The organism is Wolbachia endosymbiont (group A) of Colletes cunicularius (assembly GCF_964264715.1).
GTDB lineage: Bacteria > Pseudomonadota > Alphaproteobacteria > Rickettsiales > Anaplasmataceae > Wolbachia.
Window position 1 is genome coordinate 1,199,076 of record NZ_OZ183471.1, and the last position, 230,686, is coordinate 1,429,761.

The 230,686-nt window shown below is 35.4% G+C and carries 224 protein-coding genes, 5 tRNA genes, 3 rRNA genes, 1 other RNA gene and 28 pseudogenes (2 of these 261 only partly in view); 143 read left to right on the plus strand and 118 right to left on the minus strand.

Translation table 11 applies throughout. The features are described 5' to 3' along the window. The 3 genes and pseudogenes from ACFELZ_RS07105 to ACFELZ_RS07115 form a co-directional block, all read left to right on the plus strand. Positions 1-518: the end of an ATP-dependent helicase gene (locus tag ACFELZ_RS07105; protein WP_375316017.1), read on the plus strand. Its footprint begins 1,396 nt before the window's first position; only the last 518 of its 1,914 coding nucleotides appear in the window; the start codon falls outside the window, past its left edge; its stop codon occupies positions 516-518. Between the two features lie 205 nt (positions 519-723). Next, positions 724-969, plus strand: a pseudogene (locus ACFELZ_RS07110) (PD-(D/E)XK nuclease family transposase); the annotation flags it as partial. Positions 970-1,624: 655 nt separating this feature from the next. Further along, the gene (locus ACFELZ_RS07115; protein ID WP_375316018.1) at positions 1,625-1,933 is read left to right on the plus strand and encodes a reverse transcriptase N-terminal domain-containing protein; all 309 of its coding nucleotides are present in this window, start codon (positions 1,625-1,627) and stop codon (positions 1,931-1,933) included. Here ACFELZ_RS07115 and ACFELZ_RS07120 read toward each other — a convergent pair. Next, positions 1,905-2,703 (minus strand): annotated as a pseudogene (locus tag ACFELZ_RS07120) (IS982 family transposase). The gene ACFELZ_RS07115 and the pseudogene ACFELZ_RS07120 overlap by 29 nt on opposite strands. Positions 2,704-2,822: 119 nt before the next feature. Here ACFELZ_RS07120 and ACFELZ_RS07125 point away from each other — a divergent pair. The 3 genes from ACFELZ_RS07125 to ACFELZ_RS07135 are packed head-to-tail and all read left to right on the plus strand — an operon-like array spanning position 2,823 to position 3,466. Beyond that, entirely contained in the window at positions 2,823-2,897 is a 75-nt protein-coding gene (locus ACFELZ_RS07125; RefSeq protein ID WP_375316676.1) for a transposase, read from the plus strand. Positions 2,898-2,900: 3 nt separating this feature from the next. Next, positions 2,901-3,065, plus strand: coding sequence for a hypothetical protein (locus tag ACFELZ_RS07130; protein WP_375315781.1), 165 nt, complete (start codon positions 2,901-2,903; stop codon positions 3,063-3,065). A gap of 17 nt (positions 3,066-3,082) precedes the next feature. Next, on the plus strand, positions 3,083-3,466 hold the full coding sequence (locus tag ACFELZ_RS07135) for a transposase (RefSeq protein ID WP_375316621.1): 384 nt from the start codon (positions 3,083-3,085) through the stop codon (positions 3,464-3,466). Here ACFELZ_RS07135 and ACFELZ_RS07140 read toward each other — a convergent pair. From ACFELZ_RS07140 to ACFELZ_RS07165, 6 genes and pseudogenes are all read right to left on the minus strand, one after another. Next, positions 3,457-3,882, minus strand: a complete 426-nt coding sequence (locus ACFELZ_RS07140; protein ID WP_375316019.1) for a hypothetical protein — start codon at positions 3,880-3,882, stop codon at positions 3,457-3,459. The two genes, ACFELZ_RS07135 and ACFELZ_RS07140, sit on opposite strands and share 10 nt — an antisense overlap. A gap of 66 nt (positions 3,883-3,948) precedes the next feature. Next, positions 3,949-4,176 (minus strand): annotated as a pseudogene (locus tag ACFELZ_RS07145) (recombinase family protein); the annotation flags it as partial. Between the two features lie 34 nt (positions 4,177-4,210). Beyond that, positions 4,211-4,966, minus strand: a pseudogene (locus ACFELZ_RS07150) (integrase core domain-containing protein); the annotation flags it as partial. 15 nt (positions 4,967-4,981) lie between these two features. Next, positions 4,982-5,440, minus strand: coding sequence for a transposase (locus ACFELZ_RS07155; protein ID WP_375316623.1), 459 nt, complete (start codon positions 5,438-5,440; stop codon positions 4,982-4,984). Next, entirely contained in the window at positions 5,383-5,547 is a 165-nt protein-coding gene (locus ACFELZ_RS07160; protein WP_375315781.1) for a hypothetical protein, read from the minus strand. The genes ACFELZ_RS07155 and ACFELZ_RS07160 overlap by 58 nt, the downstream gene beginning before the upstream one ends. Positions 5,548-5,550: 3 nt before the next feature. Continuing rightward, positions 5,551-5,748, minus strand: coding sequence for a transposase (locus tag ACFELZ_RS07165; protein WP_375315805.1), 198 nt, complete (start codon positions 5,746-5,748; stop codon positions 5,551-5,553). 54 nt (positions 5,749-5,802) lie between these two features. Between ACFELZ_RS07165 and ACFELZ_RS07170 the strand changes: the two are divergent. Beyond that, positions 5,803-6,009 (plus strand): annotated as a pseudogene (locus ACFELZ_RS07170) (IS66 family transposase); the annotation flags it as partial. Between the two features lie 232 nt (positions 6,010-6,241). On the opposite strand, the gene gltX reads toward ACFELZ_RS07170, so the two are convergent. Next, a complete protein-coding gene (gene gltX, locus ACFELZ_RS07175) occupies positions 6,242-7,681 on the minus strand; it encodes a glutamate--tRNA ligase (RefSeq protein ID WP_375316020.1) in 1,440 nt (479 codons plus the stop codon). 150 nt (positions 7,682-7,831) lie between these two features. On the opposite strand from gltX, the gene ACFELZ_RS07180 reads away from it, so the two are divergent. Further along, the gene (locus tag ACFELZ_RS07180; protein ID WP_375316021.1) at positions 7,832-8,584 is read left to right on the plus strand and encodes an ankyrin repeat domain-containing protein; all 753 of its coding nucleotides are present in this window, start codon (positions 7,832-7,834) and stop codon (positions 8,582-8,584) included. Positions 8,585-8,656: 72 nt separating this feature from the next. After that, positions 8,657-10,753, plus strand: coding sequence for an acetyl-CoA carboxylase biotin carboxylase subunit (locus ACFELZ_RS07185; RefSeq protein WP_375316022.1), 2,097 nt, complete (start codon positions 8,657-8,659; stop codon positions 10,751-10,753). Here the strand turns inward: ACFELZ_RS07185 and ACFELZ_RS07190 are convergent. The 6 genes from ACFELZ_RS07190 to ACFELZ_RS07215 are packed head-to-tail and all read right to left on the minus strand — an operon-like array spanning position 10,702 to position 15,314. Continuing rightward, the gene (locus tag ACFELZ_RS07190; protein WP_375316023.1) at positions 10,702-11,763 is read right to left on the minus strand and encodes a COX15/CtaA family protein; all 1,062 of its coding nucleotides are present in this window, start codon (positions 11,761-11,763) and stop codon (positions 10,702-10,704) included. The two genes, ACFELZ_RS07185 and ACFELZ_RS07190, sit on opposite strands and share 52 nt — an antisense overlap. Beyond that, positions 11,712-13,319, minus strand: a complete 1,608-nt coding sequence (locus ACFELZ_RS07195; RefSeq protein WP_375316024.1) for a glycosyltransferase family 2 protein — start codon at positions 13,317-13,319, stop codon at positions 11,712-11,714. The genes ACFELZ_RS07190 and ACFELZ_RS07195 overlap by 52 nt, the downstream gene beginning before the upstream one ends. A gap of 14 nt (positions 13,320-13,333) precedes the next feature. Further along, positions 13,334-13,810, minus strand: a complete 477-nt coding sequence (locus ACFELZ_RS07200) for a hypothetical protein (RefSeq protein ID WP_375316025.1) — start codon at positions 13,808-13,810, stop codon at positions 13,334-13,336. Between the two features lie 8 nt (positions 13,811-13,818). Further along, positions 13,819-14,298 (minus strand): hypothetical protein, encoded by a 480-nt coding sequence (locus ACFELZ_RS07205; protein WP_375316026.1) that lies wholly within the window; start codon positions 14,296-14,298, stop codon positions 13,819-13,821. A gap of 3 nt (positions 14,299-14,301) precedes the next feature. Next, positions 14,302-14,529 carry a F0F1 ATP synthase subunit C gene (locus ACFELZ_RS07210; protein ID WP_006014985.1) on the minus strand — a complete coding sequence of 76 codons (228 nt, stop codon included), beginning with the start codon at positions 14,527-14,529 and terminating at the stop codon, positions 14,302-14,304. 59 nt (positions 14,530-14,588) lie between these two features. Then, positions 14,589-15,314, minus strand: a complete 726-nt coding sequence (locus ACFELZ_RS07215) for a F0F1 ATP synthase subunit A (RefSeq protein ID WP_375316027.1) — start codon at positions 15,312-15,314, stop codon at positions 14,589-14,591. A 230-nt stretch (positions 15,315-15,544) separates the two neighbouring features. Here ACFELZ_RS07215 and ACFELZ_RS07220 point away from each other — a divergent pair, with 230 nt between their 5' ends. Both ACFELZ_RS07220 and pheT read left to right on the plus strand, forming a co-directional pair. Continuing rightward, complete coding sequence (locus ACFELZ_RS07220) at positions 15,545-15,832, plus strand: hypothetical protein (protein ID WP_375316028.1); 288 nt, start codon at positions 15,545-15,547, stop codon at positions 15,830-15,832. 112 nt (positions 15,833-15,944) lie between these two features. Then, complete coding sequence (gene pheT, locus ACFELZ_RS07225) at positions 15,945-18,341, plus strand: phenylalanine--tRNA ligase subunit beta (protein ID WP_375316029.1); 2,397 nt, start codon at positions 15,945-15,947, stop codon at positions 18,339-18,341. On the opposite strand, the gene ACFELZ_RS07230 is transcribed toward pheT, so the two are convergent. From ACFELZ_RS07230 to hemJ, 4 genes are all read right to left on the minus strand, one after another. Beyond that, complete coding sequence (locus ACFELZ_RS07230; protein ID WP_375316030.1) at positions 18,338-21,070, minus strand: hypothetical protein; 2,733 nt, start codon at positions 21,068-21,070, stop codon at positions 18,338-18,340. The two genes, pheT and ACFELZ_RS07230, sit on opposite strands and share 4 nt — an antisense overlap. A gap of 68 nt (positions 21,071-21,138) precedes the next feature. Next, on the minus strand, positions 21,139-24,525 hold the full coding sequence (ileS, locus tag ACFELZ_RS07235; protein ID WP_375316031.1) for an isoleucine--tRNA ligase: 3,387 nt from the start codon (positions 24,523-24,525) through the stop codon (positions 21,139-21,141). A gap of 72 nt (positions 24,526-24,597) precedes the next feature. Then, a complete protein-coding gene (gene miaB, locus ACFELZ_RS07240) occupies positions 24,598-25,920 on the minus strand; it encodes a tRNA (N6-isopentenyl adenosine(37)-C2)-methylthiotransferase MiaB (RefSeq protein WP_375316032.1) in 1,323 nt (440 codons plus the stop codon). Between the two features lie 276 nt (positions 25,921-26,196). After that, positions 26,197-26,625, minus strand: coding sequence for a protoporphyrinogen oxidase HemJ (gene hemJ, locus ACFELZ_RS07245; RefSeq protein ID WP_265033563.1), 429 nt, complete (start codon positions 26,623-26,625; stop codon positions 26,197-26,199). 65 nt (positions 26,626-26,690) lie between these two features. Here hemJ and pdhA point away from each other — a divergent pair, with 65 nt between their 5' ends. Then, a complete protein-coding gene (gene pdhA, locus ACFELZ_RS07250) occupies positions 26,691-27,671 on the plus strand; it encodes a pyruvate dehydrogenase (acetyl-transferring) E1 component subunit alpha (RefSeq protein WP_375316033.1) in 981 nt (326 codons plus the stop codon). Positions 27,672-27,773: 102 nt separating this feature from the next. Here the strand turns inward: pdhA and terL (ACFELZ_RS07255) are convergent. Beyond that, positions 27,774-28,781: pseudogene (terL, locus tag ACFELZ_RS07255) on the minus strand (phage terminase large subunit); the annotation flags it as partial. 81 nt (positions 28,782-28,862) lie between these two features. On the opposite strand from terL (ACFELZ_RS07255), the pseudogene ACFELZ_RS07260 reads away from it, so the two are divergent. Beyond that, a pseudogene (locus ACFELZ_RS07260) lies at positions 28,863-29,174 on the plus strand (IS982 family transposase); the annotation flags it as partial. A gap of 16 nt (positions 29,175-29,190) precedes the next feature. Here ACFELZ_RS07260 and ACFELZ_RS07265 read toward each other — a convergent pair. Beyond that, on the minus strand, positions 29,191-30,519 hold the full coding sequence (locus ACFELZ_RS07265; protein WP_375315862.1) for an IS4 family transposase: 1,329 nt from the start codon (positions 30,517-30,519) through the stop codon (positions 29,191-29,193). A 67-nt stretch (positions 30,520-30,586) separates the two neighbouring features. After that, positions 30,587-30,895, minus strand: a complete 309-nt coding sequence (locus tag ACFELZ_RS07270) for a hypothetical protein (RefSeq protein WP_375316034.1) — start codon at positions 30,893-30,895, stop codon at positions 30,587-30,589. A gap of 186 nt (positions 30,896-31,081) precedes the next feature. On the opposite strand from ACFELZ_RS07270, the gene ACFELZ_RS07275 reads away from it, so the two are divergent. From ACFELZ_RS07275 to ACFELZ_RS07285, 3 genes are read left to right on the plus strand one after another with little or no spacing between them, the layout of a single operon-like run. Continuing rightward, positions 31,082-31,444: a helix-turn-helix domain-containing protein gene (locus ACFELZ_RS07275; protein WP_375315839.1), complete on the plus strand. Its 363-nt coding sequence runs from the start codon at positions 31,082-31,084 to the stop codon at positions 31,442-31,444. Positions 31,445-31,463: 19 nt separating this feature from the next. Further along, positions 31,464-31,979: an IS630 family transposase gene (locus tag ACFELZ_RS07280; protein WP_375316661.1), complete on the plus strand. Its 516-nt coding sequence runs from the start codon at positions 31,464-31,466 to the stop codon at positions 31,977-31,979. Then, on the plus strand, positions 31,970-32,248 hold the full coding sequence (locus tag ACFELZ_RS07285; protein WP_375316035.1) for a transposase: 279 nt from the start codon (positions 31,970-31,972) through the stop codon (positions 32,246-32,248). The genes ACFELZ_RS07280 and ACFELZ_RS07285 overlap by 10 nt, the downstream gene beginning before the upstream one ends. A 93-nt stretch (positions 32,249-32,341) precedes the next feature. Here ACFELZ_RS07285 and ACFELZ_RS07290 read toward each other — a convergent pair whose 3' ends face one another. Further along, complete coding sequence (locus ACFELZ_RS07290) at positions 32,342-32,590, minus strand: hypothetical protein (RefSeq protein WP_375316036.1); 249 nt, start codon at positions 32,588-32,590, stop codon at positions 32,342-32,344. Between the two features lie 343 nt (positions 32,591-32,933). Between ACFELZ_RS07290 and nuoE the strand changes: the two genes are divergently transcribed. The 3 genes from nuoE (at position 32,934) to ACFELZ_RS07305 (ending at position 35,083) form a co-directional block, all read left to right on the plus strand. Then, the gene (gene nuoE, locus ACFELZ_RS07295) at positions 32,934-33,434 is read left to right on the plus strand and encodes an NADH-quinone oxidoreductase subunit NuoE (RefSeq protein ID WP_375316037.1); all 501 of its coding nucleotides are present in this window, start codon (positions 32,934-32,936) and stop codon (positions 33,432-33,434) included. Then, positions 33,435-34,652, plus strand: coding sequence for a tRNA guanosine(34) transglycosylase Tgt (gene tgt / locus ACFELZ_RS07300; protein ID WP_375316038.1), 1,218 nt, complete (start codon positions 33,435-33,437; stop codon positions 34,650-34,652). A 143-nt stretch (positions 34,653-34,795) separates the two neighbouring features. Beyond that, entirely contained in the window at positions 34,796-35,083 is a 288-nt protein-coding gene (locus ACFELZ_RS07305) for a hypothetical protein (protein WP_375316039.1), read from the plus strand. Between the two features lie 69 nt (positions 35,084-35,152). Here ACFELZ_RS07305 and ACFELZ_RS07310 read toward each other — a convergent pair whose 3' ends face one another. Further along, positions 35,153-36,013, minus strand: a complete 861-nt coding sequence (locus ACFELZ_RS07310; protein WP_375315786.1) for an IS982 family transposase — start codon at positions 36,011-36,013, stop codon at positions 35,153-35,155. A 271-nt stretch (positions 36,014-36,284) separates the two neighbouring features. On the opposite strand from ACFELZ_RS07310, the gene ACFELZ_RS07315 reads away from it, so the two are divergent. Further along, a complete protein-coding gene (locus ACFELZ_RS07315) occupies positions 36,285-36,572 on the plus strand; it encodes a hypothetical protein (RefSeq protein WP_375316040.1) in 288 nt (95 codons plus the stop codon). 7 nt (positions 36,573-36,579) lie between these two features. Here the strand turns inward: ACFELZ_RS07315 and ACFELZ_RS07320 are convergent, their stop codons facing one another. From ACFELZ_RS07320 to ACFELZ_RS07335, 4 genes are all read right to left on the minus strand, one after another. Next, on the minus strand, positions 36,580-37,146 hold the full coding sequence (locus ACFELZ_RS07320; RefSeq protein ID WP_375316041.1) for a hypothetical protein: 567 nt from the start codon (positions 37,144-37,146) through the stop codon (positions 36,580-36,582). 17 nt (positions 37,147-37,163) lie between these two features. After that, positions 37,164-37,238: transfer RNA gene (locus ACFELZ_RS07325), tRNA-Gln, on the minus strand. Beyond that, positions 37,229-37,564 carry a divalent-cation tolerance protein CutA gene (cutA, locus tag ACFELZ_RS07330; protein WP_375316042.1) on the minus strand — a complete coding sequence of 112 codons (336 nt, stop codon included), beginning with the start codon at positions 37,562-37,564 and terminating at the stop codon, positions 37,229-37,231. Before cutA ends, ACFELZ_RS07325 begins: the two co-directional genes overlap by 10 nt. Before the next feature lie 404 nt (positions 37,565-37,968). Continuing rightward, positions 37,969-39,450 carry a hypothetical protein gene (locus ACFELZ_RS07335; RefSeq protein ID WP_375316043.1) on the minus strand — a complete coding sequence of 494 codons (1,482 nt, stop codon included), beginning with the start codon at positions 39,448-39,450 and terminating at the stop codon, positions 37,969-37,971. A 185-nt stretch (positions 39,451-39,635) separates the two neighbouring features. On the opposite strand from ACFELZ_RS07335, the gene ACFELZ_RS07340 reads away from it, so the two are divergent. The 4 genes from ACFELZ_RS07340 to ACFELZ_RS07355 all read left to right on the plus strand — a co-directional run bounded on the left by ACFELZ_RS07340 (position 39,636) and on the right by ACFELZ_RS07355 (position 43,301). Further along, positions 39,636-39,821, plus strand: coding sequence for a hypothetical protein (locus ACFELZ_RS07340; protein ID WP_264329162.1), 186 nt, complete (start codon positions 39,636-39,638; stop codon positions 39,819-39,821). Between the two features lie 82 nt (positions 39,822-39,903). After that, a complete protein-coding gene (hflK, locus tag ACFELZ_RS07345; RefSeq protein ID WP_375316044.1) occupies positions 39,904-40,938 on the plus strand; it encodes an FtsH protease activity modulator HflK in 1,035 nt (344 codons plus the stop codon). Positions 40,939-40,940: 2 nt separating this feature from the next. After that, positions 40,941-41,813 carry a protease modulator HflC gene (hflC, locus tag ACFELZ_RS07350; protein WP_375316045.1) on the plus strand — a complete coding sequence of 291 codons (873 nt, stop codon included), beginning with the start codon at positions 40,941-40,943 and terminating at the stop codon, positions 41,811-41,813. Between the two features lie 3 nt (positions 41,814-41,816). Continuing rightward, positions 41,817-43,301 carry a DegQ family serine endoprotease gene (locus ACFELZ_RS07355; RefSeq protein WP_375316046.1) on the plus strand — a complete coding sequence of 495 codons (1,485 nt, stop codon included), beginning with the start codon at positions 41,817-41,819 and terminating at the stop codon, positions 43,299-43,301. Positions 43,302-43,348: 47 nt separating this feature from the next. On the opposite strand, the gene ACFELZ_RS07360 is transcribed toward ACFELZ_RS07355, so the two are convergent. Together ACFELZ_RS07360 and ACFELZ_RS07365 are read right to left on the minus strand one after the other, a co-directional pair. Further along, positions 43,349-43,636 (minus strand): hypothetical protein, encoded by a 288-nt coding sequence (locus tag ACFELZ_RS07360; protein WP_375316047.1) that lies wholly within the window; start codon positions 43,634-43,636, stop codon positions 43,349-43,351. 100 nt (positions 43,637-43,736) lie between these two features. Continuing rightward, positions 43,737-44,135 (minus strand): hypothetical protein, encoded by a 399-nt coding sequence (locus ACFELZ_RS07365; protein WP_375316048.1) that lies wholly within the window; start codon positions 44,133-44,135, stop codon positions 43,737-43,739. Between the two features lie 386 nt (positions 44,136-44,521). On the opposite strand from ACFELZ_RS07365, the pseudogene terL (ACFELZ_RS07370) reads away from it, so the two are divergent. After that, a pseudogene (gene terL, locus ACFELZ_RS07370) lies at positions 44,522-45,860 on the plus strand (phage terminase large subunit); the annotation flags it as partial. A gap of 36 nt (positions 45,861-45,896) precedes the next feature. On the opposite strand, the pseudogene ACFELZ_RS07375 reads toward terL (ACFELZ_RS07370), so the two are convergent. The 9 genes and pseudogenes from ACFELZ_RS07375 to ACFELZ_RS07415 form a co-directional block, all read right to left on the minus strand. Next, positions 45,897-46,759 (minus strand): annotated as a pseudogene (locus tag ACFELZ_RS07375) (IS982 family transposase). 153 nt (positions 46,760-46,912) lie between these two features. Next, on the minus strand, positions 46,913-48,700 hold the full coding sequence (locus tag ACFELZ_RS07380; protein WP_375316049.1) for a hypothetical protein: 1,788 nt from the start codon (positions 48,698-48,700) through the stop codon (positions 46,913-46,915). Between the two features lie 92 nt (positions 48,701-48,792). Beyond that, positions 48,793-50,286 carry a hypothetical protein gene (locus ACFELZ_RS07385; RefSeq protein ID WP_375316050.1) on the minus strand — a complete coding sequence of 498 codons (1,494 nt, stop codon included), beginning with the start codon at positions 50,284-50,286 and terminating at the stop codon, positions 48,793-48,795. A gap of 42 nt (positions 50,287-50,328) precedes the next feature. After that, on the minus strand, positions 50,329-50,514 hold the full coding sequence (locus ACFELZ_RS07390; protein ID WP_375316051.1) for a hypothetical protein: 186 nt from the start codon (positions 50,512-50,514) through the stop codon (positions 50,329-50,331). A gap of 209 nt (positions 50,515-50,723) precedes the next feature. Beyond that, positions 50,724-52,190 carry an SHOCT domain-containing protein gene (locus tag ACFELZ_RS07395; RefSeq protein ID WP_375316052.1) on the minus strand — a complete coding sequence of 489 codons (1,467 nt, stop codon included), beginning with the start codon at positions 52,188-52,190 and terminating at the stop codon, positions 50,724-50,726. Between the two features lie 580 nt (positions 52,191-52,770). Then, positions 52,771-53,082 carry a hypothetical protein gene (locus tag ACFELZ_RS07400; protein ID WP_375316053.1) on the minus strand — a complete coding sequence of 104 codons (312 nt, stop codon included), beginning with the start codon at positions 53,080-53,082 and terminating at the stop codon, positions 52,771-52,773. Between the two features lie 159 nt (positions 53,083-53,241). Continuing rightward, complete coding sequence (locus tag ACFELZ_RS07405) at positions 53,242-53,859, minus strand: hypothetical protein (RefSeq protein ID WP_375316054.1); 618 nt, start codon at positions 53,857-53,859, stop codon at positions 53,242-53,244. Positions 53,860-53,919: 60 nt separating this feature from the next. Then, positions 53,920-54,228, minus strand: coding sequence for an ankyrin repeat domain-containing protein (locus ACFELZ_RS07410; protein WP_375316055.1), 309 nt, complete (start codon positions 54,226-54,228; stop codon positions 53,920-53,922). 92 nt (positions 54,229-54,320) lie between these two features. Continuing rightward, a protein-coding gene (locus tag ACFELZ_RS07415) for an IS5 family transposase (RefSeq protein WP_375316056.1) occupies positions 54,321-55,087 on the minus strand; the annotation gives its coding sequence in 2 pieces (ribosomal slippage) (positions 54,321-54,793 and positions 54,793-55,087; 768 coding nt in all). Between the two features lie 125 nt (positions 55,088-55,212). Here ACFELZ_RS07415 and ACFELZ_RS07420 point away from each other — a divergent pair. The 4 genes from ACFELZ_RS07420 (at position 55,213) to ACFELZ_RS07435 (ending at position 57,293) form a co-directional block, all read left to right on the plus strand. Next, complete coding sequence (locus ACFELZ_RS07420) at positions 55,213-55,410, plus strand: transposase (RefSeq protein ID WP_375315805.1); 198 nt, start codon at positions 55,213-55,215, stop codon at positions 55,408-55,410. A gap of 3 nt (positions 55,411-55,413) precedes the next feature. Continuing rightward, positions 55,414-55,578: a hypothetical protein gene (locus ACFELZ_RS07425; protein ID WP_375315781.1), complete on the plus strand. Its 165-nt coding sequence runs from the start codon at positions 55,414-55,416 to the stop codon at positions 55,576-55,578. 17 nt (positions 55,579-55,595) lie between these two features. Next, on the plus strand, positions 55,596-55,979 hold the full coding sequence (locus tag ACFELZ_RS07430) for a transposase (RefSeq protein ID WP_375316619.1): 384 nt from the start codon (positions 55,596-55,598) through the stop codon (positions 55,977-55,979). A gap of 111 nt (positions 55,980-56,090) precedes the next feature. Further along, positions 56,091-57,293, plus strand: coding sequence for a PD-(D/E)XK nuclease domain-containing protein (locus tag ACFELZ_RS07435; RefSeq protein WP_375316057.1), 1,203 nt, complete (start codon positions 56,091-56,093; stop codon positions 57,291-57,293). Positions 57,294-57,368: 75 nt separating this feature from the next. On the opposite strand, the pseudogene ACFELZ_RS07440 reads toward ACFELZ_RS07435, so the two are convergent. After that, positions 57,369-57,491 (minus strand): annotated as a pseudogene (locus ACFELZ_RS07440) (IS982 family transposase); the annotation flags it as partial. A gap of 87 nt (positions 57,492-57,578) precedes the next feature. On the opposite strand from ACFELZ_RS07440, the gene ACFELZ_RS07445 reads away from it, so the two are divergent. Then, positions 57,579-58,439: an IS982 family transposase gene (locus ACFELZ_RS07445; RefSeq protein ID WP_375315786.1), complete on the plus strand. Its 861-nt coding sequence runs from the start codon at positions 57,579-57,581 to the stop codon at positions 58,437-58,439. Between the two features lie 80 nt (positions 58,440-58,519). Here ACFELZ_RS07445 and ACFELZ_RS07450 read toward each other — a convergent pair whose 3' ends face one another. The 4 genes from ACFELZ_RS07450 to rpmF form a co-directional block, all read right to left on the minus strand. Then, positions 58,520-59,986, minus strand: a complete 1,467-nt coding sequence (locus ACFELZ_RS07450; protein ID WP_375316680.1) for an IS4 family transposase — start codon at positions 59,984-59,986, stop codon at positions 58,520-58,522. Positions 59,987-61,010: 1,024 nt separating this feature from the next. Then, positions 61,011-61,967 carry a beta-ketoacyl-ACP synthase III gene (locus tag ACFELZ_RS07455; protein WP_375316058.1) on the minus strand — a complete coding sequence of 319 codons (957 nt, stop codon included), beginning with the start codon at positions 61,965-61,967 and terminating at the stop codon, positions 61,011-61,013. Then, positions 61,960-62,997 (minus strand): phosphate acyltransferase PlsX, encoded by a 1,038-nt coding sequence (gene plsX, locus ACFELZ_RS07460; RefSeq protein WP_375316695.1) that lies wholly within the window; start codon positions 62,995-62,997, stop codon positions 61,960-61,962. The genes ACFELZ_RS07455 and plsX overlap by 8 nt, the downstream gene beginning before the upstream one ends. 10 nt (positions 62,998-63,007) lie before the next feature. Next, positions 63,008-63,190: a 50S ribosomal protein L32 gene (rpmF, locus tag ACFELZ_RS07465; protein ID WP_010962967.1), complete on the minus strand. Its 183-nt coding sequence runs from the start codon at positions 63,188-63,190 to the stop codon at positions 63,008-63,010. Positions 63,191-63,529: 339 nt separating this feature from the next. Between rpmF and ACFELZ_RS07470 the strand changes: the two genes are divergently transcribed. Together ACFELZ_RS07470 and ACFELZ_RS07475 are read left to right on the plus strand one after the other, a co-directional pair. Continuing rightward, a complete protein-coding gene (locus ACFELZ_RS07470) occupies positions 63,530-64,312 on the plus strand; it encodes an MlaE family ABC transporter permease (RefSeq protein WP_375316059.1) in 783 nt (260 codons plus the stop codon). Then, a complete protein-coding gene (locus tag ACFELZ_RS07475) occupies positions 64,305-65,006 on the plus strand; it encodes an ABC transporter ATP-binding protein (protein ID WP_375316060.1) in 702 nt (233 codons plus the stop codon). Before ACFELZ_RS07470 ends, ACFELZ_RS07475 begins: the two co-directional genes overlap by 8 nt. An 86-nt stretch (positions 65,007-65,092) precedes the next feature. Here the strand turns inward: ACFELZ_RS07475 and ACFELZ_RS07480 are convergent, their stop codons facing one another. Beyond that, positions 65,093-65,953, minus strand: a complete 861-nt coding sequence (locus tag ACFELZ_RS07480; protein ID WP_375315786.1) for an IS982 family transposase — start codon at positions 65,951-65,953, stop codon at positions 65,093-65,095. A 467-nt stretch (positions 65,954-66,420) separates the two neighbouring features. Here ACFELZ_RS07480 and ACFELZ_RS07485 point away from each other — a divergent pair. The 4 genes and pseudogenes from ACFELZ_RS07485 to ACFELZ_RS07500 all read left to right on the plus strand — a co-directional run. Beyond that, positions 66,421-66,906 (plus strand): annotated as a pseudogene (locus tag ACFELZ_RS07485) (transposase); the annotation flags it as partial. Between the two features lie 61 nt (positions 66,907-66,967). Next, positions 66,968-67,165: a transposase gene (locus tag ACFELZ_RS07490; protein ID WP_375315780.1), complete on the plus strand. Its 198-nt coding sequence runs from the start codon at positions 66,968-66,970 to the stop codon at positions 67,163-67,165. Positions 67,166-67,168: 3 nt separating this feature from the next. Next, the gene (locus tag ACFELZ_RS07495; RefSeq protein WP_375315781.1) at positions 67,169-67,333 is read left to right on the plus strand and encodes a hypothetical protein; all 165 of its coding nucleotides are present in this window, start codon (positions 67,169-67,171) and stop codon (positions 67,331-67,333) included. A 17-nt stretch (positions 67,334-67,350) separates the two neighbouring features. Next, entirely contained in the window at positions 67,351-67,734 is a 384-nt protein-coding gene (locus ACFELZ_RS07500; RefSeq protein WP_375316621.1) for a transposase, read from the plus strand. On the opposite strand, the gene ACFELZ_RS07505 is transcribed toward ACFELZ_RS07500, so the two are convergent. Continuing rightward, positions 67,725-68,918 (minus strand): collagenase, encoded by a 1,194-nt coding sequence (locus ACFELZ_RS07505; protein WP_375316061.1) that lies wholly within the window; start codon positions 68,916-68,918, stop codon positions 67,725-67,727. The two genes, ACFELZ_RS07500 and ACFELZ_RS07505, sit on opposite strands and share 10 nt — an antisense overlap. Before the next feature lie 245 nt (positions 68,919-69,163). On the opposite strand from ACFELZ_RS07505, the gene ACFELZ_RS07510 reads away from it, so the two are divergent. The 4 genes and pseudogenes from ACFELZ_RS07510 to tnpC all read left to right on the plus strand — a co-directional run. Beyond that, positions 69,164-69,236, plus strand: a tRNA-Val gene (locus ACFELZ_RS07510). Positions 69,237-69,247: 11 nt separating this feature from the next. Beyond that, the gene (locus ACFELZ_RS07515) at positions 69,248-70,159 is read left to right on the plus strand and encodes a cation diffusion facilitator family transporter (RefSeq protein ID WP_375316062.1); all 912 of its coding nucleotides are present in this window, start codon (positions 69,248-69,250) and stop codon (positions 70,157-70,159) included. A gap of 52 nt (positions 70,160-70,211) precedes the next feature. Continuing rightward, entirely contained in the window at positions 70,212-72,059 is a 1,848-nt protein-coding gene (locus tag ACFELZ_RS07520) for a hypothetical protein (protein WP_375316063.1), read from the plus strand. 23 nt (positions 72,060-72,082) lie between these two features. Further along, positions 72,083-73,256, plus strand: a pseudogene (gene tnpC / locus ACFELZ_RS07525) (IS66 family transposase); the annotation flags it as partial. Between the two features lie 633 nt (positions 73,257-73,889). On the opposite strand, the gene ACFELZ_RS07530 reads toward tnpC, so the two are convergent. The 3 genes from ACFELZ_RS07530 to ACFELZ_RS07540 are packed head-to-tail and all read right to left on the minus strand — an operon-like array spanning position 73,890 to position 76,486. After that, positions 73,890-75,356 carry an IS4 family transposase gene (locus ACFELZ_RS07530; protein WP_375316680.1) on the minus strand — a complete coding sequence of 489 codons (1,467 nt, stop codon included), beginning with the start codon at positions 75,354-75,356 and terminating at the stop codon, positions 73,890-73,892. A gap of 24 nt (positions 75,357-75,380) precedes the next feature. Further along, positions 75,381-75,539: a hypothetical protein gene (locus tag ACFELZ_RS07535; RefSeq protein WP_375316739.1), complete on the minus strand. Its 159-nt coding sequence runs from the start codon at positions 75,537-75,539 to the stop codon at positions 75,381-75,383. Continuing rightward, positions 75,536-76,486, minus strand: coding sequence for a group II intron maturase-specific domain-containing protein (locus ACFELZ_RS07540; protein ID WP_375316064.1), 951 nt, complete (start codon positions 76,484-76,486; stop codon positions 75,536-75,538). Before ACFELZ_RS07540 ends, ACFELZ_RS07535 begins: the two co-directional genes overlap by 4 nt. A 135-nt stretch (positions 76,487-76,621) precedes the next feature. On the opposite strand from ACFELZ_RS07540, the gene ACFELZ_RS07545 reads away from it, so the two are divergent. Then, positions 76,622-77,482 carry an IS982 family transposase gene (locus ACFELZ_RS07545; protein WP_375315868.1) on the plus strand — a complete coding sequence of 287 codons (861 nt, stop codon included), beginning with the start codon at positions 76,622-76,624 and terminating at the stop codon, positions 77,480-77,482. Between the two features lie 218 nt (positions 77,483-77,700). On the opposite strand, the gene ubiH is transcribed toward ACFELZ_RS07545, so the two are convergent. From ubiH to ACFELZ_RS07570, 5 genes are all read right to left on the minus strand, one after another. After that, positions 77,701-78,849 (minus strand): 2-octaprenyl-6-methoxyphenyl hydroxylase, encoded by a 1,149-nt coding sequence (ubiH, locus tag ACFELZ_RS07550; RefSeq protein ID WP_375316065.1) that lies wholly within the window; start codon positions 78,847-78,849, stop codon positions 77,701-77,703. Between the two features lie 49 nt (positions 78,850-78,898). Next, positions 78,899-79,918 carry a P-loop NTPase gene (locus ACFELZ_RS07555; RefSeq protein ID WP_375316066.1) on the minus strand — a complete coding sequence of 340 codons (1,020 nt, stop codon included), beginning with the start codon at positions 79,916-79,918 and terminating at the stop codon, positions 78,899-78,901. 910 nt (positions 79,919-80,828) lie between these two features. Continuing rightward, a complete protein-coding gene (gene typA, locus ACFELZ_RS07560; RefSeq protein WP_375316067.1) occupies positions 80,829-82,658 on the minus strand; it encodes a translational GTPase TypA in 1,830 nt (609 codons plus the stop codon). A 105-nt stretch (positions 82,659-82,763) separates the two neighbouring features. Further along, a complete protein-coding gene (pyrE, locus tag ACFELZ_RS07565) occupies positions 82,764-83,360 on the minus strand; it encodes an orotate phosphoribosyltransferase (RefSeq protein ID WP_375316068.1) in 597 nt (198 codons plus the stop codon). A gap of 3 nt (positions 83,361-83,363) precedes the next feature. Beyond that, complete coding sequence (locus ACFELZ_RS07570; RefSeq protein ID WP_375316069.1) at positions 83,364-84,548, minus strand: dicarboxylate/amino acid:cation symporter; 1,185 nt, start codon at positions 84,546-84,548, stop codon at positions 83,364-83,366. A gap of 130 nt (positions 84,549-84,678) precedes the next feature. Here ACFELZ_RS07570 and ACFELZ_RS07575 point away from each other — a divergent pair, with 130 nt between their 5' ends. Continuing rightward, on the plus strand, positions 84,679-85,167 hold the full coding sequence (locus tag ACFELZ_RS07575) for a hypothetical protein (protein WP_265032772.1): 489 nt from the start codon (positions 84,679-84,681) through the stop codon (positions 85,165-85,167). Between the two features lie 64 nt (positions 85,168-85,231). Here the strand turns inward: ACFELZ_RS07575 and ACFELZ_RS07580 are convergent, their stop codons facing one another. Both ACFELZ_RS07580 and ACFELZ_RS07585 read right to left on the minus strand, forming a co-directional pair. Continuing rightward, complete coding sequence (locus ACFELZ_RS07580; protein WP_375316070.1) at positions 85,232-86,557, minus strand: dihydroorotase; 1,326 nt, start codon at positions 86,555-86,557, stop codon at positions 85,232-85,234. A 122-nt stretch (positions 86,558-86,679) separates the two neighbouring features. Then, positions 86,680-87,921 carry a hypothetical protein gene (locus ACFELZ_RS07585; RefSeq protein WP_375316071.1) on the minus strand — a complete coding sequence of 414 codons (1,242 nt, stop codon included), beginning with the start codon at positions 87,919-87,921 and terminating at the stop codon, positions 86,680-86,682. 190 nt (positions 87,922-88,111) lie between these two features. Between ACFELZ_RS07585 and ACFELZ_RS07590 the strand changes: the two genes are divergently transcribed. Next, positions 88,112-90,055 carry a heme lyase CcmF/NrfE family subunit gene (locus ACFELZ_RS07590; protein WP_375316072.1) on the plus strand — a complete coding sequence of 648 codons (1,944 nt, stop codon included), beginning with the start codon at positions 88,112-88,114 and terminating at the stop codon, positions 90,053-90,055. A 206-nt stretch (positions 90,056-90,261) separates the two neighbouring features. Next, entirely contained in the window at positions 90,262-90,633 is a 372-nt protein-coding gene (locus tag ACFELZ_RS07595; protein WP_375316073.1) for a helix-turn-helix domain-containing protein, read from the plus strand. Here the strand turns inward: ACFELZ_RS07595 and ACFELZ_RS07600 are convergent. The 3 genes from ACFELZ_RS07600 to ACFELZ_RS07610 all read right to left on the minus strand — a co-directional run bounded on the left by ACFELZ_RS07600 (position 90,630) and on the right by ACFELZ_RS07610 (position 93,024). Next, entirely contained in the window at positions 90,630-91,199 is a 570-nt protein-coding gene (locus tag ACFELZ_RS07600) for an IS630 family transposase (protein WP_375316618.1), read from the minus strand. The genes ACFELZ_RS07595 and ACFELZ_RS07600 overlap by 4 nt on opposite strands. Further along, entirely contained in the window at positions 91,159-91,521 is a 363-nt protein-coding gene (locus ACFELZ_RS07605) for a helix-turn-helix domain-containing protein (RefSeq protein WP_375315796.1), read from the minus strand. Before ACFELZ_RS07605 ends, ACFELZ_RS07600 begins: the two co-directional genes overlap by 41 nt. Before the next feature lie 165 nt (positions 91,522-91,686). Beyond that, on the minus strand, positions 91,687-93,024 hold the full coding sequence (locus ACFELZ_RS07610; RefSeq protein WP_375316074.1) for an iron-containing alcohol dehydrogenase: 1,338 nt from the start codon (positions 93,022-93,024) through the stop codon (positions 91,687-91,689). Between the two features lie 42 nt (positions 93,025-93,066). Between ACFELZ_RS07610 and dapE the strand changes: the two genes are divergently transcribed. From dapE to ACFELZ_RS07645, 7 genes are all read left to right on the plus strand, one after another. Beyond that, positions 93,067-94,272: a succinyl-diaminopimelate desuccinylase gene (gene dapE, locus ACFELZ_RS07615; RefSeq protein WP_375316075.1), complete on the plus strand. Its 1,206-nt coding sequence runs from the start codon at positions 93,067-93,069 to the stop codon at positions 94,270-94,272. A gap of 521 nt (positions 94,273-94,793) precedes the next feature. After that, positions 94,794-94,991 (plus strand): transposase, encoded by a 198-nt coding sequence (locus tag ACFELZ_RS07620; protein WP_375315797.1) that lies wholly within the window; start codon positions 94,794-94,796, stop codon positions 94,989-94,991. A gap of 3 nt (positions 94,992-94,994) precedes the next feature. Then, a complete protein-coding gene (locus ACFELZ_RS07625) occupies positions 94,995-95,159 on the plus strand; it encodes a hypothetical protein (protein WP_375315781.1) in 165 nt (54 codons plus the stop codon). Between the two features lie 17 nt (positions 95,160-95,176). Next, positions 95,177-95,560, plus strand: a complete 384-nt coding sequence (locus ACFELZ_RS07630) for a transposase (RefSeq protein ID WP_375316619.1) — start codon at positions 95,177-95,179, stop codon at positions 95,558-95,560. 86 nt (positions 95,561-95,646) lie between these two features. Continuing rightward, complete coding sequence (gene rpmE / locus ACFELZ_RS07635) at positions 95,647-95,859, plus strand: 50S ribosomal protein L31 (RefSeq protein WP_375316076.1); 213 nt, start codon at positions 95,647-95,649, stop codon at positions 95,857-95,859. 27 nt (positions 95,860-95,886) lie between these two features. Beyond that, on the plus strand, positions 95,887-96,681 hold the full coding sequence (locus tag ACFELZ_RS07640; RefSeq protein WP_375316077.1) for an NAD kinase: 795 nt from the start codon (positions 95,887-95,889) through the stop codon (positions 96,679-96,681). 231 nt (positions 96,682-96,912) lie between these two features. Then, positions 96,913-97,779 (plus strand): IS982 family transposase, encoded by an 867-nt coding sequence (locus ACFELZ_RS07645; RefSeq protein ID WP_375316078.1) that lies wholly within the window; start codon positions 96,913-96,915, stop codon positions 97,777-97,779. On the opposite strand, the pseudogene ACFELZ_RS07650 reads toward ACFELZ_RS07645, so the two are convergent. The 3 genes and pseudogenes from ACFELZ_RS07650 to ACFELZ_RS07660 form a co-directional block, all read right to left on the minus strand. Further along, positions 97,720-98,958 (minus strand): annotated as a pseudogene (locus ACFELZ_RS07650) (IS256 family transposase). The gene ACFELZ_RS07645 and the pseudogene ACFELZ_RS07650 overlap by 60 nt on opposite strands. 1,076 nt (positions 98,959-100,034) lie before the next feature. Then, positions 100,035-101,591 (minus strand): penicillin-binding transpeptidase domain-containing protein, encoded by a 1,557-nt coding sequence (locus tag ACFELZ_RS07655; RefSeq protein ID WP_375316079.1) that lies wholly within the window; start codon positions 101,589-101,591, stop codon positions 100,035-100,037. Then, positions 101,546-102,385 (minus strand): polysaccharide deacetylase family protein, encoded by an 840-nt coding sequence (locus ACFELZ_RS07660; protein WP_375316080.1) that lies wholly within the window; start codon positions 102,383-102,385, stop codon positions 101,546-101,548. Before ACFELZ_RS07660 ends, ACFELZ_RS07655 begins: the two co-directional genes overlap by 46 nt. Positions 102,386-102,510: 125 nt before the next feature. Between ACFELZ_RS07660 and ACFELZ_RS07665 the strand changes: the two are divergent. Next, positions 102,511-103,502 (plus strand): annotated as a pseudogene (locus tag ACFELZ_RS07665) (YifB family Mg chelatase-like AAA ATPase); the annotation flags it as partial. A gap of 3 nt (positions 103,503-103,505) precedes the next feature. On the opposite strand, the gene ACFELZ_RS07670 reads toward ACFELZ_RS07665, so the two are convergent. Continuing rightward, the gene (locus tag ACFELZ_RS07670; RefSeq protein WP_375315786.1) at positions 103,506-104,366 is read right to left on the minus strand and encodes an IS982 family transposase; all 861 of its coding nucleotides are present in this window, start codon (positions 104,364-104,366) and stop codon (positions 103,506-103,508) included. A gap of 119 nt (positions 104,367-104,485) precedes the next feature. On the opposite strand from ACFELZ_RS07670, the gene ACFELZ_RS07675 reads away from it, so the two are divergent. The 5 genes from ACFELZ_RS07675 to ACFELZ_RS07695 all read left to right on the plus strand — a co-directional run bounded on the left by ACFELZ_RS07675 (position 104,486) and on the right by ACFELZ_RS07695 (position 105,648). After that, on the plus strand, positions 104,486-104,560 hold the full coding sequence (locus ACFELZ_RS07675) for a transposase (protein WP_375316676.1): 75 nt from the start codon (positions 104,486-104,488) through the stop codon (positions 104,558-104,560). A 3-nt stretch (positions 104,561-104,563) separates the two neighbouring features. Then, positions 104,564-104,728, plus strand: a complete 165-nt coding sequence (locus ACFELZ_RS07680) for a hypothetical protein (protein ID WP_375315781.1) — start codon at positions 104,564-104,566, stop codon at positions 104,726-104,728. After that, positions 104,671-104,823, plus strand: coding sequence for a transposase (locus tag ACFELZ_RS07685; protein ID WP_375316696.1), 153 nt, complete (start codon positions 104,671-104,673; stop codon positions 104,821-104,823). Before ACFELZ_RS07680 ends, ACFELZ_RS07685 begins: the two co-directional genes overlap by 58 nt. A gap of 41 nt (positions 104,824-104,864) precedes the next feature. Further along, positions 104,865-105,212 carry a transposase gene (locus ACFELZ_RS07690; RefSeq protein WP_375316081.1) on the plus strand — a complete coding sequence of 116 codons (348 nt, stop codon included), beginning with the start codon at positions 104,865-104,867 and terminating at the stop codon, positions 105,210-105,212. Between the two features lie 106 nt (positions 105,213-105,318). Next, a complete protein-coding gene (locus ACFELZ_RS07695) occupies positions 105,319-105,648 on the plus strand; it encodes a hypothetical protein (RefSeq protein ID WP_375316082.1) in 330 nt (109 codons plus the stop codon). A gap of 103 nt (positions 105,649-105,751) precedes the next feature. Here the strand turns inward: ACFELZ_RS07695 and ACFELZ_RS07700 are convergent, their stop codons facing one another. From ACFELZ_RS07700 to ACFELZ_RS07710, 3 genes and pseudogenes are all read right to left on the minus strand, one after another. Then, complete coding sequence (locus ACFELZ_RS07700) at positions 105,752-107,023, minus strand: M16 family metallopeptidase (RefSeq protein ID WP_375316083.1); 1,272 nt, start codon at positions 107,021-107,023, stop codon at positions 105,752-105,754. Between the two features lies 1 nt (position 107,024). Next, the gene (locus tag ACFELZ_RS07705; protein ID WP_375316084.1) at positions 107,025-107,633 is read right to left on the minus strand and encodes a superoxide dismutase; all 609 of its coding nucleotides are present in this window, start codon (positions 107,631-107,633) and stop codon (positions 107,025-107,027) included. Positions 107,634-107,851: 218 nt separating this feature from the next. Beyond that, positions 107,852-108,067: pseudogene (locus ACFELZ_RS07710) on the minus strand (IS66 family transposase); the annotation flags it as partial. Positions 108,068-108,227: 160 nt separating this feature from the next. On the opposite strand from ACFELZ_RS07710, the gene ACFELZ_RS07715 reads away from it, so the two are divergent. The 8 genes from ACFELZ_RS07715 (at position 108,228) to dnaN (ending at position 112,793) form a co-directional block, all read left to right on the plus strand. After that, a complete protein-coding gene (locus tag ACFELZ_RS07715) occupies positions 108,228-108,425 on the plus strand; it encodes a transposase (protein WP_375315805.1) in 198 nt (65 codons plus the stop codon). Positions 108,426-108,428: 3 nt separating this feature from the next. Further along, the gene (locus ACFELZ_RS07720) at positions 108,429-108,593 is read left to right on the plus strand and encodes a hypothetical protein (RefSeq protein ID WP_375315781.1); all 165 of its coding nucleotides are present in this window, start codon (positions 108,429-108,431) and stop codon (positions 108,591-108,593) included. 17 nt (positions 108,594-108,610) lie between these two features. Further along, positions 108,611-108,994: a transposase gene (locus ACFELZ_RS07725; RefSeq protein ID WP_375316697.1), complete on the plus strand. Its 384-nt coding sequence runs from the start codon at positions 108,611-108,613 to the stop codon at positions 108,992-108,994. Positions 108,995-109,030: 36 nt separating this feature from the next. Then, entirely contained in the window at positions 109,031-109,345 is a 315-nt protein-coding gene (locus tag ACFELZ_RS07730) for an IS630 transposase-related protein (protein ID WP_375316012.1), read from the plus strand. Positions 109,346-109,364: 19 nt separating this feature from the next. Then, a complete protein-coding gene (locus ACFELZ_RS07735) occupies positions 109,365-109,880 on the plus strand; it encodes an IS630 family transposase (RefSeq protein ID WP_375316634.1) in 516 nt (171 codons plus the stop codon). Positions 109,881-110,128: 248 nt separating this feature from the next. Then, positions 110,129-111,022 carry an RNA polymerase factor sigma-32 gene (locus tag ACFELZ_RS07740; protein ID WP_375316085.1) on the plus strand — a complete coding sequence of 298 codons (894 nt, stop codon included), beginning with the start codon at positions 110,129-110,131 and terminating at the stop codon, positions 111,020-111,022. Then, positions 111,015-111,512, plus strand: coding sequence for an invasion associated locus B family protein (locus ACFELZ_RS07745; RefSeq protein WP_264328732.1), 498 nt, complete (start codon positions 111,015-111,017; stop codon positions 111,510-111,512). The genes ACFELZ_RS07740 and ACFELZ_RS07745 overlap by 8 nt, the downstream gene beginning before the upstream one ends. 123 nt (positions 111,513-111,635) lie before the next feature. Next, positions 111,636-112,793: a DNA polymerase III subunit beta gene (gene dnaN / locus ACFELZ_RS07750; RefSeq protein WP_375316086.1), complete on the plus strand. Its 1,158-nt coding sequence runs from the start codon at positions 111,636-111,638 to the stop codon at positions 112,791-112,793. A 33-nt stretch (positions 112,794-112,826) separates the two neighbouring features. On the opposite strand, the pseudogene ACFELZ_RS07755 reads toward dnaN, so the two are convergent. Continuing rightward, positions 112,827-113,939: pseudogene (locus ACFELZ_RS07755) on the minus strand (IS4 family transposase); the annotation flags it as partial. A gap of 60 nt (positions 113,940-113,999) precedes the next feature. On the opposite strand from ACFELZ_RS07755, the gene ACFELZ_RS07760 reads away from it, so the two are divergent. The 15 genes from ACFELZ_RS07760 to ACFELZ_RS07830 all read left to right on the plus strand — a co-directional run bounded on the left by ACFELZ_RS07760 (position 114,000) and on the right by ACFELZ_RS07830 (position 124,458). After that, positions 114,000-114,362 (plus strand): helix-turn-helix domain-containing protein, encoded by a 363-nt coding sequence (locus ACFELZ_RS07760; protein ID WP_375315796.1) that lies wholly within the window; start codon positions 114,000-114,002, stop codon positions 114,360-114,362. A gap of 19 nt (positions 114,363-114,381) precedes the next feature. Beyond that, on the plus strand, positions 114,382-114,891 hold the full coding sequence (locus ACFELZ_RS07765; RefSeq protein ID WP_375316654.1) for an IS630 family transposase: 510 nt from the start codon (positions 114,382-114,384) through the stop codon (positions 114,889-114,891). A gap of 408 nt (positions 114,892-115,299) precedes the next feature. After that, positions 115,300-115,635, plus strand: a transfer-messenger RNA (tmRNA) gene (gene ssrA, locus ACFELZ_RS07770). Between the two features lie 22 nt (positions 115,636-115,657). After that, positions 115,658-116,095 carry a ClpXP protease specificity-enhancing factor SspB gene (locus tag ACFELZ_RS07775; protein ID WP_006279412.1) on the plus strand — a complete coding sequence of 146 codons (438 nt, stop codon included), beginning with the start codon at positions 115,658-115,660 and terminating at the stop codon, positions 116,093-116,095. A 214-nt stretch (positions 116,096-116,309) separates the two neighbouring features. Beyond that, positions 116,310-116,531 (plus strand): hypothetical protein, encoded by a 222-nt coding sequence (locus ACFELZ_RS07780; RefSeq protein WP_253309905.1) that lies wholly within the window; start codon positions 116,310-116,312, stop codon positions 116,529-116,531. After that, positions 116,512-116,823: a type II toxin-antitoxin system RelE family toxin gene (locus tag ACFELZ_RS07785; RefSeq protein WP_264687877.1), complete on the plus strand. Its 312-nt coding sequence runs from the start codon at positions 116,512-116,514 to the stop codon at positions 116,821-116,823. Before ACFELZ_RS07780 ends, ACFELZ_RS07785 begins: the two co-directional genes overlap by 20 nt. Before the next feature lie 142 nt (positions 116,824-116,965). Then, positions 116,966-117,244 carry a YggT family protein gene (locus ACFELZ_RS07790; protein WP_006279515.1) on the plus strand — a complete coding sequence of 93 codons (279 nt, stop codon included), beginning with the start codon at positions 116,966-116,968 and terminating at the stop codon, positions 117,242-117,244. After that, entirely contained in the window at positions 117,245-119,350 is a 2,106-nt protein-coding gene (locus ACFELZ_RS07795) for an FtsK/SpoIIIE family DNA translocase (protein ID WP_375316087.1), read from the plus strand. Between the two features lie 148 nt (positions 119,351-119,498). Continuing rightward, entirely contained in the window at positions 119,499-120,050 is a 552-nt protein-coding gene (locus tag ACFELZ_RS07800; protein WP_375316088.1) for a hypothetical protein, read from the plus strand. A gap of 187 nt (positions 120,051-120,237) precedes the next feature. Then, positions 120,238-120,864 carry a TRP75-related protein gene (locus tag ACFELZ_RS07805; protein ID WP_375316089.1) on the plus strand — a complete coding sequence of 209 codons (627 nt, stop codon included), beginning with the start codon at positions 120,238-120,240 and terminating at the stop codon, positions 120,862-120,864. Positions 120,865-120,889: 25 nt separating this feature from the next. Beyond that, positions 120,890-122,170, plus strand: a complete 1,281-nt coding sequence (gene ispG, locus ACFELZ_RS07810; RefSeq protein ID WP_375316698.1) for a flavodoxin-dependent (E)-4-hydroxy-3-methylbut-2-enyl-diphosphate synthase — start codon at positions 120,890-120,892, stop codon at positions 122,168-122,170. 93 nt (positions 122,171-122,263) lie between these two features. Beyond that, positions 122,264-123,124 carry an IS982 family transposase gene (locus tag ACFELZ_RS07815; RefSeq protein WP_375315786.1) on the plus strand — a complete coding sequence of 287 codons (861 nt, stop codon included), beginning with the start codon at positions 122,264-122,266 and terminating at the stop codon, positions 123,122-123,124. A gap of 131 nt (positions 123,125-123,255) precedes the next feature. After that, complete coding sequence (locus ACFELZ_RS07820) at positions 123,256-123,492, plus strand: transposase (RefSeq protein WP_375316090.1); 237 nt, start codon at positions 123,256-123,258, stop codon at positions 123,490-123,492. A gap of 190 nt (positions 123,493-123,682) precedes the next feature. After that, on the plus strand, positions 123,683-123,853 hold the full coding sequence (locus ACFELZ_RS07825; RefSeq protein ID WP_375316091.1) for an IS3 family transposase: 171 nt from the start codon (positions 123,683-123,685) through the stop codon (positions 123,851-123,853). Positions 123,854-124,191: 338 nt separating this feature from the next. After that, entirely contained in the window at positions 124,192-124,458 is a 267-nt protein-coding gene (locus tag ACFELZ_RS07830) for a hypothetical protein (RefSeq protein WP_375316092.1), read from the plus strand. 21 nt (positions 124,459-124,479) lie between these two features. Here ACFELZ_RS07830 and ACFELZ_RS07835 read toward each other — a convergent pair whose 3' ends face one another. Next, positions 124,480-125,340, minus strand: coding sequence for an IS982 family transposase (locus tag ACFELZ_RS07835; RefSeq protein WP_375315786.1), 861 nt, complete (start codon positions 125,338-125,340; stop codon positions 124,480-124,482). A 101-nt stretch (positions 125,341-125,441) separates the two neighbouring features. Here ACFELZ_RS07835 and ACFELZ_RS07840 point away from each other — a divergent pair, with 101 nt between their 5' ends. The 3 genes from ACFELZ_RS07840 to ACFELZ_RS07850 are packed head-to-tail and all read left to right on the plus strand — an operon-like array spanning position 125,442 to position 126,927. After that, positions 125,442-125,528 (plus strand): reverse transcriptase N-terminal domain-containing protein, encoded by an 87-nt coding sequence (locus ACFELZ_RS07840; RefSeq protein WP_375316699.1) that lies wholly within the window; start codon positions 125,442-125,444, stop codon positions 125,526-125,528. A 50-nt stretch (positions 125,529-125,578) separates the two neighbouring features. Further along, complete coding sequence (ltrA, locus tag ACFELZ_RS07845) at positions 125,579-126,790, plus strand: group II intron reverse transcriptase/maturase (protein ID WP_375316700.1); 1,212 nt, start codon at positions 125,579-125,581, stop codon at positions 126,788-126,790. Beyond that, positions 126,787-126,927 carry a hypothetical protein gene (locus ACFELZ_RS07850; protein WP_375316740.1) on the plus strand — a complete coding sequence of 47 codons (141 nt, stop codon included), beginning with the start codon at positions 126,787-126,789 and terminating at the stop codon, positions 126,925-126,927. Before ltrA ends, ACFELZ_RS07850 begins: the two co-directional genes overlap by 4 nt. Here ACFELZ_RS07850 and ACFELZ_RS07855 read toward each other — a convergent pair. The 5 genes from ACFELZ_RS07855 to ACFELZ_RS07875 all read right to left on the minus strand — a co-directional run bounded on the left by ACFELZ_RS07855 (position 126,913) and on the right by ACFELZ_RS07875 (position 129,925). Continuing rightward, a complete protein-coding gene (locus ACFELZ_RS07855; RefSeq protein ID WP_375316701.1) occupies positions 126,913-127,371 on the minus strand; it encodes a transposase in 459 nt (152 codons plus the stop codon). The two genes, ACFELZ_RS07850 and ACFELZ_RS07855, sit on opposite strands and share 15 nt — an antisense overlap. Continuing rightward, positions 127,314-127,478: a hypothetical protein gene (locus ACFELZ_RS07860; RefSeq protein WP_375315781.1), complete on the minus strand. Its 165-nt coding sequence runs from the start codon at positions 127,476-127,478 to the stop codon at positions 127,314-127,316. Before ACFELZ_RS07860 ends, ACFELZ_RS07855 begins: the two co-directional genes overlap by 58 nt. Positions 127,479-127,481: 3 nt before the next feature. Then, entirely contained in the window at positions 127,482-127,679 is a 198-nt protein-coding gene (locus tag ACFELZ_RS07865) for a transposase (RefSeq protein WP_375315805.1), read from the minus strand. A 166-nt stretch (positions 127,680-127,845) separates the two neighbouring features. Beyond that, complete coding sequence (gene uvrB / locus ACFELZ_RS07870) at positions 127,846-129,759, minus strand: excinuclease ABC subunit UvrB (protein ID WP_375316093.1); 1,914 nt, start codon at positions 129,757-129,759, stop codon at positions 127,846-127,848. Between the two features lie 40 nt (positions 129,760-129,799). Next, the gene (locus tag ACFELZ_RS07875; protein WP_375316094.1) at positions 129,800-129,925 is read right to left on the minus strand and encodes a hypothetical protein; all 126 of its coding nucleotides are present in this window, start codon (positions 129,923-129,925) and stop codon (positions 129,800-129,802) included. Here ACFELZ_RS07875 and ACFELZ_RS07880 point away from each other — a divergent pair. Further along, positions 129,884-130,027 (plus strand): annotated as a pseudogene (locus tag ACFELZ_RS07880) (IS982 family transposase); the annotation flags it as partial. The gene ACFELZ_RS07875 and the pseudogene ACFELZ_RS07880 sit on opposite strands and share 42 nt — an antisense overlap. Before the next feature lie 20 nt (positions 130,028-130,047). Here the strand turns inward: ACFELZ_RS07880 and ACFELZ_RS07885 are convergent. Together ACFELZ_RS07885 and ACFELZ_RS07890 are read right to left on the minus strand one after the other, a co-directional pair. Continuing rightward, positions 130,048-130,628 (minus strand): annotated as a pseudogene (locus ACFELZ_RS07885) (winged helix-turn-helix domain-containing protein); the annotation flags it as partial. Positions 130,629-130,908: 280 nt separating this feature from the next. Beyond that, entirely contained in the window at positions 130,909-132,336 is a 1,428-nt protein-coding gene (locus tag ACFELZ_RS07890; RefSeq protein ID WP_375316095.1) for a sensor histidine kinase, read from the minus strand. Positions 132,337-132,401: 65 nt separating this feature from the next. On the opposite strand from ACFELZ_RS07890, the gene ACFELZ_RS07895 reads away from it, so the two are divergent. After that, the gene (locus ACFELZ_RS07895; protein WP_375316096.1) at positions 132,402-133,577 is read left to right on the plus strand and encodes an aspartate aminotransferase family protein; all 1,176 of its coding nucleotides are present in this window, start codon (positions 132,402-132,404) and stop codon (positions 133,575-133,577) included. A 290-nt stretch (positions 133,578-133,867) separates the two neighbouring features. On the opposite strand, the gene ACFELZ_RS07900 is transcribed toward ACFELZ_RS07895, so the two are convergent. Together ACFELZ_RS07900 and ACFELZ_RS07905 are read right to left on the minus strand one after the other, a co-directional pair. Continuing rightward, the gene (locus tag ACFELZ_RS07900) at positions 133,868-134,728 is read right to left on the minus strand and encodes an IS982 family transposase (protein ID WP_375315786.1); all 861 of its coding nucleotides are present in this window, start codon (positions 134,726-134,728) and stop codon (positions 133,868-133,870) included. Positions 134,729-135,344: 616 nt separating this feature from the next. After that, positions 135,345-138,044 carry a PD-(D/E)XK nuclease family protein gene (locus ACFELZ_RS07905; protein ID WP_375316097.1) on the minus strand — a complete coding sequence of 900 codons (2,700 nt, stop codon included), beginning with the start codon at positions 138,042-138,044 and terminating at the stop codon, positions 135,345-135,347. A gap of 107 nt (positions 138,045-138,151) precedes the next feature. On the opposite strand from ACFELZ_RS07905, the gene ACFELZ_RS07910 reads away from it, so the two are divergent. After that, the gene (locus ACFELZ_RS07910) at positions 138,152-141,145 is read left to right on the plus strand and encodes a phosphoribosylformylglycinamidine synthase subunit PurL (RefSeq protein ID WP_375316098.1); all 2,994 of its coding nucleotides are present in this window, start codon (positions 138,152-138,154) and stop codon (positions 141,143-141,145) included. Positions 141,146-141,306: 161 nt separating this feature from the next. Here ACFELZ_RS07910 and ACFELZ_RS07915 read toward each other — a convergent pair whose 3' ends face one another. The 7 genes and pseudogenes from ACFELZ_RS07915 to ACFELZ_RS07945 all read right to left on the minus strand — a co-directional run bounded on the left by ACFELZ_RS07915 (position 141,307) and on the right by ACFELZ_RS07945 (position 147,162). Next, positions 141,307-141,876, minus strand: coding sequence for an IS630 family transposase (locus ACFELZ_RS07915; protein ID WP_375316618.1), 570 nt, complete (start codon positions 141,874-141,876; stop codon positions 141,307-141,309). Continuing rightward, entirely contained in the window at positions 141,836-142,198 is a 363-nt protein-coding gene (locus tag ACFELZ_RS07920) for a helix-turn-helix domain-containing protein (RefSeq protein ID WP_375315796.1), read from the minus strand. Before ACFELZ_RS07920 ends, ACFELZ_RS07915 begins: the two co-directional genes overlap by 41 nt. A 69-nt stretch (positions 142,199-142,267) precedes the next feature. After that, positions 142,268-143,467, minus strand: a pseudogene (locus tag ACFELZ_RS07925) (IS4 family transposase); the annotation flags it as partial. A 758-nt stretch (positions 143,468-144,225) separates the two neighbouring features. Then, the gene (locus tag ACFELZ_RS07930; RefSeq protein ID WP_374698838.1) at positions 144,226-144,984 is read right to left on the minus strand and encodes a cell division protein FtsQ/DivIB; all 759 of its coding nucleotides are present in this window, start codon (positions 144,982-144,984) and stop codon (positions 144,226-144,228) included. After that, the gene (locus tag ACFELZ_RS07935; RefSeq protein ID WP_375316099.1) at positions 144,965-145,975 is read right to left on the minus strand and encodes a D-alanine--D-alanine ligase; all 1,011 of its coding nucleotides are present in this window, start codon (positions 145,973-145,975) and stop codon (positions 144,965-144,967) included. Before ACFELZ_RS07935 ends, ACFELZ_RS07930 begins: the two co-directional genes overlap by 20 nt. Before the next feature lie 132 nt (positions 145,976-146,107). Next, complete coding sequence (locus ACFELZ_RS07940; RefSeq protein WP_375316100.1) at positions 146,108-146,590, minus strand: hypothetical protein; 483 nt, start codon at positions 146,588-146,590, stop codon at positions 146,108-146,110. Between the two features lie 197 nt (positions 146,591-146,787). Beyond that, entirely contained in the window at positions 146,788-147,162 is a 375-nt protein-coding gene (locus tag ACFELZ_RS07945; protein WP_010082601.1) for a ferredoxin family protein, read from the minus strand. A 61-nt stretch (positions 147,163-147,223) separates the two neighbouring features. Here ACFELZ_RS07945 and dprA point away from each other — a divergent pair, with 61 nt between their 5' ends. The 3 genes from dprA to ACFELZ_RS07965 all read left to right on the plus strand — a co-directional run bounded on the left by dprA (position 147,224) and on the right by ACFELZ_RS07965 (position 149,467). After that, on the plus strand, positions 147,224-148,312 hold the full coding sequence (gene dprA, locus ACFELZ_RS07950; protein ID WP_375316101.1) for a DNA-processing protein DprA: 1,089 nt from the start codon (positions 147,224-147,226) through the stop codon (positions 148,310-148,312). Positions 148,313-148,575: 263 nt separating this feature from the next. After that, complete coding sequence (locus ACFELZ_RS07960) at positions 148,576-148,938, plus strand: helix-turn-helix domain-containing protein (RefSeq protein ID WP_375315796.1); 363 nt, start codon at positions 148,576-148,578, stop codon at positions 148,936-148,938. Between the two features lie 19 nt (positions 148,939-148,957). Further along, a complete protein-coding gene (locus tag ACFELZ_RS07965; RefSeq protein WP_375316670.1) occupies positions 148,958-149,467 on the plus strand; it encodes an IS630 family transposase in 510 nt (169 codons plus the stop codon). A 162-nt stretch (positions 149,468-149,629) separates the two neighbouring features. On the opposite strand, the gene ACFELZ_RS07970 is transcribed toward ACFELZ_RS07965, so the two are convergent. Together ACFELZ_RS07970 and ACFELZ_RS07975 are read right to left on the minus strand one after the other, a co-directional pair. Continuing rightward, positions 149,630-150,355, minus strand: a complete 726-nt coding sequence (locus tag ACFELZ_RS07970; protein WP_265033393.1) for a triosephosphate isomerase — start codon at positions 150,353-150,355, stop codon at positions 149,630-149,632. Positions 150,356-150,379: 24 nt separating this feature from the next. Beyond that, positions 150,380-150,452, minus strand: a tRNA-Thr gene (locus tag ACFELZ_RS07975). A 78-nt stretch (positions 150,453-150,530) separates the two neighbouring features. On the opposite strand from ACFELZ_RS07975, the gene rsmA reads away from it, so the two are divergent. Both rsmA and guaB read left to right on the plus strand, forming a co-directional pair. Further along, positions 150,531-151,349 carry a 16S rRNA (adenine(1518)-N(6)/adenine(1519)-N(6))-dimethyltransferase RsmA gene (gene rsmA / locus ACFELZ_RS07980; protein ID WP_375316102.1) on the plus strand — a complete coding sequence of 273 codons (819 nt, stop codon included), beginning with the start codon at positions 150,531-150,533 and terminating at the stop codon, positions 151,347-151,349. A 31-nt stretch (positions 151,350-151,380) separates the two neighbouring features. Continuing rightward, positions 151,381-152,874 (plus strand): IMP dehydrogenase, encoded by a 1,494-nt coding sequence (gene guaB / locus ACFELZ_RS07985; protein WP_375316103.1) that lies wholly within the window; start codon positions 151,381-151,383, stop codon positions 152,872-152,874. Between the two features lie 10 nt (positions 152,875-152,884). Here guaB and fsa read toward each other — a convergent pair whose 3' ends face one another. From fsa to pstC, 4 genes are all read right to left on the minus strand, one after another. After that, positions 152,885-153,526 carry a fructose-6-phosphate aldolase gene (fsa, locus tag ACFELZ_RS07990; RefSeq protein ID WP_375316104.1) on the minus strand — a complete coding sequence of 214 codons (642 nt, stop codon included), beginning with the start codon at positions 153,524-153,526 and terminating at the stop codon, positions 152,885-152,887. A gap of 285 nt (positions 153,527-153,811) precedes the next feature. Next, entirely contained in the window at positions 153,812-154,156 is a 345-nt protein-coding gene (locus ACFELZ_RS08000) for a F0F1 ATP synthase subunit epsilon (protein WP_006279902.1), read from the minus strand. Positions 154,157-154,168: 12 nt separating this feature from the next. After that, positions 154,169-155,596 (minus strand): F0F1 ATP synthase subunit beta, encoded by a 1,428-nt coding sequence (gene atpD / locus ACFELZ_RS08005; RefSeq protein ID WP_375316702.1) that lies wholly within the window; start codon positions 155,594-155,596, stop codon positions 154,169-154,171. Positions 155,597-155,697: 101 nt separating this feature from the next. Next, positions 155,698-156,786: a phosphate ABC transporter permease subunit PstC gene (gene pstC / locus ACFELZ_RS08010; RefSeq protein ID WP_375316703.1), complete on the minus strand. Its 1,089-nt coding sequence runs from the start codon at positions 156,784-156,786 to the stop codon at positions 155,698-155,700. Between the two features lie 107 nt (positions 156,787-156,893). Between pstC and rpmH the strand changes: the two genes are divergently transcribed. From rpmH to ACFELZ_RS08025, 3 genes and pseudogenes are all read left to right on the plus strand, one after another. Next, on the plus strand, positions 156,894-157,028 hold the full coding sequence (rpmH, locus tag ACFELZ_RS08015) for a 50S ribosomal protein L34 (protein ID WP_375316106.1): 135 nt from the start codon (positions 156,894-156,896) through the stop codon (positions 157,026-157,028). A 67-nt stretch (positions 157,029-157,095) separates the two neighbouring features. Next, positions 157,096-157,371, plus strand: a pseudogene (rnpA, locus tag ACFELZ_RS08020) (ribonuclease P protein component); the annotation flags it as partial. 89 nt (positions 157,372-157,460) lie between these two features. After that, positions 157,461-157,685, plus strand: coding sequence for a hypothetical protein (locus ACFELZ_RS08025; protein WP_375316107.1), 225 nt, complete (start codon positions 157,461-157,463; stop codon positions 157,683-157,685). 16 nt (positions 157,686-157,701) lie between these two features. Here ACFELZ_RS08025 and rrf read toward each other — a convergent pair. Continuing rightward, positions 157,702-157,808: ribosomal RNA gene (gene rrf, locus ACFELZ_RS08030) — 5S ribosomal RNA — on the minus strand. Positions 157,809-157,874: 66 nt separating this feature from the next. Then, positions 157,875-160,640 (minus strand): 23S ribosomal RNA (locus ACFELZ_RS08035). 335 nt (positions 160,641-160,975) lie between these two features. Between ACFELZ_RS08035 and ACFELZ_RS08040 the strand changes: the two genes are divergently transcribed. Both ACFELZ_RS08040 and ACFELZ_RS08045 read left to right on the plus strand, forming a co-directional pair. Next, entirely contained in the window at positions 160,976-162,052 is a 1,077-nt protein-coding gene (locus ACFELZ_RS08040) for a methyltransferase domain-containing protein (protein WP_375316704.1), read from the plus strand. 58 nt (positions 162,053-162,110) lie between these two features. Continuing rightward, positions 162,111-163,895, plus strand: a complete 1,785-nt coding sequence (locus ACFELZ_RS08045; protein WP_375316108.1) for a ribonucleoside-diphosphate reductase subunit alpha — start codon at positions 162,111-162,113, stop codon at positions 163,893-163,895. A 687-nt stretch (positions 163,896-164,582) separates the two neighbouring features. Here the strand turns inward: ACFELZ_RS08045 and ACFELZ_RS08050 are convergent. After that, positions 164,583-164,741, minus strand: a pseudogene (locus tag ACFELZ_RS08050) (IS4 family transposase); the annotation flags it as partial. Positions 164,742-164,800: 59 nt separating this feature from the next. On the opposite strand from ACFELZ_RS08050, the gene ACFELZ_RS08055 reads away from it, so the two are divergent. The 3 genes from ACFELZ_RS08055 to ACFELZ_RS08065 are packed head-to-tail and all read left to right on the plus strand — an operon-like array spanning position 164,801 to position 165,567. Continuing rightward, complete coding sequence (locus tag ACFELZ_RS08055) at positions 164,801-164,998, plus strand: transposase (RefSeq protein ID WP_375315780.1); 198 nt, start codon at positions 164,801-164,803, stop codon at positions 164,996-164,998. A 3-nt stretch (positions 164,999-165,001) separates the two neighbouring features. After that, a complete protein-coding gene (locus ACFELZ_RS08060; RefSeq protein ID WP_375315781.1) occupies positions 165,002-165,166 on the plus strand; it encodes a hypothetical protein in 165 nt (54 codons plus the stop codon). Between the two features lie 17 nt (positions 165,167-165,183). Continuing rightward, complete coding sequence (locus ACFELZ_RS08065) at positions 165,184-165,567, plus strand: transposase (RefSeq protein WP_375316621.1); 384 nt, start codon at positions 165,184-165,186, stop codon at positions 165,565-165,567. Between the two features lie 35 nt (positions 165,568-165,602). On the opposite strand, the gene ACFELZ_RS08070 is transcribed toward ACFELZ_RS08065, so the two are convergent. Then, positions 165,603-166,463 (minus strand): IS982 family transposase, encoded by an 861-nt coding sequence (locus ACFELZ_RS08070; protein ID WP_375315786.1) that lies wholly within the window; start codon positions 166,461-166,463, stop codon positions 165,603-165,605. Between the two features lie 48 nt (positions 166,464-166,511). Here ACFELZ_RS08070 and ACFELZ_RS08075 point away from each other — a divergent pair, with 48 nt between their 5' ends. Together ACFELZ_RS08075 and ACFELZ_RS08080 are read left to right on the plus strand one after the other, a co-directional pair. Further along, positions 166,512-166,754 (plus strand): hypothetical protein, encoded by a 243-nt coding sequence (locus tag ACFELZ_RS08075; protein ID WP_375316109.1) that lies wholly within the window; start codon positions 166,512-166,514, stop codon positions 166,752-166,754. A 319-nt stretch (positions 166,755-167,073) separates the two neighbouring features. Next, entirely contained in the window at positions 167,074-170,862 is a 3,789-nt protein-coding gene (locus tag ACFELZ_RS08080; RefSeq protein ID WP_375316110.1) for an ankyrin repeat domain-containing protein, read from the plus strand. 136 nt (positions 170,863-170,998) lie between these two features. Here ACFELZ_RS08080 and ACFELZ_RS08085 read toward each other — a convergent pair. Continuing rightward, positions 170,999-172,237, minus strand: a pseudogene (locus ACFELZ_RS08085) (IS256 family transposase). Positions 172,238-172,519: 282 nt separating this feature from the next. On the opposite strand from ACFELZ_RS08085, the pseudogene ACFELZ_RS08090 reads away from it, so the two are divergent. The 3 genes and pseudogenes from ACFELZ_RS08090 to ACFELZ_RS08100 form a co-directional block, all read left to right on the plus strand. Continuing rightward, positions 172,520-173,065: pseudogene (locus ACFELZ_RS08090) on the plus strand (IS982 family transposase); the annotation flags it as partial. Between the two features lie 57 nt (positions 173,066-173,122). After that, positions 173,123-173,311, plus strand: coding sequence for a BRCT domain-containing protein (locus ACFELZ_RS08095; protein ID WP_375316111.1), 189 nt, complete (start codon positions 173,123-173,125; stop codon positions 173,309-173,311). A 257-nt stretch (positions 173,312-173,568) separates the two neighbouring features. After that, positions 173,569-174,468, plus strand: coding sequence for an Rpn family recombination-promoting nuclease/putative transposase (locus ACFELZ_RS08100; protein WP_375316112.1), 900 nt, complete (start codon positions 173,569-173,571; stop codon positions 174,466-174,468). Here the strand turns inward: ACFELZ_RS08100 and ACFELZ_RS08105 are convergent. Together ACFELZ_RS08105 and ACFELZ_RS08110 are read right to left on the minus strand one after the other, a co-directional pair. Beyond that, the gene (locus ACFELZ_RS08105; RefSeq protein ID WP_375316113.1) at positions 174,457-175,134 is read right to left on the minus strand and encodes a hypothetical protein; all 678 of its coding nucleotides are present in this window, start codon (positions 175,132-175,134) and stop codon (positions 174,457-174,459) included. The genes ACFELZ_RS08100 and ACFELZ_RS08105 overlap by 12 nt on opposite strands. Before the next feature lie 24 nt (positions 175,135-175,158). Beyond that, positions 175,159-175,957, minus strand: a pseudogene (locus ACFELZ_RS08110) (IS982 family transposase). Positions 175,958-176,339: 382 nt separating this feature from the next. On the opposite strand from ACFELZ_RS08110, the gene ACFELZ_RS08115 reads away from it, so the two are divergent. From ACFELZ_RS08115 to petA, 4 genes are all read left to right on the plus strand, one after another. Continuing rightward, positions 176,340-177,215 (plus strand): tetratricopeptide repeat protein, encoded by an 876-nt coding sequence (locus ACFELZ_RS08115; RefSeq protein WP_375316114.1) that lies wholly within the window; start codon positions 176,340-176,342, stop codon positions 177,213-177,215. Positions 177,216-177,296: 81 nt separating this feature from the next. After that, positions 177,297-177,369, plus strand: a tRNA-Val gene (locus tag ACFELZ_RS08120). 52 nt (positions 177,370-177,421) lie between these two features. Beyond that, positions 177,422-180,130 carry a DNA gyrase subunit A gene (gene gyrA / locus ACFELZ_RS08125; RefSeq protein WP_375316115.1) on the plus strand — a complete coding sequence of 903 codons (2,709 nt, stop codon included), beginning with the start codon at positions 177,422-177,424 and terminating at the stop codon, positions 180,128-180,130. A gap of 86 nt (positions 180,131-180,216) precedes the next feature. Beyond that, on the plus strand, positions 180,217-180,816 hold the full coding sequence (gene petA, locus ACFELZ_RS08130; RefSeq protein WP_264731315.1) for a ubiquinol-cytochrome c reductase iron-sulfur subunit: 600 nt from the start codon (positions 180,217-180,219) through the stop codon (positions 180,814-180,816). A gap of 17 nt (positions 180,817-180,833) precedes the next feature. On the opposite strand, the gene priA is transcribed toward petA, so the two are convergent. Then, a complete protein-coding gene (gene priA, locus ACFELZ_RS08135) occupies positions 180,834-182,837 on the minus strand; it encodes a primosomal protein N' (protein WP_375316116.1) in 2,004 nt (667 codons plus the stop codon). 108 nt (positions 182,838-182,945) lie between these two features. Here priA and ACFELZ_RS08140 point away from each other — a divergent pair, with 108 nt between their 5' ends. Next, positions 182,946-183,308 (plus strand): J domain-containing protein, encoded by a 363-nt coding sequence (locus ACFELZ_RS08140; RefSeq protein ID WP_375316117.1) that lies wholly within the window; start codon positions 182,946-182,948, stop codon positions 183,306-183,308. Between the two features lie 269 nt (positions 183,309-183,577). Here the strand turns inward: ACFELZ_RS08140 and ACFELZ_RS08145 are convergent, their stop codons facing one another. Continuing rightward, positions 183,578-185,044 carry an IS4 family transposase gene (locus ACFELZ_RS08145; RefSeq protein ID WP_375316680.1) on the minus strand — a complete coding sequence of 489 codons (1,467 nt, stop codon included), beginning with the start codon at positions 185,042-185,044 and terminating at the stop codon, positions 183,578-183,580. A gap of 183 nt (positions 185,045-185,227) precedes the next feature. Then, entirely contained in the window at positions 185,228-185,842 is a 615-nt protein-coding gene (locus ACFELZ_RS08150) for a hypothetical protein (protein WP_375316118.1), read from the minus strand. Between the two features lie 152 nt (positions 185,843-185,994). Here ACFELZ_RS08150 and ACFELZ_RS08155 point away from each other — a divergent pair. The 5 genes from ACFELZ_RS08155 to ACFELZ_RS08175 all read left to right on the plus strand — a co-directional run bounded on the left by ACFELZ_RS08155 (position 185,995) and on the right by ACFELZ_RS08175 (position 190,355). Continuing rightward, positions 185,995-187,498: ribosomal RNA gene (locus tag ACFELZ_RS08155) — 16S ribosomal RNA — on the plus strand. 100 nt (positions 187,499-187,598) lie between these two features. Then, positions 187,599-187,976: a succinate dehydrogenase, cytochrome b556 subunit gene (sdhC, locus tag ACFELZ_RS08160; protein ID WP_265033417.1), complete on the plus strand. Its 378-nt coding sequence runs from the start codon at positions 187,599-187,601 to the stop codon at positions 187,974-187,976. Next, positions 187,973-188,329 carry a succinate dehydrogenase, hydrophobic membrane anchor protein gene (gene sdhD / locus ACFELZ_RS08165; protein ID WP_375316119.1) on the plus strand — a complete coding sequence of 119 codons (357 nt, stop codon included), beginning with the start codon at positions 187,973-187,975 and terminating at the stop codon, positions 188,327-188,329. Before sdhC ends, sdhD begins: the two co-directional genes overlap by 4 nt. Positions 188,330-188,405: 76 nt before the next feature. Further along, positions 188,406-189,668 carry a hypothetical protein gene (locus ACFELZ_RS08170; RefSeq protein ID WP_375316120.1) on the plus strand — a complete coding sequence of 421 codons (1,263 nt, stop codon included), beginning with the start codon at positions 188,406-188,408 and terminating at the stop codon, positions 189,666-189,668. Positions 189,669-189,785: 117 nt separating this feature from the next. Further along, positions 189,786-190,355 carry a sugar phosphate nucleotidyltransferase gene (locus ACFELZ_RS08175; RefSeq protein WP_375316121.1) on the plus strand — a complete coding sequence of 190 codons (570 nt, stop codon included), beginning with the start codon at positions 189,786-189,788 and terminating at the stop codon, positions 190,353-190,355. Here the strand turns inward: ACFELZ_RS08175 and ACFELZ_RS08180 are convergent, their stop codons facing one another. Both ACFELZ_RS08180 and ACFELZ_RS08185 read right to left on the minus strand, forming a co-directional pair. Beyond that, positions 190,356-190,925, minus strand: coding sequence for an IS630 family transposase (locus ACFELZ_RS08180; RefSeq protein ID WP_375316694.1), 570 nt, complete (start codon positions 190,923-190,925; stop codon positions 190,356-190,358). It abuts the gene before it with no gap. Beyond that, a complete protein-coding gene (locus ACFELZ_RS08185) occupies positions 190,885-191,199 on the minus strand; it encodes an IS630 transposase-related protein (RefSeq protein WP_375316012.1) in 315 nt (104 codons plus the stop codon). Before ACFELZ_RS08185 ends, ACFELZ_RS08180 begins: the two co-directional genes overlap by 41 nt. A 292-nt stretch (positions 191,200-191,491) precedes the next feature. On the opposite strand from ACFELZ_RS08185, the gene ACFELZ_RS08190 reads away from it, so the two are divergent. The 14 genes and pseudogenes from ACFELZ_RS08190 to rnc all read left to right on the plus strand — a co-directional run bounded on the left by ACFELZ_RS08190 (position 191,492) and on the right by rnc (position 205,427). Next, positions 191,492-192,001 (plus strand): IS630 family transposase, encoded by a 510-nt coding sequence (locus ACFELZ_RS08190; RefSeq protein WP_375316670.1) that lies wholly within the window; start codon positions 191,492-191,494, stop codon positions 191,999-192,001. 4 nt (positions 192,002-192,005) lie between these two features. Further along, positions 192,006-192,479 (plus strand): annotated as a pseudogene (locus tag ACFELZ_RS08195) (transposase); the annotation flags it as partial. A gap of 101 nt (positions 192,480-192,580) precedes the next feature. Further along, the gene (locus ACFELZ_RS08200) at positions 192,581-193,810 is read left to right on the plus strand and encodes a lipoprotein-releasing ABC transporter permease subunit (RefSeq protein WP_375316122.1); all 1,230 of its coding nucleotides are present in this window, start codon (positions 192,581-192,583) and stop codon (positions 193,808-193,810) included. After that, positions 193,803-194,534 (plus strand): hypothetical protein, encoded by a 732-nt coding sequence (locus ACFELZ_RS08205; RefSeq protein ID WP_375316123.1) that lies wholly within the window; start codon positions 193,803-193,805, stop codon positions 194,532-194,534. The genes ACFELZ_RS08200 and ACFELZ_RS08205 overlap by 8 nt, the downstream gene beginning before the upstream one ends. Continuing rightward, complete coding sequence (locus tag ACFELZ_RS08210; RefSeq protein ID WP_375316124.1) at positions 194,531-195,751, plus strand: heme biosynthesis protein HemY; 1,221 nt, start codon at positions 194,531-194,533, stop codon at positions 195,749-195,751. The genes ACFELZ_RS08205 and ACFELZ_RS08210 overlap by 4 nt, the downstream gene beginning before the upstream one ends. 209 nt (positions 195,752-195,960) lie before the next feature. Then, complete coding sequence (gene atpG, locus ACFELZ_RS08215; RefSeq protein ID WP_375316125.1) at positions 195,961-196,833, plus strand: ATP synthase F1 subunit gamma; 873 nt, start codon at positions 195,961-195,963, stop codon at positions 196,831-196,833. 18 nt (positions 196,834-196,851) lie between these two features. Next, the gene (locus ACFELZ_RS08220) at positions 196,852-198,186 is read left to right on the plus strand and encodes a TldD/PmbA family protein (RefSeq protein ID WP_375316126.1); all 1,335 of its coding nucleotides are present in this window, start codon (positions 196,852-196,854) and stop codon (positions 198,184-198,186) included. Between the two features lie 174 nt (positions 198,187-198,360). After that, on the plus strand, positions 198,361-198,612 hold the full coding sequence (locus ACFELZ_RS08225) for a cold-shock protein (protein WP_064124857.1): 252 nt from the start codon (positions 198,361-198,363) through the stop codon (positions 198,610-198,612). 35 nt (positions 198,613-198,647) lie between these two features. Then, positions 198,648-199,874: a DEAD/DEAH box helicase gene (locus ACFELZ_RS08230; RefSeq protein WP_375316127.1), complete on the plus strand. Its 1,227-nt coding sequence runs from the start codon at positions 198,648-198,650 to the stop codon at positions 199,872-199,874. Positions 199,875-200,078: 204 nt separating this feature from the next. After that, a complete protein-coding gene (locus ACFELZ_RS08235) occupies positions 200,079-202,385 on the plus strand; it encodes an AAA family ATPase (RefSeq protein ID WP_375316128.1) in 2,307 nt (768 codons plus the stop codon). A 64-nt stretch (positions 202,386-202,449) separates the two neighbouring features. After that, entirely contained in the window at positions 202,450-203,346 is an 897-nt protein-coding gene (locus ACFELZ_RS08240) for a class I fructose-bisphosphate aldolase (protein ID WP_375316705.1), read from the plus strand. A 5-nt stretch (positions 203,347-203,351) separates the two neighbouring features. Beyond that, positions 203,352-203,423: transfer RNA gene (locus ACFELZ_RS08245), tRNA-Cys, on the plus strand. A 147-nt stretch (positions 203,424-203,570) separates the two neighbouring features. After that, positions 203,571-204,638, plus strand: coding sequence for a quinone-dependent dihydroorotate dehydrogenase (locus ACFELZ_RS08250; protein ID WP_375316129.1), 1,068 nt, complete (start codon positions 203,571-203,573; stop codon positions 204,636-204,638). A gap of 90 nt (positions 204,639-204,728) precedes the next feature. Next, positions 204,729-205,427, plus strand: coding sequence for a ribonuclease III (rnc, locus tag ACFELZ_RS08255; protein WP_375316706.1), 699 nt, complete (start codon positions 204,729-204,731; stop codon positions 205,425-205,427). A gap of 33 nt (positions 205,428-205,460) precedes the next feature. Here the strand turns inward: rnc and ACFELZ_RS08260 are convergent. From ACFELZ_RS08260 to truA, 5 genes and pseudogenes are all read right to left on the minus strand, one after another. Then, a pseudogene (locus ACFELZ_RS08260) lies at positions 205,461-205,568 on the minus strand (IS5/IS1182 family transposase); the annotation flags it as partial. A gap of 89 nt (positions 205,569-205,657) precedes the next feature. Then, positions 205,658-206,116 carry a transposase gene (locus ACFELZ_RS08265; protein WP_375316701.1) on the minus strand — a complete coding sequence of 153 codons (459 nt, stop codon included), beginning with the start codon at positions 206,114-206,116 and terminating at the stop codon, positions 205,658-205,660. Next, positions 206,059-206,223, minus strand: a complete 165-nt coding sequence (locus ACFELZ_RS08270) for a hypothetical protein (protein WP_375315781.1) — start codon at positions 206,221-206,223, stop codon at positions 206,059-206,061. Before ACFELZ_RS08270 ends, ACFELZ_RS08265 begins: the two co-directional genes overlap by 58 nt. Positions 206,224-206,226: 3 nt before the next feature. Continuing rightward, positions 206,227-206,424, minus strand: coding sequence for a transposase (locus tag ACFELZ_RS08275; protein ID WP_375315805.1), 198 nt, complete (start codon positions 206,422-206,424; stop codon positions 206,227-206,229). Positions 206,425-206,507: 83 nt separating this feature from the next. Next, complete coding sequence (gene truA / locus ACFELZ_RS08280) at positions 206,508-207,245, minus strand: tRNA pseudouridine(38-40) synthase TruA (protein ID WP_375316130.1); 738 nt, start codon at positions 207,243-207,245, stop codon at positions 206,508-206,510. Between the two features lie 141 nt (positions 207,246-207,386). Between truA and recA the strand changes: the two genes are divergently transcribed. From recA to plsY, 6 genes are all read left to right on the plus strand, one after another. After that, positions 207,387-208,454, plus strand: a complete 1,068-nt coding sequence (gene recA / locus ACFELZ_RS08285; RefSeq protein WP_264687864.1) for a recombinase RecA — start codon at positions 207,387-207,389, stop codon at positions 208,452-208,454. 172 nt (positions 208,455-208,626) lie between these two features. After that, entirely contained in the window at positions 208,627-209,319 is a 693-nt protein-coding gene (locus tag ACFELZ_RS08290; protein WP_375316707.1) for a phosphatidylserine decarboxylase, read from the plus strand. Next, positions 209,316-210,086 (plus strand): CDP-alcohol phosphatidyltransferase family protein, encoded by a 771-nt coding sequence (locus ACFELZ_RS08295; protein ID WP_182183504.1) that lies wholly within the window; start codon positions 209,316-209,318, stop codon positions 210,084-210,086. The genes ACFELZ_RS08290 and ACFELZ_RS08295 overlap by 4 nt, the downstream gene beginning before the upstream one ends. Before the next feature lie 31 nt (positions 210,087-210,117). Further along, positions 210,118-211,461 carry an alanine/glycine:cation symporter family protein gene (locus ACFELZ_RS08300; RefSeq protein ID WP_375316708.1) on the plus strand — a complete coding sequence of 448 codons (1,344 nt, stop codon included), beginning with the start codon at positions 210,118-210,120 and terminating at the stop codon, positions 211,459-211,461. A 1-nt stretch (position 211,462) separates the two neighbouring features. Continuing rightward, positions 211,463-212,929 (plus strand): alanine/glycine:cation symporter family protein, encoded by a 1,467-nt coding sequence (locus ACFELZ_RS08305; protein WP_375316131.1) that lies wholly within the window; start codon positions 211,463-211,465, stop codon positions 212,927-212,929. 369 nt (positions 212,930-213,298) lie between these two features. Continuing rightward, on the plus strand, positions 213,299-213,877 hold the full coding sequence (gene plsY / locus ACFELZ_RS08310; RefSeq protein ID WP_375316132.1) for a glycerol-3-phosphate 1-O-acyltransferase PlsY: 579 nt from the start codon (positions 213,299-213,301) through the stop codon (positions 213,875-213,877). 96 nt (positions 213,878-213,973) lie between these two features. On the opposite strand, the pseudogene ACFELZ_RS08315 reads toward plsY, so the two are convergent. Together ACFELZ_RS08315 and ACFELZ_RS08320 are read right to left on the minus strand one after the other, a co-directional pair. Beyond that, positions 213,974-214,177: pseudogene (locus tag ACFELZ_RS08315) on the minus strand (IS66 family transposase); the annotation flags it as partial. Positions 214,178-214,258: 81 nt separating this feature from the next. After that, positions 214,259-215,119 (minus strand): IS982 family transposase, encoded by an 861-nt coding sequence (locus ACFELZ_RS08320; RefSeq protein ID WP_375315786.1) that lies wholly within the window; start codon positions 215,117-215,119, stop codon positions 214,259-214,261. A gap of 386 nt (positions 215,120-215,505) precedes the next feature. Between ACFELZ_RS08320 and ACFELZ_RS08325 the strand changes: the two genes are divergently transcribed. The 4 genes from ACFELZ_RS08325 to ACFELZ_RS08340 are packed head-to-tail and all read left to right on the plus strand — an operon-like array spanning position 215,506 to position 217,793. Continuing rightward, positions 215,506-216,144 (plus strand): HAD family hydrolase, encoded by a 639-nt coding sequence (locus ACFELZ_RS08325; protein WP_375316133.1) that lies wholly within the window; start codon positions 215,506-215,508, stop codon positions 216,142-216,144. After that, the gene (locus ACFELZ_RS08330; protein ID WP_375316134.1) at positions 216,144-216,638 is read left to right on the plus strand and encodes an RDD family protein; all 495 of its coding nucleotides are present in this window, start codon (positions 216,144-216,146) and stop codon (positions 216,636-216,638) included. The genes ACFELZ_RS08325 and ACFELZ_RS08330 overlap by 1 nt, the downstream gene beginning before the upstream one ends. 59 nt (positions 216,639-216,697) lie before the next feature. Further along, positions 216,698-217,174 (plus strand): bacterioferritin, encoded by a 477-nt coding sequence (gene bfr / locus ACFELZ_RS08335; protein WP_253302250.1) that lies wholly within the window; start codon positions 216,698-216,700, stop codon positions 217,172-217,174. Between the two features lies 1 nt (position 217,175). Then, on the plus strand, positions 217,176-217,793 hold the full coding sequence (locus ACFELZ_RS08340) for an SURF1 family protein (RefSeq protein WP_375316135.1): 618 nt from the start codon (positions 217,176-217,178) through the stop codon (positions 217,791-217,793). Between the two features lie 30 nt (positions 217,794-217,823). Here ACFELZ_RS08340 and ACFELZ_RS08345 read toward each other — a convergent pair whose 3' ends face one another. Both ACFELZ_RS08345 and ACFELZ_RS08350 read right to left on the minus strand, forming a co-directional pair. Beyond that, complete coding sequence (locus ACFELZ_RS08345) at positions 217,824-219,542, minus strand: monovalent cation:proton antiporter-2 (CPA2) family protein (protein ID WP_375316136.1); 1,719 nt, start codon at positions 219,540-219,542, stop codon at positions 217,824-217,826. A 5-nt stretch (positions 219,543-219,547) separates the two neighbouring features. Further along, positions 219,548-220,120 carry a thioredoxin family protein gene (locus tag ACFELZ_RS08350; RefSeq protein WP_375316137.1) on the minus strand — a complete coding sequence of 191 codons (573 nt, stop codon included), beginning with the start codon at positions 220,118-220,120 and terminating at the stop codon, positions 219,548-219,550. A 102-nt stretch (positions 220,121-220,222) separates the two neighbouring features. Here ACFELZ_RS08350 and tmk point away from each other — a divergent pair, with 102 nt between their 5' ends. Beyond that, positions 220,223-220,825: a dTMP kinase gene (tmk, locus tag ACFELZ_RS08355; protein WP_375316138.1), complete on the plus strand. Its 603-nt coding sequence runs from the start codon at positions 220,223-220,225 to the stop codon at positions 220,823-220,825. A gap of 25 nt (positions 220,826-220,850) precedes the next feature. Here the strand turns inward: tmk and ACFELZ_RS08360 are convergent, their stop codons facing one another. The 5 genes and pseudogenes from ACFELZ_RS08360 to ACFELZ_RS08380 form a co-directional block, all read right to left on the minus strand. Beyond that, entirely contained in the window at positions 220,851-221,000 is a 150-nt protein-coding gene (locus tag ACFELZ_RS08360) for a hypothetical protein (protein ID WP_375316139.1), read from the minus strand. An 82-nt stretch (positions 221,001-221,082) separates the two neighbouring features. Next, positions 221,083-221,466: a transposase gene (locus ACFELZ_RS08365; RefSeq protein ID WP_375316665.1), complete on the minus strand. Its 384-nt coding sequence runs from the start codon at positions 221,464-221,466 to the stop codon at positions 221,083-221,085. A gap of 10 nt (positions 221,467-221,476) precedes the next feature. Then, complete coding sequence (locus ACFELZ_RS08370; RefSeq protein WP_375315862.1) at positions 221,477-222,805, minus strand: IS4 family transposase; 1,329 nt, start codon at positions 222,803-222,805, stop codon at positions 221,477-221,479. A gap of 162 nt (positions 222,806-222,967) precedes the next feature. Next, a pseudogene (locus ACFELZ_RS08375) lies at positions 222,968-223,268 on the minus strand (IS4 family transposase); the annotation flags it as partial. Positions 223,269-223,966: 698 nt separating this feature from the next. Then, positions 223,967-225,103: a cysteine desulfurase family protein gene (locus ACFELZ_RS08380; RefSeq protein WP_375316140.1), complete on the minus strand. Its 1,137-nt coding sequence runs from the start codon at positions 225,101-225,103 to the stop codon at positions 223,967-223,969. A gap of 155 nt (positions 225,104-225,258) precedes the next feature. On the opposite strand from ACFELZ_RS08380, the gene ACFELZ_RS08385 reads away from it, so the two are divergent. Continuing rightward, on the plus strand, positions 225,259-225,957 hold the full coding sequence (locus ACFELZ_RS08385; RefSeq protein WP_264687881.1) for an alpha/beta hydrolase: 699 nt from the start codon (positions 225,259-225,261) through the stop codon (positions 225,955-225,957). A 246-nt stretch (positions 225,958-226,203) separates the two neighbouring features. Here the strand turns inward: ACFELZ_RS08385 and ACFELZ_RS08390 are convergent, their stop codons facing one another. Both ACFELZ_RS08390 and ACFELZ_RS08395 read right to left on the minus strand, forming a co-directional pair. Continuing rightward, positions 226,204-226,878 carry an ABC transporter ATP-binding protein gene (locus ACFELZ_RS08390; RefSeq protein WP_375316141.1) on the minus strand — a complete coding sequence of 225 codons (675 nt, stop codon included), beginning with the start codon at positions 226,876-226,878 and terminating at the stop codon, positions 226,204-226,206. A 39-nt stretch (positions 226,879-226,917) separates the two neighbouring features. Beyond that, positions 226,918-227,379, minus strand: coding sequence for a HesB/IscA family protein (locus ACFELZ_RS08395; RefSeq protein ID WP_375316142.1), 462 nt, complete (start codon positions 227,377-227,379; stop codon positions 226,918-226,920). A gap of 47 nt (positions 227,380-227,426) precedes the next feature. Between ACFELZ_RS08395 and ACFELZ_RS08400 the strand changes: the two genes are divergently transcribed. Together ACFELZ_RS08400 and ribD are read left to right on the plus strand one after the other, a co-directional pair. Next, positions 227,427-228,626 carry a deoxyguanosinetriphosphate triphosphohydrolase gene (locus ACFELZ_RS08400; protein WP_375316143.1) on the plus strand — a complete coding sequence of 400 codons (1,200 nt, stop codon included), beginning with the start codon at positions 227,427-227,429 and terminating at the stop codon, positions 228,624-228,626. Continuing rightward, positions 228,626-229,894 (plus strand): bifunctional diaminohydroxyphosphoribosylaminopyrimidine deaminase/5-amino-6-(5-phosphoribosylamino)uracil reductase RibD, encoded by a 1,269-nt coding sequence (gene ribD / locus ACFELZ_RS08405; protein ID WP_375316144.1) that lies wholly within the window; start codon positions 228,626-228,628, stop codon positions 229,892-229,894. Before ACFELZ_RS08400 ends, ribD begins: the two co-directional genes overlap by 1 nt. A gap of 69 nt (positions 229,895-229,963) precedes the next feature. Here ribD and ACFELZ_RS08410 read toward each other — a convergent pair whose 3' ends face one another. Then, positions 229,964-230,326: a hypothetical protein gene (locus ACFELZ_RS08410; RefSeq protein WP_375316145.1), complete on the minus strand. Its 363-nt coding sequence runs from the start codon at positions 230,324-230,326 to the stop codon at positions 229,964-229,966. 146 nt (positions 230,327-230,472) lie between these two features. Between ACFELZ_RS08410 and truB the strand changes: the two genes are divergently transcribed. After that, on the plus strand, positions 230,473-230,686 hold the start of the coding sequence (gene truB, locus ACFELZ_RS08415) for a tRNA pseudouridine(55) synthase TruB (protein WP_375316709.1). 752 nt of this gene lie beyond the right edge of the window; only the first 214 of its 966 coding nucleotides appear in the window; it begins with the start codon at positions 230,473-230,475; its stop codon lies off the right edge, out of view.

Genomic DNA, 230,686 nt, shown 5'->3' on the forward strand with positions numbered 1-230,686 from the left:
AAATAGTAAGCGTAAAACCACTGCATGAATTCGTTAAAATCGTAGCAAACCAATCAGGGTATATTGAAATGCTTGAAAATGAGGAGTTAACAGGCTTAGCACGAATAGAAAATGTCAAGGAGCTCATCTCATCTTTAAAAAATTTCGATAATGCCACAACTTTCTTGGAGCATATAAGTCTAGTGATGGAAGTGGATAATATGAATAACGATGACACCGTATATGTTATGACTCTTCATGCAGCCAAAGGACTTGAATTCCCGTGCGTGTTTCTACCTGGTTGGGAAGAGGGATTATTTCCTCATCAAAGATCTTTTGAAGATAAAAGTGGTAAAGCTTTAGAAGAAGAAAGGAGACTTGCATATGTTGGCATAACCAGGGCAAAGGAAAGGTTAATCATTTCATGTGCAGATAGGAGGGAAATTAACAACCAGTGGCAACCGATGCGCACTTCTCGGTTCATTAAAGAATTGCCAAGAGAAAATGTTGAAGTAATCAAGAGTAACGCCTACTGTTGAAGCTATAACTGCAGATAAACATATCTTACAAATCTGAATTACTTCAACTATATGTGTAACCAGACTGCATTCTGTGAAAAACACGATCTTTCATTTGAGCTTTCTTCAATTTAAAATAAATACAGAAACTAGCTATCTTCAAAAATATGGTTGAATAATTGTTAATAACAGTGTATAATTATTAATATTTTCAAGCATTTTTGCCATGGCTCTTTCAAAATTTCTCGATCCTCGCAATGATTTGTGTTTCAAAAAAATCTTTGGAACGGAAAAAAATAAGAATATCCTGATCCACTTTTTGAACGATATTTTAGGGTTTACTGAGATAAATGCAATACAAGAAGTTGAGTTTCTTAGCACTATTATGGATCCTGAGATTGCTTCTGATAAACAAAGTATTGTTGATGTTCTCTGCAAGGATTCTCACGGAAATAGATATATAGCAGAAATGGTGCGACCTGAAAGTCTTCGGTCATATTGTTTAAAAGGAGAGGAATTCCTCCAGAAAGAAACTGAAAGGATTCTAAAACTTATTAAACCAGATGTTTTGCCATCTGAGTCTACTCATTAGTGCGAATCGGGCAACCGGTTGGTGCCAAGCGATGCGGACAATGAACCTCCTCTTGAAAAAGAAGATGCTCAATCGTGAGAGGAGCATAAACTACAAGCATCATGTGGTTGGAGAGCTAGGCTAGTGGTATGGTGAACGTAAGTGAAACTTCAAAGTATCGTAATTATGAAAGAGCTAAAGATGCTGATAAGCTCTAACCAAAAAGGTAATGTGGATAAGTTACATTTTTCATTTCTAGATGTACGCAAATAATAACTCCACCGGTATAGAGAAGTCACCTAACCCACTGTTGTATGACAGAAGGAACAGGGTAAGCCTGTATTTTCGCCTACATGGCAAGCAAACCGCAAGGAATGCTGATGGAAGTGCAGGTAAAGGAGAATGGAGAAAGCGAATGCCATTTTGTAACGAAATGGATAGAATTTGTAACATTAATTCGCGTGAAAACGAGCAGACTTCCATTTGGTCCCTCGTGACAAGAAACTTTGTTAACCACTTAAGGTAGGAAAGCAGATGATTACAAGTAAACCTGTAAGTGCATCTACCGAAAGCATGGAAGCAATTGCCATGGAAGAAATGCCAGAAAGTTATTGTGAGGCTACAAAGACGTATTGTTAAGGCTGTCCAAGAAGGAAGATGGGGTAAGGTAAAAGCTTTACAACATCTTCTCACACGCTCTTTTAGCGGAAAAGCTTTGGCTGTTAAGAGAGTAACTGAAAACCGAGGAAAAAACACAGCGGGTGTAGATCGTCAACTATGGTCAACTTGCAATGCTAAATTTCAAGGAATAAAGCAGTTAAAACGCGAATTCTGGATTAAGGAAGGAAGAAAGTACAGGAAATAGAAGGCTTTGTGGATTTGATGGAATAGGAAATGAGAGTAGAAAAGATATGAACCAAAAAATTAACAGGGGATCTATGGCGAGTGTGTTCAATTTCTAGTCTATTTTTTAGGTAACCAAAAACAGTCTCCTTTTTTCACGTTGGTAACAAGTTTCAAACCTCGGTCAAACAGCTTCTGAAAAAGCTCTTTTGCAATATAACCTTTGTCACCAAACAAAAGGCCGATTAATTTTTCCGTCAGATTTGGCACAGGTATCCTATCATCAACATTGCCTTTTGTTAGCGTAAGTGCATGAATTTCAACATTTTCATTGATTACCATATGTAATTTGAAACCAAAAAACCAGCCGTAAGTGCTCTTGCTTAATTTTGCAATTCCAGCAAAAACTTTGTTTTTGGATATTCTTTTTGCATGACAAACTGCAATGGGAGTTGTGTCTATATATGAAATTCCAGTGTTTTCTGACTGTCCACAAAGCCAATGCAACAACATTGCTAAATGCCACAAAACCCTAGGCTTTAGAGCAACAAACCTGGTATATGAAGGTAACTTTGGAAACTCTGATTTGTAGAGCAACGTTAGGTAATGTAGATAGAAAGTTTTACACGGAGATTGTTGATATAGCAGGATTATTGTCATGATTTCGGAGTGCTCAATTTCCGTTGTTCTTGTGGGGTTTTTACCATTTGGCAGTAGTTTATCTGCAAAATTTTTCTCTATATCTCTGCAAAAATCATCGACCAAACAAAACAGTTTTGTTATATCTTCCATGGGTAACCTCATCTATTTTTTTATCACTGCTGAGTTTACCCTGTTTTCTTGCCTCTTCTATTCTCCTTTAATCCAGAATTCACGTTATTAGAACAATTATTAACGCAATCCGCTATGTGATGAGAACAGGATGTCAATGGAGACAACTGCCTAAAGATTTTCCACCATGGAAAACAGTGTATAGTTGTAATTAGCGATTGAAAAAAAGTGGAATATGGCAAGAGATTCATGATTTTCTAGTTAAAAAAGTAAGAGAGATAATTGGTAAGAATGAAACTCCATCAGTGGGAATAATAGATAGCCAATCAGTAAAAACTACTCAAAAAGGGGATCCAGAGGATATGATGCTGGCAAGAAAGTAAAGGGTAGAAAGCGCCACATCGTTGTAGATACTGTAGGTCTTGTAATTGCTGCTGAAGTACAAAGTGCAAGCATTCAGGATCTTGATGGTGCACTAAATCTTTTTGTTCAAGCCAAATGCAAAGCTCCAACATTACATAAGTTTTTTGCTGATCAAGGATACACAGGTAAATTGCAAAACCTCTGCTTATTGGAAACTGGATGTTTATTGACGATTACCAAGAAAATAGTTGATACAGGATTTCAGGTTATTCCCAAACGTTGGATTGTTGAGAGAACCTTTGCTTGGCTCTCCAATTTTAGACGTATGAGTAAGGATTATGAGCATTCTCCTCTCACTTCAAAAAACAACATCTTCTTTAATATGATCACTATTATGCTTCACAAATTAGCTCATTCTTGAGTTTGAAGACAGGCTCTTACTACACCATCTTCAACAGCACTATGGGTACGTATTGGTTCTCCATTACTCCCTAAATATTCTGAGATTATTTTCTTATCATTAACTTCCTCAAAAATACCATGTTTTTTGGCTTCTTCTAAAAGATCCTTTACAGCTTGGTTGTTGTTGCAAAGTTTAGCATAATTTAGTAGTGTAAATACGTCTTTTCTACCTTCATGTTTGTAAACTACTCTTGTCAGCAGAATCTTTCTTGTGTTGTAATCAGATTTCTTAAATTTTTCACTAATACCTTTACTCTCTCCTATCTTTTTTAATAGCTTAAAAAGCTTTTCTTTATCTTGATTTGTTAACTTACCATCATCACTTGTCAACTCATAAGTTATGTCTGCTCTATTAGCGTTTTTTATTGTTCTCATACTATTATACTCCTACTGTTGTCTTTATAAATGAGTTATGTTAGTAAAGTATTAATTGTGCAATTTTTAAGGCGCTAATTTGTAAAATCTCTCCAACTGCTCACTCCACAACATCGGTATTTCTCTTAAATTCACTAACTTCAAGCCTCTTGGTTGTCTCCCATTTATTATGTCTTCCTTAATCTTTGGTGCTAAATAATTTAACCTTAAAATTTGTTGTATTCTTCTCATGCTTATCTTAATTTTTATGCTTATCTCTTTCACACTTGCATATTTTCCCTCCTCCAATTGACGTGTAAAAGACAAGATTTAATCTGACAGACAAGAATTAACTGACAGAAGAATTGACGTAGTCAAAACTAATATCAGGCTGTTGTTTAATGCTACTAATATTTTTCTGAAAAGCAATATGTTTACTGTCAAAAAACGTTTGCATAGGTGTTTTGCCATAGCAGTATTTGCCTGAGTGAGGCCTTGTCTCATTGTAAGAACGCAACCAATGATCAACATCGATCTGTAGATCCTCCAAAGAATAGTAGATTTTCTTTCTAAAGATAATATTGTAACACTCATCTTGCATAGTTCTATGGAATCTTTCACATATGCCATCAGTTTGTGGAGAGTTGGCTTTGGTTCTAGAATGATCGATATTTTCGATTCCTAAATATAGCTGATAAGCGTGATTTTCGGGCTTGCCACAATACTCCGTACCCCTATCAGTTAGAATGCGTAATAATGGAATTCTCTGCTCATCAAAAAATGGGATAACTCTATCGTTAAGAAGATCTGCAGCTGTAATAGCTGTTCTGTCCGTGTAAAGTTTAACCATTGCAACTCTGGAATAAGTATCAACAAAAGTTTGCTGATAAATGTGCCCTATGCCTTTGATATTGCCCACATAATAGGTATCTTGAGAACCCAAATAACCTGGATGTTGCGTCTCAATTTCACCATGAGCTTCCCTTTGTTCTTTCACTTTTTCTAAAGCTGCAAGTTGTTCTTCAGTTAAAATGATTCCGTCTTGAGCTACTTTTGCCTCCAGTGCTTTAAGTCTCTTTTTCAAAGTTTCAAGGTCATTTCTTAGAGCCTGTCTTCAAACTCAAGAATGAGCTAATTTGTGAAGCATAATAGTGATCATATTAAAGAAGATGTTGTTTTTTGAAGTGAGAGGAGAATGCTCATAATCCTTACTCATACGTCTAAAATTGGAGAGCCAAGCAAAGGTTCTCTCAACAATCCAACGTTTGGGAATAACCTGAAATCCTGTATCAACTATTTTCTTGGTAATCGTCAATAAACATCCAGTTTCCAATAAGCAGAGGTTTTGCAATTTACCTGTGTATCCTTGATCAGCAAAAAACTTATGTAATGTTGGAGCTTTGCATTTGGCTTGAACAAAAAGATTTAGTGCACCATCACGATCCTGAATGCTTGCACTTTGTACTTCAGCAGCAATTACAAGACCTACAGTATCTACAACGATGTGGCGCTTTCTACCCTTTACTTTCTTGCCAGCATCATATCCTCTGGATCCCCTTTTTGAGTAGTTTTTACTGATTGGCTATCTATTATTCCCACTGATGGAGTTTCATTCTTACCAATTATCTCTCTTACTTTTTTAACTAGAAAATCATGAATCTCTTGCCATATTCCACTTTTTTTCAATCGCTAATTACAACTATACACTGTTTTCCATGGTGGAAAATCTTTAGGCAGTTGTCTCCATTGACATCCTGTTCTCATCATATAGCGGATTGCGTTAATAATTGTTCTAATACTATGTTTTCTTGGTCTACCGGTCTTTTTAGGTTCAAAATATAGCTCTATTATCTTCCATTCTTTGTCACTTATATCGCTTGGGTACATTTAAAATATATCTTATAACACACTTCTTAACTCCTTTCTACTTAGTTTGAAGACAGGCTCTTAGATGACCCAGAAAATATTCCGCTGACAAATAACCGTGCTGAGCAACAGATACGACACTACGTTGTTTATCGCAAAAATTCATATTTTACACAATCAAAACGGGGAAACACATTCCTTGAGCGGATAATTTCATTATACTTAACATGGAAACAAAATGGGCTAAACCCTTTCCAAAATCTCCTATCTATTGTTTCTTAAACCACTCTGCTGAACGGATACCTTAAAATAAGCGCGATTTGGCTGAATGTAGAAAAAATTTAAAAGACATGCAGCCGCTATAATTTTATGTAATCCGCCAATAAATACCCTGAGTTTTTTACTGAATTTTGTCATTGAGCCTGCAGGTCAAAAACAAGTTTTGAGTCATAAATACCCTTATTGTCATAATAAGGGGGCTGGAGGAGTTTGTCAAGGAATTTTCTTATTTCATTTAAATTGCTTGTAACCTTCTTATACACTCGTCTTTACCAAGAATCACCATGATATCGATGATTCCAGGTGCATCCATTACTCCAGTTATAGGGGCACGTAATGAGTGGTATACACCGCTTATTTTCATATCATGTGATTTTGCACATTCCTTGACCTGAGAAGATAAAAAACCCTTATTCCAATTTTCATCACCGATCTTTGACAGAAATGATGCGAGTAACTTAATTATATTGAGGTTAGATTTGACAATTTGACAAGCTTCTTCACTTAAATCAAGTGGCGGATCTTGAATATAAAATTTTGCTAAATCCAATAATTCGGTCAGGTAGTTTGCTCTTTTTTTCAGCTCCGTCAGTCCCTGCAGTAAATAGCCCTTTTTTTTGTCAGTTAGAGTATTTTCTCTAAGCATTAGAGTCAGAATATCTTCATTGCTCATATTACTAATATAGTGGTTATTCAAATGCTCCAGTTTTTTGAAATCGAGTCGTGCAGGTGAACGACCAATACTTTCTAAATTAAACCACTCTATTGCTTGCTCATCGCTAATAATCTCATCGTTGCCGTGACTCCAGCCAAGTCTCAGCAAGTAATTACGCATCGCTTTTGGCAATATTCCCATCTTTTCATAATCGCAAACGCTTGTGGCACCATGCCTTTTGGATAGCTTATTCCCATCTTCTCCATGGATAAGCGGCACATGTGCAAAGCGTGGAATGTCAAAATCAAGAGCCTGATATATCAGCAATTGCTTGAAGGTGTTAGTTAGGTGATCAGAGCCACGTATTATATCAGTTATTCCAGCATCATGATCGTCAACCACTACGGCAAAAATATATGTTGGAGTGTTATCAGAGCGTAAGATCACTATATCATCAAGCTGCTCGCTACTTACTTTGATTGGGCCGTATATTTTATCATCAACGACGATCTCTTGCGAGTCTGGCACTTTGAAACGGATAACTGACCTCACACCCGATGTCATTCCAGCGCGTGACGCTGGAATCCACATATTTTTTTCTGGATCCCAGTGTCGAGCACTGGGATGACAAGAAGGAGGTTTTGTAGTACATTTATGCTTGTATATCTTGCCCTCTTCTCTTGCTTTTATTTTCTTTTCTGTAACTCCATCTTCAGGGCAATAACAGTGATACGCCCTACCCTTCTCAACCAAAAGGTTTGCTACTTCTTTATGCCGCTCTATTCTTTTTGACTGATATACTATTTCTCCATCATAGCTCACACCGAGCCATTTTAGCCCTTCTATAATTGCATCAATTGCTTCTTGTGTTGAACGTTTTCTATCGGTATCTTCAATCCTTAGCAAAAATTTTCCGCCATGACGTTTCGCATAGAGCCAATTAAATAACGCAGTACGAGCTCCTCCAATGTGCAAAAACCCTGTTGGTGATGGAGCGAACCTCGTGACTACGTCTGGCATGTTATCGTTACAGTAAAGTATAGGCTATGATACCCAAAATCCACGTTCGTAACAATGTAGAATTTATTTATCCTGAGAGATTAAATTTTATTTATTTTTAATAAATCGTGTTGTATAATTTAGTATTGGTTAAATATAGCGAGGTATGTTATGGATGAAGATATAGCAATGCTGTTCTCAAATAATAAAAATAATGTTCATTGGCGTTACACCGGCCCATTTGATAAAACAAGACGAATAGTACAGGCAGATAATCTCTTGCATCTAGCTGCAAGAATACAAAACAAAGATAAATTTGTAGACATTTGCAGGGAGAACATTGCTTCTGTAACTGCGCATAATGAATATGGAAATAATCCATTTCATGAAGCAGCAAGAAGTGGAATTTTGCTGCCTGCAGTAAAAGAGATTGTGCATTACTTAGAGACGGAAGCTGATAACAAAATTACAAAAGCAGAAGAAGCTGGAGATCGGAAAGAAGTAAGCAGATTGAAAGAGGAACTCAAATGTAATAAAAAATATATTAAAGGTGCGCTCTGCAGTAAAGACCATGCTTTTAATAAGAAAAGGGAAACTCCTCTTTATTACTTAGATGCTGCACAACAGAAAGAAATTAAGCAAATCGCAGGCATGAAAGACAGCTTTATATGTAATCAGAAGTTTCACCTGTGTTTGTATATAGTAGGAGCTATAGCGTGTATTGCTGCCTTGTGTTTATCTTTATATTTTCTGTATCTATCTTCTCAGACTTTTGCACTAAGCTCGATGGTTGCAATAGCTTCTGGTGGAGTCACATACCTGTCAGTTAAAGCATGTAGCGAGATACATGCCTTGCATAACGAAAGCACTTTAGCGGAAGTTAATGTTAAGGTTATACAATTTGAAGAAGGTTTGGCTGTTTAACGAAGCTAGAAATTACTTGCAGGCAATGATATAGAAATTTACTTTCTTAACTTAAGAAAGTATACTCATACAATGACGGAAAAGAAGTACAATAAAATTTTAATAGCAAACAGAGGAGAAATTGCCTGCAGGATTATCAGAACTGCTCGTAGGATGGATATATCTTGTGTCTGTGTATATTCGGATGCAGATGTAAATTCTGTACATGTAAGACAAGCAGATGAGTCAAGATATATCGGCCCTTCGCCTTCTTGTCTCAGTTATTTAAACATTGAAAAAATATGTGAAGTAGCAGTTGAAACAGGTGCGCAGGCAGTTCATCCTGGCTATGGCTTTTTAGCAGAAAATCCAGATTTTCCACGTGCTCTTCAAAAACATAATATAGACTTCATCGCTCCCAGTGCAGAAACAATAGAAGTTACAGCCAACAAAATAACAGCAAAAGAAGCGGCAAGAAAAGCTGGAGTGAATGTAGTGCCAGGATATATGGGTAAGATCAGCGATGCTGCCCACGCAGCTCAAGTTGCTGAAGAGGTCGGTTTTCCCGTTATGCTCAAAGCTGCATCAGGCGGTGGTGGCAAAGGAATGCGAATTGTAAATTCCAAAAAAGAAATTGAACTAGCGTTCACATCAGCAACAAATGAAGCAGAGAAAAGTTTTAAGGATAGCAGTATCTTTATAGAGAAATATATAGAACTACCAAGACATATTGAAATACAAATCATAGCAGATAAATATGGCAATATAGTGTGTCTTGGAGAAAGGGAATGCTCGATACAAAGGAATAATCAGAAAATAATAGAAGAAACGCCAAGTCCATTCATTAGTGAAGAAGTAAGACAAAAAATGTATGTCCAATGTGTTTCTCTAGCAAAGCAAGTTGGCTATTTTTCAGCAGGCACTGTTGAGTTTGTTGTAGATAAAGACCAAAACTTCTATTTTCTTGAGGTAAATACGAGATTACAAGTTGAGCATCCAGTAACAGAATTTATAACTGGAATAGACATAGTAGAAGAAATGATTAGAACTTCCTGTGGAGAGAAATTGAGATTCAATCAGGATGATATTAAACTTACTGGTTCTGCAATAGAAAGTAGAATTTGCGCTGAAGACCCATCAAAGAAATTTTTCCCTTCCAGCGGAAGAATAAAATATTACGATAAACCAGGTGGAAATGATTATGTAAGAATAGATGATGGAGTTGCTGCAGGTTCAGAAATTAGCACGTTCTATGACTCAATGATTGCAAAAGTTATAACATATGGAAAAGATAGAGTAGAAGCGATCAGCAGAATGCAAAAAGCATTGTCTGAATGCTATATAGAAGGAGTAACAAATAATATAGAACTTCTAGAATCCATCTTCCATCACCCAAATTTTATTGCAGCAAAGCTCCACACGAGATTCATTCCAGACCATTATCCCAGTGGGTTTCAAGGCGATTTTATTACAGAGGAATATATTAAAATATTTATTTTTGCTGCACTGTATGTTCATTTAGAAAATGAAGAAAGGTACTATTACGAAGCAGTGAATAAAACATCTCCGATGTCATTCCAGCGCGTGACACTGGAATCTAGTAAAAAAGAAGGGGCACCAGTGTCAGCTATTCGGATGACACCTTATGGCATTGAAACGACAGATGACCATGCAAGAGATTTATTCATAGTGAAAATAAATGATAATGAGTACTCCATAAATGCAAAATACCAAGATAATACATTAACAACAGTATATAATCACAATAAATACTCCGTGGTGGGTAAGTGGAAATCAAGTCATAAGTTACTATATATTACAATTAATGATGATGCTGATATAACATTTAAAGTAGAAAAACAAGGCAGCAAATACTTCATAAGGCATGCAGGCATGAAAGCTGAGTGTTGTATATTTAAGCCTCATGTAGCTGAATTAAGTAGGTTAATGCTAAATAATGAAACAGAAGGGATTTCAGCAGATGCTGTAAAATCCCCAATATCTGGCTTATTAGTTAAGTTGCACGTAAACATAGGAGATCAGGTGGAAATAGGACAACCTTTATTTGTGGTGGAGGCAATGAAAATGGAAAATATTATATGCGCTGAAGCAGCAATGGTGATAAAAAATATTCCCGTTCAAGAAGGAAAAAATGTGCAGATTGGTGATGTAGTCTGCTTTCTTAAATAACACAAGAAGTATAAACTTGACCCAAACAAGATAAATGAAAACACTTGATGAGCTATGGCAATGGCTATTGGTATGTGCAATAATAGAGTAATTATACCTAAAATGATCTGAATGATAACGGAGAGCAGCATAATATATGCCGGTTTTACGCTAGCATTTTTTACTGTGAGTATTACTACCAAAGCTAGTATTAGCAATGCCAGTGCTCGATGTATAAATTGCACTGTCGCTCTGTTCTCAAAGATATTCAGCCATATAGGGTGTAAGAAAAATAAATCTTCTGGAACAATTTGTCCGTACATTAGTGGAAAGGTATTGTAAATCAAACCAGCATTTAATCCCGCAACAAACGCACCGAAAATTATTTGTATTACAATTAGGGCCAAAATCATCCCTGTGTAGTATATAGCGTCACTACTAATCTTAAGTTTAGTTTGCTTTGGCCTGATTTGGTAATCAAAAAATTGATATGACAATAATGCAAAGACAATTAATGCTAATAATAAGTGAAGTGCAAGCCTATAGTGGCTAACATGAGGTTCAGTTACTAAACCACTTTTAACCATATACCAACCAGCAAAAGCTTGTAAAGCTCCAAATAATAATGCCACAAATAGCCTTATTACTACCTTTTTAGATATTTTTCTTCTTAATGTAAAATATATAAATGGCAGGACAAAAACTAAACCTGTTAGTCTTGCAACCAATCTGTGTACATATTCTATTAAGTATATAGCCTGAAATTCCTCCATACTCATACCATAGTTGAATGCTTTATACTCAGGTGTAGTTTCATATTTTAATCTTTCTTGTAGCCAATCTTGTCCACTCAGTGGTGGCAATGTTCCAGTGATGGGTTTCCACTCCGTGATTGACAATCCTGCTTTTGAAAGTCTGGTAAATCCACCAATCCCCACCATGAGAATTACCATAATACAGCAGAGAAAAAGCCAAATAGCTACAGGTTTTGATTGCTTTTGTTCCATAAACCATGATGAGTTTTGTTCCATCGCTCAGGGTAAAGAATAAATTCCCACAAGGCAAGAAAAGCTGCAACACTATGTAGCAGACTATAGACCGGAAAAAATATCGATACTATATAAAAATAAAAAGGCATCTTTTGCTGTTTGACAGCTATTACCAAAAGAATCAGGTTAGTAACGTATACCACTACAAAGTAGTACAAAAATAATTCATTTAAAACTTTAGTTAATATCAATGAAAGCAGTAAAAATGGAGTAGTAAAAAATATAAAAGCTGCAGAGCCAACAAAAAGATTCAATAGCAAAATTCCCTTAAATCCAGTGTGTTTATAAAGAGACTTTATATTTTTTAAATGAACAATATAAGTTTGCATATAGCCTTTGATCCAGCGCGCTCTTTGCTTAATCCAAGCAAATACAGCAATTGGTGACTCTTCCAATGTTTCTGAGTCAATCATCCTGGTTTTATATCCCATTTGCGCAAGTCTCAAACCAAGGTCAGCATCTTCGGTAACACTATAAGCATCCCAGAAAAACAATTTTTTTAGAATTTTTACTGAAAAATGATTACTGCTACCACCCAAAGGCATTGGCATGTTCATTTTTTGGAATCCAGGCAATAAGTATTGAAACCAGTTCATATACTCCAGAAAAAAGGATTTTGTGAGAAAATTATAATCACAATTATAGTAATTTAATTTCGCCTGTACACAGGCAAGCTTATCGTCGCCCTTATTAAATTCAATCAGTGCTTTTTTTAACTGCAATGGGTCTGGTTTATCGTCCGCATCATATATTACTGCATACTTTCCTCTAGCAAAGCTCATAGCATAATTGCATGACTTGGCTTTTGTTCTAGGCAAAGAATGAGGCACTTTTATTACTTCAAAATACTGTGGTAAAGTGTACTTTTCTATAGCTGCTAGCGTTTCCTGATCATCACTTTCTACCTGAAGCTTCACATCTAATTTCGATTTTGGATAATCCAAACTTTCAATGCTTTCGATCAATTGCTCTATCACTGCACTTTCTTTAAAAGCAGGCAATAAAATAGTATATATAGGAAAATCTTCTTCATTCAGCTTACTATAATCCACTTTTTGGTTGGAGGTTTCACATAAGTTAAAAATTGTAGCTATAAACTTGAATAAATAACTAGAACATCCGATTATAAATATCAACATCAAAGCAAAATATGTATATTTCTCTGTTAGTGTTAAAATTGAAGTTACAATAAAGAAAGAAGCAAAAAATATTGAGCTTAGTTTAATGCTTTTAGCTGAAAAATTAGCATTCTTGTAATATAAGTAGTTGCTTGCAAATTCTGAAATACCAAAGTGCGAGTTAAGAAGATTTAAAATCTGTTCGCTATCCACTTTTATTAATACATAGTCAATACCGTAATGAGCTTCGACCCAACGGTTGATATCTCGGCTTGTGTCTTCAACCATAAAAAAAGTAGTATCATTTAATTTTTGCCAAGGAACCATATTAAATTTATAGTAAAAAAGTTTCTCTGGCTCTTTGCACAAACTAGAATCAAACTTAATTTTTTCTACATTATCAGCTTGAAGTATAGGCAATTGTTGCATTAAACCTAATGCAATTTTTTATTTAAGTCACGTGAAAATGAAGATATGACCTCGCTACTACGCTTATCATCTTTACGTTCATGCATTATTTTTTTTACAGCATCAGCAGCTATATTCGCTGTGTTAGCCTGTAAATCTCCAAGAACTTTTTCAACTTGGTCAGTGACTTTCTTCAAGTTAGAATGGGCATTGTCATCTAATGTCTGATCTAGCTGCTGTCTATTGTGCTTAATGATACTATTAGCTTTATCAAGTGCTTCATTCATCATTTTATTAACTTCTGCATCTAATTCTTTGTATTTTTCAAAAGATTTTTTGTAATACTCCAACATATCTTTCCTGAATTTTTCAGTTCCTTCACTTGAAAATTTGCTTTTGTTACGCTTATTGTTAAGCGCATTTTTTATCACTTTCTTTAGCAATTTATACGAAAGGAAAAAACTTACCAAGAAGGCAAGACCGATAATCAGTGATGTAGACATAAAAACCCCTAAAATTCTTTGGACACCAAGTCAGCAACAAACTCCTCTTCAATTTCAGAATTGGTCAATTTAGTATAATAAATTAAAGCAATACTAGTAGCCATTTGTTTTAACTGATCAGTATATTCAGATTTAAATTCTGCCACTTTTTCTTCAATAAGCTTGCTCTTTTTTTTGTCTTCCTCTTCTAATATATTCTTAACATTAGCTCTCATTTCTTCTACCTGAGCAAGTGCATCATCTATGATTTTTTTTGCCTGTATTCTAGCTTGGTTTAAAGCGGCATTATACTTGGCAATCTGACCTTCCGTAAGTCTTAAAAGATGAACAGAACTATTAAAAGAATCCAATACTTCTTTACTTCTAGTGCTTATTATTTTATCTAACTTTGGTAAAAATAAACAACTTACTACGAAAAAAAGTGAAGAGAAAAAAATTAAAAACCAAAAAACTTGAGAAAAGAAGGTTGAAACATCAAGCTGTGGCATCTGTTAAGCAGCAAATATTAATAACATTGCAAGTACAAACGCAAGCAATCCCATGATTTCAACCATGGCAGCACCAATATAAACATAACTTTTCATTTTACCTTCTGATTCAGGGTTTCTCGCAATCCCATTTAACATAGCAGAGAAGATATTAGCTATACCTAAACCAGCACCGAGCATTCCAAACACAGCTAAACCAATTGCTATAAATTTTAAAGCTACTAAATCCATATATTACCTTTAATTATTTCTTTATAATATAATTGTAAAATATTCTACAAGGAAGTCAATTACTTTACTGCATCTGACAAATATACACATGTTAATATAGTAAATATATAAGCTTGTAAAATTGCAACAAATACTTCAAATCCTATCAATACAATTATGAACAAAAACGGCGCAGGAGTGAAAAATATGTTCATATTTACAATAAACCCTGCTATCACTTTGATGATTGTATGACCAGCAATCATATTTGCTGCAAGCCTTATTGATAGGCTAACCGGCCTTACTAAATAAGCAAACAACTTAATAATAATTATTATAGGTGCAAGCCACAAAGGAGTTCCTTTTGGTAGCAATATGCGTAAAAATTCTACTCCCCTTTCTTTAAATCCAACAATCGTTATATAAATAAAAACCACCATCGATAAAGCGAAGGTGACTATCACATGACTTGTGACCGTGAAACTATAAGGAAGAACACCAACCAAATTACATGATAAAATGAAAATAAACACTGTAAATATCAATGGAATGTGCTGCAAGCCTTTGCTTCCAGTGTTATTTTCTATTATTGAAATAACAAAATCATATACATACTCAACTGCAGCTTGCAAATATCCTGGTATTACTGACCCCTTCTTTATTCCAAAAAGCAAAAAGAGTATCACCAACATCACCGAAATCATCATGAAAAGAGATGAATTGGTAAAGCTTATGTCATACCCAAATAACCTAGGTAACTCTATTATTGTATATACTTTAAACTGTTCCAGTGGATTTAATGCCATTTTAATCTGAACTATAAACAGTAAATAAAGTATGAATTTTATAGGACAAAGTCAAGAATTAAGATAAAGCCCTGTATCATTATAACATTGATACATTAACAAAATATGTAATTAGAGTGTTAATTACAGTCAGCTCTGTATTTTAAAACTTACTAATCTTATTAAATTATTCAATATCTTGACTTAACATCTTATTTTAATTATAATTTAATTTTTAGTGAGGTATTATTATGAACGAAATAGATTTTATTAACACTAATCATCCTTTAAACTTAGAGCAAGAATTTGGTAGTGGATATATTAGATTCACTGACGGTTATTTTGATGAGAATACCGGTAGTTATGGAATGATAGGTCAAGTATTAGATGAAAATCATAACACGTTAGGACCACTAACCGTTGGCTGCTATGTTTGTCATTTTCACCATGATGACCATAAGGTTTATCTTCAGTATTTCATGGAAGTAAACTTAGAAGGTGATATAGAGAAGATCGATTCTCTTTACAAGAAGATATAAAGTTACAAAAGCTTCTACATCATTGTTTATGATGTAGAAGTATTCCACTACAACAAGCTTTAAAAGCACTACATTTTATATTACAATAACTCTTTTATTTCTTTAAAGGTTCATGAAATTCACATTATCTTGGTTATTAGAACACTTAGAAACCAATGCTAGTTTAGAAGAAATTACCGATAAATTAACTCACATAGGGTTAGAAGTAGAAGATGTGATCGACAATACCAAATTAGCTGGTTTTATTGTTGCAAAAGTATTAGAAGTTGCACCTCATCCAAATGCCGATAAATTAAAATTATGTAAAGTAGATGACAGAAGTAAAACTCTACAAATAGTTTGCGGAGCAAACAATGTTAGAGAAGGTATGAAAACTGTGCTTGCATCTCTTGGTAGCACATTGCCAGAAAGAGATTTTACAATCAAGCCCACAAAAATACGAGGAGTGCTAAGTGAAGGGATGCTCTGCTCTGCTTCTGAACTTGCGCTAGTTCAAGAGGAAAGTGAAGGAATAATCGAGCTTTCTGATGATTATAAAGCAGGGGATAAATTTTTCAATTGTGACCCTGTAATTGATATAAATGTTACTCCAAATCGTGGAGATTGCTTAGGCATTTATGGAATAGCTCGCGACCTTGCTGCAACTGGAATTGGGACATTAAAGACTTTAAGCATTCCACAACTTACCAGCTCCATAAATTCACCAATCGATGTTGAAGTGACTGACGGAGAAAGTTTTATTAGTGGAATATACATCGCCAATGTAAAAAATCAAGAAAGCCCAAAGTGGCTAAAAGATAAATTGGAATCGATAGGAATGCGCTCCATTTCTACAATAGTTGACATTACTAACTATATTATGATATCTTTTAATCGTCCAATGCATGCGTTTGATGCAAACAAAGTAGATGGCAAACTTACAATAAGAAAAGCAAATGATGGAGAAAGCTTCTTTGCTTTAAATGGTAAGGGATATTTACTGGACAATAATATAAACATTTATTCTGATAGTAAAAATATTCATGGAGTTGCTGGAATTATAGGTGGAAAGTGCAGTGAATGTACTCTTGAAACCACCAATATTTTTTTGGAATTAGCTTTGCTCGATCCAATCTCTATCACTAAATCTTCAAGGCAGCTCGGCATCTCCACAGACGCTAGTTACAGATTTGCACGTTCAGTCGATCCTGGATTTACCCTTGATGGACTCAATCTTGCAGCCAAAATGATTTTGGATTTATGTGGTGGAGAAGTCTCAAGCGTAGTGTCTGCCGGTAATCTAGATAAAGAATACACCTCTGTCATCCAAGTAGCTGACACTGGGATCCAGAAAAAACCATGCCGGAATGATGCTAAGATAAGCCTTGATTACCAAGATATAAACAAGTTTGGAAGTGTATCTGTATCACCTGATGAGACGTTCGATATCTTAACGAAACTAGGGTTTAGTATTGATAAAAAAACCGAAGGCAATTGGAATGTACAAGTACCAAGCTGGAGACCGAACGTGACTATACCTGCTGACCTAATTGAAGAAGTAACAAGAATATACGGCTATGACAAAATAAAAGAAGAACCACTACCAAATAATGTTGAAGAAGTAGATAGTACATACGACAATTTGCGTATTTTGATGACAAACAGAGGGTTTCATGAAGTGCTAACCTGGTCGTTTATGAGTGAATCAACAGCTGAAAAATTTGGTTACTCGAACAAGTTATTTATCATCGATAATCCGTTTAACAATAACTTTAATATGATGAGACCAAGTATCATACCAAACTTGTTGCAAGTCACTGCTGATAATATTGCCCATGTAGTATCTGATCTTGCAATCTTCGAAATTGGGCCGATTTACGATGGTGAAGCTCAGTCTAAACATGTCTTAAGTGGAATAAGAACAGGAAATAATTTACCGCGAAACCATTATAATACTGATAGGAAAGTAGATGTTTTTGACGCAAAGGCTGATTGCATAGCAGCTTTGGAGTTTTTTAACGTCAATTGCGACAATTTAACGATAGAGAGAGCAGAAAAAGAATATTATCATCCAGGAAAGTCAGGCACCTTATCTTTTAGAAGTAAAATAGTTGGTTATTTTGGAGAATTGCATCCTAATATATTAGATCTTTTTGACATCAAGCAAAAAGTTGTAGGTTTTGAGGTAATACTAGAAAATATTGAAAATTTACCTGTAAGTAGAAAGAAATTTATCGATTATAAATACCAAAGTGTAAAACGTGATTTTGCATTTATTGTAAATAAGGATGTGGAAGTAGGTAACATAATCAATGTGGTAAAAAAAAGCTCAGAGCTCATCACAGAAGTTTTAGTATTTGACGTATACCATGGAAATAATATAGAATCGAATAAGATGTCTATAGCATTGTCAGTTACTTTCTGCTCTCCAATCCAGACTTTAACTGAAAAAGAGATCCAAAAAGAATCAAGTGCTATAGTTAATTTAGTATGTGAAAATACCGGAGGAACTTTGAGAACCCATCATTAAGCCGCAATCATAGTGTTCTGCTTTTGCTGTGCCAAGCTTACCTCATCTAATCTACTTCCAACCTTAAATTCAATATCCTTAAAAAATCTATTCCATATTCCATGCAAATGCTCTTCTATTTTAGGCCATACATCATTCTTAAATGTTTCTCCATCATCAGAAAATAAATCACCTAAAAAAGCCCCAGCTTTCTCATAACTTGACCGAAAATGTTCAAGAAATGTCCTTACTTCATTATAAGTATCATGTGCCACATCTAACGCTTTTCCTTCTGTACTCTCATCCCCGTACATTGCAGTAACTAAGCCCGTCTTAATATACCCCCAACATGTCCAAAAAGATTTCACAGGTTGCAAAAGTGGACTCTTACCACTTTTTGGCACATTATTTATTATATTTTTCACCAGTCTGTCTATTAAAGGAGACAATAAATTTTGACTAAAATGTTTGATATTATCTTTTGTTTTAATTACAGGATATTTGATGCATCTTTCTGCTAAACAGTACCCAAGTTCTGCTTTCTCTAATAATTTCTTGATCTCTGCTTCATCAAAATTTTCTTTCTTGAGCACCTCCAACAGCTTATCTTCTATTACTGCAAATTTTATTTTTTCGCGAGACGTCAGTTCTTCTTTGTAATCATTTCTTGTTTCTTCATTTACCAATGATTCTTTTTTGTCTGACTCTAATTGTTCCAATGCTTCTAAAATTTCTTGGTTATTTCGCAAGCATAACTCTATTAACTCCATACTTGAAGATTTCTCTTCTTTACTATTTTTCTCAACATCCAAATCCTCATTCTGCTTTCCTATTATTTCCTTCAGTCTTGTAGGTTGCGTAAAATATTCTCCAATTTCTTTTCGATAAGAAACAATCTTGTTTACTAGACGTTTTTCATCTTCTCCATTGAATAGCATGTCCTTATTATCTTCTACATTCTTTATACTTTCCCCTTGCTTTTCAAATAACTCTTGAATTCTACATCTTGTTATTTCTAAATACATCTTCTCTACAAAGTCATTTACTTTATCCGAAGTCCTTGTTTCATTTAATTCACTAAGATCTTCTGCTAAAGATTGCTTTATTTTGTTATCTGACTTATTCAGTAGAGTTTGAATAGTCCTTATTCTCGATTCTATTAGCCTTTCCTCAACTTTTTGATCATCATATTCAAATTTAAAAAGATCTTCTAATTTCCTTTTTAAAGCACCATCTTTTAAGTTACCGTTTTTCCTATTTTTATGCATCTCTTCTAATTTTTTACGTATTTTGTCATACCTTGTTTGCCCTATCTTTTTTAAGCACTCAATTTCTTCTTTCACACTACCCAGAGCTTCCTCTGTCGCCTGTGGATGTATATCTCTATAAACACCAATTATTGTTTTTTCAGCTATTTTCCCTTCTTTTATAAGCTGTTTCCATTTTGCTTTAAACATAGGAAGCCCTCTATCGTCCAAGTCATCTGGTGCTTTTGCTCCTGTTTTTTTTAGATCTTCTAGTATCATTTCCTTTCCAGTCGGCAATTCCTTACCTTGGCTTCTCAGTTCTTGCTCCACTAATACCTCTTTCAGTCTTTCTTCTAATGAAAAATCTTCCTTTTCCTCTCTTCTTTTTTGTGCAAATTTAATTGCTTGTATAAAAGCAACTCGATAAGCATTTTGTATTAAGTAATTCACCAGTTTAGAATCTACACTATCCACCACTTTCAGTCTGAATTCGTTCAACAGTTCCTTCAGCTTATCATATGTAATATCTTTTCCTTCTAGCTTCATTAGCTCTTCCATAGTCTTTGCGAATTCCTGAATCGAAATTGCAAGCACATTCTTGATCTCATTACGTAAAGGCGTAAGGCCGTTTTTTAAATTGATATTAGCTGATAATTTCAGTATGGTATTATGTTCTGAATCACGTGCAACATTAAACCAACTACCATCTTTATCTTCATATAAATCTCTAAGTAATTGTTCAAATTGCGGTGGAAACTTAATCTCCATGTCCCACTTAATGTCTGACTCACCAACATTTACCTCGCGAAAAGATACTTCAATATTCTGGTGTTCATTCTGATATAACCCATTACTCAACTTAAGCGCATCAACCAAAGAATGAGATAATTTCCTATTTAAAAGATAAAAAATAGCTAAGGCGGGTGTTGCAGGAATAAGCAAGAGTAGAAGTATAGGTATACTAACAAGAACCGCGATTGAAGCAAGAATACCATATGCCAATCTTTTTGCTGTACTTTCACTTACTTCACTTTTTTTTGTTTTATTCTCCTCTGAACTGATTTGTGTCTTATCATTTGTTTTAAACTTATTATATATGACTAATCCTAACGCAGTGAAAACTATATAAGGAAACATTAAAACCGATAGTGCTAAATTCAATACCCGTTTTTCCGGGCAAGCTCTGTTTATTTCCTTAAATATTCCGCTTGATATATTATACCAAGAAGTAAAAAAGTCAGAGTTATAATCTTTATAATGAAATATACTCAGTGGAATGCTAAAATCAGCATCCCTACAATCAAAGAATTCTTCTTGTTCTTTCGGAATGCGAGCAGATTCTCGCAGAATATTAATATTAGTTGACCAATCTTGTTCCTCTAAAGCATCAAAAAATTCCTCTTCCTCTTCCAAAGTAACATCGGAAGTAGATTTTACTTTACCTAAATCATCACTATTGTTATTTAAGTCAACAACTTCCTCACAACCTACAACAGCATTCATACCATAACCTTATCCAATTACCTTAAGTATAGCATAAATACTGACAATCTTGCAACTTTATTAAAAATTCAACGCTCAATGCTAACATTTAAATCCTGATATTCCTTAGAATAAAAGTTAGTTCCAATTTCTGTATTAATGTCCAAAGATAAGGCAAGGGTCTGCTCTTTTATATATTCAATCCACGTATTTATTGCTTCCTTAATTTTCTCATCTTCTGTTTTGATTATTACTCTGATTCTATCGGACATATGAAAATCAGCTTGTTTCCTAGTTTCCTGAATGAGCCTCACTACATCTCTTGCAAGCCCTTCTAGAATCAATTCATCATTTAAAGTAGTGTTTAGGATAACAACCCCTTTGTTGTTATCAAATACAGAGGAGAATTCACTGTTTGCTTTTAATAATAGTTCATACTCGCCTTTTTCTATGATATAATTTTCTGACTCGTCCCCCAAAAATATGAGACCTCTTTCTGTCATTCCAGCGCGTGACGCTGGAATCTGCATCTGGATCCCAGTGTCAGTTACTCGGATGACACCGGATTCAACTTGTTTCCACTTTCCTTGTTTAACATATTGAACCAGTGTCTTAATCTTCTCCGGAATTCTTTTTCCAAGCACAGGGAAGTTGAGTTTTAACTCTAGTGATGCAATATCTTCAAGTCTGTTTACTAACTTCAGTTTTTTTACATTTACCTCATCTTTTATCATCTCTTGGTACTCATTTGAGTTTTCAGCACACTGGATCCCAGTGTCACGCACTGGGATGACAGAAAACGGCTCACCTTCAAGAAAACTACAGGAAGACTTATGATAAATCGTCATACTGCCAAGTGGCTGTCTGATACGTATATTAAAAGTGTTTCTAATAGAGAGTGCAGAGTTACATATCTCTCTCACTAGATCCATTTTGGCAATGAGCTGACTATCAAACTTCTCTAATTGTGGGAAGTCAGCCAAATGAACAGATGTTTCTTCATACTTAAGCCCTTGCCATATATTCTCTGTTATAAGTGGCAACAAAGGGGCTGCAGCTCTTAGTATGTAATAAAAAACCGTATATAGAACATTATAAGCATCAGTTTTATCCTGATCCAAATCACTTTTCCAAAAACGCTCGCGACTGCGACGAATATACCAATTATTTAGCACTTCAAAAAAGTTCATCAAAATTTTGCAAGCCTCTTGGGAGTTATAGTTGTTCATAGAAGCTTGGATACCTTCTACAGCTTCAAAACACTTGGAAATCATGTAACGATCAATAGTGCTTTGATAATCCTTACAAACTTCAGCTTTAATTCCATCTGCATTTGCATACATGGTAAAAAAGTGATAACTGTTCCAAATAGGTTTTATTACGTTTTTCAGAACATCTCGCACTAAATTCCCTTCTTTATCAAGTAGCAAATTACCACCACAAACAATAGATCCAGAAAGCATAAGAAAACGCAGTGCATCAGAACCGTATCTATCAAAAAACTCCATTGGATCTGCATAGTTATTCAAACGCTTGGACAATTTTTGCCCTTTTACATCCAAAACAACACCGTGGCATATGCAATTCTTAAACGGTTCCCTATCAAACAAAGCAGTGGACAATACAAAGAGCGTATAAAACCACCCCCTGGTTTGCGCTATGTATTCAGTGATAAAATCTGCAGTTTCAAACCCCTCTTTATTTTCAAACGGATAGTGGACTTGTGCGAATGGCATCGAGCCAGATTCAAACCAGCAGTCAAATACGTTAGGCACACGACGCATAACTGATTTTCCTGTTGGATCATCAGGATTTGGTCTCGTTAAAGTATCGATAAATGGTCTGTGCAAATCATCTACTTTAACATTAAAATCTCGCTCTAGTTCTTCTATCGAACCATATACATCCACTCTTGGATATCTCGCATCGTCTGATTTCCATACAGGGATTGGCGTACCCCAGAATCGATTGCGTGAAATTGACCAGTCGTGTGCCCCTTCAAGCCATTTTCCAAATTGACCATCTCTAATGTGGTTTGGTATCCAATTAACTCTCTTATTTAGCTCTACCATTCTGCTTTTGAATTTTGTAACGGCAACATACCAAGAAGGCATAGTGCGATAGATCAAAGGAGTGTCAGTTCTCCAGCAGTGTGGATAATTGTGAATATATCGTTCAGTTTTGAACCAGTTTCCTTGTTCTTTCAATTTTTTTATTACTGTATCATTGGTATCAAAAACATGAACCCCTGCCAAATCTGAAACTTCAGCAGTAAATTTTCCACTGTTATCAATTGGACAAATAACTGGAATATCATGGCTTTGGCAAAGGTAAAAATCTTCCTCACCAAATCCAGGAGCAGTGTGTACAACGCCAGTACCATCTTCTCCTGTAACATAATCAGCAACAAAAACACGGAATGCATTCTTTGTATCTTTAAAGTAATCAAACAGCGGCTTATAGGAAAGGCCTGCAAGATCATTCGCTTTAAGTTTTATATTGCAGTTTTCATATGGAATATTGTTTTGTTCAGAGTGGCTGATAAATTTTTCTAGGTAGCTTTCAGCGAAAATATAAATTTCACTGTTCACTGAACTCCTTTCATTAACTTCTGTCATCCCAGTGCTTCGACACTGGGATCCAGAAATAGATTCCAGCGTCACGCGCTGGAATGACACCAAAGAGTGGACTGACACTGCACAATACTTGATGTCCTTTCCTATCGCCAATGCCAGATTGCTAGGAAGAGTCCAAGGAGTTGTAGTCCAAGCAAGTAATTTACATTTTTGTTTAACACTTTTAAACTGCTGTGGGTTTTCTAAAAGCTCAAATGCAACAGTTACAGCTTTGCTAGTCTTTTCTCTATACGCGTTATCAAGCCTTGTTTCAAAATTGGATAATGGAGTTTCGCACGCCCAGCTATATGGAACAACGCGTACTGATTCATACACTAGACCCTTATCATAAAGCTGTTTAAATGCCCACATGACCGACTCCATGAATGATTTATCCATGGTTTTATAGTCATTATGAAAATCCACCCACCTTGCCTGCCTATTGACATATTTTTCCCACTCTGATGAAAATCTCATTACAGAAGTACGACAATGGTTATTGAATTTTTCAATTCCGAATTTTTCTATCTCAGTTCTACCAGATATTCCAAGTTCTTTTTCTGCACCCATCTCAGCCGGTAATCCATGGCAATCCCAACCAAATCTACGTTCAACCCTTTTTTGAAGCATAGTTTGATATCTTGCAAATGCGTCTTTGATGAAACCAGTGAGTAAATGTCCATAATGTGGAAGTCCATTTGCAAACGGAGGCCCATCATAAAACACAAAACAATTATCCTTGGAACGTTCTCCAACTGACCGCTCAAAAACTTTATTTTCCTGCCAAAATTTTATGATTTCTTTTTCTAACGACGAAAAATCAGGACTACTTACTGTATCAGGATAATGCTTTGACTTCATGTTCATTTTGACCGGATAAAGCCAAAGAATATAGGGCTTTTTAGAAAATTACAAATGCAAAAAGAAACAAACTTATTCCTGCACCCCACGCCCCAACAAACTGTTCTGCCGAGCTTCCAACACTTTCACGTTTACTATTTTGTCCCTGTATTTACCTTCAGGATCATCAATGCACACTGATTGCATATATGGGCTTTTACCAATAATTTGGTTTTGGTGTTTGCCTTTTTTATCACTGAACAAAGCAGGTATAGTTTTGCCTACCATACTCTGGTTAAACTCAAGTTGTTGCTTACTAATTAATTTCTGTAAACGAAGAAGGCGTTCTGTTTTAACCTCTTCTGGTACTTGATCTTTTCTTTCTGCTCCTGGTGTACCTGGTCTTGGGCTATATTTAAAGCTATAAGCCTGAGAATATCTAATTTTTTCTACTAATTTTACAGTTTCTTCAAAATCTTTTTCGGTTTCTCCAGGAAAACCAACAATAAAATCAGAAGAAAATTCGATTTCAGGTTTCAATTTGCGAAATCTGTCTATTATTTCCAAATACTCCTCTGCAGTGTGCTTTCTGTTCATCGCGTGCAATATTTTATTCGAACCTGACTGCACAGGCAGGTGAATAAATGGCATGAGTTTTGGCTCTTCCGCATGTGCCAAGTAGAGAGATTCATGCATATCTCTTGGATGAGAAGTTGTATAACGAATCCTCTCTAGCTTTCCAATTTTAGCAATATGACTAACTAATTTGCCTAAATCCCACACTTCCCCTTCGCATTTCCCATGGTAAGCATTGACGTTCTGACCAAGCAAATTGATTTCCTTCGCCCCATTTGCAACTAATTTCAATGCTTCACGAAATATTTCATTCACTGGCCGTGAATACTCAGCTCCACGAGTATATGGTACTACACAAAACGTACAAAATTTATCACAACCTTCTTGTATGGCAAGAAACGCAGAAGACCCCTGGCTATTGCCATAGCATTCATCTGGCAATTTATCAAACTTTGCAACTTCAGGAAAATCAGTGTTTATTACATGACCTTTACTTCTGCTTGCTTTGACTATCAGCTCCGGTAAGGTAGCGATACTCTGCGGACCAACAACAATATCAACAAAAGGAGCCCTTCTGAATACTTCTTCTCCCTCTGCTTGCGCTACACATCCAGCCACCACTATAGTAATTTCTTTTCGTGACGAATGAATCTTCCCGAGCTCAGAATAAAGCTTTTCTGCTGCCTTCTCTCTAATGTGACAAGTGTTCAGTATCACCAAATCAGCTTTTTCTGCATCACTAACAACGTTGAACCCCAAAGGTTTAATTATATTTTCCATTAAAACGGAGTCATAAACGTTCATCTGACAGCCGTAAGTTTTAATATATAGGCCTTTCATATTTGGTATGTCTTTTTCAAAACCCTACATACAATCACATTAAATGTCCAACAGACCAGCGCGTGACGCTGGAATCTAGTGAACTTGCTAGCACAATAGATTTTTATAAAATTGGATCCCAATGTCAAGCACACAGCTATTGCAACTCGACTTCACCAGTACCCCTGTAAAAATCATTGGTAAACCTCAGTAACTTTAGCTTATGTTATTTTCAAAAAAGTCAAAAATGAAAATAGAAGAGTAGCTGAGCTTTCTGCTTTTTCTGGGTAAGGTCAGTCAAAAAGGTTTTACAACAACCATAATAACTATAACTATTATCAATACTGTAACTGCTTCATTTAAAACACGAAAATAAACGTGTTTTTTTTCATTTGAACCCATTGCAAAATCTTTTCTGTATTTTGCAAGCAGTCCATGAATAGCAAACATAAAAAATAATGCTAGTGCTTTCACATGAAACCACCCTTCGCGATATGCTTCCCTAATAACCATTAATGTGATTCCAAGACCAAGTGAGAAAAGCATTGCAGGGTTTATGATATATCTAAGTAGCCTCTTTTCCATTGTTTGAAGCAAGCTATCATTTTCCGATCCCGGTTTTACAGTTGCGTGGTAGACATAAAGCCTGGGTAAATAAAGCATACCTGCCATCCACATAATGGCGGAGATAACGTGAAAAGCTTCAAGCCAGTGGTAGTAATCCATTGAGATTTATTACAAAATGTTAAAAATTTCTGATATTATTTTAGTTTAATGAAAAAGAAATCGATATGAAAGCAGAAAATTTCACTAAAGAACAGATAATTGGATTCTACAGGAAAATGCTACTCATACGCAGATTTGAAGAAAAAGCAGGACAATTATATGGAATGGGATTAATAGGCGGATTCTGTCACCTATCAATAGGGCAAGAAGCAGTTGCAGTTGGAACTCAAGCTGCATCAAAATTAGGTGACGCTTTTATCACAAGTTATAGAGACCATGGCTTAATGCTCGCATGTGATTCTGATCCGAATGTTGTGATGGCAGAGCTTACCGGCAAAGAAACAGGATGCTCGAAAGGTAAAGGTGGTTCGATGCACGTATTTGACGTTGAAAAAAAATTCTTCGGCGGACATGGAATAGTGGGAGCACAAGTTCCAATTGGCACAGGAATAGCATTTGCTAATAAATATAAGAAAAGAGATAACGTGGTATTCACGTATTTTGGTGACGGTGCTGCAAATCAAGGACAAGTATATGAATCATTTAATATGGCAGCTTTGTGGAAGTTGCCTGTGGTTTACATCATAGAAAATAACGAATACGCAATGGGAACTTCTGTGCAAAGATCAACTTTAGTAACAGAGTTATATAAAAAAGGAGAAAGTTTTGGTATTTCTGGAAAACAAGTTGATGGAATGGATTTTTTCTCTGTTTATGCGGCTACAAGCGAAGCAGCGGAACACACACGCAGCGGAAAAGGGCCTATCCTGCTTGAAATGAAGACATATCGATATCGCGGCCATTCGATGTCAGATCCTGCTACTTATCGCTTAAAAGAAGAAGTTGAAGATATGAAGCAAAATCATGACCCTATAGGCACTTTAAAGAAATACATGATAGATAATGAAATTGCTTCAGAAGAAGAATGTAAAGTAATTGATAAGGAAGTACGTGATTTAGTAAAAAAGTCGGAAGATTTTGCCAAAAATAGTAAAGAACCAAGCGTTGATGAGTTGTATACTGATGTTTATAAATTTGTTAGCTAATTTTTTTATCCAGAACTGTACAAACATTGTATAGTAAACGATGTCATTCAATTCTCCCGTCATCCAATGGAATCTAGGCTACTTGCATCTGGTAGGCTCAAATCACAATGCCCGTACAGCTGCGACCCTAGAGCTACTATCTCTCACCCACTGCAGATATTGCACGGTACTATCCACTTGGTCGTCGTGGCGAGTTTCTGGGAACATTAAAATCTCATACTCAAAGTCATTGAGCCATACTGCTTGGTGCGGCAGAAAAACCTTGCCAGACTCTATAATCGGAACAATTTGATAAAATCGAGTGAGTTTGTCATCATGTGGTACTATTTCGATAATGGGTAAATCACTGTTCGCTTTTAGCTCTTGCACCAATTGCTGACCACTCGTTTTTGCTTCGATTAAAATTGCATGTGGCTTCCACCTTGCAGCTAGTGACAGAACTTGTTCTTTAAGTTTTGGATACTCAAGCTTTGCACGATATACATCAAGTAAATAGAATTTATTATCCGCTTTTGCCCAGGTGGTACAAACGCTAAAGCCGCTAGAATCGCTTATTGAAACCGCAGTGTCCCAACTTTGTGTTACATGCGAGAGATTATCAAGAACATTTTTATAGCGCTTCAGCCACTCTCGTTTAATTATACCACTTGAAAGTGGTAGAGGGTTTTGTTGATATTGAGCAGCAAAAGCATAGCTCCCAAGTTCAGCCTTTATCATCTCAATTTCTTCTTTTCCTCCATCTAGGGGATATAGCAACTGTCCTTCTTCTCTTGAGTATAATATTACGGGTGGCGTCATTCTAGCACTTGATGCTGTAATCCAGCTTTTGTACTCATTTGTAGTTACTCGGGTGACAGGAACAAGAAAAGGAGGCGCTGGCTTTTTGATTGAATAGATAATCTCCTTATTTTCAGATATCATCGGTAAACAAGTATGGTTCCATATGTTTTTCGGTTTGGAGAGAAGGTGTCCGGTCAAATCTTCCTGATGTAGCCTATGCATCACAAGAACAATTACTCCTTTTTTTCTGTCGTTGAGCCTGGTTACTAAAGTCTGGTCAAACCAGTTTGTGGCACGTTTTCTAAACGTTTCGCTCAAAGCTTGAGACGTGAATTCTGGATTAAAGGAGAATAGAAGAGGCAAGAAAACAGGGTAAACTCAGCAGTGATAAAAAAATAGATGAGGTTACCCATGGAAGATATAACAAAACTGTTTTGTTTGGTCGATGATTTTTGCAGAGATATAGAGAAAAATTTTGCAGATAAACTACTGCCAAATGGTAAAAACCCCACAAGAACAACGGAAATTGAGCACTCCGAAATCATGACAATAATCCTGCTATATCAACAATCTCCGTGTAAAACTTTCTATCTACATTACCTAACGTTGCTCTACAAATCAGAGTTTCCAAAGTTACCTTCATATACCAGGTTTGTTGCTCTAAAGCCTAGGGTTTTGTGGCATTTAGCAATGTTGTTGCATTGGCTTTTTGGACAGTCAGAAAACCATACGCGTCAAGTTAAGGAAAAATGAGCAAATTTAGTGCACTCAAAGTTGATATTCTTGTTTTTCTATATTTGTCTTTTAAGGAGAATTTTGACCAGGTTGAGATGAGTTTTTTGAGGAAAATTTGTACTTTACTGACTACACAATTTAATGTTAAGAATAGCTCTCTAACTCGCCTTTTAAGCTCAATAAATGCCTTTGTTAAACTAAGTTCTGTGCCCTTTTTTAGTTCTGTACAACCAACTATTCCATGAAATATAAGAATTGCACACAATTTAGCATATAATTCACATAATACCCTATATGGTTTTCCTTTTAGTTTATCAAGTCCTATATGGCTCTTATATAATTTAAATAATAATTCAATTTGCCATCTTACTCGGTAAATTGTTAATACTTGTTCAGCACTAATTTTACTTTTTGGAACATTAGTTATAAATATTGACCAATTCAATAACTTTTGATTCCTTTTGGAAGATGTATATCCATGTGATTTTGCTAATCTATTAGCCTTCCTTCTCCTGGCTATAGACTGTTCTTCAGTTAGCTTTTGACATATAATTCTTACTCTAATCTTTGCTTCTTTTCCCAATAATACCTCAGTTTCTAAAAATAGCTTACCCTCTAAACATTCCAGTAACTCCATTTTTTGATTTGTTTCTATATCATATATATTGGTATCAGATTTATAACGACTAATAAAATAAGCTCCTATTTCCTTAATCTGTTTAAAAGAACTTGGCACAAAATAACCAAGATCAGATATTAGCAAATCGTTACTTGATATATTACTCAAATGTTTCCTATACCCTTGATCTGACCTTATTCCCTCCGTTATATTTAATTGATCAAATGTCTGATTTAAGTAGTCGAAAACTAATTGCAACTTTATCCCGGACTTGGTATTACTTTCATAGCCGCTGTAGCTGGTACCATATCCTTTATACATATTCTCCATACTGTTAGGCAGGCTAATATAGCTACTATCCAATAACTTAACGCTTTTAAATTGCTGCAAGATTCTACAATCAATTTGCAGGGTATTTTTAAATAAAGCCATAGATTCATTATACATCCTTTTCATAAATTCCACTGCCTCTTCAGTAAACCTCAAATCTAGACTCTGTTTTGTTATTATTACAGATGCTTCGTTTAATAATTGGCACATTGTATCTATGCTGCAGTTTGCAACTCCTATATTACCCAAAATTATAGCTTTTATGAATGATGAACCACTCAATTTTCTCTTCCTTTTTATAAATCCTGTTTCAATTGATACTTCATTTGCTCTTTCATTGAAAAATTTGTTTAGGTAATTTGATAAGCAAGTTATTTTATTCATCATTAGTTCTCTCACTAAAATATATCCGAGAGAACTTATATCTTCTTATCCTATCTTCTTCATACCTTTATTTTCTTAACTTGACGCGTATGGTTGGCTCCACTGTTACTGTGCTTGTTTGAGTTGTTGACTCTGTTGAAGGTTTATTCATCGTAGAAGTCGATGCAACGGCTTCTGTTGTTGGCTCCACTGTTACTGTGCTTGTTTGAGTCGTTGACTCTGTTGAAGGTTTACTCATTGTAGAAGTCGACGCAACAGTTGCTGCTGTAGGTTTTACAGTACTTGTTTCAGTTTCCGAAGGCACACTGGTTGACGTTGTAGCAACCGTGGTCGCTTGTGAAGTAGTAGTTGTTTTTGCTACTGTTGTTGGCTTCACTGTTACTGTACTTGTTTGAGTCGTTGAAGGTTTACTCATTGTAGAAGTAGGTGCAACGGTAGTTGATGCTTCTGTTGTTAATTTGGTAGTCTTTACAGTGTCGGTTTCTGTTGTGCTATAGCTAACCGAAATAAGGTTTCCTCAAAGGAGTGTAAAAAGGTATAATACTGCTTTAATTAAGGTAGAATGATGGCAAAGCCATATAGTGAGGACCTGAGGGAACGAGTTTTAAAAGTGGTTGACGAGAAAAAAATGACTATGGAAGAAGTAAGCAAGATGTTCAAAATTGATAGAAAAACTATATACTGGTGGAGGAAAAGAAGAGAAGAAACAGGAAGTATAAAACCGTCTTCAGGCTACCAAAAGGGACATAGTCATAAAATTAAATACTTAGATGGCTTTGTCAAATTTCTGGATGAAAACCGAGATATTACGGTTGAAAAAATAATTGAAAAATTTGGCAACATGTGCAAAGACACAGTCTACAATTATCTTAAAAAAGTAAACTATACATATAAAAAAAACTTTTCTTTATCAGGAAAGGAATGAAGAGAAACGCAAGGAGTTCATAAAAAAAATAGAAGGAATAGAAAAAGAAAACTTGATATTCATAGATGACTCTGGAGTAGAAGACAACAGATTTTATGAATATGGGTGGTCTCAAAAAGGCAAGAGGTTATTTGCCGATAAACCAGGGTTTAAAAGAAAGAGGGTAAGCATAATAGGAGCACTAAATGAGGGAAAAGTTAAAGCTTCCTGGGTAATTGAGGGCTACTGCAACAGCGAGATTTTTGATGCTTATGTAGAAAATATACTTGTTCCTATATTAAAACCTGGACAGACTATTGTTCTCGATAATGCAAGCTTTCATAAATCTGCAAGAACGAAAAATTTGATAGAAAATGTTGGGTGTAAAATTTTGTTCTTGCCGCCATACTCACCGGATTTAAATCCGATTGAGAAGTTCTGGTTTGCCATTAAGCATGCCATAAGAAAAGTGCTGCCAAGCTTTTGGCCCAATATTAATTCGGCTATTGATTTTGTCTTTCAGCTCTCGGGGAAATCTTACTTCGGTTGGCTATAGATACATTAGGCCTAATCAATGTAGCTGACGTTCATAGTGCAAGCATTCAAGATCGTGACGGCGCTCTGAATCTTTTTTCTCAAGCTAAACAGAAAACTCCAACATTACAGAAGTTTTTTGCTGATCAAGGATATACAGGTGAGCTTCAAAATCGCTGTTTTCTGAAGACAGGATGTCTACTCACAATTGCCAAAAAAGCTAGTGATTCTGTAGGGTTTCAGGTCATTCCTAAACGATGGATTGTTGAACGCTTGGCTTTCGAATTTTAGGCGCATGAGTAAGGACTATGAACACTCGCCACTTACTTCAAAAACTAATATCTTCTTTGATATGATTACTATTATGCTTGCTAAATTACCCGTTTAAATCTTTTCAAGACATGCTCTTAGATCAAAATATCGAGACAGTAGAATCAGAGCGCAAGATGCTATTACTACTGCACCGGAACCAATTTTGTTGTACATGAAATACTTTTCATTGTAACTTTGTTCGTAATTTCTGTAAATAGTTGTGGCATGCTTTTGAAGATTTTCCTTATTTAGTGATGTGAGAAAATTTTTAAATTTCTCTTCACCAGTTTCTTTTATCCATAAATTTAATTGTTTACTCATAGTTTAACCTCATATTAATAAATATAGTTTATTATACACAACATTTATAATAAATGTCAAGAATGGTATATTTATAAATAATATACTATAATTTCTTAAGCATTTTTTTAAAGTAGTTAGCTGTAGCTAAAATAATTGAGATTTACTAAAACAAACTTATGAAACAATTGAAGTTAGCGCATGATCAGATTTTTTAACTGGATCCTATGGCCAAGCCAAAAGAATTTACAAGTTGGGCAGTATGGGTAGTATGATACTGCAAAATGCTATTTCTCAAAAAACCAACAATTGCAATCATTGGTTCTACAGGTATAATCTGTTAAAGTTTACACGAGTCTCATGAATGATAGAAAAAGAAGAACAGTTTAGTTTTACATCAGAAAACCTTAAGAAAGCGGGAAAGTTTATAGAGATGTATCCTAAAGGCAGAGAAGGTAGTGCTGTCATGCCTTTACTATACCTGGTTCAAGAGCAATGCGGATGGGTTCCTGAATCTGCTATGCGTTATGTTGCTGATATGCTGCATATTCCACATATTCGTATATATGAAGTGGCAAATTTTTACACCATGTATAATTTAAAACCAGTAGGCAAATATCTAATACAAATTTGTAGAACAACTCCTTGCTGGTTGTGCAATAGTGAAGAAGTTTTAAATACCTTTAAAAAAAAACTTGGAATCAATATCGGTGAGACTACTAAAGATAATTTGTTCACTTTAAAAGAAGTTGAATGCCTAGGTGCATGCGTTAATGCTCCCGTTGTGCAGATCAATAATGACTTCTATGAAAATCTTACTCCTGAGAAAGTAGAAAATATCATAACAGAACTTTCAGGCAAATAGATGAAAGAAGAATTTGCATTCAAGATAATCAAGCAATCAGGTTCTGCAAGAGTTGGCATTATTAAAACTCCAAATGGAAACATAGAAACACCAGCATTTATATTTTGTGCAACCAAAGCTGCTATTAAAGCTGCAGATATCGAGAGAATCAGAGAAGAAGGTACTCAGATAATACTTTCCAACACCTATCACCTAATGCTTCAACCAGGAGAGAATACTGTTGCAAAACTTGGTGGTTTGCACAAGATGATGGGATGGAATGGGCCAATGCTAACTGACTCAGGTGGATATCAGGTATTTAGCTTAGGGCACGGATCAGTTTCGGAAGAGATAAAAGGAATAAGAAAAAAACAAAAAACTCTGATCAAAATTAATGAGGATGGGGCAATTTTTCGTTCTTACATTAATGGTAAAACTTATTGCTTGACTCCTGAAAAGTCTATACAAATTCAACAAAAACTAGGTGCAGATTTAATCTTAGTCTTAGATGAATGTACTCCATTTCACATAAGCAAAGAATACACAGCAAAATCAATGCTCATGAGCCACAAATGGGCTGAACGTTCTTTAAATGAATTTGAAAAAAACAATAATGGCAAGCAGGCACTGTATGGAATTAGTCAAGGCGGAGTATATCAAGATTTACGTAGAGAAAGTTGTAATTTTATTAACGATTTGCCATTTTTTGGTCAAGCAATAGGTGGATCACTTGGTCAAAGTAAAGAGCAGATGTACGATGTAGTTTCTTTCACTATGGACCATCTGAAAAAAGATAGGCCTACTCATTTGCTTGGTATTGGTGGAATTGTGGACATCTTTCGCGGAGTTAGTCTTGGAATTGATACGTTTGATTGCGTGCATCCAACCCGTTTAGCAAGGCATGGTGGTGCGCTTATTAAAGTAAAAAATAGAGATTCTATTTCTTCAAAGTGCAAAGAGCATATTAATTTGCGAAATCAACAATTCGAGCTGGACAATAACCCAATTGAAAGTGACTGCTTATGTTTTACCTGCAGAAAGCATTCAAGAGCTTATATACACCATTTACTGAAAGCTAAAGAGCTCCTGGCTTACACACTCGTTACCATTCATAACGTTTTCTTCATGAATAAGTTAATGGCATCTATAAGGCAGGCAATATTGGATGATAGGCTAGATCAAGAGAAAAATAATTGGATTAGTGAAATACCATTGCACTTTGATTTGGCCTCTCTTTAAGTCTTTTCTTTATGCCGTTGATTTTTACTTCTTGTTATATTTACTTTATTTATCATACTATTAATTAGAAAGGTTATAATAAATAATTAATCTATTAATGTTAGTATCTACCCATATGATTTGTAAGGATTAGAGGTGAAGATATGGCTAAAGGAAATAATACCCTATTAATATTTGATTTTGATAACACTATCACTAATGGACACATGCATAATACTTTTTCTAGGTTAGGAAAAAGTGATTTTAATTCTGCTGCGGAAGGTGCAGTGACTGATCACAATATAAAAGATTTTCTAGAAAACACAGACGGAATAAAAAATGAAGAGGGGCTAAAGTCTGCACTGCAATCTGCGCTTTCAAGCGGAATGGAAGTTAATATTGCATCCTACACAGGATATTCAGACCATACGCGTCAAGTTAAGGAAAAATGAGCAAATTTAGTGCACTCAAAGTTGATATTCTTGTTTTTCTATATTTGTCTTTTAAACGCGAATTCTGGATTAAGGAAGGAAGAAAGTATAGGAAATAGAAGGCTTTGTGGATTTGATGGAATAGGAAATGAGAGTAGAAAAGATATGAACCAAAAAATTAACAGGGGATCTATGGCGAGTGTGTTCAATTTCTAGTCTATTTTTTAGGTAACCAAAAACAGTCTCAATGATAGACCTTTTTCTCAGTAAAATCTTCTCATTTAGCGAAATCAATGTATTTTTCATACCTTTTTTCACCTTGGTAACAAGTTTCAAACCTCGGTCAAACAGCTTCTGAAAAAGCTCTTTTGCAATATAACCTTTGTCACCAAACAAAAGACCGATTAATTTTTCCGTCAGATTTGGCACAGGTATCCTATCATCAACATTGCCTTTTGTTAGCGTAAGTGCATGAATTTCAACATTTTCATTGATTACCATATGTAATTTGAAACCAAAAAACCAGCCGTAAGTGCTCTTGCTTAATTTTGCAATTCCAGCAAAAACTTTGTTTTTGGATATTCTTTTTGCATGACAAACTGCAATGGGAGTTGTGTCTATATATGAAATTCCAGTGTTTTCTGACTGTCCACAAAGCCAATGCAACAACATTGCTAAATGCCACAAAACCCTAGGCTTTAGAGCAACAAACCTGGTATATGAAGGTAACTTTGGAAACTCTGATTTGTAGAGCAACGTTAGGTAATGTAGATAGAAAGTTTTACACGGAGATTGTTGATATAGCAGGATTATTGTCATGATTTCGGAGTGCTCAATTTCCGTTGTTCTTGTGGGGTTTTTACCATTTGGCAGTAGTTTATCTGCAAAATTTTTCTCTATATCTCTGCAAAAATCATCGACCAAACAAAACAGTTTTGTTATATCTTCCATGGGTAACCTCATCTATTTTTTTATCACTGCTGAGTTTACCCTGTTTTCTTGCCTTTTCTATTCTCCTTTAATCCATAATTCACGTTTTATAGTTCTTTTCATCATATATTCCATTTTTAGACCATAGATCTATTTATAATAGAAAGTTGAATTAGTAAGATAGCAGCTTTTTCTCCTTTTAGATTTATGGGTAATAGTAAGTTGTTAGCGGGATCTGCTGTGGCGACATAAACTCAAATCATTTCAAATTTCAATCCAAAGAGGTATCATTATGTCAAACAATTTCAATTTTAAAGAATTTTTTAACCACTATGAAATAAATAGTACGTCAGATGATATACAAAGGTATTATTTGCTGTGGAAATCAGTAATAGCGCAGGCAATGGTTGATGCAGCAAGTCACTGCAAAAAAACAGAAAGCTTGGTAGAAAAACGTAAGGCGATTTCTTGGTTGTCAGACTTCAGTCAAGATTTTGTGCACACATGTATATTGGCTGACTGTGATCCGGTATACGTAAAAAACAAAATACAGCCAATTTTAAAAAGCCTTACTAGATAAAGCCTTTTTAATGAGGTTTACTCCTTTTACCGAAAAAAATATCATTCAATCTCCTATCTATAGTTGCCTCTATATCTTTGATTAATAGCTGCTTTATCATGTCTACTTTCCGCTTTGCATCTTGAGCGTGATGCTCACTGTTATTGCTGTAATTATTCTTATCACTATAACTACTGCCACTTGGTTTACTACTATTACTGAACTCACTACCCTTTTTTCTTCTTGTGCTGAGTATCTGCACTATCTTTTCCTTTAAAAAAGACTTCCAGCCTGTGCCAAGGAACAACTTATAGAGAAAATGCGGAGTAAGGAATGCTACTAATATTCGAATAGAAATTCCGTAACCGAGTTCTTCCCTATTTTCATAATACCACTTGCAATATTGAAATAAATGGTAAAACGCATTTTTGAAAGAGCCAAATTCTACAGCATACCAAAAACCATTGCTGAGAAACATGAGCACAATGCTGGATGTGTAAAGATACATTGTGAAGAGAAACAGTTTCACAATTATATCTTTTAGACTACCTAATATATAATTCAATAATCTTAATTTATAGAAAAGTGATATCATTCACACCCACTTCAATATGGCTGGGGTGGAAGGATTCGAACCTTCGCGTGGCGGTATCAAAAACCGCTGCCTTACCACTTGGCTACACCCCAATACTACTTACATCAATAACACTATTAGCCCAATTAGTAAAAGATTTATTTGCTTTTTCTATGGGCATCACAGCAATAGCTGGCTGATCATAAGAATGAATTGCTTCGATTTTTTCTACAATTTTATCAACTTGATCATTTTTGCTCTTCATAACTGCTACTACTTCACAACTATTACTAATTTTACCTTCCCATAAATACAGAGAATTCACTTCGGGAAATATATTTACACATACAATTAATTTCTCGTTTAACAATTCTTCAGAAACAGTTTTAGCCTCCTTCAAACTTGAAAAAGTTGTATAAATCAAAACTAAATTATTCATTAGAATCTACATAAATGCATTGCTACTATACTCTACCGAGATTTATTCATCAAGAGAAAATAGATTAGATTTTTCTGTCATTCCAGCACTCTCTTCTGTCATTCCAGTGCCTCCTTCCCCTGTCATCCCAGTGCGTGACACTGGGATCTAGGAATTTTGATTGAGCACTAAGTTGGTAAACATGAAAGTGGCTAACATTTTTTAAAACACAGCGTTTTCGATGGGATTGCGTGAAATGGCTAGATCCCAGTGTCACGCACTGGGATGACAAGAGAGGGTATTGAGATGACAGAGGATAATGTAAAAACTCTAATTGTAAATTTAAGTCGACTATAGTCAAAAACAAAAAAGGATGTTACTCATTGAGTAACATCCTTTGGAGAAAGTGAGTGGTTTTGTTTATGCTACTTACCAGATGTAACTCTTAGCTGCTTTAGTTCAATGCAAACTTCAGACTTATACGTAGAAGGCTGTTCCACCAGTTTGTCCAGATAACCTGTTTTTTTCAGTTCTGCACGAGCTTTACTTAAGTCTTCTAGAGAAGGACTTTTTGGCGTAGAAGAACCAGAACCCATTCCACTATCAGTAGAAGAGCTTCTTGATACCTTTGGTGGAGTAACTGGAATAGGCTGCTTACCAGAAAGTCTTCCTCCTACTGTTGCAGTTTTACCAGTATTTTCAATGGGAATAGGAGTATCAACGCAAAAAGTGCTCTTTCCTACTTGTCTAGACAACGTGTCTGATTCAGAAAGAACTTGATATTTAACATTAGTAGTTTCTTCTGGTGCTTTTTTACCCCCCAACCATAATGGCACTTTAAATGGAGCAGTTGTTTTCACTTCTTTATGCTTCGCAGGATTTAACAATTCCGCTTCGCTGCTAATAGTACTGTCAGTCCTTACAGAATCTAGTGAACTGCTTTTTGACAAGCTGTTTTCAATAGATTGCGTTGCACCTTTTCTGATACCATACTTTCTTGCTACTTTATTAGGTTTCTCCAGACCATTGGAAATCCCGTGCTCTGTTTTACATTCTCCAATAATCCTCTTAATTTCATCATGATGTTCAGAGAAAATTTCATAGAGACTGTTATCATCTTTAGATAACAAATTTTGCAACTTCTTAGCGTCTAATTTATTGACAAAATCTACTTGCTGTTTCAACTGATTGATCAACTGGTCCTTTTTGGCACCTTGTGGACTACCAACAGAATAAGCTTTCTCTAATATTTTTTCTCCCAACTTAGAAAATATTTCCTTAGTTAAAGCAGAGTTATTCACGGCTTTGTCTTCAAGAACTTCCTTAATAAACATCTCCTTTACACTATTGAAATTCCTTATTTTTTCTTCTGTTTTCAAAACAACAGTTTGACCTTCGTTACCTATTGAATATGGGATGGCGTCAAAACTAGACATACTTTCACTTAAATTACTTAAACTGCGCCCCATTTTTCCTAACGTAGCACCAGTTCCCTCTCTTGTTGCTCGTCCCACAGAACTTATAGCTCCTTTTACTGAATAATAACCTTCTCTTGCTTTTTCTGCAGTATATACTGACGCATCCTTAACTTTCCCGGCAGTATACTTCGCCCCATCAACTGTCTTTTCTGCTGACCATTTGAGCCCTTTGAATGTGTATTCAACTGCTTTCACAGCAAAAAATAGAGTAAGGGCAACTATTGCACCTGTTGCAGCAACCGGTAAAGCAACTGCCACAAATGGAAGTAATGCACCAACCATCACACCTACTGCACCTACTGCAACTATTTGCTCTTTTGCAGACCAGTTAGAGAAATTTTTTATATCTTTTAGTTTATCCTGCACAGTTTCCATGAAAGGAGAATTTTTTTTAACAGGACTTGAATTTGTTTGTTCACTGGCTGACATTTTAAACCTCACTATTAATTAAATATATTATATTGTACACCCTCGATTCTTAAGTTAGTGTTAATTTGGCTGTTAATGTTCATTTGTCTTTGAATAATTCTGCTTGACGTGTTTTTTGATAGTGTGGAAAATTAGGTCAGGAAGCCGGAGTATTTATGAGGTGCATAAAAAGGGCACTCATCTTTTTGGCTGTTATAACTTTAATAATAATAGCTTTACTATTTAGGTATAATTCCCATTTTCACGAAGACGTAGTGCACTTAAAGAGTGACAACAAAGAATTCAAAAAAAAGCCAGAAAATTCTATAGAGTCGACCATACTACATAGAGAAAAGGAAGTGTACGATCATGTTTTCCATCCTGATGATTAATTTGTAAATAAAATAGCAATTTATGTTTGCATTTTCTTATTAAAGAAGTAATATTAGCGTATTAATTATAGAATCAATCATTATGTTTGATGAGAATAATCCTTGGAATTTGGGAAAGAAACCGGTAGGGAACAAAACTCCTAATAATGAAGATATTTTAAGTAAAGCTGTATCTGATGTAAGGTTCTTTCTGAATGGATTAACCAGAAACAGGGGCAAAAAACCTTATTTCATCATTTTTATTGTTTTGCTGTTCTATGCTTGCACTGGCTTTTATATTGTCCATCCTAGTGAGGAAAGTATAGAACTTACCTTTGGTAAATATTCTAATACAGAAACACCTGGTTTGCGTTATCACTTCCCCTACCCTATTGGCAAGGTTTTTAAAGTGAATGTTAAGGAAGTAAATCGTGAAGAAATTGGGGTAAGTAATTCTTATGGGCGAGACACAGATCGCGGTGAAGGTGTGATGCTAACTGGAGATGAAAATATAGTCAACGTTAACTTCGAGGTTCAGTGGCGCGTTAGAGATGCTAAGGACTATTTATTCAAAGTGCGGGATTGCAAACCCGGTTTCAGTGTTAAAAATGCTGCTGAAAGTGCCATGAGAGAAATAATAGGTAAAAACACGATCTCTTTTGCACTTGGTCAAGGCAGACCAGAAATTTCTAGAGATACTAGAATTCTATTGCAGCAGATTCTTGATGGATACCAAATGGGCATAGAGATTTTATCTGTTCAAATGAAAAAAATTGATCCACCAGAAAAAGTAATCAGTTCGTTTAGAGATGTACAAAGTGCTCGTGCAGACAAAGAGCGTACTATAAACGAAGCATATGCTTATAATAATGGTATTATACCTCGAGCAAAGGGTGAAGCGATAAAGATAAAATTAGATGCAGAGGCATATGAGAATGAAGTAATAAATGAAGCAAAAGGTAATGCAAATCGCTTTTTATCTCTTTACGAGGAATATAGACAGAATCCTTCTCTCGTTAAGAATCGTATTTATCTTGAAACTATGGAAAATATTTTCAGTAAGGTAGACAAAGTTGTTGTAACTGATGATCTGAAAGGTATGTTTTCTTATTTACCTCTTACAAATTTAGGGAAATAACCATGGGTAGTAATATTAAAATTGTTTTTGTTTCTGTATTTGTTGTTTTATTGATTGTTTTATTTAATTCAATATTTGTTGTGCAAGAAACAAAGCAAGCGATAGTTATACAACTCGGTAAAGTTGTAAGAGATGTTAGGGAAAGTGGCTTATATTTTAAGTTGCCATTCATAAATAGTGTAGAGTTTCTTGATAAAAGAGTTTTAGATTTAAGTCCTGATAAGATCCCAAGGGAAGTGATAACAGCGGATCAAAAACGTATTATAGTAGATGCGTATGCAAAATATAAAATAACAAATCCTGTTACTTTTTACCAGGCTGTGAGGAATGAATCAGGGCTGGTTAGAAGATTGTATCCGGTTATAGAAGCACACATAAGAGAAAATATAGGCAGATTTTCGTTGATTAGTTTGTTGAACGAAAAAAGATCAGAGGTTATGCAATTGATTCAGCGTGGAGTTTATTCTGAAGCTGAAAAATTTGGCATAGAAATAATAGACGTAAGAATTAAGAGAGCAGATTTACCAGAAGAAAATAGTTCTGCAATATTTCGCCGTATGCAAACTGAAAGGGAAAAAGAAGCAAAAGAAATCAGAGCAGAAGGAGAGCAAGCTGGGCAGGAAATTAGATCAAAAGCTGATAAATTAAAAAGGGAAATTATCTCTAGTGCAGTAAAAGAATCATATGAAATAAGGGGCCGTGGTTATGCTGAAGCAACTAGAATTTATAATGAGGCATTTAAGGTTGATGAAGAGTTTTTTAACTTTTATCGCTCTATGAGCGCTTACAGTAAATCATTTGCCGAAAATAATACTAAATTTGTACTTTCACCAAACAATAACTTTTTAGATATTTTAAACAAAGGATGGAAATAATTTATGAAAAGTAAGGCATTTATTTTATCTATATTTGCATATTTTCTAATTGCGTTTTCTTCATACGCTAATATGTTTGATTGGGATGCAAAAAAGGTCGTTGATGCTAGCACTACTGCATGTAACTGTAATCAAGGACTTGCCGATTTAGTGGAAGAACTCATTCCTGCGGTTGTAAATATTTCAAGCGAACAAATAATCAAACAAGAAAGTAACAATAGAACTAAAATCCCTTTTATGCCAAGAAACAATTTCTTTGATGATTTTAGAGAATTTTTTGAGCATTTTGATCAGTTTTTTATGGATAGGGGCCCTAGTGTTAACAGAGAGGTGGTGTTGCTTGGTTCTGGGTTTATTATAGATAAAGGTGGAACTATAGTAACCAATTATCACGTTATTAAAAACGCCCAAGATATCACAGTTACTATGAACGATAATACTTATTTCAAAGCAGAAGTTTTAGGCTATGATGCAAGAACTGATCTTGCTGTGCTTAAGGTTCATTCTAATAAAGATCTTCCTTTTGTTGCATTTGGTAATTCTGATACAGCAAGGGTTGGCGATACAGTTATTGCAATAGGTAACCCATTTGGTTTGGGTAGCTCTGTAAGCACAGGAATTATATCTGCAAGGTCCAGAGACATTAGTATCGGCACTATGAATGAATTTATTCAAACTGATGCTGCAATTAATAGAGGCAACTCTGGAGGGCCATTATTTGATTTAAATGGAAAAGTTATAGGCATTAACACCGCTATCTATTCCCCATCTGAGTCTGGCGGTAACGTGGGTATAGGCTTTGCTATACCATCTAATTTAGCTATGTCAATCATTGACACATTAAAAAGTGGCAAAAAAATAAAACATGGTTGGCTTGGTGTGCAAGTTCAGCCTATAACGAAAGAATTTGCTGAGTCTTTGGGTTTAAAAGATACAAAAGGTGCACTGGTTGCAAGTATAGTAAAGGATAGCCCTGCAGAAAAAGGTGGAATTAAGGTGGGTGACATATTATTAAAATTTGATGATAAAAAAATTGATAGAATGACACAACTGCCTCAAATGGTTTCAAGAACTGAACCTGGAAAAAAAGTACAAATTAAGTTACTTAGAAAGGGCAAAGAGGTCAATATTAAGGTTGTGATTGAAGAATCTGCAAATGATGGTCAAGGTAATAATCAAGAAGAAAATAAATCAACATCCGATTACATAACTGGTTTAACTGTTTCAAACCTGCCAAAAGAATCAAAAGAAAGTAATCCTACAAAAGGTGTGATAGTTACTAATGTAGATAGTAACAGTAATGCCACGCTGCGTGGTATTAAAAAAGGAGACATTATTATCCAATTAGATGGAACCGATATAGAAAATACTAATGATTTTCAAAAACAAGTTGATTCAGCAGTAAAGAAAAACGGTAAAGATTCAATAATGTTGCTCATTTACCGCAATGGAAATCAGTTTTTTACTTCAATAAAGTTAAAGAAATAGCTGGCTTGCAGATTATTCTGTAAGGCAACATTTTGCGTTACTTCCTGTCACCCCAGTGCTTGACACTGGGATCTATCTTCTTTTTTTCTAGATTCCAGCGTCACGCGCTGGAATAACCCCGAAGGGTGAGCGTGGTTATGCAAGAAGTCCTCTGAATTTGTACAGCCAGAAAAATCTTCATAAAATTTACTTCTTCTAAACTCTTCAACTTTCTTCTCATCATTTAGTGAACCATGTTTAGCAAAATATTCATCTGTCCTTTGAATATATAAACGAATCAACTCAGGAAAAGTGTAACCAACTTCATTGGAAGATTTTAAACATGTAATTGGCAATTTGTGTACATCTTTATCAGCTTTTTTAGGATCAATACATTCATCATTCCTTCTTAATATTGTATGTTGCTTGAAAAATTCTTCATATTCCTCAAAATCTTTAAAGATTTCTTTTTTTTTGGTAATCTTTCCCTCTACCGTTTTGCTCTATTCTTTCTATTTTTGTCGCAAGCTGCGCTGGTTGTTTAATCGTCTTGTCTCCCTCTCGATTGAAGTACATCATGTAAGGAGTAATTGCATTGATAATTTTGTGTGTTTTCCAATGGCAACCAAAAATCTTTAGTACTAATTTGATTATCGGAGCAAGAAAAATTTTTAATTTCGCTATGAACCAAAAATAATAAAGAGACGCTTGTTTGAGTGAACTAGCAGCATTGCTAACGATACATCTCAAATGTATATCCTTATCTTTAAAATTTTTATGAACCTCTGCAGCTACATGTCCACCCAGGCAGTCTCCAAACAATATGATATCATCTGGTTTTATACCTTTTTCCAATAAGTTAGTTACAGCTGCTATACCAGATTTAACTCTATTGCTACGTATCAATGAGTTGTTTTTACTTAAGCCAAGTCCAGGATAATTAAAAAGATGTACAGTAATTCCTTGATCTGTAGCCCAATCCCAGTTTTGGGTATAATCTTTGCTAGATTTTAACGCCCTATTTCCACCAATAAAGTATACTAAATGTTTTGCATTCTGATTCTGATTATTATTTTCATCTATATTTTTACCAGGGAGCGTTATTGTCTGGATTTTTATCCCGTTTCAAGTTTCTACAAACTCTTCCTTAGTTTGTATTTTAATTTCTTTTGTTTCTTTCATATCTTAATTCTCACTACATCAATTTCATAATACATAAAACTTTCCAAAAAGTCAAATTTATGAACAAAATCAACTTTCAAAAATTCATTGAGTTATGCTTTCAAACGGTGGTGCCGGGATGTAAGTATAATGATTATCAGTACATAAAAGTCATAGAAGACAGGCTGAAAGCAGCGAATGCTGGCGAAGTAAGGCGCATAATATTCAATATGCCTCCGCGTTCAATGAAGTCCATGTGCATAAGCGTTGCGTGGCCCGCATGGATACTGGGAAATCAGCCAACTGCAAGAATAATAGTTGCAAGTTACTCTAAGTTGCTTAGCGAAAAGCACTCGCTTGACACCAGGTGCATAATGCAATCTGATTGGTATAAAGAGCTGTTTCCAGAGGTAAAATTATCCAAAGACCAGAACACTAAATATAAATTCCAAACAGTTCAGAGAGGATACAGAATCGCAACATCAGTTGGAGGGACGTTAACCGGTGAAGGTGGAGATTTCATCATCGTGGATGATCCGCTTAACCCTGCTCAAGCTTTGAGTGAAACGTTTAGAAAGCGTGCCACAAATTGGTTCGATCAGACTTTGGTAACGAGGCTCAACGATAGAAAAAAAGGAGTAATTGTGCTTGTTATGCACAGGCTGCACCTGGAAGACCTAACCGGGCACCTCTTATCCAAGCCAAAAAACATATGGCATCACATTTGTTTGCCAATGATTTCTGAAAAAGTGGAGATAATCGACTCAATTACGACACAAGAAAAAGGTTTATATTCAAGAGAAGAAAATGAGTTATTATATCCCCTGGAGGGAGGAAGAGAAGAAGTTGAGATGATAAAAGTTGAACTTGGGAGTTACGCTTTTGCTGCTCAATATCAACAAAATCCCCTGCCGCTTTCAAGCGGTATAATTAAACGAGAGTGGCTAAAGCGCTATAAAAATTTCCCTGATAATCTCTCACATGTAACTCAAAGCTGGGATACTGCAGTTTCAACAAAAGATTCCAGCGACTTTAGTGTCTGCACCACCTGGGCAAAAATAGATAATAAATTCTATTTACTTGATGTATATCGAGCAAAGCTTGAGTACCCAAAGCTTAAAGAGCAAGTTCTGTCACTAGCTGCAAGATGGACGCCACACGCAATTTTGATTGAAGCAAAAACAAGTGGTCAGCAATTAACACAAGAGCTAAAGGCAAATAGCGATCTACCGATTATTGAAATAGTGCCACACAATGACAAACTCACTCGATTTTATCAAATTGTTCCAATTATAGAGTCTGGCAGGGTTTTTCTGCCACAGCAAGCGGTATGGCTCAATGATTTTGAGTATGAGATTTTAATGTTCCCAGAAGCTCGCCACAGTGGATAGTACGGTGCAATATCTGCAATGGACAAGAAAAATTAACACCAGTGCTTTCAACGCGAATTCTGGATTAAGGAAGGAAGAAAGTATAGGAAATAGAAGGCTTTGTGGATTTGATGGAATAGAAAAAATGAGAGTAGAAAAGATATGAACCAAAAAATTAACAGGGGATCTATGGCGAGTGTGTTCAATTTCTAGTCTATTTTTTAGGTAACCAAAAACAGTCTCAATGATAGACCTTTTTCTCAGTAAAATCTTCTCATTTAACGAAATCAATGTATTTTTCATACCTTTTTTCACCTTGGTAACAAGTTTCAAACCTCGGTCAAACAGCTTCTGAAAAAGCTCTTTTGCAATATAACCTTTGTCACCAAACAAAAGACCGATTAATTTTTCCGTCAGATTTGGCACAGGTATCCTATCATCAACATTGCCTTTTGTTAGCGTAAGTGCATGAATTTCAACATTTTCATTGATTACCATATGTAATTTGAAACCAAAAAACCAGCCGTAAGTGCTCTTGCTTAATTTTGCAATTCCAGCAAAAACTTTGTTTTTGGATATTCTTTTTGCATGACAAACTGCAATGGGAGTTGTGTCTATATATGAAATTCCAGTGTTTTCTGACTGTCCACAAAGCCAATGCAACAACATTGCTAAATGCCACAAAACCCTAGGCTTTAGAGCAACAAACCTGGTATATGAAGGTAACTTTGGAAACTCTGATTTGTAGAGCAACGTTAGGTAATGTAGATAGAAAGTTTTACACGGAGATTGTTGATATAGCAGGATTATTGTCATGATTTCGGAGTGCTCAATTTCCGTTGTTCTTGTGGGGTTTTTACCATTTGGCAGTAGTTTATCTGCAAAATTTTTCTCTATATCTCTGCAAAAATCATCGACCAAACAAAACAGTTTTGTTATACCTTCCATGGGTAACCTCATCTATTTTTTTATCACTGCTGAGTTTACCCTGTTTTCTTGCCTCTTCTATTCTCCTTTAATCCAGAATTCACGTTTTCAGGGTCAGAGACTTTGGCCTCAACCCTAATAAAACACTTAGGTGGCTGAGAGCAGTGGATTAGATCAATTGCTTCTAAGTTTTTTCGTGAGAGAGAGCTGCTGCTCGGTCTTAGTAGCATTCAGTTTTGTGGATATTCTCAAATTTTCCACACTTAATTCTAGAGCACGTTTTGACGATGAATTACTGCTTCCGCTTCTCGAAGATTCCCTTGAATTACCTTCATCTTCAGACCAAGGATTTTGCTGCTGCACATGTGACGATGCTTGATAATCCATAGACTCATCATTGGAGCTTACCTTTTCAGCATCAGTTACGCACCCGGAAGAGTAACCGCTGTCTTTATTATCTTCGGGCTTCGTCTTTCCAACTTTTGATGTACCTTTAGCAAGCCGTGATTTCTCTTTCCACAATGATCGTACTTCACAAGTGTCACGAATACGGTCAAGCACGTATTTACCTCCTTCAAATGCAATTGGAATTTGTTTCATTACCCCTTCATCAGGAAAACAACTAATACATACTTCTTGAAGAGAACAGCCCTCAGATACCTGGCGCTCTACCCATTCGTCCTTTTCATGTTTCTCTACCTCTTTGACGACACTAATGTCGATAGCATCTACGTCTTTCTTAAACTTCTGACTAAAAAGGATTTTTAAATTAGATACAGCACCACCACTTATATTAGCAACAACTGTTTTTCCTTGTCTGTCTTCATAATAAGAATCAGAAAGTTTAAATGGAAACTCATTTAGATCACAGACTTTTCCTGCTTCTTTCTTATCTCCAAAATACTTTTCTATTATATAATCTTCTACCGCCTGAAAATATTTCTCTCTATCAACATTATCATGGAGTAAACTAACAATTTTCCCATCTTTTGCAAAAAAGTTAGTATAAACACCACCGAAAGTATAATTCGTTAAGTTCAATGTATAAAGCAATTTTTCAAACAACTCTTTTTCTTTATCATTAAGTTTATTCGAGGGCGGAAGCTCATTACTAATTTTCCATCCAGATGACAAAGATTCATTGACCATAAACACCTGTGAAGGTTCTTGCCGAAATGAACAACTAGGTACTGATTCAATAAGTTGTGGTGACTGTGGCGATTGCGTGCCTAGCCAAGGAAACAAAGCATTCATCTCTGCTAACATACCTTCATTAGCACCTTTCGATGATGAAGGTTCACTAACAAAAGAACTCACCTGTGGCTGTGGCCTTGATCTTGGAACATCACCACTTGGAGCCGGTGATGAACAACGTTTCTGAGCCCGAGGACTAGTGCTTGCTTGCACACTTCCATGCATAGCAGAACCCCTAAGTTTTGGCGATAGCCCCAAACCACTATCTCTAGAAGGAGTCTTACGGTACTCAGGCTTAACACTAAGTTCACTTTTACCAGCATCTACAAATTGCTGTGCAGTACCACTATTTGTAGGAAAATTCGTCCCTGGGATACTACCATCACCATCTGGAGAACTTACAGGAGAACTCTCTTTGGACTTTTTACCTGAGAGCCTACTCCATGCCTCCCTCCAAAAATTAGGTTTCTTCGGAGATCCACCACAAGCCCCTTGTACGCCTTTATCAGTAACTTGCTGTTTTTCAGGTTCCACACTAAAAATGCTCTTCACATCTTCAACACCTGGAGAACGTGCAGAAAACTCAGGACTTGAGGATTTTGGATCATTCTCTGTCGTAAGTAGAATTGGCCTCCTCGGTATTCCGTAATAAATTGAAGGAGTTATAACATTACTGCTTTGTGATGACCCAGGGCTCATTGGCTGAGCCCAAAGGTTAGCCTCTACTGGATTAGCATTTTTCCATGATGAAGGTCTACTCTGTGGCAACGACCATAATCCTGCACTTGGAGGCGGTAATGACCAACGGTTCGGTTGCTGAGCCCGAGCACTAGTCCCTGCCGGCACATTTTGAGCAGCACCTACAGATTGCAATCAGATTGCAATGATGAAGATGGCCCTGAAACATCATAACTAACTGTAGTATAACTCAGATGTGACCGTGGCGGGAGTTCTCCACTCGTTCCAGCTAAATTTACAGGATTATGCAGCAGCGGCTTTTCTGATCCTTGCCTGGGAGACCCCTCTAATGCTCCATCCTGACTCCGCGTGGGAGACTCCCATTCCATATCTGACAGTTCAGTCAATGGCCCTGGAACACCACGTGAAGAACCAGAATCCTTAGGTTTTGGAGGCGAATTACTGTCATAACCGCTATCTCTGTCTTCTTGCCTTTGTCTAGGCGGTGTTCTTAGTCCACTCGGTCCTGCATGTGTAGGAGAATTGAATGGCGACTGTGCAGGCGACAATGCTCGAAAATGAAGCTCAGGGTCAATGGACAGTTCATGGTCTTTGTTGATTACAGAGCTTTCTATGATTTTAGTTATCATACAGTGAGAAATTTCTTTATCAGAAAAGTCTATGCCATATATCCCATTCCTTCCATCTATTGATAATTCTCCCTGAATTCTACCATAAAGATCATTAAATACAGCATAATTAAATGCATAATTTAGTTTAAGAGCTTCTTCGTTTGTCAATACCCGCCTTCTTCCGCTATCTAATACAAGAGATATAAGAACTGAGGCCTCTTCTCTATCTAAAGGGGAAGCACATACAAAGCCATATATTGTCACTCCTGTCAATTGACCAATAGATTCTACTATCATATCTTTAAATAACTTCACTTTATGATTAGCACTACTGTCAACTCCAAGATACATACCTACAAGCCATGCCTTATACCGTGTTACACTATCAATAAAACGAGCGTCATCAAAAACGTCCTTGATATATACACTATTGCCTTCAACCTTCAGGGGCTTCTTAAAAACACTCCTATACCCATACCTATTCTCCATCCTTGATAAAAACTCACGCTCAAATTGGTTACGTGATTCTTTATCAGGAAATTTAGAATGACACAAATATTTTCTCTTGTTAAATGGTACAGTTGTGCTGCTAACCCGCATATCTTCTAGAACATCCTTTTCAAGTGAAGAACCCAAGTGAGACTTCAAATTAAAAATTACGCCCTGATCTACAGGTGTTACAAACTCAATCCTACCTTGTTCATCTACGAGCCAATCTCCTTTATAGTTCTTAAATGAAAAAGATTCAACATCTTCATAGTTTTCAAACGGAAAAGAATTAACATCAAAAATTAGCTTAGCTGTATCCAATATTTCTGCATCATTACTTTCCTCAATGCCGTAGAATTCACGTATTATCTTCCCTTTTATACTGCCCAGATATTTTTCACACTGATACCTTTCCATACCTTTATCAAATGAAACTACGATACATTCCTCCCCGCCCCTGCTTTGCAGCTTAAAATTAGTTTTAACTGTATTACGAGCATAATTATGTACATTAAAAGCACTAACCAAAGCTCTTACTATTTCTGTATTAGGCATACCACCCTCCCTACTTTTAAATTACGACAATTACCCTTTAACTTAACGGTTCATAGAACTACCAGACTGCTTAGACTGACGTTTCCTTTCTTCTACTCTTCTGGCTGCGTTACTATGGTCATCATACCTCATTCCTTTTGCTCCCTGCACTATACCACCACCTGGTGCTGTATTCTCACGTTTCCACTCTTCAGCATCAAAACCTTTTTTATCATTACCACTATGCATATTGACTCCCAAGTAAAAACATTATGTAATTAATATACTAAAAATAAAATTAAGTGCAAGCACTTTTTCATATTTTTTTTAAAATTTTATTCACTCTTTTTCATAAAATTCAGTTTTCTAGATTCTAGCGTCACGCGCTACCCTTTCTTGTCATCCCAGTACTGGAACCCTAGATCACATGACAAAAAAGAAATCACTGTAATCTAACGTTATAGTACCTTCCCTGCTGACTGACCTTCTACACATTTCTCAACTTTTACATCATTAGTCAATCCTTTTGGTGGTTGAGCATTACTTACAGAACCTTCATGCTCAGCACCATTCCAAGTACCTATGTTAAAATCAAATCCACAATCAGCAACAGAACTTTTAATGGATTGCTTTGTTGCAGATTTCTGAACAGATTCTCCTGGAGCTCTTCCGTTAGGTTGCCCTGAAGTTCCTTTGTTAGAAATAGGCTTTGGGATAGGTTGGCTGTTAAGAACAGCGCCTTGGGTGTCTGAAGCATCTTTGTTATTCTTAGCAAATTGGCTTGAAGCTTGACAGGTATTATTGTTATCTTGCTTTATCATTTTTTCCCAATCACTATCGCATCCATAAACCTTTTTTCTCCCCTGCTCCGTCGTATTCGTTGCAGGCTTTGGAGCAGGTGGACACACAGCTACCTTCGGCTTCGCTTTTTTCCCTTCATTCACTTTTTCTGGTTTTTGTGAATTTTCATGATATTTTCTTTCAAGCTCAGTAAAACGCAATAGATGTTTCAAAGGATCTGACACAATTTCAAGTTCTGGTTTGCTCAGAACAACCGGCCTTACAAATCCAGGTGAAACGTCAAAAAGGAAAACTGGCACTTTAGGTTTTTCTCTTTCATCTACCTTTATTTCTACTTCTTCATGAACTTCTTTAATTGCTTCTAATGATGTTTTTTCTGCTTTTTTATCTTCTGCTTTAGCTGTTTCTCCTTTAGATGCCTCTACTATAGCTGCCAGCTCAACTCCAAACATCTCTGCAAACATTGTAATAATCCATCCGGTAACGGCCATCTGTAACTTGAGTTTCAGATCCTGCAAAAATTGTAGACGTTCGAGCACCCTTGCAAACTCTTCTTCTGATAACTCACCACTGTCTAATTTCTCCTTCAATTCTTTTATCTCTTTGTCCAACCTCTTGTCCCAACTCAAATCTAAATTATTTGTGAAGATCTTCTTGATTAACTCCTTAAGCTTGTCACGCAAAAACTTAATTATCGCAGCAAGCCAGTTTTTCTCTTTCTTCTCCTTGAGCATTTGGTAGTCTTGCGGACTTACATTTACTTCAAAAAGGTTGAAGAGAGGTTCAAAGAAACTCCAGAAATCTCCGAGTACTCTTTCTCTTTCACCATTGAAGTAATCCTCATCATCTCCTCCTCCGATATGTAGCTCTGCTTGAGATGACATTTCATTGACACAACTAGAGGCCTGACGCTCACACTCGGTTCTTCTGAGCAAATCTTGTCTGTCAAGCTCCTCTATGGCTGCTTTTAGCTCGTTTAGCTTTTGCTCTGCAGAGAAATCTTGCTCCCTGATTTTTCCTTGGAAGATTGAGCTACCGTTTTTGTTATTATCTGAAAAATTTTCCATTATTTTTGTCACCTCAATAAAATTAGTGTCTTTATTACTATCTGAAAAGCTTTCCACTATTTTTACTCCCTTTATAAAACTTAATAATTTAATTCTACAGTACTAAACATTTAAGAACTATTAATGTAAAGATGTCAATAAAATTATTTATATCTTTACACTATACATACTATATCATACGCCATTTAACCTTTCAATAATATTTTTTATTCTTGCTGCTTTTTCAAGCTCTAGCATGCGCTTTCCTTCTTATTAATGTTCACTTTTGCCTCTACCACCACTTTTTCTTGTAAAGTATTTGATATAGGTTTTATTATACTCTCTGGCATAATATTTGCAACATATTGTATTCAGAGTGTATTGAACGAGCCTGAAAGGCTGATAAACGAGTATCAACAAAGACTGTCAGAGAGCAAAGATAAAGCTACGTTAGATATATCTTAGCCACTTAAGTAGGGTTGGGCCTGACCCTGAAAGCACACCCATTGTAAATACTGTACTATCCACTGTGGCGAGCTTCCGGAAAGATTAAAATCTCATACTCAAAGCCATACCGCTTGGTGCGGCAAAACAACCCTGCCTAAATCGGAACAATTTTGAGTGAGCTTATTATTGTGTGGCACAACTTCAATAATCACTATCTGCCTTTAACACTTGTGTTAATTTGCTGCGAACAAGCTTGCGTAAAATCAGTAAATGGAACATCCTTAATAGTCTCGATTGACTCTGTAGGTACATTGCCATTTTTCTTAAAACCTTTATCTTCTATAGCTTCCAGAACACTTTTTCCTCCCAAAAGACAGTTTTCTCCTAAACTTTTCTTCTCAGCTTTTAACTTGTTAAGTCTTGCTTTGCTCTCATCATCAATTTCTACTTCTATTTTATTACCACCTTCCTTACTAGGACTTAGATAAATACTAATCTCTCCTACCTCAGTGGTAAAAGACATTTGAATTCTACCTTTCAATATATCCACATAATTTCTTTTTCCATCTTTTGTATCTTCAACTCTTACTATACTCTCCCCAATTTGAAGTATGCCGACTTTTAAATTTAACTCTTTAGCTTTTTCATGGTTTAAGATTTTCGCAGGTTCAATAATACTATCTTATGAATATTTCATATAAAAAAATTGATTATCTATCTTCACTGCCTCTAGCTTCCCCTTTTGAGCTTGTCCATCTCTGCCTACAATATCTTCATATGCTATACTTATTAGCTTGTTTTCAATTTCTCCACATTTCTCACCGGGATTACGTATATAATCAGATCTATAATTTTGTGCTAGCTCAGTATCGCTACCGCTGGAGAAAAATTCTTCTTTTGCTTTCCCACCTTCTAACAATAAATTACTAGTGATGCTTTCTATGATGTCTAAAGCTTCATCTTTATCTTCATCGTCTTGGTCGGTAATATCATTAACCCTCCCTATATACTCTTTGGTTCCATCGCGTGGTTTCACACGATCACTAAGAACACCTTTTATTTCTTCAAGTATTAAATTTGTTACAGTTTCTTTATCATCTTTTTCATTGTCATTTTTATCATCATTACAAAGATTATCACTTGAACTACAGTTTGAATCTTCTTCTGTGTTACAATCACTCAATTTAACAGACTCTATCTGACTATCATCACCAGAGCTATTTGAACAATCATCTACCGAACCATCAGGTGTTGCCGGATTCCCTTCATTTTCATGAGAATCATCTAAATCATAACCCAAATCCTTAATAGCTTGAAGGCAGTTACGTTCAGTAACATATTCAAATGGAGTCTTTCCACTTTAATCTTGCATACTTGGATTAGCTCCTGCTTTTAAAAGAAATCCTATACCGTCAGTATCGTTACGTTCAGCAACGTAATGTAACAGAGTTTTTCCAGCTTGGTTTTGTACATTTGGATTAGCTCCTGTTCCTAGAAGAAACCTTATATATTGAATACTATTGGAATCATCTAATAGATTGCTATTGCTTGCTAACTCATTTAAAATGTTAAATAATTTTTCATCTAAGTAATATGACAGAGTTTTTCCAGCTTGGTTTGGTAAATTTGGATCAGCTCCTCCTTCTAGAAGCCAATATATATTTGTCATACAATTACATTAGTGATTACCATAATACATAGGTAAGTCAATAAAAAAATGCACCTTTCCTTCTTCAGTTCTAAGAACCTGTTCATAATCTTTTAAGGAGTAAAAGCTAGAACAACCATTTGTAAGCTAGTGTTGAGCTTTCGCTCGCAGTTTTTCCACAACCGCCTACACTTTTCCAACCAAGCAAAAGAGCGTTCAACGACCCATCTCTTTGGCAATACAACAAAGGTATGTAGTTCACTTCGTTTTATTACTTCAACGGTTGCACCAATAATCGTTTTTATTTGAGTTGCAAAATTCTCTCCCGTATAGCCTGCATCGACCAGTACATTTTTTACTCCCGAGAGGTTTTCTTTGGCATTTTCGACCATTCTCACAGCACTGCTACGGTCAGTTATCTCTGCTGTTGTTATATAAATTGCATGTGGCAAACCTTGCGTATCTACTGCAATATGACGTTTTATACCTAAAATCTTTTTGCCTGCATCATAGCCTTTTTCTTCAGCAGTATCTGCATTTTTTACACTCTGTGCATCAATTATGCAGAAGCTGTTTCCGACCATTATTTTGTCTGACTACGCCAACTATTTTTTTTTAACACACGCTCCAAAATACTTTCTTTACTTCCGTTTGGTTTTTCACTCGATTTTTTAAAATAGTCGTAACAATTGCGCCATTTTGGAAACTCTTTTGGTAGCATTCTCCACTGACAACCGCTTTTCAGAACGTATAATACTCCACAAAATACATCATACAAATCCAGTTTTCTTGGTTTTGTTTTTTTTCTACAGGACTCTAGATCCGGTAAAATAATCTCAAATCTTTCCCGACTTATGTCACTTGGGTATACTCTCCTCATATATCCTCATTTATATATACTATCTCTTAGTTTATTCCTTTCTTGAGATCATGTACAGGCTCTAAGAGCCTGTCTTCAAACTAAGTAGAAAGGAGTTAAGAAGTGTGTTATAAGATATATTTTAAATGTACCCAAGCGATATAAGTGACAAAGAATGGAAGATAATAGAGCTATATTTTGAACCTAAAAAGACCGGTAGACCAAGAAAACATAGTATTAGAACAATTATTAACGCAATCCGCTATATGATGAGAACAGGATGTCAATGGAGACAACTGCCTAAAGATTTTCCACCATGGAAAACAGTGTATAGTTGTAATTAGCGATTGAAAAAAAGTGGAATATGGCAAGAGATTCATGATTTTCTAGTTAAAAAAGTAAGAGAGATAATTGGTAAGAATGAAACTCCATCAGTGGGAATAATAGATAGCCAATCAGTAAAAACTACTCAAAAAGGGGATCCAGAGGATATGATGCTGGCAAGAAAGTAAAGGGTAGAAAGCGCCACATCGTTGTAGATACTGTAGGTCTTGTAATTGCTGCTGAAGTACAAAGTGCAAGCATTCAGGATCGTGATGGTGCACTAAATCTTTTTGTTCAAGCCAAATGCAAAGCTCCAACATTACATAAGTTTTTTGCTGATCAAGGATACACAGGTAAATTGCAAAACCTCTGCTTATTGGAAACTGGATGTTTATTGACGATTACCAAGAAAATAGTTGATACAGGATTTCAGGTTATTCCCAAACGTTGGATTGTTGAGAGAACCTTTGCTTGGCTCTCCAATTTTAGACGTATGAGTAAGGATTATGAGCATTCTCCTCTCACTTCAAAAAACAACATCTTCTTTAATATGATCACTATTATGCTTCACAAATTAGCTCATTCTTGAGTTTGAAGACAGGCTCTTAGAGTTTTTGCAAATGATAAAATTAAAGGCTATAAAAATCCAGAGGATGAATATCGTTATAGTGATGGTGAACTTGAGGAAATAACGGGGAAATTGGGTATTTCTGATATAGATGTAGATGAACATGTGTTTCGTATTCGTACTGAAGGAGAACCAGGCAATGAATCATTCAGGTTATATAAATGGCAGACAGATGGAGTAAAAGAAAAATTTAAAACAGCAGTGCCTTCTCCAGGCCGGACTGGCGAATTTCAAGAGGTTAGTGCAGATAATGCTGTAGATCTTGGAGGTTTATTTAGAAAACTTTCTCATAAAAAAGTAGAACAAGTAAAACGTAGTACAACAAAAATTTTTAAAGAGCTTAATGATGTATATAAGAACAGCGAAAAGGAGTTTTCACTAAGCAACTCAGAAGCGGCATATCATGGGTTCTTCTATGGTGCTTTAGCATTAAATTTTAAATATCGCTATGGTCTTAACTGTTACGTTGAACGTACTGCAGGTAATGGACGTGCGGATTTAATACTTATGTCACACACAAAAGATGCAAACGGCAGAATAAATCCCAAACCTATTCCGGTAGTTGTTGAATTTAAAGCAAAAGATCACACTGCCTCTGAAGCTATAAAACAAATAAAAGATAAGGGTTACTTATATAATTTAAGTGTGAGGACCAGAGCAAAAGATGCTGTAATAGTGGGGGTAAATCCTGCTCAAAGTGATGCTTTACAAGTAGAGCAAGATGAGATTTTTCAATCACAAAACTTCTTGCGACAGTTATTGGAAGAGATGGGAAAGCTCAAAATGAAGAATACTTTAAAAGGTGAACTAAAAAATTTGTATCATTTAATTCCAAGCCATGACCAGCATTATTTAAGTAAAGTAATATTTGGGCAGGTAGCTGCAAAAGCAGATGGGTTCAATAAACGTATTTTTATTTATGAGGGTAAAGATAAGAGCATAGGAGAAGAAGCTACTACATTTGTATTATTCAACCAAAATAAAGCAGTAATATTAAATATAATTGAACATACACAAAAAAAACCTGAGGTTGATCCTCATGGCAGAACTAGAAGCAGTCAAAAGCAAGGCAATATTTTTGATAATAATAGAATTCCTTCAATTGATAAACTGGGAATTGATTCTGCAGTTAAGATCGATGTGAAAATAAGAACAGGAGAAGCACTAAGTAGTTTTGAAGTAGAAGGGGACAAAAACAAGTCTTACTATCAGGATATAAATATAGAAGAAGTCTCTAATATTAATTCTAAGAGTAAATATCAGGGTGAGTTTTGAGAGATAGGAAATATTAACGTTGGCAGCCTAGTTACAGGATTGGAAAAAAATCCAACTAATAACGCGAATTCTGGATTAAGGAAGGAAGAAAGTATAGGAAATAGAAGGCTTTTTGGATTTGATGGAATAGAAAATGAGAGTAGAAAAGATATGAACCAAAAAATTAACAGGGGATCTATGGCGAGTGTGTTCAATTTCTAACGTGAATTATGGATTAAAGGAGAATAGAAAAGGCAAGAAAACAGGGTAAACTCAGCAGTGATAAAAAAATAGATGAGGTTACCCATGGAAGATATAACAAAACTGTTTTGTTTGGTCGATGATTTTTGCAGAGATATAGAGAAAAATTTTGCAGATAAACTACTGCCAAATGGTAAAAACCCCACAAGAACAACGGAAATTGAGCACTCCGAAATCATGACAATAATCCTGCTATATCAACAATCTCCGTGTAAAACTTTCTATCTACATTACCTAACGTTGCTCTACAAATCAGAGTTTCCAAAGTTACCTTCATATACCAGGTTTGTTGCTCTAAAGCCTAGGGTTTTGTGGCATTTAGCAATGTTGTTGCATTGGCTTTGTGGACAGTCAGAAAACACTGGAATTTCATATATAGACACAACTCCCATTGCAGTTTGTCATGCAAAAAGAATATCCAAAAACAAAGTTTTTGCTGGAATTGCAAAATTAAGCAAGAGCACTTACGGCTGGTTTTTTGGTTTCAAATTACATATGGTAATCAATGAAAATGTTGAAATTCATGCACTTACGCTAACAAAAGGCAATGTTGATGATAGGATACCTGTGCCAAATCTGACGGAAAAATTAATCGGTCTTTTGTTTGGTGACAAAGGTTATATTGCAAAAGAGCTTTTTCAGAAGCTGTTTGACCGAGGTTTGAAACTTGTTACCAAGGTGAAAAAAGGTATGAAAAATACATTGATTTCGTTAAATGAGAAGATTTTACTGAGAAAAAGGTCTATCATTGAGACTGTTTTTGGTTACCTAAAAAATAGACTAGAAATTGAACACACTCGCCATAGATCCCCTGTTAATTTTTTGGTTCATATCTTTTCTACTCTCATTTCCTATTCCATCAAATCCACAAAGCCTTCTATTTCCTATACTTTCTTCCTTCCTTAATCCAGAATTCGCGTTACTGGGATGACAGTGGAAGGTACTAGCCTGACAACCTTCATCCCGCTACGTGTTAGCGCTTACTATTACCCACAAGTATAGAATGAATGAGCAAGTCTCCATCCTTCTGCTAAATCAAAGAGACGTTTCCATCCCTTCCACAAAGCTATAGGGCCTGGTTCTAAGTCATTTTTGCGAGCTAAAAACCCTCCTAACTTGGCCACCCACCTCACAATTTCTCTTATAGGTGGTGGAGTCTCAGGATAGTTTTTTGTCTTAAGCATTTTGGTATATAAAACCTTCCATTCGTCATCAGTCAGTATGACAGTGCAAGAAAGATTCGGATTTGTTCTAGCTACCAATGTGATAAAAAATATTCTCCATGCAATTATACTCATAATTGTAAGAAAGCGGATCAATCTATCTGCTGTTTGGAGCCTACATTCTTCAACTTTAAGACCGGATTTCAAAATTTTATGAAAAACCTCTATTCTCCATCTTAAGCAATACCATTGTATTTTTTCTACTGCTTCTTCAAAATTATTAATATTTATATTTGTTAACAAAATCCAGTTCATGGGCTCTTCGCCAAATGGGGGATATTTTTCTATAACATAGACAGCATTTAAATTTAAATTAGGAAGTTTTTGCGTTTTACGTCTAGCGTTGTTTTTTGATGCATTCATCACAAAGTTACTAAACTTTACTTCTAAAACTGTTGTTCTTTGAGGTTTGTTATCGCAAGCAGGAATACTCACTTGTATTTCTCCTTGGCAAGACATGCGATTCATCAAATCCCACAATCTTTCACCACCTTTTTCAGAATAAGTCGACTTCTTGTTTACTGTTCTGTTTTGATTTCCTCTTACTACAAAAAGAGATTGATTAGTGGAAGCAACTTCAAATAAATCATAAATATCTGCTTCTCTATCACAAACGGTAACTACCTTAACATCCTTTAATCCAGGATGTTTAGTAGAGTCTTTAAGTGATGCTATCCACCGTATGCTTTCTTTCTCTTCTATGGGAAGAGCAGTATTATGGCTTCTTCTTTTCAACTCCTTTAGGTCTTCAGCTAAGGGAGGTCTAGTACTAATTTTTTGATCCAATAATCCTATAGGTAGTCCTTCTGTTGTAACTGCAAACGTTGTATGCATCACTAATCCATGGGTTTTAAAATTAGTTGTTTTAGATGTTAATCTTGCTGCTATAATCCCTAATCCTTCGGTCTTTTTATGATTTTTATATGAAATATAACTCGTGTCCTGGATAGCTAAGATAGTTGAGTATTCTTTAGCTCTTTCAATATTTTTAATTATATGACTGTCTAATATCTTTCTTTCAGAAATGGCATCTTTTTGGAAAAATCTATAAGCTGCTTTACTTTGATGCCAATCTTCACAAGCTTGATTTATTGAACACTCAGGCGATTCAGCAAAACTATTAACTATTTTTAGAAGCCTTTTACTTAATCTTATATCACCAAAATTAACAATTCCAAATTCACTTTCTGCCCATTCGCCAGTTGAGGTATTTATAGTTCTTTTCATCATATATTCCATTTTTAGACCATAGATCTATTTATAATAGAAAGTTGAATTAGTAAGATAGCAGCTTTTTCTCCTTTTAGATTTATGGGTAATAGTAAGCTTATCATGACAGTGAAGCTATTGTATTTGCTTTTGCCAATCTGCAGATTAAAAGGTAAGGATTACTTAATGTATCGGCGTCTTATGTTCAATTTTTTGCAGTATATAGATACTGTATGTCTTTACAAAACTTCATCTACATCTAGGTTTTTATCTAAATAAGCTGAACGCGCTTACAAAGCGTTACAAGACATCAAAAAATGCCAATACTCGACAAAGATAGTAAAAGACTAGCTAACTCGGGGATTCTTTGTCTTTTTTTCTGCTTGGTAAACTTCTTAAACATTTGCAGCGTAGGTTAGTTGCAATTAAAAGCAGCTTAATCTCGCTTGTCAAGCGTTTAAAACATAAAAAACGCCAATATTTTAAAGCGGATAATAACCACGGGGCTTCTTTGCCTTTTTTTCATTTGGTAAATTTCTTAATGTTTATAGCTAAAAGAGTCCAAGAGAGGTCAGTGCTCCTTTTTTTGTCATCCCAGCGTCACGCGCTGGTTTCAACCACAACTGTACGAACATTGTGATTTGGGCCCATCAGGAGGGCAATGCCTCTTATCCAAGTACCCTCTTCTTGTCATTCCAGTGCTTGACACTGGAATCCAGTTTTCCATATAATCTCATCAAAAATGTTTATTTTCTAGCTACTTTTATACTTATCAACTCAGTATGCTTACTTACAATTAAAATTCCTGGATCCCAGTGTCAAGCACTGGGATGACACCCTCCTGATGGGCCCAAATCACAATGTTCGTACAGTTGTGGGCGGTATGACAGCGTTAGCTATACTTTTATACTCACCAACTCAGCATCCAATCAAGTAGTCAAGCTACTTAGATCTGGTGGACTCAAATCACAATGTTCATACAGTTATGCTGTGCCCTATGGTGTGATGTTCTACGAGTTGGGTGACAGGAGGTAATGCAAGAAGTCTAATAGCGCAGCAACACGGAACCCCATGTGAGACCTGCACCTATTGCAATCAGCAGTACCAGATTTCCTGATTTTATTTTTGATTCTTGTATTGCATAGTCTAAAGCCAGTGGAATTGACGCTGCTGAGGTGTTTGCATGCTTACCAACGGTATTAATCACTTTCTCTATAGGAAAATCTAATTTCTTTACTACTGCTTCAATAATACGAATGTTTGCTTGATGGGGAATTAACCAGTCAATATCAGTGATTTTCAAATTATTGCATCTTAGTGTTTCCTTTACTGAGGCTGTTAACTTATCCACTGCATGTTTAAACACTTCTCTTCCATTCATGCATATTTTTCCGGAATCATCAGTAGAGGATACCCCTCCGTTCGTACATAATATGTCCACATTGCCATCAGAGTGTAAGTTTGTTGATATGATGCCGCTGCTACCCATTTCCGATTTTATTATCACTGTACCAGCACCATCACCAAAGAGTACACAAATTGACCTATCTTCCCAGTCAACAATCCTAGACATTATTTCAGCACCAATAACGAGCGCATATTTAATTCTATTGTTAGATTTTATGAGCGAATCAGCAACTGTAACTGCATATATAAAACCAGAGCATGCTGCTTGTACATCAAAAGAAAATGCGTTTTTACATTTTAACTTACTTTGTACAATAGTTGCACAGCTAGGCAAAGTTTTATCAGGCGTTGTTGTTGCAACTATAATCAAGTCAATTTCATCTACTGAAATTTTAGCTTTTTCTATAGCACTTTTTGCTGCATTTACAGCTAGATCTGACGTTAATTCTCCTTCATCTGCTATATGCCTTTGAACTATTCCTGTTCTCTGCCTTATCCATTCATCGCTTGTCTCAACTATCGATGCAATTTCGTTGTTACTCAACGTTTTTCTTGGTAGATAAGATCCAGTGCTTAATATGAAACTTTTATTCAATATGACTTATCCCGTTAATTATCTTTTGATTTAAATTTTCACTAATTGCATTTACTGCAAATTTTATAGCATGGGCAAAAGAAATAGCATCAGAATTTCCATGACTTTTAATGATGATACCATTCAGCCCTAAAAACATAGCTCCACTTCTAATTTTGGGATTAAAACGCGTTAATGCTTTATTTAGTTTAGATTTTAACAATATACCAATAAGCATTTTCGCTATCCACGAGTTGAATACTTCCTGCTTTATTAGATTGATAAAAGTACTAGCGGTTGCCTCAGCTGTTTTGAGCATTACATTGCCAACAAAACCATCAGCAACAATCACATCTATATTACCCTCTAAAAATTCACTTGCCTCTATATACCCTTTGAAATTAATGCCTGGAGCGTTTTTAAGCAACTCAAAAGCGCCGCGCACTGAGTCATTACCTTTAACTTCTTCTGTACCGATATTTAGCAAAGCAACCTCAGGATTGTCAATTTTTAGCGCTACTTTTGCAAATATACTTCCCATTAATGCAAATTGGAATAACGAATCGGCATTACAATCGACATTTGCACCAAGGTCAAGCAAAGCGAAGCTTTTTGTCTTAGTTGGACAGATAGAGACAATAGCAGGACGATAAATATTTGGTAATGTTCCTAAAATAAATCTGGAAATTGCCATCAACGCCCCGGTGTTGCCTGAAGATACCACTCCGAAAGCTTTACCTTCTTTCACTGCAACAATTGCAGCTTTCATACTTGAGTCTTTACGATGTCTCAGCGCAAAAGATGGCTTATCATTTGCAAGGACATTGTCAGAACAATGAGTAAACTCAGAATTGTTACTTACTTTTTTATATTTCAAAAGCAAAGGAGATACTTTTTCCTTATCTCCATAAATATGAAAAAGAACTTTAATGCCTGGGTCAACAAGATTATCCAAAAAAAAACCAGCACCCTGAATTACGGAAAGAGGCGCAAAATCGCCCCCCATAGCGTCAAGTGCAATAACTATGTGATTATTGACCGTAGGTAACATACCATAATAGTCATTCTGCCTGTTGCTTAATGAAAACTCGTTTTCCTTTGTAACTGCCATCGACTGCTACATTGTGAGGCAACATGAATTCTCCAGTTGTTGAACATACCACAACATTCTTAGGCTCAATAGCATGATGAGAACGATGCATATTACGCCTTGACTTCGACTTTTTTCTTTTTGGAACTGCCAAAACTTCCTCCATTCTACTACAAAACTCAATTCATTAGTAACATGTTTTTTACAAGAAGTAAACAGGGATAATAAAATAAGTAAGGTTTGCTTATGTAATTGAGTCCTATAGCTAAAGTGGCTTAGGTTTACCTACAATTTGAAAAACCTTCATTCCGCTACTCGTTAGCGCCGCGGCGGTATGACGTAGGGAAACCTTTCTTGGGTTAGCTATATGAGCTTTAAATTAAAACATCAAGTATGTTGAACTTAAAACATATTTCAGCTATACTTTGCGATAAAGTTAATAAAAATTTTAATAAAATCAGTAAGACTAACCTCTAGCTAAAATGAATACAAAGTGAGCTTTTTTGATATAGATAGTGTTAGAATAATTGGTAGGTACTTTATCAATTTTTTGTTAAGGCTTGGTAGTGCATTCATATTTTTTATTCAATCTCTATACCACTGCTTTGTGCCACCATATTATTTTAGCAACGTAGCAAAACAAATTATAGAGATAGGCTTTTTCTCTCTGCCAATTGTTGGGCTCACTGGAGTTTTTATAGGAGCGGCGATAGTTTTACAAAGCAGCTTGAGTGACTCATTAATTAACCAAGAGCAGATAATACCCAAACTTGTTACAATCACTATCATTAAAGAGTTAGGACCAGTTTTGATCAGCTTAATAATGGTAGGAAAGGTTGGATCATCAATTGCGGCAGAAATTGGTACAATGCGCATCACCGAGCAAATAGATGCCCTTACAACTTTGAACATCAACCCTTTCAAATATTTAATTGCACCGAGAGTTTTGGCATCAGTTATAGTATTCCCTATACTTACAATATGTGCAGATCTAATAGGAATATTTGGAGGGTATGTCACTGCAGTCTTCGAATTTAACCACAATCTAAATATATACATTAAATACACAGCTCAATTCTTTAATATGTACGATTTTATTGTTGGGCTAATAAAAGCAATTGCTTTTGGCGCCATAATTTCTGTCTCAAGTTGCTATTACGGTTACCATTGCAAAGAAGGTGCACGAGGAGTAGGTGTTGCTACAACATCAACTGTTGTTTTATCGTCCATACTGATCATTTTAGCAAACTACATGATTACTTTGATACATGCGTAACCCCATAATATCAATATTGAACTTAAGCTTATCTTTTGATGATAGGACAGTACTAAAAGATCTAAGTTTCGATATATTAAAAGGGGAATCATTAGTCATACTTGGCGGCTCAGGAAGCGGCAAATCTGTACTAACAAAAACAATTATCGGCTTGCTTGCTCCAGACTCAGGGTCTGTTAAAATAAATAGTAAAAGCAAAAATAAATTTGGGGTTTTATTTCAAAATTCCGCTTTATTTGACTACGTTACAGTGTGGGAAAATATATCTTTTAATTATAAAAAGCGCTTTAATATCAGCAAAAAGGAGGCAAAACAGCTAGCAATCGAGAAGTTAAATGATGTTGGACTGGAGGAAAGCATAGCAGATATGTTTCCAATAGAGCTATCAGGTGGAATGAAAAAAAGAGTAGCACTTGCAAGGGCGATTGCACACAATCCAGAAATCATCATATTAGATGAGCCAACTTCAGGATTGGACCCGATTATGTCAGATATAGTAAACGAGATAATAGTAAAATTATCTAGAGATCTTAACCCTACAATTATCACGATTACACATGATATTCATAGCGCATTTAAAATAGCTGATAAAATAGCAGTGTTATATGAAGGGGAGATCATTTCCCATGGAACTGTTCAGGAAATACAAAATACTAATAACGAATATATAAAGAAATTCATTCGTTATATATAGCTATAGGTTCACAAACGAGATTGTGAGTACTAAACAGTTTAACATAAAAATTGACAAAGCTCGATTCTTAAAACGCGAATTCTGGATTAAGGAAGGAAGAAAGTATAGGAAATAGAAGGCTTTGTGGATTTGATGGAGTAGGAAATGAGAGTAGAAAAGATATGAACCAAAAAATTAACAGGGGATCTATGGCGAGTGTGTTCAATTTCTAGTCTATTTTTTAGGTAACCAAAAACAGTCTCAATGATAGACCTTTTTCTCAGTAAAATCTTCTCATTTAGCGAAATCAATGTATTTTTCATACCTTTTTTCACCTTGGTAACAAGTTTCAAACCTCGGTCAAACAGCTTCTGAAAAAGCTCTTTTGCAATATAACCTTTGTCACCAAACAAAAGACCGATTAATTTTTCCGTCAGATTTGGCACAGGTATCCTATCATCAACATTGCCTTTTGTTAGCGTAAGTGCATGAATTTCAACATTTTCATTGATTACCATATGTAATTTGAAACCAAAAAACCAGCCGTAAGTGCTCTTGCTTAATTTTGCAATTCCAGCAAAAACTTTGTTTTTGGATATTCTTTTTGCATGACAAACTGCAATGGGAGTTGTGTCTATATATGAAATTCCAGTGTTTTCTGACTGTCCACAAAGCCAATGCAACAACATTGCTAAATGCCACAAAACCCTAGGCTTTAGAGCAACAAACCTGGTATATGAAGGTAACTTTGGAAACTCTGATTTGTAGAGCAACGTTAGGTAATGTAGATAGAAAGTTTTACACGGAGATTGTTGATATAGCAGGATTATTGTCATGATTTCGGAGTGCTCAATTTCCGTTGTTCTTGTGGGGTTTTTACCATTTGGCAGTAGTTTATCTGCAAAATTTTTCTCTATATCTCTGCAAAAATCATCGACCAAACAAAACAGTTTTGTTATATCTTCCATGGGTAACCTCATCTATTTTTTTATCACTGCTGAGTTTACCCTGTTTTCTTGCCTCTTCTATTCTCCTTTAATCCAGAATTCACGTTATTAGTATGTAAATCAACACCTATATAACGCATAAAATTTTCCTCTTATTGAATACTCTAACATATCAGAGTACCGGTTGGTCCATTCTCCTATACGCGGTCACTAAATTTTATAGGCCGCACGATGGTTTTCGGTGGCAGGGGCGATTAATCTCCTTTACGAGGTCTTTTTCCTATACTGCAAAAAGCAGAAAGGGCCTCACAAAAATTTTCAATCTGCCACCTATCCACTCTGAGAAGGTATTATCTTCTCATGCTTCCAACCAAGCAATAACTATTCATACCCCCTCCTTTTGACGTGAATTATGGATTAAAGGAGAATAGAAGAGGCAAGAAAACAGGGTAAACTCAGCAGTGATAAAAAAATAGATGAGGTTACCCATGGAAGATATAACAAAACTGTTTTGTTTGGTCGATGATTTTTGCAGAGATATAGAGAAAAATTTTGCAGATAAACTACTGCCAAATGGTAAAAACCCCACAAGAACAACGGAAATTGAGCACTCCGAAATCATGACAATAATCCTGCTATATCAACAATCTCCGTGTAAAACTTTCTATCTACATTACCTAACGTTGCTCTACAAATCAGAGTTTCCAAAGTTACCTTCATATACCAGGTTTGTTGCTCTAAAGCCTAGGGTTTTGTGGCATTTAGCAATGTTGTTGCATTGGCTTTGTGGACAGTCAGAAAACACTGGAATTTCATATATAGACACAACTCCCATTGCAGTTTGTCATGCAAAAAGAATATCCAAAAACAAAGTTTTTGCTGGAATTGCAAAATTAAGCAAGAGCACTTACGGCTGGTTTTTTGGTTTCAAATTACATATGGTAATCAATGAAAATGTTGAAATTCATGCACTTAGAGCCTGTCTTCAAACTAAGTAGAAAGGAGTTAAGAAGTGTGTTATAAGATATATTTTAAATGTACCCAAGCGATATAAGTAACAAAGAATGGAAGATAATAGAGCTATATTTTGAACCTAAAAAGACCGGTAGACCAAGAAAACATAGTATTAGAACAATTATTAACGCAATCCGCTATATGATGAGAACAGGATGTCAATGGAGACAACTGCCTAAAGATTTTCCACCATGGAAAACAGTGTATAGTTGTAATTAGCGATTGAAAAAAAGTGGAATATGGCAAGAGATTCATGATTTTCTAGTTAAAAAAGTAAGAGAGATAATTGGTAAGAATGAAACTCCATCAGTGGGAATAATAGATAGCCAATCAGTAAAAACTACTCAAAAAGGGGATCCAGAGGATATGATGCTGGCAAGAAAGTAAAGGGTAGAAAGCGCCACATCGTTGTAGATACTGTAGGTCTTGTAATTGCTGCTGAAGTACAAAGTGCAAGCATTCAGGATCTTGATGGTGCACTAAATCTTTTTGTTCAAGCCAAATGCAAAGCTCCAACATTACATAAGTTTTTTGCTGATCAAGGATACACAGGTAAATTGCAAAACCTCTGCTTATTGGAAACTGGATGTTTATTGACGATTACCAAGAAAATAGTTGATACAGGATTTCAGGTTATTCCCAAACGTTGGATTGTTGAGAGAACCTTTGCTTGGCTCTCCAATTTTAGACGTATGAGTAAGGATTATGAGCATTCTCCTCTCACTTCAAAAAACAACATCTTCTTTAATATGATCACTATTATGCTTCACAAATTAGCTCATTCTTGAGTTTGAAGACAGGCTCTTAGATCTTCACCATATTTTGATAGCATCCTTAAAGCTTGCATTTTATACTCTTGACTGTTTTGATATTCATTACCTTGTTGATCAGAGTAAGTTAGTTTATCCTGTCCATCAGAAGTTTTGATTACCTTTAAGAAATGATATTCCTTTGATATATCGAGGTTATCATTTGTTGCCCTATTAACAGCACGAGCAACATTATGAAATGCAACGTGTTCTACAGGAGAAAAATTTCCAACGTTTTCTCCATCTATTTTTTCTATATTTGCTTTATAGTAGGATATGTTTTTAATTTCTCCACCCACTATTTCTTGACCAGTTGCTATAAAATCTCCTTTTGTAACTTGCAAAGCATTGAGATGTTCCATTGCAGTTTCTGTATCATTCTCAGCAAGCCAACTTTTGAAGTCAGCATCATGTCCTTTTATGTCTTTCAAGAAATTTTTTAACTCATCTGAGTTACCTTGACGTAAAGCATCTAGGTAGTCTCTTAATAAACTAGGATCTTTTTCCTGTAAGTACATTATCAACGCATGACCTGTTTTATAAACCAGGCTATTTGCTTCGCTGTCCTTTGAATATTCTAAACTTAAAATTTTATCTAAATCCAAATTTGCAGCTTCAGTTTTGTCGATACTTGACCCTTGAGAATTGAATTTATGATCTGAATGATGCTCAAAGTAATCTGCAATTCCTTCCATTAATACTGTAGGTAGGTGCTTACCTCCTGTAGCCAAGTAAGTTAAACCATGTGCAAATTCATGCTGAAGGTTATGAACGCCACCTTGCTGATAGACATACATTTCAGCAAAAACATCAGCTTCCCCTTTGTAGTAACATTTACCACCCTCATCTCCAAGGTAAGAACCGAAACGCTCGCTTCCGCCAAGGTGAGTGTAATCATCCTTGTCATCAAACATATAAATTTTAAATGTTTGTTCTGAGTTGCTGTGTTCTAACTTGAATGTATCTTTAAAACTAGTAGCTGTTTCTTTTATCTCACTTTCAATTGTTGCAATTTTACTTGCTCTTAAATTATGAGAATAAACTTCTACTTTAATATTTAAATCTTTAACTTCTACAACATGTGGCGAATTAAACCCTTTGCCGTTATTGTTAAAGTATTCTTCTTTAGTTATATTTTTATTTATTTGTTGATTGATTGTCATAATTCTAACCTCTAATTTATTAACTCTTCAAATATAAGGTGACCTCTACTAAAAAAGTGTGAATTTTCATATTGGTATAATCTATATCTTAGTGAAGAAATATAAGTAATTAATTTAATATGAACAATATAAGATATAGCTTGACCACAAAAAAAATCTAAATTCTAACGTTACATTAGGATAGGGTAAGAATTTAAAAGCAAATTGACTTTTATTCCACCAAAGCACTATACTAAAACCACGATGGGTAATTAGCTCAATTGGTAGAGCACTTGCTTGACGTGCAAGCGGTCGCTGGTTCGAACCCAGTGTTACCCACGTTTTTGTTCATGAAAAGATTTTATATGACAGCAGTGCATAACGGCAAACACTCAGCAGCACAGTCCAAGCGCTTAATCTATTCCATAATAATAGTTGCGATAACAATGTTTATGGAAATAGTAGGTGGAATAATTTCACATTCGCTTGCTCTACTATCAGATGCAGGGCATATGCTCACTGACCTCTTTGCCTTAGTTTTAAGCTGGTTAGCACAAAAATTTTCAGCTAAGAAATCTGATTTGCAAAGATCATACGGGTATCATCGGTTGCAGATAATTGCAGCATTTGTTAATGGTTTAACTTTATTCTTCATTGCAGTAATCATTATAATTGAGTCAATAAAAAGATTTATTTTTCCGGTAAATGTTGAGTGGAAAGTAATGTTAGTAATTGCTACACTTGGCCTGATCTCTAATATTATAGTCTTTTTTATATTACATAGTAAATGCGAGAGCAGTATAAACATAAAAAGTGCTGTACTACACGTTATAGGAGATATTTTAGGTTCTGTAGCTGCTATACTTGCATCAATAATTATCATGTTTACTGGATGGCAAATGGTGGATCCGATTTTATCGGTATTTGTCAGTGTAATAATTTTAAATAGTGGCTACAAAATTCTAAAGAATTCTTGCCACATACTTCTTGAAGGCACACCTGAAGGGATATCTACTGAGGAAATAAAAAGTAAGATCACATCAGAATTACCTGAAGTGATAGATGTGCACCACATACATGCATGGTCACTGTCTGATAATTATTTTATAATTACCATGCATGCCAAAGTAAAGCAAGATGCACAACACACTGATATTTTGTATGAGATAAAAAAAATACTACTAAATAGGTTCGAGATAGCACACTCTACAGTCGAGATTGAATACGATGAGTGTGCGGATAATAAGATACTTAAACATTGACGTTTTAAATTATTATGCTATTACTAGAGTGTAATGATGTTAAAGGTAGGCTATGATAGGCATTTCTCAAGTACAATTTCCTTCAAAGGATTCGAGTAAGCTAAAATTTGTTAGCTACTTTGGAGCTTTTGTCTCGTTAAGCATTATAACTAACCCTGTTAATGTTCTTTTTTCTCTTGGTACTATATTCTTCAGGTCTGAAATTAAAACTCTTTATATCTACAAAGAAATAAAAATGGCAAAACAGCAAAAAATAAGTAAAAAGGAGTATTGGGAAATATTTTTTAAGAACAATGCAATCAAGGTAGCAGCCTTCCTCTTGTTTTCTGCTTTCATAACATATCTGACTTTCACCTCCACTTTCTTACTAATTTCGTTACTGGGAACTATACCACTTACAATGCTATTGGTTTTATTGCAGAGTGAACTGAGACCAAAAGATTTTAACCCATTTACACTGCTTAAAGCTTCCATGAATTTCTTTCGGGAAGGCATGAAAGAGAACTTACGTGGTATGGTTAATGATCTTGATGTTAATCTTGAACATTTACTGCCCCATCAATTAAATGATGATATCATTAAAAATATCGATAAATTAAAAGATAAGTATAGTGAACAAGTACCTGAAGACGTAATCAAAAATGATGAATATATTCAATTCATTGGATATATAGATAGTTCATATGAGTTTAGTGATGAAAATAAAGGAAGAGTAATTACATTTTTAAATGACTTTTGCAAAGATGGTCAAAAGCATAGCTCTGGCTTTACAGGTGGACAGATTTTACTTTTAGTTCTGAAAGCCTGCAATGATGGAGACAGAGAAGCTGTAAAAGATAAAAAAGACGCGTTAATTAAAAATTTGCTTGATAGTCAAACTTTCTCTAGAAAAGAGCGAATCCCTAACACCTGTTTTACCGGTATTGTCTACAGGATGTTAAGCACACTAGAGGGTATTCATCCTGATCCAGAAATTAGATTTACTCCCCCAAGGGAAATGGTGCTCTCAGAAGCACAAGATAAAGCACGTGAGTTTATGTTAGACAGGTTAAAAGACAAGAAAAACAGTAAAGAAATTCTTAAGGCTTGGCATACAGTTCAAAATAACCATAAAGATAATGAAAGTCAGAAGATAGTTGATGATTTTATTTCAGAAGTAAGTATTCCTTTAATGAGAAAATTATTGAGTTTTTCTTCTCAATATAGTGAACAAATTGTGCTGACGTTAATGAAAAATATTAGCTCTATAAGGTTAAATAAATTACAATGTTTTGAGCTGGTTCAGCACATGAGAAATAAACTGCAGGAGCATGGTTTAGGTGACCAAGAAAGTTTACTCGAAAACATCGGAGAAAAAGTCTTTCTAGAGCTTTTAAACCAAAATTTACTCAAGACAGATTTTTCTCTCAAGGATTCATCTTTGGATGAAGCTAAGAGAATAGCTAATAAGATAATAGAAGGAGAAGTAAAGGAATTTAAATTAAGAGCTGAGAAAACTATTGAAGGTCAAGTGGTTAGAATGTTAGATAAGTTAAAGATGCTGCCACAAAGTAAAAGATGCTATAGAGTATATGTAGAACTCAGTAAAAATAACGAAAATGATAAGGAAAAAATAAAGAAAATTTTGCAAGAAAGGTTAGAAGTAACAAAAGCAGCAATGGATGAAATGTTAAAAAAAGAAGCTTCACATAAGCTAGAGTTAGAAATTGAAAGTGTATATGAAGGAAATAAAGATCACGTTACTCAACTTTATGAAAAAATAAGAGAAACAAAAAAGGAATTCATTGAAGATGGTCTTTTAACACCTCAAGAAGTAGAGAATGTAACAAAAGCAAAAATCATAGACTTAAACAGTATCCGTTCAGCGGAGTGGCAGAATAAGGTAGACAAGGTGATCTAAAAAGATAATCATAGAGCAAAAATGTGGTAAACCTTTTAGAACTTTGCAAAAATTTACAGCAAAGAACAGAAAAGTTAGAAGCAAAAATGGAAAGGCTGGAAAGAGAGAATGAAAGTTTAAAAGCAGAGAACAAGGCTTTAAAGATAGAGAACGCTGAATTAAAGGAAAGGCTTGGTTTAAACTCGAAAAATTCATCTCTACCAAGCTCTAGAGAGTTGTACAAAATAAAAAAGGACAAGCCAAAGAGCGACAGAAACGTTGGTGGTCAGGTTGGTCATAAAGGAAGTTTTCGCGCCAAAATGGATGCAGATGAGGTGATAAAAGTAAAGTTGTCATCTACTTGTGAATGCGGAGGAGGGATTGCAATATGCAAGGGACCGTACATTCATCAAAAAGTTGATCTTCCGGAAATCAAGCCTTATGTAGTGGAATATCAGATGGAGCATGGTCGTTGTCGGAGATGCGGAAAAAGAAGAAGCAGTAAGTTACCAGAAGGTGTTACGTCAGATACATTTGGACCAAGGGTTAAGTCAATAATTGCAGCATTCAGCGGGTTTTACAAAAATTCAAAACGCGAAATAGCGAGTGTCGTAAATGATATCTTCAATTTGAACATAAGCGTCGGTAGCATATCAAATAGTGAACATAGAGTTGCTTCAAAATGCAAAAAAATGTATGAGCAGATCGAACAAGAGATAAGTAGGAGTAAAGTTCTACATATTGATGAAACGAGCCATTATAACAAAGGTAAACTCGCTTGGTGTTGGATGTTTGCAAGCAATACGGCAAGTTTTGTGAAGTTGACAGAGTCAAGGGGAATGAAAGTTTTAAAAAATAGTGTATGCTGCAATCGTAATAGCTTGGTAGTAACTGACAGATATGCAGCATACAATTATTTTTCTGATAAAAACAGGCAAATCTGCTGGGCACATTTATCAAGAGATTTTGAAAGATTAGCCCATAGTTGGAACATTGAGGTCAAAATTCTCGGCTGTTATTTGAGAGATGTTGCCGTTGAGTTGTTTGCACTAAAAAAAGCTTTACTAAAAAATGAGATAGATGTTTTTAGATTTGCCAGACGTGCCAGAAAATTGCGAAAACGTACACGGTATTACTTGAAGCCACTTACCTGAAGCAATTGGAGCTTCTCGAGTTGCGAAAAACATTTTGAAATCTGAAAGAACGATGTGGAATTGGTGTGCCGTAGAAGCATAAAGGATGCTCAGACAAAGAGCAAACTAAGTGCAAAAGCTACATAATAGATGAGGGTGAGCCCCTCAAAGCCGGTTTACAAGAGCAGGCTTTAAACAACCGTAAGCTGCTTTGATAAAGAGTCAAGGTAGTGAGAGTTACGGAAAAGGCACAATTATGTGTCATGTGTTAAATAGAGAGACGAACGCAAGTGAACCACTGATGAAGTGTCGAAACATCAAAGGTGACGTCAAAACCAGGGGGTAATTTCTAACTTGGGATAAACCTATCGGAAACTTGTTTACTGGGTAGGTGGCGTCCGGCATAAAGGTGGCGTGAATCTATTTTGGGCTATTGTGTGGAACTACGGGAACCTGTCGTTTCGATGACAAGGGAGAAATCCAAGAAGCTAAACTTCAAGGATGAGAGTACCGATGCGAAAAACAGGGGCGCGTAGTAGTGAAGAAATTTCTGTAATGGAAATGGAGCGAAGGGGCTGAGTTATTCAGTTTTATTAGTTGGGCAACCAGAAATGGGAGGAACTGACAAATAAAACGAGGCCATCAAATATATGACTGATGGCTGAATAATGGGAGCTGTGTGAGTCGAGAGGTTCATGCACAGTTCTACGACTTACTATTACCCACAAGTATAGAATGAATGAGCAAGTCTCCATCCTTCTGCTAAATCAAAGAGACGTTTCCATCCCTTCCACAAAGCTATAGGGCCTGGTTCTAAGTCATTTTTGCGAGCTAAAAACCCTCCTAACTTGGCCACCCACCTCACAATTTCTCTTATAGGTGGTGGAGTCTCAGGATAGTTTTTTGTCTTAAGCATTTTGGTATATAAAACCTTCCATTCGTCATCAGTCAGTATGACAGTGCAAGAAAGATTCGGATTTGTTCTAGCTACCAATGTGATAAAAAATATTCTCCATGCAATTATACTCATAATTGTAAGAAAGCGGATCAATCTATCTGCTGTTTGGAGCCTACATTCTTCAACTTTAAGACCGGATTTCAAAATTTTATGAAAAACCTCTATTCTCCATCTTAAGCAATACCATTGTATTTTTTCTACTGCTTCTTCAAAATTATTAATATTTATATTTGTTAACAAAATCCAGTTCATGGGCTCTTCGCCAAATGGGGGATATTTTTCTATAACATAGACAGCATTTAAATTTAAATTAGGAAGTTTTTGCGTTTTACGTCTAGCGTTGTTTTTTGATGCATTCATCACAAAGTTACTAAACTTTACTTCTAAAACTGTTGTTCTTTGAGGTTTGTTATCGCAAGCAGGAATACTCACTTGTATTTCTCCTTGGCAAGACATGCGATTCATCAAATCCCACAATCTTTCACCACCTTTTTCAGAATAAGTCGACTTCTTGTTTACTGTTCTGTTTTGATTTCCTCTTACTACAAAAAGAGATTGATTAGTGGAAGCAACTTCAAATAAATCATAAATATCTGCTTCTCTATCACAAACGGTAACTACCTTAACATCCTTTAATCCAGGATGTTTAGTAGAGTCTTTAAGTGATGCTATCCACCGTATGCTTTCTTTCTCTTCTATGGGAAGAGCAGTATTATGGCTTCTTCTTTTCAACTCCTTTAGGTCTTCAGCTAAGGGAGGTCTAGTACTAATTTTTTGATCCAATAATCCTATAGGTAGTCCTTCTGTTGTAACTGCAAACGTTGTATGCATCACTAATCCATGGGTTTTAAAATTAGTTGTTTTAGATGTTAATCTTGCTGCTATAATCCCTAATCCTTCGGTCTTTTTATGATTTTTATATGAAATATAACTCGTGTCCTGGATAGCTAAGATAGTTGAGTATTCTTTAGCTCTTTCAATATTTTTAATTATATGACTGTCTAATATCTTTCTTTCAGAAATGGCATCTTTTTGGAAAAATCTATAAGCTGCTTTACTTTGATGCCAATCTTCACAAGCTTGATTTATTGAACACTCAGGCGATTCAGCAAAACTATTAACTATTTTTAGAAGCCTTTTACTTAATCTTATATCACCAAAATTAACAATTCCAAATTCACTTTCTGCCCATTCGCCAGTTGAGGTATTTATAGTTCTTTTCATCATATATTCCATTTTTAGACCATAGATCTATTTATAATAGAAAGTTGAATTAGTAAGATAGCAGCTTTTTCTCCTTTTAGATTTATGGGTAATAGTAAGCTTAGAAACGCAGCATGCAGGTTTCCCCACACTACGCTTGAGCCCCTTATCTAAGTTCTTCTTTTCTAGAACCGGCTTGTCTTTCATAAATCCTCAGAATACATCAACTTTAGTGGTGACACTAACAGTAGAGAACCTTCTCTTGAAAAGGAGCTTGCTAACATTCTTGTTCGTTTCACTCTCTCATCAAAATACTTTTTCCATTTTAAGTCAAGGGGATTTGCATCCGCTCTGATTTTAACATGTCGTCTGATAGATATATCAATCAGCTTAAGCAGTCTTAAATACCGTATCTCTTTTGGTTTGTTCTTGCATATGGGTGCAGCAAAAACCCATTGGCGTTGACCCATTACTTTGAAGTAACGATTCTTTATCCAACGTAATCCTTTACGAGGATGTCTTTTCTTTGCCCATTTCCATAAACTATGCCAAATTTCATTGTCGATCTTTCTAAACGCTTTTTTAGCACACACATGGTGATAGTAATTTCCCCATCCTCTCAGTAGAGAGTTGAGTGACTTAATTACTATAGCCTGAGTGTTCGCTATATTTGCTTTTATCAATGTACGTGCTTTATTAAGAAGTCTTTTAATACTTTCTTTCGAAGGTTTAATAATTAACTTCTTATTATATCTACGTACATTACAACCAAGAAAGTCAAACCCTGTTGTGATAGATGTAATCTTTGTCTTCTCTTCTGACAGAATTAAACCTCGCTCGTGAAGAAAAGATGATACTAAAGGCTTAACTTCCTTTTCCAGTACTTCATGTGTGAAACCTGAAATAATAAAGTCGTCTGCGTATCTGATTACGTTCACTCCACTTCTGATTTTGTTTCTTCTTCTACTGCCGAGTTTACCAAATCTACTTTCCAATGACTTTTCAAGTCCGTTTAAGGCTAAATTGGCTAGTATTGGAGAAATGATACCACCTTGCGGGGTATCTGCAGTTGTGGGGTACAGAGTTTTCGATTCTAGGAAGCCAGCTTTTAACCAACTATGCAGAATTTTCTTCTCCATAGGAATATGCTTCATAAGCCATTCATGATTAATGTTGTCAAAGCATCCTTTGATATCACCTTCAAACGTGAATTATGGATTAAAGGAGAATAGAAAAGGCAAGAAAACAGGGTAAACTCAGCAGTGATAAAAAAATAGATGAGGTTACCCATGGAAGATATAACAAAACTGTTTTGTTTGGTCGATGATTTTTGCAGAGATATAGAGAAAAATTTTGCAGATAAACTACTGCCAAATGGTAAAAACCCCACAAGAACAACGGAAATTGAGCACTCCGAAATCATGACAATAATCCTGCTATATCAACAATCTCCGTGTAAAACTTTCTATCTACATTACCTAACGTTGCTCTACAAATCAGAGTTTCCAAAGTTACCTTCATATACCAGGTTTGTTGCTCTAAAGCCTAGGGTTTTGTGGCATTTAGCAATGTTGTTGCATTGGCTTTGTGGACAGTCAGAAAACACTGGAATTTCATATATAGACACAACTCCCATTGCAGTTTGTCATGCAAAAAGAATATCCAAAAACAAAGTTTTTGCTGGAATTGCAAAATTAAGCAAGAGCACTTACGGCTGGTTTTTTGGTTTCAAATTACATATGGTAATCAATGAAAATGTTGAAATTCATGCACTTACGCTAACAAAAGGCAATGTTGATGATAGGATACCTGTGCCAAATCTGACGGAAAAATTAATCGGTCTTTTGTTTGGTGACAAAGGTTATATTGCAAAAGAGCTTTTTCAGAAGCTGTTTGACCGAGGTTTGAAACTTGTTACCAAGGTGAAAAAAGGTATGAAAAATACATTGATTTCGTTAAATGAGAAGATTTTACTGAGAAAAAGGTCTATCATTGAGACTGTTTTTGGTTACCTAAAAAATAGACTAGAAATTGAACACACTCGCCATAGATCCCCTGTTAATTTTTTGGTTCATATCTTTTCTACTCTCATTTCCTATTCCATCAAATCCACAAAGCCTTCTATTCCCTATACTTTCTTCCTTCCTTAATCCAGAATTCGCGTTACGAGGGTTTTTAGCTCGCAAAAATGACTTAGAACCAGGTCCTATAGCTTTGTGGAAGGGATGGAAACGTCTCTTTGATTTAGCAGAAGGATGGAGACTTGCTCATTCATTCTATACTTGTGGGTAATAGTAAGTTGTTAGCGGGATCTAGAGATACCGCGGCGGTATGACGTACTGACTTGCATTAGCTATAAAATAGTAGTTTATATAAATCCCATAGCATGCCGAATGAAGCTTTTTTTGAGAAAATTTGAATTTTCAACTGCAATCAAGCCAAGATTTCTTAGTGCTTTAGCGCAGAATATTTTGTTGGAGAACATCTTATTTAATCCATCAGTTGCAAGCGCCATTGTAAAATTATCAAAGTATCTGTTGCGTGAAATTTTCTTTAATAAATAACTACTGCCAACATCAATACCAGATGCTTTTGCAGCAACTATGTGCTTTATAACACTTTCTACATCTCTAATTCCAAGATTAAGCCCTTGACCTGCAACTGGATGAATTGAATGTGCTGCATCGCCGATAAGCAAAACTCTACCCTTATATAACTTTTTTGCGAAAACAAAACTTAAAGGATAAAGTTTTCTTTCACCCTCTAATTTTATCTCTCCTAAATAAGAACCAAATCTTTTTTTGAGCTCTATAATAAATTCTTCTTCAGACAGATCCATTAGCATTTTTGAAATTCCAGATTTTTCTGTCCAAACTATCGAAGAAGTATAGCCACCCTTCATCGGTAGAATTGCGAATGGACCGCCAGGAAAAAAACGCTCTACAGCTAAGTTTTGGTGATGCAGTTCATGCTTTACATTAAATACTATGCTACTTTGTTTATAATTAAATTTCACTGTCGGTATAGAAAATAACTCTGGTAGTTTAGAGTTTTTGCCTTCAGCGCAGATAAGTAGCGATGATATTAATTCCTGGTTATTATCAAGAATAACTTCCACATATCCTGAATCAAAAGCAATTGTTTTATAGGAATGTGGAGAGTATATATTTAGTTTATTCAGAAAATTATTGTTGATTGCATTCCATATAGCAGCATTGTTAATAACATAACCCATTGGTTCTTCACCAACCATTTTATGATTGTAATGCACAGTAACCGCATCTAATATGCATATATCAAGTATTGGCTCAGCTTCGCTTTCTATAAACTGCCAAATCCCTAATTTTTCCAATATTTTTTTCGAGCCTTGAGAAATAGCAAATGCTCGGTTGTCATCTACTACACGTGGTAGACTATTTTTTTCAATCACAGCTACAGACACAGAGTCACAACTGAGGTCAATTGCAGTAATAAGACCAAGTAACCCACCACCTGAAATGATTACATCATAATTCATTTTATTCACGCTAATTGTAAAATTATATTTTATCTATTTTGAAAATAGTTTAAACAAACTTTATAGACAAAGACCTAACATCTTTAGCGATGTCTTCATAAATCTCTGCCAAATCTTCACTTAGCATTAAAGGATTTCCACAATCAGAAGCATGACATATTTGTGGATCCAGAGGAATCCTGCCTAATAGTTTGATGCTCAGCTCCTCAGACATTTTTTTTGCGCCGTCTTTTCCAAATATGTATATTTCTGAGTCATTTTGAATGAAATAACTCATATTTTCCACAATTCCAATAACCGGTACGCTGAGCTTTTTAAGCATATCATAAATTTTGCGAGCATCGATTAAAGAGAGCTCCTGTGGAGTTGAAACTATTATCGCCCCGGTTAAGTTAAAATTTTCCATAAGACTTAAATGCACATCGCCAGTTCCAGGTGGTGTATCAACTATCAAATACTCTATATCGGACCATTTTGTTCCCATGAGCAGATTATAAAGTGCTTTTGTGATCATAGGTCCGCGCCATATTGCTGCACGATCCTTGTCAACAAAATAGCCGATTGAAATAGTATGCAGTCCATACCTTTCTATAGGTATTGCTTTTCCACCCTGTATTTCTGGCTTTAATTTTTCAGTGCTAAGCATTTTAGGAATTGAAGGACCATATATATCTGCATCAACCAGCGCAACTTTATGTTTCAACTTTGCTAATGAGAGAGCAAGATTTAGCGCAACTGTGGACTTGCCCACACCGCCTTTACCAGAGGCCACAACGATTATATTTTTCACTCCTTCGATATGTAATTTAGCTTTTTGTTGCCCAGTTTGTTTTTGACAAGTAGCAACCACGATCACTTTTGTCACCCCCGGTATAGCTTTAACAGCTTGCTCACAATTTCTTCTTAATTCTTCGTTTGCTTGCGTGTTACCGGCAACTTCAAGCGCAAAACCAATGTCCCCGCCTTTAATAATGATTGAGGATATTATGCCAAGAGCGATCACATCTTTACCGCTTTTTTGCTCTATGACTTTTTTTAAGTTCTCCCTTACAATTTCTTCGTTGATCATTAGACCTCTTACATAGCAGATCCCAGTGCGGAACATTTGTTTCGGAAACAGTATGTTAAATGTTATAGCAGGTTTTGTCTAGAACACAAGCCAAGTAGCTTGACACTGGTTCACTTTATGACAGTATCATGAAAGTAGCCTCTTTCTTGTCATCCAATTAGCCCCTTCTCCTGTCATCCGAGTAGCTTGACTACTTGGATCCAGAAAACTTAACTTTAAATAAGTGGCTGCATAATAAAGACTAGATTTCAGCGTCACGCGCTGGAATGAAACCATTTTCGGTCTCTTAAATTGCTTTAGCTACAAACATTAAGAAATTTACCAAGCGGAAAAAAAGGCAAAAGAAGCCCCGTGGTTGGCTAATTACTTACATTATACTTTCAAGTATGGCGTTTTTTTATTCTAAACGCTTAATAACCGCGATTTAGCTGCTTTTTAATGCAACTAACCTTTAGTCATAAATGTTTAAGAAATTTACTAAACAGAAAAAAAGGCAAAAGAAACCCTAGGGTAGCTAATTATTCACTATCCATTTTTTAAGTTGGCGTTTTTTAATGTTTAAAATGCTTTATAAGCGTATTTCAGCTTGTATAGGTAAAAACCTAGAAATTTGATAAAGACATAAGGTGCACATAGTGCAAAAAATTAAACATGAGACGCCAAATACGTTGAGTTTTTTTGTCATTTAATCTGTACAGAGAAGATAAATAAATAGCTTCATCTTTATGATAAGGGGGCTGGCGGAGTTTGTCAAGGAAGTTTTTCGTTTCTGCGGGCTACTTGAATAACGGCTACAATGTTTGTACAATTGTGCGTCATGCGCTGACCCATTTGTTGTGCTTAACAAAAGCAAATGTTCGTACAGTACGAACTGGAATCTGTTACGAAAATTACCTGCAAAAAGAAACCTCTACTCCTTGTTCTTTGCCCTTCCTGCACGCTTACGTTCATTTGGATCAAGGAATTTCTTGCGTAAACGTATAGATTTTGGAGTTACTTCCACCAATTCATCATCATCTATATACGCTATCATATCCTCCAGTGTCATTATCTTTGGAGGGGTGAGTTTTATGGCTTCATCACTACCTGAAGCTCTTACGTTTGTTAATTGCTTACCTTTTAGCACGTTTATCTCCAAATCATTGTCACGGCTATGCTGGCCGACAACCATGCCACAATATACCTTATCCTGTGGCTTGATAAACATAATTCCCCTGTCTTGCAAATTGAAAATTGCATACGCCACAGCCTCACCCTTATCTGTAGAAATTAAAACTCCATTGCGCCTTCCAGAAATTGGACCTTTATGTGGAGCATAACTATGAAATAAACGGTTAATTATGCCTGTGCCCCGAGAATCAGTTAAAAACTCTCCTTGATAACCAATTAATCCTCTTGATGGCACTAAAAACGTTAATCTTGTCCTACCATTGCCAGAAGGTCTCATGTCAGTCACTTCACCTTTTCGGAAGCTGAGTTTTTCCATGATGATTCCACTATATTCATCATCTACATCAATTACTACTTCCTCTATAGGTTCAAGTTTTTTGCCATCTTCTTCCTTAAATAGCACGCGAGGGCGTGAAACAGAAAGCTCAAAACCTTCTCTTCTCATATTTTCAATCAGCACTCCAAGCTGCAACTCACCACGTCCACCCACTTCAAATGCTTCGCCACTTGGTGCCAAAGTTACAGTAATTGCAACGTTTGTTTCTGCTTCTGCATATAAACGATCTTTTATAACAGTTGAGGTAAGTTTTGTTCCCTCTTGCCCAGCAAAAGGTGAGTCATTAACGCTTATAGTAATTGCCATTGTTGGCGGATCAACTGGAGTTGAGCTGACTGCAGTTGTAACTTCTGGTGCTGCTATAGTGTCTGAAACTGAAGCTTTCTCAAGTCCTGCAATGGCAATTATGTCACCTGCTACAGCTTGCTCTACCGAAATACGTTTCAAGCCAGAAAATGAGAGCAACTTAGTTAATCTCCCTCGTTCAATTACTTTACCGTCCAGATCAAGTACCTTAAGATCTGAATTGACTTTTGCAACGCCCTGATAAACCTTTCCTGTCAATATTCTGCCAAGAAACTTATCAGACTCAAGTAGAGTGACCAACATAGCAAAAGGGGCATTTTGATCATAAACAGAAGGTTTTATATAATCTATAACCGTTGAAAATAATGGGCTTAAATCTTTTCTTTCATCAGAAAGCTCCTTAGCACACCAACCATTTCTACCTGAAGCATACAACACTGGAAAATCTAGCTGCTCGTTGGTTGCATCAAGGTTAAAAAATAACTCATATACTTCATTTAATACTTCATCAATTCTGCTGTCTGGTCGGTCGACCTTATTGATTATCACAATTGGCTTCAAATTTGCTTTTAGTGCTTTTGACAACACAAATTTAGTTTGTGGCATGGGACCTTCTGCAGCGTCAACCAGCAGCAACACGCCATCTGCCATGCACAATACCCTTTCTACTTCTCCACCAAAGTCCGCGTGCCCTGGCGTATCAATAATATTGATCTTTTCATCGCCCCACATTATTGACGTGCATTTTGCAAGTATTGTAATCCCACGTTCACGTTCTTGGTCGCCACTATCCATCACTCGTTCTTGAACTTCTTGATTCTCACGAAACGTGCCACTTTGTTTTAACATGTTATCAAGTAAAGTAGTTTTACCGTGGTCAACGTGTGCGATTATTGCTATATTACGGATCGATTTAAATTCGTTCATTTTCTATCATTTCAAAATTAATTTAGTAATAAGTATACATAAAATACACTTGGAGTAAATAACTAAAGCTGTGTATAAATGCTGTGTTTCCAAGATATTATGGGATTACTTTGTTAAATATTCTCTACTCCCAGGTTTTGCTATGGGTAGTTGTTTTAATTCACTTGGAAGTTCTTCCTCGCTGTAGTTTTTGATGTTCAGTTCAATCAAAGATATGACAGGAAAAGGCAGTTTCGTTTCACTATTCCTCTTTATTAGAGAAGCTTCAGCAATGACTTTACCTCCCTCCCCTTCTGCACATTTCACTGCTTCAAGTGAAGATTTGCCTGTGGTTATCACATCCTCGATAAGTAATATTTTCTCACCCTTTTTGATCTTAAATCCACGGCGTAATTCAAACTTGCCATTAACGCGCTCGCAAAACATTGTCTTTATTCCAAGCTGCCTGCCAATCTCATAACCTACAACTATTCCGCCAATTGCAGGAGATAATATTAAATCTATGGAGCTATTTAATTCTTTTTTTATTTTATCTGCTAATAATGCGCAAACTTTCATGGCTCTGCTTGGATTTTCAAAAATCTTCGCACACTGTATGTATGTGTCACTATGCAGTCCGGATGATAAAACAAAATGCCCATGCAAAATTGCTTCTGCTTCTTTAAATTCTTTTATTATTAGGTTGTTTTCGTCTAATATCATTTTTTAAATTTCACTATCACATTCTTTATTAATTATCTGAGTGATACAAATATCAGACCACACGTTTATTGCAGTTTCAAACATATCGATGATTGTATAAATAGGCAAAATCAGTCCCATAATATGCAGAGGAACATTCATCGACATGAGATAACTGGTTGCCATAAAATAGCACCCCATCGGCACTCCAGCGTTACCAATTGCTGCACTAGTTGCTAAAAAAATCCATATAAACATTTCGCTTAAGGAAAATGCGCATCCATTCATCTCTGCAACAAACATTACAGTGATTAGTATAAATGCAGCACATGCATTCATATTAATTGTTGTGCATATTGGTAAAATAAAGGACGACAATTTCTTTGGCACCTTTAGCTGATTTTGCACACAGTCTATAGTTGTTGGCAATGTTGCACTGGATGATTTAGAAAAAAACGCAAGTGTGAGTGCCGGCATAACCCCTTTCAGCGTTTGAATTGGTGATATGCCTTTATACCACATAAGTAGCGGTAAAATCAGAAATGCCTGCACAAAATTTGCAGACATTATGCAAACAAAATACCATAAAAGACTGTAGAACTCGCTACCACCTTTTAATTCGTGCAAAAAACATGTAATAAAAGACCACACAGCAAGTGGAACAAGCTTTAGTAACCCCTGAGCAATTTTAAGTAACGTATCGAAAAGTGCAGAGAATATTTGATGTAATATGTCCTGCTTTTCTTTTGAAAGTGAAACAATAGCTCCACCCATCAAAAAAGCGATCAATATGCTACCAATAACGTTATTTTCAAGAAAAACTTGCACAAAATTCGAAGGAATGAGTGATTTTAAGTATGAAAAGTAACTGTAATTGTTATTATCCAAACTTCCTATCGTGTTACATATAAAATTTTTTTTCACTGGGTCTATTAGCAGGTAAAACAATAATGCAACAAACGCAGCTATAATAGTTGTAAGCAGCGTATAAAATAGTGTTTTCTTAACTAAGGTTTTAATTTCGATTGAGTCTTTAAGTCCTGAAATTGTGGAAACTATTGATAGAAAAACTAAAGGTAAACTTATTAATTTCAACAAACTAACAAATATGTCACTAAACAGCTTTGCTATTTCAAATATAATCTCGCTGTTTAAGTAGTAAGCAACTATTGCAAACAGTATAGAAAAGAGTATTGCAAACTTGTGCATTGAAAATAAAACTTCAAAGTAACATTATACAACAATTTTGCTGTTTTGGAATCAGATTGATAGACAAAATAACTTAACAAATAATGAGAAAATAGGCTATACTTTATTATGAAACATTCCAAGGAGAATCATGAGTATAGAAACACTTGAGATAATAACATTGGTTGCGGGAGCAACATTGGTAGCAGGTGGTACAATAGGGTATATTACAGGTCTTATTGGTTCTGCGCTAGGTTTTACAGCTTTTTTGCCCATTGTTTTAGGCAGTGCCATTATCGCTTCTGCAGCATTATCCTCTACATTAATTTTTTGGTCACTTTATACGTTATATCAGGCAGGCCACGAAGAGCTACTTGAGTTATGGAACTTATCATATATTTCTGGCATAGCAATTGGAGTTGGTCTTGCTGCATCTGTGAATACTGTTTCCCTTGGTGGGTTGTCAGCAACTGGAATAGGTATAATAGTAGGAATTAGTACACCACTTTTAGCAGGTATTGCAGGGGAATGTATAAAGTTTACAGCTAAGAAAGTAAATAACTATATTATACAGCCTATAGTTGAAAAAGTAAGAGGATGCATTCATTCGGAAACAGTGGAATTGGCTAATATTTCTTAATTTAAATTTAGGTGCACTTAGCCCATTCTGGTGATAACAAATTGGAATAGATAAAGTATGATAACTAACTTTTCTGTGAGTATATAGTTTTGCCAGACACAACAGTACGTACCACGTGCCCTTTTACTTTGCGCCCATCGAAAGGGGAATTCTTTGATTTACTAGCAAAGTTGTCAGTTTTAATTTCCCATTCATGATTGAGGTCAACTAAAATTAAATCTGCAGCAAGGTTTTTTTGTATACGACCACGTGATACGTGTATTATATCTGCAGGCTTATATGTCAATTTTGCAAGCACATCAAGTAGACCCATTTGCCCACTGTGGTAAAGTTCAAGTGAAAGGGGCAGCATTGTTTCAAGGCCAACAATACCAAATGCAGCATTTTCAAGTGGAAGATCTTTAGAATTACGATCATGCGGAGCGTGATCAGTTGCAATGCAATCAATCACACCTGTCTTTAAACCTTCAATCATAGCTAAACGATCTTCTTCAGTGCGAAGCGGCGGGTTCATTTTTGCAATTGCTCCATGTTGTTTTACTATATTTTCAGTCAAAGTGAAGTGATGAGGGGTTACTTCGCACGTAACATTTAATCCCAAATCTTTTGCACGTTTAATAGCATCAAGTGAATCTTTTGAAGAGACATGTAAAATATGGTAGTGCACATTTTCCATATCTTTCATGAGCAGTATATCGCGACTTACTATAACCGATTCTGACGCACTCAAGATTCCCTTGACTCCCAATTCTTCAGAAATTTTACCTTCGTTGATTGCACCACCTGCTGATAAATTTAAATCTTCTGCATGTTGAGCAATAGGAACACCCAGCATACTTGAATAAAGCAGCGCCTGTCTCATAATCATTGGGTTCATAACTGGCATGCCATCATCAGTGAACCCAACCGCACCTGCTTCCTTTAAAAGTGCCATTTCAGTCAACTTTTCTTCCGAAGTGGTGATTTTAGCGTAAAATTCAACGTTTACATGCGAAGTTTCAAGTGCTCTATATTTCAAATATTTAGCCAAAACAACGCTATCAATTGCTGGAACAGTGTTCGGCTGACAAACTACAGTTGTAACGCCTCCCGCAGCTGCAGATTTGCTGCCTGTATATATAGTTTCTTTATGTTCTTGGCCTGGTTCACGAAAATGTACGTGAATGTCAATAAGGCCTGGCATTAGAACAAGCCCTTTACAGTCTATTGTTTCATCGACCCCACTTGTTGAAAATAATGATTCACCAAAGTCAATAATTTTATCCCCTTCAGTCAATAATGAACCTTTTATATCAAGTTTAGTTTCCGGGTCGATAATACGAGCATTAGTATACGCAATTTTATAGCCTTCCTTTTGCCCTGTTTGCAACAAATTCCAAGTTTGAGTCATTATATTTGAGTATCGATTATGCAATAAATCTAAAGTTTTTTTAACAAAACACAACCAAATAAAAACGCAGACTAAAGTTGCGAGAGCTGTCTTGAATTAAAATTGTCCCAAAAATTTGGCTCTTATAACCGAGTTACTTCAGTTTTAACGTTAATATGAAAAACTCTTAGCTCTGTTGAAGGATTTTCCAGTTGAATATCTAGCTCATTCTGTATGTTCGATAAACAAATCAAAGCTGAGTCAAAATTTTCATCACACTGCTTCGCTTCATGCATACTATCGATTATTTCCTCTAATTCTTCCACATCATCCATTTCTTGCGGCGCACTTTTTAATATCGCTTTTATTTGGCTTAAGTTTTGACAAATTTTCTCCTGATATCCAGCAATTCTCTCTTGATATATATCAATCATTTTTTGACATGCGTTACCTCTAAATGGATGTTCTTTTTTCTCTTTTATGTAAGAACTTTGAAAGTCTTTACAGTTAAGGATTGCTTCTCTATGGTTTTTTATGTCATTAATTGTGCTGACTATCGACTTATCTATTTTCTTCAAATTTTCTTCCCGTTCTTCTCTTTTAATTATACTTTTGGATTCATTTTTCATTTGGTTCATTTTGTCATACAGGTTTCTGCATTCTTTGTAAGATACCATTGGTTGTAATATTCCTTCTTCTACACCTTTATTGTAAAAATTCTTCAACTCATCACTTGATAGTATTGTTATAGCATCTTCCCTTTTGCCTTGTGATTTAGGATACTTTTTATTCAATGAACTAACATGATTTAACAAGAAATCTTTAACTAGCTCTTCCTTTTTAACTTCAGCTAATTTTTCTAGTGTTTCTATATATTTTAGAACTTCCGCAAAGAGCTGTCCACCAGATGGAGCAAATCCTTGAAGTGGTTTACTCTGAGCTTTATAAAAATCGGTTTGTAAAAAATCTTCAGCTTGTTTTTTTATTACTGAAAGTTCATTAAAGGCTTTTTCTGGATTGATTTTTCTCAAAATACTAATAGTTTTTCTAATCGCTTTTTCTCTCTTTTTATTATCTTGCTTTTCATTTAATATCAGATGTTCAGTTTTGGTAAAAGCATTACCTTGATTACTCTTTGCAATGTTACAAACGATGTTTTTTACAACTTTTTCAGTTGCTGCATAATCTATTTCTTTTGCAAAGCAGTCAACAAATGATTGCCAAACTTTTTTATTAACAAGCTTACTTGTCTTATTTTCAAAATCTTCTCTACTTTTGAATCCTAAAATAGTATAGAGATTTTTTTCAACTATTGGTTCGGCATGTTGTTTTGCCACTTTACCTTTTATATTGAATGGAAATTTACTAATCTTAGTTGTACCCACAATGTTACCTCAATATTAACGCTATCTATAAAAGTATAAAGATTTAATATTTAATTTTTAATTAATGCCAGCATTACTAGCACAGCTAACTACGGGGGCATTATGCTAGCATCAATAGCAAGCGTCAATTAACACTTTAACTTCTAACTTGTCATCAGTAATATTGTTTATATAAAAACTATAATTTTTTATGCCTGAACTTGGGAATATATTGCTATTGGCAGCCTGCTTATTGTCTTTGATATATTTGTTTTTACCGCTTAGTTCTTGTCGGTTTATTACCACTGCCATATTTTTTTGTGTATCAACATCAATGGCTATTTTGATCTACTGCCACATTACAAATGATTTCTCACTCGAAAACGTATATTACCACTCACACACAACAAAACCTTTGATCTATAAGATTTGTGGAGTTTGGGGAAATAAAGAAGGGTCTATGTTGCTTTGGACATTAGTGCTTACCTTTTACCTATTTCTGATGGGTATTTTTACTGATAACGACAGTAAATTGAAGAAAGTATCCTTGATCACCCAAGGCTTGATTTGCTTTTGTTTTTTACTGTTCACTTTACTTGAATCCAGCCCCTTCACTAAAATGCCAAGCGTTGAAAAAGATGGATTGGGTTTTAATCCGATATTGCAAGATATAGGCCTTGCTATTCATCCACCGATATTATATTTGGGGTACCTTGGATTTAGCGTTCCTTTTTCGCTCTCTATAGCTGGATTAATTGCAAATACTGAAGGAAATGTTTGGGCTAAAATTGTCAGGCCTTGGGTATTTATTTCTTGGTCGCTGCTCACTTTGGGCATCAGCTTGGGTAGCTGGTGGGCATATCGCGAACTTGGGTGGGGTGGATTTTGGTTTTGGGATCCAGTGGAAAACGTTTCTTTGATGCCGTGGCTAATTGCAGTGGCGCTGACACATTTGTTGCTCGTTGTACGAAATTTCAATACTTTAAGGAATTTCGCTATTTTACTTATGCTTACAACTTTTATATTGAGTGTAACTGGAACATTTCTAGTCCGCTCAGGAATACTCACCTCAGTGCACACGTTTGCAGATGACTCAAGGTATGGACTATATATATTAGCTCTACTTGGTGTAATTACAGTCAGTAGCTTAGTAATATTTGTAGTGTTTACGAGAAAAAATCGCACATCTTTCCAGTGCTCGAAATTGGAATCCAGAAAGAAATCTGCTACTCAAGTGACAGAGGGTAGAAGATTCTTTTCACGCCTTACGATGATGCTGATGAACAATTTATTATTCATCACTGCCTTTTTCATCGTGTTCGTTGGCACTTTATACCCTACAGTGCTTGAGTATTTAACCGGTGAATTAATTTCAGTTGGAGCACCATATTACAATTCTTTATTTAATCCTATTGCACTGGCTATTCTAGTGCTCACCATGATCGGGCAATACTGCCGTTGGCAGGGAAATAGTCTATTGCCAATATTCCGTGAATATAGATTTTCATTCTGCAGTGCTGCAGCTATTTTGCCGTTTATCTTTCACATGGAGCTAATAATTGTGCTATCAATTACTATCTCCATAGCATTATTAATCTTTGTTTTAGAAGCATACAGTAAAAGAATTCGTTTATTTAAGAGCGAATCAATTTTATTAGCAAGAAGAGTTTCCAAATCCTACTATGCAATGATGCTTGCTCATGCTGGAGTGGCAATTCTAGTGCTTGGTATAGCTTATTCAGTTGGTTGGCAGGAGAAAAAAGAAAATTACTTAAAAATAGGGGATAGCATAACAGTCAATAAATTTAAAGTTACTTTGCAAAATATTGAGCTAATAAAAGAAAAAAATTTCCATGCAGTGAGAGGTACAATGGATATCAGGAATTTGCTGAATAACAAGGTATTGGGTGAAGTAACTCCTGAATATAGATTTTACCTTGCGGAAGGTCAGAAAAATGTTGAAAGCAGTATCTACCACAATTTGCTTTCTGATATTTATGTTGTAATTGGAGAGATTGATAAGAGTAAGAGCAAAATTGCAGCTAAAGTGCACTATAAACCTGGAATGTCTATAATCTGGCTTGGATCCTTTCTCATCGCTTTTGGTTCGCTCCTTGCCGCTTTTCCTTCTAGTGGACGAGCAAGGGTTGTTTAGCTGTGGGTTATACGGTATTTAGAAAGGATTATATTAAATCTCATTAAGAAAGAGAGGCATCTTATAAAAGCTCGCAACAAAAATTTCATATAGTTATTACTATAGATAGCTATCTTATGAATATATGAAAAAAAAGTTATAAAAAATAATATACTATCATAAAACCTTATGGTAAAGCATATGTTTGTTTATATAAAGAAAGTAATATGAGCGACTCCAACGATAGCGATGACAAAAAGCACACTGACTCTATAAATTACAAAATAGGGCAAAAGATAAAATACTGGAGGTTAAAGCTAAAATATACTCAGGAGAATTTGGCAAATAAAATTGGAGTACCAAAACAGCAAATACTGAGACAAGAACAAGGGGTAGATGACATTTATCCACACGAACTCTATGCCATAGCAAAAGCGTTATCAGTTAATATCGGAGCTCTACTCCCTAAAAGTGAACATAGTTGTTGGGATAAAGATAGGATGAAAGTGTTGAAAAATCTTGTCGGAATACATGAAGAAATTGAAAATCATGGATTAGACGAGGCATTTTATTTACTAGCCAGGTCTATCTATAGCTAACCGAAGTAAGATTTCCCCGAGAGCTGAAAGACAAAATCAATAGCCGAATTAATATTGGGCCAAAAGCTTGGCAGCACTTTTCTTATGGCATGCTTAATGGCAAACCAGAACTTCTCAATCGGATTTAAATCCGGTGAGTATGGCGGCAAGAACAAAATTTTACACCCAACATTTTCTATCAAATTTTTCGTTCTTGCAGATTTATGAAAGCTTGCATTATCGAGAACAATAGTCTGTCCAGGTTTTAATATAGGAACAAGTATATTTTCTACATAAGCATCAAAAATCTCGCTGTTGCAGTAGCCCTCAATTACCCAGGAAGCTTTAACTTTTCCCTCATTTAGTGCTCCTATTATGCTTACCCTCTTTCTTTTAAACCCTGGTTTATCGGCAAATAACCTCTTGCCTTTTTGAGACCACCCATATTCATAAAATCTGTTGTCTTCTACTCCAGAGTCATCTATGAATATCAAGTTTTCTTTTTCTATTCCTTCTATTTTTTTTATGAACTCCTTGCGTTTCTCTTCATTCCTTTCCTGATAAAGAAAAGTTTTTTTTATATGTATAGTTTACTTTTTTAAGATAATTGTAGACTGTGCCTTTGCACATGTTGCCAAATTTTTCAATTATTTTTTCAACCGTAATATCTCGGTTTTCATCCAGAAATTTGACAAAGCCATCTAAGTACTTAATTTTATGACTATGTCCCTTTTGGTAGCCTGAAGACGGTTTTATACTTCCTGTTTCTTCTCTTCTTTTCCTCCACCAGTATATAGTTTTTCTATCAATTTTGAACATCTTGCTTACTTCTTCCATAGTCATTTTTTTCTCGTCAACCACTTTTAAAACTCGTTCCCTCAGGTCCTCACTATATGGCTTTGCCATCATTCTACCTTAATTAAAGCAGTATTATACCTTTTTACACTCCTTTGAGGAAACCTTATTTCGGTTAGCTATAGGTGTACAGTTTAGAGGACAATGGATAAGAGATTGTGAAAAGGGTTTAGCTTTTGGCCTATGATCTCTTTAAATGACAGAATTTCACTACAAAACTTAACTTTCTTCTATGCAATTAGCTAAGTCAAGAAAGGTGAATCTATCTCTTGTTACAAACGCAAGATCGACCACTTTACAATATTGTTCTTTATTCCAACTGAGGTGCTCTGGTAAGTGCGGAATTGATAGATCTTCAAATATTTTTTGCAGGTATTTTGCAGGTAGTAAATTTTGCTTAATTAAATTGGAAATATTAGTCCATTCTTTACAAATAATCTCTTGGATTTTTTGCTGCATAATTTGCTTCTGTTCAAAAGTTCTTACAAATTCGATATTATCAAAGCACTGAGTTATATGTTTTACATCTAAAGTGGTCGGGTTGATAATCGGGTTTTGTATTGATAATATCTTTTCCTGCAAATTAGCCATGGTAATCGTCGTAACAGCAATTTTTTCGCCATGTAGTGAGGAATGATCTCTTGTTACCATTTCCATTGCGTGAGCTATCATATGCTCTCCTTGGCTTGCAGAATAGCTGCCTTTTGATATTACCATTCCAAGTCCTGAAATTAGTAGAACTTCCATAAGTAATAGGACCACTTTTCTACTTCTTTTAGTAAGCGCCGTATACTCTCTTAGCAAAATTTGCTCCAAATCGCGAACAAGTGTAAAAGGTAATTCATTGTATTCTGTGCCAAGCAACAAATGAGATAGTAGCCAGTCAGCCTGAACTGTCGAACGGCAAATGAAATCTGCAAATCCGCTTAATGTGAGGCGCAGTGGTGCATTGGTAAGTATGTCTATATCTATATATATCGCTCTTGGAAGATGTGCTTTGAACGATTTTTTGTATCCATTTACTAATATTGAAGCATTTGCGGATGTATATCCATTCATGGAAGCGGCTGTTGGGAACGATATATAATCTTTTTTCTCGAGGTAGCTTGCATATTTGCAGATGTCGTTAACGGTGCCGCTACCAAATGCAACTATTAAGTCACTGTCTTTTGCTTTGTTTCTAACTAGATTTATGGTTTCAAGAGAGGCAAGTGAAAGATTAGTACCCATGGTTGGTGTCATTCCAGCGCGTGACGCTGATTTTTTTTCCTGGATCCCAGTCTCGGAGGACTGGGATGATAAAATGTAGGGAGCATCCGAAATGATATGAGGTTTTGCAAGAGGCCTAATGGTATTGCTCGGGATAATTAAGTGAGAAATTTTATTAAATACGTTTTTGTTTAAAAGTTTTGCTGTATTTTCATCTGCAACTAGAAAGATGTCATTTCCTTGTCGTGTGCATATTTTATAGATATCATCAGCAAGGTGGTAATCTGTTATTACTTCCCTTAGAAAAGTTTGTTCGGCTTGATGTAATATTTGTTTTAAATAGTGCATAGAGTGTTTACAATATAGCAATATAAGTATTTTAAGATTGACATGAAAATTGACCCTTTAGAGCTAACTAAGAAATTGATCTCTTTTGAGAGTATAACACCAAGGGACGGCGGGGCAATAGAGCATATAGCAACAATCTTCAAGAAGAGTGGCTTTGACTGTGAGATTTTAGAATTTGGTGATGATGGAACTAAAGTTAAAAATCTTTATGCGAAATATATAAATGGAGTACCAAATTTGTGCTTTGCTGGGCATGTTGATGTTGTACCACCGGGTCAGTTAAAAGATTGGGCATTTGGTCCATTTAATCCAGAAGTTAGAGATGGAATGCTATATGGAAGAGGAGCAGCTGATATGAAAAGCGGAATAGCTGCATTTATTGCTGCTATGGCAAATTTAATTGCAGAAAAGTTTCAATTTAATGGTTCGATAAGTGCATTGATTACCAGTGCTGAAGAAAGCACGGAAGAATATGGAACAAAGGCAGTTTTGGAATGGATGAAAAGTAAGCAAAAAAAGATAGATTTTTGTGTAGTTGCCGAACCAACCAGTAGTGAGAAATTAGGTGATACCATAAAAATAGGCAGAAGAGGTTCTGTAACATTTGAATTAATTTGCCATGGAAAACAAGGACACGTTGCCTACCCAGACCTAGCAGATAATCCAATATATAAGGTAATATCGATATTGAGTAAGGTAAAAAATACTACTTTTGATCATGGTAATAAATATTTTCAGCCTTCACATTGCGAAGTTACTACTATCGATGTTGGAAATAATACTAACAATCTAATACCTAGTTCAGCAACTACACGTTTTAACATTCGATATAACGATACACAAACACTTGACGGCTTATATAAGCTGATTGATGAAATATGCTCCAGTGTAACTAACGATTATAAACTTTCTATGCATAGCAGCAGGGACGTTTTCCTCTCTACTCCTGATAGAAATACTGATATTATGCTTGATGCGATAAATAAAGTTACCAGTATTGATGCTGTGCTGAGCACAAGTGGTGGCACATCTGACGCTGCGTTTATCAAAGATGTTTGCCCAGTGATTGAATTTGGTATAATCAACAAAACCGCACATCAGATAAACGAATGCGTATTAGTAAACGATATACACAAATTAACAGCTATATATAAGGAATTTATAGAAAATTATTTCAATCCCACTAATAAAATATTGAATCAGGTCAACGTAGTTAGTAATATATCTAGTGGTCCATTGTTAGCTTAGATGTAATCAGATCTCTTGCATAACTGTTGTTTGAGTAACAACTGGTATCATCCCAGCGTGTGACGTTAGAATCCAAAAACCATGAGAGCTACAAAAACCACTTGACAAACTCCGCCAGCCCCCTTATCATGACAGTGAAGCTATTGTATTTGCTTTCGCCAATCTGCAGATTAAAAGGTAAGGATTACTTAATGTATCGGCGTCTTATGTTCAATTTTTTGCAGTATATAGATACTGTATGTCTTTACAAAACTTCATCTACATCTAGATTTTTATCTAAATAAGCTGAACGCGCTTACAAAGCGTTACAAGACATCAAAAAATGCCAATACTCGACAAAGATAGTAAAGGACTAGCTAACTCGGGGATTCTTTGTCTTTTTTTCTGCTTGGTAGGAGAGTAGACCAGCGGACCTTCCCCGCCAGCCTCTCGCAGAACCTTACTATTACCCATAAATCTAAGAGCCTGTCTTCAAACTAAGTAGAAAGGAGTTAAGAAGTGTGTTATAAGATATATTTTAAATGTACCCAAGCGATATAAGTGACAAAGAATGGAAGATAATAGAGCTATATTTTGAACCTAAAAAGACCGGCAGACCAAGAAAACATAGTATTAGAACAATTATTAACGCAATTCGCTATGTGATGAGGACAGGATGTCAATGGAGACAACTGCCTAAAGATTTTCCACCATGGAAAACAGTGTATAGTTGTAATTAGCGATTGAAAAAAAGTGGAATATGGCAAGAGATTCATGATTTTCTAGTTAAAAAAGTAAGAGAGATAATTGGTAAGAATGAAACTCCATCAGTGGGAATAATAGATAGCCAATCAGTAAAAACTACTCAAAAAGGGGATCCAGAGGATATGATGCTGGCAAGAAAGTAAAGGGTAGAAAGCGCCACATCGTTGTAGATACTGTAGGTCTTGTAATTGCTGCTGAAGTACAAAGTGCAAGCATTCAGGATCGTGATGGTGCACTAAATCTTTTTGTTCAAGCCAAATGCAAAGCTCCAACATTACATAAGTTTTTTGCTGATCAAGGATACACAGGTAAATTGCAAAACCTCTGCTTATTGGAAACTGGATGTTTATTGACGATTACCAAGAAAATAGTTGATACAGGATTTCAGGTTATTCCCAAACGTTGGATTGTTGAGAGAACCTTTGCTTGGCTCTCCAATTTTAGACGTATGAGTAAGGATTATGAGCATTCTCCTCTCACTTCAAAAAACAACATCTTCTTTAATATGATCACTATTATGCTTCACAAATTAGCTCATTCTTGAGTTTGAAGACAGGCTCTTAGAATAATGATTGACTTAGTGAATTAAGTTCACTAGAATATTAACTGACTAAAAGTTTATAAGCAACAATGGCAGAAATTGATTATCATAAGGTTACTATAGTCATGACAGATGGTCAAGAGTTTGAAACTCGTTCCACTTATGGAAAGGAAGGTGATAAGATAAAACTTGATAGGGATCCTCTCACTCACCCTGCATGGACTGGAAGTTTGACAAGCGGGTCAGCAAATAAAACTAGCAAATTAGCTAAGTTTAACGATAAATATGGGGATATTTTCTAGTTTTTCGCTTCTTTTTCAGAGTGAAGCATGCATAAATACAAAAATATAGGCTATATCGCTTCTGAGTCACTAAAATCGCAGGAAGTATCTAAACTATTAAAGAAACTTAATTTTATCAATATAACAGAAGAAAATAAGTCCGAAATCGATCTATTGATAGTTGTTGGCGGTGATGGCTTTATGCTACGCACCTTGCATAATTACGTTATAGAAAACAAAAACACACACGTATACGGAGTAAACACTGGCAATGTTGGGTTTTTGATGAATAAATGCTTTAGCCGCAGTGAAGATTTAATTGATCATATAGAGCACGCAACTTCAACTCAGTTAACTTTACTAAAAATGGAAGCAACAGACACAAGTGGCAAGAAATACCACTATATAGCGGTAAACGAAGTATATGTTTTTAGGAAAGCAAACCAAATAGTAGAGATGAATATTACTATTAATGATAAACTAAAAGTAGAAAAATTCAGAGGAGATGGAATAATATTGTCCACCCCTACAGGCAGCACTGCATATAACTTCTCTGCCGGCGGTCCAATTTTACCACTCAATTCAAACTTACTTGCACTGACCTCCATCAATAGCTATTACCCAAGGCATTGGAATGGAGCACTAATCTCAAATGATACGATCGTACAAATTGACATTAACGACACAAAAAACCGTCCAGCGCTTGTAGTATCAGATTACAAAGAGTTTCATAATATATCACAGATAAAAATACAAAAAGACCATGAGAACACAATCACTCTGCTTTTTGACAAAGATGACTCACTAAATGAAAGGATCTTTGATAGACAATTCCTATATTAAGCTTTTCTAGAGTTATCCATAAACTGGTATTTACTATATCTTAATAACTATAGCGTAATTAACGCAACATAGTAATTAATTTTGGGGAGAATATGCCAGGAACACAAGATCAAGATACAGTAGAACCACTTTCTTATACACCAATAACGTGAATTCTGGATTAAAGGAGAATAGAAAAGGCAAGAAAACAGGGTAAACTCAGCAGTGATAAAAAAATAGATGAGGTTACCCATGGAAGATATAACAAAACTGTTTTGTTTGGTCGATGATTTTTGCAGAGATATAGAGAAAAATTTTGCAGATAAACTACTGCCAAATGGTAAAAACCCCACAAGAACAACGGAAATTGAGCACTCCGAAATCATGACAATAATCCTGCTATATCAACAATCTCCGTGTAAAACTTTCTATCTACATTACCTAACGTTGCTCTACAAATCAGAGTTTCCAAAGTTACCTTCATATACCAGGTTTGTTGCTCTAAAGCCTAGGGTTTTGTGGCATTTAGCAATGTTGTTGCATTGGCTTTGTGGACAGTCAGAAAACACTGGAATTTCATATATAGACACAACTCCCATTGCAGTTTGTCATGCAAAAAGAATATCCAAAAACAAAGTTTTTGCTGGAATTGCAAAATTAAGCAAGAGCACTTACGGCTGGTTTTTTGGTTTCAAATTACATATGGTAATCAATGAAAATGTTGAAATTCATGCACTTACGCTAACAAAAGGCAATGTTGATGATAGGATACCTGTGCCAAATCTGACGGAAAAATTAATCGGTCTTTTGTTTGGTGACAAAGGTTATATTGCAAAAGAGCTTTTTCAGAAGCTGTTTGACCGAGGTTTGAAACTTGTTACCAACGTGAAAAAAGGTATGAAAAATACATTGATTTCGTTAAATGAGAAGATTTTACTGAGAAAAAGGTCTATCATTGAGACTGTTTTTGGTTACCTAAAAAATAGACTAGAAATTGAACACACTCGCCATAGATCCCCTGTTAAGGGAATGTTCAAAAAAGTGTGTCAAACCGCATTTTTAGTTCAACTCAATTTTCAATCTATCTGGAAAGAAAATATCAAGTTGAGACATAGTTAAAGCCCAATTAGGCAGAGCCATAGTCCATTTTTGCTCTACCTTCTTTATAGCACAATATACCTGTTTATACAAGGCATTTGTGCTGGTAAATGAGCCCTTGGTTTTAGTGAATTTTCTGATCTGTCTGTGCAGCCCCTCAATTGGATTTGTGGTGTAAATTAGCCTTCTAACTGGGCTAGAATACTTGAAATAACCAGATAAATTTTCCCAATTGTTCTGCCACGATTTTATAACTAAAGGATACTTTTCTCCCCATTTTTCTTCCAGCTCAAGTAAGTAATTTTCAGCAATTTCTTTACTTGTAGCACGATATATTTTTTTCAAATCATTCATGAAAACTTTCACATCTTTGCTGGATACATATTTTAGTGAATTTCTTATCTGATGCACTATACATAGCTGTACTTCTGCTTTAGGAAACGCACTATTTATAGCTGCAGGAAAGCTTTTTAGCCCATCTACACATGCAATCAGAATATCTTCTACTCCTCTTTCTTTGAGGTCATTTAGCACTCCCAACCAAAAGTTAGCTCCTTCACTTTCAGCCAAATAAAAGCCCAGGACTTCTTTTCTGCCATTTTGGTCTATGCCCAATATATTGTACATACATTTACTTACGCAATGTCCATTCTCTTTGACCTTAAAGAACATCCCATCCATAAATACTATCGGGTATACTGATTGCAGTGGACGACTACGCCATTCATTGATTATAGGCAGTAATTTGTCGGTAATACTTTATATCTCTGCCGCCGATATTTTGTGATCATAAATTTCCTCAACGTGTGACGCTATATCTCTATAGCTCATACCACTGGCAAATGTGCTCAAAATCTTCGTTTCAAGCTCTGGATGTAAGCTTGTTTGCCTTTTTTTGACTATTTGCGGCTCAAAACTTCCTTCTCTATCCCTTGGCGTCAAAAGTTCAAATGAACCGGCACTTGTCCGTAAAGTCTTTCCATTTCTCCCATTTCTTCGATTATTCTCTTCACTTTCAGCTAATAAGTGGTTTTCTATTTCACCTTCCAAACTTGCCTCCAGCAGCTTTTTTATAAATGGTGTTAATGCTCCCTCCCTTCCTGTCAACGGTCTTCCTTCTCGTATAGACGACAGGATATTTGTTTCCAACTCTTTATAATCTACCAATCCGTTAGTTCTGTTTACTACTTTCTGACTCATTGTCAAACCTCCATTTTTTTATATCAATTTATTACTTTTTTTTCGGTTTGACACACTTTTTTGAACATTCCCCCAATTTTAGACGTATGAGTAAGGATTATGAGCATTCTCCTCTCACTTCAAAAAATAACATCTTTTTTAATATGATCACTATTATGCTTCACAAATTAGCTCATTCTTGAGTTTGAAGACAGGCTCTTATGTAGAAAGTTTTTTCTCGCGACTGAAACAAACATTCGGGTTTAATTTTCGGAACAAATCTGAAATTAATCGTGAGAAGGAACTGTTACTCAAGTGTTATTTGCTGAATAAATTTATCGAAATAGGCGTGCCTAAGTTTAAAATGGCTACATAAGTTTTTCCTGATCTATCCAATACAAGGTGCTATGCAACAAAGCCCACTGGAATCCAGATTGGATACTGAGTTGGTGAGTATAAAAGTATAGCTAACGCTGACTCTACTTCATACCTCCGCGGTATCTCTTAGCATAGATCCCGCTAACAAGTAGCGGGATGACGGTTGTCGGTAGGCCTAAATTACTTTAGCCATAAATATTTAAGAAATTTACCAAGTGAAAAAAGAGGCAAAAGGAACCCCATTGGTGGTTGGCTATTCACTATGTACTAAAATATCGGCGTTTTTTTTATTCTAAAACGCTTGATTAAGAGCGATTTAGCTGCTTTTAACTTGCAACTAACCTACACCGCAAGTGTTTAAGAAATTTACCAAGCAGGAAAAAAGGCAAAGAAACCCCGTAGTAGCTAGCATTCAAATTCTCCCTTGTCAATTTGACGTTTTTTGCTGTCTTAAACGCTTTGTAAGCGCGTTTCGGCTTATGTAGGTAAAAACCTAAAAATTTTTAAAGACATGCGATGCACGTAGTGCGAAAAATTAAACATGAGACGCCAAGTACCCTAAGTTTTTTGTCATTAACCTGCACAGATTGCGAAGATAAATAAATAGCTTCAGTTTCATGGTAAGGGGGCTGGCGGAGTTTGTCAAGCAAGTTTTTTCGTTTCTATTCCCAAGAAAAGTTCGTTATATGGTTATGCAAGAAGTCTAATACTCATAGGGATCATCTTTCAAGCATATATTGAAATGTTTCATTAGCTATAGCAACATCTTGGCGCGGGGCTTTGCCGTGTTCTATAAACACAGAGATTGCGTAGCGCGGGTTATAGTAAGGACCATAAGCGATAAATAACTTATGACTTTCACCCTTAGAGTTTATCTCTGGTGTACCGGTTTTGCCGGCAATTTGTATGCCGCTTAGCCCTTTTCTATAGTTAGAATTCACCACGTCAAACATAGCTTTTCGAATTATGCTAAAATGCTCATAATCTACATCAATGTCAGGGAAATTTTGCACTGTATTACTCATTTCAATGTGGGGAATTACCTCTTTTCCTGTTGCAATCCTCGCTGCAAGAACTGCAAGCTGCAGTGGTGTTGTAAGCAAATACCCTTGTCCTATAACTAGGTTGATAGTGTCACCTAAATACCACTGCGAATATAGTTTTCGTGCGCGCCAATCTCTATCGGGCAACAATCCCGGAGCTTCTTCCTTAAACGTTCCAATCAGCGACCCACCGCCAACACCAAATTTTCTGGCCATTTCCACCAGAGAGTCTACACTTATTTTTTTTCCTATGTTATAAAAGTAAGTGTTGCATGATAATGCCATTGCCTCATTTAAAGATACATACCCATGGACTTTGCTTTTCAGGCAACGAAATTTCCGCTCACCTATTTTCATATAGCCCTTACACGAGAATTTCTCTTCTGGTGTTATTATCCCGTCTTTTAAACCCGCAAGCGCAACTATTACTTTAAATATTGAACCAGGTGGAATTTGATACGACAATGCACGATTCACAAGTGGTAATGAAGGAGTATTCAAGCTTTCCCAAGTCTCATTTGATAGTCTGCTAGCAAAAAGATTATTATCGTAAGAAGGTGAATTATATAATGCTAAAATTTCTCCATTATTTACATCAATTACCACTGCGGAGCCCTGGTGATCTTTAAATACCTCTGCGATTTTCTCTTGCAGATTAATATCAATTGTTAGCTGTACATCTTGTCCATCTTGTTGTGGTATGCTTGATAATTCTTTTATGACGCGTTTTTTAGAATTTATTTCCTGCTCAGATTTTCCTGGCTTGCCTTTCAATATATGATCATATGTATATTCAATACCGCTGATTCCTACTTCGCTTATACCTTGCTGTCTTTTTGTATATCCAATTACATGAGAACATATTGAACCAAACGGGTAATAACGTTTATAAAGAGCAGTTACTTTTGTTTTTGACGATCTTGCTATTTTAGACTCGACTTCTGATAATGTTTGCAAATCGACCTCCTCACCAGAAGTTTTTTGCCCATCAAATAAAACAACATACGAAATTTTGTTTATCGCAAGTTCAGTGCTATTCCTATCTAAAATTTTGCCCCGCTGAGGCATAATAGCGGTGATTCGTACCCTATTGTTATTAGACAGCGTTTCGTATTTTTGTCTGTTTCGTATTTGTAAATTATATAACCTATAGCTAAAAATAGCGGAAATGGTAAGCTGAATACCACCTAATATGAATGCTCTGCGGTTAAAGACTTTGTTTTTTGTCCACATAACATTCCTTCAAAACGCACTTTTTCCCCCTCTTTTATTGTTACACTTCTGGCTTTTACCGTATTACAAACCCTTTCCTCCCACTCACTTAAGGTAACAAACTTGTAACCCGATTTTTTTAGTATTTTAATAATATGAGGTAAAGCTTCAATTGTGTTTGATCTGTTATTGTGATCATGAAACAGTATAACTGCTCCATTATGTACGTTGCTTACAACTCTTTCAACTAAAGCTTCTGGTTTATCACCTTGCCAATCTAGCGAATCAACTGTCCATAATATCGAATATATATCCAATTTATTAGTATTTTCAATCAGATTATCGTCATGACATCCATATGGCGGGCGAAACCATTTTACATCTTGTTTTATTGCATTTTTAATTGCTGTATTTGTCTTTTCCAATTCTTGCAATTGTTCCTCACTTGAAAGTGATGTCAACTTCCTATGCGACCAAGAGTGATTGCCTAACTCATGACCTGCTTCATGGATTTTCTTTACTATCTCATATGTTTTTTTATTTATACGTTCACCAAGCACAAAAAACGTTGCTTTTGCTTCATAGCTTTCCAGAACATTAATAATATCGTTTACTCTATTGTTGGAAGGCCCATCATCAAACGTAAGCGCAACAAACTTATCGTCGTTGTTCAACAATTTTTTTATATTACTTAAATTTCTATATGATAGATCCAGATTACAACTGAGCCCACAGTATGGTAAATTAAAATTACAATCACCACAGAAAACCGCGCTTGAGTATAGCAAAAGAAAAGTTATTATCCTTATAAACATTTTATAATCAGCAAAGTGATAGGATACTATGCACTTTTTTGCTAAGTTAAGCCATCTTTAATTGCTGTAGCCTTTACTTCATCACTTCTTTAATATATTATATTAACAATTTTATATAATATATTATGATTGCAAATATAAATACCGTTGCGCTTCAGGGAATTAGCACAGTAAATGTCAATGCACAAATTCATATGGCAAATGGTATTCCAGCTTTAATATTGTTGGATTGCCGGATAAAACTGTTGCGGAATCCAAAGAGCGCATCAGAGCAGCGTTAAATTCAATCAATCTACTACTACCTCCAAAAAGAATTACAGTTAATCTCTCCCCTGCGGATTTGCTGAAAGAAGGCAGTCATTATGACTTGGCTATCGCTATTGGACTACTTGTTGTAATGAATGTGATACCAGTTGAAAAAGTTCAGTCTTATATAATCATGGGTGAACTGGCTCTTGATGGCAGAGTTATTCCAGTTTCAGGAGTGCTGCCAACAGCAATTAATGCAAAAAAGGCAAATAAAGGAGTAATTTGCCCAAGGGAAAATGGAGTAGAGGCTTCATGGGTAAAGAATGTTTCAATTCTAGCTATAGAGAAATTAACTGATATTATCAGACACTTTAAGGGTGAGCAATTAATTCAGCCAGTAATTTTTAATTATAGTGATGCACCCAAAGAAAAAAGATTGGTTCCCGATATGAAGGATATCAAAGGCCAAGTTGTTGCAAAAAGAGCAGCTGAAATTGCAGCAGCAGGTGGGCATAATATGCTTCTTGTTGGCCCTCCTGGTACTGGAAAATCAATGCTTGCTAAGCGCTTTATAGGATTGCTGCCTGATTTGACCGAACAGGAGATGATTGATGTTAATATTATTTCCAGCATAACAAAAACTGGTAATGAAATATTCAAAGTAACTCGTCCCTTTCGTGAACCTAATCATTCATGCTCTATGCCAGCAATGATAGGGGGAGGAAAGAATGCAAAACCTGGAGAAATTACCATGGCTTATAATGGCGTGTTATTCCTTGATGAGCTACCTGAATTTCCAAGACTTGTGCTTGATTCTCTGCGCCAACCACTTGAAGATAGAAAAGTTACCGTTGCAAACGCGAATTCTGGATTAAGGAAGGAAGAAAGTATAGGAAATAGAAGGTTTTGTGGATTTGATGGAATAGGAAATGAGAGTAGAAAAGATATGAACCAAAAAATTAACAGGGGATCTATGGCGAGTGTGTTCAATTTCTAGTCTATTTTTTAGGTAACCAAAAACAGTCTCAATGATAGACCTTTTTCTCAGTAAAATCTTCTCATTTAACGAAATCAATGTATTTTTCATACCTTTTTTCACCTTGGTAACAAGTTTCAAACCTCGGTCAAACAGCTTCTGAAAAAGCTCTTTTGCAATATAACCTTTGTCACCAAACAAAAGGCCGATTAATTTTTCCGTCAGATTTGGCACAGGTATCCTATCATCAACATTGCCTTTTGTTAGCGTAAGTGCATGAATTTCAACATTTTCATTGATTACCATATGTAATTTGAAACCAAAAAACCAGCCGTAAGTGCTCTTGCTTAATTTTGCAATTCCAGCAAAAACTTTGTTTTTGGATATTCTTTTTGCATGACAAACTGCAATGGGAGTTGTGTCTATATATGAAATTCCAGTGTTTTCTGACTGTCCACAAAGCCAATGCAACAACATTGCTAAATGCCACAAAACCCTAGGCTTTAGAGCAACAAACCTGGTATATGAAGGTAACTTTGGAAACTCTGATTTGTAGAGCAACGTTAGGTAATGTAGATAGAAAGTTTTACACGGAGATTGTTGATATAGCAGGATTATTGTCATGATTTCGGAGTGCTCAATTTCCGTTGTTCTTGTGGGGTTTTTACCATTTGGCAGTAGTTTATCTGCAAAATTTTTCTCTATATCTCTGCAAAAATCATCGACCAAACAAAACAGTTTTGTTATATCTTCCATGGGTAACCTCATCTATTTTTTTATCACTGCTGAGTTTACCCTGTTTTCTTGCCTCTTCTATTCTCCTTTAATCCAGAATTCACGTTATTAGAACAATTATTAACGCAATCCGCTATGTGATGAGAACAGGATGTCAATGGAGACAACTGCCTAAAGATTTTCCACCATGGAAAACAGTGTATAGTTGTAATTAGCGATTGAAAAAAAGTGGAATATGGCAAGAGATTCATGATTTTCTAGTTAAAAAAGTAAGAGAGATAATTGGTAAGAATGAAACTCCATCAGTGGGAATAATAGATAGCCAATCAGTAAAAACTACTCAAAAAGGGGATCCAGAGGATATGATGCTGGCAAGAAAGTAAAGGGTAGAAAGCGCCACATCGTTGTAGATACTGTAGGTCTTGTAATTGCTGCTGAAGTACAAAGTGCAAGCATTCAGAGCCTGTCTTCAAACTAAGTAGAAAGGAGTTAAGAAGTGTGTTATAAGATATATTTTAAATGTACCCAAGCGATATAAGTGACAAAGAATGGAAGATAATAGAGCTATTTGTTCAAGCCAAATGCAAAGCTCCAACATTACATAAGTTTTTTGCTGATCAAGGATACACAGGTAAATTGCAAAACCTCTGCTTATTGGAAACTGGATGTTTATTGACGATTACCAAGAAAATAGTTGATACAGGATTTCAGGTTATTCCCAAACGTTGGATTGTTGAGAGAGCCTTTGCTTGGCTCTCCAATTTTAGACGTATGAGTAAGGATTATGAGCATTCTCCTCTCACTTCAAAAAACAACATCTTTTTTAATATGATCACCATTATGCTTCACAAATTAGCTCATTCTTGAGTTTGAAGACAGGCTCTTAGCTCAAATAATCGAGAAAAAAGAGAAAATCAAAGATCTTAACAATAATTATAAAGGTGATCAGCTAGGGCGAGAGATATCGAAATTATTGAACGCTGGTTCGCAAAAGGAAAATATAAACTCAAACTATAATGATGGAGAGCCTATATTCCAGACTCGTGAAGAGGCATCGAATTATCCTCCGCAAAAGAAAGACATAAACTCAAACTCTGTGAGAGGAAACTATGATGATGGAGAGTCTATATTTCAGACCTTTCAAGAAGCAAGGAACTATCATCGGCAAAAGAAAGGTATAGACTCAAACCCTGTAAGCAAAAAACCACTTGCACCACCAGTACCTCCTAAAAATTATACGGAAAAAGTTACGCAAAATAGAAATAATAATATTATTGAAAGAGGAGGTCGAAGATTCGTATAATTTCTTGCATATCCGTTTCATGGCACATTGTTTCAACTTACACTTCTTTAATCACTGTGCTAAATTATATTGTAAAGCAGCCAAATCAATATAATAGAATGCGCTAAGCTTTAAGCATAGAAACCACTTTATCGTAACTTGGCAATGATTTAATTTCTCCAATTGCAGCTAGAGTGGTTTTTTCATGCTGAGATAACAATTCTTCTGCTGCTTTTTTTACGTTAGCAGTGGTAACTGCACTAATTTTTTCTATTAATTCATTTTTACTGATGTACCTCTTATAGTTACCATAGTAGTGCCCCAATGTTTCAGCACGTGAGCTCACACTTTCGCGTGACATTAAAATTTGGGATTTTATTCGCTCTTTCACTCTATTTACTTCTTCTTCCCTCAGATTATCTGTAGACAGCTTCTTCAACTCTGTCGTCATAGATTTTAAAAGCTTATCTAAGTTACTACTATCTGTGCCAGCAAAAATGGAAAACATCCCTGTATCAGTGTAGCTGGAATTAAATGAATAAACAGAGTAAGCTAATCCCTGCTTTTCCCTTACTTCCTGGAACAGACGTGATGACATTCCGCTCCCTAATATAGAATCAAGCACTTGAAACGTGTGATATTTATCGTCATGGTGAGAAACACTAGGTAGACCAATTAGCAAGTGTACCTGATCTAATTTACGATGTTCTAAATACTCACCACCAGTACAGCTCGCATTTTGGCTTTTTTTCAGCTTTTTAGAATGAATCTTTGAGAGAAAATCTTTGGTTAATGCAATAACTTCTTCATGTTCAACATTTCCTGCAGCGGTAAATAGCATATTCTCGCCAAAGTAATGTTCATTTATGTAATTATCTAGATCTCCTCGAGTAAAAGATTTTACAGTATCTTGCGTGCCTAAGATTGACCTGCCAAAAGGTTGATCTTTATAAGCTGCCTCAAAATATTTATCGAAAACAATGTCACTTGGTGAATCATTAGTTTGAAAAATCTCTTGTATTACAACGCCCTTCTCACGTTCCAATTCATCTTCTGGAAATGTTGAATTCATCAATATATCTATTAATATATCAATACCAGTTTTTATGTCTTTCTTGAGGACTTTTGCATAATAGGTGGTGCTTTCCCTACCGGTGCTGGCGTTGAAAACCCCACCTATGTCGTCAAAAGCTTTTGCAATTTCAAACGCAGTTCTTGTCTTCGTTCCTTTGAAAGCCATGTGTTCTAGAAAATGGGATATTCCATTTTGATTTGCACTTTCCGCTCTACTGCCAACACCAACTCGTATGCTTAAAGCTACGGAATCAACATCACGCACCTGCTCAGTTATTATGCGCAGACCATTATCTAATTTTGTTACCTGAGGTGTATTCATCTTATGTATTCTTTTTTAAATTTTCTTCTGCAAAATCCCAATTAATCAAATGGTCAAGGAAAACTTTTATGTAGTCAATTCTACGATTTTGACAATCTAAATAATAGGCGTGCTCCCAGACATCCATAGTGAGTAATGGAACTTGGCCATAAATTAATGGCAAATCTGCATTTGGAGTTTTGGTGATTTTGAGCTTTCCTTTTTCGAGCACTAACCATACCCATCCACTACCAAATTGGCTTACTCCATGATTGGCAAATTCCCCACAAAACTTATCAAAACCACCGATATCATCTTGAATTTTTTTTGCCAGAAAACCATCATCTTTAGGTTTACCACCACCATTCTTCTTCATTGAATTCCAATAAAAAGTGTGGTTCCAAACTTGCGCTGCGTTATTAAATATGGGAACTTTATCGCTATTACCATGCACTTTTGTTATTATTTCCTCAATTTTCACATGTTGATAATCTGTATTTTCAACCAGCTCGTTGAGTTTATTTAAATATCCTTTATGGTGCTTATCATAATGAAAATCTAAGGTTTTTGCAGATATGTAAGGCTCTAAAGCTGTTTTATTATATGGTAATTCAGGTAAAGTAAAACTCATGCCAACCTCTTCATTTTTGACCTACTTGGATGGTAGGGCAATATATGCTTTTATGCAACATATAATTAACAGTTAAACATAGTGCACTTTTCTTGCCAACGTGTGGCGATGAAATCTAAGCCATAGAAACCTAAAATTAAATGCAAAAAATAGCTTGACACCCTCTGCCAGCCATACGCGTCAAGTTAAGGCCCAATATAGCACCATTTAAAGTGGGTAGATAGCCTTTCGAAATCCCTTAGCAAGTGTGCCCAACAAATCTGTCTTTTTTCGTCACTGAAGTAGTTGTAAACCGCATACCTATCGGCAACAACCAAATTCTTATAACTAGAAAATGTACTACTCTCTAGAAACTTAACTCCTCTTGTGTCTTCTAATTTAATAAGGCTTGCTTCATTATTAGCAAACACCCAGCACCAGCCAAGTTTACCTTTATAGCTAACCGAAATAAGGTTTCCTCAAAGGAGTGTAAAAAGGTATAATACTGCTTTAATTAAGGTAGAATGATGGCAAAGCCATATAGTGAGGACCTGAGAGCCTGTCTTCAAACTAAGTAGAAAGGAGTTAAGAAGTGTGTTATAAGATATATTTTAAATGTACCCAAGCGATATAAGTGACAAAGAATGGAAGATAATAGAGCTATATTTTGAACCTAAAAAGACCGGCAGACCAAGAAAACATAGTATTAGAACAATTATTAACGCAATCCGCTATATGATGAGAACAGGATGTCAATGGAGACAACTGCCTAAAGATTTTCCACCATGGAAAACAGTGTATAGTTGTAATTAGCGATTGAAAAAAAGTGGAATATGGCAAGAGATTCATGATTTTCTAGTTAAAAAAGTAAGAGAGATAATTGGTAAGAATGAAACTCCATCAGTGGGAATAATAGATAGCCAATCAGTAAAAACTACTCAAAAAGGGGATCCAGAGGATATGATGCTGGCAAGAAAGTAAAGGGTAGAAAGCGCCACATCGTTGTAGATACTGTAGGTCTTGTAATTGCTGCTGAAGTACAAAGTGCAAGCATTCAGGATCGTGATGGTGCACTAAATCTTTTTGTTCAAGCCAAATGCAAAGCTCCAACATTACATAAGTTTTTTGCTGATCAAGGATACACAGGTAAATTGCAAAACCTCTGCTTATTGGAAACTGGATGTTTATTGACGATTACCAAGAAAATAGTTGATACAGGATTTCAGGTTATTCCCAAACGTTGGATTGTTGAGAGAACCTTTGCTTGGCTCTCCAATTTTAGACGTATGAGTAAGGATTATGAGCATTCTCTTCTCACTTCAAAAAACAACATCTTCTTTAATATGATCACTATTATGCTTCACAAATTAGCTCATTCTTGAGTTTGAAGACAGGCTCTGAGGGAACGAGTTTTAAAAGTGGTTGACGAGAAAAAAATGACTATGGAAGAAGTAAGCAAGATGTTCAAAATTGATAGAAAAACTATATACTGGTGGAGGAAAAGAAGAGAAGAAACAGGAAGTATAAAACCGTCTTCAGGCTACCAAAAGGGACATAGTCATAAAATTAAATACTTAGATGGCTTTGTCAAATTTCTGGATGAAAACCGAGATATTACGGTTGAAAAAATAATTGAAAAATTTGGCAACATGTGCAAAGGCACAGTCTACAATTATCTTAAAAAAGTAAACTATACATATAAAAAAAACTTTTCTTTATCAGGAAAGGAATGAAGAGAAACGCAAGGAGTTCATAAAAAAAATAGAAGGAATAGAAAAAGAAAACTTGATATTCATAGATGACTCTGGAGTAGAAGACAACAGATTTTATGAATATGGGTGGTCTCAAAAAGGCAAGAGGTTATTTGCCGATAAACCAGGGTTTAAAAGAAAGAGGGTAAGCATAATAGGAGCACTAAATGAGGGAAAAGTTAAAGCTTCCTGGGTAATTGAGGGCTACTGCAACAGCGAGATTTTTGATGCTTATGTAGAAAATATACTTGTTCCTATATTAAAACCTGGACAGACTATTGTTCTCGATAATGCAAGCTTTCATAAATCTGCAAGAACGAAAAATTTGATAGAAAATGTTGGGTGTAAAATTTTGTTCTCGCCGCCATACTCACCGGATTTAAATCCGATTGAGAAGTTCTGGTTTGCCATTAAGCATGCCATAAGAAAAGTGCTGCCAAGCTTTTGGCCCAATATTAATTCGGCTATTGATTTTGTCTTTCAGCTCTCGGGGAAATCTTACTTCGGTTGGCTATAGAAAAAAAGAAATGTGGATTCCAGTGTCAAGGCACTGGAATAACACCACTTACCACGTATTTAAACTATAATGTTCATCATTACACGCTGGCAGGATGTCATATATAGTGTTACCCAGGTAGCTGTGCTGGGGCTTATCGTCTTTAAGATCCCAATTAGATAGAAGGTTTGTACTTTTTTCAAATCAAAGCTTGAATTTTTGCTGGAAAATCAATATATTATATATATGAAGTTTTAATTTAAGTTGTTATGTTGACCCCAATGGCAAGCTTATGTGTTGATAGCAGAACCAATCTCATGCAATATATTGCTAGAGTGCAAAAATTTCCTATGCTGTCTCAAGAGGAAGAGGTACGATTAGCAAAAAATTGGAACCAATATAAGGATATTCCTTCTGCTCATAAATTGATTACCAGCCATTTGAATTTGGTAGTAAAAATTGCAATGAAATTCAAAAATTATGGACTATTGTTGATGGACCTGGTCATGGAAGGGAATCTGGGTTTAATGCATGCAGTGAAAAAGTTTAATCCTGATTTAGGGTTTCGTTTTTCAACTTATGCAGTGTGGTGGATTGAAGCTTCAATAAAAGATTTTATATTGAAATCTTGGTCGTTCGTGAAAATAGGCACAACGCAAGCACAAAGAAGACTATTTTTTAGTTTACGTAAAATAAAAAAAAGAATTTTACAGTATACAAACAGGGAAACTTTAAGCAATGAAGAAATAAAAGCAATATCTAATGAGCTTTCTGTATCCGAAGGAGACGTTCTGCAGATGAATTACCGTTTGGCTTGTAAGGATCAGTCGCTAAACGATTGCATAAAAACAGGTGATGACTCTAAAAGGGAGTTGCAAGATATGATCCCATGTAACTTGGTCAATCAAGAAGTAACCTATCAGAATCATGAAGAAAAAGAATTAAAAGAAACAATTTTAAACAATGCACTAGCAAGCCTTAACGAAAGGGCAAGAGACATTTTTATTAGTAGATACTTGTGTGAAAACACTCAAACTCTGGATGAACTTAGTAAAAAATATTGTGTTTCAAGAGAAAGAATAAGACAGTTAGCTGAGCAGGCGATGGCCAAGGTAAAACGATATATACAATCTGAAAGTTTGAAATTTGGTTTGCATGCGTAGTTTTTTTATATTTCTAATATTTTTTTCAATAGGCGCTTTTGCATCGGTTAGTGATGTGCAATTGAAGGAAAAATACAAAGACTGGCTTGTATATACTGCATCAGAAGATGGAGAGAAAGTGTGTTACATTGTATCTTACCCTAAGACAAAAAGTGAGCATTATACAACCAATCGCAAGCCGTATGTAATGGTCAGTTATGTTGATAAAAAAGCAGATGAGGTAAGCGTTACCTCTGGTTTTCAGTATGATAAGGAGCCTGTAGCTCTCAATATCGACAAAAAAATTAAATATACACTGCCTATAATACAGGGAAGTTTTGCGTGGGCAGAGCATACAAAAATAGATCAAGATCTCATTCTAAAAATGAAGCAGGGATTATCAATGGTAGTGAATGGAAAAGCAAAAACAGTAACCATTGATGATACTTATTCCCTACTTGGTTTTCAAAAAGCGTATCAAAAAATGCATGATTTATGCCATACAAAGTAAATCATTGTAACAGAATACCCAGCTATAGTATAAACTAGACTACTCTTTCAATGGAAATATAAATAGCACTTTACTTTATATGGGATGTGGATATCATTTAAAATATATTTTTGAGAGTTAGCAATGTCAGAGGTTGCAGGTGTAGATACAGAAATCAAAAAGCAAAATTCTGTGTGCGAGCAGATGCGTTTTAGCGTGAGCCGCACAAGTCTTTTAAATACATTATCCAGAGTAAGTGGAGTGGTTGAAAGGCGTAATGCAATAGATGTTTTGGCATGTATAAATATCAAAGCACAACACGGCAGCATAAAATTAATGGCAACTGATCTTGACATTTCAATGTTTGCCTCACTTGCTGCAACCGTATTAACAGAAGGAGAAGTAAAAATTTCAGCGCATACTTTACATGACATAGTGAAGAAGTTACCCGCTGATTTGGATGTCAATTTTGAAGTAAACAACCAAGGAAAATTATTGATGTCTTGCGGAAATGCAAACTTTTCTTTACCGAATGTAGTTTCAAGCAGCTTTCCTGCTCTTGAAGAAGACAATTATAAACATGATTTTATTCTACTAAATACGGACCTGATAGACTTATTAACTAAAACAAAATTTGCTGTATCACTAGATGATACAAGGTATAATTTAAATGGAATATATCTACATACAGACGAGCAGTTTCTGTACTGCGTTGCAACTGATGGTCACCGTTTATCATGTATAAAGAGACCAAAGCCTGGGAACATCAATGGCGAATTTGGTGTGATCATTCCACGTAAAACTGTTATGGAGCTGTTAAAAATATTGGACTATTGTAATGAAATTAATGTAAAACTCTCAGACAGAAAAATCAAGTTTACATGCGGTGAATATATTCTAATATCAAAATTAATAGATGGGACTTTTCCAAATTATAAAGCAGTTATTCCAGCATCTCAAGACAAGCATATGATTATTGAAAGTAAAAAACTTTCAGATGTTATAGATCGAGTTTCCGTTGTTGTATCTGATAAAGTAAAATCCATTAAATTCTCACTACAAGAAAAGCTGCTGACTCTGCATTCAAACTCTCAAGAGTGCAATGATGCAACTGAATCCATAGAAGTGGACTACAATGAAGCCCCTATAGAAATAGGGTTTAACTCGCGTTATTTACTTGATGTTCTATCCTGCATAAGAAATAAATGTAAGTTTAGCTTAGCCGATGGTAATAGTGCTACAATTATCACTGATGAAGACGATTCAAGTGTATTATATGTAGTGATGCCAATGAGAACTTAAACTTGTCATCCCGCTTCTTGTTAGCACTTACTATTACCCACAAGTATAGAATGAATGAGCAAGTCTCCATCCTTCTGCTAAATCAAAGAGACGTTTCCATCCCTTCCACAAAGCTATAGGGCCTGGTTCTAAGTCATTTTTGCGAGCTAAAAACCCTCCTAACTTGGCCACCCACCTCACAATTTCTCTTATAGGTGGTGGAGTCTCAGGATAGTTTTTTGTCTTAAGCATTTTGGTATATAAAACCTTCCATTCGTCATCAGTCAGTATGACAGTGCAAGAAAGATTCGGATTTGTTCTAGCTACCAATGTGATAAAAAATATTCTCCATGCAATTATACTCATAATTGTAAGAAAGCGGATCAATCTATCTGCTGTTTGGAGCCTACATTCTTCAACTTTAAGACCGGATTTCAAAATTTTATGAAAAACCTCTATTCTCCATCTTAAGCAATACCATTGTATTTTTTCTACTGCTTCTTCAAAATTATTAATATTTATATTTGTTAACAAAATCCAGTTCATGGGCTCTTCGCCAAATGGGGGATATTTTTCTATAACATAGACAGCATTTAAATTTAAATTAGGAAGTTTTTGCGTTTTACGTCTAGCGTTGTTTTTTGATGCATTCATCACAAAGTTACTAAACTTTACTTCTAAAACTGTTGTTCTTTGAGGTTTGTTATCGCAAGCAGGAATACTCACTTGTATTTCTCCTTGGCAAGACATGCGATTCATCAAATCCCACAATCTTTCACCACCTTTTTCAGAATAAGTCGACTTCTTGTTTACTGTTCTGTTTTGATTTCCTCTTACTACAAAAAGAGATTGATTAGTGGAAGCAACTTCAAATAAATCATAAATATCTGCTTCTCTATCACAAACGGTAACTACCTTAACATCCTTTAATCCAGGATGTTTAGTAGAGTCTTTAAGTGATGCTATCCACCGTATGCTTTCTTTCTCTTCTATGGGAAGAGCAGTATTATGGCTTCTTCTTTTCAACTCCTTTAGGTCTTCAGCTAAGGGAGGTCTAGTACTAATTTTTTGATCCAATAATCCTATAGGTAGTCCTTCTGTTGTAACTGCAAACGTTGTATGCATCACTAATCCATGGGTTTTAAAATTAGTTGTTTTATAGCTAACCGAAATAAGGTTTCCTCAAAGGAGTGTAAAAAGGTATAATACTGCTTTAATTAAGGTAGAATGATGGCAAAGCCATATAGTGAGGACCTGAGGGAACGAGTTTTAAAAGTGGTTGACGAGAAAAAAATGACTATGGAAGAAGTAAGCAAGATGTTCAAAATTGATAGAAAAACTATATACTGGTGGAGGAAAAGAAGAGAAGAAACAGGAAGTATAAAACCGTCTTCAGGCTACCAAAAGGGACATAGTCATAAAATTAAGTACTTAGATGGCTTTGTCAAATTTCTGGATGAAAACCGAGATATTACGGTTGAAAAAATAATTGAAAAATTTGGCAACATGTGCAAAGGCACAGTCTACAATTATCTTAAAAAAGTAAACTATACATATAAAAAAAACTTTTCTTTATCAGGAAAGGAATGAAGAGAAACGCAAGGAGTTCATAAAAAAAATAGAAGGAATAGAAAAAGAAAACTTGATATTCATAGATGACTCTGGAGTAGAAGACAACAGATTTTATGAATATGGGTGGTCTCAAAAAGGCAAGAGGTTATTTGCCGATAAACCAGGGTTTAAAAGAAAGAGGGTAAGCATAATAGGAGCACTAAATGAGGGAAAAGTTAAAGCTTCCTGGGTAATTGAGGGCTACTGCAACAGCGAGATTTTTGATGCTTATGTAGAAAATATACTTGTTCCTATATTAAAACCTGGACAGACTATTGTTCTCGATAATGCAAGCTTTCATAAATCTGCAAGAACGAAAAATTTGATAGAAAATGTTGGGTGTAAAATTTTGTTCTTGCCGCCATACTCACCGGATTTAAATCCGATTGAGAAGTTCTGGTTTGCCATTAAGCATGCCATAAGAAAAGTGCTGCCAAGCTTTTGGCCCAATATTAATTCGGCTATTGATTTTGTCTTTCAGCTCTCGGGGAAATCTTACTTCGGTTAGCTATAGTATAAATAATTCAGGATGCTTGTGTCCACTGGTTACATATAAATTCATAAGGTTTTGAGAGTTTTGAGTCTTTTTGCGTAATATAACAAAGTTGTAAAGGTGTAACCATAATTCCTCCTTCGATGGCAATTTCTTATATATCATACCATCACACTTTGGAACTGTACACCTAAGCACTCCGTTCAACAAGCTAGAACTGCTATATTTGAATACATAGAAATTTTTACAAAAAACAGCGTAGGCATTCTGCTATTAATTATTGCATTCCTGAACATTGTGATTCATCATTCTTTTTGTAAAAAATTTTCTTAACTTTCTCTCCACTTTTTCTGGGTAAGGTCACAGAATTTTTTGCTGGAAATCTTAATTTTGTCTTAGCAATAAATCAACTTAAGGTCATAATATCTTGACATTTATTTAATGTTGCTATATAATAGCTATGTACACTTTGTGTACTATAGCAATAAAATTACCTTGTAATAGGTGTATTGGACCCGAGGGCAGTACTCGGCGTCTCCACCATTTTTTTAATTTATACGGGGACGAATAAGGATCGACATGCATAGTAAAGATGGTAGCTTTGCTCGGTTAGACACCACCGCTAAGAGTTCATAATTTAAATGCAAACGATAATTTTGCTGCTGAAGACAATGTTGCAATAGCTGCTTAATTTAAGCACTATAACTTCATTGCTATAAGCACGGTTCAGGGAACGCCGGGTAACAGAAGTTCCCCAAAAATTTACGTATGTGGAAGTTATATGGAGCAAACAGATTACAAAAAATTGCTTAATTCTGCCAAGTTTCAAGTTATCAAAAAGACTTTAGATGTTATATCAGGTAATGGTTTTATCCCTCATTTAGAAATATTATTTTTCACATATTTTAATGGTGTAACCATGCCAGATCGTTTGAAAAAGTCATACCCCACTCAAATGCTTATTATATTACAGCATCAATTCTATGATTTAAAAGTTTCTGAGGATAAATTTAGCGTCAGTTTGAGTTTTCAAGGAAAACAAGAGCGAATTACTATACCGTTTTTTGCTATTAGTGAGTTTCGTGATAAAATTTCAGGAGATGTTTTAATATTTGACAAAATCAGTATCGATTCTGATAAAGAATACAAAAGTGAAAAATGTACTGAAAAATTATCAAACGGTAGTATTATATCCATAGATCAACTGCGTGATGAGTAATTGCTCATCTTTGTAAACAAAAAATATTAATAGAAAAAAGTGGTCTAACTTAAGTAATAGAATAGAGGAATACTATCGTAGACAAATATGCTAAATCTTTAATTGTTTATTAACGCAGGTGGCAAAATTTTTCTTACATATCATCAACTTTCTTTATTGAAAAATTCAGAAAAATGTTGTAAAATAGTTGTGGTAGTAGACTTTGGTAAAACTTATGGCAGATTCAGGAATTAGTATAACTTTTGACCCAAAAACTTCGCAGCATCTTGTTGAACTAGCTAGAGCCACTAAGCAGTCTGTTCAAAAATTAACAGAAAAGCTAGTCAAGGAAGCAATCGAACTTGAAGCGGAAGATATTGCATTTTCCAAAATTATTAGGGAGTTAAATGCTGATGATGCAGAAGAAGTAGAGGATAGTGAAGACATCTGGAAATAAGCGATACACCATTAAATATCTAAAGCATGTTCTAAAAAGAAATTTGCCTTTCTTGCCGAAAGATGTAAAGCCAAGTATTAAAGACGCAATAAAAAAGTATCTTGAGATTGATCCTATTGGTAACGGTGTGTTGCTACGCAAGAGATTAAAGGGACATAGAAGAATAAAAGTTGCTGATGATTACCGTATTGTCTATCGTGTAAATACTGCAAAACGTATAGTAATTATTGTTTCAATAGGACACAGGGATAATATTTACAAGCAGGCAATATTGGACCTACTGAAACATTAAATATATTTTATACAGCCCTCCTTCCTCCTACCTTAGGTGCAGCTCAAAAAATGAAGTTTTTTTTGGTTCAGCAAAAATAACATTTTGAGTTTAAAAAGGCTAAATACTTGTCTTTTATATATCTTTCGTGTAATAGATATGTATGCATCCAATAATATATCTACTCAACACGTTACTTGATCTTTATAGCTTCATTCTAATATGTTGGGTTGTCTTAAACTGGCTGGTTAAACTTAATATGGTGAACATATATAATGAAACTGTCAGTAGCATAATGCACATCTTGAACCAATTGACATATCCACCACTAAAGATTATTAGAAGATATATACCACCGTTCAATGGATTAGATTTATCTATAATGATATTGCTAATAACAATTCACTTTGTAAAATATACAGTAGCTTACTACTTTAGGTAGATGTTAAAAAAATATCTAAAATCAGCAATATATCTATCCCTTTTAATATATGTATATATATCAGTTTTTAGCTACAACTATAAAGATCCTTCCTTAAACACAGCTACAAATGAGGAAGTGACAAATTTAGGTGGAATAGTAGGTTCATATTTAGCTGATATATTGGTTCAATTTCTCGGATTAACTAGTGTTACAATAGCTACAACCATAGTTTACTTGTTGATCTTCAGGCCAGCAAGAATACTGCTGAAAATTCTTTACTTAATATTAATCAATTTAGGGGTATGTGCTATATTTTCGCTAGGCATCACTGCAAGATACAGACACAGTGGAATAATAGGGAATGCACTCGTTAATAACTGTCCATTTTATGTATTTGTGATAGTAACATCAATAGGTCTTGTAGGATCGGTTGGTTGGAAGAGAGCAATTTACTCTATATTTTTTCTATTCAAAAAAATAGCTTGCTTATTTATAAATGTTCCATTCTTCAGATCACATAAAACTGCTGAATATTCAGTTGCACCATTAGTAGTAGAAGAAAAACATAGAACTAAAATCACTACTAAACAGCAACCAAAAGAAAGACAGAAAAAAGCTACCGAGGAGATTTTAAGTGAGTTTAAGTTTCCAAGCATCCATTTACTTTCTAAAGCAGAAGAGTCTTTGCAGAGAAAACAGCTAAATGAAATGGAGAGCAATAAAAATTTATCTCTGCTGGAACAAGTCCTGAGTGATTTTGGCGTGCAAGGAAAAATTATCAGTGTATGCTATGGGCCGGTTGTGACTTTATACAAACTTGAACCACAAGCTGGTACGAAATCTGCAAGAGTAATTGGCCTTGCAGATGACATTGCACGTTCGATGAGTGCACTCTCTGCACGTATTTCAATAATTCGTGGGCAAAATGCTATGGGAATAGAGTTGCCGAACAAGGAACGAGAAATTGTAATGCTGCGTGATTTGCTTGAATCACCAGAATACCAAAATGCAAACTTAAATCTCCCAATTGCGCTTGGCAAAGAAATAAGTGGAAAACCAGTTATTGCAGATCTGACTAAAATGCCCCACTTGCTCGTTGCTGGAACCACAGGGTCGGGTAAATCAGTTGCGATTAACACTATGATTCTTTCGCTCGTTTATCGATTAAGTCCTGATGAATGTAAGATGATAATGATCGACCCAAAAATGCTTGAGCTTTCAATATATGATGCAATACCGCACCTAATGGCGCCAGTAGTAACAGAGCCAAAAAAGGCTGTTATCGCTCTTAAGTGGATAGTGAAAGAAATGGAAAATCGCTATCGCATGATGTCGTATTTAAATGTACGCAATGTAATAAACTATAACCAAAAAATCACAGAAGCGATGAATAGTGGAATAGAATTGGAGCGCGTTGTGCAGATTGGCTTTAACTCAACAACAGGTAAACCTTTGTTTGAAAAAATACCAATCAAGATGGAGACATTTCCGTATATTGTAGTGATCGTGGATGAAATGGCAGATTTGATGCTTGTTGCTGGCAAAGAGATAGAGTGCTCTATTCAACGTTTAGCTCAGATGGCTCGTGCTGCAGGAATACACATCATAATGGCAACACAACGCCCATCTGTGGATGTGATCACAGGTGTGATAAAGGCGAACTTTCCAACGAGAATCAGTTTTGCTGTTACTTCTAAGATAGATAGCCGTACAATACTTGGCGAACAAGGGGCTGAGCAATTACTCGGTATGGGTGATATGCTCTATATGGCCTCTGGTGGTAAGATCATTCGAGTTCACGGCCCATTTGTAAGTGATAATGAGGTGCAAGATATAGTTGATCATCTAAAAATGCAAGGTGAGCCAAATTATATGGAGGAAATCACCAAAGAAGATGAAAATTCTTCTGTGGAATCAGAAGGTGAAACAGAGGATGAAGAAAACGACCTCTACAATCAAGCAGTGGCCATCATTCAAAGAGATCAAAAAGTTTCAACCAGTTACATTCAGCGACAACTTAGAATAGGCTATAACAGAGCTGCAAATATTGTTGAAAGAATGGAAAAAGAAGGAATTGTCAGCTCTCCAAATTACTCAGGAAAGAGAGAGATATTGGTTGAATAACAGGGCTTCTTTCTTAACTTAAGTTTCTACACCCTCAAAAAGCAAGTCAAACGAAATTATTAAAAGATCAATACATAATGACAATTGATTTAATACTAATTTAAGTACTAAGAACGTACAATAGTAATATATTAATTAGGGGGTAAAAATGTCAACAAATTGGCTTCATGATTTGTTATTTGGTTCTAATGAATCGACAATAAAAGCACTAGAAAAACTTCAACAGATGGATGCTGAGCAGTTTCAAAAGGCATTCAGTGCACTAGAAAAATTGCAAAAAGGTCAACAGATCAACGCTGATCAACTTCAAATTGCATTTAGCAGTTTAGAGGAATTGAAGAAAGCTCAAGAGATCGATGCTGGACAGTTCGAAAGTATACAAGAATACTTAGACGGTTTGCAAGAAAGACTCGCAGACGTGCAAGAAAAAGTGGAAACACTTACAGAAACAGTAGCAGATCAAGAAAAAACACTACTAATTTGTACCATAGCCACTGCTGTTGCTGTAACAGCGATAACTTGTTTTGTTGCATTCTGCATCTATCAGGGAGTTAAGCTTGATAAGGAAAAGAAAAACGACTTGTCTAAAGATACATCAGACGCAAAACTTAATAATGCAGATGACGCTGGTATTCCTGAAAAACTGGATAACTCAACAGTGAAACGCTTACAAAAATCTTTAAACGATATAGCTGCATAACACTCTTCTTGAGGAGGTGTTACGCAACTTGTAACACCTTACTCTTCTCTTAGCCTATGTAGGTTTTTGATAGCAAACATATCACTTTTTAGAAAAATATTTGTATTGTAAAGTTAGTAAAGATTCTGGTTTACTTAAAGTTTGTTAATTGCTATCTTTTAAAACACGATATTTACTATAGCACCATATGCTTAGGATTTTTTCTAAAGTTTTGTTTATATTAATGTTTTTGGTTTCTAGCTTTTTTACTGTGCATAGTGCTGAAGCTAAGTCTAAGGTAAAGCTCAGTAAGAGATACATACCTCCTGGTAACCCTGGTGGTGCAAACTTTCATACAGATGAGGATTTTGCTGAGTCATATAAACTGTATGAGAAGCGTAGGGAGCTCCTCAAGAAAAAAAAGTTACAAGATCGAGCTATAAATAAAGAAGATCTAATCAAAAAATTAAAAGAGAAAAAAATTGCTAGTCTTGATAATGAGCCAAATGACATGGAAGCGTGCATAGTCGACGATGAAGAGAGCGCTATGATAAATCAGCATGGTATTAATATCGCACGTTTAAAGGGTGCTGTATTTATAGATCAAGAGCCAGTTTCCCAGTATGAAAGCGAGCAGCATGAAAGTGAACAACAAGAAGGGAAGAAAGTTACTTCAACACGAGAAAAGAAAGTTTCTCCTATAAATGTCACTATAAAAGAAAATCCATCAAGAAAAACGTGCTCACATGATTCTATTGCTAATTTAGATAACGTAGATGCTTATAGTTTGAATGGTTCGAGTTCATTTGGCAGCGTAGCTGACACAGTAAAATAGTATCACAATATTGGCCATTAATAATATGCTAGATAAAGATCTGATATTGAGTGATGATGCATATAAATTATCGCCGATTTCCAGGCACAAAACTCATGTTGTAGAAGTTGGAAAAGTAAAGATAGGTGGAAATAATCCTATAGTCGTACAATCTATGGCGCTTGGTGTGCATATAGATTCTGATAATATAAAAAGTAGCGCAAAACATTATGCAAAAGAAATAACAGGACTAGCGCGCGCAGGTTCAGAGTTAGTACGGATTGCTTTGAATTCAGAGGAAGTAGCAAGGGCAATACCTTATATAGTAGAAGAGATAAATAAAGAAGGTTTTGGCGGTAAAATATTGGTAGGCTGCGGTCAATATGAGCTAGATAAATTAGTTCAAGATTATCCAGACAACATCAAAATGCTGGGTAAAATTAGGATGAATCCAGGCAATGTAGGCTTTGGCGACAAACGTGATGAAAAATTTGAAAGAGTTATAGAGTATGTAATAACACATGATCTTCCTGTCAGAATTGGAGTAAATTGGGGTAGTCTTGATAAATACCTTTTACAAAAACTGATGGATGAAAACTCCTTGTCCAGTGATCCAAAACCTTCTGACGTTGTATTACGCAAGGCACTTGTAATGTCTGCTCTTGATAGTGCAAAAAAAGCTGAAGAAATTGGTCTAAGTTCAAACAAAATAATCATTTCATGTAAAGTTAGCAAAGTACAAGATTTAATTTTAGTTTATATGGCACTTGCAAAATCTTCCAATTATGCGCTGCATTTGGGTTTAACTGAGGCTGGTATGGGCAATAAAGGCGTGATAAATACCACAGCAGGGCTTACTTATTTATTGCAAAATGGTATTGGAGACACAATACGTGCTTCTTTAACTCAACGCCCTGGTGAATCGCGTACTAATGAAGTGGTGGTGTGTCAGGAAATATTGCAATCTATAGGCTTGCGACACTTTAACCCTCAGGTTAATTCATGTCCTGGTTGTGGGCGCACGAGTAGCGATCGTTTTCGTATATTAACTGAAGAAGTGAATGGCTATATAAAAACTCATATGCCGATATGGAAGAAAAAAAATCCAGGTGTAGAGCATATGAACATTGCTGTTATGGGATGCATAGTAAATGGTCCTGGAGAAAGCAAACACGCAAATTTGGGAATCAGCTTGCCTGGATATGGAGAAAAACCTGTTTCAGCAGTCTACAAAGACGGCAAGTATTTCAAAACTTTACAAGGTGATAATGTCTCTGAAGAATTTAAGGCAATTATTGATAATTATGTGAAGGAGCATTACACGTAACCTTTCACACGTGAATTCTGGATTAAAGGAGAATAGAAGAGGCAAGAAAACAGGGTAAACTCAGCAGTGATAAAAAAATAGATGAGGTTACCCATGGAAGATATAACAAAACTGTTTTGTTTGGTCGATGATTTTTGCAGAGATATAGAGAAAAATTTTGCAGATAAACTACTGCCAAATGGTAAAAACCCCACAAGAACAACGGAAATTGAGCACTCCGAAATCATGACAATAATCCTGCTATATCAACAATCTCCGTGTAAAACTTTCTATCTACATTACCTAACGTTGCTCTACAAATCAGAGTTTCCAAAGTTACCTTCATATACCAGGTTTGTTGCTCTAAAGCCTAGGGTTTTGTGGCATTTAGCAATGTTGTTGCATTGGCTTTGTGGACAGTCAGAAAACACTGGAATTTCATATATAGACACAACTCCCATTGCAGTTTGTCATGCAAAAAGAATATCCAAAAACAAAGTTTTTGCTGGAATTGCAAAATTAAGCAAGAGCACTTACGGCTGGTTTTTTGGTTTCAAATTACATATGGTAATCAATGAAAATGTTGAAATTCATGCACTTACGCTAACAAAAGGCAATGTTGATGATAGGATACCTGTGCCAAATCTGACGGAAAAATTAATCGGTCTTTTGTTTGGTGACAAAGGTTATATTGCAAAAGAGCTTTTTCAGAAGCTGTTTGACCGAGGTTTGAAACTTGTTACCAAGGTGAAAAAAGGTATGAAAAATACATTGATTTCGCTAAATGAGAAGATTTTACTGAGAAAAAGGTCTATCATTGAGACTGTTTTTGGTTACCTAAAAAATAGACTAGAAATTGAACACACTCGCCATAGATCCCCTGTTAATTTTTTGGTTCATATCTTTTCTACTCTCATTTCCTATTCCATCAAATCCACAAAGCCTTCTATTTCCTATACTTTCTTCCTTCCTTAATCCAGAATTCGCGTTATAAGTGGACTACAAGGAAAATAAGCAGTAGAGAATCAGCAAATAAAAGCAGATATTCAAAAAAAGCTTCTAAATGTAGATATGGAGCTCCTAAAATTCATGCTGAATTGAAGGCTTTGGGTAAAAGTTGCAACTTGAAAACAGTGCAAATTATTATGCAGAAAAATGGTATTCGGGCTATATTGAGAAGAAAATTTAAAACTAAGAAGCAACAAACGGACAATAGAGGCGTAGCTCTCAATATATTAGACCAAAACTTTATTGTCGATCAACCAAATAAAATATGGGATTACTTATATAAAAACCAAAGAAGGATGGCTATATTTGGCAGGATCTATATTCACGCATGGTAGTTAATGAGCAGTTCAATAAATAAACAATTGGTTATTGACTCTTTATTGATGGCCGTTAATAAGCGCAAACCCGAAAAAATCTGCTGTTACATAGCGATCAAGGGTCACAATATACTTCGCAAGGTTATCAATATCTCTTATCCATAAAAAACATAGATGAGTCATAAAGGTTGTTGTTACGACAATTCTGTTGTGGAAAAGTTCTCTAAAAAGGGAGTTACCAATAGACACCTCTCTGCACTCTAAACGGTATATCAAAACTGCTATATTTGAATATATAGAAATTTTTTATAACAAACAACGTAGGCATTCTACTATTAATTATTGCATTCCTGCACAATTTGATGCATCATTCTCATGACAAAAACGTCTTAACTTTCTCTCCACTTTTTCTGGGTAAGGTCAGTTCAGCTATAGGCAGCAATTTTCTGTATTTACTTTAAATTGAAGAAAGCTCAAATGAAAGATCGTGTTTTGCTAAAAATCACAGAATGCAGTCTGGTTACAATTATTTATCACTAGTGCCTAAAGTGATCTCCTTTATCCTCTCATCTGCTAGTATTTTTAATTCCTCACCGTATCTATAATAATTTCGCTTTATAACGTGTAACTCATCAGCAGAAGAAGAATCTAATTTAGGGTAATATTCGTAATCGCAATTTTCTTCGATGTCCTCAATGCTTATAGATGATGCTAAAAGTGGAAATAGAATTAATAGTAAAGTTAGTAGGATTCTTGTACAACTATTACACCACGTCCTGGGTGTCATTCCAGCGCGTGACCAGAGAAAAAAAGATATGGATCCCAGTGTCAAGCACTGGGATGACAGAAGATAGTGCAAGAAATTTCGTAAAAAGCTTTTCATACCAACTATTTAAACTCAATTGTGTTATAAATATATTAATAGCGAAAAAAGAAAAACAAGGTTTAATTTTCTTTTTTATTTGCGATTTATCTATTAATTAACCGTGAAACGCGAATTCTGGATTAAGGAAGGAAGAAAGTATAGGAAATAGAAGGCTTTGTGGATTTGATGGAATAGGAAATGAGAGTAGAAAAGATATGAACCAAAAAATTAACAGGGGATCTATGGCGAGTGTGTTCAATTTCTAGTCTATTTTTTAGGTAACCAAAAACAGTCTCAATGATAGACCTTTTTCTCAGTAAAATCTTCTCATTTAGCGAAATCAATGTATTTTTCATACCTTTTTTCACCTTGGTAACAAGTTTCAAACCTCGGTCAAACAGCTTCTGAAAAAGCTCTTTTGCAATATAACCTTTGTCACCAAACAAAAGACCGATTAATTTTTCCGTCAGATTTGGCACAGGTATCCTATCATCAACATTGCCTTTTGTTAGCGTAAGTGCATGAATTTCAACATTTTCATTGATTACCATATGTAATTTGAAACCAAAAAACCAGCCGTAAGTGCTCTTGCTTAATTTTGCAATTCCAGCAAAAACTTTGTTTTTGGATATTCTTTTTGCATGACAAACTGCAATGGGAGTTGTGTCTATATATGAAATTCCAGTGTTTTCTGACTGTCCACAAAGCCAATGCAACAACATTGCTAAATGCCACAAAACCCTAGGCTTTAGAGCAACAAACCTGGTATATGAAGGTAACTTTGGAAACTCTGATTTGTAGAGCAACGTTAGGTAATGTAGATAGAAAGTTTTACACGGAGATTGTTGATATAGCAGGATTATTGTCATGATTTCGGAGTGCTCAATTTCCGTTGTTCTTGTGGGGTTTTTACCATTTGGCAGTAGTTTATCTGCAAAATTTTTCTCTATATCTCTGCAAAAATCATCGACCAAACAAAACAGTTTTGTTATATCTTCCATGGGTAACCTCATCTATTTTTTTATCACTGCTGAGTTTACCCTGTTTTCTTGCCTTTTCTATTCTCCTTTAATCCAGAATTCACGTTTTTAGCGGAAAAGCTTTGGCTGTTAAGAGAGTAACTGAAAACCGAGGAAAAAACACAGCGGGTGTAGATGGTCAACTTGCAATGCTAAATTTCAAGGAATAAAGCAGTTAAAGCAAAGAGGATATAAACCTTCTCCGCTAAAACGGATTTATATCAGTAAATCTAATGGCAAAAGAAGACCTCTTGGAATACCATCGATAAAAGATAGAGCCATGCAAGCATTATATCTGTTTGCTCTGGAACCTATAGCTGAAACAATCAGTGATCGTCACTCCTATGGCTTTAGGCCTAAAAGATCCTGCGCAGATGCTACAGTAGCCTGTCATTTGTTACTGGCAAGTCGTAATCAACTACAATGGATACTTGAAGGTGATATCAAAGGATGCTTTGACAACATTAATCATGAATGGCTTATGAAGCATATTCCTATGGAGAAGAAAATTCTGCATAGTTGGTTAAAAGCTGGCTTCCTAGAATCGAAAACTCTGTACCCCACAACTGCAGATACCCCGCAAGGTGGTATCATTTCTCCAATACTAGCCAATTTAGCCTTAAACGGACTTGAAAAGTCATTGGAAAGTAGATTTGGTAAACTCGGCAGTAGAAGAAGAAACAAAATCAGAAGTGGAGTGAACGTAATCAGATACGCAGACGACTTTATTATTTCAGGTTTCACACATGAAGTACTGGAAAAGGAAGTTAAGCCTTTAGTATCATCTTTTCTTCACGAGCGAGGTTTAATTCTGTCAGAAGAGAAGACAAAGATTACATCTATCACAACAGGGTTTGACTTTCTTGGTTGTAATGTACGTAGATATAATAAGAAGTTAATTATTAAACCTTCGAAAGAAAGTATTAAAAGACTTCTTAATAAAGCACGTACATTGATAAAAGCAAATATAGCGAACACTCAGGCTATAGTAATTAAGTCACTCAACTCTCTACTGAGAGGATGGGGAAATTACTATCACCATGTGTGTGCTAAAAAAGCGTTTAGAAAGATCGACAATGAAATTTGGCATAGTTTATGGAAATGGGCAAAGAAAAGACATCCTCGTAAAGGATTACGTTGGATAAAGAATCGTTACTTCAAAGTAATGGGTCAACGCCAATGGGTTTTTGCTGCACCCATATGCAAGAACAAACCAAAAGAGATACGGTATTTAAGACTGCTTAAGCTGATTGATATATCTATCAGACGACATGTTAAAATCAGAGCGGATGCAAATCCCCTTGACTTAAAATGGAAAAAGTATTTTGATGAGAGAGTGAAACGAACAAGAATGTTAGCAAGCTCCTTTTCAAGAGAAGGTTCTCTACTGTTAGTGTCACCACTAAAGTTGATGTATTCTGAGGATTTATGAAAGACAAGCCGGTTCTAGAAAAGAAGAACTTAGATAAGGGGCTCAAGCGTAGTGTGGGGAAACCTGCATGCTGCGTTTCTAAGCTTACTATTACCCATAAATCTAAGAGCCTGTCTTCAAACTCAAGAATGAGCTAATTTGTGAAGCATAATAGTGATCATATTAAAAAAGATGTTGTTTTTTGAAGTGAGAGGAGAATGCTCATAATCCTTACTCATACGTCTAAAATTGGAGAGCCAAGCAAAGGTTCTCTCAACAATCCAACGTTTGGGAATAACCTGAAATCCTGTATCAACTATTTTCTTGGTAATCGTCAATAAACATCCAGTTTCCAATAAGCAGCGGTTTTGCAATTTACCTGTGTATCCTTGATCAGCAAAAAACTTATGTAATGTTGGAGCTTTGCATTTGGCTTGAACAAAAAGATTTAGTGCACCATCACGATCCTGAATGCTTGCACTTTGTACTTCAGCAGCAATTACAAGACCTACAGTATCTACAACGATGTGGCGCTTTCTACCCTTTACTTTCTTGCCAGCATCATATCCTCTGGATCCCCTTTTTGAGTAGTTTTTACTGATTGGCTATCTATTATTCCCACTGATGGAGTTTCATTCTTACCAATTATCTCTCTTACTTTTTTAACTAGAAAATCATGAATCTCTTGCCATATTCCACTTTTTTTCAATCGCTAATTACAACTATACACTGTTTTCCATGGTGGAAAATCTTTAGGCAGTTGTCTCCATTGACATCCTGTTCTCATCATATAGCGGATTGCGTTAATAATTGTTCTAATACTATGTTTTCTTGGTCTACCGGTCTTTTTAGGTTCAAAATATAGCTCTATTATCTTCCATTCTTTGTCACTTATATCGCTTGGGTACATTTAAAATATATCTTATAACACACTTCTTAACTCCTTTCTACTTAGTTTGAAGACAGGCTCTAAGAAATTGTCAAAAATCTCAAAAAGATGAGTTAAAATAAAAAGAAGAATAGTGGAAGTTTAGTTGTTTACACTTTCATATTATGCCCATAGCATCATATATTACTTAACCTTGCAATAATTTTTTTATTCTTGCTGCTTCTTCAAACTCTAAATTTTCAGCATGCTCTATCATTTGCTTTCTCAAATCATCCTTATTAGTATTTATTTTTGGTTCTGCTATTGCCCTCTCCTGTAAGGTGTTTGATATAGGTTTTATTATAGTCTTCGGGACAATATTGTGCAATATATTATGTTCTTCTTGTTTTTTTCTTCTTCTTTCGGTCTCTCTTAATGCACGATCTAAAGAACCAGTGATTTTATCTGCATATAAAATTACTCTACCTTCAGCATTACGTGCAGCACGACCGATCGTTTGAATGAGCGATGTTTCTGATCGCAAAAATCCTTCTTTATCAGCATCTAAAATTGCAACCAAACCACACTCTGGAATATCAAGACCTTCCCTAAGCAAGTTAACACCTACTAAAACGTCAATTTCTTTAGATCTTAATTTACATATAATTTCTATTCTCTCCAGCGCACCAATATCAGAATGCAAATAACTCACTCTCATATTTAATTCACTCATATATTCAGCTAAATTTTCAGCCATTTTTTTTGTCAGTGTAGTGATTAAAACACAAAATCCCTTTCCTATTGTCACTTGTGCCTCATGAATTACATCATCAATTTGACTCTCTATTGGTTTCACAATGCAGATTGGGTCTGTAAGCCCTGTTGGACGGATAACTTGCTCTATAAATACATTATTGGTCTTTGCCAACTCATACTTTCCAGGAGTAGCTGAAATGTAAATAGTCTGCGGCCTAACTTTCTCCCATTCTTCAAATTTTAATGGACGATTATCAAAAGCGGAAGGGAGCCTGAAGCCATAGTCAATCAATTTCTTTTTACGCGCCTCATTACCACTGTACATTGCACCAATCTGAGGAACGGTGACATGACTCTCATCAACAAATAAAATTACGTCTTTGGGTAAATATTCAAACAAAGTAGGCGGTGGATCCCCAGCTTTCATTCCATAGAGATAACGCGAATAATTTTCAATACCTTTACATATTCCTGTTGTTCTCATCATTTCAATATCAAAATTAGTACGTTGCTCGAGGCGCTTTGCTTCAACAATCTTGTTTTGCAAGTAGTAATAATCCAAGCGTTCATGCAGCTCTTTTTTGATTAGCTCAACTGTCTGCAACAGAGTCTCACGTGATGTAATGTGATAGCTGTTTGGAAAAATGGTGATTGTATTTAGGCTTTTGGTAATATTACTCGTTATAGCATCAATTTCAGAAATTTCTTCTATTTCATCACCAAGCAGCGATAAACGCCAAGCTTTATTTTCATAATAGGCAGGAAATATATCGATAATATCGCCACGCACTCTGAAATATCCTCTCTCAAACCTGGTATCAGAGCGCTTGTATTGGAGATCAGCTAAGTTACTCAAGAAATCATTAACATGAATTTTATCTCCAACACTTAAAGATATAGTCATGCTGCGGTAGCTTTCAGGCGAACCAAGACCGTATATGCAAGAAACACTGGCAACTACGATCGTGTCCCTGCGCTCCAAGAGGGAGCAGACGGCAGAATAACGCAGCATGTCAATTCTGTCGTTGATTGCAGAGTCTTTTTCGATATAAGTATCAGTTTGCGGCAAATAAGCTTCGGGCTGATAGTAATCATAATAAGAAATGAAATATTCAACAGCATTATTGGGAAATAATCCTTTCATTTCCTCATAAAGTTGTGCTGCTAAGGTTTTATTGTGTGCCATGATCAGCGCAGGTCTGTTTGTCCTTGCTATAACATTTGCCATAGTGAAAGTTTTCCCAGAACCAGTAACCCCAAGTAAAACTTGGTCTCTTTTATTGCTATTTAGCCCCGCAATTAAACTATCGATTGCCTGCGGTTGATCTCCAGCGGGTTGAAAATGTGTAGTGATTTGAAATTTCATAGACTTTACTTACTATCTTTGATTCATTGCATAGTGAACACTATATTGCTTTTAAGATAAGTTGTATAGCTATAAACTTTCCGTAAAGCCATAAAACATTAACTAACAATAGACTTCTTGCATAACCGTTTTTCAGGTAACCAAAAACCGTTTCGATACTCGCCATAGATCCCCTGTTAATTTTTTGGTTCATATCTTTTCTACTCTCATTTCCTATTCCATCAAATCCACAAAGCCTTCTATTTCCTATACTTTCTTCCTTCCTTAATCCAGAATTCGCGTTTATAGTAGTTTTACCTTAACCTGTGTCCTAATGCCTTTTTTAAACCACCCGTGTCCAATCTTTGAATGTGTGCCAAACCGCGATTCATCGAAGAAAAACAGCTCTTTTTCAGGATACATGACAATAGTTTCATTAAGATTTTTTTTTAAACTCCTCTTGTTTACTTTTATCTTGTCCGTTATGCACTGGTCTTGGTGTGATATATGAGAATTTCATTCTTTGCATATTACGGTGTACTGTAGACTTGCTAAACCAAACTTTTCCTGAATTCTTATTCTCGTTTCTTTAATGGTAATGTTGGGATTTTCTTGTATCCATGCTTCAACTTGTTCAAGTTGGCTTTGGTTCAATATAGTTTTTCTACGGCGTTGAGGTGGAGCAAATAATTTTTCTTCTCTGCCAAATTTTAGGTCATGCAGTAAGTGCCTTTCTTGAAATGCAACATATTTTTGCTACGGCTGTTATACTATGCTTTTTTGCTGCAATTATAGCATTTAGTTTTTTTGCAACATATGCATTATTTCTTACTTTCTTCAGCATTTCTTTTGCTCACTTTTTCATCCAATAATTTTGATCTTAATGCCATTTAAACCTCGCTACTTCACTTACTTTAGTATGGCTTTTTTTCCATTATTGTCTATCTGTTACTTGTATAGCGGGAATTGGTATAACTAATTTACTTATCAACATATCCACTAACTATAATCTGTATACCGCTACACAGTTAGAAGTATTTTTTGATTTTACAATACAGCTTGAGATTCAATTTTTATAATTTTCTTGTTGACTAGCCAGACGGTACCTACCTTCTCGGCTTGCTGCTTTTGATAAAGTGTGGTTTTCAAGACCATATCAAATAGATCCTATTAAAAATCAATCGAATCTTCACATGTTTGTTCTTCATAAAAGAAGTTCAATGTTATCGTAGTACCAAGTTTTGCTTCACTTTTAATGTCGAAAGTTCCACCCATTAACTCTACTAATTTCTTGCTTAGCGGTAATCCGATGCCCGTACCTTCATTTCTATATCCCGAATCTGCTTGGCCAAAAACAGACATAACTTTATATATATCCTGCTGCATTATTCCTATTCCATTGTCATGAAACTCAATAGTTAATAAGTTTTTCTCTATATTTTCTTTTATCACCATTCTTATTAAACCATCTTTGGGAGTAAACTTGATTGAGTTTGATAATAAATTTATTATAACTTGTTTCATTCTCTTAGGATCTGCAATGACCAATAATTGTTTATTAGTCATCTCTTTTTTTAAATTAATCCCGGCTTCTTTTAATTTAGGTAATAGCATATTTACGCATGAATCTATTATTTTGTTCAGGTTAAACTTCACTTTTTCTACTGTTAAACTACTTGATTCAGCTTTTGAAAAATCTAACACATCATTAATTAAGGTAAGTAAGTGTGTTCCTGCATTATATATATCGTCTGCATACTCCTTGTATTGAGAGTTATCCATTGAACCTAAAGTTTCATTTTTGATCAACTCCGCAAATCCAATAATAGCATTAAGAGGTGTGCGTAATTCATGTGTAACGCTTGCAAAAAATTTTAGCTTATTTGCATTTTCTTGCTCTAATGCCTCTTTTATCTGCTGTAATTCAATGTTAGTTTTATGTTGCTTGGCTAGCATTTGGGTATTAGAAAAGTGCAAATAGAACATTATTAATATTAAAATTATTAATAATAAGCCCAAAAATGTTAAAAATAGGCCATATGCTATAACATAAGAATTATTGTAGTTTTGAAGAATCTTCAAAAAAAACGACGGTTTAACGCTATTTTCATGGAATATAGGAAAAATAGAAGTTAATGTATTTCCTGTAGTATAAAATATTTCTTGGTTACTTAATAGTTCATCAATTTCATCGTTTGTAAGTAACTGTTCATAATCATAATCTTGAGTGTTAAAATTACTGAATATTATTCTGCTGTTTTGATCATACAGTATTAAGCTGAAATCCTTTACTTTGCTCACTGATTGTAATAATTCAGCACGCAGTTTTACCAGTTGGTTTATGTAGTCAAAATTTTTGTATTTAATGTGATGCTTTTCTATTAGTAAATAATGGTATTTTTTTATTATGCCATTTTCCAGTATACTTTTTAAGTTTACACTTGAATCACGGTAAGAAGAAAGGAAATTACTCCTTAGTAAATAATTACAATACATCACACTGAATAAAATCATAAAGATCGATGAGAGTAATGCAATAACTTTTGTGTATTTGTTTTTCTCCAGCGCAGAAAACATTGATTTACCTAGCTTATACATATCCTTCTTATTGTGAAACAACGGTTTTTATGTTATTAATAATAAAATTTAGCATATAATATTTTATGAAAATTTCTCCTATTTTGCCAGTTTATTCTCCTGTTAACATAAATTTTTCTTATGGTAAAGGTATTTACTTGTATGATATTGACGGTAAGCGCTACGTAGATTTTCACTCTGGAATAGCCGTTAGTAGCTTAGGTCACACCAATTCGCGATTAATTAGTGCTCTAAAATTGCAAGGAGAAGAATTATGGCATATATCAAATACCTATAATATACCTGCTGCCAATAATTTTGCAGAAAAATTAATAAACAACAGTTTCGCTGACACTGTATTTTTCTCAAATTCTGGATCAGAGGCAGTAGAATGTGGGCTTAAGATTGCTAGGGTCTATCAAAACGGAAAAGGCAATAAAAACCGTCACAGAATTTTAACATTCCATGGTGCATTTCATGGAAGAACCTTCCTAACTTGTGCTGCAAACGATAAACAGAAATTTTCTGAATTACTGAGTCCCTGTATTGATTGGTGTGATAATATCGAGCCCAATATTGAGAGTGTAAAGAAAGCAATTTCAAGTGGTATAGGCGTTATATTAATAGAACCAATACAAGGGCAAGGTGGTATCAAAGTAATGAATGAAGTCTTTATGAAAGAACTAAGAAAGCTGTGTGATGAAAATGACATATTGTTATTTTTTGATTGCGTACAATGCGGTGCTGGTAGGACAGGAAAATTATTCGCATACGAACATATAGGAGTGGAACCTGATATATGTGCTCTTGCAAAGGGAATAGGAGGAGGCTTTCCGCTAGGGGCTTGTCTTGCAACTGAAAGGGCTGCTAAGTATATGGCGGTCGGTATGCACGGTTCCACTTTTGGTGGCAATCCGCTTGCAACCTCAGTAGGTAATGCTGTGCTCGAAGAATTGCTCAGTCCTGGCTTTTTGAAAAATGTTGAAATTAGAGGTAAGTATTTAAAAAATAAATTAGAAGACTTAGCAAGTAAATTTCCAATAATAGAAGAAGTGAGAGGGAAAGGGTTAATGCTTGGAATAAAGGTGAAAGCAAACAATAAAAAGTTTGCAGAAGAGCTAAGTTATCGCGGCTTGCTTACTGTTGGGGTAACATCAGATAACGTTGTGAGAATTTTACCTCCACTAATTATCACCGAGAAAGAAATTGATGAAGGCATCGAAATTCTGGCTCAATATTTATCTGAGAAATCTTCTGATTAAGCACTACGTATCAAGCAGGTACACGCACACAAGGAGATTTCACTTCACAAGATATTGGCTGTATCAGGACTGAAAATAAGTTAGTAGCAGTGAGATTAACATCATTAGCCGTTTCATTCATGCATTTAACTTCAGACTGCTTACTTAATAAGTCTAGTTCATTCACTGCAGAGCATGAATCATTTTGAATATTATCATTAAATAGAAATTCTCTAGGTTTTTCAGGATAAAAGACCATTGCGAACAGCACTATGTTTACAAGTAAAGAACCTATCAACGCGAATTCTGGATTAAGGAAGGAAGAAAGTATAGGAAATAGAAGGCTTTGTGGATTTGATGGAGTAGGAAATGAGAGTAGAAAAGATATGAACCAAAAAATTAACAGGGGATCTATGGCGAGTGTGTTCAATTTCTAGTCTATTTTTTAGGTAACCAAAAACAGTCTCAATGATAGACCTTTTTCTCAGTAAAATCTTCTCATTTAGCGAAATCAATGTATTTTTCATACCTTTTTTCACCTTGGTAACAAGTTTCAAACCTCGGTCAAACAGCTTCTGAAAAAGCTCTTTTGCAATATAACCTTTGTCACCAAACAAAAGACCGATTAATTTTTCCGTCAGATTTGGCACAGGTATCCTATCATCAACATTGCCTTTTGTTAGCGTAAGTGCATGAATTTCAACATTTTCATTGATTACCATATGTAATTTGAAACCAAAAAACCAGCCGTAAGTGCTCTTGCTTAATTTTGCAATTCCAGCAAAAACTTTGTTTTTGGATATTCTTTTTGCATGACAAACTGCAATGGGAGTTGTGTCTATATATGAAATTCCAGTGTTTTCTGACTGTCCACAAAGCCAATGCAACAACATTGCTAAATGCCACAAAACCCTAGGCTTTAGAGCAACAAACCTGGTATATGAAGGTAACTTTGGAAACTCTGATTTGTAGAGCAACGTTAGGTAATGTAGATAGAAAGTTTTACACGGAGATTGTTGATATAGCAGGATTATTGTCATGATTTCGGAGTGCTCAATTTCCGTTGTTCTTGTGGGGTTTTTACCATTTGGCAGTAGTTTATCTGCAAAATTTTTCTCTATATCTCTGCAAAAATCATCGACCAAACAAAACAGTTTTGTTATATCTTCCATGGGTAACCTCATCTATTTTTTTATCACTGCTGAGTTTACCCTGTTTTCTTGCCTTTTCTATTCTCCTTTAATCCATAATTCACGTTTTTAGATTTATGGGTAATAGTAAGCTTATTATGGTAGCAAGGGTATTTCTGACTCAAAACTTGTTTTTGATCTGCGCAGGTTCAATGACAAAATTCAGTAAAAAACTTAGGGTATTTTTTGGCGGATTACATAAAATTATAGCGGCTGCATGTCTTTTTTATTTTTTCTACATTCAGCCAAATCGCGCTTAAACTAAGCGTCAGCACATTATTACAGCGCCACTTACAGTAATATAGAGTCAAAACTCGCACCACGGGATTTCTTTGCCTTTTTTTTCATTTGGTAAATTTCTTAATGTTTGTAGCTAAAGCAATTTGAGAGACCGAAAATGGTGTCATTCCAGCGCGTGACGCTGGAATCTAGTCTTTATTATGCAGCCACTTATTTAAAGTTAAGTTTTCTGGATCCAAGTAGTCAAGCTACTCGGATGACAACGTCTTGGATGGAAAGGCTGGATTCCAGACTGGAATGACATTATAGTGGCACTGCCGTCATAAAGGAACCAGTGTCAGCTACTTAGATGCACCATTTACAACCACTCCCCTACCCTTTCTAGCTGTTTATAGCTGTTAAATCTCAGGAATTTATCAAAATATGGAGAGGCAATAAAGGGTGTGGAATTACTTAAATAATTAGATAAAAAACCAGGCAGATCATTTTTTAATTCTTGCATTTTGTATCTATAATTTTGTATAGAAATAACTTTTATTTTATCATAATCAAGTTTCCAATAAGCAAGTTCTGAAACTTCTCTTTTTGTTATATGTTCTACCGCTAAGGCTTGCAAAATTAACTGTGGAAAAAACCCCGACATCACTTCTTCATTGGAAGGTGGTGAACCAAGCTTATAGTCTATAATTGCTACTTGCCCACTTGGTAGATACTCAACTCTATCACATCTTGCTGTCAGTAAAATTTCTTGTGGGATCAGATCTCTATTTGTCATCCAAGCAGTTTCATACTGGGATACATCATCACAAGAAATATAGATTCCAGCGTCATGCGCTGGAATGACACCAATATGAAATATCGGACAGGTAAAACTCTTTTCCAACTCAACATAATTGCTTCGAGTTTCATCAAATTCGACAAAAGATTGAATTATCCTTTGCAGTCTTACCCACCACATATTTGAAAAATTAAACTGACTAGTCGAGAATGCTTTTCGTGTAATGCTCATTGGCGACTTTTTGTTGCGTAAATATCTTGCAAGAATGTTGTGCACCATAGTGCCAAATTCCAATATCGATGGCTTAAAATTCAAGTCTCTTAATTGTTTAAGGCCCAGTATATATTCAACGTAAAATGAATAAGGATTACGAATTAGCTTTTCTATTGCACTGCAAGACATCACCCGCATTTTTTCTTTTCTAACTTCGGTTTGAGGTTTTGGCATAGGCTGAGTACATGGAACAGTACATTCAGGCGTATTTAATATCCTCAGCCAATCGCGATACGGCTGTTTCCCCTCCTTGAGCAGAATTTCCAAACGCTGCAATAGAATTGGTTTTCTATGGCTTAGCGATCTTGTAATATAAACCTTACTTGCACAAAACAAATTGTGTAAAGTATAAAAAAAATACCCTTGCTCTTCTTGCGCAGAAGGAAGGTTAAATTTTTCTCTCGTAAGTGCATTCAAAAGCGGACTTTGAAAGCTTGGCGCTTCATTAAATCCAGCGAGTATTACAACTTTGTTGTGATATAAGCTGAATTTATTCAAGTCATTTGCTACAGAGAAAAACTCTTTCTCTAAAAATAAGGCCAGAATTTGGCTATATAACTCTAAGGAGCACTTAATTTCTATACCCTCACATGCATTCAAGAAATTACAGGTGAAATTACCTATTTCACTATTTAGCTCTGAAAAATTTATACCAGATAGCACATTAATACACTGCAAATGAGTTGCCACCACATCAGAAATAGGGCAATTTATAGAGTTAAGTAAAAGATTAAGTATAGCCTCTAACCCATTGATAATAAGCAATATATCCTCTTTATGTTTTAGCTTTTTATAGGTATTAATAGCATCTATAATATCTTTAAGGCCATTTGTACTAAAGTTGCGTAATATCTCTATTTCAAATTCAGATAAAATCTGAGAGTACTCTTCTTGAGTGTAATCAAAAGTCACTAGCCTATGTTTAAGGAGCGAAAGTAATGACACACTGCTCCAATTTGAGGTCAAAACTTCGATACTATAAAGTAGGAGTGTTATATAAGGATAATTTTCCGGTATGGCACTGTGTTGCCTTGATAAACATGCTATACGAGCTGCAAGTAATTTATCAAAGACAACCAAAGAAACGTTTTCATAACCTTCATTCTCTATAATTAATGATGTCACTTGTGCTTCTTCCTCTCTGGAATCACAAGTGATGACTTCAATATTGCCAATATGTCCATTACTAACTTTGCTTAGATCGGCAGTTGTATCAAAAACATAGTCAGTTATTTCATTCTCTATAGTGTTCAAGCAGCTAACATCCCTTCTATCCACTTTTAAATAATCGAGCAGATCTTTCAGGCAATATTGATAATGTTTTTTATCAAGTGATTGCCAATCTTTCTCTTTAATTTTCAAATTCAGATTAGGCAAAATTATTTTTCCAAACGGCAGGTCATATATAGCCTTAATTAACGACTTATCCTTTCCAATTCCAACAAAGATTATATGTTGGTCTTTTTGTAAAGAGATTATCATATTGTTTATGTAATCACTCTTATGTTCTAATATATCTACTACTCCTAAATCTTTTAAAATTTTATTCCAACTCTCAATGAGTAAGCTTATGAAATTCTCTATTTTTTTTGAATGTTCATCGAATTGATAACAATCCGTTGTTTGGGTAGATTGAATTTTATCAAGCAATGATGGCAGGCTATAAGCTAAATCAATGGGGAAATTATCATTATTTTTTCTATTCCACTCCAATATGAATTGAATGAGTAGCAGCGTCCTCTTTGTTGGATTGATAACTTTAACTCTATCAAGATTTAATATTAAATCCTCCTCATCGATGTTCTCTAGCGAAACTATCTCTGGCAAAATTATGCATTTTTTAGCGTTATAATTCTTGAACGCACTCAGCAGCGCTATTACATCCCTTTTGCAGGGAAGTATGATCTTTATCTCGGGAATTTTTTCTCTTTCATATTCAGAAAATATGTGCTGAACCAGCACATCAAAAAGGGATTCATCCACATTAACGGTAAAAACTCTTCCCACTAACAGTAACAATTAATACAATATTTTATTATATAGAAATCACTCAAAATATAAATGTGCTCGCAGTTTCTTATGCTATGATATATTAAAGTCTTTCATAATATTACATGGCAAACATCAGAATAGAAGTTTTAAATAAATGTGAACAAGTTGGCCGCAGAAGGGTAGTTAATGTTTACTTGATTTACATAAGCAAAGAATTACCATCAAAATTACATGAAGAAATTTGTGGGCTATTTTATAATAAAGTCATACAAGACTGCCGTTATTATTCCTACAATGAAAACCTTGAAGAAGTTCAATATAACTTCATAGAACCACAAGCAAAGTGGGGCTTGGAGATAAGCTTTTTACCTGGCATGACCGACAATGTAGGCAACACAGCAAAACAAATTATTACAGAATATTTAATAAGCAAAGGCTATATCGATATATCTGCCCTCCCAGTGCTTGAAACTAGGACCCAGATGCAGATTCCAGCGCCAAGGACACCAATCACGATAAAGGTAAGAAGTTCAAAATTGATCCTAAACCAAGGGAATTTGCCAACTGAAGATGATATAAAACAAGAATTCAACCCTATCACTGAATATTGCACACTTATCTGTAAGGAAAATGATAACTATAGCTGGAAATATTATGGTAAATATAAGAAGTTTACTCAGTATCAGTCCGTGAAAAGGGACGCTAAGTCTGTTGACCTCAATGTGAGTGACCAAGAGCTTGAAAAAATCAGCAGAGATGGAATCGATGGTAATGGCACTTTAGGGCTCTCGCTGGCAGCAATGAAAGCTATAAAGGATTACTTTAAAAAACTCGGCAGAAATCCATATGATATTGAACTTGAGTCTCTGGCACAGACTTGGTCTGAACATTGTAAACACAGTATTTTTTGCTCCCCTATTGATGAAATAAAAGACGGTCTATATGCTCATTATATCAAGCGTGCAACGCGTGAGATAAATTCTGACATATGCGTGTCAGTTTTCTCCGACAACGCAGGAGGAATAATTTTTGATGACGATTACTTGATTGTAGATAAAGTTGAAACTCACAATAGCCCTTCATCTCTTGATCCATTTGGTGGAGCAATGACCGGAGTGCTTGGAGTTAATCGTGATATAGTGGGTTTCGGGAAAGGCGCGGAGCCTATAATGAATACCTATTACTTTTGCTTTGCCAAAGAAGCAAAAGGCAAATTTTATAGGGACAAGGAGCGTACTGATGAGATTTTACCGCCAAAATATATAATGAAAGAAGTGATTCGTGGCGTTAATGTTGCTGGCAACTGCTGCGGTATTCCAACACAACTTGGATCAGTATATTTTGACGATAGATTTTGTGGAAAGCCCCTGGTCTTTGTTGGAAGTGTTGGAACTATTCCGCGCAGTATAAATAATGTACCTTCACACATCAAAGGGCCTAAAAACGGCGATAAAATCGTAATTATTGGTGGAAGAGTTGGAAGAGATGGAATTCACGGTGCAACGTTTTCTTCAGAGGCTTTGTCGGGAAACAGCCCTTCAACGATTGTGCAAATTGGCGACCCCATAACACAAAAAAAACTATCCAATGCCGTCATAAAAGCAAGAGAGCTTGGTCTTTATAATGCAATAACGGATAATGGAGCAGGCGGTCTATCATCGTCCATTGGTGAAATGGGAAAAGACGGATTTGAAGTTGATTTGAGCAAGGTTCTCCTTAAAAACGATGGTATGGCTCTGTGGGAAATATGGATATCAGAATCACAAGAGAGAATGACCTTAGCAGTGCCAGAAGAAAATCTTCCTATGTTTAAGCAAATCATGAAAAAACATGATGTGGAGGTTTGTGTGATTGGAGAGTTTAACAAAAGTGGTAAAGCTGTTGTTAAATGTCCTGAAGGGAAAGTAACAATGGACATCGAAACTGAATTTCTGCATGACGGTAATCCCAAAGTGCATTTACAGACAAAGCCGTGGTCTAAAGCCCCCTCCCCTTTCATCCAAGTAGCTGACCAGCCAGCGTTACGCGCTGGAAATCCGTCTTTTTTAGAAGTCGAGCTAAAAGAAATGCTGAGCAGACCAAACATACGCAGCAAAGAGTTTATAGTGGTGCAATATGACCATGAGGTTCAAGGATCGTCAATACTGAAACCACTGCAAGGCAAGGGAAGAGTGTGCAGTGAAGCTGTTGTCTCGAGGCCAGTCCTTTCTTCAAACAAAGGTGTTGTAAAATCGCAGGGATTTGGCTCAAGTTATGGAGAAATTGACACTTATCACATGGCAGCATGTGCGATTGACACTGCAATACGCAACTACGTAGCTGCAGGAGGAAATATAAATCATCTAGCGTTGCTCGACAATTTTTGCTGGTGCGATGCTTATAATCCAGAAAGGCTATGGCAGCTAAAGAGAGCTGCAGAGGCTTGTTACGACTTTGCAACTGCATTTAAAACACCATTCATATCCGGAAAAGATAGTATGTTTAACGACTTTAAGGGATATGACGAAAATGGCGAGAAAGTGATGATATCTGCACCACCTTCATTACTCATTTCAGCAATTGGAGTTATAGAAAATATTGAAAATGCGGTATCGCTTGATGTGAAAATGCCAGGGGACTTGATATATGTGCTTGGTACAACCCACGATGAGCTTGGTAGATCTGAATATCAGTTATATAGTGGAATAGATAATAACAACGTGCCAAAAGTTGATGCAAAGAGTGCTAGGAAGTTGTATGAGCGTTACAACCAGACAATAAAAGATGGCATAATTGCCTCTGCAATTGCACCAAACTTAGGCGGCTTAATTATTGCTCTGGCAAAATCGCTAATTGCAGGAGACCTTGGTGCTGAAATCGATCTTTCACTAGTACCAATAGGAAAAACACAAAATACAGACATAATAAACAAGATAATAATGTTTTCTGAATCGCAAAGTAGAATTTTGGTTACTATTGCACCACAAAATCAGCAGAGGTTTGAAGCGTTGTTTGAAGATGCGGCTTATTCATGTATTGGCAAAGTAACAGAGAAAAAGGTGCTAAATATAAAGGATGTTTTAAAAGTAAATCTGAAAGATTTGGGAAATAGTTATTATATAGCTAAAGTAACTTAGGTTTACAGACGATTTGATAAACGACAAACTCGTCATCCCGCTGCTTGTTAGCGCTTACTATTACCCACAAGTATAGAATACATGAGCAAGTCTCCATCCTTCTGCTAAATCAAAGAGACGTTTCCATCCCTTCCACAAAGCTATAGGGCCTGGTTCTATAGCTAACCGAAGTAAGATTTCCCCGAGAGCTGAAAGACAAAATCAATAGCCGAATTAATATTGGGCCAAAAGCTTGGCAGCACTTTTCTTATGGCATGCTTAATGGCAAACCAGAACTTCTCAATCGGATTTAAATCCGGTGAGTATGGCGGCAAGAACAAAATTTTACACCCAACATTTTCTATCAAATTTTTCGTTCTTGCAGATTTATGAAAGCTTGCATTATCGAGAACAATAGTCTGTCCAGGTTTTAATATAGGAACAAGTATATTTTCTACATAAGCATCAAAAATCTCGCTGTTGCAGTAGCCCTCAATTACCCAGGAAGCTTTAACTTTTCCCTCATTTAGTGCTCCTATTATGCTTACCCTCTTTCTTTTAAACCCTGGTTTATCGGCAAATAACCTCTTGCCTTTTTGAGACCACCCATATTCATAAAATCTGTTGTCTTCTACTCCAGAGTCATCTATGAATATCAAGTTTTCTTTTTCTATTCCTTCTATTTTTTTTATGAACTCCTTGCGTTTCTCTTCATTCCTTTCCTGATAAAGAAAAGTTTTTTTTATATGTATAGTTTACTTTTTTAAGATAATTGTAGACTGTGCCTTTGCACATGTTGCCAAATTTTTCAATTATTTTTTCAACCGTAATATCTCGGTTTTCATCCAGAAATTTGACAAAGCCATCTAAGTACTTAATTTTATGACTATGTCCCTTTTGGTAGCCTGAAGACGGTTTTATACTTCCTGTTTCTTCTCTTCTTTTCCTCCACCAGTATATAGTTTTTCTATCAATTTTGAACATCTTGCTTACTTCTTCCATAGTCATTTTTTTCTCGTCAACCACTTTTAAAACTCGTTCCCTCAGGTCCTCACTATATGGCTTTGCCATCATTCTACCTTAATTAAAGCAGTATTATACCTTTTTACACTCCTTTGAGGAAACCTTATTTCGGTTAGCTATAGCTACCAATGTGATAAAAAATATTCTCCATGCAATTATACTCATAATTGTAAGAAAGCGGATCAATCTATCTGCTGTTTGGAGCCTACATTCTTCAACTTTAAGACCGGATTTCAAAATTTTATGAAAAACCTCTATTCTCCATCTTAAGCAATACCATTGTATTTTTTCTACTGCTTCTTCAAAATTATTAATATTTATATTTGTTAACAAAATCCAGTTCATGGGCTCTTCGCCAAATGGGGGATATTTTTCTATAACATAGACAGCATTTAAATTTAAATTAGGAAGTTTTTGCGTTTTACGTCTAGCGTTGTTTTTTGATGCATTCATCACAAAGTTACTAAACTTTACTTCTAAAACTGTTGTTCTTTGAGGTTTGTTATCGCAAGCAGGAATACTCACTTGTATTTCTCCTTGGCAAGACATGCGATTCATCAAATCCCACAATCTTTCACCACCTTTTTCAGAATAAGTCGACTTCTTGTTTACTGTTCTGTTTTGATTTCCTCTTACTACAAAAAGAGATTGATTAGTGGAAGCAACTTCAAATAAATCATAAATATCTGCTTCTCTATCACAAACGGTAACTACCTTAACATCCTTTAATCCAGGATGTTTAGTAGAGTCTTTAAGTGATGCTATCCACCGTATGCTTTCTTTCTCTTCTATGGGAAGAGCAGTATTATGGCTTCTTCTTTTCAACTCCTTTAGGTCTTCAGCTAAGGGAGGTCTAGTACTAATTTTTTGATCCAATAATCCTATAGGTAGTCCTTCTGTTGTAACTGCAAACGTTGTATGCATCACTAATCCATGGGTTTTAAAATTAGTTGTTTTAGATGTTAATCTTGCTGCTATAATCCCTAATCCTTCGGTCTTTTTATGATTTTTATATGAAATATAACTCGTGTCCTGGATAGCTAAGATAGTTGAGTATTCTTTAGCTCTTTCAATATTTTTAATTATATGACTGTCTAATATCTTTCTTTCAGAAATGGCATCTTTTTGGAAAAATCTATAAGCTGCTTTACTTTGATGCCAATCTTCACAAGCTTGATTTATTGAACACTCAGGCGATTCAGCAAAACTATTAACTATTTTTAGAAGCCTTTTACTTAATCTTATATCACCAAAATTAACAATTCCAAATTCACTTTCTGCCCATTCGCCAGTTGAGGTATTTATAGTTCTTTTCATCATATATTCCATTTTTAGACCATAGATCTATTTATAATAGAAAGTTGAATTAGTAAGATAGCAGCTTTTTCTCCTTTTAGATTTATGGGTAATAGTAAGCTTTATGCCAGACGCCACCTACCCAGTAAACAAGTTTCCGATAGGTTTATCCCAAGTTAGAAATTACCCCCTGGTTTTGACGTCACCTTTGATGTTTCGACACTTCATCAGTGGTTCACTTGCGTTCGTCTCTCTATTTAACACATGACACATAATTGTGCCTTTTCCGTAACTCTCACTACCTTGACTCTTTATCAAAGCAGCTTACGGTTGTTTAAAGCCTGCTCTTGTAAACCGGCTTTGAGGGGCCCACCCTCATCTATTATGTAGCTTTTGCACTTAGTTTGCTCTTTGTCTGAGCATCCTTTATGCTTCTACGGCACACTATTTCTTAAACATTTATGACTAAAGGTTAGTTGCATTAAAAAGCAGCTGAGTCGCGGTTATTAAACGTTTAAAACATAAAAAAACGCCAATACTGAAAATAGACAATGACCAGGGCTTCTTTTGCCTTTTTTTTCGTTTGGTGAATTTCTTAAATATTTATGGCTAAACGACAACAGTCATCCCGCTACTTGTTAGCGGCTGAGATACCGTGACGGTATGACGTAGGACTGCTGTCATCTCGCTACTTGTTAGCGGCTAAGAGATACCGCGGCGGTATGACGGTTCGCGGCAGCATGACGATAAGCTCGTCATCCCGCTACTTGGATGACAGCAGATCACCTCTTCACAAAAATTTTATCAGTAATACGCATATCAATAATACTCCAATCGCTGAAAGTAAAATCAGTTGTATTGTGTAAGTGGTTTAAATAGTCCCATGCACTAGAAGGGTTATCTTCAGGCAGTTTCACTGTGGAATCGTTATCAAGTATGATATTCCATCTTCTATTCCCTATATAAGCAAAAGAAGAAATGTGGTCACTTAATTGAGTTTTACTCTCTAACACATCTCTAACAAATTCTAGGTTTGATAACGAGTTTTGTCCTGTAATTACAACAAGATCATCTACTGGATAGTCATCTACGATCACTTTACCTTCGAAATCAATTACCGAGGTTTTGTTATTATCTTTCCAGAGAGCAAACGGTTTATGCTCATCTATATTAATATGTAGGGTATTGGGCAAAATTCTATGGATTCTTACGTGTTTTATCCATCTGCTTACGGATTGTATGTTACCGGCAAGCTTTGAAAGTGATATATACATGATAGGTTGCGTTCTATCTACCAAACTTAGAATGTCCTTTTTGTTTGTAAATTTGTTGCCGCTCACGACTACTTCGTCGATTGAAAATCCACTACTAAGTAATAAACTAGATAGGCAGTCATTATACCAAGTAAAGTAGTAATTAAATCGATTTATTATTTTATCAAGTGAGCTGTAGAGCATTAGCGTAAGAAAAAGTGCTGTGATAATAACCAAGGCACACTTACGCAAAAAACTCCTTTGGCTTCTAGTAATACTGCTCAACATGACTTAAATCCCTAATATTTTTGTGCTGCAAACTATCTTCAATAATAATTTTAACTAATTCATTAAAATTGATTCCTTTTGCCAATTTTGCAATTTCTGGCACTAATGATAACTCAGTAAAGCCAGGATGTGTATTAATCTCAAGCATTTTTAAAGTGTTATTTTTGGGATTATAACGGAAATCTGAGCGGGAAATAGTTTTGCATCCTAAAAATCGATGAACTTTCAGTGCGTGTTCCAAGGTCATTTTATATATATTGTCAGGAATTTCAGCAGGAAATATATGTTCTGCAAATCCATCTGTATACTTTGCTTCATAATCATAGAATTTATTTTTTGGTCGTATTTCCATAGTACCAATTGCTTCATCCAGCAATACAGCAGTATGTAACTCTACACCTGGAATGTATTCTTCTATGATCATCAAATCTTTTGTCACAGAAGTAGCTCCTTCCTTGTCATCCAAGTAGCCAGATACTGCCTGGTCACGCGCTGGAATGACATCAAATTTCAGTTTTAAATAATCCTCATGTGAGGAAACAATATGCACTCCGATGCTAGAACCTTCATTAATTGGTTTTAAGACGTACGGATAATCGATTTTAATATTATTTTTTAGTAGATCTTCTCGGCTAATTACATAACCTTTTGGAGTGTCGATACTAAGGGATCGAAATATATGCTTTGACATCACTTTATTCATAGCAACAGCCGAAGCCATAACTCCTGAGTGTGTATATTTTATACCTAAAATCTCCAATAAACCTTGAATGCAGCCATCTTCACCATAAGGTCCATGCAGAGCTATAAAAGCAAGGCCCGGATTAATCTTTTTAAGCTTTTCAGCAATGTTGCTGTCAACATCTATTTCTATTGCATTATATGAAAGGCTATCAAGTGCCTTCTTTACGGCTTTTCCACTCATAAGCGACACTTCTCTCTCACAAGAAAATCCACCACTTAAAATTGCTATAGTTGGAATCATGAGCATTCTATATAATTTTTATGCTAACGTCTGCATTTTAAGTTATAATATGGACTTACTCACATATTTTCTATATAAATTATACCTACTCTACCATGTCTTTTAGACTGCGTACAGGTTTTCATACATGTTAAATCCTTAAAAGTTAAAATTTACTCCCACTTCCGGCCCATGAAGGTAACCACGACTTAACATACCTCTCTCTAAGTAGTAGCCAACAGAAAGACTTGCTTTTGGAGAAATTGGAAAGTCAACACCAGAACTTATCCGGTATGCAAGATTATAATCAGAAAAGCCTGAAGATAATATTCCAAGATTAGCATTAATGTATGGAGCAATACCTATATCTTTAATATCATAATGGTAGCGTAAACCCGACAAAATTCCTATTCTAGTTTCTCCTGCTGCTAGACTTGAAAATGAAAATATAGGCCCAATTGAAACTTGGGTGCTGTTTGTATAGTGATAGCCAAGAGCATAAGCAAAGCTTAAAAATCTGGTGCTGCCATGTGTTGTCACAGTATAAAAGATTTTATCTTCTTCAATAGAATCAACTCCAAAACACGCCCCTGACAAAGAAATAGCAGGTAACATAGCTATTAAGGTGAGCAATTTTTCCATTTCTTCCTCTCAAATATTGGTACGTGTATGTATACACATATAAATGTTAAGAATAATACAACAACACAGAACACGGTAGTGATAAAGAAGTTGTAATTTAGCAGTAAGTATTATTAATAACTTAAATAATACAGCCACTTTCAGCAACCAAAAACAACAACCCTGAAATACAAAAAGTTTCTTTTCCTTCAGTAGCATTACTCTAAATTTTCATCAAAATAAGCTGTTTTATCCTTTTTTTCCTTATACTCTTCTGCAGTATAGAGAGGTTGCTTTTTAGCTGTGATGTTTGGCCACTTTTGTGAGTATTCTACATTTATATCGTAAAATAACTTGAAAGTTTTTTGTTCGCTGCTCAGTAATTCTTCATCTAATTCTAAAATATCTTTTATGGAATCATCAGTTACAATTGCATCTACTGGACACTCAGGTATGCACACTCCGCAATCAATACATTCATCTGGGTTAATCACGAGCATGTTTTTACCTTCATAGAAGCAGTCAACGGGACATACTTCCACACAGTCCGTATATTTACATTTTATGCATTTATCTGTAACAAAATGCGTCATAAAACACTGTATATTTGTATTATCTTGGGTACACTAAATTGATAAGAAATTCAAGCCTTTTATGAAGATAAATAAATTGAACAACAAAGAATTAGAAGTATGGTTAAGCTTGGCTAGAACTATAGGACCAATAAAGTTTTTTAGTATACTAAGAACACATGGATCGCTAGATGAGGTGCTAAAATATCTCAATAGGGTGGCTAATAATAAGGTGTATGGCATTCAAGATGCACGAGAAGAAATCAATAATGCAGAAAGAATTGGAGCTAAAATTATACCCGCATGTGACCCAGATTACCCTAATCTTTTAAGAAATATCTCTAGTTGTCCTCCTATAATAACTGCGTTTGGTAATATATCATTATTAAGCCGTGAGATAATTGCAATAATCGGTGGGCGCAACTCTTCGATGAATGGAAGAAATTTTGCCAGTAAACTAGCACTTGATTTAAGCGAAGCTGGTTTTGTTATCGTTTCTGGACTTGCAAAAGGAATCTATACCGCAGCAAACAGTGTAATATACAAAAATCATCCCACTATTGCTGTTACAGCAAGCGGAATTGATGTGGTGTATCCAAAAGAGAATTTTGATCTATACAAAAAAATCACTGGAAACGGTGGTTTAGTAATTACTGAGCTTCCATTTGCTACTAAACCAAAGCCTCAGTATTTTCCTCAAAGGAATCGAATTATATCTGGTCTATCGCTGGGTGTTGTAGTGATTGAAGCATCGAAACGTTCTGGCTCTCTAATAACAGCAGATTTTGCTTTAAATCAAGGGAGAGAGGTATTTGCAGTTTCTGGTTTCCCTTTAGATTCACGCTGTAGTGGTAGTAATTATTTAATTAAAAACGGTGCTAAGCTTATCGAGTCCGCTGATGACATAATAGAGAGTATTAGGTTTAGTTTACCTCCGCAGCAAAAAAACCTATTTAATGTTGAGCACTATGCTGTTAACCAAAAACAAGAAAAATTACAACAGGCAAAATCTGTTATAGTTGATCATATTAACTCTGTACCTGTTGATATAGATGAACTTATATTAGCAAGCGGACTTTCTGCCAACATAGCTCTAATGGCTCTTTTAGAACTAGAGTTGGAAAACAAAATAGAGCGTTCACCGGGGAATAAAATATCGTTAATTTTCTAGATTACTTTAGCTATAAGCCCACAACCGTACGAACATTGTGATTTGAGTCCACCAAGAAAGATGTCATTCCAGCACGTGACGCTGGAATCCAGCCTTTATTATGCAGCCACTTGGTTGAAATTAAGTCTTCTGGATCCAAGTAGTCTGGGCACTGGGATGACACCGTCTTGGATGGAAATCAGTGTCAGCTACTTATAGCTAACCGAAATAAGGTTTCCTCAAAGGAGTGTAAAAAGGTATAATACTGCTTTAATTAAGGTAGAATGATGGCAAAGCCATATAGTGAGGACCTGAGGGAACGAGTTTTAAAAGTGGTTGACGAGAAAAAAATGACTATGGAAGAAGTAAGCAAGATGTTCAAAATTGATAGAAAAACTATATACTGGTGGAGGAAAAGAAGAGAAGAAACAGGAAGTATAAAACCGTCTTCAGGCTACCAAAAGGGACATAGTCATAAAATTAAATACTTAGATGGCTTTGTCAAATTTCTGGATGAAAACCGAGATATTACGGTTGAAAAAATAATTGAAAAATTTGGCAACATGTGCAAAGGCACAGTCTACAATTATCTTAAAAAAGTAAACTATACATATAAAAAAAACTTTTCTTTATCAGGAAAGGAATGAAGAGAAACGCAAGGAGTTCATAAAAAAAATAGAAGGAATAGAAAAAGAAAACTTGATATTCATAGATGACTCTGGAGTAGAAGACAACAGATTTTATGAATATGGGTGGTCTCAAAAAGGCAAGAGGTTATTTGCCGATAAACCAGGGTTTAAAAGAAAGAGGGTAAGCATAATAGGAGCACTAAATGAGGGAAAAGTTAAAGCTTCCTGGGTAATTGAGGGCTACTGCAACAGCGAGATTTTTGATGCTTATGTAGAAAATATACTTGTTCCTATATTAAAACCTGGACAGACTATTGTTCTCGATAATGCAAGCTTTCATAAATCTGCAAGAACGAAAAATTTGATAGAAAATGTTGGGTGTAAAATTTTGTTCTCGCCGCCATACTCACCGGATTTAAATCCGATTGAGAAGTTCTGGTTTGCCATTAAGCATGCCATAAGAAAAGTGCTGCCAAGCTTTTGGCCCAATATTAATTCGGCTATTGATTTTGTCTTTCAGCTCTCGGGGAAATCTTACTTCGGTTAGCTATAGATGACACCACCTTTGTATGGAAACCAGTGTCACTCTGACAACCGTCATCTCGCTACGTGTTAGCGGATACCGTGACGTTATGACGAGGGAGTACGCGTTAGCGGAATCTGCTGAGACGCCCGTGATAGCCCTATTCCTATAGTTAGTAATTCCCTTTTATCTACTTTTAGAATTGATAAGAGAAAACTTTTTTTCAACTTGTTGTATGATTTTATAAAAGTGATCGAAATCTAAGCTTGCACTGCCAATTAAAACTCCTGATAAATTTGAAATATTTAACAAATTTTCTATATTTTCTGAACTGACTGAACCACCATATGTAATGTGTTTTTTACCAGTACACAATTTTATTACCTCTATCACCTCAGCAATTGCATCATTATTTGGCACATGACCTGTGCCTATTGCCCATATTGGCTCATATGCTACGGTATATTCACCGTGTGTTGGCAAACGGTTTTTGCATTGATATTCTATTACTTCTTTTGTTTTTTCATTCTTATAATCTTCTGAATTTTCACCTACACAGATAATTGGGTGTAAGCCTGATTCTATTGCTATTTCCGACTTAAGTTTTATTTCACTATCTTTTTCATTGGCCCTTTCAAAATGCCCAAGTATTACGTAAGTACACCCTAGTTCTTTTAACATTTCTGCGCTAATTTCACCTGTGTAAGAACCGAACTTTTTATGATGGCAATTCTGTGCTCCTATATTAATATTATTGTTCAACTCTATACTGCTCGGAAATGATGTAAAAGGAGGGCAAATTACTAATTTAGAGGTAATTTCGTTGCTCTTGTTGTTAAGTTTGCCTATAAAGTCAACAAATGAAGAACGCATTCCATTCATTTTCCAATTTGCTACTATTAAAAAGGACATCAACTTTACTTATATGGACGAGAGTGCCGGCTGTCGGACTTGAACTGACAACCTACTGATTACAAGTCAGTTGCTCTACCAATTGAGCTAAGCCGGCGTTAAACAAATTAATAATATACAATTATCAATGGATTTTAGTCAACTGATTTTTAAAATACTGTATAATGAAAATAATATGAGAAAATTTTTACTGAAGCCAAAAAAGAGTCTAGGGCAAAATTTTATTTTATCGAGTGAGATAACAAAAAAAATCGTCGCTTTAGCTGATGGTCTGGAAAATTTTAATGTCATTGAAATTGGTCCTGGATATGGTGCATTAACAAGAGAAATATTGGTGCATAATCCAAAGTCTCTACTTTCTATAGAAAAAGATAGAGATTTAGTAAAATACCATGACCAACTGCTAAATGAGCATCAAGAAAAGTATAGAATTATAGAAGCGGATGCACTGCATGTTATAGAAGAAGAGCTGATAGAGCGCCCAGTCAAAGTTATTGCTAACTTGCCTTACAATATCTCGGTAGTGTTATTTTTAAAGTGGTTAAATAATATAAAATTTTTTACGAACTTGACATTAATGTTTCAAAAAGAGGTAGCAGATCGCATTACGGCAAGACCCAATTCTAAAGATTATGGTTCCTTATCAGTGCTAAGCCAGTTACTATGTGATATAAAAAAGGAATTTGATATTGAACCTAAAGAGTTTTTTCCAAGACCAAAAATACATTCTTCAGTAATTACAGTAAATCCTTTGCCTAACCCAAAGTTTGCAGTAAATTTGGAAACCTTAACAAGATTAACACGTGCCGTTTTTGCTCAAAGAAGAAAGATGCTGAGAAATAGCTTGCAAAATATAACGAACCACGCTGAAACTGTCCTTGAAAACGCTAAATTGAGTGGAAACGAACGTCCAGAAAACTTAACCATTGAGCAGTTTTGTTTGCTGGCAAATAATGTAGAATGCTCATTTTGCAAAAGCCCTATTGCAATTTAATTAATTGGCGTATAAGCTTTAAATAAAGCCTATGAAAAAAATGGAAGCTTGTTATTCGTTTGACGATATACTTCTTTTGCCAGCCTATTCTAATATATTGCCTTGCGATGCAGATACAAAAACTTATTTAACAAATAATATAGAACTAAATATCCCTCTCATATCCTCTGCAATGGATACTGTTACTGAATCGGGCTTTGCAATAGCTATTGCCCAACATGGAGGGATAGGTTGCATACATAAGAATTTATCAATAGATGAACAAGTTTTAGAAGTAAGAAGGGTGAAAAAATATGAAAGTTGGATCGTGTATAACCCAATTACGATTTCACCGGATAAAACAGTTGCGGAAGCAATTTCATTAATGAGAGAGCACAATTATTCTGGCATTCCTGTAGTCGATCAACGCAAGTTAGTTGGAATTTTAACTAACCGAGATGTTAGGTTTATTGAAGACCAGAACATGAATGTAAAAGTTTCCGAAGTGATGACAAAAGATAAGTTAGTGACAGTGCGGGAGCAGGGAGTGAATAGTGCCTCAGCAATGAAATTGTTGCATGAAAATAGAATAGAAAAGCTTTTGGTCGTAGATGAAAATTCTTGTTGTATAGGTTTAATTACGGTTAAAGACATTGAAAAATACAATAGATACCCAAATTCATGTAAAGACAGTAAAGGGCGTCTCAGAGTTGCCGCTGCAATTGGCACTGGTAAAAAAGATGGTATAGACAGATGTGAAGCTTTGATCGGAGAAGAAGTTGATGTAGTTGTTGTGGATACTGCTCACGGTCATTCCGAAAACGTTATCAATACCATTAGGGAAATAAAAAAGATGTATCCTAATACGCAATTAATTGGCGGAAACATTGCAACAAAGGAGGCTGCTGAAGCGTTGATTGATGCGGGTGTTGATGCAGTGAAGGTCGGAATAGGACCAGGATCAATCTGTACAACCAGAATAGTTACAGGTGTTGGTGTGCCACAATTCTCTGCAATCAAGAATGTTGCAGAGGTGTGTAGAGCAAGAAACGTCAGACTAATTGCTGATGGTGGGGTAAAATACTCAGGAGATGTTGCAAAAGCTATTGCAGCTGGTGCTGACTCTGTGATGATTGGTTCGATTTTTGCTGGCACTGACGAAAGCCCAGGTGAGATTATCATGTATAAGGGCAGAGCATATAAAGGCTATCGAGGAATGGGATCTATTAGTGCAATGAAACGAGGTTCAGCTAGCCGTTATTTTCAAGATAAAGATTCAAAACTAAAATTAGTTCCACAAGGAGTGGAAGGAAGAGTTCCATTCAAAGGTCCAGCTTCAGGAGTAATCCATCAGTTGATTGGCGGATTGCAAGCTGCAATGGGGTATACTGGTAATAGGAATATAGAAGAGATGAAAAAAAATTGTAAATTTGTTACTATTACTGCATCAGGATTAAGAGAGAGTCATGCTCATGATATAGTCATTACACAAGAAGCTCCAAATTACGCTTACCAAGCGTCCAATTTGTCAACCGATTCAGAGTAGTGACCGTTTGTTATTTTGCACCCCAGTCTTTTTCAAATATTGCTAGCCCTTGGTCAGTAAGTGGGTGATTAATTAATTGTCTAAGTACTTTTGCTGGCACAGTAATTGAATCAGCACCAAGCCTTGCAGCTTCTATTACATGTGCTGGGCTTCTCACTGATGCAACAAGAACTTTAGTATCAAAACTGTAATTAGAATATATAGTACATATATCTTCTATTAGCGATAAGCCATCATAGCTTATATCATCAAGGCGACCAACAAAGGGAGAAATAAAACAAGCACCGGCCTTAGCGGCAAGCAGTGCTTGTCCAGGAGAAAAACATAATGTGATGTTAACAGGTATTTTATGCTCTGTCCACAACTTTTTACAAGAAATTAATCCTTCATATGTAAGGGGCAATTTTACCACAACATTATCAGCGATTTTCGCTAACTTAAGGCCTTCTTTAACCATATCTGCATGGTTATTTGTAACAACTTCAACACTAACAGGCCCCTTGATAATAGAGCATATTTCACGCACTAAATCCTCGTATTTATCTTTACGCCTGGACTTTGCTATTAAAGAAGGATTAGTTGTTATGCCGTCAATGAACTCCTTTAGTTCTTTAATTTCATTTAAATCAACGCTATCAAGAAAAATTTCCATATTAATCTCCCATAAAAAAAATACCCTTGCAAAATCTTGTCATCCAAACGCCCTCCTTTGTCATCCAAGTAGCTGACACTGGGATCCATCTTTTTTTTATCATGAACATTATATACTCCTAGAATCTATTACCCATTGCATAATTTACAAATATTTTTACACCTAGATCCCAGTGTCACGCACTGGGATGACAGGGAAGAGAATACTGGATGACAGAAAAAAAAGCACTTGGATGACAAAAATTGGGCTACTCGGATGACAAGACCGACTTTTTGCCTAAAATAACTAAGAAAGAAATTTCTCATCAAGATAACTTAAATATATACTAATTCTCTTATTTTTAAACGATTTCTCATCATGAATTGCACGATCAAAAACCTGAATTTGACTTGTTATAATGCTACAATTATTATTTGCAACTTCTAATACGCCACTATCAATTACAACCTTCTTTTCTGTTTGGTTACTCATTTTAACAGTAATCATACCAGGCAATAAATAAATTAAGTAAGGAGCATGGTGAGCTAAAATCATAAGCTCCCCTTCGAGCCCAGTTACTGAAAGAGAAACCACTCCACTGAATGAAATTTGATCATCAGGAGAGAAAAATTGCACTTTAAAAGTATTCATAATCTTTAACTTTTATTTAGCTTCAGCTTGTATTAATTTAGCCTTTTTTATTGCTTCATCTATATTCCCCACCATATAAAAAGCAGCCTCTGGTAAGTGATCATATTTACCTTCAACAATCTCTTTAAAACTGGAAACAGTATCAGAAAGTGAAACAAATTTACCAGGCATACCAGTAAATATTTCTGCAACGTGAAAAGGTTGAGAAAGAAATTTCTGAATCTTACGAGCCCTATCAACAATAATTTTATCTTCATCAGATAGCTCATCCATACCAAGTATTGCGATAATATCTTGCAGTGATTTATAAGTTTGCAATATACGTTTCACCTCAGAAGCTACCTTATAATGTTCTTCACCAATGATTTCAGCAGATAAAGACTGAGAAGTTGAATCAAGTGGATCAACAGCAGGGTATATTCCCATTTCAGCTATTTGCCTTGACAACACTGTGGTGGCATCAAGATGAGAGAATGTAGTTGCTGGGGCTGGATCAGTTAAATCGTCCGCAGGAACATATATAGCTTGCACAGAAGTAATAGAGCCAGAAGTTGTTGAAGCTATTCTTTCTTGCATTGCACCCATATCAGTTGCAAGGGTTGGCTGATAACCAACAGCTGACGGTATTCTTCCAAGTAAAGCAGAAATTTCAGAACCAGCTTGTGTAAAACGGAAGATATTATCCACAAAAAATAGAACATCTTGGTTTTCACGGTCACGAAAATACTCTGCCATAGTAAGTGCTGTTAAAGCAACTCTAGCCCTTGCTCCAGGAGGCTCATTCATCTGACCATAAACCAAAACAGCTTGAGATTTTTCATGCTCATTTATATTTATTACATTTGAAGTGATCATCTCGTGATAAAGATCGTTACCTTCACGCGTTCTCTCCCCTACCCCGGCAAACACAGAAAATCCTTTATGAGCTTTTGCTATATTATTAATTAATTCCATTATCAGGACTGTTTTACCAACACCGGCTCCACCAAATAAGCCAATTTTTCCTCCTTTAAGATAAGGTGCAAGAAGATCTATAACTTTTATTCCCGTAACTAAAACTTCTTCCTGTATTCTCTGTTCAGTAAAACTTGGAGGTGCTCTATGTATAGGCTCTAAGTTATATTTTCCCTTCAGTGGACCACACTCATCTATAAGCTCTCCAACAACATTAAAAATCCTTCCTAAAGTTGAACGCCCAACCGGAACTGATATTGGTGCGCCTGTATCAACAAATTCATCCCCCCTTGACATGCCATCTGTGCTATCCATAGCAATACAACGAACTATATTGTCACCTATATGCTGCGAAACTTCTAAAACCAGCTCCTTATCCTTATATTTTAGTTTGCTTTTTAAAGCATTAAATATTTTAGGCAATTCACCTTCAAATTTTATATCAACAACTGCTTGAGTTACCTTAATCGCTCTACCTATATTCATCTCTTTATTTTTATCACCTAACACTATAATTCTATAAAAGAACTTCTAAAGAAAATAAATCTTATATTATTAATAGAAATTTTGCAACATTAAAACGCTTACTAGTTACGCTTCATTACAAACAATGCAAATGCATTTAATAGCCAAGTAATAATAAACAATACTAAACTAAGCGCATAAGCAGCAAGAGTTTGTACACTATTGAAATCCTGATCTCCGGTAAGTAATGTAGCGATCTGCACGGTAATGGTAGTAACTGAATTAAGAGGGTTAAAAGTCAAATTTGCGTTGATTCCCACAGCCATTAGCACAATCATTGTTTCACCTATCACTCTTGAAATTGACAATAAAATTGCACTTAAAATTGTAGGCATTGCATAAGGTATTGTTATATGCCATATAGTTTCCGCTGGAGTTGCGCCAAGTGCCATGAAGCCATAACGCAAGCTTTTTGGAACAGATCTTATGGCATCTTCGAGTAAAGAAATAATAAAAGGAAGAATCATTATCCCAATCGATAAACCGGCAACTAAGGCACTTTCTGAGTGTATACTTAAACCAAAAAAATTTGCTACCTGCTTTATAAAGAAAGACAAAAACACAACCGCAAAATATCCATATACAACCGTAGGAATAGCAGATAAAACTTGCAAAGTTGTATTAACAATATAACGCACTTTCTCACTCGCATATTCACTAATATATATTGCAGAAAATAAACCAAGCGGAACGACAACTAACATTGCTATAATAGTTATAAGTAATGTACCTACTAAAAGCGGCGCTATACCAAAACATCCTATCTTCTCTTCATTGATAGTGACTACATTGTGGCCCCATTTCAAGCAAAACAAGAATTCTGAAATAGCCACTTTATTAAAAAAATTAATGGATTGAATAAAAATAGATAGCATTATAAATAAAGTGATAAAAAATGATATGGCCAAAGCCACAAATAACGAAAGTTTTATTATCTTATTTCTTTTATTTTTAAAGATAAAAGCAAGCATGAAAAAAAGTAACGCTATAGAAATAAAAGTTACAAAACAATTATTATAGAGTACTAACAACCAAGTTAGCATCCATACACAACTAAGATATAGATAAGATTTAACCTTATTTACTTCTTGAAACCTACTAAAACAAAATAAAAGGATTAGTAGGACAGGTATGACTATCACCAAATTCATTTTCCCATGCATCAAATTTTATTCTACGAAAATGTCATACAAGTTCACCATCATTTGACAATAAAGTAAAACAATTTAAAATAAATAATTATATTAATATAAAAACAATGAAGAGAACACTTCAACCAAAAAATTTGATAAGAAAGCGCAGACATGGATTTCGTTCACGTATGGCAACAAGAGCTGGAAGAAAAATCCTTAATAGGCGCCGTTCATTAGGGTGTAACAAATTATGCGCATAGTAAGTATAAAAAAAAAGATTTTTCCTTTGCTTTCAAAAATAAGTTAGCACTCAGCAGTCTTTTTTATCGTGGGCTTTATATATCACTGTACGCTATAAAAGAAAGAGAACCTGAAAAGTACACTCATACTATTAGAGTAGGTCTGGCTATCAGTAAAAAAGCCGGAAAAGCAGCAAAAAGAAATAAAATAAAAAGGCAATTACGAATGCTTGCTAAAATTAGCATTTTAAATATAAGCAATATAGGGCACTACTACATAATACTAACTCATAGAAACATTATGCAAGCAAATTATAAAAACTTACAAAAAGATCTAACTATTTGCTTAAAAAAGATAAAATAAAAAAAACCTTAATTAAGGTATTTACAACTATATTTTTTATGATAACATAAGTAAAATTTTTAAAATAAATTAACGGGTGTGGGTGTTTAATGGTAGAGAGTAGAAAAGAACAAGATAAAAATCTCAATATAAATACAAATAATGTTAAAGAAGATTTTTATGAATATAGAGAATCTAGTTATCGTACACAATGGGAATTAGCATTTGAGCAAAGTCAATACTTAGAGCAGAATAAGAATAAGCCTAGACCACAATTATTAGATTTGAATATAGAAGCGACTTCCCGTAATAAAAGAATGATTAAAAGGCGATAAAAAGAAATTTTTATAAACTTGGCGGCGACCTACTCTCCCTTTTCAAGTACCATCAGCGCTAAAAAGTTTCACTTCCGAGTTCGAGATGAGATCGGGTGGTTCATTTTTGCTATAGCCACCAAGTCAATAAAAATTTCTAACTTAACAATTTTAACTTAATATTTAACACTGCATACACACATATAGAAAGCAAATAAATCAATCAGGCTATTAGTACTAGTTAGCTTCACATGTTACCATGCTTCCACACCTAGCCTATCAACGTGGTAGTCTTCCACGGCCTTAATTGGAAAATCTTTTTGAAGAGGGTTTCTTGCTTATATGCTTTCAGCAATTATCCCATCTATACATAGCCACCCAGCGATGCTATTGGCATAACAGCTGGTACACCAGAGGTATATCCATCTCGGTCCTCTCGTACTAGAGTCAGACCTTCTCAAATTTCCTTCACCCACGGCAGATAGAAACCGAACTGTCTCACAACGTTCTAAACCCAACTCACGTATCACTTTAATCGGCGAACAGCCGAACCCTTGGGACCTTCTTCAGCCCCAGGATGTGATGAGTCGACATCGAGGTGCCAAACGGTGTCGTCGCTATGAACGCTCGAACACCATCAGCCTGTTATCCCCGGCGTACCTTTTATCCGTTGAGCGATGACCCTTCCATACAGAATCACCGGATCACTATGACCGACTTTCGTCTCTGCTTGGCTTGTCAGCCTCGCAGTCAGGCAAGCTTATGCCATTATACTATCAAGCTGATTTCCGACCAGCTCTAGCTTACCTTCGCACGCCTCCGTTACTTTTTAGGAGGCGACCGCCCCAGTCAAACTACCCACCATACAATGTCCTAGTTCCAGATAATGAAACATAGTTAGATATCAAAAGTGTAAAGGGTGGTATCTCAAGGTTGACTCCATTATAGCTAGCGCCATAACTTCAAAGTCTCCCACCTATCCTGCACATCACACTTTTAATAGCAATGTAAAGCTATAGTAAAGGTGCACGGGGTCTCTTCGTCTAACCGCGGGTACCCCGCATCTGCACGGGGAATTCAATTTCGCTGAAGTGATGTTGGAGACAGTGGAGAAATCGTTACGCCATTCGTGCGGGTCGGAACTTACCCGACAAGGAATTTCGCTACCTTAGGACCGTCAGTGTTACGGCCGCCGTTTACTGGGGCTTCAATTTAGAGCTTGCACCCCTCCTATTAACCTTCCAGCACCGGGCAGGCGTCAGACCCTATACTTCCACTTACGTGTTTGCAGAGTCCTGTGTTTTTAGTAAACAGTCGCTACTCCCTATTTTGTGCCACCTACTCATAGTTGCCTAAAAGCAGGTTACCCTTCTTCCGAAGTTACAGGTATAATTTGCCGAGTTCCTTCAACATCATTCTTTCAACACCTTAGTATACTCTACTCATCCACCAGTGTCGGTTTGCGGTACGGCCTCATAAATATAAGTGCTATTTCCTGGAGCTTCTTTTAAGCATAGATCAATCCAATAAGATCTATACAAATACGAAACCCGTCACACTTAAGAGGTTTAGGAATATTAACCTAATTGCCATCGACTACTCCTTTACGGACTCGCCTTAGGAACCGACTAACCCTACGCAGATTAACTTAACGTAGGAACCCTTAGATTTTTGGTGAGAGTGTTTTTCACACTCTTTTACGCTACTTATGTCAGCATTCTCACTTCCGATATCTCCAGCAGTTTTCACAAACCACCTTCACAGACTTACGGAACGCTCCGCTACCGCGCCTATTGATCGAAATCAATAAGCACTCACATCTTCGGTATACAGCTTTAGCCCCGGTACATTTTCGGCGCAGAAAAACTTATTTAGACAAGTGAGCTGTTACGCTTTCTTTAAAGGATGGCTGCTTCCAAGCCAACCTCCTAGCTGTAATGGTTTTTCTACTTCCTTCCCCACTTAGCTGTAATTTTGGGACCTTAGATAGTGATCTGGGTTGTTTCCCTTTCCACCACGGACTTAGCACCCGTAGTGTGCCTGCTGTATAATTAACTGTTGGTATTCGGAGTTTAGTTAGATTTGGTAAGACGGTGAATCCCCCTAGTCTATCCAGTGCTCTACCCCCAACAACATACATACAACGCTCTACCTAAATAGATTTCGCGGAGAACCAGCTATTTCCAAGTTTGATTGGCCTTTCACCCCTAATCACAACTCATCCAATAATGTTGCAACATTAACTGGTTCGATCCTCCAGTGTGTTTTACCACACCTTCAATCTGGTCATGACTAGATCACTTGGTTTCGGGTCTAATCCATAAAACTAAAACGCCCTATTCAGACTTGCTTTCGCTACGCCTACACCTAACGGCTTAAGCTTGCTTCATAGATTAACTCGCTGACCCATTATGCAAAAGGTACGCTGTCACTCTAAATATCAATAAATTGATATAGAGCTCCAACTGTTTGTAAGCACTTGATTTCAGATTCTATTTCACTCCCCTCCCGGGGTTCTTTTCACCTTTCCCTCACGGTACTTGTTCACTATCGGTCGTTAAGGAGTATTTAGGCTTGGAGGATGGTCCCCCCATATTCAAACAGGATTTCACGTGCCCCGCTCTACTCAAGGATTTAAAAACTTTCTACTTATACAGGACTATCACCTTCTATGGTTACTATTTCCAGAGTATTCTAATTCTTATTCTTAAATCACTAGCCTTTTCCGCTTTCGCTCGTCACTACTAACAGAATCTCGGTTGATTTCTTTTCCTTTGGCTACTTAGATATTTCAGTTCACCAAGTTTGCCTTACATACTAAGTATGTAATAACTAGCTAAGCTAGTTGGGTTTCCCCATTCGGAAATCTGCGGATCAAAATTTGTTGACAATTCCCCACAGCTTATCGCAGCCTGCCACGTCCTTCATCGCCTCTTAACGCCAAGGCATCCATCAAGTGCTCTTAATAATTTATTTATCCGACTATATGTAGAATATGCAGAGTTAAATATTATTAAAATTGAATTGAGATTAAATTAATCTCTACCATAAAACTTGTCAAGCATCTAAAAACTAAATTAATCTTTTATATATTATAACCTAACAAATAATATGTCAACGCCTTTTTGCACAAAACATTTACTTATATTATCAACAACAATATACTAGCAATCCTAAACAGTGCAATCTGAGAAATATGCGGTAAACTTATATATACAGTAAAAATTAATGAAAAAGATATTTTGTAAGATAAAATGTGTTAAAATCAATTGCCTAAAAATGATAATGAACATTCGGAGTATTTCTCATGTATGAAAAGTCATCTCTCTTTTATAAAAAACGTTGCTTTAAATTGTATGTCTAAGCTCATTGGTGTATTAAATATTAAGAAAGTAAAACACTTCATTGTGAATAAATATAATACTCTTCATAAAGAAATGACAGTACTTCTTAAAAAATCTAAGAACCTGTTAAATACCAACATTGAAATCGGTTTATATCACTTTTATAAAGGTAGCATATCAGATGCAAAGTTACGATTTTGGTTAATTAGCATATTTTACCCCCATTTACCCATAGTCTGGTATAACATCGGAAGGTGTCATTTTGCAGTAGGGAATACTAATAAAGCTTATAATTATTTAACACAGACACTAAAATTAGATAGTGATCACGAGGAGGCATCTTACTATATAAAAAAAATGACAAACTCAGCGCCTATTACAGAATTGCCAAAAAACCTCATAAGACAATATTTTGATTACACAGGTGAATATTTTGTTGAGCATTGGTTGATTGCTAAACAGTATAGAGGGCATGAACTTGTACACATGATAATTACAAAAATCTTCAACAACTCCACTTCTGAGCTCAATATACTTGACCTTGGTTGTGGGACTGGAATATGTGGTCATTTCTTGAAAATAAATAGTACTGGAAGCCACATAACAGGAATTGACATTTCAAGTAGAATGCTAAATATCGCAAGAGGATGCTTTATAAAAGGTAAGCCTGTTTACAATGAATTAATACATATGGAAATGAAAGAGTTTCTTAAACAAAAGAAAAACCAGCAGTATGATGTAATTATCTTTGCTGAAGTGCTACATTATCTACATGACTTTCAAGAAGAATTGGAATTAGCAAAAAGATCTACGAGCAAAAAAGGGGTTATTATATGTTTAATAAGAAGAAAGGAAGGTGAAGGTATTGACTTTGTAAACAAAGGAGACTATTTTCGTCACTCAGAAAGTTATGTTCAACATGTTGCAAAAAAAATAAATATGCAGATAAGTTATATGAGTTACTGTAAAATATATGGCAGTCAGGTTGACGGTATCTTGTTTGCATTACAGCATCAACAAGAAAATCCGAAAAACCTAACTTAAAAATCGCTCAAAGTGGCTTTTAAGTATCTATATATAATAAAAGAATAAAAGGAATTTTATGAATAACATTACTATTAATTACGCAAAGGATAGCAAATTAACCGATTTTGGAAAAGCAGTTCTATCAGACAGGTATTTAATAGAAAATGAAAGTTACCAAGACCTCTTTGCACGTATTGCTAATTACTATTCTGATAACAAAGAACATGCGCAGCGTCTCTATGACTACATGAGCAACTTGTGGTTCATGCCTTCAACACCAATACTCAGCAATGGTGGCACCAAGAGAGGGTTGCCTATCTCTTGCTTTCTTAATGAAACCGAAGACAGCTTGCAGGGAATAGTTGACTTATGGAATGAAAATGTTTGGCTTGCTGCACGTGGAGGAGGCATAGGTAGTTATTGGGGAAATTTACGTTCAATTGGTGAAAGTGTAAAAGGTAGTGGTAAAACATCAGGAATTGTACCATTTATTGTGGTGCAAAATGCTCTAACGCTCGCAATTAGTCAGGGATCCTTAAGGCGAGGAAGTTCAGCAGTCTATCTTCCTGTATCTCATCCGGAGATAGAAGAGTTTCTGGATTTGCGCAAGCCAACAGGCGGTGACCCAAATCGCAAAGCGTTAAATATACATCATGCTGTAATAGTAACAGATAAATTTATGCAGGCTGTTGAGAATGATCAAGAATGGAATTTAATAAGCCCTCACAACAATAAGGTTATTTCAACTGTAAAAGCGCGGGATATATGGATCAAAATATTAACAGCAAGAGTTGAAACTGGAGAACCTTACATTATTTTCCTTGATGCAACAAATAACAATAAGCCAGAATCTTACAAAAAGCTCAACTTAGACATCAAGATGTCAAATCTATGCAGTGAAATAACTTTAACTACAGGTTATGATCACCTGAATAAGTCACGCACTGCTGTGTGTTGTCTATCATCCGTAAATCTTGAGTACTACGAAGAATGGAAAGACGATAAACTCTTCATAGAAGATATAATGCGCTTTCTTGATAATGTATTGGAAGATTTCATAAATAAAGCACCGAATGAAATGCAGCGAGCAAAATATTCTGCAGCCAGAGAACGCAGTATTGGTTTTGGTGTGATGGGTTTTCATTCATTTTTACAAAGCAAAATGGTTCCTTTTGAATCAGTAATAGCACAACAATGGAATAAAAAAATATTTAAGTATTTACGTGAGCAAGCAGATATAGTTTCTAAAAAATTGGCAGAAGAAAAGGGGGCATGTCTTGATGCCAAAGAAGTCGATCTAATGGAAAGGTTTACACACAAGCTCGCTATTGCTCCAACTGCCTCAATCTCCATTATTGCAGGCAATACCTCTCCTGGAATAGAGCCATATGCAGCAAACGTATTCATACAAAAGACACTGACAGGCTCATTTGTAGTGCGAAATAAATTCTTGCAAAAACTATTAGCAGAAAAAAATCAAGACAATGATAAAATATGGTCTTCAATTTCAACAAACGAGGGTTCCGTTCAGCATTTAGATTTTCTTAGTGAGCATGAAAAATTGACATTTAAAACAGCGTACGAGCTCGACCAAAGATGGATTATAGAACATGCAAGTGATAGAACTCCGTATGTTTGTCAGTCTCAATCAGTCAATCTGTTCTTGCCTGCCAACATACACAAACGTTACTTGCATAAAATACACATGCTTGCCTGGAAAAAAGGATTGAAGAGCTTATATTACTGCAGATCACAATCAATGCAGAGAGCTGACAAGGTTTCGCATGACATATTCAAAAAAAGTGAAGTATTGCAACACAAAACAGATATTGACTACGATGAATGTTTGTCATGCCAATAGTGACCTTATTCAAAAAAAGTAGAGAGAAAGTTAAGCAAATGGGTAAGGAAATAGTGTGCCGTAGAAGCATAAAGGATGCTCAGACAAAGAGCAAACTAAGTGCAAAAGCTACATAATAGATGAGGGTGGGCCCCTCAAAGCCGGTTTACAAGAGCAGGCTTTAAACAACCGTAAGCTGCTTTGATAAAGAGTCAAGGTAGTGAGAGTTACGGAAAAGGCACAATTATGTGTCATGTGTTAAATAGAGAGACGAACGCAAGTGAACCACTGATGAAGTGTCGAAACATCAAAGGTGACGTCAAAACCAGGGGGTAATTTCTAACTTGGGATAAACCTATCGGAAACTTGTTTACTGGGTAGGTGGCGTCCGGCATAAAGGTGGCGTGAATCTATTTTGGGCTATTGTGTGGAACTACGGGAACCTGTCGTTTCGATGACAAGGGAGAAATCCAAGAAGCTAAACTTCAAGGATGAGAGTACCGATGCGAAAAACAGGGGCGCGTAGTAGTGAAGAAATTTCTGTAATGGAAATGGAGCGAAGGGGCTGAGTTATTCAGTTTTATTAGTTGGGCAACCAGAAATGGGAGGAACTGACAAATAAAACGAGGCCATCAAATATATGACTGATGGCTGAATAATGGGAGCTGTGTGAGTCGAGAGGTTCATGCACAGTTCTACGACTTACTATTACCCACAAGTATAGAATGAATGAGCAAGTCTCCATCCTTCTGCTAAATCAAAGAGACGTTTCCATCCCTTCCACAAAGCTATAGGGCCTGGTTCTAAGTCATTTTTGCGAGCTAAAAACCCTCCTAACTTGGCCACCCACCTCACAATTTCTCTTAGAGCCTGTCTTCAAACTAAGTAGAAAGGAGTTAAGAAGTGTGTTATAAGATATATTTTAAATGTACCCAAGCGATATAAGTAACAAAGAATGGAAGATAATAGAGCTATATTTTGAACCTAAAAAGACCGGTAGACCAAGAAAACATAGTATTAGAACAATTATTAACGCAATCCGCTATATGATGAGAACAGGATGTCAATGGAGACAACTGCCTAAAGATTTTCCACCATGGAAAACAGTGTATAGTTGTAATTAGCGATTGAAAAAAAGTGGAATATGGCAAGAGATTCATGATTTTCTAGTTAAAAAAGTAAGAGAGATAATTGGTAAGAATGAAACTCCATCAGTGGGAATAATAGATAGCCAATCAGTAAAAACTACTCAAAAAGGGGATCCAGAGGATATGATGCTGGCAAGAAAGTAAAGGGTAGAAAGCGCCACATCGTTGTAGATACTGTAGGTCTTGTAATTGCTGCTGAAGTACAAAGTGCAAGCATTCAGGATCTTGATGGTGCACTAAATCTTTTTGTTCAAGCCAAATGCAAAGCTCCAACATTACATAAGTTTTTTGCTGATCAAGGATACACAGGTAAATTGCAAAACCTCTGCTTATTGGAAACTGGATGTTTATTGACGATTACCAAGAAAATAGTTGATACAGGATTTCAGGTTATTCCCAAACGTTGGATTGTTGAGAGAACCTTTGCTTGGCTCTCCAATTTTAGACGTATGAGTAAGGATTATGAGCATTCTCCTCTCACTTCAAAAAACAACATCTTCTTTAATATGATCACTATTATGCTTCACAAATTAGCTCATTCTTGAGTTTGAAGACAGGCTCTTAGAACGCGAATTCTGGATTAAGGAAGGAAGAAAGTATAGGAAATAGAAGGTTTTGTGGATTTGATGGAATAGGAAATGAGAGTAGAAAAGATATGAACCAAAAAATTAACAGGGGATCTATGGCGAGTGTGTTCAATTTCTAGTCTATTTTTTAGGTAACCAAAAACAGTCTCAATGATAGACCTTTTTCTCAGTAAAATCTTCTCATTTAGCGAAATCAATGTATTTTTCATACCTTTTTTCACCTTGGTAACAAGTTTCAAACCTCGGTCAAACAGCTTCTGAAAAAGCTCTTTTGCAATATAACCTTTGTCACCAAACAAAAGACCGATTAATTTTTCCGTCAGATTTGGCACAGGTATCCTATCATCAACATTGCCTTTTGTTAGCGTAAGTGCATGAATTTCAACATTTTCATTGATTACCATATGTAATTTGAAACCAAAAAACCAGCCGTAAGTGCTCTTGCTTAATTTTGCAATTCCAGCAAAAACTTTGTTTTTGGATATTCTTTTTGCATGACAAACTGCAATGGGAGTTGTGTCTATATATGAAATTCCAGTGTTTTCTGACTGTCCACAAAGCCAATGCAACAACATTGCTAAATGCCACAAAACCCTAGGCTTTAGAGCAACAAACCTGGTATATGAAGGTAACTTTGGAAACTCTGATTTGTAGAGCAACGTTAGGTAATGTAGATAGAAAGTTTTACACGGAGATTGTTGATATAGCAGGATTATTGTCATGATTTCGGAGTGCTCAATTTCCGTTGTTCTTGTGGGGTTTTTACCATTTGGCAGTAGTTTATCTGCAAAATTTTTCTCTATATCTCTGCAAAAATCATCGACCAAACAAAACAGTTTTGTTATATCTTCCATGGGTAACCTCATCTATTTTTTTATCACTGCTGAGTTTACCCTGTTTTCTTGCCTCTTCTATTCTCCTTTAATCCAGAATTCACGTTTATAGCAATTTCGCTATATCATAAAACTAGCTATATTGGCCTGCTTTTGCTAAATTTACATACGAAAAATTTGCTTAATTTTATTGGAATAATTTTGCGCTTGTACTTTCACAATCACGTTTTTGTACAACCAGTTCTCACGAGTATACGTACTTTTTTTTGCAGTTTTGGGAAAAGTAAACAATTCGATTTTTTGTGTCACTAAAATAGATGTTTTTTAGTGACAACGAGGATAAAGAGGTTTATTTTCTTGTAGAATCAAAGCGTCTTACAATTAACTGTTATACCAAATCAGACAAATTAAAAAGAGCACTTTTTGCCTGATAAATAGAGGTTTAAGCAAATTTATGATATATCCTGTTTGCTTTCTCAATAACGAAGTTTGGCATAAGCAATTTAACTTTAAATTTTCTATATTGCTTTTTTTATATAAAAGAATATAATTAAAGTGAGGTGTGGTAATAGACTTATGCTTCCCTCAATCCTTAATAGCAAGATATTTTCCCTAGGAGTAGGAGGTAAACATGGCTAATAAGAAAAATCATCAAACTTCCTTGTTAAGTAGTAATCAGGAAAAGTTAAGTAAAGAATTGACTAATATTTTGAATCAGTTAGAGGACGATATCAATTCTAATATTAAAAATCTCAACAATTTTCTAAGCGCTAATTCAAGTGAAAAAGACTTAAAATTTATTCTTGACTCTACACGAAATCAAAACCAAGAGACTGTTTTACATTATGTCGTTAGAAACAACTTCATTGAGATTACACATCGTCTTTTAGAACTAAGAGCTAACCCAAACGTGAAAGACCAATTTGGAAAAACTCCTTTACACCTCGCTGCGGAAAGTCAGTCCGATTATGATGATATTATATTTGCTCTATTAGGCAAAGAGGCAAGAGTTGATATCCAAGACAAAAATGGCAATACACCATTACATTCTGCTGCACACTGTGGCTATACTAACGCAATAGAACTCCTCATAGAACATATCAAAAGTAACGGGCAAAAAGAAAGCATTAATCTTAAAAATAAAGACGGAGATACAGCACTGTATCTAGCTCTTAACAATGCAGATGATGATCGCAATATCGACCCCTTTTTTGACAAATTAATAAATGTAGATTTTAGTATTAAAAATTCAGAAGGCATTACACCATTACTTACCGCAGTACGAAATGGAAGCAAAGCCTTAGCAGAGCAAATCCTCAATGAGAAAGAAACAAGTGCTAACGACGTGGATAATAAATATGGCGCTTCCATGCTACACCATGCCATGGCTAACTACAACATAGGACTCTTGACATATAACACACACAATAGTCTTAATCAACCAGATTTTGAATGCGAGCAAGAACACGAAGTTGTTAATGGGGTTCTTAAGGCTATTCTTTATAAGATTAGAAGCGGCAAAATTGAATTCAATATTAATTGTACTGACAAGTATGGGAATACACCATTGTTCGTTGCAGTTGACAATGGAAGAAGTGAAGCAATAGAAGGACTTATAGATGGAGGAGCTGATGTTAGTATAGTGAATAAGAATGGACACACAGTATTCCATTATGCAATCAAGAAAAGAAGTCTTGAGATGTTAAATACCCTTTTACCTAAAAGAGAAAAGAAAGACGAAAATGGTGTTACGATTATTGATGAATATGGCTGTACTGTTGAAGAAATTGATGCAGGAAAAGCTAAAGAACTTCTTGGTGTAATAGATACCGGAGGAAATACTCTTTTACATCATGCAGTGAAAGTGGGTTGTAGTGAGAAAATGATAGATTTTCTTGTAGAATATGGAGTAGATATTAATAAGAAAAATAAGAATGGAGTAGCACCAATTCATATTGCTGCAAAATATGGGCACCCAGGTTTAATAAGTTGCCTAATAAAAAACAAGGCGAATTGTAGTACTAAATGTGGTGATTTAACAGAAGCAAATATTGACAAAATAGGAAGGAAGTTTCCTGTTGTTATGGACTATATCAATATTCAAGGTAGTAATAGTACGATAAATATAAAAAATGATACTAATTATAAGGAAGCTACATCCATATTGATAGCAGCTGAAGGTGGGAATGTTGATGTTGTAGATATCTTAGCATCGTGGGGAGCAAAACATGATATTCAAGATAGTGAAGGCTGGGATGCATTACTCATTGCTATTAAAAAGGTATGCAGTAAAGATTGTACAGGAGAAGAAAGAGAGGGGATATGTAAAGCTATCGCAGAGTTAGCGTCTGATGCAAATTCTGGAATTTTAAGATGTTTAGATAATATGAAACGTCACGTTCTCGAAGAACAGCTTCGTGATAGAATAAAGAGCTTAGCAATAGGTAGGCTAAGTAATAATGATAAAATCCTAAATGTAAGTGTTGTACCACAAGTAACAGGAGAAAAATTAGGTTTGATTCAAATGTCTGTTGAAACTAGAAGGTTAGGGCAAGAAAAGCATTATATATCAAGGTTGTTTTCTAAAGATAGGTTTTTAGAACCTGTAACTGACAGAGAATTTCAAATGTACGAGAGTCGTGTCTGTAATAAGTTAAAGAACATCATAGAGAATGCACTGAAATTATCTAGTGATAATGAAGTTCAAAAAATAGTCAAAGGAGCTTTTCGTAATGCCTTAAGTGCTATAGAAGGTAAAAGTAGTGCTGCTGCTTTGGCGGGAGGAAATATAGATTTTGATAATGATTTCTACAAAGGTATAGATTCGTGTGTAGAAGAAGCCCCTGAGCTTTATTGTGATAATCCAATTACTGTTAAACAAAAAGATATAGAGTTGCATGAAGACCAAGAACGAGAATTATCACCAGAAATGAATAAAGGATTAAGGAAATTTGACAGTCGCGTCAACGAGTTTTGGGAAAGGGCTGGAAGTGCAACCAAAATAGGTAAACTAAGAAGTCTTGAGATAGATGGTCCTACTTTCTTTTTAGAATACTCAGAGGATAGTATAGTTGAAGTTGCAAAAATCACAGATGGAGCAAGAAACTTAGTACTAACTCAGGGAGAAGTAGCATTTGGCAGTAATATAATAAAGATCGGTCAAAGCGAAGTAGAAGTTATAACGAAAGGAGGAATAAGGAATTACACTGATCTTACAGATAATAGTGATATAATATTAACTTTCTATACTAGTTTGGAAGAATTAGAAGTTAGGTTATATCCTGATAAGCAAAATAAAGACCTAATTAGGGTAGAAGTACAAAATCAAGGAAAGTGGGAAAAATTAAAAAGTTGTAACGAAGAAATAGGTAAGAATTGCTTATTAGGAGGGTTATCAGTTAGTGAAGCTATAGAAAAAGGTCATTTTGTTAGATCTAGCAAACTTTATCAGTATTCTGAAACAATGAGCTCAGCTGCTCAAACTATGAATAGAAGACAACAATTATTACAAGATTTACGTAATATTGAATCTAATATTGTTAAAAAGGAGAAGAACTTTGACATAAAAACTCATCTGATAGAAATCTTTAAAGCTTTATCTAAGTTATCTGAAGAAAAAGAGAATGTTTCTAAAATAGACTTGGCTAAAGTGGCAGAAAAAGAGGGTAAAAGATTAGGATTAGAAGGTAGATACAATTGGAATGAGATTTTCGGTTTAAAGAAGGCAGTTTTTCAAAATATAGAACAAGAGTTACCGCTTAGTAACGATTTATATAGGCAAGATAAGCTTGCGTCTTCTGTTAGTAATAAGGTAGAAAAATGCACTACTAAAGGAGATGGTAATTGTTTTTTCCATGCTGTATTTGGTGATAGTAGTTCTGGTGTATATAAAGCTGATAGGGCTCAAGAAATGCGCCAAGAGTGGCATAAATTTCTAAGTCAGTTTGAGTCACTAAACGATCCAAAAATGCCTAAGGCACTAAGAGAAAGATTATCATTAGTGTTTCACAATGTATTTCCAATGAGAGAATCAGATTTCTGTACCAGTAATTTATACAAAGAGTACTTGAATAAGGTAAGTGAACAAAGTTACTTTATTTATGTTGAGGAAGTTCCTATTTTAGCGTCTTTAGCTAGTACTGAGATTGAACTTTATTACACTCAGGGTTCTCCTTGCAAAATTAAACCAAATCCAGATATGATAAACGCTGATTATAAAACAAGCCAAGAGCTGTGGGGTGGTAAAGTGCAAGAGATGATATATCTTGAAGAGAACCACTATTCTAAGGCTAAATTTACAACACAGTTGCAAAAACAAATGCAAGAACAAGGAGATTTTTCATGCTATCCAAACCCATCGAGATGTAATATAACCGAACCGAGGGTAGAATCTTATCAAAAAGGGTTATTTGTAAGATGATAGTAGGTTTAAAAGTGTGTGCTGTAAGCCATAGACTCAAGTTAATAGGAAATGGCAGAAGTGTAAATAAAGGTAATGTTTGGTTAGTAATTTAAGGTTAAAGGGAATGTTCAAAAAAGTGTGTCAAACCGCATTTTTAGTTCAACTCAATTTTCAATCTATCTGGAAAGAAAATATCAAGTTGAGACATAGTTAAAGCCCAATTAGGCAGAGCCATAGTCCATTTTTGCTCTACCTTCTTTATAGCACAATATACCTGTTTATACAAGGCATTTGTGCTGGTAAATGAGCCCTTGGTTTTAGTGAATTTTCTGATCTGTCTGTGCAGCCCCTCAATTGGATTTGTGGTGTAAATTAGCCTTCTAACTGGGCTAGAATACTTGAAATAACCAGATAAATTTTCCCAATTGTTCTGCCACGATTTTATAACTAAAGGATACTTTTCTCCCCATTTTTCTTCCAGCTCAAGTAAGTAATTTTCAGCAATTTCTTTACTTGTAGCACGATATATTTTTTTCAAATCATTCATGAAAACTTTCACATCTTTGCTGGATACATATTTTAGTGAATTTCTTATCTGATGCACTATACATAGCTGTACTTCTGCTTTAGGAAACGCACTATTTATAGCTGCAGGAAAGCTTTTTAGCCCATCTACACATGCAATCAGAATATCTTCTACTCCTCTTTCTTTGAGGTCATTTAGCACTCCCAACCAAAAGTTAGCTCCTTCACTTTCAGCCAAATAAAAGCCCAGGACTTCTTTTCTGCCATTTTGGTCTATGCCCAATATATTGTACATACATTTACTTACGCAATGTCCATTCTCTTTGACCTTAAAGAACATCCCATCCATAAATACTATCGGGTATACTGATTGCAGTGGACGACTACGCCATTCATTGATTATAGGCAGTAATTTGTCGGTAATACTTTATATCTCTGCCGCCGATATTTTGTGATCATAAATTTCCTCAACGTGTGACGCTATATCTCTATAGCTCATACCACTGGCAAATGTGCTCAAAATCTTCGTTTCAAGCTCTGGATGTAAGCTTGTTTGCCTTTTTTTGACTATTTGCGGCTCAAAACTTCCTTCTCTATCCCTTGGCGTCAAAAGTTCAAATGAACCGGCACTTGTCCGTAAAGTCTTTCCATTTCTCCCATTTCTTCGATTATTCTCTTCACTTTCAGCTAATAAGTGGTTTTCTATTTCACCTTCCAAACTTGCCTCCAGCAGCTTTTTTATAAATGGTGTTAATGCTCCCTCCCTTCCTGTCAACGGTCTTCCTTCTCGTATAGACGACAGGATATTTGTTTCCAACTCTTTATAATCTACCAATCCGTTAGTTCTGTTTACTACTTTCTGACTCATTGTCAAACCTCCATTTTTTTATATCAATTTATTACTTTTTTTTCGGTTTGACACACTTTTTTGAACCATACGCGTCAAGTTAAGGCCCAATATAGCACCATTTAAAGTGGGTATCTTGTTTGTTACATTTATTTTTTGGGAAATTTTGATCTAAAATAAGATAATTCTTTTAGAAGAGTCTACAAATTACTAGCTTTATTACTTAATATCTAAAATAATCTTTACCACTTTTCTTTTTCCTTATGCTACTTTCCCTTAACTTGACGCGTATGGTCAGAAAACACTGGAATTTCATATATAGACACAACTCCCATTGCAGTTTGTCATGCAAAAAGAATATCCAAAAACAAAGTTTTTGCTGGAATTGCAAAATTAAGCAAGAGCACTTACGGCTGGTTTTTTGGTTTCAAATTACATATGGTAATCAATGAAAATGTTGAAATTCATGCACTTACGCTAACAAAAGGCAATGTTGATGATAGGATACCTGTGCCAAATCTGACGGAAAAATTAATCGGTCTTTTGTTTGGTGACAAAGGTTATATTGCAAAAGAGCTTTTTCAGAAGCTGTTTGACCGAGGTTTGAAACTTGTTACCAAGGTGAAAAAAGGTATGAAAAATACATTGATTTCGTTAAATGAGAAGATTTTACTGAGAAAAAGGTCTATCATTGAGACTGTTTTTGGTTACCTAAAAAATAGACTAGAAATTGAACACACTCGCCATAGATCCCCTGTTAATTTTTTGGTTCATATCTTTTCTACTCTCATTTCCTATTCCATCAAATCCACAAAACCTTCTATTTCCTATACTTTCTTCCTTCCTTAATCCAGAATTCGCGTTTTTAGCGGTAAAACGGTAGTTTTCACTGGAACCCTATTAACAATGGATAGGAAGACAGCACAAACAAAAGCAGAATCCTTAGGTGCACAGGTGAGTTCAAGTGTATCGCCTAAAACGTACTTCTTGGTTGTCGGCGAAAAACCTGGGTCAAAGCACAAAAAAGCTGTGGAATTGGGTGTTAAAATTTTAACTGAGGAGGAGTTTAATAAACTAATCATGAGAGAAAAATAAACGCTATTAAAGGGTATCTTCGATGGCCATTACAGTTACTAAATTCATGACATCCATTTGCTGGTCTTTTAAGGTACTTTACAGAAGGGTTGATAAAAGATATACAAAAGGACGTCTAAAGCAGAGAATGCGATTCTAAGCCCACCTCTGAAGGTCATTTTTTCTCGAAGCTTAAAAAAACAAGATTTCAATATAAAAAAGTTGAATATTTCTTCAGAATTGTGTATAATTATTAATGTTTTTTCACTTTATTTCTTATGGCTCTTTCGAAGTTTCTCGATCCGAAGAATGATGTCGCATTTCGGCGTATCTTTGGTACTGAAAAAAATAAAGGTATCCTTATTCACTTCCTCAATGATATTCTTGGCCTCACTGGTAAAAATGAAATAAAGGATATAGAGTTTTTAAGTACTATTCAAGACCCTGATATCGCCGCTAAAAAGCAAAGTATTGTTGATGTTCTCTGCAGAGATGAAAATGGGGTGCAAGTGATCGTCGAAATGCAGGTCGCTAAAACTAAAGGCTTTGAAAAACGTGCCCAATACTATGCTGCTAAAGCCTACTCAAGACAAGCTGATAAAGGCGATCAATACCATAACCTTAAGGAAATTATCTTCATTGCTATAGCAGATTGTGTACTGTTTCCTAATAAATCTGAGTATAAATCAAAGCATACTATTCGCGATGAAGGTACTAATGAACACGATCTAAAAGATTTTTACTTCATATTTATTGAGTTGCCAAAATTTCCAAAAACCAAAGAGGATCAGCTTTCAAGTATAGTCGAGAAATGGATCTACTTCTTTAAATATGCAGATGAGACTAGTGAAGAAGAGCTGGAAAAAATAATAGGTAGTGATCTAATAATTAAAAAGGCCTATGAAGAGCTAAATAGATTCAACTGGTCAGAAAAAGAATTTATTGCCTATGAACAGGAAATAAAACGTATTCTTGATGAACAGGCTGTCCTCGCTCAAAAACTTGATGATGCTACTCAAAAAGGTAGACTAGAAGGCATCCAAATCGGCCATGAAAAAGGCAGGAAAGCAGAAAAGATCGAAGTGGCTAAAAATTCACTTAAGGCTGGTGTCTCTATAGACGTTATAGCTGAAATCACAGGCCTTTCGATAGATGAAATCGAAAGGTTAAGGAATTAGAATTTTACCTTGATTTTTTAAATTCCTATCCTGAGTTAAATGACCTTGAACGGAAGTATTATTTAAATAACTTTTAGGCCTCGAGCTTGTTATTGCTACTTCTTCATTAACTTCTGTTTCCACACTTTCAGAGAAAAAATTAGGCAAAAGAGAATACCATTCCTCTTTTTTATCAGGAGAACTAACTGTAAGTGCAGGACTTGATCCATCTTCCGATGTAGTATGTTTAACTTTAAAATTCTCTATACTTGATGAGATCAATTCTTTTGTGTTTTTAGCTTTTTCATTGAAAACCATAGCTAAAGACTTAGCAGTTTTTTTACTAGTGAAAGACTTAATAAGATTATATTTTTCTTCCAATTGTTTTTTTGCACTTCTTAGTGCTTTTTTTACTTGCTTAATACCCTTGGCATATTTAAGTTCTATAACAATTGGGCAACCTTTTTCAAAAGAGTCATCATCTTTAAAATGCGTAAAAGATAATGCAAGATCCGCTCTTCCTTTGGAAGATATGTTAGATTCTGTATATACTCTAACCTCTTTGCCATCTTCAGTTTTTTCATTCATCAATAAACCTTGCACTATTGCTTGAAAATCTTTTTCCTTGCGAATTAACTTCTTATGAGAAAATAAAACTTCCTTAAAAGAAGATAATAGATATTCCAATCTACTATAAACGCGAATTCTGGATTAAGGAAGGAAGAAAGTATAGGAAATAGAAGGCTTTGTGGATTTGATGGAATAGGAAATGAGAGTAGAAAAGATATGAACCAAAAAATTAACAGGGGATCTATGGCGAGTGTGTTCAATTTCTAGTCTATTTTTTAGGTAACCAAAAACAGTCTCCTTTTTTCACGTTGGTAACAAGTTTCAAACCTCGGTCAAACAGCTTCTGAAAAAGCTCTTTTGCAATATAACCTTTGTCACCAAACAAAAGACCGATTAATTTTTCCGTCAGATTTGGCACAGGTATCCTATCATCAACATTGCCTTTTGTTAGCGTAAGTGCATGAATTTCAACATTTTCATTGATTACCATATGTAATTTGAAACCAAAAAACCAGCCGTAAGTGCTCTTGCTTAATTTTGCAATTCCAGCAAAAACTTTGTTTTTGGATATTCTTTTTGCATGACAAACTGCAATGGGAGTTGTGTCTATATATGAAATTCCAGTGTTTTCTGACTGTCCACAAAGCCAATGCAACAACATTGCTAAATGCCACAAAACCCTAGGCTTTAGAGCAACAAACCTGGTATATGAAGGTAACTTTGGAAACTCTGATTTGTAGAGCAACGTTAGGTAATGTAGATAGAAAGTTTTACACGGAGATTGTTGATATAGCAGGATTATTGTCATGATTTCGGAGTGCTCAATTTCCGTTGTTCTTGTGGGGTTTTTACCATTTGGCAGTAGTTTATCTGCAAAATTTTTCTCTATATCTCTGCAAAAATCATCGACCAAACAAAACAGTTTTGTTATATCTTCCATGGGTAACCTCATCTATTTTTTTATCACTGCTGAGTTTACCCTGTTTTCTTGCCTCTTCTATTCTCCTTTAATCCAGAATTCACGTTAGTACAGTGTCAGCTACTCAGATAACAGGAAGAAGGTGCTGGGATGACAGGAGAAGAAGGCTACTTAGATGGCAGGGAGGAGCTACTTGAATGACGGTTCTTATCGTCGGTAAACTTAGAGCTATAATAACTATTTGCCTTTTTTCTACTTAAGTTTGGGTTATGCAAGAAGTCTAATAGAGCGAAATATGGAAGACAAAAGATAAGTGCATTCTACGCAGCATGTTCGTCCCGCTAATTAATAATATCTTTATTATTGTATGAGATAGGTAATTTAGCATTTATGAATTTGTAATGTGTTACGCATAGCTCAAAGAAATAAGGTTTGCTGGTTACACGCTGCAGCCAATGCCACAACACTAGGATCTATGTTTGTCTGCATGTTAATTTACGTTGTGATTTTATGGAGGTCTTCTGTTACCTATGCTAGTGAAAATTTGGAGATACAGAAGGCCTTTGATAGTGTTGTCAAGCATATAAAAGCTGATAAAAAGTATAAAGATCTTGATGTTATTGAGAGAAAAAGTGACAAATTTAATATCAAAATTGCGCAGAATTCTGGCAAGAGTTTTGACATATACTTTACTTTAAAAAAAGCAAAAGATTCCTTTGAGTCAGGAGATAATGAAACAGCTATTTCTCTCCTTAATCGGATCATCACAAAGTTTCCTTATCATAAAAATGCTTTAATTGGATTGGGAAATATTTATTACGCTAATAAAGAATACAAAAAAGCTGTAGAGATTTACACAAGACTGTTAAAAGAATACCCTAGTCACCCTTACATATTAAAAAATTTTCTGACGATAATCTCACAATATGATCCTGATCTGGCGTTGAGTGAAATGTTGAAATTGTATGATATACATAAAAATTATGCTCCTTTATTAGCAAATTTAGGTCTGATTTATATGAAAAAGGAGGATTATGTAAAAGGTAAAGAGTATATGACAACTGCTATTTCCCTTGATGAAAACAATATTTTTTATACCTATAATTTAGCTGTTATTCTAGATAAACTTTCAGATTTTAAAAATGCTACAATATTCTACTTAAAGTTGTTGAACATGGCTACAACTTCGAAAGATGTGAGTGAAAAAATACCTTTATACAAAGTGACAGCAAGACTAAAATTTATAAAACTCCACAGCACGCACCCAAAGATTTCATAAAAGCTTATAGCTTACCTAAATCTAATTTATCGCTATTTTTGTTTACAATAATAATATTGAGCTATAGAATTACATCTAAAGGGGCAATTAGCTCAGCTGGTAGAGCATCTCGTTTACACCGAGGAGGTCGGCAGTTCAAGTCTGTCATTGCCCATTTGCTTAACTGAATGTTAATATTATTAATTACTTCAATCAAAATATAGAAAATGCAGGATAATATAGTACCAATCTCAATAGTAAAAGAGCTGGAAGATTCTTATCTCTCCTACGCAATGAGCGTTATCATAAGCCGGGCTATACCTGACGTGCGAGATGGATTTAAACCTGTTCATAGGCGCATATTATATGCAATGTCAAGGGCTGGATACGATGCTGGTAAGCCATATAAAAAGGCGGCTCGTATAGTAGGGGATGTAATGGGGAAATATCACCCACATGGTGATGCAGCTATTTACGATTCCTTGGTTAGAATGGCCCAAGATTTCTCTCTTCTTTTACCACTTGTTGATGGACAAGGTAACTTTGGTTCGATAGACGGAGATCCACCCGCTTCGATGCGATATACAGAAGCAAGGCTTCACAAAGTGTCGCACTTCTTACTAAATGATATTGACGAAGATACAGTTGATTTTAGGCCAAACTATGATGGAAATGAAACAGAGCCTGTTGTACTGCCTGCAGAATTTCCGAATCTATTGGTAAATGGTGCAAGCGGTGTTGCAGTTGGTATGGCAACCAATATTCCTTCTCACAACCTTGGAGAAATAATAGATGCTTGTATGTTATATATAGATAATCCTGAAGTTACTTTGGATGAGTTACTTGAAGTGATGCCAGGGCCGGATTTCCCAACTGGGGGAACGATTCTTGGAAGGTCTGGAATAAGATCAGCATTTGCAACGGGTCGTGGATCAATTGTTGTGCAAGGCAAGACTCACATGGAAGACCTGCCACAAGATAGGCAAGCAATAGTGATTGATGAAATACCTTACCAGGTAAATAAAGTAAAATTAATTGAGAAGATAGGTGAGCTTGTAAAAGAAAAAAGAATTGATGGCATAACAGAAATTAGGGATGAGTCTGATAAGTCTGGTATTAGAGTAGTAATTGACCTCAGAAGAAATGCTGAAGCAAGTTTTATACTTAATCAAATATTGGGACTAACTCCACTAAGAAGTAGTTTTAGTGTTAACACTTTAGTCCTCAACAACAACAGGCCTGCTTTGATGTCATTAAAAGAAATCATAGCTGCTTTTGTTGATTTTAGAAAAGAAGTATTAATCAGGAGAACAGAATTTCGTCTAAGAAAAACGAGGGAAAAAGCTCATATATATATAGGGCTCTACATTGCGGTCTTGAGCATAGATGAAGTGATAAAAATCATCCGTGGTGCAAAAGATCCTGCGGAAGCAAGTAGAGAACTTTTAAATAAAGAATGGAAAACTTCAGCTGAGATAAACACAATTATTGGATTAATCTCAGACAGCACAAGCTTTTTGAAAGACGGAGTGTATAGATTAACTGAGCTGCAAACGAAAGCTATTCTTGACATGAAATTGCAACGTTTAACAGGCCTTGAAAAAGACAAATTAGAAGCTGAGCTGAGTTCAATGATCAACCTGATAAAAGAATATATCGCTTTTCTTGGCTCAGGAGAGAAGTTGATGAAAGAAATAAAAAACAATCTACAAGAAATAAAGAACAGATTTGCTGCGCCGCGAAAAACTTCAATAGAGGAATCAGATACGGACATTGAAGCTGAAGATCTAATTCCACAAGAGGATATGGTGATAACCGTAACTATGAATGGTTATATCAAGCGTGTGAAGCTTTCTCATTATAGAACTCAGCGTCGTGGTGGAAAAGGAAAGCTAGGACAAGGATTAAAAGAAGAGGATGTAACCACAAAATTATTTGTTGGGAATACCCACACTAGCCTTTTATTCTTTTCTAATATTGGCCGAGTTTATAGATTAAAAGTTTATAAGTTACCTCTTGCAGAGCCAACTGCACGTGGAAGAGCACTTGTCAATATATTCCCGCTTAGCGATGGTGAAACTATAACTAATATAATGCCATTACCAAGTGAAAATGACGAAAATCAAAACATAGTTTTTGCTACTGCTCATGGGAACATAAGGCGCAACTCTTTAGCGGATTTTCACTATATTCCAAGCAATGGAAAAATAGCAATCAAGCTCGATGAAGGAGATAAGTTAATATCAGTTAAAGTATGCAATGAAATTGATCATGTTTTTCTTTCAACAAGATTCGGCAAAAGTATCAGATTTGTTGTAAGTGATGTGCGTCAATTTAAAAGTCGCAATTCAGATGGCGTAAGAGGTATCAAACTTGCAAAGAATGACAGCGTGATATCCATGACCATATTAAATGGGATAGGTGTAGCAACAGAAACAAAAGAACTTTACTTAAAAGTTCCACTTGCAAAAAGACTGGGGACTACAATTAATAACTCCATTGATTCTAAATTGGAAAAGACTTTGAATGATTTAGGAATAGATAACGAATTGTTCTTAAAACTTGCATTGAATGAGGAGTTTATATTAACTATTACCGAAAATGGCTTTGGTAAAAGAACTTCTGCGTATGAGTATAGAATAACTAACAGGGGTGGTGTTGGTATCACCAATATTCTTACTACCAACAGAAACGGTAATGTTGTTGCTAGTTTTCCAGTTGAGCAGGGTGATAATATCATGCTTATTACAGATAAAGGAAAGTTAATTCGTATTTCAGTAAATGATATCAGAATTGCAGGACGTAGCACTCAAGGAGTCACTCTGTTTAAAACAGAGAGTAGAGAAAAGGTGGTGTCAGTAGCGAAAATTGAAGATCCTGATTCCACTGAAGATAGTATTTCTGAAGTTGAAAACTCTATCTCTTCTCAACTGTAGTACAGGTTAAACAAAAAGCGCAAGTTTTTGTTGATTAATACGCAGTATTTAATTTAAAATATATACTTATGGCTAAGTAGAGATCAATGGACAAAAATTTAACTAAAAATAAAAAACCACTGGCAAACAAAGAGGATAAAAAAACACCTCCCGTTAAAGATCTTACTAAAAATAAGAGTAGGAGAGATTTTATAACATTAACTACATGCGCTATGGCAGGTATAGGAGCTGCAAGTGGACTTTGGCCACTGGTTAAGTCTATGAATCCTTCTGCTGAAGTTTTAGCAACTTCCACAGTGGAGGTGAATTTGTCTGGAATTCAGGAAGGACACGGAGTAAAAGTAAAGTGGCAAGGTAAACCAGTATTCATTCGTAGACGCACAAAGCAAGAAATTGAGGCTGCAAGAGCTGTGAATGTGAAGAGCTTGAGGGATCCTCAATTAGATGAGCAGAGAGTATACGAAGGAAAAGACGAATGGTTAATTATGCTTGGAATATGTACACATCTTGGGTGTGTGCCGATTGATCACGCTACAAAAGATGGTAACGGTTGGTTCTGCCCTTGCCACGGTTCATATTATGACACATCAGGCCGAGTAATTGGGGGTCCTGCACCAAAAAATATGGTTGTACCTGATTATTTTTTTCCCAGTGAGAATGTTGTGGTAATTGGCAAGAAGGCTTAACGGATACAATAAACTCGTTAAAAAAAACTCACAGGATCAACATCTATTATCACTGCAATACTCGAATTCAAGTTACAATTTTTAATCCAACATTTCAGCTTCTTTTGTACAGATAGACTGTGCTTATTGTGTATTTTTAGCAACACCCTATACCGATACTTATTATTTAAGAAATTTATTGCTGCTGGTGATGGACCAAGAATTTCAAATTCCTTTTTGTCTGCACTTACATTTTTTTCCTGAATACAAGTAGTTGAGCTACTTGTATGACAGAGAAGAGATTTTACTATTTCATTCGCTGCTTTTTGTGTCGCAATCTGATTCTTACCACAAATTATAAGCGCTATTAATCTGCTAAATGGTGGCATTTTGGCTTCACGTCTTGACTTAAGTTCGATTTCATAAAATGAGTCCCTTTTTTGATGCAGCAATGCTTTTATTATTGAACTTTCAGGATTATTGGTTTGCACTATTACCATTCCTTTTTCATTAAACCTTCCTGATCTGCCTGCAACTTGGTGTAATAATTGATACGTCTTTTCCGCTGCTCTTAAATCAGAATTTTCGAGACTCAAATCTGCATTTATTACTCCAACCAAAGTTAATTTGGGGAAATTGTGCCCCTTAGCAATTATTTGTGTGCCGATTATAATGTTCACCTCTTCTTTCAGTACCAAGTCAATTACGTTACTAACCGACTTCTGATCGCTGCTTATCATCGCAGTTTTTGCGTTTGGTATTAATTTCACCATTTCTTCAAGTAACCTTTCAATTCCTACGCCATAAAGGGAAAATGACTGTTCACTCTGGCAATCAGAGCATTTTTCTGGGAGTTTTAATTGATAAGAGCAATGATGGCACAAAAGAGCATTTTTTTTCTTGTGATATGTAAGCCAAACAGCACAATTTAAGCAGGAAATTTTATATCCACACTTTTTACAAATTGCCAGTTGTGCATACCCTCGGCGGTTTAAAAAGAGCATAACCTGCTGTTTTCTCTCTATGGTTTGTTTGATGCTTTCAAAAAGCTCAGAGGAGATCCATTGCTTGTTGTTCCTCATATCTACTACTTTAATGAGTGGCAATTCTGCACCACCGAATCGCTTAGTTAGCTTTACATGATTGTAATTCCCGCTTTTAACATGATGAATCGTTTCAAGCAGTGGAGTTGCTGATGATAAAATAATCGGAATATTTTCAAATTTGGCTAAGATTATCGCCATATCTCGAGCATTATATATAATTCCCTGTTCTTGTTTAAAAGATGAGTCGTGCTCTTCATCAATGATAATCAATTTTAGGTTTTTATAAGGCAAAAAAAGTGCTGACCGTGCACCAATAATTATCTGCGCATTTCCACTTGCTATATTGAGCCAATTATTCCGGCGAGTTTTTGGAGTGAGCCCTGAGTGCCATTCAACTAAGTTTTTTGATATCTGACCGCGAACACGATTTACCAATTGTGAAGTTAAAACAATTTCAGGCAAGAGGATTAAAATTTGTGCACTGTTTACAGTTTCTACCAATTTTGCAATTGCGGATAAGTAAACTTCCGTTTTTCCAGATCCTGTCTCACCGTCAAGCAAAGTCACTGAATACTCATTCAAACTGCTTATTATTTTATCGCTAGCTATCTGCTGTTCAGGGTTTAATTGGCAACTTATTTCACTTATTTCCTGCTTCTGCTTAGCACAAACCAATTTGTCTATGTGGTTTATTTTTAACACTCCTCCCATTATCACTTTTGCAAGCATACCAATAGGCATTACATTGTATTGTGCAACCCACTCTGCAAATGTGATCAATTTTGGTCTAATATTTGGTAAATCGATTTTTTGCTCAATAAATTTTAATGCTCGACCACTCTTGTCACTATATTTCCAAACTATTCCGATCAAGCGTTTTTTGCTAAATGGCACCACCACGTAATCTCCAACTGAAACTTCAGTATTTTCTTCAACTGCATATGAAAATAACTGATCAATTGGAAGTGGTAGTAATACGTCAAATGTTCTTGTCATAGCAGCCTAAGTTTAGCACTGTTTTGAAAATATTCGTTTGATTTTTGTGGATTGATTGGTTAAACTGGTATAGCATTATACTAAATTAATTTGATTGGGGGAGTGAGTATGATTCCAAAAACACGTAAAGAGGCATTCAAAGTATTAGGATTGTCAGAGAGTGCAAGCACAGAAGAGATTAAGAAGGCATATCGCGAGCTTGCATTGAAATGGCATCCCGACAAATGGTCAGATAAAAGCCAAGAAGAGCAAAAGACAGCAACAGAAAAGTTTAAAGAAATATCAGTAGCATATAAAATATCAATAGGCGAGATAACTGAAGAATTCATTAGCCAACAGCCTAATGATGATTGGGTTTATGAGTGTATGGTAGGCATTTTTGGATCACACTTAAATGGTATAGAAATAGTGTGCCGTAGAAGCATAAAGGATGCTCAGACAAAGAGCAAACTAAGTGCAAAAGCTACATAATAGATGAGGGTGGGCCCCTCAAAGCCGGTTTACAAGAGCAGGCTTTAAACAACCGTAAGCTGCTTTGATAAAGAGTCAAGGTAGTGAGAGTTACGGAAAAGGCACAATTATGTGTCATGTGTTAAATAGAGAGACGAACGCAAGTGAACCACTGATGAAGTGTCGAAACATCAAAGGTGACGTCAAAACCAGGGGGTAATTTCTAACTTGGGATAAACCTATCGGAAACTTGTTTACTGGGTAGGTGGCGTCCGGCATAAAGCTTACTATTACCCACAAGTATAGAATGAATGAGCAAGTCTCCATCCTTCTGCTAAATCAAAGAGACGTTTCCATCCCTTCCACAAAGCTATAGGGCCTGGTTCTAAGTCATTTTTGCGAGCTAAAAACCCTCCTAACTTGGCCACCCACCTCACAATTTCTCTTATAGGTGGTGGAGTCTCAGGATAGTTTTTTGTCTTAAGCATTTTGGTATATAAAACCTTCCATTCGTCATCAGTCAGTATGACAGTGCAAGAAAGATTCGGATTTGTTCTAGCTACCAATGTGATAAAAAATATTCTCCATGCAATTATACTCATAATTGTAAGAAAGCGGATCAATCTATCTGCTGTTTGGAGCCTACATTCTTCAACTTTAAGACCGGATTTCAAAATTTTATGAAAAACCTCTATTCTCCATCTTAAGCAATACCATTGTATTTTTTCTACTGCTTCTTCAAAATTATTAATATTTATATTTGTTAACAAAATCCAGTTCATGGGCTCTTCGCCAAATGGGGGATATTTTTCTATAACATAGACAGCATTTAAATTTAAATTAGGAAGTTTTTGCGTTTTACGTCTAGCGTTGTTTTTTGATGCATTCATCACAAAGTTACTAAACTTTACTTCTAAAACTGTTGTTCTTTGAGGTTTGTTATCGCAAGCAGGAATACTCACTTGTATTTCTCCTTGGCAAGACATGCGATTCATCAAATCCCACAATCTTTCACCACCTTTTTCAGAATAAGTCGACTTCTTGTTTACTGTTCTGTTTTGATTTCCTCTTACTACAAAAAGAGATTGATTAGTGGAAGCAACTTCAAATAAATCATAAATATCTGCTTCTCTATCACAAACGGTAACTACCTTAACATCCTTTAATCCAGGATGTTTAGTAGAGTCTTTAAGTGATGCTATCCACCGTATGCTTTCTTTCTCTTCTATGGGAAGAGCAGTATTATGGCTTCTTCTTTTCAACTCCTTTAGGTCTTCAGCTAAGGGAGGTCTAGTACTAATTTTTTGATCCAATAATCCTATAGGTAGTCCTTCTGTTGTAACTGCAAACGTTGTATGCATCACTAATCCATGGGTTTTAAAATTAGTTGTTTTAGATGTTAATCTTGCTGCTATAATCCCTAATCCTTCGGTCTTTTTATGATTTTTATATGAAATATAACTCGTGTCCTGGATAGCTAAGATAGTTGAGTATTCTTTAGCTCTTTCAATATTTTTAATTATATGACTGTCTAATATCTTTCTTTCAGAAATGGCATCTTTTTGGAAAAATCTATAAGCTGCTTTACTTTGATGCCAATCTTCACAAGCTTGATTTATTGAACACTCAGGCGATTCAGCAAAACTATTAACTATTTTTAGAAGCCTTTTACTTAATCTTATATCACCAAAATTAACAATTCCAAATTCACTTTCTGCCCATTCGCCAGTTGAGGTATTTATAGTTCTTTTCATCATATATTCCATTTTTAGACCATAGATCTATTTATAATAGAAAGTTGAATTAGTAAGATAGCAGCTTTTTCTCCTTTTAGATTTATGGGTAATAGTAAGCATGATAAGGGGGCTGGCGGAGTTTGTCAAGGAAGTTTTTTCGTTTCCAACGGTTGTTGCCAAAAACTATACAAAAAGTCTAATGAGTTAACTTCCATATATCCTGAGTAGTTCTTGTGCAGTAGCTTTAATTAGGATAGGGCATTTTCTGTCATTTAATAGGGAACGCAATATTTCAGTTGCACCTTTAATGTCGTTATTATGTATCTTTACTACAGCGATAGCTTCTTGGCTTGAATAAGGATACACTGCACTTGATTCTAAATTATCAATTTTATCTTTATTTATTTTTTCACCGTTGGAGTGAAGTAAGCTCATTACCTCTAAGTATTGTGCTAACTCACGCAAAACATTAGGAGCATCTTTATCATCTGCCAAATCATTATAAATAGATGCTGTGTTTGTTGGCATTGAATCTGAGATATGATTGAATGCGTGTTCAAAATTTGCTAAATACCCCCAATTTGAATCTATTTCTTCTAGCAGCGGCTTATTATCTTTTTTAAAGAATAATACTTCGTAAAACTTGTCACCCGCAGTTATAGATTGTTTTGTGTTATCAATATTGCGCAATAAGTATAATGTGATGCCAACTAACATTGGTGCGAGTGCAAGCAGAAAGATGTATTTTTTCATGGTAATATTCCAAATAGTTATATATTTATACATTAATGCTTTTGATTTGCAAAAACATATTGACATAGTGATTATATCACATAATAATATTCTCAAAGTTGTTTGAATAGTTGGAGATTAAAATATTTCTAAAGTAGAAATAAAGACAGCAGTATTAAGCTAAATTATTTTTTGTCGGATTTATCCGATGTACCCTCAACCTTTTATAGTTGAAGTCTAAATTTGAGAGTTTGATCCTGGCTCAGAATGAACGCTGGCGGCAGGCCTAACACATGCAAGTCGAACGGAGTTATATTATAGCTTGCTATGGTATAACTTAGTGGCAGACGGGTGAGTAATATATAGGAATCTACCTAGTAGTACGGAATAATTGTTGGAAACGGCAACTAATACCGTATACGCCCTACGGGGGAAAAATTTATTGCTATTAGATGAGCCTATATTAGATTAGCTAGTTGGTGGAGTAATAGCCTACCAAGGCAATGATCTATAGCTGATCTGAGAGGATGATCAGCCACACTGGAACTGAGATACGGTCCAGACTCCTACGGGAGGCAGCAGTGGGGAATATTGGACAATGGGCGAAAGCCTGATCCAGCCATGCCGCATGAGTGAAGAAGGCCTTTGGGTTGTAAAGCTCTTTTAGTGAGGAAGATAATGACGGTACTCACAGAAGAAGTCCTGGCTAACTCCGTGCCAGCAGCCGCGGTAATACGGAGAGGGCTAGCGTTATTCGGAATTATTGGGCGTAAAGGGCGCGTAGGCTGGTTAGTAAGTTAAAAGTGAAATCCCGAGGCTTAACCTTGGAACTGCTTTTAAAACTGCTAACCTAGAGATTGAAAGAGGATAGAGGAATTCCTAGTGTAGAGGTGAAATTCGTAAATATTAGGAGGAACACCAGTGGCGAAGGCGTCTATCTGGTTCAAATCTGACGCTGAGGCGCGAAGGCGTGGGGAACAAACAGGATTAGATACCCTGGTAGTCCACGCTGTAAACGATGAATGTTAAATATGGGAAGTTTACTTTCTGTATTACAGCTAACGCGTTAAACATTCCGCCTGGGGACTACGGTCGCAAGATTAAAACTCAAAGGAATTGACGGGGACCCGCACAAGCGGTGGAGCATGTGGTTTAATTCGATGCAACGCGAAAAACCTTACCACTCCTTGACATGGAAATTATACCTATTCGAAGGGATAGGGTCGGTTCGGCCGGATTTCACACAGGTGTTGCATGGCTGTCGTCAGCTCGTGTCGTGAGATGTTGGGTTAAGTCCCGCAACGAGCGCAACCCTCATCCTTAGTTACCATCAGGTAATGCTGGGGACTTTAAGGAAACTGCTAGTGATAAACTGGAGGAAGGTGGGGATGATGTCAAGTCATCATGGCCCTTATGGAGTGGGCTACACACGTGCTACAATGGTGGCTACAATGGGCTGCAAAGTCGCGAGGCTAAGCTAATCCCTTAAAAGCCATCTCAGTTCGGATTGTACTCTGCAACTCGAGTACATGAAGTTGGAATCGCTAGTAATCGTGGATCAGCATGCCACGGTGAATACGTTCTCGGGTCTTGTACACACTGCCCGTCACGCCATGGGAATTGGTTTCACTCGAAGCTAACGACCTAACCGCAAGGAGGGAGTTATTTAAAGTGGGATCGGTGACTGGGGTGAAGTCGTAACAAGGTAGCAGTAGGGGAATCTGCAGCTGGATTACCTCCTTAGGCTTTGCGCATAACTTACCATTTTTAATGATGGTGTTGTTATGTGCTATACTGCTGTCTTTACTTCTACTTTATTTTAATTTCCCGATAACGGAATTTTATGAGTGATAGGCCTCTTTCTCCACATTTACAAATATATAAAGTACAAGTTACTAGTTTTTTCTCTATTATGCACAGATTGACTGGTATCTTGCTATTCCTTTTATTAATGATACTTTCTTGGTATTTCATATTACATGTTTACTTTCCTGAGTTACTTATAGTAAGGTACTTAAATGCATTATTATTCACTCCTGTTGCTAAATTAGCTTATGTCTTATGTTTTATAAGTTTTGTATATCATTTTCTTAATGGTATTCGTCATTTATTGTGGGATGTTGGGCTTAATTTAGAAATTACTGGCGTTTCAAGGAGTGCTATACTGCTGACAGTAACGCTACTTCTTTCTACTATTGCTTTTTTATTTATGTTTATATGAGTCAATCTGGAAATTCAGTACATCATTGTTGGGTCCAGCGTGTTTCTGCGGTAATTTTACTGCTCCTGTTTCCTTGGTTTATCTATTCATTTTCTTGCGCATTTTATACTGATAGCTCTTTGTCTTTTAGTGAAAAATTTATTAATCACCCTCTAGAGCTTTTATTTTTTGTTGTATTGTTGTTTTGCATTTTTTGGCACGCAGTTCTTGGAATGCAGGTAGTGTGTGAAGATTATATACACAGCGTATCTCTAAGGATTTTCACAATTACATGCATAAAGTACTTATCAAGCATTACTTATATAACCCTCGCTTTTACAATCTTTGTCTTCTACAGGCATATTTTCTTGTAAAATTGCCAATTCTGTGTTAATATATTATTAGTGTACTAGTTTTATCATTGAACTATAGCGATTTTGGTTTAGCAATATGTTAGAGACATTGAAAAAGTGGGGAATAGACCTTACGCTAAAGGTGAAGGATCTATTTAGTTCATCTGAGTCTCAAGTTTATGTCAAAGACCTTAGAAAGGTAATGATATATGAGGATGGACGAAAGTATCAATATCCAAAAAATTATGATCAGATTGTAGATTCTGGGAGAGTTGTAAAAAAAAATGACAAGCTTGTAAAAGATAAAGACGGAAATCCAGAGTACCAGCTTATATATAATGAATACAAATTTGATCTAGCCTTGGTTAAGGAAATTGATAAAAAATCTTACTTTACTATTGACTTTTTAGTTAGTAAAGGTAGGCGTGAGGTTAATGATTATAGTAAATTTTATAAGCCATTTAAGTTTTCAAAAATAGATCTTGAAAAACACTTGCCGGTCTTTGAGGTTGATACTAAGTTACTTAGATTAACTAATTCTTCTTTTCTTGCTAAAAAAGGTTGCTTCATCAATGATGACACGGGAGAAGTTGATGAGAAAGATAGAGATGAAAAAGTAAGAAATGGAAAATTACTATACGCTAGTGATTACAAGAAGCTAAGCACCCATTTTTCAGAAATTAGAGGTCAGGATGGTAATCTAGAGCTAGATAAAAGTCTTATATCTGTTCCTATCGTTTTTGCTACAAGCTTGGCTAAAGTTTGTACTAAATTGTTGACCTCTCTTCCTATAAAGTTAGGGGAGTATTTAATAAGCGAACAAAACCCAATTGCAAAGTCTTTTGGCTATCTTTTGTTCACCCCTGCAATGGCAGTAAAAAATTTAGTGAATATGGGAGCTGCCATACTTAAGGCTCCAATTTTATTATTTGTAGCAGATAACAAGAAGTATGGTGATGCTTACTTCACTATGTGGAAACACCAATTGAAAGGATGTTGGGAAGAAGCGAAAAGTGACTTTAATGTTATTAAAGGCGGAGAAAGGCTAAAGCCAGGTCAAAAGGATCATAAGCCACTTAGTATAGTGGGCACATGGGATGAGCTTAACGCTAGAAGGCCAGGTATTGAAAAAGACTTAGAGAAGCCGTCAAATAAAAGTAGTGAAAGTATAGATAAATCTAGAGAACCAGATATTGGAAAAAGCTTAAAGAAGGAGAAGTTGCAAAACAAAAGTAATGAGAAAATAGCTGCGTCTAAAAAAGCAGATGTTGAAAAAGTGAGTGATACTCCTCATGTTAATGAAGTACTAAGCAGACGGAATTCATTGCAAGACGAAAAAATTCAATTACCTCCTCGCTAACCGGCCACTACTTTAAATTAACATTTACTTTCTTTATTAACTATTCCACAACAAAAACTTGCATGCATTTTACTATTAGTATAAGATATTAATTATTTAATTAATTTTCTTAACTATATGCGCCCTGTAATACTATGTGGTGGTAGTGGCAGCAGACTTTGGCCTTTATCGAAGCCAAAGCAATTTCAAAAAATATTTAGCCATAACACTATGTTTCAGAACACTTTATTGAGGCTAAAAAGTGGTTATATGCCACCCATAATTGCCACAAATATACAGTACGAGTCGTTAGTGAAGAAGGAGTTGCATGCGCTGCGAGAATATAAAGTGATTTTCGAACCAGTGAAAATTGGAACAGCAGCAGCGATATTAATTGCTGCGCTTCTCTGCAATGAAAACGAGATAATGTTAATTCTGCCTTCAGACCATTTTATAGGTGATTTGAATAATTTTTATGCTTCCGTTGAGAAAGCGTCTAAGTTAGTCTCTGAGGCTGACTCTATAGTTACTTTTGGAGTCAAACTTCATGAATTCGATTCTGAATACGGCTATATAAATGCAGTTTATGATCATAAGGAAAAGTATCATATAGTAAAGGATTTCATAGAGAAACCTGAGCATGTATTAAGTAATGATTATTATTGGAATTCTGGAATATTTGTGTTCAAAGCAAAACGCTATATATAGCTAACCGAAGTAAGATTTCCCCGAGAGCTGAAAGACAAAATCAATAGCCGAATTAATATTGGGCCAAAAGCTTGGCAGCACTTTTCTTATGGCATGCTTAATGGCAAACCAGAACTTCTCAATCGGATTTAAATCCGGTGAGTATGGCGGCGAGAACAAAATTTTACACCCAACATTTTCTATCAAATTTTTCGTTCTTGCAGATTTATGAAAGCTTGCATTATCGAGAACAATAGTCTGTCCAGGTTTTAATATAGGAACAAGTATATTTTCTACATAAGCATCAAAAATCTCGCTGTTGCAGTAGCCCTCAATTACCCAGGAAGCTTTAACTTTTCCCTCATTTAGTGCTCCTATTATGCTTACCCTCTTTCTTTTAAACCCTGGTTTATCGGCAAATAACCTCTTGCCTTTTTGAGACCACCCATATTCATAAAATCTGTTGTCTTCTACTCCAGAGTCATCTATGAATATCAAGTTTTCTTTTTCTATTCCTTCTATTTTTTTTATGAACTCCTTGCGTTTCTCTTCATTCCTTTCCTGATAAAGAAAAGTTTTTTTTATATGTATAGTTTACTTTTTTAAGATAATTGTAGACTGTGCCTTTGCACATGTTGCCAAATTTTTCAATTATTTTTTCAACCGTAATATCTCGGTTTTCATCCAGAAATTTGACAAAGCCATCTAAGTATTTAATTTTATGACTATGTCCCTTTTGGTAGCCTGAAGACGGTTTTATACTTCCTGTTTCTTCTCTTCTTTTCCTCCACCAGTATATAGTTTTTCTATCAATTTTGAACATCTTGCTTACTTCTTCCATAGTCATTTTTTTCTCGTCAACCACTTTTAAAACTCGTTCCCTCAGGTCCTCACTATATGGCTTGCCATCATTCTACCTTAATTAAAGCAGTATTATACCTTTTTACACTCCTTTGAGGAAACCTTATTTCGGTTAGCTATAGATGGCTTTGTCAAATTTCTGGATGAAAACCGAGATATTACGGTTGAAAAAATAATTGAAAAATTTGGCAACATGTGCAAAGGCACAGTCTACAATTATCTTAAAAAAGTAAACTATACATATAAAAAAAACTTTTCTTTATCAGGAAAGGAATGAAGAGAAACGCAAGGAGTTCATAAAAAAAATAGAAGGAATAGAAAAAGAAAACTTGATATTCATAGATGACTCTGGAGTAGAAGACAACAGATTTTATGAATATGGGTGGTCTCAAAAAGGCAAGAGGTTATTTGCCGATAAACCAGGGTTTAAAAGAAAGAGGGTAAGCATAATAGGAGCACTAAATGAGGGAAAAGTTAAAGCTTCCTGGGTAATTGAGGGCTACTGCAACAGCGAGATTTTTGATGCTTATGTAGAAAATATACTTGTTCCTATATTAAAACCTGGACAGACTATTGTTCTCGATAATGCAAGCTTTCATAAATCTGCAAGAACGAAAAATTTGATAGAAAATGTTGGGTGTAAAATTTTGTTCTCGCCGCCATACTCACCGGATTTAAATCCGATTGAGAAGTTCTGGTTTGCCATTAAGCATGCCATAAGAAAAGTGCTGCCAAGCTTTTGGCCCAATATTAATTCGGCTATTGATTTTGTCTTTCAGCTCTCGGGGAAATCTTACTTCGGTTAGCTATAGCAGTAATCTGGAAGTCATTCGAGAAAGTCTCAAAAAACTTGAAAAGGAAATTATAGCTTTTGCTAAACAGCTTCCTGGATTTAATAATCTCATCAGCATTAAAGGCATTGGTGCAATTTCTGCAGCTGTCTTCGTTGCAACAATTGGTGATATTAATGATTTTAGTAATCCCGAAAAACTGACAGCTTATTTTGGAGTTGTACCGCGAGTTTCTCAATCTAATCAACAATGCACAATAGGAAGAATCACCAAACGTGGATCAAAAATAGGACGTACTTCTTTGGTGCAGTGTACTTGGATTGCTATACGTTATAGTCCTTACCTGAAAAGTTTTTACGAACATGTGAAGAAGAAGCGTGGTTCTGCTAAGGCTATTATTGCAGCTGCCAGGAAGTTTCTCACAACTATTTTCTATACTCTTAAAAACAACTGGGTTTTTAAAGATTTTACAAAATATGAAATTTCTTATTGACAACAATCATAGGAGTAAAAATATCTAGTTTTCAAATAAAGAAAAGTCTACAATTATACGAAGTTTCAAGAATATAATGTTTAACCTCAAAATATTTTGTAATGTCCATTGCCTTTGAAATTACTATGGCTGCTTGCTATTTGCGAGCGAAAAATGCCAGATTTTGCTCTATAATGACTTTGTTCTCTATTATCGGCATTGCCCTTGGAGTTGCAACACTAATAGTGGTGATGTCTGTGATGAACGGATTCAGAGCAAAGTTGCTTGACTCAATACTTGGCATTGATGGCCATATTAATGTTTATTTTGATAGGAACATAAATTCAGATTACTGCACAGTTTCGAAATCTATTGAGAAAATTCCTGGTATATTAAAAGCTACTCCTATGACCAATGATCAAGTTATTATTGTAGCAAATGGTAAAATTGCAGGTAGCGTAGTGCGAGGTGTGTCAACTAAAGATTTGCTTGATAGTACTACCATTACAAATAATGTAATTATAGGTGATGTAAAAAAATTTGATGAAGGGATAATAATAGGAGCACGATTGGCAGAAGCTTTGAACGTTGACTATGGCGACGAAATTACGTTTATATCATCTGAAGAATTTGATGCATTACTTGGTGAAATGCCGCGAATGAAAAAATATAAAGTTATAGCAATATTTGATATGGGTATGTTTGAGTATGATAATACCTTGATATATATGCCTCTAAAATCAGCACAAGCCTTTTTTAATTATGAAAATAGCATAAAAAATATAGAAGTACTTGTAGACGACGTTACTAGAGCTGGTGAGCTGGCAGATGCTCTAGAAAAAGAAATAGGAATGAAAGCTGAAAGTTGGCAATCACAGCAAAGCCATTATTTTAGTGCTTTAAAAACTGAAAGAAATGTGATGTTTTTAATTCTTACTTTGATTATAGTTGTAGCAGCGTTTAATATTATCTCAAATTTAATGATGATAGTGCAAGAAAAGAAATCCGCGATTGCAATTATGCGTACATTTGGTGCAACAAGTGGAAGCATTATGCGCATATTTTGCGCTTGTGGTCTATTAATCGGTTTTACGGGAACTTGTCTTGGCTGTATTATAGGTGTCGTTTTTTCTCTCAATATCGAAAGTATTAGAGTGTTTTTAGAAAACATTACTAACTTCAAGCTGTTTGATCCTATGATATACTTTTTTTCAAGTTTACCGGTGATATTAGTCCCTCAAGATGTAGTAAGTATTTCTGCACTTGCGTTACTCTTATCATTTTTAGCGACAATTGCTCCTGCATTGCAGGCAGCTGCACAAGATCCTGCGGAGATACTACGTTATGAATGATACTCAGCAAAAGTACATAGGTTGGTTCTTAATTGTATTGTTATTTACCGGTTACAACACAATAAATAATATAATCTTTTTAAAAATAAGTCAGCAAGAAAGCGAAGACAATATAAATGTTTTAGCGGAAAAAATAGATGAATTCAGAATGTCACTTGAAGTTAATCAATCCAGGGTAGAAAAAAAGATATTTGACTTAAAGAGAGTTCTGCACACTCAATGTGAGCAAGGTGATGGTAGCTCAAGGCATAAGAACCTCGCAAGATTGCTGCTACTTGTAGTTAAAATGAAGAATTCGTTATTGCGAGAAGCAAAATTTGATAATCATATAAATTCAATAAAGCCTTTGATATCAGAGCTTGATGATCCAGAGATAGAAAATGCAGTAAATGAATTGGAAAGTTTGAAAGAGGTAGATACTTTACGTGAGTTGAAGTTATCTTTTGAGAAGACCATTGCTGTTATTAACTACAATAAAAGTACATTGTCTAAAAAAATCATTTCAAACTGGATTAGAATACAAGATAAAAATGACCCATTAAGGGCAAAATTCGCAGAAATTGAGGAGTCAATAAACGATAATGATTGGCAAAATATAACTGTTACAGTAAGCAATTTAACGCATTCAGAATTCAAGCCATGGCTGAATAAATTGAATGGTTTTATTGTAGCTTCTAAGAATATTTCAACAATATATCATCACTTATTACAATATATCTCATGATTTATTTTATAATTTTCGCTCTTTCGTTTTTATTTGGCATATGGGTCAAGGTAAGTGGTGAAGTAATAAAATTGGAATTAGGCAATTACACTATAAGTATTGATCTATATTTCATTATTTTTACTTGTGTAGTTTTATTATTTTTATTAATTACACTTGTACGCTTTTTTTCCTACATTTTATCAACATTTGCCAACATAAGAAATAGAAGAAGGGATAGGGAAGAATTGCTTCTCTTTGAAGCTTTCTTTAGCATAGACTTAAACAATATAGAGAATGCCCAAAAGGTAGTTAAAAGTCTAAATGAGAAGAGCGATAGGTTGTCTTTAATAAAGCTCTTTAACTCAGGTAAGACGCGAAATTACAGCTTTTTCAGTAACGGTTTAACAAATATTGCAAATAAAAATCGTAACTTAGCTCTACTTCTGGCCAATAAGCTGATTGTTCATCTCAAACAAGAAAAAGTAGTCTTTCAAGAATTTATAGAATATTGCTCTAGTTCAATTAATGATAAAATGCTATCTATTCCCTTTCAAATAGAGCATTGCATATTGAAAGAAGATTGGATTAATGCGATTTTGAGGTTAAAGGAAGCAGTTAAGTTCAATATTTTTCTTCCATTTGACCATAAAGAAATGTTTGCAGTTTTTTATTGTGCTTTGGCAAAACAATATGAAAGTAAATGGGATTTTAAAGGAGCTATAAAGTCTTTATTCAGAGCACAAAGTTATTATGCAACCTTTCGGTCCATCAATTATTTAAAAGCAGAATTATATATTAAACTTGGAAAAATTAGAAAAGCTTCTGCAGTGCTAGAGGCAGAATATGCAGTAAATCCTACTCCTCAGTCAGCTAAAATGTACATCAATTTAAATAGTAAAGGTGCTGAAAGACTATACAACTTACGCCCTGATTATTATTTTAGTTACTGTTTACTTGCTTTGTCCTCAATGAGTTCAGGTAAATATGATCTTGCAAGTCAATATTTAGACACTGCTATGAAAAAGGCTAATTACATGTCAATCTACTTTATTGTAATACAACTTAAGGTTACATTGCAAGAACACGACAAGGTAATTTATTGGCTAAACAAGATGGGCTCAGAAGCTTTGCCTGATCCGGGCTGGAAGTGTAAAAATTGTAACAGAGAACTAAAGCAATGGGATCATAAATGTTCAAATTGCAATAGTTTTAATTGCGTTTATTATATATTATAAGGTTCCACAAAGTGTGATGATAATAATATATGGGAAATTACCATCAAAGACCTCTATTGAACAATTTTTGGAGTAGATCTCTTAATATAACCCTTGTTTCAAAATAATAAACCTGCAAGTTTTTTAGTTAGACTTGGTTCTAATGTCAAAAAAACTTGCTTTTAGACACTAACAATTATATATTTTAATAAATCAGGGTTGTATACAAAATGAAGAGCTTAAAGGAATTATCCTTAAGAATTAAGAATATTAGGTCTGTACAGAAAACCACGAAAATAATGCAAATGGTTTCTGCAGCAAAGTTATTACAAAGCCAAAAGAAATTATCAAATTCAAAATTATATATATCTAAGCTGCATAGCATTATTTCTTCATTAATGCTATCAGTTGATCAAAAATTACTGGCAAAAATTCTAAATATCAGTAATGACGGTTCTTACCTAGTATTCATTGTTGCGTCTGATCGTGGCTTGTGCGGCAACTTTAACTCTTCTATTGTCAAATTTAGTCAAGAGCATGTAAATAAGTCAATCGCAAATGGCAAAAAAGTAGATATTGTATTTCTTGGTAAAAAAGCTTTTGATGTAGGTAAAAATAGATTTGACTCTAAAAGTATCTTAAAAATTGAAAATAGTAAGGGGATCACGTTAAAGCACGTAGAAGCTTTGGTTGATGGTATAGATTTAAGTAAATACGATAAAGTTAAAGTTTTTTATAGTAAATTCTATAATACCTTCACGCAAAAACCAATGTTGGAAACAATAAAACCATGGAGTGAAGACTCATCCTTGATTGACAACTCTCTGGCTGGTCCAACAACAGATTACGGCTATGAGTATGAACCACAAAATATTGAATTTATTTTAAAATCTTTGGTTCAAGATTACGTTGTAATTGCTCTTTACTCTGCTTTGCTTGAAAGTGCAACAAGTGAGAATAGTGCTAGGATGGTTGCTATGGAATCAGCAAACAGAAACACTAAAGAGATGCTGAACAAACTAGCATTGCTTTATAATCGTTCTCGTCAAGCAGCAATTACAACTGATTTAATTGAAGTTATAGGTGGTGCAGAGTCTTTATAAAAATCTAAGGAATAGAAAATGAATATATTAAATATTGCAGCAGATATCACTAAATTAATAAAAAAGCAGAATCAAGATGCGGAAGTTACAATATATGAAACTAATAAGACTTCAGTTTCTCAGCGTCTATCAAAAATTGAGCAAATATCACAATCTAAAAATTGCACTGTAGGAATCAGAGCTATAGCAGGTAAAAACAAAGCTGCGTATATTTCTACAAACGATTTGAATAATCTTAGTGATACGGTAAGTCAAGTGGTAGAAATGGCAAAGAATGCGCCAGAAGATCCTTGCATTAATTTTGCTGTAAATGGTAGTAATTATATCTCTTCTGCAGATTTAAGTATCTCAGATAATAATGTTGTAACCGTTGATAACCTAAAAGAAATTGCTGAAGCTGCAGAAAATTCAGCCCTTGCACATAAGAGTATCACTAATTCTGAAGGAGCCTCTTCTTCATACGCTTTAGTGAATACAGTATTATCGACTGTTTCTGGTTTTATTGGCTCGTTTAGTAAATCAACCTTTGCTAATCAGGTCTCTGTTGTTGCTGGAAGAGAAAGTGAAATGAAGGTTGGTTACGATTATGATATAGCATGTAATTTTAGTGATTTAAAGTTGCCAGAGTTAATGGGAAAAGAAGCAGCAAAAAGAGCAGTTGATCAATTGAATTCACGTACAATTAAAACTGGTAAATTTCCAGTTATTTTTGAAAAAAGAGCAGCAAAAGGGCTAGTAAAAAGTTTTGCTTCTGCTATAAATGGGAGCAGTATTATAGGCAACAGTTCTTTCTTGAGGGGTAGTTTAAACGCTCAGATTTTCAACGATAGAATTAATATTATCGATGATCCATTGTTGCCAAGAGGCATAGCATCGAGACCATTTGATGGAGAAGGGGTAACTAGCAAGAAAAATATATTTGTAAAAAACGGAATATTACAAAATTGGATTTTAGACTTATACTCGGCTAGAAAATTAGACTCAGAAACAACCGGAAGTGCAACTCGTGCAAGTAATGCTGCAGTTATTCCTGCAGCTAGTAACCTCTACATTGAGAATGGTAATGTATCGTTTGAAGAATTAATTCAGGAAGTGAAAGAGGGAATATATGTAACTGATTTATTTGGTTTTGGTGTTAATTTAATCAATGGCGATTACAGCCAAGGCGCTTCCGGATTTTTTATAGAAAATGGAAAAATAACGTATCCAATACATGAGATTACCATTGCTAGCAATTTGAAGGATATGTTTAGCAATTTAGTCGTTGCAGATGATCTAACTTTTTGTGGGCAATTTAATTCACCAACGATTAAAGTTAGCGAAATGACGGTTGCAGGTTCGCTTAACGATTAAAAAATTTATTTGCATTAAGTACAACAATTGTGTATTATTGTCATGTAATGTTAAGGATAGACTATGGAGTATAAAGGTTTAGTTTCAATAGCTAAGCTTAAAGCATTCTCAATCGTAATTTCAAAGTTTTTCATCACATTAGTAATGTTAGTTAATAATTTAGGAGTTGTTTAAATGGAATTTGGTAATGTAAAATGGTTTAATGCCGAAAAAGGCTATGGTTTCATCAAGCCAGAAGGTAAAGGGGGTGACGTTTTTGTACATATTAGTACGTTGGAACGTTCAGGAATAAGGCCTGAGACACTTAAAGGAGAGAATAAAGAGAAGGGGATAAAAGGAGAAAGGGTGAGTTATGAGGTTAAAGAGGAGCGCGGTAGAAACGGAGAAGATAAAAAATCTGCAATAAATTTAAGATTGGAAGATTAATCTATTATGAAGTCTTTTAATAGGGTTAACGTATTGTGAATAATTTTCATGAGATGGGTCTCCCAGCTTCGCTTACACAAGCTCTAGATAAAAATAATCTTTTCGTCCCAACTCCGATTCAAATACAAGCGATTCCCTTAGCGCTACAAGGTAAAGATATTCTTGGGTCTGCTCAAACGGGAACTGGAAAAACTTTGGCATTTGCTATTCCGTTGGTTGCTAAGTTGCTGAATGAGCCTAACACTGGTTCAGCTTTAGTCATCGTGCCAACCAGGGAGCTTGCGCATCAGGTAACAAATGAGATAAGAAAACTCTTATTTCAAAATTCTGCACTAAGGGTTGCTTTATTGATTGGTGGTGAGCCTATTTTTAGGCAGCTAAATCAGCTTCAGAAAAAACCACAAATTGTAATAGGTACTCCTGGTCGTATTATAGACCATATTGAGCGTAAAACTTTGATTACTCGCAATGTTAGCGTTCTTGTGCTTGATGAAACGGATCGTATGTTTGATATGGGCTTTGGAATTCAAATTGAAGGGATCATGAAATATCTGCCAAAAATACGGCAGACTCTTATGTTTTCTGCAACTCTTCCTAGTGATATAGTTAAACTTACTGAGAAGTACCTTAATCGACCAGAACGTATTTCTGTTGATTGTGAGGCTACAACTTCTGTAAAAATTAAGCAAGAGATTGTTTATGCATCAGAATCAGAAAAATATGAAAAGCTTGTTACACAACTATGTCAGCGCGAAGGATCAATCATTATCTTTGTCAAAACAAAGCAAGGAGCGGATCAGCTAGCTAGCAGATTGCACAAAGATGACTATAGCGCTTTAGCAATTCATGGTGATTTAAGGCAGCACAAGCGCGAAAGGGTCATTAATTCTTTTCGTCGTGGCCGCAATCAAATCATGGTTGCAACAGATGTTGCTTCTCGCGGCCTTGATATTCCCCACATTCAACATGTTATCAATTATGATGCACCACAATCGCAAGCTGACTATATTCATCGTATAGGCAGAACTGCACGTGCTGGAGCTGAAGGGCATGCGCTATCTTTTGTTACACCTCAAGATAAGAGAAGACTGCCTGCATTGGCAGACAAAGAAGGGGAGCCAAATTTTGATTGTAGTGTGCAATTTAAAAAACGTAATAGCAAAAAGGTCTTTAAAAGGCTAAGTACGTTAAAGACTAAATACGGTAGAAAAAAGATCAATGCATTTAAGAAGAAAAGCAGAGTACTAGAAAAAGCTTATTAAATAGGATTTACCTACAACTTGATAAGCGTAAAACTCGTCATTCCTCTACTCATTAGCGGAATCTATGTTGAGATATCGCGGTGCTATGACGTAGATCCAGAGTGGGGATTCAAATTGGCTACAGCGAACTGCTGGATTTCAATTTTTTTAATAATTGTGTGCTATTCATTATATATGAGTTCCCACTTTTAAAGAGAATAGGAGATGATTTCCAAAAACTTAGAGGCAAGTTTGAATAGAGCGCTACTCATTGCTTCTAATTTTAATCTAAAATATGCGAAAGTAGAACATTTATTGCTGGCGTTAACTAAAGACATGGATGTAAATTACGTTTTATCAAGATGTAATATCAGAGCCGATGAAATCATCAATATGGATAACATTCTATCAAGATGCAATATTAAGGCTAATGATTATAATAATAATATAAAAGGGTTTTTACAAAGCAGTTCTGAATTGATTATCAGTGGAGTTAAACCTAGCTCAATGTTTCAATGCATAATACACAGAGCAATAATACGGGCTCATAGCTTGGGGAAAAAAGAAATAAATGGAGCAAGTGTTCTAGTAGAAATTTTGTCTGGGCAAGATTTATACGTTGAAGATCTATTGCAGAAACAAAGTGCGAAAGATTCCAATTTGATTTACCATATATCTAATATGAAATACTCTAACGATATAGATGAATACACCACCAATCATAAAGTAAGACTTGATAAAAATAATGACGCTCCTACTACAGTAAATAAAGGTGAGCTACTAAAAGATGAGGAAATTCTACAAAGTTATTGTAAAAATTTAAATGACTATGCAAGAAGCAAAAAAATAGATTATGTTATTGGTCGTGATTATGAATTAAATCGCACTATAGAAATATTATTGAGGCGTAGAAAAAACAACCCTTTATATGTTGGAGACCCAGGTGTTGGCAAAACAACAATAGTTGAGGGTTTGGTATTGAAGATCATTGAAGGCAGTGTTCCCAATGCGCTCAGGTCCAGTATAATTTATGCTTTGGATTTAGGATCACTCCTTGCAGGGACACGCTACAGAGGTGATTTTGAAGAGAGAATAAAATCTATAATAAAAGCGATTGAGGTAAAACCAGGTGCTATCCTTTTTATTGACGAAATACACACTATCATTGGAGCAGGTTCTACAAGTGGTAGCTTTCTTGATGCAGGTAACCTACTCAAACCTGCGCTTGCAAGAGGTACACTACGTTGTATAGGTGCAACTACATATAGAGAATACAGCACTAGTTTTGAAAAAGATAAAGCACTAGCGAGAAGGTTTCAAAAAATTAATGTTAAAGAATCTTCTGTTAATGAAACGATAAAGATACTAGATGGCATAAAGCACTACTATGAAGGGTATCATGGAGTATATTATACAAAGAATGCCATTAGGTCTGCGGCTGAACTTTCGCATAAGTATATTACTGGGCGAATATTACCTGATAAAGCGGTTGATGTTATTGATGAGGCAGGGGCATATTGTAAATTGCTGAGAAACAGGGGTAAAATTGTAAATAGTAGAGATATTAAGAATACCATTACTAGAATTACAAATGTGCCTTGCGGATCTGAATCTGATGATTTGCAGAGAGTAAAGTCTTTAAAAGCTAATCTAGAAAAGGTGATTTTTGGCCAAGAGCAGGCAATAGAATCTCTTGTTAATTCTATTAAAATTGCTAAATCTGGGTTGAGAAATTACAATAAGCCTTTAGCAAATTATCTTTTTGCAGGGCCAACCGGTGTTGGTAAAACCGAGCTAGCAAAACAATTAGCAGAAAGCATGGGCATGAATCTTATACGCTTTGATATGTCCGAATATATTGAATCTCATACGATATCAAGGATGATTGGTTCTCCTCCTGGATATGTAGGTTATGATCAGGGTGGATTACTCACAGAGTCTGTATCTAACAATCAATATAGTGTTGTGCTGCTTGATGAAATTGAAAAGGCCCATAGCGATATCTATAATATATTGCTACAAATTATGGATTATGGTTGTGTTACAGACACTTACGGACGTAAAGTTAACTTTTCCAATATAATTTTAATTATGACAACTAATGCAGGAGCAGTTGAACGCAGCAAAAGTTTTGTTGGCTTTGGGCATAAAAATTTTAACATTGGTGATAGCGAAAAAGCAATAGAACAGGTTTTTAGCCCTGAATTTCGTAATCGTCTTGATGCGATTATTTCTTTTTCTGACTTAAATACGGATGTGATTTTGCATATTGTGGATAAATTTGTCCTAGAAATGAAAAAGCAACTGACGCAAAAAGGCATAAACTGCTTGGTAGAGGATGAAGTGAAATCTTATCTTGTACAAATGGGTTATAGTAAGGAAATGGGAGCACGTCCGATAGAGAGACTTATTGAAAAAGAGATAAAAAGTTACTTAGCGGAAGAAATACTGAATCGTAAATTAACAAAAGGAAAGAAATTAAGAATCTATATGAATAAAGTAGAAAATAAAATTGCTTTTGATATAGTTTAAAATCCTTGTATTGAACTTCATCTTTGTTACAATTTATAACTTAAATTTAATTTGAATTATAGTGATAAGTGATAAAGTAAAACAAGTCCTAAGCTACTACGAAAGTGAAAACCCCGGGGTAAAAGCAAATCTTGCTCGTATTCTCATGCATGGAAAGCTTGGCGGTACTGGCAAGTTAGTGATTCTGCCAGTAGATCAAGGATTTGAGCACGGGCCAATAAAAAGCTTTGAAGTTAACCCTGATGCTTATGACCCACATTATCATTTTCAGCTTGCAGTTGATTCGGGAGTAAGTGCATATGCTGCTCCACTTGGTATGATTGAAGCTGGTGCTTCAACTTATGCTGGAATGCTCCCACTTATTTTGAAACTTAATAGTTCCAACTCCTTACATTCAAAAAATCTGACTTCTGATCAAGCAATAACCTCTTCTGTGAAAGATGCACTGCGTTTGGGCTGCTTGGCTGTTGGATTTACTATATATCCTGGTTCTGCTAAGTGTTTTGATATGATGGAAGAAGCCCGTGAAATCGTAGCTGAAGCCAAATCTTATGGGCTTGCAGTAGTGCTATGGTCTTATCCACGTGGTGAAGGAATTTCCAAAGAAGGTGAAACAGCAGTTGATGTTATTGCCTATGCTGCGCACATAGCAGCTTTACTTGGCGCTAATATAATCAAAGTAAAACTTCCAACTCAATATTTGGAAAGGGAGAAAATAGAAACAGAAAATATTGAATCATTATCTAAAAGAATTGAATATGTTAAAAGATCTTGTTTTGCAGGGAAAAGAATAGTAGTTTTTTCTGGTGGTGAATCGAAGGAAGTAGATGACATATGCAATGAAGCGAAAGAAATTAAGCAGGGTGGTGGTAATGGTTCAATCATTGGACGTAACACTTTTCAACGCAAAAGGGAGGAAGCTTTATCTATGCTAAAAGATATAATGGATATCTACACATAAAAAATGGCTGGGTGGCAGAATGGCTTATGCGGAGGACTGCAAATCCTTTTATACCGGTTCAATTCCGGTCCCGGCCTCTTTCATTTTCTACATCTTCTACATCTTGTAAAAGTTGCTCAATTCAACAGTAGCTTTAAGTGTGTAACCTATAGAGAAAGCTTATCCATTATTCATAAGTAAAATCAATTTCTTTTCAAGTTATGGTTATACTCTTATAGTGTTGCATGGTAAAAAATAAACTAAAAATAAGCAAAGTGTTTTACAAAATGATATTACGTAATTTATTGTTTTTACTGCCGCCTGAAGTTGCTCACTCTTTGGCAATCATGGCATTAAAGAAAATACCTTATAAGAATCCTATAGAGCTGCCAGAATCTTTGAGTGTAAATTTTTTTGGTAATAAGCTCAGAAGCCCCGTGGGCCTGGCTGCAGGTTTTGACAAAAATGCAGAAATTATAAGACCTATGCTTTCATTTGGTTTTGGGTTTATTGAAACTGGTACTGTAACTCGTAATCCACAATATGGAAACAAAAAACCAAGAATTTTTCGGTTAATTAAAGATCAAGGGGTAATTAACAGATTGGGATTTAACAATAAAGGAATAGACTATTTTCTTAAACAAATAGATGAAACCAAGCTTGATGACTGCATTTTTGGCATAAATATAGGAAAAAATAGTGCATCGAAAGACCAAATTAGTGATTATGTTGATTTAATAAAGATGGTATATGGAAAAAGCAATTATATAGTGCTGAACATCTCGTCTCCAAACACGCCTAATTTACGCAATCTGCACAATAAGCAAGAATTATCGAAATTGTTGAAATCCATAACTCTAACCCGGAAATCAATTGATAATTCCGCAATAATATTAAAAATCTCACCAGATATAGATCAGCAAACGAAAGAAAATATTGCTGAGCTTGCGTTGGAATATAAGATTGACGGATTAACAGTAAGCAACACTACGGTAAGTAGAGATAATCTGCATTCCCACCACAACGAAAGTGGCGGATTGAGTGGCAAACCACTGTTCAAACTTTCAACCGAGTTATTGGGCGATATGTACAAATTTACTAAGGGCAAAATATTATTGATAGGGTGCGGAGGAATCTCAAGTGGTGCTGATGCATATAAAAAAATAAAGGCAGGAGCCTCTTTGGTGCAGTTGTACACTGCTCTCATATACCACGGACCTCAAGTTGTAAACAAAATTAATCTAGAACTTGCAGAACTAATAAGGAGAGATGGATTTAGTAACATTAGTGAGGTGGTGGGTTGTATACATTAATTTTGGAAGTTGGTGGTATTATTTTAATAAAATAAAACTAATTCTCTGGTATAAAGGTGGTAGAAAGTGCTTTTCTTTTAAATAATGGGTATGAAGAGTTTGAATGATGCAATATCTAAGATCATTGATTATAAATTTACAAATTATGCAATATTAGAAGAGGCACTAACTCACCCAAGCGTAAATAAAAGGAATAGCAAAAACCAGATTGTAAGCTACGAAAGACTAGAATTTTTGGGCGATAGTGTTTTGAATATGGTCGTATCTGCCATACTGTTTAAACTATTTCCTGAAGAAAAAGAAGGAGCATTGGCAAAAAGAAAGACGGTTTTAGTTTGTGGCAACACCATTGCTAATGTTGCTAAAGAAATAAAATTAGGCAGCTTTATCATCATGAATAATAGTGAACGCTGCAATGGAGGGAGATGTAATCTAAAAAATTTAGAAAACTCGCTTGAAGCACTAATAGGTGCAATTTATATTGATGGCGGACTTGAAAATGTTGAAAAATTTATTACCCAATATTGGGAAAAGCTAGCTAAAGGCACGCTTGACCCCCCTCAAGATCCTAAAACCTCACTGCAAGAGTGGACTCAGAAAAACAAATTGCCTTTACCAGAGTATGAGCTTGTAAAACAAACTGGACCAGCGCACAATCCTGAATTTACTATATCAGTTTGCATAGAAGATTATGGTAAAGTTTCTGCATGCGCTTCTAGTAAAAAGATTACTGAACAAAAAGCTGCTGAGTTGATGCTAGAAAAAATTGGAAAAGACGCTTCAGTTTAGGCAAAATAGGCATTAATAGACTTCTTTCAAAATTCATATAAGGAGCTCAAAATTGTGGATAGCAGCAATCAAATTAAATCTTAAACCAAAAAGTTTTCGTCGGTTTCTATGTCTATCGGAAATGATTTTGTATCCGTTCAGCGGAGTGGCAGAATAAGGTAGACAAGGTGATCTAAAAAGATAATCATAGAGCAAAAATGTGGTAAACCTTTTAGAGCCTGTCTTCAAACTCAAGAATGAGCTAATTTGTGAAGCATAATAGTGATCATATTAAAAAAGATGTTGTTTTTTGAAGTGAGAGGAGAATGCTCATAATCCTTACTCATACGTCTAAAATTGGAGAGCCAAGCAAAGGTTCTCTCAACAATCCAACGTTTGGGAATAACCTGAAATCCTGTATCAACTATTTTCTTGGTAATCGTCAATAAACATCCAGTTTCCAATAAGCAGCGGTTTTGCAATTTACCTGTGTATCCTTGATCAGCAAAAAACTTATGTAATGTTGGAGCTTTGCATTTGGCTTGAACAAAAAGATTTAGTGCACCATCACGATCCTGAATGCTTGCACTTTGTACTTCAGCAGCAATTACAAGACCTACAGTATCTACAACGATGTGGCGCTTTCTACCCTTTACTTTCTTGCCAGCATCATATCCTCTGGATCCCCTTTTTGAGTAGTTTTTACTGATTGGCTATCTATTATTCCCACTGATGGAGTTTCATTCTTACCAATTATCTCTCTTACTTTTTTAACTAGAAAATCATGAATCTCTTGCCATATTCCACTTTTTTTCAATCGCTAATTACAACTATACACTGTTTTCCATGGTGGAAAATCTTTAGGCAGTTGTCTCCATTGACATCCTGTTCTCATCATATAGCGGATTGCGTTAATAATTGTTCTAATACTATGTTTTCTTGGTCTACCGGTCTTTTTAGGTTCAAAATATAGCTCTATTATCTTCCATTCTTTGTCACTTATATCGCTTGGGTACATTTAAAATATATCTTATAACACACTTCTTAACTCCTTTCTACTTAGTTTGAAGACAGGCTCTAAGAACGTTACTTTTTATTAAATTAGTAATCTATCTTTACCAAATATAAGCCAAAAGGTGGTGCAGTAACTCCAGCTGCATTTCTTTTGCATTGGCTTAATATATTTAGCATTTCTTGCGGATTGGTTCTATTTTTTCCAAATTCAACTAAAGTACCCACAATGATCCTCACTTGGTTATGTAAAAAGGAAATAGCAGATATTTTGATGTGTATATGATTCCCATTTTGTATTATATCGATATCATCAATTGTTCTCATCGGATTTGCGGCTTGACAATCTTTTGAACGAAAACTTGAAAAGTCATGTTTTCCAAGTAGATGTTTAGCAGCTTCACGCATAATATTTACATCAAGTGGGTTAAACACTTGCCATACATAACCTGTATCCAGAGCGGCAGGAGCATAGCGATTAACTATTCTGTATTCGTAATATCTTTTTTTTGCTGAAAACCGTGCGTGAAACGCATCATCTACAACTTCTGCATTAAGCACGACTATGGGAATTGATTTTAAATGATAATTTATTGCGTTTCTTATTCTATAAAGCTCAAATTCCTTTTCCATATCAAAATGAGCAATTTGTCCTAAAGCATGAACCCCTGCATCAGTCCTGCCACCGCAGTACAAAGTAACTTTCTCACCACTAAAATTAAATATAGCATTTTCTATGGCTTCCTGGATTGAATTAGCAGAATGTTGCTGCTTCTGCCAGCCAGAGAAACTACTACCATTGTATTCTATCGTTATTTTGTATCGCACTGCAGAGTCTATCTAACTTTCTATCTTAATATAATTTAGGTAACTAATTTTTCTACGATAACGTTCTTCGTTATTAAAAAACCCTTGGCAGGTTGTTCACGTTCGATTATCATGGAAGTTATACAAGTTAATAAATGATCCATGGCAAACAACTCAGAAGAAAGAAATAATGATAAGCAAAAAGCATTAGATAACGCAATAAGCCAGATTGAAAAAGCATTTGGTAAAGGTGCAATAATGAAGTTGAAGCAAAACCCTGTAGAGAAAATAGACACAATATCCACAGGATCAATTGCGCTTGATTCGGCTCTAGGTGTTGGAGGTTTGCCAAAAGGACGTATAATTGAAATATTTGGTCCCGAGAGTTCTGGTAAAACCACTCTTGCCTTGCACGTGATTGCTGAAGCACAAAAAAAAGGAGGATCATGCGCATTTATCGATGCAGAACATGCATTGGATGTCTTATATGCTCGTAAACTTGGGGTAAGCACTGATGATTTAGTAATTTCGCAACCAGACACTGGGGAACAAGCATTACACATTGTTGAGTACTTAGTGTGTTCTGGTGCGGTTGATGTGATAGTTATTGACTCTGTTGCAGCGTTAACTCCAAGAGCTGAAATTGAAGGTGATATGGGTGATCAACATATGGGGCTGCAAGCAAGGCTTCTAAGTCACGGGCTACGAAAGCTAACCTCTGCCGTTTCAAAAGCGAACTGTATATTGATATTTATTAATCAAATTCGTATGAAAATAGGAGTAGTGTATGGGAATCCTGAAACTACCACGGGTGGAAATGCATTAAAATTCTATACTTCTGTAAGGCTTGACATAAGAAAAGTTGGTGTAATAAAAGACAAAGAAAATATTACAGGCAATGAAACAAGAGTTAAAGTTGTAAAAAATAAAGTTGCTCCTCCATTTAGAGAAGCGAAATTTGATATAATGTACAATGAAGGTATATCAAAACTCGGAGAAATAATAGATATGGGAGCAAAGCTTGGTGTGCTTGAAAAAGCAGGTGCTTACTATTCATATAACAACACACGTCTTGGACAAGGAAGAGAGAATGTAAAAACTTACCTAAAAACAAACAAAGAAGTCGCAAATGAAATAGAAATGAAAATCAGAGATTTACTCAGAAATCATGATAATTCTATTATAATAGACGAGGATAGTGAGCAACTTTTAGAAGAATCAGTGTTCTGATCTAAACTTAGTTTGTGTTGGATGGGTTGTTACAGTATGACGTTAACTCTATGTGTGCTAATCTGTAATGTTACCTTGTATCAAGAGGACTTTGCTGAAGCAGTTAAAAAAAGCTTTTCATGAGAAATTATAAATGATAAATTGTTAACAATAGGTTATTGTGAATAAGATTATGTGTTTTAGTTTACCTAATATAAACAGGGAAGGTTATTTATTTATAGTCGTTGCCTTTATAGTAACGTGTATAGCATTCTCTATATCTTGGGGGTTTGGTGTTACGTGCTTGTTTCCGACATTATTTTGTACTTATTTCTTTCGCGATCCAGCAAGAGCTGTGCCAAACAATAAGGATCTTATATTAAGTCCTGCTGATGGTGTGATTTCAAAAATTGAAGAAGTTAATTATCCTTTATCTGCAGAAAATGGAGAAGAGAAGAAGTTCACGCTTGTTAGCATATTTTTAAGTGTTTTGAACGTCCATGTGAACCGTATACCAATATCTGGTACGATAAAGGAAATGAATTATAAAAAAGGCAAGTTTGTATCCGCAATGAGCAATAGGTCTAGTAATGAAAATGAAAAGCAGGTTATTGTGATTGAATACGAAAAGGGAAAAGAAATTATTGTGGAGCAAATAGCTGGATTAATTGCACGTCGTATCGTTTGTAATTTAGGAGTATCCCAGAATGTGAAAGCAGGTGAAAGGTTTGGAATTATAAGATTTGGTAGTAGAGTGAATATTTATGTTCCTGCTGATATAGAAGTCAGAGTTTCAGAAGGGCAAACTGTTATTGGTGGTGAAACAATTATAGCAAACTTAAATAAGGAAAACGTTCAAGAGAAGCTTACTTTTGACGTTATATGAATAACGATGGAAGTAACAGTAGATTCTTACCTATTACTAAATTATTCCCAAACTTTATAACTTTATTGGGTTTATGTTCTGGTCTCACTTCACTTAAATTTACATTTAATGAACAATGGGAATTCTCAGTAATTTTTATCATCATTGCAGCAATAATAGATGGAATGGATGGCAGAATAGCTAGAATTCTAAAATCAACTAGCGATTTTGGAGCCCAGCTTGATTCTTTTGCAGATTTTCTAAATTTTGGTGCAGCGCCTGCATTTCTTTTGTATTTTTGGAAGCTAAACGAAATCAAAGTCATAGGTTGGATTTTAGTAATGATATACGTAATCTGCATATCAATAAGACTTGCAAGATTTAATGTTTCGCTACACTCAGAACAATCACACTGGGAAAAATTTTTCTTTTCTGGTGTTCCAGCTCCAGTGTGTGCTTTACTTTCTTTGTTACCAATAATTATTACCTTTCAATCTCATGAGAGTGAATACTTACTTCTCATAGAGCGATTTTTTAACACAAGAAACGTAGCTTGTTACTTTCTGGCCATTTCATTTTTTTCGATAAGTCACATTCCAACTTTCTCTGCAAAATATATTTATGTTCCCAAAAGCCTATCCTATATATTTGTGTCATTTTTTGGAGTACTTATTATATTTTTTATCAGTAAGCCCTGGATGACGCTACCAATTTTAGGTGTAGTGTATGTACTTACTATTCCAGTAAGCACTGGGCTTTATATATATTACTCGTATAAAGCTCGTTAGCTATAAGTTATAATAAAAAGTAGTGAGCAGCATGATTGTAAAAATAAGTGAACTGTTAAATTCATTTCTGTACATAAAGATATTCAACATTCCATTTATAATTATTTGGGTAATTGCAACTGGGGTTTTTTGTACCATCCAATTCAAATTCACTAACTTTAGATTGTTCAAGCATGGAATACAGACGCTATTCAATCTAAAGTGTAATAACAATAACAATGGCATAATCACTCATATTCAAGCGTTTGCAACAGTAATTTCAGGAACAGTTGGTCTTGGAACAATATCAGGAGTTGCAATAGCTATCACAATAGGGGGCCCAAGTGCAGTTTTTTGGATGGTAATTACCGGAATACTTGGTATGTCGATAAAGTTTGCCGAGGTGGTGCTTGCATTCACCTATCGCTCTGAAAATGCAACTGGCGGGGCTTTTTATTACATGAAGTACGGGCTTGCAAAAATTGGATTTGTAAAAACTGGTAGATTTCTTGCCTTTACTTATGCGATTATGCTACTTATTGCAATGATTTTGGGCGGTATACCATTTCAAGCGAATCAGATAGCAGCATTGTCAAATAACCTCTTCGAATACAACGCATCTATTATTATATCCCTGCTTGTCTTTATTGTAATATTGGGAGGAATAAAGCGCATTGCTTTCGTTTCAACGAGCTTAGCACCAATTATGATAGTGCTATATATGGGTATGTGTATATATTTAATTTATGTAAACAGAAGTAATTTGCTGAATGCTCTATCCATAATATTCCAAGACATCTTCAATAAATCAGCTATAGGAGGCGGAGTATTGAGCGGATTAATAGCAGGAGTGAGAAGATCAGTGTTTGCTAACGAAGCAGGTACCGGAACAGCAGCTATAGCACATTCAGCTGTAAAAGAAGAAGATCCAATTAAAGTTGGATGCGTTGCAATGATTGCACCACTTATAGACACAATATTAATCTCATTTTTGACTGGTATCGTGGTAATTATTACTGGTATGCATAGCACTGATAACGTGGGTGATATTACACTAATTAGTTCGGTATTTTCAACAGTTTTACCCTTGTTCAGCAAGTTAGTTTTTCCGCTAATGATGTTTTCCTTTGCATTTTCTACAATAATAGCTTATTGTTACTACTGTGAAGTTGCTCTGCTGTATTTATTTGGTAATAAAAAAATACTGATACCGTTCCAAATTCTTATAGTGGTTTCAGTGTATATTAGTTGTATGTCAAAAAATATAGAATTTATATCTTACCTAGGCGACAGTTTGTTCATGTGCCTTATGATTCCAAATGCTGTTGCAATATATCTACTAAGAAGGGAAGTTTTGAATACAATAGATTCTTATTACAATTCTAAAGGGTATTAACATGATTTATAGATTACTTTGTATGGTGTTATTTTGCCTATTGTTTAATGATGTGTACGCTGCTTCAGGTTTTTATGAAAGTTATGATGCTGTGTTGAATGGAATAAATAACTTCATGAATGAAGTGCTGTTTTTCAAAATCCTTTACGTGCCATTTATAATCTTTCTACTAGCTTTTGGTTATGTGTTTCTAACATTACGTTTTGGATTTCTTAACATAAGAATGTTTAAGCATGCATTTGCTATTTTATGTGGAAAATATGACACGAATCATCATGATGGTCATATTACGCATTTTCAGGCATTTATGACTGCACTTTCAAGCACAGTAGGCCTTGGAACTGTTGTTGGAGTCGCAATTGCAGTTTCAATAGGAGGGCCAGGAGCGGTGCCTTGGATGATGATTACAGGTTTTTTTGGTATGTCAGCAAAATTTGCCGAAGTGACTTTAGCATTTAGACATAGAACAGAAGATCAGGAGCAATTGTTTAGTGGTCCCTTTCAGTATATAAGGAATGGTCTGGAGGAATTTGGATTTAAAAAACTTGGTATTGTTTTAGCTGCAATATATGCAGTATTCTTTGTATTATCAGGTCTTGGTGGAAGTGTAGCGTTTCAAACCAACCAAATGGTTTCAATATTATCTGGCTATTCAAGTTGGGTAGATGGTCACTCTTGGTTTCTTTCTTCCATAATCTCTGCGCTGCTTGCTCTAGTGATTATTGGCGGAATTAAAAGGATAGCTAGAGTATCTTCTGCACTAGTGCCTATTATGTCACTTATATATATCTTTAGTTGTATTATTATTATTGCATTTAATATTCATAACCTTGGTTATACGTTGAAAATATTATTTTCCACTATGATAGATTTCAATGCTGTTGGCGGAGGGATGGTAGGAGCATTTGTTGCTGGAATTCAAAGGGCAATCTTTGCCAGCGAAGCGGGTGTTGGTTCTGCTTCAATTACTCATGCAACAACTAAAGATGAAGAACCAGTAAGAACTGGACTAGTCGCTATGATAGAACCATGCTTTGACACAATGTTAATTTGCTGTTTAACAGGAATAACGATAGTAATAACAGGTGCATACCAGACTAGTGTTGGTGAAGGGATATTAATTACTCAAAAGGCATTTGAAACTGTTTCTTCATGGTTTCCTATACTTTTAACCATAGCTGCACCTTTATTTGCATTTTCTTCGGTAATTTCATTTGTATATTGTTGTGAAATGGGGTGGCTATATTTATTCGGTGCAAAAAGTATAGTGATATATCGCATAGCGGTAATAATTGTAGCGTTTTTCTCTGGTCTTTCTAAAGATATAATGGCTATTGCCAATATCGGTGGAACTTTGTTCTCTTGTTTAGCTTTGATCAACATGACAGCGCTTATACTGTTTAGCAATCAGATTAACGATGAAGTTCAGTGCTACCTAAAAAGGCTGAGGAATAATAAAATTAATTAAATTTTGGCATATGAAGGTACAACAACAGATGTCATTTCAGTACCATCTTCTTGTCATTCCAGTAACTGACACACAATTGTACGAACTTTATATTTTAAAGCAACATGTACAACTAATGGTGTCATTCCAGTGCCATTTTCTTGTCATAGCAAAACTCCCTCTTGTCATCCCAAAACTCTTTCTTGTCATCCCAAAATTCCCTCTTGTCATCCGAGTAGCTGACACTGGGATCTATTTTGTATATAGTTCCACCATAGTGTTATGTTTTAATGTAAAATTTTATATTTATCTACTAGATTCGTTTGCGAACAAAGTTCGCTGGATCCCAGTGTCACGCACTGGGATGACAAGAGAGAGGATGCTAGAATGATGGAGAGGTACGTAATCCTTATACTATCCTACATATTAGGTTCAATACCGTTTAGCTTAATCATTACAAGAATAAAAGGGATAAACTTAAGAGAAGTAGGTTCAGGAAACATTGGCGCTACAAACGTTGCAAGAACAGGAAATAAATGTCTTGCTGCTCTGGCATTACTTCTGGATTCCTTAAAAGGATTCATCGCCGTTTATATAGCACAACAATTTTGTGATAATAACGATTTTTATATATATGTATCTGCAATTTTAGCAGTTTTAGGGCACATGTTTCCTATTTGGCTAAAATTTAAAGGAGGCAAAGGAGTTTCAACAACTCTGGGAGTGTTGATAGCACTTAATATGCCAATCGCCTTGATATTTATATTTGCCTGGATAGTGGTATTTTTTATCTTTAGATACTCTTCTCTTGCTTCATTAATTGCTATTACAATAGCCGTGATAACTTCATTCTTTTTCAAAGTGGATCTATTCTTAACATTACTAATTATAGGAGCACTGATTTTTTTAAAACACCACAGAAATATTGTGAATCTTCTGCAAGGTAAAGAGTATAAATTTTATAGATAATGTACTGCCAAATTATTGACACTTAAACTACGAGACAAATTGCTTGACGGTATGATTTTGTCCTCTTTGTTTAAGGTATCCGTTCAGCAGAGTGGTTTAAGAAACAATAGATAGGAGATTTTGGAAAGGGTTTAGCCCATTTTGTTTCCATGTTAAGTATAATGAAATTATCCGCTCAAGGAATGTGTTTCCCCGCTTTGATTGTGTAAAATATGAATTTTTGCGATAAACAACGTAGTGTCGTATCTGTTGCTCAGCACGGTTATTTGTCAGCGGAATATTTTCTGGGTCATCTAAAGGAGAGTAGACCAGCGGACCTTCCCCGCCAGCCTCTCGCAGAACCTTACTATTACCCATAAATCTAAAAACGCGAATTCTGGATTAAGGAAGGAAGAAAGTATAGGAAATAGAAGGCTTTGTGGATTTGATGGAATAGGAAATGAGAGTAGAAAAGATATGAACCAAAAAATTAACAGGGGATCTATGGCGAGTGTGTTCAATTTCTAGTCTATTTTTTAGGTAACCAAAAACAGTCTCAATGATAGACCTTTTTCTCAGTAAAATCTTCTCATTTAACGAAATCAATGTATTTTTCATACCTTTTTTCACCTTGGTAACAAGTTTCAAACCTCGGTCAAACAGCTTCTGAAAAAGCTCTTTTGCAATATAACCTTTGTCACCAAACAAAAGACCGATTAATTTTTCCGTCAGATTTGGCACAGGTATCCTATCATCAACATTGCCTTTTGTTAGCGTAAGTGCATGAATTTCAACATTTTCATTGATTACCATATGTAATTTGAAACCAAAAAACCAGCCGTAAGTGCTCTTGCTTAATTTTGCAATTCCAGCAAAAACTTTGTTTTTGGATATTCTTTTTGCATGACAAACTGCAATGGGAGTTGTGTCTATATATGAAATTCCAGTGTTTTCTGACTGTCCACAAAGCCAATGCAACAACATTGCTAAATGCCACAAAACCCTAGGCTTTAGAGCAACAAACCTGGTATATGAAGGTAACTTTGGAAACTCTGATTTGTAGAGCAACGTTAGGTAATGTAGATAGAAAGTTTTACACGGAGATTGTTGATATAGCAGGATTATTGTCATGATTTCGGAGTGCTCAATTTCCGTTGTTCTTGTGGGGTTTTTACCATTTGGCAGTAGTTTATCTGCAAAATTTTTCTCTATATCTCTGCAAAAATCATCGACCAAACAAAACAGTTTTGTTATATCTTCCATGGGTAACCTCATCTATTTTTTTATCACTGCTGAGTTTACCCTGTTTTCTTGCCTCTTCTATTCTCCTTTAATCCAGAATTCACGTTTTTAGAGCCTTGGTTCCTTTTGCAATATAATTAACCTTCTCTTCTAATGAGGTGCCTTCTGGAAAAGCACCTGGAGAACGTCAAAAACATCTTTAAACTTTTTTTCAACACTTTCTTTAGATATCTGCGCCATACCTGCTACCTATTAAAACATATTATATAACCAGTATATTAGCTAATTATATAAAAAACAGTTAACATAACTTGTGGTAAAGAGTGTTTATCAAGAGCGTTCTATTTATATTTTTTTTATTAAAATGCTATTTACTTATTAAGTTGAAATGTATAACCATATAAGAGATGAAGGATAGTCAATTAGCAGTAGTATTCGATTGGGATAATACCTTAGTTGACACTCAAGATAACATTTTTAATGCTATTAAGCATACCGTGAACTCAATGGGGTATAGTAATAAAGCTGCCGATAGAAATTCCCATGAGTCGAGAAAGAGCTATATGGTCAATTTATTTGGCGATCAGTGGAAAAAAGCAAATCAGATATATCAACAATATTTAGATAATGCACTATTGCAAAACATTGCTCTGAATCAAGGAGTAGAGAAAATGTTGCAGACACTGAAAAGCCACAATATTTATCTAGCAATAGTAAGTAATAAGAAAAATACTAATTTACGTAAAGAAGTTGCCTATTTTAAACTAGATTCTTACTTTGAAAGAGTAGTTGGGTCATGCGATACTGCAGAAGATAAACCATCTGCAACCCCACTGCTATTTGCACTAGAAGAGAGTACGTTACCTATAAATAGAGAAAATGTGTTTTTCGTTGGTGATAGCATCACAGATGTTCTGTGTGCACAAAATGCCAATTGTTTACCTATTATATACGGTCAATCAATAAGCGGTTATGAAGATTTGTTATGTTTTCAACATTTTGATAAACTTACAGATTTTATAATAAAGTATTTAGAAGATAGGTAATGACCACTGTTACAGAGATTGCCAGTATACAAAGGCGCTTTTGCGCATATTTAATAGATGTAGCAATTTTATTAATTCCAACTTTATTAATTATACTGCTATTAGAGGATTCTCCGTTGATCTTACATCTATCATACATGTGTGTAAATTGTAGTTACTTCACATATTTTGTATCTTCAAAGGCCCAAGCAACTCCAGGTCAACAGTTAATGAATATATGTACTATCAATTTAGATAATTCTAAAATAGACTTGAATTTAGCGTTTGACAGAAGCACTTCCCAGTTTTTTCTTCCTTTGTTAAACAGTGTAGTAGTTGTCCTTACTGAATTTTTGCAAGATCAGGAGGTATTAGTGAATGTCTTGAGTGCATTGAAAGTAATTATAATGCTGCTCACCCTCTATTGGTATCTAGTTGCTTGCTTCTCTAAGAAAAAACAGACATACCACGACATGCTATTTAATACGGTTGTTATCAAAGGAACTATTAAATGAGTTGCTATAACTATCGTTATCATATAAATTATGCTGATAAATTGAACTCAGGGAAGATTATGAATGAAGAGATAGTAAAACATTTGAACAAATTATTGACCAATGAGCTGACTTCTGTACGCCAGTATCTTTTGCATTTTGCGGTTCTCAAAAACAATGGAATTAATAGACTTGCAGAAAAGGTAAAAAATGAGCTTAACGAAGAACTTGAACATGCGAACAAGTTGGCAGAAAGAATTTTGTTATTTAAAGGAGTCCCAAATTTTCAAGATACAAATGGAATCTCAAAGTATGATGGAAAGTTTACAAAAGATACAATACAAAAAATCTTAGAAGCTAATTTGAAATTAGAGGGAAAAGGTATTAAGGATATCAAAGAAACGATTTCTATCGCTGAGAAAGAAAAAGATTTTGTTAGTGTAATGTTATTAGAAGAGATGTTAAAAAATGAAGAAGAGCACTTCCATTGGATTGAGAAGCAGATCGATCTTATTGAACTAATGGGTGTTGAAAACTATTTAAGAACACAAATATAGAGTGTTAAAAAAGATAGTATTTATTTTAATTGTACCTTGTTTGCTCCTTTTTTTATTAGGATTATGGCAAGTATTCAGATTGAACTGGAAGAATAATATTATCAAAAATATGAATCTTCCTGTTGTTCATCTGTTGCCCAATAACGACCTTGAAAAATTTAACTATAGGCATGTCAAGATTGGTGGGATTCTAAGTGGCATAGAACTATATGTTTTTGCAGGGCAACACGGCTATTATGTATTATCTCCTATGCTGATTGCTACTGGACATTATATGTTAGTGAACAAAGGAATAGTTAAAGAAAAAAAAGAGGAAAAAGTAAAAATTGAAAAAGTAGTTGAAGATGGAACTTTATATTGCGATAGCAATAAAAGCAAAAATTGGTTTATCAAGAACGATACTGCTTCGAATACATGGTTTACCCTGAGTACAGAAGAAATTTCCAATAAGTTAGGTATTAAGCTAGAGAAGTGTATATTGTGGCCGAACAATTTTGGCAGCAAATTAGCTATACGGCCAATGAAGCATTTGGAATATGCAATCACTTGGTTTGCACTTTCCTTAACTTGGTTGATTATGTGCGTAATTTACTATAGACAAAACCTCAATAAAGCTTGAAGTTTCCTGTACATAAAATTAGAGAAGTAGTCATTCATCTTTATCACTACCAAGGTCTTTTAACATACTGTAATTGCCTTTTCTAAATCTACTTTTTAAAGACGTAACTCCACTTTCGCTAATACCACTGAGACTCAGTGCAGCTCCACCTAGCTGCAATCCTATCTCAGATGTTTCAGGAATAATTTTACTAGCTCCTAGATCTCTATAAACCTCCACATTACTCAGATCTGGTAAGCGTATTACAATATTTACATGCGGAAAATTTGCAGCAACTAAGGAAACAACTTTTTTTATAGTAACTTCATTCTTTATTGAAATCACGAGAGCTTGAGCTCTTTCTATTCCTACTGATTTTAAAATTTCACATCTTGTAACATCTCCAAGATATATAGGAAAACTATCACTTTTTCCTTCTTTGACTATTTTTGATTGAATATCTACAACAACGTAACTTAAATGCTCTGCAGTAAGCATTTTTGTTACCATATATCCCACTCTACCAAATCCAGCAACTATTACATGGTTATAAAGATCTTGTGTATCTGTTTCAACAGCTTCATCATCTAATATTGTTTTCTCAGTGCTAAATGAGTTTGCTATCCAATCTCCAAGTCCCGATAAAAGAGGAGTGAAAGCCATGGTTACTGTAGTTACCATCATAAGTACTTGAGCGATTTCACTTGGTAGCACATTTAGCTCATCTGCTAAGCGAAATAAAATAAACGCAAATTCACCGCCTTGTGAAAGCAGTAACCCAGCTTGTATAGCAGGTGCACTCTTAAACCCAAAAAATCTACACAATATATATATGATAGATGTTTTTAAAACGATAAGGATAATCGATAATAAAGTAATTAGTGGTAACTTATTGAGTAAAAGTTCGGTATTGATAGACATACCAACAGTCATGAAAAATAAGCCAAGAAACAAATCTTTAAATGGCAATACTGCGTGTTCTACTGAGTGTCTGTATTCTGTTTCTGCAACTAACAATCCAGCGACAAATGCACCTAATGCCAACGATAAATGGAATTGCTCAGTAATAAATGCTGCTCCTAATACTATTAAAAGCGTTGTTGATATAAAGACCTCATTACTTTCCATTTTAGCAATAACCGAAAATAAAGGTCTAAGCAATAATCTACCAGTTATAAATATCAGCACTAATGCAACAGCTGCTTGCACCAATGAACCTGCCAATGAGCTTATCAGGCTGTGCTCAGAATTGCCAGCAAGTAAAGGTACCAATACTATTAATGGTACCACTGCAAAATCTTGCATTAATAGTACTGCTATTGACAACCTACCAACCTGACTTGCTTGAGAACCTTTTTCTTGCAGAACCTGCAACACTATTGCTGTTGAGGATAGCGCAAGCCCACCACCAATAACTGTTGCTATATTCGTATTCACTCCGAAAGCAAGAGCGATGCACCATATTGCTACCATGGTAACTATAACTTGAAGAGAACCGAACCCAAATACATGAATATGCATAGCGATCAGGCGTTCAAATGTCAATTCAAGGCCTATAATGAATAATAGGAAAACTACACCAAATTCTGCAAGATTATCCATTGCTTCAGCTGAGTGTATCAGATTAAATCCATGAGAACCAATAACTGCACCTGCAACGAAGTAACCGAGCACTGGACTAATATTCATTTTCCAGAACGCTATGACTATAAACACAGCAGCAGAAAGTAAAATTATAATATCAAACAAATGCTGAGAGCCACTGTGCATGATATTTAACCTGTAGAATTAGACCATTTAATTGAGCAGCCAATACTTGATTTTTGGTCAATTGGAGAATTACCAGTTTCTGCAATAAATTTCATAGCTTGAAATAAGTCACTACTTCCTACTTCATAGCTTTGAACCTTTTCTTTTTTTGTGTCATTAAAACGTCCACGATAGCAAAGGTTTAAATTGGAATTAAAGCCAAAAAAGTCAGGAGTGCAAACAGCCCCGTATTCTTTAGCTATTTTCTGTGTACTATCAATTAAATATGGAAATGTAAACTTATTTTCCTTGGCAAAATTAATCATATTTTCAAAGGAATCTTCTGGATATTCATTTACATCATTTGACATTATTGCAACGGTGTTTACCTGATAATCTTTTTTCAATTGATCAACATCGCTTACCAGATTGCTAATAATTGACTGAACGTAAGGACAGTGATTGCATATAAACATTACAATAAGACCGTTTTTTCCACAACAGTCACTTAATGTATAGCATTTATTATCTACTCCCAAAAGATTAAAATCTTTTGCAGTAAAACTAAAATCGACTTTAGGAGTATTCAGAGCAACCATAGACTATTATTATACCGTATGTAATTTACGGTCTTATTATTTAAATGTCAAACGGTTTCTATGTATACTGTTTGCATATTCTTTTTTAGTATTATAAAACTTATGTTCATAACTTTCGAAGGAATAGACGGCTCTGGTAAAACAACACAATCTAAGCTACTTGCAAATCATTTTAAGCAAATTCACGGCGAAAATAATGTAGTGTCGACTCGAGAACCAGGTGGCACTGATTTTGCAGAAAAGATAAGAGGAGTGTTGTTAACAAATAATATTGATCCTATTTCTGAACTCTTGCTACTTATCTCGATGAGGCACGAACATATGAAAAAATTAATATTACCAGCTCTTGCAGAAGGGAAAATAGTGATTTGTGATCGGTTTATTGATTCAACCATTGCATACCAAGGATATGGGTTTGGAGTTGATTTAAAACTAATAGAAGATTTGCACAGGTTGGCTGGAGTTAGATATCCAGATATTACATTTATTCTAGATATTGATGTTAAAGTTGGGTTAAGTAGAGTGAAAGACAAGAATAAATATGAAGAAATGGATGTTAATTTTTATAGTAAAGTTGGAAAAGGGTTTAAAGAAATTGCCATAAAAGAGCCAGGTAGGTGCCATGTTATCACTGAAATTGAAACAAAAAATGATAATCAAGTACACACTAAGATTATTGATAAAATCACTATTGCAAAGACTTAACTATATTTATTTAACCTCTACTAATTTAAACCGAACCTTTAACTTGTGATAGAAAATTATTAATTTTAGGTAACATTATTTCACATGAATAACTTTTTGTTTGAGTAGCTAAAAAATCCTGTATTTTGTCTGGATCTTCTTTACTTATTATCTTATATGCCCTTGCGGAATCCATTAATTCACTTCTATTTTTTTTATTACTTACTTCAGTAATAGTAAAAAATTGATCAAAATGGTCTAAGAGCCTGTCTTCAAACTCAAGAATGAGCTAATTTGTGAAGCATAATAGTGATCATATTAAAGAAGATGTTGTTTTTTGAAGTGAGAGGAGAATGCTCATAATCCTTACTCATACGTCTAAAATTGGAGAGCCAAGCAAAGGTTCTCTCAACAATCCAACGTTTGGGAATAACCTGAAATCCTGTATCAACTATTTTCTTGGTAATCGTCAATAAACATCCAGTTTCCAATAAGCAGAGGTTTTGCAATTTACCTGTGTATCCTTGATCAGCAAAAAACTTATGTAATGTTGGAGCTTTGCATTTGGCTTGAACAAAAAGATTTGGTGCACCATCACGATCCTGAATGCTTGCACTTTGTACTTCAGCAGCAATTACAAGACCTACAGTATCTACAACCATACGCGTCAAATTAAGGAAAAATGAGCAAATTTAGTGCACTCAAAGTTGATATTCTTGTTTTTCTATATTTGTCTTTTAAGGAGAATTTTGACCAGGTTGAGATGAGTTTTTTGAGGAAAATTTGTACTTTACTGACTACACAATTTAATGTTAAGAATAGCTCTCTAACTCGCCTTTTAAGCTCAATAAATGCCTTTGTTAAACTAAGTTCTGTGCCCTTTTTTAGTTCTGTACAACCAACTATTCCATGAAATATAAGAATTGCACACAATTTAGCATATAATTCACATAATACCCTATATGGTTTTCCTTTTAGTTTATCAAGTCCTATATGGCTCTTATATAATTTAAATAATAATTCAATTTGCCATCTTACTCGGTAAATTGTTAATACTTGTTCAGCACTAATTTTACTTTTTGGAACATTAGTTATAAATATTGACCAATTCAATAACTTTTGATTCCTTTTGGAAGATGTATATCCATGTGATTTTGCTAATCTATTAGCCTTCCTTCTCCTGGCTATAGACTGTTCTTCAGTTAGCTTTTGACATATAATTCTTACTCTAATCTTTGCTTCTTTTCCCAATAATACCTCAGTTTCTAAAAATAGCTTACCCTCTAAACATTCCAGTAACTCCATTTTTTGATTTGTTTCTATATCATATATATTGGTATCAGATTTATAACGACTAATAAAATAAGCTCCTATTTCCTTAATCTGTTTAAAAGAACTTGGCACAAAATAACCAAGATCAGATATTAGCAAATCGTTACTTGATATATTACTCAAATGTTTCCTATACCCTTGATCTGACCTTATTCCCTCCGTTATATTTAATTGATCAAATGTCTGATTTAAGTAGTCGAAAACTAATTGCAACTTTATCCCGGACTTGGTATTACTTTCATAGCCGCTGTAGCTGGTACCATATCCTTTATACATATTCTCCATACTGTTAGGCAGGCTAATATAGCTACTATCCAATAACTTAACGCTTTTAAATTGCTGCAAGATTCTACAATCAATTTGCAGGGTATTTTTAAATAAAGCCATAGATTCATTATACATCCTTTTCATAAATTCCACTGCCTCTTCAGTAAACCTCAAATCTAGACTCTGTTTTGTTATTATTACAGATGCTTCGTTTAATAATTGGCACATTGTATCTATGCTGCAGTTTGCAACTCCTATATTACCCAAAATTATAGCTTTTATGAATGATGAACCACTCAATTTTCTCTTCCTTTTTATAAATCCTGTTTCAATTGATACTTCATTTGCTCTTTCATTGAAAAATTTGTTTAGGTAATTTGATAAGCAAGTTATTTTATTCATCATTAGTTCTCTCACTAAAATATATCCGAGAGAACTTATATCTTCTTATCCTATCTTCTTCATACCTTTATTTTCTTAACTTGACGCGTATGGTTTATTTAACCATACGCGTCAAGTTAAGAGGTATCCGTTCAGCCAATGGCGTCAACTTAAGAGCCTCCATTAGCAAACTCTCCTAAAAACATGATGGCGTTTGGGCTTATCTACCTTATTGTGGCTGCCCTGGTCGAATTTTAACTTTAGCACGCATGCTTGCTCTATCAAAAAGGGCTTGAAAGTTTTTTGGCGCAATAAGTACTTGATAGAGTTTCTGCCTCATTACACCAAATAAAACTGAAAAATTTAAACGATACTCAGTAATTTGATCTGGGTTCCAAGGCCCTTGTGCATCACACATATGAAGCGATAATATATTACACATAACTAAGTTCGCCCAAAATTCTTGTAATACAGCCTCTAGGTGTATGGTCCCATAATTCCTCCTTTGATGGTATTGTTTTCTCATATTTTATCATACCATCACACTCTGGGACTGTACACCAGGAATTATCCTATTGAATTCTATGATATTATTTTTGTAACATTGTCTAAAGTGCCCAGTGTCAAGCACTGGAATGACACCATCTTGGATAGCGTCACGCACTGCCCAGTTCATGTTAGTCATAAATATTTAAGAAATTTACCAAATGAAAAAAAAGGCAAAAGAAGCCCCATGGTTGCCTAGTTATTTATATGTACTTCAAAATATTGGCGTTTTTTATTCTAAACGCTGCAATTTAGCTGCTTTTAAATGCGACTAACCTAAATTATAAACGTTAAGAAATTTACTGAGCGGAAAAAAAGGCAAAAAAAAACCCAGGGTAGCTAGTATTCAAATTCTCCCTTGTCTATTTGACGTCTTTTACTGTCTTAAACGCTTTATAAGCGCGTTTCGGCTTGTATAGGTAGAAACCTAAAAGTTTTATAAAGACATGAGGTGCACATAGTGCAAAAGATTAAGCATGATTTACGCCAAATACATTAAGTTTTTTGTCATTAATCCACTGCAGAGATTGCGAAGATAAATAAATAGCTTCAGTTTTATGATAAGGGGGCTGGCGAAGGGTGTCAAGTAAGTTTTTACATCTAATTTATAGCTCCCTGCATGATACCACGTATTATCTATACCAAGGTGTTCTTCTTGTAGATATTATACCAACAATCCACTATTTTTTTTATGTCTTGTGGTTTAGTTTCTGGACCTATACTGATTCTAATTGAACACTCTGCTTGCTCTTTTGTTGCCCCCATTGCAAGCAAGACATGGGAAGGCTCAACTTTTCCAGAAGAACATGCAGAACCATTACTAACTGCAATATGATTCAAGTCAAAATGCATGAGCTGCACATCACTCTTTACTCCTGGCATATAAATAAAACTTGTGTTTGGCAGCCTCTTAGAGTTTTTACCGAAGATTCTTATATCACTGGCAAGATTTAATAATTCACACTCTAATTGATCACGTAGCTCCTTTACTTCATCCATTTTTGATAGAAGGTCTGGAATATTTTGCAGTGCAGCAGAAAGGCCTGCAATCGCAACAATATTTTCCGTACCACCACGAAATCCCTTCTCTTGTCCACCACCTATTATAATAGGTTCTATCGCAAGTTCTTTATTGAATATTAAAACTCCACTGCCTGCTACACCGCCAAATTTATGGGCGGATAAAGTGAGTAAATCCACTCCTAAATCTTCCATATTAACTTTAATTTTCCCAACACTTTGAGCAGTGTCAGTGTGGCAAATTGCTCCAAATTTGTGTGCTATTTCAGCTATTTCCTTAACAGGCTGAATAACTCCGGTTTCGTTATTTGCCATCATAACTGAAACTATTGCTTTGTTTCCTTTAAGTTTGCTTAGAATTTTTTCTAGCTCTAAAAAGTCAACAATGCCCTCCAGATAAACGGGTATTATATATGGATTACATGCAGAATTAAGAATTGAAGGATGCTCTATAGCTGAAATTACATGCAGATAGCCTGCTATTCCTCTCATAACAAGGTTATTCGCTTCAGTCGCACCAGAGGTAAAAACTATTTCTTTATCACTTGGAACACCAAGAGCATCACGTATGTTATCTCTTGCATTCTGAAGAATCTTCCTCGCTTCTTGTCCTCTTTTATGTAGTGATGATGGATTGAGCGTTTGTTTTAACAAGACCTCAAATATACTTTTTTTTACATTCTCACTAATTGGAGCAGTTGCATTGTAATCAGCATATACGTAACCACTATTTTCTAAAGAGAATGGACTCATCTGTCACTTAAATAAGTTTACCATCAACTATAGCCATAACTATGTACGTTAGCTTTAACACGATAAAAAATTTATTGCAAAAACAGCGAAATTAATACATAATTAATAATTCATGTCATCAATATCTGTCAAGCAGGTTTTTATTAGGAGTTACCGTGGTAGAAGTTTTTTTGAATAATGCAACAAGAAAGATAGAAGGTGAATACCACCAAAGCAAAGATGCCAACGCGCCGGTTGTGCTGGTTTTACATCATCACCCTCAATATGGTGGTAATATGGGTAGTAAAATTGTACATGGTATATATACGTCTTTTATCGATAACAATTTCTCTGCATTGAAAATTAACTTTCGTGGTGTGGGAAAATCTACCGGAACTTTTGATAAGGGTATAGGAGAATTAACTGACGCTGCGGTAGCTATTGATTGGCTTCAGGAACATAATCCTAGCAACGTTCCAATTTGGATCGCTGGTTTTTCTTTTGGAGCATGGGTGGCTATGCAGCTAACAATGCGTCGCCCTGAGATAGTGGGTTTTATTGCTCTTTCTCTTCCGGTAACTAAGTACGATTTTTCTTTTCTTTCTCCCTGTCCAGTTTCTGGGCTTATAATACAAAGCAGTAACGATACAATCTCAGAAGAAAGCGATGTAACAGAATTAGCAAAAAGGTTAATAAATTCAGTAAAAAGTGATCACATGAAATACCATATAATAGACGATACTAATCACTTTCTAAGGGATAAAGAAGAGGAAGTGACTCAAATCGTAGATGGTTATATAAAACTGCGCTTAAACAGTGCAGCTATTTCTTCTCAAAAGGTCAAAAAAGAGGTAAGGGTAAAAGAATATGCCTAACCTTTACAAACAAGAGAAATGAGTGTAGTAATATAAATAAAAGGGTTTTGTTATGTTTAAAAAGCTATTATTTTTTGTTTTAGCTGTGTTTATGTTATCGGGGTGTTCCCTAAGTAAACAGCGTAAGTTAAAAAGTCCGTGTATAAAAAGCAATGAAAGCGTTTCATGCGAGTTGTACTCTGTTAATGATCATTGGTTAGATAAGTATAAGGCATAGGTAGTTTTAAATTGTGCTATTTTTCCTATTCACAACTTCACTAATGATCGATCTCTCAATTGGAAAATGCAGTCTGCCTTTTCTGCAAGGAGATGATTGTGCGTTACTATAAGCATAGAGCTGTTATTTTCCTTTACGTATGAATGTAGCAGTAAAAACACGTTAAAAGAATTTGTTGGATCTAAATTTCCTGTTGGCTCATCTGCAAGTAAAAGCTTTGGAGAATTTACAATGCTTCTTGCAATTGCAACTCTCTGCCTTTCCCCACCCGAAACTTCAGATACCATGCTACTTGCTTTGTTTTCCAGACCAAATTTTTCCAACATTGCTTGCGAATTTTTTTTTGCTTCAGCTTTGCTTTTTCCTGCAATGAGTTGAGGAAGCATAATATTTTCCAACACCGATAACTCTTGTAACAAATAGTGAAATTGATAAACAAAACTAAGAAAATTTCTTCTTACATGGGTTTTATGCTTATTATTGGCTTGTGTGCAATTTATTCCATCTATCGTAACTATACCTGAAGTTGGCTTGTCCAACAAGCCTGCGATTTGCAATATAGTTGTTTTTCCTGCACCTGAATTGCCAATCAGCGCTACTACTTGCCCTCTTGTGACACTTAGGTTGATGTCTTTTACAACAGCAGAATTGTCCTTGAAGCTTTTATCTACAGAAGTTAGTCCTAGAGCTACATTATCACCCATGTTTAAAAGACCCAGAAGGCATCTAAATTTTGGTAATAATTAAACCGAAAAACTGTTACCACAACCACATTGAGACTTAGCAAGGGTATTCTTTATTTGAAAACCAGAACCACTGAGATCCTCAGTATAATCTATAACTGAGTTATTTAAAAATTTTGCTGAATAATTATCAACCATTAATACAGGATTGCCATTTTCATCATTAATTACTATATCTTTGCCTTTTTCGCTAAAACTGGAGTGGCTTCTATAGTCCTCGCTTTCTTCATAGTCATCATCTTCGTCTTCGTCATCAAACTCATCATCGTAATCATCATCTTCATCATCCAAAGATAGATTTTTATTCATTTGATCCATAAGAAAATTGTATTTGAAGCCAGAACATCCACCACCTGAAACTGCAACCCGTAAAACGGAACTCTTATCCCCTTCCTGCTCTGCAAGAGAGTGGATTTTTTTTAGTGCATTATCAGTTAAGTTGATGTTGTAATTTGTTGACATAGTAACCACCGTTTATTATTGATAACTTATTATAGTAGAAATTTTACATGTCAAACAATAATTTTCTATTAAATTATGCATGTTTTCCAAGCAAAACAAAAGGGAGATACTTCAAAGAGCCAGAAGATGAGAATCGCAGCTGCTTTCAGCGTGATAGGGACCGTATCATTCACTCTAATGCATTTAGAAAATTGGAGTACAAAACACAAGTTTTTATCAATTATGAGCACGACTACTATCGCACTCGGCTTACTCATAGCCTTGAAGTTGCACAAATTGCAAGGTCCATTGCGCGTAGACTTGGCTTAAATGAGGATATCACTGAATGCATAGCGCTCGCACATGATCTTGGTCATCCTCCATTTGGTCATGCAGGTGAAGATGCTCTAAAGAAATCAGTTCAAGATTTGAATCTTGATAACGAGAAGTATGAGTTTGATCATAATGTTCAAGCTATAAGGATTTTAACTTACCTCGAACAAAAACACGCTGACTTTGATGGTATGAATCTAAGTTGGGAGGTGATTGAAGGGGTTGCAAAACATAACGGTCCCTTACTTGGTCAGAATGCAGTATCTCACACAAATAATCAGCTATTGCTAGAATACAACAAAAAATATGATCTAAAACTTGAAGAATTTTCAAGCATTGAAGCGCAAGTTGCTTCAATTGCCGATGATATTGCTTACAGTGTTCACGATCTTGATGATGCACTCAGAGCAAATTTAGTAACCATCGAAGATTTGCTGAATGTTCCTTTAATTGAAAAAATGTTTAAAGACATAAGGAGCAGATATTCAGAATTACCTCAGAGCAAACTCATACATGAATCACTGAGTGGAACTATAGGAACTATGATAAGTGATGTTGTTTCTCAGACTGAAAGAAATATTGAAGATCACAAAATAAAAAGCGTAGAAGACGTAAGAAGTCTAAATAAAATGCTAGTCACATTTTCACCAGAAGTTGCGAATGCTACAAAAGAAATGAAAAGATTCAACATGGAGAAAATATACAGAAGCTATAAACTGAGTAGAACGATGAACAAAGCAAAACGCATAATACAGGAACTTTTTCAATGTTTTTATGAAAACCCAGGATTACTTCCCACAGAGTGGAGCAAACTCGCTTGTGAATCTCAGCGTTCAGTAATAATATGTGACTATATCTCAGGTATGACAGATAGATTTGCCATACACGAGCACAGAAGAATTTTTGATACCTCCTATGAAATGACTTCTTTCTAATGACAGATGATCACTTCATGTCAATTGCATTAAAGCTTGCAGAAAAAAGTCTTGGAAATGTTGCACCAAATCCTGCTGTCGGGTGTGTTATTGTAAAGGATGGTACAATTATTAGTGAGGGATATACAGGGATCGGTGGACGTCCGCATGCAGAGGTGGTCGCTTTGCAAAACGCGAAAGGTTCAACTCAAGATGCAACTATGTATATCACGCTCGAGCCATGTTGCCACTTTGGAGTTACAGAACCTTGCACCGCAGGAATTATAAGAGCTGGAATAAAAAGGGTAGTAATTGCAACTATTGACCCAGATAGTAGAGTTTCAGGTGGAGGCATTAAAGCTCTGAAAGAAGCAGGAATTGAAGTTGAGCAAGGTATTATGCAAAAAGAGGCAGAAGAACTGAATGTCGGTTTTTTCACCACTAAAGAATTTCATAGACCGTTTATAGCTTGCAAAATTGCAACAACTCTTGACGGAAAAATCGCAACATTTACAGGCGATAGCAAATGGATAACAAGTGAGGATACAAGAAATTGGGTGCATGAGCTTAGAGCAAAATATGATGCAGTTATGATTGGCAGCAATACCCTCATTAATGACGATCCACTCTTAACTTGCAGATTACCAGGACTCGGAAGTAGATCGCCAATAAGGCTAATTATAGATAGCCAAGCAAAATTGAAGGAAGAGCACAATATTGCAAAGACTGCAGATAAAGTAATAACTTGGGTAATCACAAATAAGGAAGTAGAGAGAAAAATAAAAGACATTAATTATTTGATAGTCAATTCAAATCACAAACCTCCTGTCATTCCAGCTCACTCTTCCGTTACCCCAACACACTCTCCTGTCATTCCAACGCCTTCTCCTGTCATCCCAGTGCCCAGACACTGGGATCCAGAAAACTTAATTGCAACCAAGCAATTGCATAATGAAAACTGGATTCCAGCGTCACGCGCTGGAATGACATCGGAACCTGATGTTATCGGCAAAGTCTGCCTAAAAGACATGGCATCAAAACTTGTTTCAGCAATTGGTATAACAAGATTATTAGTCGAAGGTGGAGGAGTGTTAATCACAGAACTATTAAAGTGTAATTTAATCGACAGGTTGATAATCTGCCGCAGTGGTAAAATTTTAGGTAACGATGCCACTCCTTTCATAGGAGATTTAGGGATTCAATCCATCAATGAATGTTATCGGTTCAAAAAAGCAGAGATAATAGAGTTTAGTGAGGATGTAGTTGAGGTATGGAATAGATTGCCTTAACCTTTACATATTCAAATGAAAGGAAAAAGAAAGAGGTAGAAAATCTACCTCCTATACAATTTGTTATTGTTATTTTACTTGAAACTTACCTTTAAGCATTTCCATAATTTCAGGTTTTTGTAGTTCAGATGAAAGATCGAATGCTTCACCTTTATTGCCAACTGGTCCTTTTTCACCAATCGCATTCATTTGCTGATATGAAACATAAGCTGCTGCGGCAAAATATACAGCGGCAATAAATAGAACTGCAATTCCAGCAGGGCTAGCAACAAGTGCTAAAGATGCAGGTCCAGCAATTACTTTAGTAGCAATGAATATTGTTGTTATTGCTCCCACTAAAGATGCAAATGCAACTAAACCTCCAATACTCATTTTTGTTATATGTGCAGTGTTTTCCCACTTCAATATGCTTTTATTTGTATTTATAGTCATAATAGTCCCCTTAAAATAAGGCTAATAAAAAGATTAAGTATGCGTTAATAATGCATGTTAGTCAAGCCATTTTTTACATTATCATTTGAAGTATATATTTCAAGCTGCTTCCTAAACTGTCATCAGCTGTATATAATTCACATATGATACACGGCTGGCTGAATCTTGATAAACCAATAGGAATTAGTTCTGCACAAGCTGTAACCCAAGTTAAAAAGATCTTTGGAATTAAGAAAGCTGGTCATCTGGGAACACTTGATCCTTTAGCTTCAGGTGTATTGCCAATTGCTCTTGGCGAGGCAACGAAAACTATACCGTATTTATCTTGTGACTTAAAGGCATACGATTTTACAATAAAAT

Excerpts from the sequence above, each read along its gene's own strand:
- ACFELZ_RS07140 (WP_375316019.1), bottom strand. The coding sequence starts at position 3,882 with ATGAGAACAATAAAAAACGCTAATAGAGCAGACATAACTTATGAGTTG.
- ACFELZ_RS07165 (WP_375315805.1), bottom strand. The coding sequence starts at position 5,748 with ATGTACCCAAGCGATATAAGTGACAAAGAATGGAAGATAATAGAGCTA.
- gltX (WP_375316020.1), bottom strand. The coding sequence starts at position 7,681 with ATGCCAGACGTAGTCACGAGGTTCGCTCCATCACCAACAGGGTTTTTG.
- ACFELZ_RS07180 (WP_375316021.1), top strand. The coding sequence starts at position 7,832 with ATGGATGAAGATATAGCAATGCTGTTCTCAAATAATAAAAATAATGTT.
- ACFELZ_RS07185 (WP_375316022.1), top strand. The coding sequence starts at position 8,657 with ATGACGGAAAAGAAGTACAATAAAATTTTAATAGCAAACAGAGGAGAA.
- ACFELZ_RS07190 (WP_375316023.1), bottom strand. The coding sequence starts at position 11,763 with ATGGAACAAAACTCATCATGGTTTATGGAACAAAAGCAATCAAAACCT.
- ACFELZ_RS07200 (WP_375316025.1), bottom strand. The coding sequence starts at position 13,810 with ATGTCTACATCACTGATTATCGGTCTTGCCTTCTTGGTAAGTTTTTTC.
- ACFELZ_RS07205 (WP_375316026.1), bottom strand. The coding sequence starts at position 14,298 with ATGCCACAGCTTGATGTTTCAACCTTCTTTTCTCAAGTTTTTTGGTTT.
- ACFELZ_RS07210 (WP_006014985.1), bottom strand. The coding sequence starts at position 14,529 with ATGGATTTAGTAGCTTTAAAATTTATAGCAATTGGTTTAGCTGTGTTT.
- ACFELZ_RS07215 (WP_375316027.1), bottom strand. The coding sequence starts at position 15,314 with ATGGCATTAAATCCACTGGAACAGTTTAAAGTATATACAATAATAGAG.
- ACFELZ_RS07220 (WP_375316028.1), top strand. The coding sequence starts at position 15,545 with ATGAACGAAATAGATTTTATTAACACTAATCATCCTTTAAACTTAGAG.
- pheT (WP_375316029.1), top strand. The coding sequence starts at position 15,945 with ATGAAATTCACATTATCTTGGTTATTAGAACACTTAGAAACCAATGCT.
- ACFELZ_RS07230 (WP_375316030.1), bottom strand. The coding sequence starts at position 21,070 with ATGAATGCTGTTGTAGGTTGTGAGGAAGTTGTTGACTTAAATAACAAT.
- ileS (WP_375316031.1), bottom strand. The coding sequence starts at position 24,525 with ATGAAGTCAAAGCATTATCCTGATACAGTAAGTAGTCCTGATTTTTCG.
- miaB (WP_375316032.1), bottom strand. The coding sequence starts at position 25,920 with ATGAAAGGCCTATATATTAAAACTTACGGCTGTCAGATGAACGTTTAT.
- hemJ (WP_265033563.1), bottom strand. The coding sequence starts at position 26,625 with ATGGATTACTACCACTGGCTTGAAGCTTTTCACGTTATCTCCGCCATT.
- pdhA (WP_375316033.1), top strand. The coding sequence starts at position 26,691 with ATGAAAGCAGAAAATTTCACTAAAGAACAGATAATTGGATTCTACAGG.
- ACFELZ_RS07265 (WP_375315862.1), bottom strand. The coding sequence starts at position 30,519 with ATGAATAAAATAACTTGCTTATCAAATTACCTAAACAAATTTTTCAAT.
- ACFELZ_RS07275 (WP_375315839.1), top strand. The coding sequence starts at position 31,082 with ATGATGGCAAAGCCATATAGTGAGGACCTGAGGGAACGAGTTTTAAAA.
- ACFELZ_RS07290 (WP_375316036.1), bottom strand. The coding sequence starts at position 32,590 with ATGAGTAAACAATTAAATTTATGGATAAAAGAAACTGGTGAAGAGAAA.
- nuoE (WP_375316037.1), top strand. The coding sequence starts at position 32,934 with ATGATAGAAAAAGAAGAACAGTTTAGTTTTACATCAGAAAACCTTAAG.
- tgt (WP_375316038.1), top strand. The coding sequence starts at position 33,435 with ATGAAAGAAGAATTTGCATTCAAGATAATCAAGCAATCAGGTTCTGCA.
- ACFELZ_RS07305 (WP_375316039.1), top strand. The coding sequence starts at position 34,796 with ATGGCTAAAGGAAATAATACCCTATTAATATTTGATTTTGATAACACT.
- ACFELZ_RS07310 (WP_375315786.1), bottom strand. The coding sequence starts at position 36,013 with ATGGAAGATATAACAAAACTGTTTTGTTTGGTCGATGATTTTTGCAGA.
- ACFELZ_RS07315 (WP_375316040.1), top strand. The coding sequence starts at position 36,285 with ATGTCAAACAATTTCAATTTTAAAGAATTTTTTAACCACTATGAAATA.
- ACFELZ_RS07320 (WP_375316041.1), bottom strand. The coding sequence starts at position 37,146 with ATGATATCACTTTTCTATAAATTAAGATTATTGAATTATATATTAGGT.
- cutA (WP_375316042.1), bottom strand. The coding sequence starts at position 37,564 with ATGAATAATTTAGTTTTGATTTATACAACTTTTTCAAGTTTGAAGGAG.
- ACFELZ_RS07335 (WP_375316043.1), bottom strand. The coding sequence starts at position 39,450 with ATGTCAGCCAGTGAACAAACAAATTCAAGTCCTGTTAAAAAAAATTCT.
- hflK (WP_375316044.1), top strand. The coding sequence starts at position 39,904 with ATGTTTGATGAGAATAATCCTTGGAATTTGGGAAAGAAACCGGTAGGG.
- hflC (WP_375316045.1), top strand. The coding sequence starts at position 40,941 with ATGGGTAGTAATATTAAAATTGTTTTTGTTTCTGTATTTGTTGTTTTA.
- ACFELZ_RS07355 (WP_375316046.1), top strand. The coding sequence starts at position 41,817 with ATGAAAAGTAAGGCATTTATTTTATCTATATTTGCATATTTTCTAATT.
- ACFELZ_RS07385 (WP_375316050.1), bottom strand. The coding sequence starts at position 50,286 with ATGCCTAATACAGAAATAGTAAGAGCTTTGGTTAGTGCTTTTAATGTA.
- ACFELZ_RS07390 (WP_375316051.1), bottom strand. The coding sequence starts at position 50,514 with ATGCATAGTGGTAATGATAAAAAAGGTTTTGATGCTGAAGAGTGGAAA.
- ACFELZ_RS07400 (WP_375316053.1), bottom strand. The coding sequence starts at position 53,082 with ATGTCTTTTACCACTGAGGTAGGAGAGATTAGTATTTATCTAAGTCCT.
- ACFELZ_RS07410 (WP_375316055.1), bottom strand. The coding sequence starts at position 54,228 with ATGACAAATATATATTGGCTTCTAGAAGGAGGAGCTGATCCAAATTTA.
- ACFELZ_RS07420 (WP_375315805.1), top strand. The coding sequence starts at position 55,213 with ATGTACCCAAGCGATATAAGTGACAAAGAATGGAAGATAATAGAGCTA.
- ACFELZ_RS07445 (WP_375315786.1), top strand. The coding sequence starts at position 57,579 with ATGGAAGATATAACAAAACTGTTTTGTTTGGTCGATGATTTTTGCAGA.
- ACFELZ_RS07450 (WP_375316680.1), bottom strand. The coding sequence starts at position 59,986 with ATGATGAAAAGAACTATAAATACCTCAACTGGCGAATGGGCAGAAAGT.
- plsX (WP_375316695.1), bottom strand. The coding sequence starts at position 62,997 with ATGTTACCTACGGTCAATAATCACATAGTTATTGCACTTGACGCTATG.
- ACFELZ_RS07475 (WP_375316060.1), top strand. The coding sequence starts at position 64,305 with ATGCGTAACCCCATAATATCAATATTGAACTTAAGCTTATCTTTTGAT.
- ACFELZ_RS07480 (WP_375315786.1), bottom strand. The coding sequence starts at position 65,953 with ATGGAAGATATAACAAAACTGTTTTGTTTGGTCGATGATTTTTGCAGA.
- ACFELZ_RS07490 (WP_375315780.1), top strand. The coding sequence starts at position 66,968 with ATGTACCCAAGCGATATAAGTAACAAAGAATGGAAGATAATAGAGCTA.
- ACFELZ_RS07505 (WP_375316061.1), bottom strand. The coding sequence starts at position 68,918 with ATGACAATCAATCAACAAATAAATAAAAATATAACTAAAGAAGAATAC.
- ACFELZ_RS07515 (WP_375316062.1), top strand. The coding sequence starts at position 69,248 with ATGAAAAGATTTTATATGACAGCAGTGCATAACGGCAAACACTCAGCA.
- ACFELZ_RS07520 (WP_375316063.1), top strand. The coding sequence starts at position 70,212 with ATGATAGGCATTTCTCAAGTACAATTTCCTTCAAAGGATTCGAGTAAG.
- ACFELZ_RS07530 (WP_375316680.1), bottom strand. The coding sequence starts at position 75,356 with ATGATGAAAAGAACTATAAATACCTCAACTGGCGAATGGGCAGAAAGT.
- ACFELZ_RS07535 (WP_375316739.1), bottom strand. The coding sequence starts at position 75,539 with ATGAAAGACAAGCCGGTTCTAGAAAAGAAGAACTTAGATAAGGGGCTC.
- ACFELZ_RS07540 (WP_375316064.1), bottom strand. The coding sequence starts at position 76,486 with ATGAAGCATATTCCTATGGAGAAGAAAATTCTGCATAGTTGGTTAAAA.
- ACFELZ_RS07545 (WP_375315868.1), top strand. The coding sequence starts at position 76,622 with ATGGAAGATATAACAAAACTGTTTTGTTTGGTCGATGATTTTTGCAGA.
- ubiH (WP_375316065.1), bottom strand. The coding sequence starts at position 78,849 with ATGAATTATGATGTAATCATTTCAGGTGGTGGGTTACTTGGTCTTATT.
- ACFELZ_RS07555 (WP_375316066.1), bottom strand. The coding sequence starts at position 79,918 with ATGATCAACGAAGAAATTGTAAGGGAGAACTTAAAAAAAGTCATAGAG.
- typA (WP_375316067.1), bottom strand. The coding sequence starts at position 82,658 with ATGAACGAATTTAAATCGATCCGTAATATAGCAATAATCGCACACGTT.
- pyrE (WP_375316068.1), bottom strand. The coding sequence starts at position 83,360 with ATGATATTAGACGAAAACAACCTAATAATAAAAGAATTTAAAGAAGCA.
- ACFELZ_RS07570 (WP_375316069.1), bottom strand. The coding sequence starts at position 84,548 with ATGCACAAGTTTGCAATACTCTTTTCTATACTGTTTGCAATAGTTGCT.
- ACFELZ_RS07575 (WP_265032772.1), top strand. The coding sequence starts at position 84,679 with ATGAGTATAGAAACACTTGAGATAATAACATTGGTTGCGGGAGCAACA.
- ACFELZ_RS07580 (WP_375316070.1), bottom strand. The coding sequence starts at position 86,557 with ATGACTCAAACTTGGAATTTGTTGCAAACAGGGCAAAAGGAAGGCTAT.
- ACFELZ_RS07590 (WP_375316072.1), top strand. The coding sequence starts at position 88,112 with ATGCCTGAACTTGGGAATATATTGCTATTGGCAGCCTGCTTATTGTCT.
- ACFELZ_RS07595 (WP_375316073.1), top strand. The coding sequence starts at position 90,262 with ATGAGCGACTCCAACGATAGCGATGACAAAAAGCACACTGACTCTATA.
- ACFELZ_RS07605 (WP_375315796.1), bottom strand. The coding sequence starts at position 91,521 with ATGATGGCAAAGCCATATAGTGAGGACCTGAGGGAACGAGTTTTAAAA.
- ACFELZ_RS07610 (WP_375316074.1), bottom strand. The coding sequence starts at position 93,024 with ATGCACTATTTAAAACAAATATTACATCAAGCCGAACAAACTTTTCTA.
- dapE (WP_375316075.1), top strand. The coding sequence starts at position 93,067 with ATGAAAATTGACCCTTTAGAGCTAACTAAGAAATTGATCTCTTTTGAG.
- ACFELZ_RS07620 (WP_375315797.1), top strand. The coding sequence starts at position 94,794 with ATGTACCCAAGCGATATAAGTGACAAAGAATGGAAGATAATAGAGCTA.
- rpmE (WP_375316076.1), top strand. The coding sequence starts at position 95,647 with ATGGCAGAAATTGATTATCATAAGGTTACTATAGTCATGACAGATGGT.
- ACFELZ_RS07640 (WP_375316077.1), top strand. The coding sequence starts at position 95,887 with ATGCATAAATACAAAAATATAGGCTATATCGCTTCTGAGTCACTAAAA.
- ACFELZ_RS07645 (WP_375316078.1), top strand. The coding sequence starts at position 96,913 with ATGGAAGATATAACAAAACTGTTTTGTTTGGTCGATGATTTTTGCAGA.
- ACFELZ_RS07655 (WP_375316079.1), bottom strand. The coding sequence starts at position 101,591 with ATGTGGACAAAAAACAAAGTCTTTAACCGCAGAGCATTCATATTAGGT.
- ACFELZ_RS07660 (WP_375316080.1), bottom strand. The coding sequence starts at position 102,385 with ATGTTTATAAGGATAATAACTTTTCTTTTGCTATACTCAAGCGCGGTT.
- ACFELZ_RS07670 (WP_375315786.1), bottom strand. The coding sequence starts at position 104,366 with ATGGAAGATATAACAAAACTGTTTTGTTTGGTCGATGATTTTTGCAGA.
- ACFELZ_RS07690 (WP_375316081.1), top strand. The coding sequence starts at position 104,865 with ATGTACCCAAGCGATATAAGTGACAAAGAATGGAAGATAATAGAGCTA.
- ACFELZ_RS07700 (WP_375316083.1), bottom strand. The coding sequence starts at position 107,023 with ATGAATACACCTCAGGTAACAAAATTAGATAATGGTCTGCGCATAATA.
- ACFELZ_RS07705 (WP_375316084.1), bottom strand. The coding sequence starts at position 107,633 with ATGAGTTTTACTTTACCTGAATTACCATATAATAAAACAGCTTTAGAG.
- ACFELZ_RS07715 (WP_375315805.1), top strand. The coding sequence starts at position 108,228 with ATGTACCCAAGCGATATAAGTGACAAAGAATGGAAGATAATAGAGCTA.
- ACFELZ_RS07740 (WP_375316085.1), top strand. The coding sequence starts at position 110,129 with ATGTTGACCCCAATGGCAAGCTTATGTGTTGATAGCAGAACCAATCTC.
- ACFELZ_RS07745 (WP_264328732.1), top strand. The coding sequence starts at position 111,015 with ATGCGTAGTTTTTTTATATTTCTAATATTTTTTTCAATAGGCGCTTTT.
- dnaN (WP_375316086.1), top strand. The coding sequence starts at position 111,636 with ATGTCAGAGGTTGCAGGTGTAGATACAGAAATCAAAAAGCAAAATTCT.
- ACFELZ_RS07760 (WP_375315796.1), top strand. The coding sequence starts at position 114,000 with ATGATGGCAAAGCCATATAGTGAGGACCTGAGGGAACGAGTTTTAAAA.
- ACFELZ_RS07775 (WP_006279412.1), top strand. The coding sequence starts at position 115,658 with ATGGAGCAAACAGATTACAAAAAATTGCTTAATTCTGCCAAGTTTCAA.
- ACFELZ_RS07780 (WP_253309905.1), top strand. The coding sequence starts at position 116,310 with ATGGCAGATTCAGGAATTAGTATAACTTTTGACCCAAAAACTTCGCAG.
- ACFELZ_RS07790 (WP_006279515.1), top strand. The coding sequence starts at position 116,966 with ATGCATCCAATAATATATCTACTCAACACGTTACTTGATCTTTATAGC.
- ACFELZ_RS07795 (WP_375316087.1), top strand. The coding sequence starts at position 117,245 with ATGTTAAAAAAATATCTAAAATCAGCAATATATCTATCCCTTTTAATA.
- ACFELZ_RS07800 (WP_375316088.1), top strand. The coding sequence starts at position 119,499 with ATGTCAACAAATTGGCTTCATGATTTGTTATTTGGTTCTAATGAATCG.
- ACFELZ_RS07805 (WP_375316089.1), top strand. The coding sequence starts at position 120,238 with ATGCTTAGGATTTTTTCTAAAGTTTTGTTTATATTAATGTTTTTGGTT.
- ispG (WP_375316698.1), top strand. The coding sequence starts at position 120,890 with ATGCTAGATAAAGATCTGATATTGAGTGATGATGCATATAAATTATCG.
- ACFELZ_RS07815 (WP_375315786.1), top strand. The coding sequence starts at position 122,264 with ATGGAAGATATAACAAAACTGTTTTGTTTGGTCGATGATTTTTGCAGA.
- ACFELZ_RS07835 (WP_375315786.1), bottom strand. The coding sequence starts at position 125,340 with ATGGAAGATATAACAAAACTGTTTTGTTTGGTCGATGATTTTTGCAGA.
- ACFELZ_RS07850 (WP_375316740.1), top strand. The coding sequence starts at position 126,787 with ATGAAAGACAAGCCGGTTCTAGAAAAGAAGAACTTAGATAAGGGGCTC.
- ACFELZ_RS07865 (WP_375315805.1), bottom strand. The coding sequence starts at position 127,679 with ATGTACCCAAGCGATATAAGTGACAAAGAATGGAAGATAATAGAGCTA.
- uvrB (WP_375316093.1), bottom strand. The coding sequence starts at position 129,759 with ATGAAATTTCAAATCACTACACATTTTCAACCCGCTGGAGATCAACCG.
- ACFELZ_RS07875 (WP_375316094.1), bottom strand. The coding sequence starts at position 129,925 with ATGGCGAGTATCGAAACGGTTTTTGGTTACCTGAAAAACGGTTATGCA.
- ACFELZ_RS07890 (WP_375316095.1), bottom strand. The coding sequence starts at position 132,336 with ATGTATAAGCTAGGTAAATCAATGTTTTCTGCGCTGGAGAAAAACAAA.
- ACFELZ_RS07895 (WP_375316096.1), top strand. The coding sequence starts at position 132,402 with ATGAAAATTTCTCCTATTTTGCCAGTTTATTCTCCTGTTAACATAAAT.
- ACFELZ_RS07900 (WP_375315786.1), bottom strand. The coding sequence starts at position 134,728 with ATGGAAGATATAACAAAACTGTTTTGTTTGGTCGATGATTTTTGCAGA.
- ACFELZ_RS07910 (WP_375316098.1), top strand. The coding sequence starts at position 138,152 with ATGGCAAACATCAGAATAGAAGTTTTAAATAAATGTGAACAAGTTGGC.
- ACFELZ_RS07920 (WP_375315796.1), bottom strand. The coding sequence starts at position 142,198 with ATGATGGCAAAGCCATATAGTGAGGACCTGAGGGAACGAGTTTTAAAA.
- ACFELZ_RS07930 (WP_374698838.1), bottom strand. The coding sequence starts at position 144,984 with ATGTTGAGCAGTATTACTAGAAGCCAAAGGAGTTTTTTGCGTAAGTGT.
- ACFELZ_RS07935 (WP_375316099.1), bottom strand. The coding sequence starts at position 145,975 with ATGCTCATGATTCCAACTATAGCAATTTTAAGTGGTGGATTTTCTTGT.
- ACFELZ_RS07940 (WP_375316100.1), bottom strand. The coding sequence starts at position 146,590 with ATGGAAAAATTGCTCACCTTAATAGCTATGTTACCTGCTATTTCTTTG.
- ACFELZ_RS07945 (WP_010082601.1), bottom strand. The coding sequence starts at position 147,162 with ATGACGCATTTTGTTACAGATAAATGCATAAAATGTAAATATACGGAC.
- dprA (WP_375316101.1), top strand. The coding sequence starts at position 147,224 with ATGAAGATAAATAAATTGAACAACAAAGAATTAGAAGTATGGTTAAGC.
- ACFELZ_RS07960 (WP_375315796.1), top strand. The coding sequence starts at position 148,576 with ATGATGGCAAAGCCATATAGTGAGGACCTGAGGGAACGAGTTTTAAAA.
- ACFELZ_RS07970 (WP_265033393.1), bottom strand. The coding sequence starts at position 150,355 with ATGTCCTTTTTAATAGTAGCAAATTGGAAAATGAATGGAATGCGTTCT.
- rsmA (WP_375316102.1), top strand. The coding sequence starts at position 150,531 with ATGAGAAAATTTTTACTGAAGCCAAAAAAGAGTCTAGGGCAAAATTTT.
- guaB (WP_375316103.1), top strand. The coding sequence starts at position 151,381 with ATGAAAAAAATGGAAGCTTGTTATTCGTTTGACGATATACTTCTTTTG.
- fsa (WP_375316104.1), bottom strand. The coding sequence starts at position 153,526 with ATGGAAATTTTTCTTGATAGCGTTGATTTAAATGAAATTAAAGAACTA.
- ACFELZ_RS08000 (WP_006279902.1), bottom strand. The coding sequence starts at position 154,156 with ATGAATACTTTTAAAGTGCAATTTTTCTCTCCTGATGATCAAATTTCA.
- atpD (WP_375316702.1), bottom strand. The coding sequence starts at position 155,596 with ATGAATATAGGTAGAGCGATTAAGGTAACTCAAGCAGTTGTTGATATA.
- pstC (WP_375316703.1), bottom strand. The coding sequence starts at position 156,786 with ATGAATTTGGTGATAGTCATACCTGTCCTACTAATCCTTTTATTTTGT.
- rpmH (WP_375316106.1), top strand. The coding sequence starts at position 156,894 with ATGAAGAGAACACTTCAACCAAAAAATTTGATAAGAAAGCGCAGACAT.
- ACFELZ_RS08025 (WP_375316107.1), top strand. The coding sequence starts at position 157,461 with ATGGTAGAGAGTAGAAAAGAACAAGATAAAAATCTCAATATAAATACA.
- ACFELZ_RS08040 (WP_375316704.1), top strand. The coding sequence starts at position 160,976 with ATGAAAAGTCATCTCTCTTTTATAAAAAACGTTGCTTTAAATTGTATG.
- ACFELZ_RS08045 (WP_375316108.1), top strand. The coding sequence starts at position 162,111 with ATGAATAACATTACTATTAATTACGCAAAGGATAGCAAATTAACCGAT.
- ACFELZ_RS08055 (WP_375315780.1), top strand. The coding sequence starts at position 164,801 with ATGTACCCAAGCGATATAAGTAACAAAGAATGGAAGATAATAGAGCTA.
- ACFELZ_RS08070 (WP_375315786.1), bottom strand. The coding sequence starts at position 166,463 with ATGGAAGATATAACAAAACTGTTTTGTTTGGTCGATGATTTTTGCAGA.
- ACFELZ_RS08080 (WP_375316110.1), top strand. The coding sequence starts at position 167,074 with ATGGCTAATAAGAAAAATCATCAAACTTCCTTGTTAAGTAGTAATCAG.
- ACFELZ_RS08095 (WP_375316111.1), top strand. The coding sequence starts at position 173,123 with ATGGATAGGAAGACAGCACAAACAAAAGCAGAATCCTTAGGTGCACAG.
- ACFELZ_RS08100 (WP_375316112.1), top strand. The coding sequence starts at position 173,569 with ATGGCTCTTTCGAAGTTTCTCGATCCGAAGAATGATGTCGCATTTCGG.
- gyrA (WP_375316115.1), top strand. The coding sequence starts at position 177,422 with ATGCAGGATAATATAGTACCAATCTCAATAGTAAAAGAGCTGGAAGAT.
- petA (WP_264731315.1), top strand. The coding sequence starts at position 180,217 with ATGGACAAAAATTTAACTAAAAATAAAAAACCACTGGCAAACAAAGAG.
- priA (WP_375316116.1), bottom strand. The coding sequence starts at position 182,837 with ATGACAAGAACATTTGACGTATTACTACCACTTCCAATTGATCAGTTA.
- ACFELZ_RS08140 (WP_375316117.1), top strand. The coding sequence starts at position 182,946 with ATGATTCCAAAAACACGTAAAGAGGCATTCAAAGTATTAGGATTGTCA.
- ACFELZ_RS08145 (WP_375316680.1), bottom strand. The coding sequence starts at position 185,044 with ATGATGAAAAGAACTATAAATACCTCAACTGGCGAATGGGCAGAAAGT.
- ACFELZ_RS08150 (WP_375316118.1), bottom strand. The coding sequence starts at position 185,842 with ATGTCAATATGTTTTTGCAAATCAAAAGCATTAATGTATAAATATATA.
- sdhC (WP_265033417.1), top strand. The coding sequence starts at position 187,599 with ATGAGTGATAGGCCTCTTTCTCCACATTTACAAATATATAAAGTACAA.
- sdhD (WP_375316119.1), top strand. The coding sequence starts at position 187,973 with ATGAGTCAATCTGGAAATTCAGTACATCATTGTTGGGTCCAGCGTGTT.
- ACFELZ_RS08170 (WP_375316120.1), top strand. The coding sequence starts at position 188,406 with ATGTTAGAGACATTGAAAAAGTGGGGAATAGACCTTACGCTAAAGGTG.
- ACFELZ_RS08175 (WP_375316121.1), top strand. The coding sequence starts at position 189,786 with ATGCGCCCTGTAATACTATGTGGTGGTAGTGGCAGCAGACTTTGGCCT.
- ACFELZ_RS08200 (WP_375316122.1), top strand. The coding sequence starts at position 192,581 with ATGTCCATTGCCTTTGAAATTACTATGGCTGCTTGCTATTTGCGAGCG.
- ACFELZ_RS08205 (WP_375316123.1), top strand. The coding sequence starts at position 193,803 with ATGAATGATACTCAGCAAAAGTACATAGGTTGGTTCTTAATTGTATTG.
- ACFELZ_RS08210 (WP_375316124.1), top strand. The coding sequence starts at position 194,531 with ATGATTTATTTTATAATTTTCGCTCTTTCGTTTTTATTTGGCATATGG.
- atpG (WP_375316125.1), top strand. The coding sequence starts at position 195,961 with ATGAAGAGCTTAAAGGAATTATCCTTAAGAATTAAGAATATTAGGTCT.
- ACFELZ_RS08220 (WP_375316126.1), top strand. The coding sequence starts at position 196,852 with ATGAATATATTAAATATTGCAGCAGATATCACTAAATTAATAAAAAAG.
- ACFELZ_RS08225 (WP_064124857.1), top strand. The coding sequence starts at position 198,361 with ATGGAATTTGGTAATGTAAAATGGTTTAATGCCGAAAAAGGCTATGGT.
- ACFELZ_RS08235 (WP_375316128.1), top strand. The coding sequence starts at position 200,079 with ATGATTTCCAAAAACTTAGAGGCAAGTTTGAATAGAGCGCTACTCATT.
- ACFELZ_RS08250 (WP_375316129.1), top strand. The coding sequence starts at position 203,571 with ATGGTAAAAAATAAACTAAAAATAAGCAAAGTGTTTTACAAAATGATA.
- rnc (WP_375316706.1), top strand. The coding sequence starts at position 204,729 with ATGAAGAGTTTGAATGATGCAATATCTAAGATCATTGATTATAAATTT.
- ACFELZ_RS08275 (WP_375315805.1), bottom strand. The coding sequence starts at position 206,424 with ATGTACCCAAGCGATATAAGTGACAAAGAATGGAAGATAATAGAGCTA.
- recA (WP_264687864.1), top strand. The coding sequence starts at position 207,387 with ATGGCAAACAACTCAGAAGAAAGAAATAATGATAAGCAAAAAGCATTA.
- ACFELZ_RS08290 (WP_375316707.1), top strand. The coding sequence starts at position 208,627 with ATGTGTTTTAGTTTACCTAATATAAACAGGGAAGGTTATTTATTTATA.
- ACFELZ_RS08295 (WP_182183504.1), top strand. The coding sequence starts at position 209,316 with ATGAATAACGATGGAAGTAACAGTAGATTCTTACCTATTACTAAATTA.
- ACFELZ_RS08300 (WP_375316708.1), top strand. The coding sequence starts at position 210,118 with ATGATTGTAAAAATAAGTGAACTGTTAAATTCATTTCTGTACATAAAG.
- ACFELZ_RS08305 (WP_375316131.1), top strand. The coding sequence starts at position 211,463 with ATGATTTATAGATTACTTTGTATGGTGTTATTTTGCCTATTGTTTAAT.
- plsY (WP_375316132.1), top strand. The coding sequence starts at position 213,299 with ATGGAGAGGTACGTAATCCTTATACTATCCTACATATTAGGTTCAATA.
- ACFELZ_RS08320 (WP_375315786.1), bottom strand. The coding sequence starts at position 215,119 with ATGGAAGATATAACAAAACTGTTTTGTTTGGTCGATGATTTTTGCAGA.
- ACFELZ_RS08325 (WP_375316133.1), top strand. The coding sequence starts at position 215,506 with ATGAAGGATAGTCAATTAGCAGTAGTATTCGATTGGGATAATACCTTA.
- ACFELZ_RS08330 (WP_375316134.1), top strand. The coding sequence starts at position 216,144 with ATGACCACTGTTACAGAGATTGCCAGTATACAAAGGCGCTTTTGCGCA.
- bfr (WP_253302250.1), top strand. The coding sequence starts at position 216,698 with ATGAATGAAGAGATAGTAAAACATTTGAACAAATTATTGACCAATGAG.
- ACFELZ_RS08345 (WP_375316136.1), bottom strand. The coding sequence starts at position 219,542 with ATGCACAGTGGCTCTCAGCATTTGTTTGATATTATAATTTTACTTTCT.
- ACFELZ_RS08350 (WP_375316137.1), bottom strand. The coding sequence starts at position 220,120 with ATGGTTGCTCTGAATACTCCTAAAGTCGATTTTAGTTTTACTGCAAAA.
- tmk (WP_375316138.1), top strand. The coding sequence starts at position 220,223 with ATGTTCATAACTTTCGAAGGAATAGACGGCTCTGGTAAAACAACACAA.
- ACFELZ_RS08360 (WP_375316139.1), bottom strand. The coding sequence starts at position 221,000 with ATGGATTCCGCAAGGGCATATAAGATAATAAGTAAAGAAGATCCAGAC.
- ACFELZ_RS08365 (WP_375316665.1), bottom strand. The coding sequence starts at position 221,466 with ATGGTTGTAGATACTGTAGGTCTTGTAATTGCTGCTGAAGTACAAAGT.
- ACFELZ_RS08370 (WP_375315862.1), bottom strand. The coding sequence starts at position 222,805 with ATGAATAAAATAACTTGCTTATCAAATTACCTAAACAAATTTTTCAAT.
- ACFELZ_RS08380 (WP_375316140.1), bottom strand. The coding sequence starts at position 225,103 with ATGAGTCCATTCTCTTTAGAAAATAGTGGTTACGTATATGCTGATTAC.
- ACFELZ_RS08390 (WP_375316141.1), bottom strand. The coding sequence starts at position 226,878 with ATGGGTGATAATGTAGCTCTAGGACTAACTTCTGTAGATAAAAGCTTC.
- ACFELZ_RS08395 (WP_375316142.1), bottom strand. The coding sequence starts at position 227,379 with ATGTCAACAAATTACAACATCAACTTAACTGATAATGCACTAAAAAAA.
- ACFELZ_RS08400 (WP_375316143.1), top strand. The coding sequence starts at position 227,427 with ATGTCAAACAATAATTTTCTATTAAATTATGCATGTTTTCCAAGCAAA.
- ribD (WP_375316144.1), top strand. The coding sequence starts at position 228,626 with ATGACAGATGATCACTTCATGTCAATTGCATTAAAGCTTGCAGAAAAA.
- ACFELZ_RS08410 (WP_375316145.1), bottom strand. The coding sequence starts at position 230,326 with ATGACTATAAATACAAATAAAAGCATATTGAAGTGGGAAAACACTGCA.